The organism is Acidimicrobiia bacterium (assembly GCA_009694375.1).
Taxonomy (GTDB): domain Bacteria; phylum Actinomycetota; class Acidimicrobiia; order Acidimicrobiales; family VFJN01; genus VFJN01.
This window is the reverse complement of sequence record SHVB01000003.1, coordinates 1-199345: the sequence shown is the minus strand read 5'-3', so window position 1 is coordinate 199345 and position 199345 is coordinate 1. Positions and strand designations below refer to the sequence as shown.

202 protein-coding genes and 2 pseudogenes are annotated in these 199345 nt (G+C 66.3%); 127 read left to right on the top strand and 77 right to left on the bottom strand.

The window, feature by feature from the left end:
- The 5 genes from EXQ71_03865 to EXQ71_03845 form a co-directional block, all read right to left on the bottom strand.
- On the bottom strand, positions 1 to 608 hold a 608-nt coding region (locus EXQ71_03865), incomplete at its 3' end, for an effector protein (GenBank protein ID MSO86644.1).
- On the bottom strand, positions 605 to 1372 hold the full coding sequence (locus tag EXQ71_03860; protein ID MSO86643.1) for a hypothetical protein: 768 nt from the start codon (positions 1370 to 1372) through the stop codon (positions 605 to 607). The genes EXQ71_03860 and EXQ71_03865, both read right to left, overlap by 4 nt.
- A gap of 112 nt (positions 1373 to 1484) precedes the next feature.
- Positions 1485 to 2699, bottom strand: coding sequence for an amidohydrolase (locus EXQ71_03855; protein MSO86642.1), 1215 nt, complete (start codon positions 2697 to 2699; stop codon positions 1485 to 1487).
- A 34-nt stretch (positions 2700 to 2733) separates the two neighbouring features.
- Positions 2734 to 3153: a limonene-1,2-epoxide hydrolase gene (locus EXQ71_03850; GenBank protein ID MSO86641.1), complete on the bottom strand. Its 420-nt coding sequence runs from the start codon at positions 3151 to 3153 to the stop codon at positions 2734 to 2736.
- A complete protein-coding gene (locus tag EXQ71_03845; protein MSO86640.1) occupies positions 3150 to 3710 on the bottom strand; it encodes an HAD family hydrolase in 561 nt (186 codons plus the stop codon). Before EXQ71_03845 ends, EXQ71_03850 begins: the two co-directional genes overlap by 4 nt.
- An 88-nt stretch (positions 3711 to 3798) precedes the next feature.
- On the opposite strand from EXQ71_03845, the gene EXQ71_03840 reads away from it, so the two are divergent.
- Positions 3799 to 4242, top strand: a complete 444-nt coding sequence (locus EXQ71_03840) for a nitroreductase family deazaflavin-dependent oxidoreductase (GenBank protein ID MSO86639.1) — start codon at positions 3799 to 3801, stop codon at positions 4240 to 4242.
- A gap of 10 nt (positions 4243 to 4252) precedes the next feature.
- On the opposite strand, the gene EXQ71_03835 is transcribed toward EXQ71_03840, so the two are convergent.
- Positions 4253 to 4804: a hypothetical protein gene (locus tag EXQ71_03835; GenBank protein ID MSO86638.1), complete on the bottom strand. Its 552-nt coding sequence runs from the start codon at positions 4802 to 4804 to the stop codon at positions 4253 to 4255.
- A 91-nt stretch (positions 4805 to 4895) separates the two neighbouring features.
- Here EXQ71_03835 and EXQ71_03830 point away from each other — a divergent pair, with 91 nt between their 5' ends.
- The 3 genes from EXQ71_03830 to EXQ71_03820 all read left to right on the top strand — a co-directional run bounded on the left by EXQ71_03830 (position 4896) and on the right by EXQ71_03820 (position 9231).
- Positions 4896 to 6356, top strand: coding sequence for an aldehyde dehydrogenase family protein (locus tag EXQ71_03830; GenBank protein MSO86637.1), 1461 nt, complete (start codon positions 4896 to 4898; stop codon positions 6354 to 6356).
- Between the two features lie 65 nt (positions 6357 to 6421).
- Positions 6422 to 8155 carry an amidohydrolase gene (locus EXQ71_03825; GenBank protein ID MSO86636.1) on the top strand — a complete coding sequence of 578 codons (1734 nt, stop codon included), beginning with the start codon at positions 6422 to 6424 and terminating at the stop codon, positions 8153 to 8155.
- The gene (locus EXQ71_03820; GenBank protein ID MSO86635.1) at positions 8152 to 9231 is read left to right on the top strand and encodes a Zn-dependent alcohol dehydrogenase; all 1080 of its coding nucleotides are present in this window, start codon (positions 8152 to 8154) and stop codon (positions 9229 to 9231) included. The genes EXQ71_03825 and EXQ71_03820 overlap by 4 nt, the downstream gene beginning before the upstream one ends.
- 30 nt (positions 9232 to 9261) lie before the next feature.
- On the opposite strand, the gene EXQ71_03815 is transcribed toward EXQ71_03820, so the two are convergent.
- On the bottom strand, positions 9262 to 9435 hold the full coding sequence (locus EXQ71_03815; GenBank protein MSO86634.1) for a response regulator transcription factor: 174 nt from the start codon (positions 9433 to 9435) through the stop codon (positions 9262 to 9264).
- 3 nt (positions 9436 to 9438) lie between these two features.
- The gene (locus tag EXQ71_03810; GenBank protein ID MSO86633.1) at positions 9439 to 9639 is read right to left on the bottom strand and encodes a hypothetical protein; all 201 of its coding nucleotides are present in this window, start codon (positions 9637 to 9639) and stop codon (positions 9439 to 9441) included.
- 284 nt (positions 9640 to 9923) lie between these two features.
- On the opposite strand from EXQ71_03810, the gene EXQ71_03805 reads away from it, so the two are divergent.
- Both EXQ71_03805 and EXQ71_03800 read left to right on the top strand, forming a co-directional pair.
- On the top strand, positions 9924 to 10934 hold the full coding sequence (locus EXQ71_03805) for a PAS domain S-box protein (GenBank protein MSO86632.1): 1011 nt from the start codon (positions 9924 to 9926) through the stop codon (positions 10932 to 10934).
- A gap of 96 nt (positions 10935 to 11030) precedes the next feature.
- Complete coding sequence (locus EXQ71_03800) at positions 11031 to 11231, top strand: hypothetical protein (GenBank protein ID MSO86631.1); 201 nt, start codon at positions 11031 to 11033, stop codon at positions 11229 to 11231.
- Positions 11232 to 11332: 101 nt separating this feature from the next.
- On the opposite strand, the gene EXQ71_03795 is transcribed toward EXQ71_03800, so the two are convergent.
- Entirely contained in the window at positions 11333 to 12682 is a 1350-nt protein-coding gene (locus tag EXQ71_03795; protein MSO86630.1) for a carotenoid oxygenase, read from the bottom strand.
- Positions 12683 to 12761: 79 nt separating this feature from the next.
- On the opposite strand from EXQ71_03795, the gene EXQ71_03790 reads away from it, so the two are divergent.
- Positions 12762 to 13700, top strand: a complete 939-nt coding sequence (locus EXQ71_03790) for a cyclase family protein (protein ID MSO86629.1) — start codon at positions 12762 to 12764, stop codon at positions 13698 to 13700.
- Positions 13701 to 13710: 10 nt separating this feature from the next.
- The gene (locus EXQ71_03785; protein MSO86628.1) at positions 13711 to 15339 is read left to right on the top strand and encodes an acyl-CoA synthetase; all 1629 of its coding nucleotides are present in this window, start codon (positions 13711 to 13713) and stop codon (positions 15337 to 15339) included.
- Here EXQ71_03785 and EXQ71_03780 read toward each other — a convergent pair.
- Positions 15326 to 15745 carry a hypothetical protein gene (locus tag EXQ71_03780; GenBank protein ID MSO86627.1) on the bottom strand — a complete coding sequence of 140 codons (420 nt, stop codon included), beginning with the start codon at positions 15743 to 15745 and terminating at the stop codon, positions 15326 to 15328. The two genes, EXQ71_03785 and EXQ71_03780, sit on opposite strands and share 14 nt — an antisense overlap.
- 67 nt (positions 15746 to 15812) lie before the next feature.
- On the opposite strand from EXQ71_03780, the gene EXQ71_03775 reads away from it, so the two are divergent.
- The 5 genes from EXQ71_03775 (at position 15813) to EXQ71_03755 (ending at position 19592) form a co-directional block, all read left to right on the top strand.
- Positions 15813 to 16091: a metal-sensitive transcriptional regulator gene (locus tag EXQ71_03775; protein ID MSO86626.1), complete on the top strand. Its 279-nt coding sequence runs from the start codon at positions 15813 to 15815 to the stop codon at positions 16089 to 16091.
- The gene (locus EXQ71_03770) at positions 16088 to 16297 is read left to right on the top strand and encodes a cation-transporting ATPase (GenBank protein ID MSO86625.1); all 210 of its coding nucleotides are present in this window, start codon (positions 16088 to 16090) and stop codon (positions 16295 to 16297) included. Before EXQ71_03775 ends, EXQ71_03770 begins: the two co-directional genes overlap by 4 nt.
- 33 nt (positions 16298 to 16330) lie before the next feature.
- Positions 16331 to 18598 carry a heavy metal translocating P-type ATPase gene (locus tag EXQ71_03765; protein ID MSO86624.1) on the top strand — a complete coding sequence of 756 codons (2268 nt, stop codon included), beginning with the start codon at positions 16331 to 16333 and terminating at the stop codon, positions 18596 to 18598.
- A 54-nt stretch (positions 18599 to 18652) separates the two neighbouring features.
- Positions 18653 to 18859, top strand: a complete 207-nt coding sequence (locus EXQ71_03760) for an NERD domain-containing protein (protein ID MSO86623.1) — start codon at positions 18653 to 18655, stop codon at positions 18857 to 18859.
- A 91-nt stretch (positions 18860 to 18950) separates the two neighbouring features.
- Positions 18951 to 19592, top strand: coding sequence for an EamA family transporter (locus EXQ71_03755; protein MSO86622.1), 642 nt, complete (start codon positions 18951 to 18953; stop codon positions 19590 to 19592).
- A 721-nt stretch (positions 19593 to 20313) separates the two neighbouring features.
- On the opposite strand, the gene EXQ71_03750 is transcribed toward EXQ71_03755, so the two are convergent.
- The gene (locus EXQ71_03750; GenBank protein ID MSO86621.1) at positions 20314 to 20763 is read right to left on the bottom strand and encodes a hypothetical protein; all 450 of its coding nucleotides are present in this window, start codon (positions 20761 to 20763) and stop codon (positions 20314 to 20316) included.
- A 540-nt stretch (positions 20764 to 21303) separates the two neighbouring features.
- Positions 21304 to 22221, bottom strand: a complete 918-nt coding sequence (locus EXQ71_03745) for a hypothetical protein (GenBank protein MSO86620.1) — start codon at positions 22219 to 22221, stop codon at positions 21304 to 21306.
- A 290-nt stretch (positions 22222 to 22511) separates the two neighbouring features.
- Here EXQ71_03745 and EXQ71_03740 point away from each other — a divergent pair, with 290 nt between their 5' ends.
- The 6 genes from EXQ71_03740 to EXQ71_03715 all read left to right on the top strand — a co-directional run bounded on the left by EXQ71_03740 (position 22512) and on the right by EXQ71_03715 (position 27371).
- On the top strand, positions 22512 to 22892 hold the full coding sequence (locus tag EXQ71_03740; GenBank protein MSO86619.1) for a hypothetical protein: 381 nt from the start codon (positions 22512 to 22514) through the stop codon (positions 22890 to 22892).
- Between the two features lie 331 nt (positions 22893 to 23223).
- Positions 23224 to 23598 carry a hypothetical protein gene (locus EXQ71_03735; protein ID MSO86618.1) on the top strand — a complete coding sequence of 125 codons (375 nt, stop codon included), beginning with the start codon at positions 23224 to 23226 and terminating at the stop codon, positions 23596 to 23598.
- A 23-nt stretch (positions 23599 to 23621) separates the two neighbouring features.
- Positions 23622 to 24083: a hypothetical protein gene (locus EXQ71_03730; GenBank protein ID MSO86617.1), complete on the top strand. Its 462-nt coding sequence runs from the start codon at positions 23622 to 23624 to the stop codon at positions 24081 to 24083.
- Positions 24084 to 24177: 94 nt separating this feature from the next.
- Positions 24178 to 25731, top strand: a complete 1554-nt coding sequence (locus tag EXQ71_03725; protein MSO86616.1) for a cyclohexanecarboxylate-CoA ligase — start codon at positions 24178 to 24180, stop codon at positions 25729 to 25731.
- Between the two features lie 49 nt (positions 25732 to 25780).
- Positions 25781 to 26695, top strand: coding sequence for an SDR family NAD(P)-dependent oxidoreductase (locus EXQ71_03720; GenBank protein ID MSO86615.1), 915 nt, complete (start codon positions 25781 to 25783; stop codon positions 26693 to 26695).
- Complete coding sequence (locus EXQ71_03715; GenBank protein ID MSO86614.1) at positions 26625 to 27371, top strand: hypothetical protein; 747 nt, start codon at positions 26625 to 26627, stop codon at positions 27369 to 27371. Before EXQ71_03720 ends, EXQ71_03715 begins: the two co-directional genes overlap by 71 nt.
- On the opposite strand, the gene EXQ71_03710 is transcribed toward EXQ71_03715, so the two are convergent.
- Both EXQ71_03710 and EXQ71_03705 read right to left on the bottom strand, forming a co-directional pair.
- Positions 27368 to 28006 carry a resuscitation-promoting factor rpfE gene (locus tag EXQ71_03710; protein MSO86613.1) on the bottom strand — a complete coding sequence of 213 codons (639 nt, stop codon included), beginning with the start codon at positions 28004 to 28006 and terminating at the stop codon, positions 27368 to 27370. The genes EXQ71_03715 and EXQ71_03710 overlap by 4 nt on opposite strands.
- 223 nt (positions 28007 to 28229) lie before the next feature.
- Positions 28230 to 30425 carry an acyl-CoA dehydrogenase gene (locus tag EXQ71_03705; GenBank protein MSO86612.1) on the bottom strand — a complete coding sequence of 732 codons (2196 nt, stop codon included), beginning with the start codon at positions 30423 to 30425 and terminating at the stop codon, positions 28230 to 28232.
- A gap of 56 nt (positions 30426 to 30481) precedes the next feature.
- Between EXQ71_03705 and EXQ71_03700 the strand changes: the two genes are divergently transcribed.
- Positions 30482 to 31165 carry a hypothetical protein gene (locus EXQ71_03700; GenBank protein MSO86611.1) on the top strand — a complete coding sequence of 228 codons (684 nt, stop codon included), beginning with the start codon at positions 30482 to 30484 and terminating at the stop codon, positions 31163 to 31165.
- Positions 31162 to 32391 (top strand): CoA transferase, encoded by a 1230-nt coding sequence (locus EXQ71_03695; protein MSO86610.1) that lies wholly within the window; start codon positions 31162 to 31164, stop codon positions 32389 to 32391. The genes EXQ71_03700 and EXQ71_03695 overlap by 4 nt, the downstream gene beginning before the upstream one ends.
- Before the next feature lie 6 nt (positions 32392 to 32397).
- Here the strand turns inward: EXQ71_03695 and EXQ71_03690 are convergent, their stop codons facing one another.
- The 7 genes from EXQ71_03690 to EXQ71_03660 all read right to left on the bottom strand — a co-directional run bounded on the left by EXQ71_03690 (position 32398) and on the right by EXQ71_03660 (position 39045).
- Positions 32398 to 33096 carry a hypothetical protein gene (locus EXQ71_03690; protein ID MSO86609.1) on the bottom strand — a complete coding sequence of 233 codons (699 nt, stop codon included), beginning with the start codon at positions 33094 to 33096 and terminating at the stop codon, positions 32398 to 32400.
- Positions 33097 to 33223: 127 nt separating this feature from the next.
- On the bottom strand, positions 33224 to 34063 hold the full coding sequence (locus tag EXQ71_03685) for a hypothetical protein (GenBank protein ID MSO86608.1): 840 nt from the start codon (positions 34061 to 34063) through the stop codon (positions 33224 to 33226).
- Positions 34064 to 34204: 141 nt separating this feature from the next.
- On the bottom strand, positions 34205 to 34840 hold the full coding sequence (locus EXQ71_03680; GenBank protein ID MSO86607.1) for a hypothetical protein: 636 nt from the start codon (positions 34838 to 34840) through the stop codon (positions 34205 to 34207).
- Positions 34841 to 34929: 89 nt separating this feature from the next.
- Positions 34930 to 35679 (bottom strand): DUF2993 domain-containing protein, encoded by a 750-nt coding sequence (locus EXQ71_03675; protein MSO86606.1) that lies wholly within the window; start codon positions 35677 to 35679, stop codon positions 34930 to 34932.
- Positions 35680 to 35688: 9 nt separating this feature from the next.
- Positions 35689 to 37191: a PhoH family protein gene (locus EXQ71_03670; protein MSO86605.1), complete on the bottom strand. Its 1503-nt coding sequence runs from the start codon at positions 37189 to 37191 to the stop codon at positions 35689 to 35691.
- A 117-nt stretch (positions 37192 to 37308) separates the two neighbouring features.
- A complete protein-coding gene (locus EXQ71_03665) occupies positions 37309 to 38745 on the bottom strand; it encodes a wax ester/triacylglycerol synthase family O-acyltransferase (GenBank protein ID MSO86604.1) in 1437 nt (478 codons plus the stop codon).
- A gap of 57 nt (positions 38746 to 38802) precedes the next feature.
- Positions 38803 to 39045, bottom strand: coding sequence for a hypothetical protein (locus EXQ71_03660; GenBank protein MSO86603.1), 243 nt, complete (start codon positions 39043 to 39045; stop codon positions 38803 to 38805).
- Positions 39046 to 39102: 57 nt separating this feature from the next.
- On the opposite strand from EXQ71_03660, the gene EXQ71_03655 reads away from it, so the two are divergent.
- Positions 39103 to 39615: a hypothetical protein gene (locus EXQ71_03655; GenBank protein ID MSO86602.1), complete on the top strand. Its 513-nt coding sequence runs from the start codon at positions 39103 to 39105 to the stop codon at positions 39613 to 39615.
- Here EXQ71_03655 and EXQ71_03650 read toward each other — a convergent pair.
- Positions 39612 to 40322 (bottom strand): PIG-L family deacetylase, encoded by a 711-nt coding sequence (locus EXQ71_03650; protein ID MSO86601.1) that lies wholly within the window; start codon positions 40320 to 40322, stop codon positions 39612 to 39614. The genes EXQ71_03655 and EXQ71_03650 overlap by 4 nt on opposite strands.
- Positions 40323 to 40345: 23 nt before the next feature.
- The gene (gene cofC / locus EXQ71_03645) at positions 40346 to 40984 is read right to left on the bottom strand and encodes a 2-phospho-L-lactate guanylyltransferase (GenBank protein ID MSO86600.1); all 639 of its coding nucleotides are present in this window, start codon (positions 40982 to 40984) and stop codon (positions 40346 to 40348) included.
- Positions 40985 to 41026: 42 nt separating this feature from the next.
- On the opposite strand from cofC, the gene EXQ71_03640 reads away from it, so the two are divergent.
- Genes EXQ71_03640 through EXQ71_03630 form a run of 3 tightly spaced genes read left to right on the top strand, consistent with a single transcriptional unit; the run spans position 41027 to position 44904 of the window.
- Positions 41027 to 42031, top strand: a complete 1005-nt coding sequence (locus EXQ71_03640; GenBank protein MSO86599.1) for an NAD(P)H-dependent glycerol-3-phosphate dehydrogenase — start codon at positions 41027 to 41029, stop codon at positions 42029 to 42031.
- An 18-nt stretch (positions 42032 to 42049) separates the two neighbouring features.
- A complete protein-coding gene (locus EXQ71_03635) occupies positions 42050 to 43666 on the top strand; it encodes a hypothetical protein (GenBank protein ID MSO86598.1) in 1617 nt (538 codons plus the stop codon).
- Positions 43663 to 44904 carry an adenylate/guanylate cyclase domain-containing protein gene (locus EXQ71_03630; GenBank protein ID MSO86597.1) on the top strand — a complete coding sequence of 414 codons (1242 nt, stop codon included), beginning with the start codon at positions 43663 to 43665 and terminating at the stop codon, positions 44902 to 44904. Before EXQ71_03635 ends, EXQ71_03630 begins: the two co-directional genes overlap by 4 nt.
- An 18-nt stretch (positions 44905 to 44922) precedes the next feature.
- Here the strand turns inward: EXQ71_03630 and EXQ71_03625 are convergent, their stop codons facing one another.
- The 3 genes from EXQ71_03625 to EXQ71_03615 all read right to left on the bottom strand — a co-directional run bounded on the left by EXQ71_03625 (position 44923) and on the right by EXQ71_03615 (position 48930).
- Entirely contained in the window at positions 44923 to 45309 is a 387-nt protein-coding gene (locus EXQ71_03625) for a DUF805 domain-containing protein (protein ID MSO86596.1), read from the bottom strand.
- Between the two features lie 127 nt (positions 45310 to 45436).
- A complete protein-coding gene (locus tag EXQ71_03620) occupies positions 45437 to 48070 on the bottom strand; it encodes a hypothetical protein (GenBank protein ID MSO86595.1) in 2634 nt (877 codons plus the stop codon).
- A gap of 32 nt (positions 48071 to 48102) precedes the next feature.
- A complete protein-coding gene (locus EXQ71_03615; GenBank protein ID MSO86594.1) occupies positions 48103 to 48930 on the bottom strand; it encodes a polyphosphate kinase 2 family protein in 828 nt (275 codons plus the stop codon).
- A gap of 24 nt (positions 48931 to 48954) precedes the next feature.
- Between EXQ71_03615 and EXQ71_03610 the strand changes: the two genes are divergently transcribed.
- The 5 genes from EXQ71_03610 (at position 48955) to EXQ71_03590 (ending at position 54112) form a co-directional block, all read left to right on the top strand.
- Positions 48955 to 49818: a hypothetical protein gene (locus EXQ71_03610; protein MSO86593.1), complete on the top strand. Its 864-nt coding sequence runs from the start codon at positions 48955 to 48957 to the stop codon at positions 49816 to 49818.
- A gap of 69 nt (positions 49819 to 49887) precedes the next feature.
- Positions 49888 to 50610 carry a ribonuclease HII gene (locus tag EXQ71_03605; protein MSO86592.1) on the top strand — a complete coding sequence of 241 codons (723 nt, stop codon included), beginning with the start codon at positions 49888 to 49890 and terminating at the stop codon, positions 50608 to 50610.
- Positions 50610 to 51125 carry a hypothetical protein gene (locus tag EXQ71_03600; protein ID MSO86591.1) on the top strand — a complete coding sequence of 172 codons (516 nt, stop codon included), beginning with the start codon at positions 50610 to 50612 and terminating at the stop codon, positions 51123 to 51125. The genes EXQ71_03605 and EXQ71_03600 overlap by 1 nt, the downstream gene beginning before the upstream one ends.
- Positions 51122 to 52240 (top strand): transcriptional regulator, encoded by a 1119-nt coding sequence (locus tag EXQ71_03595; protein MSO86590.1) that lies wholly within the window; start codon positions 51122 to 51124, stop codon positions 52238 to 52240. Before EXQ71_03600 ends, EXQ71_03595 begins: the two co-directional genes overlap by 4 nt.
- Before the next feature lie 75 nt (positions 52241 to 52315).
- Positions 52316 to 54112, top strand: coding sequence for an NAD(P)/FAD-dependent oxidoreductase (locus EXQ71_03590; protein MSO86589.1), 1797 nt, complete (start codon positions 52316 to 52318; stop codon positions 54110 to 54112).
- A gap of 27 nt (positions 54113 to 54139) precedes the next feature.
- Here EXQ71_03590 and EXQ71_03585 read toward each other — a convergent pair whose 3' ends face one another.
- On the bottom strand, positions 54140 to 55405 hold the full coding sequence (locus tag EXQ71_03585) for an acyl-CoA dehydrogenase (GenBank protein ID MSO86588.1): 1266 nt from the start codon (positions 55403 to 55405) through the stop codon (positions 54140 to 54142).
- 69 nt (positions 55406 to 55474) lie between these two features.
- On the opposite strand from EXQ71_03585, the gene EXQ71_03580 reads away from it, so the two are divergent.
- From EXQ71_03580 to EXQ71_03555, 6 genes are all read left to right on the top strand, one after another.
- On the top strand, positions 55475 to 55849 hold the full coding sequence (locus EXQ71_03580) for a hypothetical protein (protein ID MSO86587.1): 375 nt from the start codon (positions 55475 to 55477) through the stop codon (positions 55847 to 55849).
- A gap of 104 nt (positions 55850 to 55953) precedes the next feature.
- On the top strand, positions 55954 to 56277 hold the full coding sequence (locus tag EXQ71_03575) for a hypothetical protein (protein ID MSO86586.1): 324 nt from the start codon (positions 55954 to 55956) through the stop codon (positions 56275 to 56277).
- Positions 56278 to 56397: 120 nt separating this feature from the next.
- Positions 56398 to 57600, top strand: coding sequence for a hypothetical protein (locus EXQ71_03570; protein MSO86585.1), 1203 nt, complete (start codon positions 56398 to 56400; stop codon positions 57598 to 57600).
- Positions 57601 to 57785: 185 nt separating this feature from the next.
- Positions 57786 to 58871 carry an amidohydrolase gene (locus EXQ71_03565; protein MSO86584.1) on the top strand — a complete coding sequence of 362 codons (1086 nt, stop codon included), beginning with the start codon at positions 57786 to 57788 and terminating at the stop codon, positions 58869 to 58871.
- Positions 58872 to 58909: 38 nt separating this feature from the next.
- Positions 58910 to 59611: a hypothetical protein gene (locus tag EXQ71_03560; GenBank protein MSO86583.1), complete on the top strand. Its 702-nt coding sequence runs from the start codon at positions 58910 to 58912 to the stop codon at positions 59609 to 59611.
- 4 nt (positions 59612 to 59615) lie between these two features.
- Positions 59616 to 61178: a DNA polymerase Y family protein gene (locus EXQ71_03555; GenBank protein ID MSO86582.1), complete on the top strand. Its 1563-nt coding sequence runs from the start codon at positions 59616 to 59618 to the stop codon at positions 61176 to 61178.
- A 34-nt stretch (positions 61179 to 61212) separates the two neighbouring features.
- On the opposite strand, the gene EXQ71_03550 is transcribed toward EXQ71_03555, so the two are convergent.
- A complete protein-coding gene (locus EXQ71_03550; protein ID MSO86581.1) occupies positions 61213 to 62589 on the bottom strand; it encodes an FAD-binding protein in 1377 nt (458 codons plus the stop codon).
- A gap of 146 nt (positions 62590 to 62735) precedes the next feature.
- Between EXQ71_03550 and EXQ71_03545 the strand changes: the two genes are divergently transcribed.
- Positions 62736 to 63260 carry a rhomboid family intramembrane serine protease gene (locus tag EXQ71_03545; GenBank protein ID MSO86580.1) on the top strand — a complete coding sequence of 175 codons (525 nt, stop codon included), beginning with the start codon at positions 62736 to 62738 and terminating at the stop codon, positions 63258 to 63260.
- A gap of 36 nt (positions 63261 to 63296) precedes the next feature.
- On the opposite strand, the gene EXQ71_03540 is transcribed toward EXQ71_03545, so the two are convergent.
- Genes EXQ71_03540 through EXQ71_03530 form a run of 3 tightly spaced genes read right to left on the bottom strand, consistent with a single transcriptional unit; the run spans position 63297 to position 65456 of the window.
- A complete protein-coding gene (locus tag EXQ71_03540; GenBank protein ID MSO86579.1) occupies positions 63297 to 64478 on the bottom strand; it encodes an amidohydrolase in 1182 nt (393 codons plus the stop codon).
- A 34-nt stretch (positions 64479 to 64512) separates the two neighbouring features.
- A complete protein-coding gene (locus EXQ71_03535; protein MSO86578.1) occupies positions 64513 to 65274 on the bottom strand; it encodes an alpha/beta fold hydrolase in 762 nt (253 codons plus the stop codon).
- On the bottom strand, positions 65271 to 65456 hold the full coding sequence (locus tag EXQ71_03530) for a hypothetical protein (GenBank protein ID MSO86577.1): 186 nt from the start codon (positions 65454 to 65456) through the stop codon (positions 65271 to 65273). The genes EXQ71_03535 and EXQ71_03530 overlap by 4 nt, the downstream gene beginning before the upstream one ends.
- 76 nt (positions 65457 to 65532) lie before the next feature.
- On the opposite strand from EXQ71_03530, the gene EXQ71_03525 reads away from it, so the two are divergent.
- Positions 65533 to 68886, top strand: coding sequence for an error-prone DNA polymerase (locus tag EXQ71_03525; protein ID MSO86576.1), 3354 nt, complete (start codon positions 65533 to 65535; stop codon positions 68884 to 68886).
- A gap of 67 nt (positions 68887 to 68953) precedes the next feature.
- Positions 68954 to 69706 carry a hypothetical protein gene (locus tag EXQ71_03520; protein MSO86575.1) on the top strand — a complete coding sequence of 251 codons (753 nt, stop codon included), beginning with the start codon at positions 68954 to 68956 and terminating at the stop codon, positions 69704 to 69706.
- Positions 69707 to 69721: 15 nt separating this feature from the next.
- On the opposite strand, the gene EXQ71_03515 is transcribed toward EXQ71_03520, so the two are convergent.
- Positions 69722 to 70009 (bottom strand): hypothetical protein, encoded by a 288-nt coding sequence (locus tag EXQ71_03515; GenBank protein MSO86574.1) that lies wholly within the window; start codon positions 70007 to 70009, stop codon positions 69722 to 69724.
- 6 nt (positions 70010 to 70015) lie between these two features.
- Complete coding sequence (locus EXQ71_03510) at positions 70016 to 70777, bottom strand: YbhB/YbcL family Raf kinase inhibitor-like protein (protein MSO86573.1); 762 nt, start codon at positions 70775 to 70777, stop codon at positions 70016 to 70018.
- On the opposite strand from EXQ71_03510, the gene EXQ71_03505 reads away from it, so the two are divergent.
- The 5 genes from EXQ71_03505 to EXQ71_03485 are packed head-to-tail and all read left to right on the top strand — an operon-like array spanning position 70578 to position 74148.
- On the top strand, positions 70578 to 71948 hold the full coding sequence (locus EXQ71_03505; protein MSO86572.1) for a potassium channel protein: 1371 nt from the start codon (positions 70578 to 70580) through the stop codon (positions 71946 to 71948). The two genes, EXQ71_03510 and EXQ71_03505, sit on opposite strands and share 200 nt — an antisense overlap.
- 51 nt (positions 71949 to 71999) lie before the next feature.
- Entirely contained in the window at positions 72000 to 72563 is a 564-nt protein-coding gene (locus EXQ71_03500; protein ID MSO86571.1) for a DUF1028 domain-containing protein, read from the top strand.
- Positions 72533 to 72856, top strand: a complete 324-nt coding sequence (locus EXQ71_03495) for a hypothetical protein (protein ID MSO86570.1) — start codon at positions 72533 to 72535, stop codon at positions 72854 to 72856. Before EXQ71_03500 ends, EXQ71_03495 begins: the two co-directional genes overlap by 31 nt.
- Before the next feature lie 20 nt (positions 72857 to 72876).
- On the top strand, positions 72877 to 73752 hold the full coding sequence (gene mca / locus EXQ71_03490) for a mycothiol conjugate amidase Mca (protein MSO86569.1): 876 nt from the start codon (positions 72877 to 72879) through the stop codon (positions 73750 to 73752).
- A 9-nt stretch (positions 73753 to 73761) separates the two neighbouring features.
- A complete protein-coding gene (locus EXQ71_03485; GenBank protein ID MSO86568.1) occupies positions 73762 to 74148 on the top strand; it encodes a hypothetical protein in 387 nt (128 codons plus the stop codon).
- On the opposite strand, the gene EXQ71_03480 is transcribed toward EXQ71_03485, so the two are convergent.
- The 6 genes from EXQ71_03480 to EXQ71_03455 all read right to left on the bottom strand — a co-directional run bounded on the left by EXQ71_03480 (position 74145) and on the right by EXQ71_03455 (position 78948).
- Positions 74145 to 74531, bottom strand: coding sequence for a hypothetical protein (locus tag EXQ71_03480; GenBank protein MSO86567.1), 387 nt, complete (start codon positions 74529 to 74531; stop codon positions 74145 to 74147). The two genes, EXQ71_03485 and EXQ71_03480, sit on opposite strands and share 4 nt — an antisense overlap.
- Complete coding sequence (locus EXQ71_03475) at positions 74528 to 75403, bottom strand: ChbG/HpnK family deacetylase (GenBank protein ID MSO86566.1); 876 nt, start codon at positions 75401 to 75403, stop codon at positions 74528 to 74530. Before EXQ71_03475 ends, EXQ71_03480 begins: the two co-directional genes overlap by 4 nt.
- The gene (locus tag EXQ71_03470) at positions 75372 to 75884 is read right to left on the bottom strand and encodes a thermonuclease (protein MSO86565.1); all 513 of its coding nucleotides are present in this window, start codon (positions 75882 to 75884) and stop codon (positions 75372 to 75374) included. The genes EXQ71_03475 and EXQ71_03470 overlap by 32 nt, the downstream gene beginning before the upstream one ends.
- 54 nt (positions 75885 to 75938) lie before the next feature.
- A complete protein-coding gene (locus EXQ71_03465) occupies positions 75939 to 77117 on the bottom strand; it encodes a steroid 3-ketoacyl-CoA thiolase (GenBank protein ID MSO86564.1) in 1179 nt (392 codons plus the stop codon).
- Positions 77118 to 77180: 63 nt separating this feature from the next.
- Positions 77181 to 77360: a hypothetical protein gene (locus EXQ71_03460; protein MSO86563.1), complete on the bottom strand. Its 180-nt coding sequence runs from the start codon at positions 77358 to 77360 to the stop codon at positions 77181 to 77183.
- A 52-nt stretch (positions 77361 to 77412) separates the two neighbouring features.
- On the bottom strand, positions 77413 to 78948 hold the full coding sequence (locus tag EXQ71_03455) for an amidase (GenBank protein ID MSO86562.1): 1536 nt from the start codon (positions 78946 to 78948) through the stop codon (positions 77413 to 77415).
- On the opposite strand from EXQ71_03455, the gene EXQ71_03450 reads away from it, so the two are divergent.
- The 4 genes and pseudogenes from EXQ71_03450 (at position 78859) to EXQ71_03435 (ending at position 82116) form a co-directional block, all read left to right on the top strand.
- Complete coding sequence (locus EXQ71_03450) at positions 78859 to 79659, top strand: acyl-CoA thioesterase (GenBank protein ID MSO86561.1); 801 nt, start codon at positions 78859 to 78861, stop codon at positions 79657 to 79659. The two genes, EXQ71_03455 and EXQ71_03450, sit on opposite strands and share 90 nt — an antisense overlap.
- A gap of 79 nt (positions 79660 to 79738) precedes the next feature.
- Complete coding sequence (locus EXQ71_03445) at positions 79739 to 80482, top strand: SDR family oxidoreductase (GenBank protein ID MSO86560.1); 744 nt, start codon at positions 79739 to 79741, stop codon at positions 80480 to 80482.
- Positions 80482 to 81345, top strand: coding sequence for a TIGR03619 family F420-dependent LLM class oxidoreductase (locus tag EXQ71_03440; GenBank protein MSO86559.1), 864 nt, complete (start codon positions 80482 to 80484; stop codon positions 81343 to 81345). Before EXQ71_03445 ends, EXQ71_03440 begins: the two co-directional genes overlap by 1 nt.
- A 42-nt stretch (positions 81346 to 81387) precedes the next feature.
- A pseudogene (locus EXQ71_03435) lies at positions 81388 to 82116 on the top strand (class I SAM-dependent methyltransferase).
- Between the two features lie 250 nt (positions 82117 to 82366).
- Here EXQ71_03435 and EXQ71_03430 read toward each other — a convergent pair.
- A complete protein-coding gene (locus tag EXQ71_03430) occupies positions 82367 to 83080 on the bottom strand; it encodes a hypothetical protein (GenBank protein MSO86558.1) in 714 nt (237 codons plus the stop codon).
- Positions 83081 to 83178: 98 nt separating this feature from the next.
- On the opposite strand from EXQ71_03430, the gene EXQ71_03425 reads away from it, so the two are divergent.
- On the top strand, positions 83179 to 84147 hold the full coding sequence (locus EXQ71_03425; protein MSO86557.1) for an LLM class F420-dependent oxidoreductase: 969 nt from the start codon (positions 83179 to 83181) through the stop codon (positions 84145 to 84147).
- A 37-nt stretch (positions 84148 to 84184) separates the two neighbouring features.
- The gene (locus EXQ71_03420) at positions 84185 to 85450 is read left to right on the top strand and encodes an MBL fold metallo-hydrolase (GenBank protein ID MSO86556.1); all 1266 of its coding nucleotides are present in this window, start codon (positions 84185 to 84187) and stop codon (positions 85448 to 85450) included.
- 4 nt (positions 85451 to 85454) lie between these two features.
- Here the strand turns inward: EXQ71_03420 and EXQ71_03415 are convergent, their stop codons facing one another.
- The 11 genes from EXQ71_03415 to EXQ71_03365 form a co-directional block, all read right to left on the bottom strand.
- Positions 85455 to 85736: a DUF427 domain-containing protein gene (locus tag EXQ71_03415; GenBank protein ID MSO86555.1), complete on the bottom strand. Its 282-nt coding sequence runs from the start codon at positions 85734 to 85736 to the stop codon at positions 85455 to 85457.
- Between the two features lie 17 nt (positions 85737 to 85753).
- The gene (locus EXQ71_03410; protein MSO86554.1) at positions 85754 to 86782 is read right to left on the bottom strand and encodes a hypothetical protein; all 1029 of its coding nucleotides are present in this window, start codon (positions 86780 to 86782) and stop codon (positions 85754 to 85756) included.
- Between the two features lie 2 nt (positions 86783 to 86784).
- Entirely contained in the window at positions 86785 to 87855 is a 1071-nt protein-coding gene (locus EXQ71_03405) for a methyltransferase domain-containing protein (GenBank protein MSO86553.1), read from the bottom strand.
- Between the two features lie 59 nt (positions 87856 to 87914).
- Complete coding sequence (locus EXQ71_03400) at positions 87915 to 88208, bottom strand: hypothetical protein (GenBank protein ID MSO86552.1); 294 nt, start codon at positions 88206 to 88208, stop codon at positions 87915 to 87917.
- Positions 88205 to 88996 carry an SDR family oxidoreductase gene (locus EXQ71_03395; GenBank protein MSO86551.1) on the bottom strand — a complete coding sequence of 264 codons (792 nt, stop codon included), beginning with the start codon at positions 88994 to 88996 and terminating at the stop codon, positions 88205 to 88207. The genes EXQ71_03400 and EXQ71_03395 overlap by 4 nt, the downstream gene beginning before the upstream one ends.
- Before the next feature lie 9 nt (positions 88997 to 89005).
- Positions 89006 to 90202, bottom strand: a complete 1197-nt coding sequence (locus EXQ71_03390) for an LLM class F420-dependent oxidoreductase (GenBank protein MSO86550.1) — start codon at positions 90200 to 90202, stop codon at positions 89006 to 89008.
- A gap of 144 nt (positions 90203 to 90346) precedes the next feature.
- Positions 90347 to 91780, bottom strand: coding sequence for a wax ester/triacylglycerol synthase family O-acyltransferase (locus EXQ71_03385; protein ID MSO86549.1), 1434 nt, complete (start codon positions 91778 to 91780; stop codon positions 90347 to 90349).
- 23 nt (positions 91781 to 91803) lie between these two features.
- On the bottom strand, positions 91804 to 92412 hold the full coding sequence (locus tag EXQ71_03380; GenBank protein ID MSO86548.1) for a protein-disulfide isomerase: 609 nt from the start codon (positions 92410 to 92412) through the stop codon (positions 91804 to 91806).
- Positions 92413 to 92455: 43 nt separating this feature from the next.
- Complete coding sequence (locus tag EXQ71_03375; GenBank protein ID MSO86547.1) at positions 92456 to 92998, bottom strand: phosphatase PAP2 family protein; 543 nt, start codon at positions 92996 to 92998, stop codon at positions 92456 to 92458.
- 30 nt (positions 92999 to 93028) lie between these two features.
- Positions 93029 to 93871, bottom strand: a complete 843-nt coding sequence (locus EXQ71_03370) for a PD-(D/E)XK nuclease family protein (GenBank protein ID MSO86546.1) — start codon at positions 93869 to 93871, stop codon at positions 93029 to 93031.
- A 48-nt stretch (positions 93872 to 93919) separates the two neighbouring features.
- The gene (locus EXQ71_03365; protein ID MSO86545.1) at positions 93920 to 94762 is read right to left on the bottom strand and encodes an alpha/beta hydrolase; all 843 of its coding nucleotides are present in this window, start codon (positions 94760 to 94762) and stop codon (positions 93920 to 93922) included.
- A 20-nt stretch (positions 94763 to 94782) separates the two neighbouring features.
- Here EXQ71_03365 and EXQ71_03360 point away from each other — a divergent pair, with 20 nt between their 5' ends.
- The 3 genes from EXQ71_03360 to EXQ71_03350 all read left to right on the top strand — a co-directional run bounded on the left by EXQ71_03360 (position 94783) and on the right by EXQ71_03350 (position 97025).
- The gene (locus EXQ71_03360; protein ID MSO86544.1) at positions 94783 to 95232 is read left to right on the top strand and encodes a DUF4440 domain-containing protein; all 450 of its coding nucleotides are present in this window, start codon (positions 94783 to 94785) and stop codon (positions 95230 to 95232) included.
- A gap of 127 nt (positions 95233 to 95359) precedes the next feature.
- Positions 95360 to 95785, top strand: a complete 426-nt coding sequence (locus EXQ71_03355; GenBank protein MSO86543.1) for a response regulator transcription factor — start codon at positions 95360 to 95362, stop codon at positions 95783 to 95785.
- Positions 95786 to 95996: 211 nt separating this feature from the next.
- A complete protein-coding gene (locus EXQ71_03350; protein MSO86542.1) occupies positions 95997 to 97025 on the top strand; it encodes a hypothetical protein in 1029 nt (342 codons plus the stop codon).
- Here the strand turns inward: EXQ71_03350 and EXQ71_03345 are convergent.
- The 6 genes from EXQ71_03345 to EXQ71_03320 all read right to left on the bottom strand — a co-directional run bounded on the left by EXQ71_03345 (position 97019) and on the right by EXQ71_03320 (position 103095).
- Positions 97019 to 98173, bottom strand: a complete 1155-nt coding sequence (locus EXQ71_03345) for a glycosyltransferase (GenBank protein ID MSO86541.1) — start codon at positions 98171 to 98173, stop codon at positions 97019 to 97021. The genes EXQ71_03350 and EXQ71_03345 overlap by 7 nt on opposite strands.
- Positions 98170 to 98922: a hypothetical protein gene (locus EXQ71_03340; GenBank protein MSO86540.1), complete on the bottom strand. Its 753-nt coding sequence runs from the start codon at positions 98920 to 98922 to the stop codon at positions 98170 to 98172. Before EXQ71_03340 ends, EXQ71_03345 begins: the two co-directional genes overlap by 4 nt.
- 47 nt (positions 98923 to 98969) lie before the next feature.
- Positions 98970 to 99863, bottom strand: a complete 894-nt coding sequence (locus tag EXQ71_03335; protein MSO86539.1) for an SDR family oxidoreductase — start codon at positions 99861 to 99863, stop codon at positions 98970 to 98972.
- Between the two features lie 89 nt (positions 99864 to 99952).
- Complete coding sequence (locus EXQ71_03330) at positions 99953 to 100780, bottom strand: Bax inhibitor-1/YccA family protein (GenBank protein MSO86538.1); 828 nt, start codon at positions 100778 to 100780, stop codon at positions 99953 to 99955.
- A gap of 54 nt (positions 100781 to 100834) precedes the next feature.
- Positions 100835 to 101476, bottom strand: a complete 642-nt coding sequence (locus tag EXQ71_03325) for a hypothetical protein (protein ID MSO86537.1) — start codon at positions 101474 to 101476, stop codon at positions 100835 to 100837.
- Entirely contained in the window at positions 101473 to 103095 is a 1623-nt protein-coding gene (locus EXQ71_03320) for an acyl-CoA synthetase (protein ID MSO86536.1), read from the bottom strand. The genes EXQ71_03325 and EXQ71_03320 overlap by 4 nt, the downstream gene beginning before the upstream one ends.
- A 90-nt stretch (positions 103096 to 103185) precedes the next feature.
- Between EXQ71_03320 and EXQ71_03315 the strand changes: the two genes are divergently transcribed.
- From EXQ71_03315 to EXQ71_03305, 3 genes are all read left to right on the top strand, one after another.
- Positions 103186 to 104340, top strand: coding sequence for an acyl-CoA dehydrogenase (locus EXQ71_03315; GenBank protein ID MSO86535.1), 1155 nt, complete (start codon positions 103186 to 103188; stop codon positions 104338 to 104340).
- Positions 104341 to 104411: 71 nt separating this feature from the next.
- Positions 104412 to 104780, top strand: a complete 369-nt coding sequence (locus EXQ71_03310) for a hypothetical protein (GenBank protein MSO86534.1) — start codon at positions 104412 to 104414, stop codon at positions 104778 to 104780.
- A 29-nt stretch (positions 104781 to 104809) separates the two neighbouring features.
- A complete protein-coding gene (locus tag EXQ71_03305) occupies positions 104810 to 105847 on the top strand; it encodes an LLM class F420-dependent oxidoreductase (protein MSO86533.1) in 1038 nt (345 codons plus the stop codon).
- Positions 105848 to 105868: 21 nt separating this feature from the next.
- On the opposite strand, the gene EXQ71_03300 is transcribed toward EXQ71_03305, so the two are convergent.
- The gene (locus EXQ71_03300; GenBank protein MSO86532.1) at positions 105869 to 107680 is read right to left on the bottom strand and encodes a hypothetical protein; all 1812 of its coding nucleotides are present in this window, start codon (positions 107678 to 107680) and stop codon (positions 105869 to 105871) included.
- A 77-nt stretch (positions 107681 to 107757) separates the two neighbouring features.
- Here EXQ71_03300 and EXQ71_03295 point away from each other — a divergent pair, with 77 nt between their 5' ends.
- Together EXQ71_03295 and EXQ71_03290 are read left to right on the top strand one after the other, a co-directional pair.
- On the top strand, positions 107758 to 108663 hold the full coding sequence (locus tag EXQ71_03295; GenBank protein ID MSO86531.1) for an SDR family NAD(P)-dependent oxidoreductase: 906 nt from the start codon (positions 107758 to 107760) through the stop codon (positions 108661 to 108663).
- A gap of 10 nt (positions 108664 to 108673) precedes the next feature.
- Complete coding sequence (locus tag EXQ71_03290; protein MSO86530.1) at positions 108674 to 109531, top strand: enoyl-CoA hydratase; 858 nt, start codon at positions 108674 to 108676, stop codon at positions 109529 to 109531.
- A 4-nt stretch (positions 109532 to 109535) separates the two neighbouring features.
- Here the strand turns inward: EXQ71_03290 and nucS are convergent, their stop codons facing one another.
- Complete coding sequence (gene nucS, locus EXQ71_03285; protein ID MSO86529.1) at positions 109536 to 110195, bottom strand: endonuclease NucS; 660 nt, start codon at positions 110193 to 110195, stop codon at positions 109536 to 109538.
- 4 nt (positions 110196 to 110199) lie between these two features.
- The gene (locus EXQ71_03280) at positions 110200 to 111792 is read right to left on the bottom strand and encodes an AarF/ABC1/UbiB kinase family protein (GenBank protein MSO86528.1); all 1593 of its coding nucleotides are present in this window, start codon (positions 111790 to 111792) and stop codon (positions 110200 to 110202) included.
- An 87-nt stretch (positions 111793 to 111879) separates the two neighbouring features.
- On the opposite strand from EXQ71_03280, the gene EXQ71_03275 reads away from it, so the two are divergent.
- The gene (locus tag EXQ71_03275; protein ID MSO86527.1) at positions 111880 to 114225 is read left to right on the top strand and encodes an EAL domain-containing protein; all 2346 of its coding nucleotides are present in this window, start codon (positions 111880 to 111882) and stop codon (positions 114223 to 114225) included.
- Position 114226: 1 nt separating this feature from the next.
- Here EXQ71_03275 and EXQ71_03270 read toward each other — a convergent pair whose 3' ends face one another.
- Positions 114227 to 114895, bottom strand: a complete 669-nt coding sequence (locus tag EXQ71_03270) for a 3'(2'),5'-bisphosphate nucleotidase CysQ (protein MSO86526.1) — start codon at positions 114893 to 114895, stop codon at positions 114227 to 114229.
- Positions 114896 to 115035: 140 nt separating this feature from the next.
- Here EXQ71_03270 and cysD point away from each other — a divergent pair, with 140 nt between their 5' ends.
- From cysD to cysC, 3 genes are read left to right on the top strand one after another with little or no spacing between them, the layout of a single operon-like run.
- Positions 115036 to 115947 (top strand): sulfate adenylyltransferase subunit CysD, encoded by a 912-nt coding sequence (gene cysD / locus EXQ71_03265; protein MSO86525.1) that lies wholly within the window; start codon positions 115036 to 115038, stop codon positions 115945 to 115947.
- A complete protein-coding gene (locus EXQ71_03260) occupies positions 115947 to 117215 on the top strand; it encodes a GTP-binding protein (GenBank protein ID MSO86524.1) in 1269 nt (422 codons plus the stop codon). Before cysD ends, EXQ71_03260 begins: the two co-directional genes overlap by 1 nt.
- Positions 117215 to 117793 (top strand): adenylyl-sulfate kinase, encoded by a 579-nt coding sequence (cysC, locus tag EXQ71_03255; GenBank protein MSO86523.1) that lies wholly within the window; start codon positions 117215 to 117217, stop codon positions 117791 to 117793. Before EXQ71_03260 ends, cysC begins: the two co-directional genes overlap by 1 nt.
- Here cysC and ettA read toward each other — a convergent pair whose 3' ends face one another.
- Positions 117794 to 119476, bottom strand: a complete 1683-nt coding sequence (gene ettA / locus EXQ71_03250) for an energy-dependent translational throttle protein EttA (GenBank protein ID MSO86522.1) — start codon at positions 119474 to 119476, stop codon at positions 117794 to 117796. It abuts the gene before it with no gap.
- Positions 119477 to 119533: 57 nt separating this feature from the next.
- Positions 119534 to 119743: a hypothetical protein gene (locus tag EXQ71_03245; GenBank protein ID MSO86521.1), complete on the bottom strand. Its 210-nt coding sequence runs from the start codon at positions 119741 to 119743 to the stop codon at positions 119534 to 119536.
- A 130-nt stretch (positions 119744 to 119873) separates the two neighbouring features.
- Between EXQ71_03245 and EXQ71_03240 the strand changes: the two genes are divergently transcribed.
- The gene (locus tag EXQ71_03240) at positions 119874 to 120677 is read left to right on the top strand and encodes a 3'(2'),5'-bisphosphate nucleotidase CysQ (GenBank protein MSO86520.1); all 804 of its coding nucleotides are present in this window, start codon (positions 119874 to 119876) and stop codon (positions 120675 to 120677) included.
- Positions 120607 to 124281, top strand: a complete 3675-nt coding sequence (locus EXQ71_03235) for a multifunctional oxoglutarate decarboxylase/oxoglutarate dehydrogenase thiamine pyrophosphate-binding subunit/dihydrolipoyllysine-residue succinyltransferase subunit (GenBank protein MSO86519.1) — start codon at positions 120607 to 120609, stop codon at positions 124279 to 124281. The genes EXQ71_03240 and EXQ71_03235 overlap by 71 nt, the downstream gene beginning before the upstream one ends.
- Before the next feature lie 60 nt (positions 124282 to 124341).
- Here EXQ71_03235 and EXQ71_03230 read toward each other — a convergent pair whose 3' ends face one another.
- A complete protein-coding gene (locus EXQ71_03230) occupies positions 124342 to 124977 on the bottom strand; it encodes an HAD family hydrolase (GenBank protein MSO86518.1) in 636 nt (211 codons plus the stop codon).
- Positions 124974 to 126296, bottom strand: a complete 1323-nt coding sequence (locus tag EXQ71_03225; GenBank protein MSO86517.1) for a M20/M25/M40 family metallo-hydrolase — start codon at positions 126294 to 126296, stop codon at positions 124974 to 124976. The genes EXQ71_03230 and EXQ71_03225 overlap by 4 nt, the downstream gene beginning before the upstream one ends.
- Positions 126297 to 126417: 121 nt before the next feature.
- Between EXQ71_03225 and EXQ71_03220 the strand changes: the two genes are divergently transcribed.
- The 3 genes from EXQ71_03220 (at position 126418) to EXQ71_03210 (ending at position 129351) form a co-directional block, all read left to right on the top strand.
- Complete coding sequence (locus EXQ71_03220) at positions 126418 to 127710, top strand: S1 RNA-binding domain-containing protein (GenBank protein ID MSO86516.1); 1293 nt, start codon at positions 126418 to 126420, stop codon at positions 127708 to 127710.
- Positions 127711 to 127822: 112 nt separating this feature from the next.
- On the top strand, positions 127823 to 128602 hold the full coding sequence (xth, locus tag EXQ71_03215) for an exodeoxyribonuclease III (GenBank protein MSO86515.1): 780 nt from the start codon (positions 127823 to 127825) through the stop codon (positions 128600 to 128602).
- Positions 128602 to 129351: a PaaI family thioesterase gene (locus tag EXQ71_03210; protein MSO86514.1), complete on the top strand. Its 750-nt coding sequence runs from the start codon at positions 128602 to 128604 to the stop codon at positions 129349 to 129351. Before xth ends, EXQ71_03210 begins: the two co-directional genes overlap by 1 nt.
- Positions 129352 to 129358: 7 nt before the next feature.
- Here EXQ71_03210 and EXQ71_03205 read toward each other — a convergent pair whose 3' ends face one another.
- Together EXQ71_03205 and EXQ71_03200 are read right to left on the bottom strand one after the other, a co-directional pair.
- Positions 129359 to 129862: a DUF2505 family protein gene (locus EXQ71_03205; protein MSO86513.1), complete on the bottom strand. Its 504-nt coding sequence runs from the start codon at positions 129860 to 129862 to the stop codon at positions 129359 to 129361.
- Positions 129859 to 131931, bottom strand: coding sequence for an ATP-dependent DNA helicase UvrD2 (locus EXQ71_03200; GenBank protein MSO86512.1), 2073 nt, complete (start codon positions 131929 to 131931; stop codon positions 129859 to 129861). The genes EXQ71_03205 and EXQ71_03200 overlap by 4 nt, the downstream gene beginning before the upstream one ends.
- 26 nt (positions 131932 to 131957) lie before the next feature.
- Here EXQ71_03200 and EXQ71_03195 point away from each other — a divergent pair, with 26 nt between their 5' ends.
- A complete protein-coding gene (locus EXQ71_03195) occupies positions 131958 to 132305 on the top strand; it encodes a metallopeptidase family protein (GenBank protein ID MSO86511.1) in 348 nt (115 codons plus the stop codon).
- Between the two features lie 16 nt (positions 132306 to 132321).
- The gene (locus EXQ71_03190; GenBank protein ID MSO86510.1) at positions 132322 to 132945 is read left to right on the top strand and encodes a hypothetical protein; all 624 of its coding nucleotides are present in this window, start codon (positions 132322 to 132324) and stop codon (positions 132943 to 132945) included.
- Between the two features lie 38 nt (positions 132946 to 132983).
- On the opposite strand, the gene EXQ71_03185 is transcribed toward EXQ71_03190, so the two are convergent.
- Genes EXQ71_03185 through EXQ71_03175 form a run of 3 tightly spaced genes read right to left on the bottom strand, consistent with a single transcriptional unit; the run spans position 132984 to position 136156 of the window.
- Positions 132984 to 134222 (bottom strand): alpha/beta hydrolase, encoded by a 1239-nt coding sequence (locus EXQ71_03185; protein ID MSO86509.1) that lies wholly within the window; start codon positions 134220 to 134222, stop codon positions 132984 to 132986.
- 36 nt (positions 134223 to 134258) lie between these two features.
- Entirely contained in the window at positions 134259 to 135470 is a 1212-nt protein-coding gene (locus EXQ71_03180) for a galactokinase (GenBank protein ID MSO86508.1), read from the bottom strand.
- Positions 135260 to 136156: a TIGR03560 family F420-dependent LLM class oxidoreductase gene (locus tag EXQ71_03175; GenBank protein ID MSO86507.1), complete on the bottom strand. Its 897-nt coding sequence runs from the start codon at positions 136154 to 136156 to the stop codon at positions 135260 to 135262. Before EXQ71_03175 ends, EXQ71_03180 begins: the two co-directional genes overlap by 211 nt.
- A 69-nt stretch (positions 136157 to 136225) precedes the next feature.
- Here EXQ71_03175 and EXQ71_03170 point away from each other — a divergent pair, with 69 nt between their 5' ends.
- The 6 genes from EXQ71_03170 to EXQ71_03145 all read left to right on the top strand — a co-directional run bounded on the left by EXQ71_03170 (position 136226) and on the right by EXQ71_03145 (position 141199).
- On the top strand, positions 136226 to 137113 hold the full coding sequence (locus EXQ71_03170) for an alpha/beta fold hydrolase (protein ID MSO86506.1): 888 nt from the start codon (positions 136226 to 136228) through the stop codon (positions 137111 to 137113).
- Between the two features lie 23 nt (positions 137114 to 137136).
- Positions 137137 to 138282 carry a CoA transferase gene (locus EXQ71_03165; protein MSO86505.1) on the top strand — a complete coding sequence of 382 codons (1146 nt, stop codon included), beginning with the start codon at positions 137137 to 137139 and terminating at the stop codon, positions 138280 to 138282.
- Positions 138283 to 138305: 23 nt separating this feature from the next.
- Positions 138306 to 139103 (top strand): GlcNAc-PI de-N-acetylase, encoded by a 798-nt coding sequence (locus tag EXQ71_03160; protein MSO86504.1) that lies wholly within the window; start codon positions 138306 to 138308, stop codon positions 139101 to 139103.
- Positions 139103 to 140212: an iron-containing alcohol dehydrogenase gene (locus tag EXQ71_03155; protein MSO86503.1), complete on the top strand. Its 1110-nt coding sequence runs from the start codon at positions 139103 to 139105 to the stop codon at positions 140210 to 140212. The genes EXQ71_03160 and EXQ71_03155 overlap by 1 nt, the downstream gene beginning before the upstream one ends.
- 251 nt (positions 140213 to 140463) lie before the next feature.
- Entirely contained in the window at positions 140464 to 140802 is a 339-nt protein-coding gene (locus tag EXQ71_03150; GenBank protein ID MSO86502.1) for an antibiotic biosynthesis monooxygenase, read from the top strand.
- Between the two features lie 10 nt (positions 140803 to 140812).
- Complete coding sequence (locus EXQ71_03145; GenBank protein ID MSO86501.1) at positions 140813 to 141199, top strand: hypothetical protein; 387 nt, start codon at positions 140813 to 140815, stop codon at positions 141197 to 141199.
- Positions 141200 to 141205: 6 nt separating this feature from the next.
- Here EXQ71_03145 and EXQ71_03140 read toward each other — a convergent pair whose 3' ends face one another.
- The 4 genes from EXQ71_03140 to rpmB all read right to left on the bottom strand — a co-directional run bounded on the left by EXQ71_03140 (position 141206) and on the right by rpmB (position 143956).
- Positions 141206 to 141442, bottom strand: coding sequence for an Lrp/AsnC family transcriptional regulator (locus tag EXQ71_03140; GenBank protein ID MSO86500.1), 237 nt, complete (start codon positions 141440 to 141442; stop codon positions 141206 to 141208).
- 93 nt (positions 141443 to 141535) lie between these two features.
- The gene (locus EXQ71_03135; GenBank protein MSO86499.1) at positions 141536 to 143338 is read right to left on the bottom strand and encodes a phosphoenolpyruvate carboxykinase (GTP); all 1803 of its coding nucleotides are present in this window, start codon (positions 143336 to 143338) and stop codon (positions 141536 to 141538) included.
- A 30-nt stretch (positions 143339 to 143368) separates the two neighbouring features.
- Positions 143369 to 143623 (bottom strand): hypothetical protein, encoded by a 255-nt coding sequence (locus EXQ71_03130; GenBank protein ID MSO86498.1) that lies wholly within the window; start codon positions 143621 to 143623, stop codon positions 143369 to 143371.
- A gap of 123 nt (positions 143624 to 143746) precedes the next feature.
- Positions 143747 to 143956, bottom strand: a complete 210-nt coding sequence (gene rpmB / locus EXQ71_03125) for a 50S ribosomal protein L28 (protein ID MSO86497.1) — start codon at positions 143954 to 143956, stop codon at positions 143747 to 143749.
- A 127-nt stretch (positions 143957 to 144083) separates the two neighbouring features.
- Between rpmB and EXQ71_03120 the strand changes: the two genes are divergently transcribed.
- Positions 144084 to 145745: a DAK2 domain-containing protein gene (locus EXQ71_03120; GenBank protein ID MSO86496.1), complete on the top strand. Its 1662-nt coding sequence runs from the start codon at positions 144084 to 144086 to the stop codon at positions 145743 to 145745.
- Positions 145745 to 147895 (top strand): ATP-dependent DNA helicase RecG, encoded by a 2151-nt coding sequence (gene recG / locus EXQ71_03115; GenBank protein MSO86495.1) that lies wholly within the window; start codon positions 145745 to 145747, stop codon positions 147893 to 147895. Before EXQ71_03120 ends, recG begins: the two co-directional genes overlap by 1 nt.
- Positions 147896 to 147925: 30 nt before the next feature.
- Here the strand turns inward: recG and EXQ71_03110 are convergent, their stop codons facing one another.
- Positions 147926 to 149080: a hypothetical protein gene (locus EXQ71_03110; GenBank protein ID MSO86494.1), complete on the bottom strand. Its 1155-nt coding sequence runs from the start codon at positions 149078 to 149080 to the stop codon at positions 147926 to 147928.
- Positions 149081 to 149098: 18 nt separating this feature from the next.
- Here EXQ71_03110 and EXQ71_03105 point away from each other — a divergent pair, with 18 nt between their 5' ends.
- Positions 149099 to 149854 (top strand): hypothetical protein, encoded by a 756-nt coding sequence (locus EXQ71_03105; protein ID MSO86493.1) that lies wholly within the window; start codon positions 149099 to 149101, stop codon positions 149852 to 149854.
- On the opposite strand, the gene rarD is transcribed toward EXQ71_03105, so the two are convergent.
- Complete coding sequence (rarD, locus tag EXQ71_03100; GenBank protein MSO86492.1) at positions 149851 to 150765, bottom strand: EamA family transporter RarD; 915 nt, start codon at positions 150763 to 150765, stop codon at positions 149851 to 149853. The two genes, EXQ71_03105 and rarD, sit on opposite strands and share 4 nt — an antisense overlap.
- The gene (locus EXQ71_03095; protein MSO86491.1) at positions 150766 to 150963 is read right to left on the bottom strand and encodes a hypothetical protein; all 198 of its coding nucleotides are present in this window, start codon (positions 150961 to 150963) and stop codon (positions 150766 to 150768) included. It abuts the gene before it with no gap.
- Between EXQ71_03095 and rsmD the strand changes: the two genes are divergently transcribed.
- The 49 genes and pseudogenes from rsmD (at position 150944) to EXQ71_02850 (ending at position 199345) form a co-directional block, all read left to right on the top strand.
- Positions 150944 to 151564 (top strand): 16S rRNA (guanine(966)-N(2))-methyltransferase RsmD, encoded by a 621-nt coding sequence (rsmD, locus tag EXQ71_03090; protein MSO86490.1) that lies wholly within the window; start codon positions 150944 to 150946, stop codon positions 151562 to 151564. The two genes, EXQ71_03095 and rsmD, sit on opposite strands and share 20 nt — an antisense overlap.
- A 25-nt stretch (positions 151565 to 151589) precedes the next feature.
- Entirely contained in the window at positions 151590 to 152072 is a 483-nt protein-coding gene (locus EXQ71_03085; protein ID MSO86489.1) for a pantetheine-phosphate adenylyltransferase, read from the top strand.
- Positions 152069 to 152662 carry a hypothetical protein gene (locus tag EXQ71_03080; protein ID MSO86488.1) on the top strand — a complete coding sequence of 198 codons (594 nt, stop codon included), beginning with the start codon at positions 152069 to 152071 and terminating at the stop codon, positions 152660 to 152662. The genes EXQ71_03085 and EXQ71_03080 overlap by 4 nt, the downstream gene beginning before the upstream one ends.
- Before the next feature lie 5 nt (positions 152663 to 152667).
- Positions 152668 to 153201, top strand: coding sequence for a DUF177 domain-containing protein (locus EXQ71_03075; GenBank protein ID MSO86487.1), 534 nt, complete (start codon positions 152668 to 152670; stop codon positions 153199 to 153201).
- Between the two features lie 110 nt (positions 153202 to 153311).
- A complete protein-coding gene (locus tag EXQ71_03070) occupies positions 153312 to 153491 on the top strand; it encodes a 50S ribosomal protein L32 (protein MSO86486.1) in 180 nt (59 codons plus the stop codon).
- A 7-nt stretch (positions 153492 to 153498) separates the two neighbouring features.
- Positions 153499 to 154491 carry a phosphate acyltransferase PlsX gene (gene plsX, locus EXQ71_03065; protein MSO86485.1) on the top strand — a complete coding sequence of 331 codons (993 nt, stop codon included), beginning with the start codon at positions 153499 to 153501 and terminating at the stop codon, positions 154489 to 154491.
- Between the two features lie 96 nt (positions 154492 to 154587).
- A complete protein-coding gene (locus EXQ71_03060; GenBank protein MSO86484.1) occupies positions 154588 to 154878 on the top strand; it encodes an acyl carrier protein in 291 nt (96 codons plus the stop codon).
- Positions 154879 to 154882: 4 nt separating this feature from the next.
- Complete coding sequence (gene rnc, locus EXQ71_03055; GenBank protein ID MSO86483.1) at positions 154883 to 155608, top strand: ribonuclease III; 726 nt, start codon at positions 154883 to 154885, stop codon at positions 155606 to 155608.
- Positions 155601 to 156437, top strand: coding sequence for a hypothetical protein (locus EXQ71_03050; GenBank protein ID MSO86482.1), 837 nt, complete (start codon positions 155601 to 155603; stop codon positions 156435 to 156437). Before rnc ends, EXQ71_03050 begins: the two co-directional genes overlap by 8 nt.
- 44 nt (positions 156438 to 156481) lie before the next feature.
- A complete protein-coding gene (gene smc, locus EXQ71_03045) occupies positions 156482 to 159967 on the top strand; it encodes a chromosome segregation protein SMC (protein ID MSO86481.1) in 3486 nt (1161 codons plus the stop codon).
- 63 nt (positions 159968 to 160030) lie between these two features.
- On the top strand, positions 160031 to 161113 hold the full coding sequence (ftsY, locus tag EXQ71_03040) for a signal recognition particle-docking protein FtsY (protein ID MSO86480.1): 1083 nt from the start codon (positions 160031 to 160033) through the stop codon (positions 161111 to 161113).
- Positions 161114 to 161141: 28 nt separating this feature from the next.
- Positions 161142 to 161594: a YtxH domain-containing protein gene (locus tag EXQ71_03035; protein ID MSO86479.1), complete on the top strand. Its 453-nt coding sequence runs from the start codon at positions 161142 to 161144 to the stop codon at positions 161592 to 161594.
- A gap of 39 nt (positions 161595 to 161633) precedes the next feature.
- Positions 161634 to 163157 carry a hypothetical protein gene (locus EXQ71_03030; protein MSO86478.1) on the top strand — a complete coding sequence of 508 codons (1524 nt, stop codon included), beginning with the start codon at positions 161634 to 161636 and terminating at the stop codon, positions 163155 to 163157.
- Between the two features lie 26 nt (positions 163158 to 163183).
- Positions 163184 to 164587: a signal recognition particle protein gene (locus tag EXQ71_03025; protein MSO86477.1), complete on the top strand. Its 1404-nt coding sequence runs from the start codon at positions 163184 to 163186 to the stop codon at positions 164585 to 164587.
- A gap of 70 nt (positions 164588 to 164657) precedes the next feature.
- Positions 164658 to 164939 carry a 30S ribosomal protein S16 gene (locus tag EXQ71_03020; protein ID MSO86476.1) on the top strand — a complete coding sequence of 94 codons (282 nt, stop codon included), beginning with the start codon at positions 164658 to 164660 and terminating at the stop codon, positions 164937 to 164939.
- Positions 164936 to 165268, top strand: coding sequence for a KH domain-containing protein (locus tag EXQ71_03015; GenBank protein ID MSO86475.1), 333 nt, complete (start codon positions 164936 to 164938; stop codon positions 165266 to 165268). Before EXQ71_03020 ends, EXQ71_03015 begins: the two co-directional genes overlap by 4 nt.
- Positions 165234 to 165851 carry a 16S rRNA processing protein RimM gene (rimM, locus tag EXQ71_03010; GenBank protein MSO86474.1) on the top strand — a complete coding sequence of 206 codons (618 nt, stop codon included), beginning with the start codon at positions 165234 to 165236 and terminating at the stop codon, positions 165849 to 165851. Before EXQ71_03015 ends, rimM begins: the two co-directional genes overlap by 35 nt.
- Positions 165852 to 165859: 8 nt before the next feature.
- On the top strand, positions 165860 to 166579 hold the full coding sequence (gene trmD, locus EXQ71_03005; GenBank protein MSO86473.1) for a tRNA (guanosine(37)-N1)-methyltransferase TrmD: 720 nt from the start codon (positions 165860 to 165862) through the stop codon (positions 166577 to 166579).
- Positions 166580 to 166650: 71 nt separating this feature from the next.
- Positions 166651 to 166998, top strand: a complete 348-nt coding sequence (locus EXQ71_03000) for a 50S ribosomal protein L19 (protein MSO86472.1) — start codon at positions 166651 to 166653, stop codon at positions 166996 to 166998.
- 52 nt (positions 166999 to 167050) lie between these two features.
- Positions 167051 to 167344, top strand: coding sequence for a DUF2469 family protein (locus EXQ71_02995; GenBank protein ID MSO86471.1), 294 nt, complete (start codon positions 167051 to 167053; stop codon positions 167342 to 167344).
- The gene (locus tag EXQ71_02990) at positions 167238 to 167690 is read left to right on the top strand and encodes a YraN family protein (protein ID MSO86470.1); all 453 of its coding nucleotides are present in this window, start codon (positions 167238 to 167240) and stop codon (positions 167688 to 167690) included. The genes EXQ71_02995 and EXQ71_02990 overlap by 107 nt, the downstream gene beginning before the upstream one ends.
- A 129-nt stretch (positions 167691 to 167819) precedes the next feature.
- A complete protein-coding gene (locus EXQ71_02985; protein MSO86469.1) occupies positions 167820 to 168590 on the top strand; it encodes an enoyl-CoA hydratase in 771 nt (256 codons plus the stop codon).
- Complete coding sequence (locus EXQ71_02980) at positions 168587 to 169507, top strand: hypothetical protein (GenBank protein MSO86468.1); 921 nt, start codon at positions 168587 to 168589, stop codon at positions 169505 to 169507. The genes EXQ71_02985 and EXQ71_02980 overlap by 4 nt, the downstream gene beginning before the upstream one ends.
- A 296-nt stretch (positions 169508 to 169803) precedes the next feature.
- Positions 169804 to 171330, top strand: coding sequence for an ATP-binding protein (locus EXQ71_02975; protein ID MSO86467.1), 1527 nt, complete (start codon positions 169804 to 169806; stop codon positions 171328 to 171330).
- Entirely contained in the window at positions 171327 to 172361 is a 1035-nt protein-coding gene (gene dprA, locus EXQ71_02970; GenBank protein ID MSO86466.1) for a DNA-protecting protein DprA, read from the top strand. The genes EXQ71_02975 and dprA overlap by 4 nt, the downstream gene beginning before the upstream one ends.
- Before the next feature lie 46 nt (positions 172362 to 172407).
- Positions 172408 to 173265: a tyrosine recombinase XerC gene (locus tag EXQ71_02965; GenBank protein ID MSO86465.1), complete on the top strand. Its 858-nt coding sequence runs from the start codon at positions 172408 to 172410 to the stop codon at positions 173263 to 173265.
- Positions 173266 to 173293: 28 nt separating this feature from the next.
- Positions 173294 to 174070, top strand: a complete 777-nt coding sequence (gene whiG / locus EXQ71_02960; GenBank protein ID MSO86464.1) for an RNA polymerase sigma factor WhiG — start codon at positions 173294 to 173296, stop codon at positions 174068 to 174070.
- Between the two features lie 77 nt (positions 174071 to 174147).
- Positions 174148 to 175761, top strand: a complete 1614-nt coding sequence (locus EXQ71_02955) for a hypothetical protein (protein ID MSO86463.1) — start codon at positions 174148 to 174150, stop codon at positions 175759 to 175761.
- A gap of 200 nt (positions 175762 to 175961) precedes the next feature.
- On the top strand, positions 175962 to 177041 hold the full coding sequence (gene rpsB, locus EXQ71_02950; GenBank protein MSO86462.1) for a 30S ribosomal protein S2: 1080 nt from the start codon (positions 175962 to 175964) through the stop codon (positions 177039 to 177041).
- 35 nt (positions 177042 to 177076) lie between these two features.
- Positions 177077 to 177868 carry a translation elongation factor Ts gene (gene tsf / locus EXQ71_02945; protein ID MSO86461.1) on the top strand — a complete coding sequence of 264 codons (792 nt, stop codon included), beginning with the start codon at positions 177077 to 177079 and terminating at the stop codon, positions 177866 to 177868.
- Positions 177865 to 178587: a UMP kinase gene (locus tag EXQ71_02940; GenBank protein ID MSO86460.1), complete on the top strand. Its 723-nt coding sequence runs from the start codon at positions 177865 to 177867 to the stop codon at positions 178585 to 178587. The genes tsf and EXQ71_02940 overlap by 4 nt, the downstream gene beginning before the upstream one ends.
- Entirely contained in the window at positions 178584 to 179144 is a 561-nt protein-coding gene (locus EXQ71_02935) for a ribosome recycling factor (GenBank protein MSO86459.1), read from the top strand. The genes EXQ71_02940 and EXQ71_02935 overlap by 4 nt, the downstream gene beginning before the upstream one ends.
- Before the next feature lie 63 nt (positions 179145 to 179207).
- On the top strand, positions 179208 to 180782 hold the full coding sequence (locus EXQ71_02930; GenBank protein MSO86458.1) for a phosphatidate cytidylyltransferase: 1575 nt from the start codon (positions 179208 to 179210) through the stop codon (positions 180780 to 180782).
- A 68-nt stretch (positions 180783 to 180850) separates the two neighbouring features.
- Complete coding sequence (locus EXQ71_02925) at positions 180851 to 182026, top strand: 1-deoxy-D-xylulose-5-phosphate reductoisomerase (protein MSO86457.1); 1176 nt, start codon at positions 180851 to 180853, stop codon at positions 182024 to 182026.
- Positions 182023 to 183399, top strand: coding sequence for a PDZ domain-containing protein (locus EXQ71_02920; protein ID MSO86456.1), 1377 nt, complete (start codon positions 182023 to 182025; stop codon positions 183397 to 183399). The genes EXQ71_02925 and EXQ71_02920 overlap by 4 nt, the downstream gene beginning before the upstream one ends.
- Positions 183293 to 184639, top strand: coding sequence for a flavodoxin-dependent (E)-4-hydroxy-3-methylbut-2-enyl-diphosphate synthase (locus EXQ71_02915; GenBank protein ID MSO86455.1), 1347 nt, complete (start codon positions 183293 to 183295; stop codon positions 184637 to 184639). The genes EXQ71_02920 and EXQ71_02915 overlap by 107 nt, the downstream gene beginning before the upstream one ends.
- Before the next feature lie 41 nt (positions 184640 to 184680).
- Complete coding sequence (locus EXQ71_02910; protein ID MSO86454.1) at positions 184681 to 186093, top strand: proline--tRNA ligase; 1413 nt, start codon at positions 184681 to 184683, stop codon at positions 186091 to 186093.
- A gap of 162 nt (positions 186094 to 186255) precedes the next feature.
- Positions 186256 to 186738, top strand: a complete 483-nt coding sequence (locus EXQ71_02905) for a ribosome maturation factor RimP (GenBank protein ID MSO86453.1) — start codon at positions 186256 to 186258, stop codon at positions 186736 to 186738.
- Positions 186735 to 187919 (top strand): transcription termination/antitermination protein NusA, encoded by a 1185-nt coding sequence (gene nusA, locus EXQ71_02900; GenBank protein ID MSO86452.1) that lies wholly within the window; start codon positions 186735 to 186737, stop codon positions 187917 to 187919. Before EXQ71_02905 ends, nusA begins: the two co-directional genes overlap by 4 nt.
- Positions 187920 to 187939: 20 nt before the next feature.
- A complete protein-coding gene (locus tag EXQ71_02895) occupies positions 187940 to 188173 on the top strand; it encodes a YlxR family protein (protein MSO86451.1) in 234 nt (77 codons plus the stop codon).
- A 128-nt stretch (positions 188174 to 188301) separates the two neighbouring features.
- Positions 188302 to 191067, top strand: coding sequence for a translation initiation factor IF-2 (locus EXQ71_02890; GenBank protein MSO86450.1), 2766 nt, complete (start codon positions 188302 to 188304; stop codon positions 191065 to 191067).
- 15 nt (positions 191068 to 191082) lie between these two features.
- Positions 191083 to 191469 (top strand): ribosome-binding factor A, encoded by a 387-nt coding sequence (locus EXQ71_02885; GenBank protein MSO86449.1) that lies wholly within the window; start codon positions 191083 to 191085, stop codon positions 191467 to 191469.
- 7 nt (positions 191470 to 191476) lie between these two features.
- The gene (gene truB / locus EXQ71_02880) at positions 191477 to 192379 is read left to right on the top strand and encodes a tRNA pseudouridine(55) synthase TruB (GenBank protein MSO86448.1); all 903 of its coding nucleotides are present in this window, start codon (positions 191477 to 191479) and stop codon (positions 192377 to 192379) included.
- A gap of 9 nt (positions 192380 to 192388) precedes the next feature.
- The gene (locus tag EXQ71_02875; protein ID MSO86447.1) at positions 192389 to 193339 is read left to right on the top strand and encodes a bifunctional riboflavin kinase/FAD synthetase; all 951 of its coding nucleotides are present in this window, start codon (positions 192389 to 192391) and stop codon (positions 193337 to 193339) included.
- 54 nt (positions 193340 to 193393) lie between these two features.
- Positions 193394 to 194569 (top strand): alpha/beta hydrolase, encoded by a 1176-nt coding sequence (locus EXQ71_02870; GenBank protein MSO86446.1) that lies wholly within the window; start codon positions 193394 to 193396, stop codon positions 194567 to 194569.
- Positions 194570 to 194736: 167 nt separating this feature from the next.
- Positions 194737 to 195009 (top strand): 30S ribosomal protein S15, encoded by a 273-nt coding sequence (locus EXQ71_02865; protein MSO86445.1) that lies wholly within the window; start codon positions 194737 to 194739, stop codon positions 195007 to 195009.
- 153 nt (positions 195010 to 195162) lie between these two features.
- Positions 195163 to 197574, top strand: coding sequence for a polyribonucleotide nucleotidyltransferase (locus EXQ71_02860; protein ID MSO86444.1), 2412 nt, complete (start codon positions 195163 to 195165; stop codon positions 197572 to 197574).
- A gap of 9 nt (positions 197575 to 197583) precedes the next feature.
- Positions 197584 to 198843, top strand: coding sequence for an insulinase family protein (locus EXQ71_02855; protein MSO86443.1), 1260 nt, complete (start codon positions 197584 to 197586; stop codon positions 198841 to 198843).
- Between the two features lie 383 nt (positions 198844 to 199226).
- A pseudogene (locus EXQ71_02850) lies at positions 199227 to 199345 on the top strand (DUF2497 domain-containing protein).

Here is a 199345-nt window from a genome sequence, read left to right as displayed (position 1 = left end):
GCATGGAGCAGGTAGCCGTGGCCGGCGTGCAGTTCGATGGCGTCGAAGCCGGCCGCTTTCACGCGCACGGCCGATTCCACGAAGCGGTCCACGACCCAGGCCAGGTCGTCGTCGCGGGCCGGTTGTACGCGGTAGGCGGCGGTGGGGGAGGCGAAGGGCGCCATCATCCCGGCTGATTCCTCGGCGGTCACCATCGCCGACAGCGCGTCGGGAGGTTCGGGGCGCTTCTTCGATGGCACGAGAAGCGGGCGGCCCTCGGCGATGTCGAGGAGGCTGTTGCCTCCGCCGTGTACGAGTTGGGCGGCCACCACGGCGCCGTGGCGATGGACATCGCGGGTGAGGCGCGTTAGCCCCGGGAGTTGGGCATCGTCGGAGGCGGCGATCTGGCGCCGGTCGAATGACGCGGTGGGATACGCCACGGCCACCGAACCCACAATGATCAGGCCGGTTCCACCGCGTGCCCGTGCCTCGAACCACGCCGCTTGAGCATCGCCGACGGTGCCGTCGGGCTCGCCCAGGTTCACCCCCATGGGGCACATGGCGATGCGATTGCGCAGCGCCAAGGACCCGATTGCTCCGGGGGCAAACAGGTGGGGGAAGGGGTTCACCAAAGGTCGCCGGTGTAGGTATCGGTGCCGGGGAGGGTGGGGATGAACGGGGCCGACCAGAGCACTTCGGCCACTCCATCGTCATGGAGGAGGCGCGCCGCCGCTTGCCGTTCGTGGTGAGCGGTAGCCGGATCGGTGGTGGTGAAGGACAGGGTGAGCAGGCAGTCTTCCAGGCCCTCTTGGCCCTGCTGGGCTACTGGCGCGTCGGCCGGTAGTGGAATGGGGGTGAAGCCCACGTCGAGTTCGGGGTGGAACCTTGTGTGTAGGTAGGCGCCCAACGATTCAGCGGTTACGCCCCCACCAGGACGCACCAGCGTGGCGGTCATGGCGCGGAAGGGGTGATCGAGGGCGAGTTCGGCGGGCACGGAGTTTTCCTCGGCGGCGGTGAAGGCGTGGCGGTACATGAGGGTGTGGATGTGATCGCGCTCGGCGAACATCCGACCGTTGGCGTGCAGCCAGTGCACCTGCCGGAGGGCCCAGTCGACGTGGTCGTCGTGGTGCCCATCGAGGATCCAGTAGACGGCCACATACGAGCCGGCGGCGATGCCACCGAACCGGTGGGCGTCGGTGCCGAAGCGGAGGTCTTTGAGGGGTGCCGTGGCTACGAAACGGCGCCCGGCGAACAGCCACGGCCCCACCATGCAACCCGCGTAGAAGTGATCGCGCTCGTACCAGCGGTTGTAGGCCACTTCGTGGCCCCGGTGGGGCTCCACCAGGGTGAAGAGCATCGATCCCAACCGCACCTCACCCCCGATGTCGTTCATGGCGCGGGATCCTACGACCCAAGCACCGGCTCCCGGTCCCAGGTCTCCAGTCCGAGGTTGGCGGCCCGGCCCCGGTGCGCCTCTGGCCACGAACCCACATCAGGTGGGCTGGTTAGGAGGTGATGCCGTAGCGCTCAAGACCAAACGCCCGGATGGCGTTACCGCGTACGAACTTCCAGGTTTCTTCCTCGGAGAGGCCGGCCTGGGCACAGATTCTCTCGGCCACTTTTTTGGAGTGCGGGAAGGTGCTGTCGGCATGGGGGTAGTCGGTCTCGAAGCAGATTTGGTCCATGCCGATGATGTCGCGGTTCTGGAGGCCGATCTCGTCGTCGAAGACGCACCCGTAGATGCGGTGGTGGATGTAGCTCGATGGCTTATTCGGGAGACTGGTCCCGAAGGAATTGTCGCCTCGCTCGGCCCAGAGTTTGTCGGCCCGCTCAATGACGTAGGGCATCCAACCAACCTGACCCTCCGAGTAGGCGATCACAAGGGTGGGGAAGCGCTCCAGCGTGCCCGAGAAGATGTAGTCGAGCATCGAGCCCATGGCGTTGGAGAAGGTAAGGGTGGAACTCACGATGAAGGGCGCATCGGGCGAGGTGGCCGGCATACGCGACGATGAGCCGATGTGCATGCACACCACGGTGCCGGTGTCCTGGCAGGCCTGAAAGAACGGGTCCCAGTAACGGCCCTTGTCGTGCACCGATGGCAGGCCCAGGGGATACGGGTTCTCCGAGAACGTCACCGCGAAGCAGCCGCGTAGCGCATTGCGCCGCACTTCGGCCGCCGCGAGGTGGGGGTCCCACAGCGGCACCATGCCGAGCGGGATGAGGCGCCCCTGGCCATCCCCGGCGCACCACTCATCGATCATCCAGTCGTTGTAGGCCTGCACACAGAGCAGGGCGAGATCTTTGTCCTCGCGCTCGTAAAAGGTCTGGCCGCAGAACCGCGGGAGGGTGTTGGGGAAGCAGATGGAGGCCTCAACGTGGTTCGCCGTCATGTCGATGAGCCGGTCCTTTTGGATCCAGCAGCCGGGACGGATCTGGTCGTAGGTAACCGGGGTGACGTCGATGTCTTCAAAGTCCAAGGCGGCACTGAGTTTCGGGAGCGGATAGATCAGGTCGTCGTAGATCCACCAATCGCACGGCTCGCCGCCCTTGACCCCCTTTTCGTAGGAGAAGACCCCGCCTTCGAAGTTGAAGGTGGCGGTGTCGCGCTCCACGCGGGGGGCACGGTCGCGGTAGCTGAGGGGGAGGCGGTCGGTCCAGAGGGTGGGTGGCTCCACCACGTGATCGTCGACCGAGATGATGAGGGGGAGGTCTGCAGTCATCTGCTAATCATAGGACCGGCGACTTGAACCGGTTCTAGTTGCCGGTGGCGCGGGGAAGCAGAGCCCGGGCGGTCCCCCGCAGGAACGACCACACCACATCGGCTACATCGAAGCGGTCGCGCCACAACACGATGCGCCCGTCGCGCACCTCGAAGGTGCCGCACACCCAAAAGGCGGCCCGTACCGACCCGAAGGTCAAGACATCGGTTCGCTCAGTGAGCACGATCGGCCCGTTGGCGGCCACGTTGTGCCACTGCACCTCGAAGCCCCGTCCGTAGCGGCCGAGCCACCGGAGTTGCTTCTCCACCGCAGCCCGGCCGCGCGCCGGGGGGATCGGCACGTTCTGATACACGATGGCGGGATCGAGGAACTCGACCGCGGCATCGATGTCGAGGCGTTCGAGAGCGGCCAGGAATTGTTGCACGAGTTCAATTTCGGAAGTGGCGGTGGTCATGGGTGGCTCCGTAACAGCTCCAGCAGGTCGGCGGGGTGGTGGAGGATGTGATCACTGGGTAGGGCACCGGCTCGAGCCCGGGGGTTCCATCCTGCCAGTGCGAACCGTACGCCGACGCGGGTTGCGCAGTCACGATCATGAGAAGTATCGCCGATGTAGATCGCCTCAGCCGCCGGCAGCCCCATGGCGGCGAGTACCGGGGCCAACTGTTTCTCGGCCCCACCGAAGTCATCGGAGAACCAGGCGGCCCTCGGCGCCCATCCGAGACGCGCCAGTTCGCTCCGGCCAGAGGTTCGGTCTTTGTTGGACGCCAGCCCCCAGGAGGCGAGTTGGCCCAGGACGTCGGTGATGCCGGTAAAGGGAGCGGCGGCGGCTGGGTCGTAGTGATCGAGGTATGCCTCCACGGTGATGCCGGCTTGTGCGCAAGCCTGAGCCAAGGGCAGGCCGAGGGGGGGCACGGCGTGGGCATCGAGGCCCAGGGCCAGGAACGGCGCGATGAGCGCAGCATCGGAGTTCACCAACGTCCCGTCGAAATCGAAGAGGGGCGTGAGGGGCACCGCTGCATTGTGCCCGACCCGCTCGGCCGCGGCGAGGCGGCGTCACCGGTTCGGTGGGTGAAGCGAATCCGACCCCTACGATGGAGCCATGCCTGCTTCGCAAACCTTCATCGATGTCGTGACCAAGGGAATGAATGTGGTGCACAAGTCGGTGCTGAAGGTCAGTGGCGGTCGCCTCGGATGGGACATGGGGGGCATGGCGGCGGTGGAGTTACACACCACGGGTCAGCGTTCTGGTCAACGCCGTTCCGTGATGCTCACCGCACCGATCCTCGACAACGACCACGTCGTGTTGATTGCCTCGAAAGGTGGCGACGATCGCCACCCCGACTGGTACCACAACCTCGTGGCCGAGCCGAAGGTGGAGATCACTCGTCACGGGGAGACCACCAAGATGGTGGCCCGAACCGCTTCGGTGGAGGAGAAGGCCGAACTCTGGCCGACCATCGTGGCCGCCTACAAGGGCTACGCCGGGTATCAAAAGCGCACGGAGCGCGACATTCCTGTGGTGATTTGCACCCCACGGTCCTGACGGCGGGGCGTCACTCCGCCAGCGCGTTGGCCACCGCGACGAGAAGCGTGTCCACCTCGGCAGGGCTGGCCGCAGCCGGCACGATCACCAGTTCCAGATAACCGGCGTTGGCGACGATGGCGAGGTGAGTAGCCAAGTTTGTAAACCGGACGGCCCGGTCGCCGGCGGCCACTTTCATCTCGGTGCCGTCAGGATCGTTGCCAGCATCGCGGATGTCGGCGGCGACGAAGTCGAAGGCGTTCTCCCCGCCGAGTGCCGCCGCGTCCAGCGAGGCGATAGACACGCTCGACTCGCTGCCGCTAGCGGATTGAAACGCGTAGGTGCACTCGGGGGTGCGGTCGCTATCGGATGCGGTGGCACCGGTGATATCCAGCCCAAGGCTCGTGGCCACCAGCGCCGGGGGTATCCGGTCGCAGAGCGCCGGGCCATCGAGCACCGGGAACGTGGAGGGGGGTACCGGCCGGTCGACGGTGATGGTGGCCGGTCGGGAGCCACAGCCCGCCACGGCCGGGCCTAGCGCCAGCGCAACAAGGAGGAGAGCCCAGGAGCGGTATGCCAGCATCGGAAACATTCTAGGGATCTCCGGTCTACGGGCGAGGGCAGGAGGAGCGGCCGCACCTGACACCTCCGTGGGGCGCGTTCTAGGGTGGACTATGTCGACCGCAAAGTTCAGGCTGCTCATCAACGGTGAACGGGTGGCCGGCGACGGTGGGTCCTACGACATCATCAACCCCGCCACCGAGACGGTGGTGGGGCAGGCTCCCGAGGCTTCCCTGGCCCAGGTCACGGCCGCCGCCGAGGCTGCGGCGGCGGCTTTTCCGGCCTGGAGTCGAACGAAGCCCGAGGAGCGGTCGGCCCTACTGAACAATGCGGCCGACCTGTTGCGCGAGCGGATGGATGAGCTGATTCCCCTGGTCCAGGCCGAAACGGGGGCTACCCAACGGGTGGCTTCCACCATGCAGGTGCCCACCTGTGTCGAGCGTTTTCGCCGTTACGCCCGGGGTGCGATGGAGCCCACCACCATGGCGCTGCCGCCCGGTGAGATGCCGGCCACCGCGCTGGCGGCCGGTGGGCTTATGAGCGCGATTGCGGTGCGCCAACCGGTGGGGGTGGTGGCGTGCATCACCCCGTACAACTTCCCGATCGTGAACATGGCCGGCAAGATCGGCCCGGCCTTGGCGATGGGGAATACGGTGATTGTGAAACCGGCACCGCAGGATCCGCTGGCGGTGACGGTGTTTGGCGAGATCCTCGATGCAGCAGGCTTCCCGCCCGGGGTGGTCAACGTTGTTACCGGTTCGGGCCCGGAAGCCGGGCAGGCGCTAGTGGCCTCGGACCACGTCGACATGGTGAGTTTTACCGGCTCCACCCCCGTGGGTCAGGCGATTGGGGAAGTGGCGGGCCGGGGCATGAAGCGCCTCTTGCTTGAACTGGGGGGCAAGGGGGCAGGCATCGTGTTCGACGACGCCGACCTCAAGACCACCATCGGCACGATTGCTAGCGTGTGGGCCTTCCACAGTGGTCAGATCTGCACGGCCCCGACGCGTGTCATTGCGCAGCGCGGGGTGTATGACCAGGTGGTGGCGGGCTTGGCCGCCGCCGCCGGTCGCCTCAAGGTGGGCGATCCGCTGGCCCGCGACACCGTGGTGGGCCCGTTGATCTCGGCGGTGCAGCGAGACCGGGTGGAGGCGCTCATTCAGACCGGTGTGGAGCAGGGTGGCGAACTCATCGCCGGTGGCCAACGCCCCGATTTCGAAACCGGTTTCTATGTGGCGCCCACCCTCATCGCAGGGTGTCGACCGAACAATGCCGCCGTCTTGCAGGAGTTCTTCGGCCCGGTGGTAGTGGTGGTCCCCTTCGATGACGAGGACGAAGCGGTGGCGATTGCCAACGGCACCGAGTTTGGCTTGTACGACTACGTGTTCTCCTCCGACACCACCCGTGCCCTGCGGGTGGCCCGGCAACTCCGCACCGGCTGCGTGGGCCTGAACACGGCTCAGCGGAATCACGAGGCGCCCTTTGGCGGCTTCAAGATGAGCGGGGTCGGTCGCGATGGCGGCAGTTTTGGCCTGCAGGCCTACAGCGAACTGCAGTCCATCGTCTGGCCCGGCTAGCGCCGAAGCCCCCGGTGGTCGCGTCGGGACTGACGCGCTACTAGAACGTGTTCTAGTCTGCTGCTATGGCCTCATTCGATCTGGTGATTACCAACGGGACCGTGGTGGACGGAACGGGGTTGCCGCGTCGCCGCGCCGATGTGGGTATCAAAGACGGGCGCATCGCCGCGGTCGGGTTCATCGCTGCCGTCGAGGGTGATCGCGTGATCGATGCCACCGGACGGGTGGTGGCCCCTGGAATCATCGATCCCCATACGCACTACGACCCGCAACTCACCTTCGAGCCCTACGGCACGTCGAGTTGCTACCACGGTGTCACCACGGTGGTAGCGGGCAACTGCGGTTTTTCGGTGGCCCCCCTCAAGCCTGGTGATGGGCCCTGGCTGATCCAGTTGTTTGCCCGGGTTGAGGGTATGGATGCCAGTGCGCTCGAGGGCATCCCGGTAGACACCTTCGAGAGTTTCCCCGAGTTTCTCGAGGCGATGCGCGGGAAGATCGGGATCAATGCGGCGTTCTACATCGGCCATTGTGCCCTGCGTCGTTATGTGATGGGGGAGGCCGCTCAGGAGCGGGCCGCCACCCCCGAGGAGATCGAGCAAATGGCTCAGATCGTGCGGGAGGCGATGGCGGCGGGGGCGGCGGGATTCAGTTCCACGCACTCACCCACTCACTTCGATTCGGCCGACCGCCCCGTTCCTTCTCGGCTCTCCAGTTTTGATGAGTTGCGCACATTGGCGGCGGCGACGGGGCGCTCGGGGAGTGGCTCGATTGCCTATCTTCCGGGCTCGGCGGTGGGGGGTATTACCGCCGACGATGAGGAACTTCTCATCGAACTGTCGCTGCTATCGCGGATGCCGGTGATCATTCAGGGGCTCGGGGCGCGCTCCAAGGTGGATGCGCCCACGGCCGGATGGGACAACGCCAAGCGCTTCGTCGACGAAGCCACCAGTCGGGGGGCGGCGGTGTATTCGATGGCGATGTCGAAGCCGTTCAACCGAACCTTCGACCTGGCCACCGGCACGAAGCTCTATGAAGGCGCCCTGGCGCTCAATCGCCTCTTTACCGAGGCCACCACCGTGACCGAGCGCTTGGCTCTCATGGCTAACCCCGACTTCCGGGCGGCGGCACGGGATTCGGTAGATGATCCAAATCGTGATGCCGACTTGGGCCCCACATTGCCCCCGCCCGGGTGGGCCATGCTGCAGGTGAACAAGGTGACGACATCAGAAAACGAACACCTCCTCGGCCGCTCCCTGGTGGACATCGCCGCCGAGCGGGGGGTGCATCCCACCGATGCGTTCCTCGACATCGCCGCCTCGGAAAACCTGGCGGTGGAGTTCGTTTGGAAGACCGAAACGCCTGAGTGGATCGAGGGCACCAAGATGGCTCAAGACGACCCGCACATGATCGTGGGTACCTCTGATGGGGGGGCCCACCTGGATCGTGACGACGGCGCTGAGGCCCACAGTTGGTTCCTCCAGTACTGGGTGCGCGAATGGGGTGGGTTCACCCTCGAGGAGGGAGTCCGCCAGATCACCGCGGTCCCCGCTACGCTCTGCGGCCTGAATGACCGCGGCCTCCTCCTTACCGGCTATGCCGCCGACATCATGATTTTCGACCCCGATACGGTGGGTCCTGATCAGAAAGTACTCGCCCATGACTTCCCGAATGGTGCCGCTCGCTGGACATCGAAACCTCGTGGTGTGCACGCCACGATCGTCAACGGTGTGCCCATCGTGATCGACGGTGAGTTGCAAAGTGATGCCGGTCTGCCGGGTCATGTTTTGAGCCCGACATGAGAGGGCTCGTGTGGACCGGCGAATTGGAGGTGCGCGACGACGTCGAGGTGCGCGGCCCGCGTCCTCACGAGGTCGTGGTGCGGATCATCAACGCCGGTTTGTGTCACTCCGATGTGTCGGTCTTGAACGGCACCATCCCCTTCCCTACTCCGGTGGTGTTAGGGCATGAGGGCGCCGGGGTGGTGGAGGAGATCGGGTCGGCGGTGCGCAAGGTTCAGCTAGGTGACCATGTGGTTCTCACCACGCTCGGCAGTTGTGGTCTTTGCGACGCCTGCGATCGCGGGCAACCCACGCGTTGTCGCGACACGATGGGCAAGTTGACTCGTCCCTTCACCGTGGGCGGAGAAAAGGCGTTTCAGTTTGCCAACGCCGGTGTGTTCACCGAGCGCACCGTGGTGGCTGAGAGCCAAGCCGTGGTGATCCCCAAGGAGATGCCTCTTACCGCCGCCTGTCTCATCGGTTGTGCGGTTGTCACCGGGGCAGGGGCGGTCCTCAACCGAGCCAAGGTGCAACCAGGTCAGACGGTGGTAGTCATCGGGGCCGGTGGTATCGGACAGTCCGTGATTCAGGCCGCTCGCATCAGCGCGGCGGGGCGCATCGTGGTGATCGATGCCAATCCTGGCAAGGAAGCCGTGGCTCGTCAGTTTGGAGCGACGGACTTCCTCGATGGTTCCACCCTTACCGGCGACGGCGAGTTGGTGCAGGCCGTGAAGGACCTCGGGTTGCCAAACGGGGTCGACCACGCCTTCGAGTGCGTGGGGAGTCGGGCGCTGATCGGCCAGGCGATCGATCTGCTTGATTGGGGCGGTCAGTGCATTCTGTTGGGCGTTCCTGCATTTGGCACCGAGGCCAGTTTTGTGGTGAACACCCTCTATAACGATAAGTCGATCATGGGATGCCGCTACGGGAGCACTCGCCCCCATCACGACATTCCCATGTTCGTGAACTTTTATCTCGATGGCCGGCTCCAACTCGATGAGATGGTGAGCAAGGTGTATGACCTCGCCGACATCCAACAGGCGCTGAACGACATGCATGCGGGGATACTGAATCGCGGGGTTCTTTCCCTCTCCTAGGCCGGGATCAAGCGGCGCTGGTGGGGGTGGTCACGATGCCCACGGGGCGGGGGTAGCCCGCAGGCGAGCGAGGAGTTCCTCTTGGGAGTGAACACCGACCTTGGCAAAGATCGCCGTGGGGCGGTTGCGCACCGTGCTGGCGCTGATGAAGAGATCTCGGGCGATTCCGGGCACCCGCTCGCCGCGCAGCATGCGTCGCAGCACTTCTCACTGTCGGGGTGAGAGTTCCTCGGCTCCCGGCACCAGGGTCACGTCGAGTCCGGCATCGGTGCGGACATCAAGGCCAGCGGCTTCTCGTTCTTGGGCGATGTGGCGGAGGTGCTGTTCGAGGCGAGCAGTCCGAGGATCGGTGTGAGTGGAGTCAGAGTGGGTGATCACGAAGCCCAACTCCTGCGCACCATGCGCCATCGGCAGATGTGTCGGCGATGTTTAGCGAGGTCATCGCCTCCGCTAAGGGCAATAGGGGTGCCGGTCTTGAGGCTCGATCCCGTTTTCATGTTTACGGTTTACATCTGGGTGGGTGCGATGCCCTCTGTCGCGGCATAATGTCACCGAAGGCGGCGGGATGCTCACCGAGGTGGTTTGGTGCTACCGAATGCTGTGCTTAGATTAGTCCTCCAAGAACTCCCGGCCGCCGTCATGGTGATCGACTCGGGGGACTGGTCGTCTTCGTCAGCGACGGCGCGGCGGAGATGTCTGGTTGGGCCGAGGCGGACTTGGCGGGTCGTAAAATCTACAATTTTTTGTCGCCGGAGGCGATAAATCAGCACGCCGGTTTTGTCACCCGCCAATTGCGCGAAGGGCGTGCGGCGAGCATTCGTCTGACCACCCAGCGGTTCGACGGGAGTTCGTTCCTGGTTGACGTGACCATCACTGTCTTGGAAACCAGAGAAGGGGATCGCTACTTCATCGGTCTGCTGTCGAAAGTTGGGGATTCGAGCACGAACCCAACGAGCGACTTTCGAGTGGCGTCTCGCGGCACTCGGCATGACGACCGATTGGTAAGGCTCGGTCAAGCCGCCACAGAAATTTCCGGTGACTTCATCAACGTGATGTCGGTCATCCTGGACCGGGCGGCAGGCCTCGAAGCGTCCATCACCGACTCAGCGGGGTTAGCCAATCTGAGGGAGCTCCAGCAGTCCGTCGCCGCTGCGGCTGGTCTTTCCCAGCAGATCGTCAACTACGCGCGGGTGGCTTCGAGTAGGGCGGAGCCGACCGACGTGAACGAGGTGGTGTGGACTTCGGCGGAGACGTTGGCTCAAGCCGTGGGCGACGACATCGTGGTGCGGCTTGACCTGGCCCTCGCTCCCCTATGGGTGATGGTCGATCGACGGGAACTGGACCAGGCCCTCCTGTGCATGGCGGTGAACGCGCGCGAGGCCATGCCCGAAGGGGGGGACTTAACCATCGCCACCGGGTCAGAACCGCATGCTGGGGGAGCGGACTATCCGCCGGCGGTGAGACTCTCCATGACCGACGGGAGGCGAGACATATCTGCTCAAGCCGTGGCGCAAGCCTTTCTGCCGTCGTCCACCGCCAACGCGGGCACAGGAGGGCGACCCATTGGGTTGGCGGCGGTGCGGGAATTCGCCGAGCACAACCTGGGGACGGTGGAACTACATTCCGTGGTGGGCGGCGGTACCAGTGTTCGTTTGGTCCTTCCCGCCCTCGACGCCTTGGCGCGCTTCGATCGGCCGGGCTAGGCCCTCGCGTTGCTGACGATCTTGATCGTCGCTGAGCCCACGGCCGAGTGACTGAGCGTCGTTTCTATGCTTCGCGACCATGGCTACGAGGCAATCATGGCGTCCACTGACACCGACGCCCTGGCGGCTATCGATCAGGAGGGTCACCGAGTGGGTCTGGTGGTGAGCGACGTCACCGTGCCTGATTCCGGTAGCCGGGAGGGGGGCACAGCGCCGGAGTGGAGTTTGATCTCCCGCTCGTCTTGCTGTCGGACCCCGGCGATGTTGCGTCGACCCGGTTCGATCCGTTCTGGGTGAGACCGTTTCCGATGAGGTACTGATCCGCTCGATTGGGACGGCGCTCCAGCGGCAGGGGGACAACGCCGAGCGATTCTCGGCGGGTCGGGGGGTGGCGCGGATTAGGCGGTGTCGGGTACCCAGTTGCCATGGAAGCCAAGCGGCACGCGGTTGGGTAGTTGCACGCGCGCAACCGGGTCGCCGGTCGGGTCCAAGGCGGAGAGCACCAGCAGTTCGCTGCGCTGCGTAGCGGTGTCGTGCACGAAACTCATGAGCCAACCGTCGTCCTCGGCGGCGGTGACATGGCGCGGGACCATGACCCATTCGCCCGCCGCTCGGCCTGGTCCTAACTCGACGCGTAGGAGGTCACCCGATGGGCCATCGATGCGGATCAGGTTTCCGCCGAAACTGTTGTCCTGATCTCGGCGACGGACTTCAGAGCCATAACCCCAACGATGTTGGCGACCGACCACTCGCTCGTCCACCCGCGGGAACTCCAGCGGCTGATCGCTCAGCTGCTGCTCGTGCACCCTGCCGGTGACGGTATCGATTCGCCAGCGCCACAGCAGCGGCGCATCGTCATCCGGGCCGAGCGCTTGGGCATCGAACATCCGGTCGTAGCGGACGATGTCGATCACCACCGTGTCGCCTTGGTCATGGGCGTTGAGGGCATGGAACACGTAGCACGGGGCCACCTCAAACCAGCGCACCTCGGAACCCGAACCACCGAGGGGGATGAGCCCGATGCGGGCGGTTCGATCCTCACTCCAGGAGTAGGGGAACCCACCGCCTTGCACGGCGGCGTCGAGATTGAAGGTCACCGGCAGGTCGTAGACCACGACCCATCGAGCCGTGATCGAGCAGTCGTGCACCATTGGTCCATCGGACACCTCGACGGGCGATAGGTGCTTCACCACGCCATCGCCGCTGATGACGGAGTACTCGAGGTGCGGGATGCTCCAGTGGTAGGAGATGGCGTGGCGGTCGCCGGTCACGGGGTCCACCTTGGGGTGGGCGCTGTAACCGTGGGGGAGACCACCGGCGAAGTCGGAGTGCTGAACGGTCTCGAGGGCGTAGGTCAATTCGACGGGGCGGGCACCGGCTTCCACGAGGGCAAAGGTCTGGCCGCCCAAGCCGATCACGTTGGTGTTGGCGGTATCCATGTTGGCGTGGCGCTCGCCGGGGGCCGGAATCTCCCCGAGAAGTTCGCTAACCCTGGTGGAGCGCACCATGCGGGCGCGGTACCAGTCCGCTCGTCCGCCGCCGAGTCGAAGCCCATGCACCATGCCGTCCCCGGCAAACCAGTGGTGGGTGGCGGGGTTCACCGCAGTAATCGGGTTCGGGCCATTGCGCAGATAGCGGCCCTCGAGTTCTTCCGGGAGCGTTCCCTCCACCACGAGTTCGGTGGCGGTGACGTCACCGTCGATGGGGGCGTAGGCCCCGGATAGCCACTTGTTCTGGGTGCTGACCATGTCGGGCTCCTCGGGTGGTTCCATCGCGCCCGCTGGTTCGGTCCCCGGGGCGGGGCCAGGTGGGCTAGACACCCATGTTATGGCGCAGACCAATGCACTCCACGATCTGGCGGCTGAGGTATCCAACTGGGGTCGCTGGGGTGAGGGCGACGAGATCGGCACCCTCAATCTGATCGACGAAGCGGCCGTCGTGCGGGGCATCGCCGCCGCCCGCACGGGTGTCCGTATCCCCTTGGCTATTCGGCTCGACGCCAACGGTCCGCAACTTGGCACGATCCCGGGCCGTATCAATCCGTTGCACACGATGGTGGCCATCAACGCCAACTACACCGGCGGTGATGCCGACGCAACGGCCTGCTGGAGCGACGACACGATCACCATGGGTCTGCAGTCCTGTACCCACTGGGACGGTCTGGCGCACGTGAGCTACGGAGGCTTTATCTACAACGGCTTTCCGTCCGAGAGTGTTACCGCCGAGAACGGGGCCACCCGATGCGGGATCCACAAGGTGAGGAATATTGTGAGCCGGGCCATTCTGTTGGACGTCCCCCGCGCTCTGGGTCATGAGATCCTGCCCCCTGGCTATCCGATCACCGAGGAAGATCTCGATCTGGCTCTGGAACAGGCGGGGGTTCAGCCCCACCCGGGCGACGTCATCCTCGTGCGCACCGGGCAGATGACCTACTTCAAGCGCCAGGATCGTGAGGGGTATCTTCTCGGCGACCAACCCGGTCTGAGCATGCGCAGCATCCGATGGTTCCATCGCCATGACATCGCGGCGGTAGCGATCGATACGTTGACGATGGAGGTGTATCCCTGCGAGGACCCCGACTTGATGTTCCCGGTTCACATGATCCAACTGCGTGATATGGGCCTCACCCAGGGGCAGAATTTCGATTTGGAGGCGCTCGCCACCCACTGCGCCGCCGACGGCGTCTACGAGATGTTGCTGGTGGCTAACCCTGAGCCCATCACCGGGGGCACTGGCGCACCGGTCAACCCGGTAGCCATCAAATGAGATACCACCCATGAGCGGCCCGGCCTCCTTCAATTTCGCCGATCTCTGGGAGATGGCCGTTGATGCCGTAGGGGATCGCGAGGCTCTTGTGGTGGGAGAGCAACGTCGTACCTACAACCAACTCGACGAGCGGGCTAACCGATTGGCCCATCACCTGACGGGCCGAGGGGTGGGGCCGGGCCATCACGTGGGCCTCTACCTAGAGAACTGTGCCGAGTACATCGAGGCGATGCTGGCCTGCTTCAAGATTCGGGCTGTCCCGATCAACGTGAGTTATCGCTATGTGGCGGGCGAACTGCGCCATCTACTGAACGACAGCGACACGGTTGGGGTGCTCCACGGTCCGCAGCACCAACCCGTCCTCGCCCAGATCCTGCCGGAACTTGATCAGCGGGTGTGGACGTTGGAGACGGGCGAAATGTACGAGGCGGCTCTGATGGCGTCGGCGTCGTCCCGGCCCTCCGTACCGGAACGGGGCGATGACGACCACTACATCATCTACACCGGCGGCACCACGGGTCTGCCGAAAGGGGTGGTGTGGCGTCACGGTGACGCATTCTTCTCCTGTATCGGGGGCGGTGACCCCATGCGGATGGAGGGGGAGGTGACCACTCCGGGAGAACTGCCGGCTCGCATCGGCGATGGCGTGACGTACCTACCGTTGGCGCCGTTGATGCACGCGGCCGCTCAGTGGACGTCGTTTATGTGGTTCTTTGCCGGGGGCACCATCGTGCTGATGGAGGGATCTCTCGATCCGGCGAAGGTCTGGCGCACCGTGGCGGCGGAGAAGGTGAACCTGCTCACCGTCGTGGGCGATGCGGTAGCCAAGCCTTTGCTCGACGCCTGGGACGCCATGCCTGGTCCGGAGCGCCCCGACATCTCCAGCGTCTTTGCTATCTCCAACGGAGGGGCGCCGATGTCTACCGGTTGTAAGGTGCGCATCCTGGACCGATTCCCCAACGTGATGGTGGCCGATGGTTTTGGTTCGTCGGAGGCGGGCATCCAGGGCTCGTCGAGGGTGGGGGCCAACGATGTGCCGGCGTCGGGACCCATTCGGTTTTCCACCGCTGGTTCCAAGCCGTTTTTGGTGCTCGACGACGAGGATCGGCCGGTCGTGCCCGGTGACGGGGTGGTGGGCCGCATCGTTACCGGCGGCCGGCTACCCCTCGAGTACTACCGCGATCCGGTGAAGACGGAAGCGACGTTTCTCATGGTGGACGGCGAGCGTTGGCTGATCACCGGTGACCTCGCCAAGGTGGCCAAGGACGGCTCGGTGGAACTGCTCGGCCGGGGGTCCACTTCTATCAACACGGGGGGCGAAAAGGTGCACCCCGAGGAGGTCGAAGGGATCATCCACGGGCATCCCGAGGTGGCCGATGTGCTGGTGGTGGGCGTGCCTGACGAGCGTTGGGGGAGCGTGGTGACCGCGGTCGTGCAGTTTGCCCCCGGTACCTCGGCATCACTGGAGGAGATCGTGACGCACTGCCGGGGCCAGTTGGCGGGTTACAAGCTGCCCAAGCATCTGGTGGTCGTGGACCGAGTGATGCGCTCTCCGGCGGGTAAGGCTGATTACCGCTGGGCGGTCGCTACCGCCACCCACGGAACGCAGCGGGCGGGGAGGGGCGTTAGCGAGTCCTGACCACGGCCTGCCAGGGGAAGACCACATCGAAGGGACACACGAGGTTGGTGGCCCGCACCAGCCAGGTGATGGTGTCGGCGGCGGGGGTGGCGTAGGTCTTGAGCACGAGGCCGCGTCGTGGGTTATCTGCGGCCACATACCATTCGGTGAGAGCGGCACAGCCATGGTCGGAGAGCCACGGGGCCGCCCGGCCGCCGAGGCCGTGTTGCAACCCGATCTCCCCGGGAGTCCAGGTAGCCAGCGGAACCGAGGGGCCGCGGTTGCTAAAAATCGACATCAGCCCACTGCGAACGGGCACGTGTTCAGCGTTCACGCCCGGGCCCAGGTTGATGAAGGCGGCGTGCTCGAGGTGCTCCAACAAGGGGGTGATGTCGCCGCCGGGCAACTCGAGGAGGACGTCGGGCACCTGGAGAACGGTACCGCCAGGCGATGCGGGAGTAGGAACCCCTACCCCCTAGGGGTATACTGGGACGATGCATGGCTACGTAGAACATCGAGAACAGCACCTGGCCGCGTTGCGGCGCGTGGAAGGGCAGGTTCGGGGCATTGCCCGCATGGTGGAAGACGATAAGTACTGCGTCGACATCCTCACCCAGGTGTCGGCGGCCACCCGGGCCTTACAGTCTGTGGCGCTCCACCTCCTCGAGGAGCACCTGAGTCATTGCGTGGCCGGAGCGGTCGAGGACCCCACGGTCTTGGCGGAGAAACTGGCCGAGGCCCACACGGCCATTGCTCGGTTGGTGCGTTCATGACCACCACCACTACCTACACCGTCACCGGGATGACCTGTGGGCACTGCGTGGCGGCTGTCACCAAGGAGATCGAGGCGCTCGCCGGGGTGGAGCAGGTGGAGGTGCACCTGGAGGCGGCTACCGCGGTGGTGACCGGCACGGCCTCCACCGAGGCCGTCCTCGCCGCCGTGGTGGAAGCGGGCTACGACGCCCGGCCTCAGCGGTGAGCGCGGGGTCGGGGCCGCCGATGGAGGGTGGCTATGGCCAGTACGGCTGAGGCGAAGAGGACCACGATCGATCTCCGTATCGGCGGCATGACGTGCGCGGCCTGTGCGGCGCGTATCGAACGGACGCTCAACAAGGTCGATGGCGTCTCGGCCACCGTGAACTATGCGTTGGAATCGGCGCGCGTTGAGGGACCGGTGTCGCTTGATCCGGCCACCCTCATCGCCGTGGTGGAGGGGGCGGGATACGAGGCTCGCCTACCCCCGCTCGATGGCGCCCCGATTTCGCCGGAGAACAGCCGCGTGGATGCGCTCGGACGTCGGGTTGGCGTCGTGGCGGTGCTCGGCGTCCCTGTCATTCTGTTGGGGATGGTGCCGGCCTGGCAGTTCACCCACTGGCAGTGGGTCGCGTTGGTGCTCACCTTCCCGATCGCTACTTGGGGAGCGTGGCCCTTCCATCGGGCGGCGGCGGTGAACCTCCGCCACGCCACCGCGACGATGGACACCCTGGTGTCGGTTGGCGTGACGGTGGCCTTTACCTGGTCGTCGTGGGTGGTGTGCTTCAACTGGGACGCGGCGGCGAGCATGCACAACGAGTTCTCCTTCACCGCCGACCGAGCCCACGCCGCCAGCGCCGTCTACTTCGAAGTGGTGGCCGCCATCACGCTATTTTTGTTAGCCGGCCGTTGGTTCGAAGAGCGCGCTCGACGGCGGGGCGGGGATGCGCTGCGCGCCCTCGCCGAGTTGGGAGCCCATGACGTAGCCCGCATCGGCGCGCGGGGAGAAGAGCGGGTGCCGGTGGAAGCGCTGGTGGTGGGTGATCGTTTCGTGGTGCGGCCGGGCGAGAAGATCGCCACGGATGGGCGGGTGGTGGAAGGCGCCGCCGCCATCGATGCCGCGTTGGTGACTGGGGAGTCCATCCCCGTGGAGGTCACGGTGGGCGATGCTGTCACCGGCGCGACGCTGAACGCCGGCGGACGCCTGGTGGTGGAGGTCACTCGGGTGGGCGCCGACACCACGTTGGCTCGTATGGCGAAGTTGGTGGCCGATGCCCAGTCGGGGAAAGCCCCGGTGCAGCGGCTGGCCGATCGCGTCGCCGCCGTTTTTGTGCCGATCGTCATTCTCATCGCGATAGCCACTTTCGGGTACTGGTGCGCCCGCGGCGATTCCGTGGCGGCGGCCATGGTGCCGGCGGTGGCCGTGCTCATCGTGGCCTGCCCCTGTGCGCTGGGTTTGGCTACCCCCATGGCCCTCTTGGTGGGGACCGGCCGGGGTGCCCAGATCGGTGTGCTGATCGCCGGGCCGGAGATTCTCGAAGCCACTCGTCGAGTCGACACGGTGGTACTCGACAAGACCGGTACCGTCACGACGGGCCGGATGACCCTGGTGGAGGTGGTGGTGGCCGATGGGGTGGACGCCGATTGGGCGCTCGCCCTCGCCGCCAGCCTCGAGGCGGCCAGCGAGCACCCCATCGCCCGGGTGATCGCGGCGGCCGTGCCGGGAGATCGGCACCTTCCCGTGTCGGGCTTCGAGTCGGCCGCCGGGCTCGGGGTGAGCGGGGTGGTGGCGGGACGCTCGGTGGCGGCGGGTCGACTGAGCCACCTCACGGGAGCGGGCTACCGTCTACCGGCGCGATTGTTCGAGGTCCATGAGCGGGCCGAGCAGCAGGGCCGTACGGCGGTGGCGGTGGCGTGGGATGGCGAAGTAGGTCTCATTGCGGTGGTAGCCGACACGGTGCGGCCCAGTTCACGGCGGGCCATCGCAACGCTCGGAGCGCTCGGGCTCGAGCCGGTCCTGGTGACTGGCGACCATGCGCTGGCGGCCCAGGCCGTGGCGGGGGACGTGGGAATCGAGCGTGTGGTGGCGGGAGTGCTCCCTCAGGGAAAGGTTGCCGAGGTTCGACGCCTCCAGGCGGAAGGTCGGGTGGTGGCGGTGGTGGGAGACGGGGTGAATGATGCCGCCGCTCTGGCTCAGGCTGATCTGGGGCTCGCCATGGGCAGCGGGACCGACGCTGCCATGGCCGCCGCTGACCTCACCTTGGTGCGGGCCGATCTCGATGCGGCGGTGGATGCAATCCGGCTTTCTCGGCGTACCCTGCGCACGATCAAGGTCAACCTGGGGTGGGCCTTCGGTTACAACTTCGCCCTCATTCCCTTAGCCGCCGCCGGGCTGTTGAATCCGATGCTGGCGGGCTTTGCCATGGCGGCGTCGTCGGTCCTGGTGGTGGCCAATAGCCTGCGTCTCTTCCGGTTTCAGCCCACCCCGGCCGAGCGGGCTCTGCGCCCGTGCTCGGATAGCTCCTAGAGCCGAACCTCCGCCGAAGGGAGCGGCGGCAAACGCCTTACCGCGGGCACTCCCATCCACCTCCCCGGCACCTTCACCGTGGTCCACGACCTGCCGTTTCCCGGATCCCGGGCGACCATCGACCACATCGTGATGGGCCCGACCGGGATCTTCTTGGTCGAGACGAAGAACTCCTCCCACGACGTCGTCATTCGGAGCGGTGCCGCCAGGTTCGGTAATTACGGCCTTGGGAAAGTGGCTACCGGACGCCGATGTCAGTGAATCTCGCCGGGGTCTGCATCCTCGGGGCGGCCCTCGGCGAGGGGAGGATATATGGCCGTGACCGCGCCCGCGTCTCCTCTAGGGTGCCGCAGTGCCTACCCCCTCCCGAACTGACGTGTCGGGGCGGCGGCCCGTGATGGGGCTGTTGGGGGCCTCCACTGCCGTGGTTGTGTGGGGGGTGTCGTCGGTGCTCATCAAGGGCGTGGAGGGCCTGAGCGGTCTGGGGCTGGCGTGCTACCGGATTTGGTTGGGGGCGGCGATCATCACCGTGGTGTTCTTGGCGTCCGGCGGACGGTTGTCGATCTGGCTCCTGCGGCGGTCCCTGCTCGGCGGCCTCGCCTTTGCCGCCGATCTCGTGTTGTTCTTCGTGGCGCTCCAAAAAACCAGTGTGGCCAACGCCACGGTGATCGGGGCGCTCCAGCCGGTGTTGTTGCTACTGGTGGCGGGCCCGATGTTCGGTGAGCGACCCCGTCTGGTGGAGGTGGGGTGGGGGGCGGCGGCGTTGGCGGGCACCGCGTTGGTGGTGCTCGGCGGCGATGGCGGGGGCGCCAACAGTCTGGCGGGTGATCTGCTGGCGGCGGGTGCCCTGGTGGCCTGGACGGCTTACTTCATCTGTTCCAAGGGGACATCCGCGGATTACCTATCTACCTGGGTTTATCAACAAGGTGCGCACCCCAAACAGAGTGTTTTTGGAACGCGAAACCACGGTTCTTGGAACGCGAAACCGCATTAAGAGCGGGGTTGGTGGCCTATCTGCCCGGCTGGGATGTCGTGTGCTGCTGTGGGAAAGGCAGTCGGAGTTGCCTTGTTCGCTAGGCGCTGCGAGTACTCGGTTGGCAGGGTTGAACTCAGCCGGCGCGCCCCATGTGACCATAGGCGTGCGAACTCGATGAGATCGCCGCTGCGCCATTCCGGCTCCACTAGTCCCGCAGCGAACCGCACACCCTCAAGCCAGCTGAGACAACCGAGATGCCCGGAAATCTCGATCTGAGACTGTGCCAGATCAGCAAAGAGTGTGTGACCGTCGCCCAGCCACTGAACGGCTCGCCACCAGTCCATGGTAATCGTTAGGTGTGGCGCGTCGACGGTGACGGGGCCGTCCTCGACCTGCTCCAGCACAGCAGTGACGTGGCCGCTCAACGACCCGATCCGCAGGGCGAGCTGGCCTTGCCCATAGGGGTGCCCGAGCAAGATCACCTCGACTCTGACGTCAGCGAGGTCAGGCAGCAGCCGGGTGCCTGATGGGCGGCATCCGATCGGGATGAGCGGGCCGTTCCCGCGATCGACCGTCGAGACTGGACTGTCAGGTAGTTGAAGCGCCGGAGAGAAGGAGCGAAGGTGTAGCGGCCAGCATGACACTGCGACGCTGAGTTGCGGTTCCCGTTCGTCGCCGACCCAGGTGCCTGTGACAAGGTCGCCTACAGCGGCCCACTGCGGTGTCCTCAACTCGATAATCATGTCGCACATACCTCGTCGCAGGAGAGCACCAGGTCGGCGACTTCGGACATCTCGAATGCGGGCCAACCCGGATCGAACCCGGCAACCGAACCGAAGCACGAGACCACAGTCCCAGAAGCGGGGCGTACCACCACGAACCCCAGGCCGACGCCCATCTTCGCTACGTAGGAGGACTCGCTGGCGGTGGAGAACCGCTGATCGCTTCCGGCGTCAGTCCGAAAGAATCCGCTGAAGAACCCGACCTCGCGCCGGTGCACCTCATCGTGCACCACAGGTCGTGAGATGCCCGTCGATCCCGGGCTCGCGTCGACGTGTCGTTCCAACTCGCCGAGGAAGCCCGAGCTAGCAACGAAGAAGGCGTGCACCGCGCTCGGACGCGCTAGAGCGGAGAAGGCAATGCACTGCCGACCCCGGTACTCCGGTGCCAACAGGTGGAGCATCGACATCGATGCCAAGTCCCTTCGATCTAGCTAGCACCGACAACGCGACGATCGGTTTCGCTAGGCAGAACAACTCCAAGTAGCGGTCCTCGAGATCGGTCTTTGACCCGTCAGCGCTGATCCCTCGAGAGATACTCCCGGCGTGCCCTGTCACCTGCACGCTCAGCGTCGCCCCGCCGTGAAGCGACGCCCGTTGCGCTAGGGCGGGCCCGCTGAGATCGTGCAGTCGGGGCCGGTCGGCAATCAAGAGGCCCGGCCGGACGCCCTTGACCGCTTCACGTATCCGCCGACCACGAATACAGCCGTAAACAGAGTCATCGCCGCCCATGCGATCGAGACGAATATCCTCACGCCGGTCGCGAACGACACCACCGTCAAGCCGACAAGTAAGACAAGAGCGACTACTTGGAACTGGTTGCGGTGTGCTTCCCTCCACGGCTGAGGGACAACACAGCCAGCATGCCAACTGCCCCCATCGCTAAAAGAAGAATATTGAAAATCATCGGATCCTTCCTGGTTCGTGCGTTGAACTGCGGAGTTGTTCGCCTACTTGCAGTTGTACTCGCCGTACTTCACCTGGGTGGGCCACCCCACGAAGGTAACAAGAGGCGGGACGGGGTACTTGTTGAACCTAATGCCAAGGCAGTTCCCATCCCCGTAGTAGCGGCCGGCAAAAGTAGCGAGAACTATAGAGGCCGGGAGGATCGCTGCACCGCAGACGATGGCCAGGGTACCGCCCGAAAGCACCCCACAGATAGTCGCAGCTGCACCGACAAGCTGAGAGGCATCGCGAGCGTTCTTCGTCTGGGCGCGGTCCAGGCGCACTGTACAGGTGACGGTGCCGCAGTCACCTTGGAACGATGGGTCGGCCACGACAGGGAAGGTTGCGCCGTCGGTGTTGATTGTTTGCACAATCGACGTGCCGACGACCTCGAACCGGGTGTCCATCGCGGTGCCGTTCGCGTCGTCGGCCCACGGAAGCGCTACCCGCCCCACCTCGCCACCGTTGTTGTTGCTCACGATGACCTCGCCCGAAGTCGCTGCGGCGACGGTCCACCCCGAAGGAAGACCCAGGTCGAAGCGGTACTCGGACGGTGCCTCCGCGTTCTTCATAACAATAACGGCCCGGAACGAGTTCAGCCCGAGTTCCTCGATGACAACCGCGTGTGTCCCATCGACTGCAGTAAGGGTCGACGTCGCCGAATCCACAACGAACGGCGTCGGTGCCAGCGTCGCTGGAAGTCCGAAGGTGAACACGTTGCCAGCCGCAGAGGCAATGTCGACCTCCGGCAGGCCGAGCCCGTCGACCGACACGAGGCCGTTCGAATCGATTGTTCTCGCCGGAACGCCAAAGAGATCAACCACCTCGGTGGCATCTCTGCCATCAAGGCTATTTGGCGATGCGAGCGCATCTGCGCCTGCGGCACCTGGAACCGCGATTCCAGCCACCAGACCCAACACCATGACAGCACCACCGACCGTTGTCGGGTTGAGTCGGCGATCTCCACACCCCGGCGGTTCGTTACCTAAAGCGGTTCCACGCATAAAAACGCTCCCCCTATTTACAAAGCACCCCTCCGATGCTCGTACAAACCATCGCCAATCGCACCAGGCCGAAAAGTAAAGGGTTTCAATCCTGAAATAAACGGGACGACGCAGAGTGGAGATCTGCAGTGTTGTGTGCTGCTGGGGTTTCTAGTTGTTCCGTCTTCCGGCCGAGTAACGATTCGCTTGCCGAGTTAGCCGGACCAGATGTGAACAACAACGCGATCCGCGATGACGTCGAAACCAGAATCCGTGAGTTGACCTCAGATCCACTCATGATCGAGTACCTAGAAGCAGAAGCGCGCAACATGCCACAGGTTGTCCTATTTGACGACAAAGCCCCCAATGCTAAGGAAACAGCCTTCCAGATGGGAAGCGACCAAGATATCGTGAGGTCCTCTATGCGTGAGGGCTTCGACGAGGAAACTGCCCGTGACCTGTCACAAAAAGTCGAAGACGCAATAAGAAACACCCGCGGACGCAAAGCAAAGTTCGATCGCGTTGGTGAACTGATCGATGGCCGGGCGTTCCCTGAACCTGACTGCGAAACCGCACGGCTCACTACCAGCCCCATCACCCCAACCAAATAACCCGACCCCCACCGCACCCGATCCGCCACCAGTCCCGCAACTCCCACCCAACTCGTTTCGTCTTGCGCCAGACCCCCTATAGGGGGTCCCTCGCATAACAGAGCGGAGCGCCGGGCGAAGGGCAGGCACCAGGAACCGGGCGCTAGGAACCGGGCTAACCGGGGCGAATCTGACCGCTCAAAACCAGTGAAAAACCGCTAGGAACACGGGGGTAGCAAACCTCGTTTACAATACGCGGAGCATTACGCGGAGCATTACGCGGAACCTTCCGCGGAAGTCCCGTTCCAAGTCCGCTCGTCAGGAGCTGAGCGCCCTCGAGTACCTCACCGGTATGGCGATCGTGGCGGCGGTGGCGGTGGTGCCCCTGCCGCTGCTGTTCGACGGCACCCTGGGCGTGACCGATGCCAACGGTTGGCTCACCATTTTGTTCATCACGGTGATCAACGGGCTGCTGGGCCATTACCTCATGGTGCTGGCCCACGGGCACGTGTCGTTGCTCATGTTGTCGCTGCTCACGCTGGGCATCCCTGTGCTGGCGGCGGCCGCCGCCGCTCTTTGGATCGATGAGCCGCTCAGCGTGACCCAACTGGTGGGGATGGCGGTGGTTCTTTCGGCCCTGGGGGCGGTGAGCGTCAGCACGACTCGCCTGCGTCCCGACATTGCCGAAGCCGACCTGGAGGCGATGCAGGCGGCCCCGTATCCCTGAGACTGGCCCTAGGGTGTCGCCCCATGGACCTCCCCGTGATGCTGCGCGAGTCGCTGGAACTGCAGATCCTCGACCAGGACCCCGAGCGCGCGGCCGCGACCATTGGCGAGGGGGTGGCCGCCCACGGCGCCGTGGTGGTGGCCAGTGTGCTGCTGGAGGCCACCGCCGTGGCTCTGCGTCGCATGGTGAGCATCACCGACGAACCACTGGATCTGGCTGAGCTCGTATCCACGCTGGCGATCGACGGAGCCATCCCCGATCACCGCATCGAGTTGCTGTCCGAGATCCTCACCGCGGCCGCCGCCACCGCCGGTGGGATCCGCCCGTCGGTCGGTGCGCTGCTTACTCGCCTGGGGGACCAGGATCTCTTGTTCGGGTCGTGGCTGGGTTTGCTCACCGGGCTGCGGGTGGCCTCCTTGGCCATCGAGGTCACTGAGTCGGAGATCCTCGAGGATGTGCTCCTCGCCTTCGAACTCGACGTTTGACCGACCGGGCCCATTCTTCGACGAACCCGGTTGGTTGCGCCTAGATTCTGACGGTTCGTCAGGCCAGAGAGCGAGCGAGCGGGGAGATCACCGTATGTCCAATGAGCACGAAACGAACCTGTGGACGCTTCTGGAGGAGCGGGTGCGAGCCAACCCCGATGGGATCGCCGCGTTAGACGAGGATGGGCGCACCCTGACCTGGGCGGAGTCGAAACGGGAGGCGGAACGGGCGGCGGCGGGATTCCAAGCGTTAGGAATCGGGGCCGGCGACGTGGTGTCGTGGCAGTTGCCCACCTGGCTGGAGGCCAAGGTGCTGGTGCTTGCCCTGGCTCGGTTGGGAGCCATCCAGAACCCGATGCTGCCGATCTACCGGGAGCGCGAGGTTGGGTTCGTGGTGCGGCAAGCCCAGTCCAAGGTGCTGGTGGTGCCGCAGGAGTGGGCCGGCTTCAACTTCGAAGCAATGGCCACCGACATCGCCGGCGCCGTGAAGGCAGAGGGCGGTTCGCTCCGCGTGGTGGTGGCCGACAAGGTGCTCCCACAGGGCGATCCCTCCACGTTGCCGCCACCGCCGGACCCCTCGACCGACCCCGTGCGCTGGTACTTCTACACCTCGGGCACCACGGCGGATCCAAAGGGCGCCCAACACACCGACCGCACGATCCTCGCCAGCGCGCTCGGCATGAACGAGCGGATGGAGGTGACCGCCGCTGATCGCAACGCCGTGGTGTTTCCCTTTACCCACATCGGCGGCATCGGGTGGCTTTTCAGTGCCCTCGCCGTAGGGTTCCCAACCGTCTATATCGAGCGGTTCGATCCCGCCAAGACCATTGCGCTGATCCAGCAGCACGAGGTGACCATGGCGGGGGCTGGCACGCCGTTCCACATGGCCTATCTGGCCGCTCAGCGGGCACTGCCAGCGGGAGAGCACCTCTTCCCCAGCGTGCGCGTCTACTGCGGTGGCGGGGCGCCGAAGCCGCCGCAACTTCACCACGACGTGAAGGCAGAGATGGGGGGGGTTGGGATTGTGTCGGGGTACGGGCTTACGGAAGCGCCGATCATCACGATGGGCAGTATTCGCGATAGCGACGACCAACTCGCGCACACCGAAGGCCGGGCCGCGGGCACCACCCGGTTGCGACTCGTCCGACTCGACGGGCCCGATGCTGGTGTGGGGGAAGAGGGCGAGATTCGCGCCAAGGCGCCCCAGATGATGCGGGGATACCTCGATGCCACGCTCGACGCCGAGGCCTTTGACGAGGATGGCTGGTTCAAGACCGGCGATCTCGGCAAACTCGACGCCGACGGGATGCTCACCATCACGGGCCGGGTCAAAGACGTGATCATCCGGAACATGGAGAACGTCTCCGCCAAGGAGGTGGAGGACATCCTCTTTGGGCATCCTGAGGTGGCCGACGTGGCGGTGATCGGCATCCCCGACCCGAAGACGGGTGAGCGGGTCTGCGCGGTGGTGGTGCCGAGCGACCCGGCGGCGCCGCTGAGTCTCGCCGACATGGTGGCCTTCGCTCGGCAAGCGGGCCTGATGACCCAGAAACTGCCTGAGCGGCTTGAGATCGTGGATGCATTGCCGCGCAACCCCACCGGCAAGGTCCTCAAGTTCGAGCTGCGGACCCGCTTCGGCTCCTCCTGAACTGATCCCTGAACTCATCCCTCTCCCCCCCCAGAAAGTAGGAATTCTCATGGCTCTGCTGTCCGGCAAGGTTGCCGTCGTTACTGGTGCCGGACACGGCATCGGCCGAGCCCACGCGCTGGAACTGGCGAAGCACGGCGCCAGCGTGGTGGTCAATGACCTGGGCACCTCGGTGGCTGGCGATGGCGCCGACGAGAAAGCGGCCGACCTCACCGTGGCGCTCATCACCGAGCGCGGCGGTGCGGCGGTATCCAACTACGACGATGTATCCAACTACGACGGCGCTGGACGCATGGTGGCCCAGGCGGTGGAGACCTACGGGAAACTCGACGTGCTGGTGAACAACGCCGGCATCGTGCGCGACACCGCCATCTGGAACATGACCGAAGCCGATTTCGACTCGGTGATCAAGGTGCACGTGAAAGGCACCTGGGCGCCGTCGCATCACGCCGCCCGTCACTGGCGGGCGCGGGCCAAGGCGGGCGAGGCTTTCACCGGGCGGGTGATCAACACCACCTCGGGGGCCGGCCTGGTGGGGAACTTTGGTCAGACGAACTACGCCACGGCCAAGGCCGGCATCGCGGGATTCACTCAGACGCTGTCGCTTGAGTTGTACAAGCTCGGCGTAACGGTAAACGCCGTAGGCCCGGCCGCCGCCACTCGCATCACCGGCACCATGCCTGGTGCCCCGGCGGTCATCGAGGCCGATGACGTGCCCGAGGGGGAATGGAATCGCATGGATCCGGCCGTGTCGTCGCCGCTGGTGGCGTGGTTGGCCTCCGATGAGAGCCAGCATGTCACCGGTCAGGTGATCCGGGCCGTGGCGGAGGACATCGTGTGGATGGAGGGCTGGAGCGAAGGCGCCAAGTTGTCCAACGGAGGCCGGCGGTGGGATGCCGAGAAACTGGGAATGCAACTCGCCACGGACCTGTTCAAGACCCGCGCTCCTGGGCTGCGGTACTGACCATCGCCAGACCATGAGCGTCCTGGGGATTCTGGTGGGCCCGGGGGTCGTGCGGGCCAACTGCGTCGCGGGGCTGGCGGCCTTCGCCCGACGGGCCGGATGTGGGGTGGTGAACACGTGGGGGGCCAAGGGGGTGTTCCGCTGGGATGACCCCTTGCACTTCGGCACCGCCGGACTACAGGCGTGGGATTTCGACCTCGCCGGTCTCGGTGAGGTGGATGTGCTGGTCACCAGCGGGCTCGACCCCGATGAGGTGACGTCCCAGCCGTGGGAGGGTCGCGCCGAGGTGGTCGATGTGGCCCCTGAAGCGCTGGGGGCCTTTCGGGGCACGCTGCCAGCGGGTTGCACCGAGCGTCCCATGCTCTACACGGCCCTGGCCGCGGTGGTGGGGCCGATGTACGACCAGCCTGATTCACCACCGGCTCGGGCCGCGGGCCTGGCCGCCGCCCTTCCCGCTTCAGGGGTGGTGGTCGCCCGTCCCGGCCTGGTGGGATTCTGGATTGCCCGCACCTTTCCCACCGAGCGTCCCGGCAGTGTGCGGATCACCCCGACGGGCGAGGCCACCGTGGCCGATGAGGACTGGGCCGACCTCGACCTCAATCCCGAGGCGCTCGTAGCGGTGGCGGGTCCGATTGTGGCCTGGGGCGGGATCTCGCCCGACTCGGCCGACCGCTAGCGGTAGCCGAGCTTGCGGGTGCAGGCCGGCCAGCTTCCCCAGCCGGCGGAGCGCTGGAGGTTCTGGCCGATGGCGATCTGGGTTTCCCGACTGGCCTGGTCGGGGCGGCCGGTGCCACCCGCGCCGCGCCACGAGCTCAGGCTGAACTGGAGGCCACCGTAGTAGCCGTTGCCGGTGTTGATGGCCCAGTTGCCGCCGGACTCGCACTGGGCGAGTCGGTCCCAGGCCGCGGGATTGTTGGGATCGTTGAAGCCGCTACCGGTGGTGACCGGTTGCACCACCGGCGGGGGCGGGGGCGGGGGCGGGGGCGGCGGCGGAGGAGCGATGGTGGTGGGGGGAGCGATGGTGGTGGGGGGAGCGATGGTGGTGGGGGGAGCGATGGTGGTGGGGGGAGCGATGGTGATCGTGGCTAGTTCCGCCTGGGTGGCGAACTGGGCCCGGATCACGTCAGGGCGATCGGTGGTGCGATATGCGATGGGCCTGCTGGCGATGGGAGCGTCGGCTCCACCGGCGGTTGCGGTCACCAGGCCCACGGGGGCGGCGATGGCCAGGACGACCGCGACGCAGGTGCTGATGGCTCGGCGCGCGATAATCGGCGAGGGTTTGGTACTCGGGGGGTGGTACGTCCCATACATGTTGGGGGTGCCTCCTGCTTCAAGAGGGGCGCGCGCCGAACGAACAAGTTGATCGTCGGAATCACGGCGCCCCAGCGGCGGGCCGCGCTATGGCGGCTGGTGAGTGACACCAGGTTGGCATGTTCGCAACGAAATCGCAACAATATCCGGGTGTGATGTGAGTCACATGCCCAGTTTTAGGGGGAAGAGACCACGCTATGTGTCAAATCGTGGTCGAAATATGTCAGCGTTTGCGGGGCAAGCCGAGGCCGCGCCCGCTGATGATCTCGCGCTGGACTTCGCTGGAACCGCCATAGATCGTGGTGACGACCGCGTGGCGGAAGGCGTGTTCCACCAGGCCGCCGAGGACCGCGTTCGGCTCGGCTTCGGGGAGCAGACCGTCGGCACCGAGCAAGGCGAGGAAGGCGGCGGAGGCGCGCACGAACGCCTCGGTGATGAGGAGTTTGGCCATCGAACCCTCCACCTGGGGCATCTCACCGAGGGAGGAAAGCCAGGCTGCCCGGAACAGCAGCAGGCGACCCGCTTCGAGTTCGGTGCTGGCCCGGGCGAGCACGTCGCGTACAGCCGGGTCGTCGAAGGGGCGTGTGCCATCTCGGCCGGGTTCCCGGGCCCAGGTGGCCATGGCCTCTACGAGGCGGTCTGGTTCCCCCCAGTTGGCGGAGGTCCGTTCGTACACGAGCGCGGCGTGCATCACCGACCAGCCGGCGTCGATGTCGCCGATCCGAGCGGAATCGGGCACCTCGACGCCGCTGTAGAACGTGATGTTGGTGCGCTCACCTCCCATGGTCTCCACCGGCATGATCTCGATACCGGGGGTGTCCATCGGGATCAAAAACATGGTGAGACCCTGGTGCTTGGGCACATCGGGGTTCGACCGAGCGAGAAGGAACACGTACTGCGCCTCGTGGGCCATGGTCGTGAACATCTTCTGGCCCTCGATCACCCAGCCGTCGTCCACGCGGGTGGCTTTGGTGGCCACGGCAGCCACGTCGGACCCCGCGTCGGGCTCGCTGTAACCCAGGCAGCACATGGTCTCGCCGGCCAGGATGCCCGGCAGGACGGCGGCCTTTTGCTCCTCGGTGCCACACACGAGGAGGGTGGCACCCACCATGGCGGCGATGTTGAGGCCGTCGATGGGGGCCCCCGAGGCGTAGAGCTCCTGCATGAGGAGGCACTGGTCGATGGCGCTGCGGCCCAGGCCCCCGAACTCGGTGGGCCAGCCCGCCGCCAGGTAACCGCGCCCGCACAGGGCCTGGTGGAAATCCCAGTCGTGCATCGTGCCGGTGCGATGCGAGCGACGGATGATCTCGTCGATTGGTTGGGTGGCGATGAAGGCCTGTACCTCGCGACGGAAGATTTCGGTGGCCGGATCGAAACGGAAGTCCATGCCCGCCCGGGTGGGGCGGGGAGCGGCGGTGGTGTTCACTGCAGGGGCCGACGTTCCCCAGCGCCGTTGTGCGATGGCCTGTAACTCGTGGCGGGGGTCGCCCAGCAAGAGGCGGGTGGCCTTGGCGCGACGGAGGTGGAGTTGTACGTCGTACTCAAGCATGAAGCCATAGCCACCGTGCACATGGAGGCTGAACCCGGTGGCCTCCTCGGCCACTTCGCCACACCACCAGGAGGCCTGCGCCGCCAGTTGGGGGGCGGTGGGTTCGTTTTCGTCGAGGGCCCAGGCGGCCTCGTAGGCGAGCAGGCGACTGCTGTCGACGGAGGCATGGAGGTCGGCGAAACGGTGCTGAATCGTCTGGAACGAGGCGATGGGGGCATCGAACTGGTAACGATCCTTGGCGTAGTGCACCCCGAGATCCAGGCTGGCCCGGGCCAATCCGGCCTGAGCCACCGCAGTGAGGGCACGCCATTCGTCGAGGGCCCGGGCGTAGGCCGCGGTGGCGGCGCGGCCGCCAGCCACCGCGCTGCCGCCGGTGGGGTCCACGTCGGCGAGGGCCAGGCCAGCCAGCCCGCCTCGCGGGTCGCCGGCGCGGGCCAGCACGATGTCGTCGCCCGATTGGGCGATCACGATCGCGGCCACTGCCGCGTAGGCGGTGGGCACGGCACCGGGACCGGCGGCCAGACGCAGCGTGGCGGTGGCACCGCCGAGGATCTGCTCGAGCAGGTCCGTAGCGCCGAGTTGGGCCAGGAGCCGGGCCACCACTGCGGTTTCGATGAGCGGGACCGATCCCAGGTGGGCACCGTGGACTTCCACGGCGACGGCGAGATCGGTGAGGGAGGCACCGGCGCCACCATGGGCCTCGGGCACCGCCATGGTGGGAAGGCCCATCTGCACAATGGCCTGCCACAACGCGGGATCAAGGCCAGCCGCCTCGACTTCGCGAACGCGCTCTCCGGAAGACTTCTTGGCGTAGAGACGCCCGGTGGCTTCGCGTAGTGCATCCTGATCGGGGGTGAGGGAAAGATCCATGGCGTCTGCCTTGTGTTGCTGACGGGGTTACGCAGTGTGCCATCATCCTCAGCGTTATGGCAGATCGCGCCCCGCTGTTCTTGCACGAGGTAATCGACGTTACGGGGCGGGGTTCGAGGGCGTACATGGAGCACACGGTGGGCTTCGATGCTCAAGGCACCACGGACCGAGGTTTGGCACTGCTGGGCACCTGGGAGGTGGTGGGGACCACCGGTCGCTGGCCGCAGGTTCTCAACGTGTGGGAGATCGCCGGCTGGGATGGGTGGGTGCGCCTCGGTGAGGCCACCAATGTTCACAAAGAGGACAACGCGGCGCTGGCGCAGTGGTGGGATGAGGCGTACAAACGCCGTTCCGGGGGGTTCGACCGACTGCTGCGCGGGGCCCCGGGTTGTCCCACCAAGGCCGATCTTCTGGCGGCGGACACGCGGGGCAGTTGGTTCGTGCACGAACTGTCGGAGGTGGTTCCCGGCGCGGGTCCGGAGTACCTCGCCGCCACCGTGGCCGAGCGCGTGCCGGCTATGGCCGAGCGAGGCATCACCCTCGTGGGCCTTTACGACAGCGTGTTGATGGACACGGAGGTGTGCACGATCTGGGCCACCGATGTGCACTCCCATACCGATCTCCTTCGAGACGGCGACCCCTGGCCTGCTCGGGCCCGCACCTGGTGCACCCGATGGCGCGAAGAACTCATGACCCCCGGCCCCCGTTCCCCCCTCGGCACACAAGGACCTCCCGCATGACTACCCCAGCCCCCCTCGGCAGTATCCGGATCATCGAGTGCTCGATGCTCGGTCCCGGTGCCATCACCACCACCCTGGCCGACCTCGGTGCTGATGTGGTGAAGGTGGAGCCGCCCTCGGGCGACTACATCCGCCAGATGACCTGGCCCATCGTGGAGGGCACCTCGCTGATGCACCTGCATATCAGCCGCGGTAAACGCTCCATCACGCTCGACCTGCGGAGCGAGGAAGGTCGGGCCGTGTTCCTTGAGTTGGTGGCCAACGCGGATGCGGTGATCGAGGCCATGCGCCCCGGTGGCCTGGCGAAGCGAGGGGTGGGCTACGAGGCCTGTGTGGCGGTGAATCCGCGCATCGTGTTTTGCACCATCTCCGGGTACGGGATGACCGGCCCCTACAAAGACATGCCCAGCCACGGGATCGCCTATGACGTGTGGGCTGGTTTGGTGGCCCCGGAGATCACCGAGGAGGGGTTCTGCGCCATTCCTGAGCACCCGTCGGTGGGCATCCATGCCGGTCCGCTGTTCGGTGCCCTCGGCGTGCTGGCCGGGATCACCCGGGCGCGGGCCACGGGGGAGCCATGTCGTCTTGAGATCGCCCAGTCCGATGCGGCGGCGGCCATGGACTGGCTCCGCAGTGAGACCTACAAGGCCTACGAGCGACCCGAGTCCGAGGTAACCGGTAACAAGGCCGATAACTACGAGCGCCGGGCGCCGGGGACGGCGGGCATGCGAGACGGGGTGCGGTACCAGTTCTACGAGTCTGCTGATGGGCATGTGCTGTTCATGGCCTCGGAGCGGGAATTCTGGGAAAACTTCTGCAACGCCATCGACCGTCCGGATCTCTTCGAGCAACACCCGGGCTCGCAATACGCCGATCACGCCCGGGGCAACACGGCTTTGCGCGTCGAACTAACGGAGATCTTCCGTTCGCGTACGACGGCAGCCTGGTTGGAACTATCTACTCAGGCCAATACGCCGATCGCTCCGGTGAACACGCCCAAGACCTTGGCCGAGGATCCTCAGTTCCAGAATCGCCTGCCGTGGATTCCGAAGGAGGTGGTGGGTACCGATCAGGTGCCATCGCCGATCAAGGTCATCGATGAGGTATTGGCCCTTCCCACCAAGGCCCCCGACGCGGGCGAGCACACCGAGGCGGTCTTGCGTGATGTGCTCGGCTACGACGACGCCCGCATCGCACAGTGCCGCGCCGAGGGTGCGTTCGGGTGAGTGGGCTCAGGAACTGAGCGGGCTCAGCCGGAAGGGTTGGTCGAGCCAGCGTTCGAGGCGCTCGGCCTCGTGCTCCGATGGAGACCAGAACAGCGCGGCCACGCCCATGTCGGCGTCGGCCAGGCCCTGCAGGCATCGATTGAGGTCGTAGAGATGTCGGTTGGCGGCCCGGCCCTCTGAGGTGCCGGAACCGAGCAGCAGCGACCAGTCGTCGAGGAAGGGACCGAGGTCACCACCGAGTTCGGCCATCGCCACCAGTAGGCGCCAGGCTGGATGCCGCACCTGGGGGGGATGGCTGGCGAGGGTGGCGAGCCAAATGGCGGTGACGGCATCGTCGGTGGCCGCCTGTTCGTCGAGTGGCCACGACCCGGCCCCGGCCTGGCGAAACTTGCCGAACACCACCTCGGGTGGGGTGGTCAACTCGCCCCTGGCGAAGAGTTCGAGCACTCGCGGGAGAAGGGCCTGCACGTCCTCGGCGCAGCCCCAGGTACTAGTGGCGTGGGGAAGCCAGCGATCAATCGACGCGGCGCTCACCGCGCGAACCGGCCCGCCGAGCGCCGCCACTTCCTCCGGGGTCACGTCTGGCCGGCGAATCAGCATCGATGCGCCAAGGTGGTGCGACGCAAAGGCTCGATAGGTGCGCTCAACCGCCAGCACCACGAGTTGGTCGAGTTGAGTGGATTCGGTACTAGTGGCGTCGACCATGCGGCCCATGATGGCCCATGGCGGTGCTCCATTTCGACTTTGCTGTGAGGGTGGTGCGGATGGGGCCAATCCCGCCCCTTTTCTTCACCCTGGCGACGGATTCGGCAAGGGTGGCAAAAGGAATGGCTCAGGTCGTCCCGGTGGGAGAGGGTTCGAGGATCAGCATCACCGCCGCCAGAAGTTGCGGGCCCAAGGGGGTACCCAGGAGGCCGCAGAGATCGTGGGCGAGGGTGTCGAGAGATGGATAGGCACCGAGGCTCCAGCGGGCAAAGAAACCGTCGTCCATCCAGGTGCTGATGGCGGGGGGCAGGGGGCCATTGGGGAGGGAGAGCGGTGGCCGGGCATCGCGCAGTGCACTCCAACTCCAGCGACGGGCGTACTCGTGGGCCAAGGTGGCAAACGCCGACAGGTCCTCAATGGCCTTGCCGCCGGTGGCGGGGTGCAGGGCGGTGAGGGCGCCGAGGCAGGCTGAGGTGGCACGGCGTCGTTCCGGATCCGCCCACTCGGCCAGCACGGCATCGAGCCATCGGGTGGCCCAAAAGTGGTTCGTGGTGGCGGGGGCGGGCGGCGTGGGGACACCGAGTACGCGTCGGCAGAGGTCGGCGATCGTGCCCTGGACCGGGCCGGTGAGCACGGTGGCCACCTCCGCCACCCGCAGGACCGATGCCTCCTGGCCGTGCCGGTCGACCAGAAAGGTGGCGGTGATCTCCTCAGTCACCCGACCGGGTTCGTCGAGGTGGTGGGCCCGGCCCCGGGCGCGGATGCCGAAGGCCCACGAATCGGCTGGAGCGCTGAAGCCGGCCAGCACCTCGAACGGGTGCACCCCCACGGGCGAGGACCGCGCCCACAGGTTGATCTCGGTGCGGGGTTCACGCAGATACACCAGCACGTGGCCGGGCTCATCGGCGTAGGTGGTGTCGATCAGTTGACTGATGGTACTGAGGTGGTCCGACCTCGCGCGGTGCACACAGGGACGACGGGGAAATGGGGTGGGGGATCGCAGTGGACACCTCGCAGCGACGGTGGGTCGGGGAGGCGATCGGAAGATCGCGAGACCCTCAGCATGGGCCGCGTCGGGGGGTTCCCGATAGGGGGCAAATCGGCGGGGTTATGCCGGGATGGGATGGGCCTGCGTTTGGGGCTCGCTGACGCGGTCGATGCAACGAGAGGCGGTGCCCCAGCGACGTTCGGTGAGGACCCGGGCGAGGCGGGCATCGCTGGCGGCGTAGGCGTGCAGTGCCTCGTTGGAAAGGTCGTGGATCCGGGAGCGGTCCACCTCGATGGGCGACAACCCCACGAAGCGGGCGATGGACTTCAGAGAACACGAGATCCGCAAGGCCGGACCTACGTCGCTGCGGTAGAGGCGATACGCGTCGATGTGGCGGTGGCCGAACCAACTGGCTCGGTAGGCCCCTTCGTGGCCCGGGAGGGGGGTTTGGTGCATCGCCAGAGTGGGATCATGGTAGGTCCGGAGACCGAGATGGAGGCCATAGATGGCGGCGCGGTCCGCGATGAAAGGAAGGTCGAAGGCGGCGCCGTTCCACGTCGCAATCACGCCCGGTTCGAGGTCTTGGAGGCGCTGGTCAACGTCGAAGAGCAGCTGCTCCTCGGGTCCGGTAAAGATCTCTTCATACCCTGATGCCGCCAAGGCCACCGTCACCACGGCCGCCACGCTCGGATCGAGCCCGTTCTCGGTGGTATCTGTCTCGATGTCGAGTCCGTAAATCATCGGTCGCTGACGCATCTGCACCCCCGTACCTGCTGATTGCTATCACCCCTCACGCTAGAGAGTGCGCGCGCCAGCACGGTGGATGGGCGAGCGGCGGGGTTCCTTCAGCCGAGGCCGGGGATGGGTAGTCGGGCCAGCAAGGGCAGCCGCCGCGCCAACTCTGGTGTGAGTGCTTCATCGATCGACTCGATCTGAAACGTGACCGCCAGTTGTCCATCGCCGGGTTGCACATCGATGATCCGGGCCCCCTTGGGCAACGGGGGAAGGGGAAGGTAACCCCGGAAGAAGCGGATCATTGGCGTCGGGAGTCCCACGATGGTCATCCGCTGCGGGGCGAGACGAAGGAAGCGACCCACCACCTCTAGTTGAGCCAGTGTCTCGGTCATCTTGATCCCGCGGAGGCCAGTGGTGAGCAATACGCCCTCGGTGGTGAGCCGAACCCGGATCGGGAGATGGGTGGCCTGTGTCCACTGATCCACATATCGCTGACTCACGAAGGCCTGCAGCCGCACCGGGCCGGCTCGGAACCGGGGGGGAAAGCCCGGAACCACTCGTACATGCTCGGCTCGCACGACGATGCGGTCGAGCACCAGGCCCGACGCGAGCACCGCGGGGATCTCGACTTTCACCACATCAAGCTCGCCCCGCAACATCCCCCGGGGGGTGGCCTTTACCCGGGGACGGATCGGGTGGTCGAATACGCGTGACGATGCCGAATCGATGAGCCCCAGGAACGACGCGATGAGGGCCGGGCCGTCACCTTCCGACTCGGGAGGGGGGGTGAGATCGGACTGCACGGCGGAATCGTTGCGTTCCCTGAAGGTGCCGCGGGCATCGATAGGGGGATCCTCCATGGCAAAGGTCTACAGGCGCAGGGCCGCCAACGAGGCCACTTCGGAGCGTTCGCAGTGCGCCAGTCGGATGTGGCCGAAGAGTCTCTCGCCCTGGAAGGCATCGATGAGCACCGACACGGCGTTGTTGTGCTCGGACAGGTAGGGCGCATCGATCTGGCTGGTATCGCCGGTAAAGACCACCTTGGTGCCCTCGCCCACCCGGGTGAGGATGGTTTTGAGGGTGGTGGGCTCGATGTTCTGCGCCTCGTCGACCAACACATAGGTGCCATGCAGGGTGCGGCCCCGGAGGTAGGTCACCGCTTCCAGCGAAAGTTTCTCCCGCTCGGTGAGTTCCTCCAGCACGGCCCGGGCATCGGCATGGCTCCGGCGCTCGGTAAGAGCAACGAGGGCATCGTGTACCGCAGTCATCCAGGGATCGAGCTTTTCGTCGAGGGTGCCGGGCAGGAATCCGAGTTCCGCCTTTCCCACCGGCACGACGGGCCGGTACACGGCAACCTTGTCGTACAGCCGGGTCTCCACCACCTGCTCCAGACCGGCGGCGAGGGCGAGCAGGGTCTTACCCGTGCCGGCCATGCCATCGAGCGCAACGATGCGCACCTCCGGGTCCAACAACAAGTCGAGGGCGAACTGCTGCTCCTTTGACCGCGGCCGCAGCCCCCATGGCTCCGGTACCCGCTGCATCGGTTCGACTGCCCCATCGACATGGCGCACGAGCGCAGATTGACTGCCGGCCCGCAGTACGGCATAGCGATCATCGAGTTGTTCGTGCAGCGTGTCCACATCGCGTGGATCGAGCTCGCCGATCCCGACGGGGCCGTGGTGAGCGAAGAGGCAATCGATGCTCGCCGGCGTGACCTCAATCGTGTTCCAGCCCACCGGACGCTCAAAGGAACCTCGGCCGCGAATGCGCTGGTGCTCCATGGCCTCCAGGCCAAGTTGGGCGGCTTTGATACGCAAGGCGGCGTCGTTGGACACCACCACGGTGCGGCCATGCACCGCTTGGCCGAGCGCGGCGGCGAGGATGCGGTTGTCGTTCTTGGCGGGATCGAGGCCGTGCTCGCGAATCTCGTTCAGATGGAGGCCGTTCGTCTCGACCCGCAGCGTGCCGCCCCCTGGGAGAGACACCGGTGTGCGAATGTCGCCGCCGTTGGCGACGCGTAGTTCCTCAATGGAGCGGATCACCGCCCGGGCCGCCCGTCCCACGTCATCGATCCGAGACTTGTGCTGGTCGAGTTCTTCCACCACTACCAGCGGAATCACCGTGTCGGCCCCCGGGAAGGCGGTGAGCGAATCGGGATCGGAGATGAGTACCGACGTGTCGAGCACCATCCGCAGCACGGTGGTGGAATCGGACGCGTCGGAGCGCGTCGGGTCGGCGAGCAGATCGGTCAAGGAGCCCCCAAAAGGTTGGAATACAACGGCGGATGGAAGGTGCCCGGGGGCGGTTCTCCGGTGCGCCGGTGAGAACCGGTGCATGCGTGCCTCGGAGGGTTGGTCTGCCCGTTGGGTCACCGTTGCTCAGTGAACTCCAACCAAGGGGGGGAACGGTGGATGCCCCCGTAGTGGTGGCACGCGTTGCCGGTACGGGCTGGCGTTGGCGCCGCTTGCGGCCCTACGTCCGGGCTGATCTCAGTAGGCGCGAGCGAACTTGTCGATCTCGGTAGCGGAAACGCCCGTGGCCTCGATCAGTTCGTCCAAGGCGGCGCGGAGCCCATTGGCGATCGACGAGATGTCCTCGACCACATCCGGGCAGGCCAGCAAACCGAAGTCGAGGCGGTCCAGATAACTCATCACGGTGAGGTTGATGCCCCCGCCATCCATGATCGGCCCCACGGGGTAGTTGGCCACCATGGTGGCCCCGATGGAATAGAGCGGAAACGATGGTCCGGGCACGTTCGAGATCGTGACGTTGAACACGGGCCGATGATGATCGGCCATCTTCGTGCGGGAGTAGAGGCGGGCGGCGGTGCCCACGAGGGCCGGGGCGGCGAACTCAGCCCAGTCGCCGAGGGTGTCGGCCCCGATGGCCTGGTGCTGCACCTTCACCTCGGCCATACATTCATGGATCACCTTGAGTCGATCGATGGGGTCGTCGATGTCGGTGGCGAGCGACGTAAACATCGAGGTGATTCGGTTACCCAGCACGTCTTTTTCATCGTCGCTGCGTACCGACACCGGAACCATCGCCACCAACGGGCCATCGAGGTGTTCATCGTGCTGATCGAGATAGTGGCGCAGCGCGCCCGAACACAGGGCCAGCACGACGTCGTTCACCGTGGAGGCGGTGGCGTTCTTGACGGCCTTCACCGCCGGGAGCGAGAGCGTGGTGTAGGCAAAACTCCGTCGCGGGGTGAGGGCGGTGTTGAACGACGTGTGCGGTGCCGAGAACGGGGAGGGTGGCGGCACGAGATGCGGTTCCTCGCGGTTGCGACGACGCAACGCCAAGGCCGCGCCGGCCGTCTTGTTCAGCGCCCGGGCCACCCGAACGGGCTGGCGAACCAGCGAGTTGGCGGCATAGCCGAGGAGTTCGAGATCGGTGGGAATGCGGTCGGGTACCCAGGGCGTTTCCGGCTCGTGGAGCGCCACCTCGGGGGTGAGGTCCAACAGGGCCACCGTGAGTTCGTTGCCTGCCGCTCCATCGATGGCGGCATGGTGCACCTTGGAAAGTACGGCCACGTTGCCATCTTCGAGTCCTTCGATCACCCACACCTCCCACAGCGGGCGGGTGCGGTCGAGGGCGAGGGCCGACAGCCGCCCTACGAGGGTCGCCAGCTGTTCGGGGGAGCCGGGGGCGGGCAGGGCCGTGCTGCGAATGTGGTAGTCGATGTCGAAGTCGGGGTCTTCGATCCACAGCGGGTGGTGGAGACCGAAGGGCACATCCACGAGGCGACGGCGAAACGGCGGCGCCATGTGGAGCCGTTGGCCGTAGACCTCTTTCACCCGCTCCAGGGTGATGCCGCCATCGACCGAGGACGGATCGAGGATCATCAACCCCGCCACATGCATGTGGGACGACGGCGTCTCTAAGTAAAGGAAGGAGGCATCAAGCCCTGTGAGTCGCTGCATCGAAGTCTCCAGTCGGGTACCCGGCCATGTCTACTACTGCGGTGAAGCCGGGGTAATTCAGGTTTCCAGCGTCACGGTGGGCTGACCTTGTTGGACCACCAGCGTGCCCGGGAGGCCGAGGACGTCAACCTCGTCCCGGCCGAGCCCCTCCACCCGCATGGCCACCATTTCCCCTTTGTGGGCGCCGGCCAGCACGGTGAGTTCGAGGCCGAGGGCATCACCCGGGCCGACCCGCTCGCTATCCACCACGAAAACGTCGTAGGTGCCGTCCTCCAGCATTCCCCCACCGTAGGGACTCATCGGCGCGAGACTCAAAGGGTGACCGAGGGCACGGGGCGCTTATTGGTAGCCAAACCCATGTTGGGAGATCCCAACTTCGAGCGCTCGGTGATTCTCATGCTCCAGCACAACGCGGACGGGGCCCTGGGTCTCGTTCTGAACCGACCCACCGATGTGTTGGTGGCCGATGCCCTACCGGGGTGGGAAGTCATCGCCACCGATCCCCCGGTTCTGCACATCGGCGGCCCGGTGGAGGAGGAGAGCGGGTGGTGCCTGGCCCGGATCGAAGATCCGGGGTTGTTCCCCGGGTTCGTCCCGGTGATCGACAACCTCGGCCTGCTCAATTTCGACCTTGAACCGGCCGATGTCGCCGGATCGATCCGCACCGCCCGGTTCTACGCCGGTTATTCCGGTTGGGGGCCGGGCCAGCTCGACCACGAGTTGGCCCTCGACGACTGGTTCGTGCTCGAGGCCGAGCCCGACGACCCGTTCTGCCCCGATGGCGCCACGCTCTGGACCCGCATCCTGAGCCGCCAAGGCAACGACATCGCTCGGCTAGCGCACTTCCCCATCGACCCCAGCCTCAACTAGAGGTTGACCATCAGTTTGAAGGATTCGCCCTGGGCGATGTCCTCGGCGTCGTCTCGTTCCTCGAGGCGATGCACCACGCCTTGGGCGAAGATGGAGCGCTGGTCGGCTATCGCGGCGGCGGTGGCTCGCTCGTCGATACCCATGGTGGAGCGGAGTTGGCTGGCATGGGCATAGAGACCCGCCAGTTTCGCATCCGTAAAACCGGCCACGTCCTCCACATGATCGGCCTCGTCGGCCTCGAACAGCAGCAGGGCATCGGGCCGGTGGGGGGGAAGTTGTTGCTCCGGAAAGAAATGGGGATCGCGGGCCGCCACGATGCCTTCCACGGCGAGGAGTCCGGCGTGGCGATGGTCGGGGTGGAGGCGATAGCGCTTCCAGGGGTCATGGCCCAGCACCACGATCGGACGAAGACGACGGATCCAGTACGCCACCTCCCCGCGCTGACGCAGGCCCGAGTCGAGTTCGCCATCAGGCCACGGGAGGAAGACGCACTCGCCGGTGGCGCCCAGGGCCAAGGCGGCGGCTCGCTGCTCGCTCTGGCGGGTCACGATGAGCGCGGCCCGGTCGGTGGTGGGGTCCCAACTGCCTTTCGAACCGTCGGTACACACGAGGTGGTGCACCACGGTGCCCGCCGCCGACCACTTGGCGAGGGTGCCGCCCGCGCCGAACTCGATGTCGTCGGGGTGGGCCCCGATGGCCAGAGCGATGGCCGGAGTGGGCAGGTTGTGGCTCACGGAGTCTCGGCGAAGGAAGCCGTGGGTAAATAGGCGGGCGGGTGGAGGACCGGCGGCACTTTGAGGTCGACGGGTACGTCCACATCCCAGCCCAGGGCCGGGTCGGGTACGAGGCGCACGATGAGTCCTCGTCGGCGCGCCTCGGCGCGGTGGGCGGTGAAACTCCCGGCACCGTAGGCAAAGGCGAACCTGGCCTCGGCGGGCACGCACGCCACGTTGGTGCCGTCACCGTGGCGATCGGGCACGAGGGTGACGCCGTCGCCGTCGGCTAGCCACGCGAGATCGGTGGCGAGGGGCAAGTCGGCGTGGGCCACCACCACTCGCGCCACGCCCCGACGCGCCAGATGGGCCACCCCGGCCGCCACCGCGCCATTGAGGCCCAGGTTGGGAGTCCAAATCGTTTCCGCGCCAGACTCCTGCGCCCACACCCGCACGGCATCGTCATCGCAGACCACCGCCACCCGCAGGCCCCCGGCGGCACGAAGAACCGTGGCGGCCATGGCGCGGGCCAACGCTTCGCGCTCGGCGGGTTTTAGAGCCGGGTCGAGCCGCCGCTTGGCCTGGGAGAAGGATTTCACGGGCACCAACAGCGCCGCGGTAGGGCTTATCGACACGAGAGGTGGCCTGTCGCTCATCTTCCCAACCTAACGGGCGGCGAGAGTTCTATCCTCCCGGCCATGCCTATGCAGATTGCGGTTATCGGAGCCGGCTCGTGGGGGACCACCGTGGCGCACCTGTGTGCCAAGAACGTTCCCACCACGCTGTGGGCTCGGCGGGACGACATCGCCGCCGAAGTGCGCGACGCCCACGTGAATACGACCTACCTGTCCGGTTACACCCTCACGCCATCGCTTCACGCCACGGCGTCCTTGTCCGAAGCCGTGTCGGGCGCCGATGTGCTGGTGATGGGGGTGCCCTCACATGGGATGCGCCAAGCCGCCCGGGATCTGGCGGGGTTCCTGCGGCCTTGGGTGCCGGTGGTGAGCCTGGCGAAAGGATTGGAAGAGGGCAGCCGCTTGCGCATGACGCAGGTCTTGGCGGAAGAACTCCCCGGCCATCCCTGTGGGGTGCTTACGGGCCCTAACCTCGCCAAGGAAATCTTGGGAGGCGATGCGGCCGCGTCGGTGATTGCCATGGAGGACCCGGTGATCGCCCAGTCGTTGCAGGGAGTGTTCGCCTCTGATCTGTTCCGGGTGTACACGAACCCCGACGTGGTGGGTTGCGAACTCGCCGGTGCCCTCAAGAACGTGATGGCTATCGCTTCGGGTATGGCCGATGGGCTTGGCACTGGCGACAACACCCGCTCGGCGGTGATCACGCGTGGTCTTAGTGAACTCACCCGACTGGGCTGTGCGATGGGCGGTCAGCAATCGACCTTCGCTGGCCTGGCGGGTATGGGCGACCTCATCGCCACCTGCATTTCGCCGCACAGCCGCAACCGATACGTGGGGGAGCAACTCGGCCGGGGCCGCGCCATCGAGCAGATCATCGCGGAAATGAACATGGTGGCCGAGGGCGTGAAGACGTCACGGGTGGTGATGGAACTGGCGGCGGAACACAATGTGGACCTGCCCATCGCTGAGTCGGTCTTCATGGTGGTCCATGACGGCGCCCTGGCGGCCGAGGCCTATCGGGGCCTGCTAGGGCGGAATGTGAGTTCGGAGATGCACGGGATGCCCTAGGTCTGATTCGATGGGAGGGTGCGCCCGCGATCTCGTCCCGTTCCCGGTGAGGGGTGGGTGCAATCCCGGGGGGATGGGCGTTGGACCACCGTGGGGAACCTGGATGGGGCCACGCGCTGGCGGGTGGACCCGGCTGGTCTGGTCCAGACTGAGGGGGCGGCATGGTCGCTGGACTGGTGGATCGGGGCGGAGGATCGCTGGCATGTGCCCGCCCGGGAAGCCGCCGTGCGCCAAGAACTGCTCGGGAACGCTCCCGTGGTGGTCACCCGCGTGAAAGTGCCGAGCGGCGACGCCGTGCAGCGGGTGTATGCCGCCCGGGATGCCGCCGGCCAGGAAGCCCTGGTGGTGGAGATCACCAACGAGTCGACGGTGCCGTTTGCGGTGGCGTTGGCGGTGCGGCCCTACCCGGTGGACGGGCCGGGTCGGGTGGAGCGGATTGAGCTAGCCAACTCCATTGTTCGCGTCGACGGGAAGGCGGTGCTTTCGCTGTCGCGATCGCCGGGCCGTATGGCAATGTCCACCCGAGCGGGCGGCGACTCCGCGGCCATGGTCTTCGCCGGAGATGCCACCGTGGTGGCCCCGAGCGACACGCGTTGTGGGCACGGTCTGGCCCAGGGGGCCCTGCTCTTTCCCTTGGCCCACACCGCCACCCTGCGGGCGGTGCTGTTGGTGGCGGAGGCCCCGGTGGATTTCGACGCCTTGCCCGACGCCGAGAACGTGGCCAAGGGATGGGGTGCACACACTCGCGCCGGGGCTCGCTTTGAGGTACCCGAGCGGCGGGTACGAGAAGCGGTGCTGTCGAGTACCCGGTTCCTTCTGCTGGGTCCGGCCGGGCCGATCGAAGCGGCCGCTCTCGACCTGGCGGGCTTCGCGGAGGACGCCGCGCGCGCCTTGCTCCAGGACCCGATCCAACTCGTGGAGCGCGGTGGTAACGCCCTGGCCGCGCTCGCGGCGCTGGGGCAGCACTGGGCTCTCACCCGGGATGCCACCTTCGCCAAAGAGGCTACGGAACTGGTGGCGGCGCTGGTGCCCCGCCTGCCGAAGGGGGCGGGGGCGGTACCCGCTACGGTTTTGTTGCACGCGGCCGGTCTACTGACCGATGCCGGGGAGGACCGGGCGGCCAAAGACATGCAAGCCCTGGCCCAGCAGGTTGGTGGGCCCGATGGGTCGCAAGTGGATGACCTCACCGAGCGACTGGCGGAGGCGAGCAGTACCTGGACGTGGCCGGGGGTTCACGGTGGCCACGACCTTGCCGCCCATGCCGCCTTGGTCACCCTGGTCCGGGCCCGTCTTATCCAAGAGGTGCCCGGTGGACTCGCTCTCAGCCCGGGCATTCCCGAGGCCTGGCTGGGCCAGGGATGGGAGGTGCACGATGCGCCGACCGGCGCCGGGCGGTTGTCCTACGCCATCCGCTGGCACGGTGAGCGCCCGGCCCTGCTCTGGGAACTGGATCCCCATGATGGGCTTGGCCCGGTGCGCCTCACCACCCCCACGATCGATGCCGCGTGGTTCAGTACCGAACGCTCCGGCGAAGCGCTCCTGGCCCCCGTGCCGGTTCCTGAACGCCCGGCCAGGTCGCGCGGCCTCAGCATTCCGGTGGTCATTGAGCCAATGTCTCGACGGGAGCCGGAGTGAGCACGAGTTCGAACCCATCGAGGACTGAACTCGGGAAAGTCCTCGCGGCCATGGGGGTACCGTGGCCGGACATCGATGAGGCGCAGACGGACGGGACGCTGCTGCTGTTGGCCATCGACCATCTCGCCCTTGGTCAACCCCTTCAGTACGACCTCGCCGCCGCCTGCGCCGCCACCGGGTTACCGGCCGAGGAACTCCGTCATATTTGGCGGTCGCTGGGTTTCCCGGAGCCACAAGCCGGTGAATCGATCTTCTCCGATATTGACCTTGCGAACCTCACCGCCATGGCAGACCTGATGCACAGTGGGGCTGTTAGTGAGGAGGTCACCTACGGAATGACCCGCGTGATCGGCTCGTCCATGGCTCGAGTTGCCTTGGCCCTGATCGATGCTATGAGCGCCGGGAGTGGAGCGAGCGCCGCCGCTGAAGTCGACGACCTCGGCGACCAAGTCTTTGGACCGGTGACCAGCGAAGTAGGGGACTTGCTGCCGATGTTCCCGATCGTCCTCGAACAGGTGTGGCGCCGACATTTGCAGGCCGCCGCACGCCACCGTCGGCTTCGCGGTGATCAGGAGGACAGCGCCGGTCTTATCGTCGGTTTTGCCGATCTCGTTGGGTTTACCGCCCTGGCCCAGCAGGTGACTGACGAGGAACTGGCGGCGGTCGTGGACCGGTTCGAACGGTTGGCCTACGACGTAGTCATCGCCGGCGGTGGCCGGGTGGTGAAGATGATTGGTGACGAGGTGATGTTCCTCGTGGAGGATCCGGTGGCCGCCGGCGAGATCGCCCTCCGGCTGGCTGATGCCTCGCGCGACGCCGCCGAGTTGTCTGACGTTCGGGTGGGGCTCGCTCTCGGGCCGGTACTCGAACGAGAAGGTGATGCCTACGGGGCCACCGTGAACCTCGCCAGTCGCGTTACGGGTATCGCCTATCCGGGCACGGTGGTGGTCTCGCCCGAACTGCGCTTAGCGCTCGAAGATCATCCGAACTTTGCTTTCAAGAACATGCGGCCGCGCTCGCTCAAGAGCCTCGGACGGGTACAACTCTCGGTGCTGCTCCACGCCCACGATGCTCCGAACACCATCCGGGAAATAATCGACGAACGTCGAGGCCAGATGCGGGAGGCGATGCGAGAACGTCTCGCGGAATGGTCTTCCAGCCCTGCCGCTGAGGCCGACTCAGCCCCTGAGGGCCAGGTCGGCCTCAGCGGGCCGGAGAGCGGAGCGAAGGCCTACTGACCGACGGCCGCGGGGCGCTTAGCCGTTGGGGTATTTCGGAGACGGGCCATAGGTATTGGTGGCCTTCTCGCTGTCTAAGACGTAAAAGACGATGAGAACGATGGCTCCGATGCCGGTGAGAAGGAGGAGGAGCCACCAGCCTGACTTGCCGCTGTCGTGGAGGCGGCGGATTTGGACACAGATGTTCGGGATAAGTACGGCCAATGCATAGATGCTCACGAACAGCTGTTGATTCCAGATAAGAGGAAGACCTAAGAGAGATGAAAGTGCGCCCAGAATGATGGCGATGACCAGGTTGGCCAGAACGAAGTACCAGAACTCAGCGCGGCGAGCCCGCCCGGTGGGGTTGGCGTAGTTGTCAACGACAACGGACTTCCAATTTCCCCACAAAGAGTTTTTTTGCATGGTTGGCGCCTTCCGGGAATCGCGACTGTTGCGAAGATGGGATTCTGCGTGAGAAGCCAAAGGTTACGGAAGGGTCTCCCTCGCCGGGCGGATGCTACCGAGATCGACGAGCCCGACTTCCCTGCGGTCAGTCCTCGCTGATCGCCGCCGTGGCGATCTGCCAGGGGCCGAGGGTGAAGTGGTTGGCGAAGGCCTCCACTCGCCGACCCCGCAGATCGACGAGGGATCCGTGCCGCCCGTCGAGGCCGACGGTGGTGGTCTGCGCGCTCGGGTTGAAGACCCGCACATGCAAGGCGCCGGCCTCGCGGGTGACGGCGCTCACCTCCACCCCGGTGATCAGCAGCGCTTGCCCCTGAGTGGCGGCGGAGTCGACGTGACCCCCGCCGCGGGTAACCAGAAGGGGGAGGAAGGCATCGTCGACCACCGCGTACGGGTTGCGACCACCAACGTGAAGCGCGAATCGGGCTTCGACGCGATGCTGCGATTGGGGGGCTTCCAGCGGGGTCAGCGGACCCGCTGGGAGGGCCCGAGTGGTCATCGGACCCTGGGAGAGCATCCCGGTGCAGCGCAGGAGGGTGAGGGCGAGGGCCCCGGCGGTGGTGGCGGTGGCATCCAGGTCGATGAGTTCGTATTCCAGGAGGCCTTCGTGCGCCACGGTGAGGCCACCGGCCGACACGAATCGGCGGCTTGGGTAGGTGGGGATGCCCTGCTCGGTGACCCCCCCCTCGGCGCAAAGGCCGCGCTCGACGGTGGCGAAGGCACATTCGGCTAGCGAGCCCTCGGCGCGCTGGGGAAGCGGGAGATGGACCCGCAGGCGATGGTCACGTACACCGTGGTTGTCGAATTCGATGTGCACGCGCACAACATCGTCGCCGGCGTGCAGTTCGAGGGTGGTGCGCACCTCAACGGGGTGGGCGCCCACTCGCGCTTCGTCTTCGATGTGCGTGGGGAGCACGTAGGTGCGCAGAATCTCTACCCGGGCGCGTACTGGGCCGGCTTCCAGCACGTTGGTGGTTACCGAGCGCGCCGTGTCCACCACGGTCTCCATCCTCGGTGGGGACCAGTTGTAGGTATCGCCGTCGTCGCCGCCGTCTACGAGTTGACCGAAGCCCTTCACGCCATCGATGGCGAAGGTGCCCTCTGTTGGGTCGATCTCAATCGTGATCGCACCGTTGGTCAGGTGTAACTCGTCGGCGCTGACCGGGTTGGTGGTGACCGAAGCGCCGGTCCAGGCCTGCCAACCGAAGCCAGCGACGTTGGCAACCTGACCCAGCACGGTCACGGCCGCCCGATTCGACACTCGCACCCGCACTCCTTCGCCCGCGTGGTTCTGGCGCAGATCGGTCAGTGCCCTCCGCACCGGCGGGGTAACCAGCGTGCCGGCGGGTTCGCGCTCCACCCGGATCAGTTCGGTTCCGTCGGATGCATCAATGCTGAAGGCGGTGATGTTGCGGGCGTACTCCAACTCGCTCACCATGATCGTGGCGACCTCCGTCGTGATGCCCTCCATCAGCACCCGCTCCGCCGGTCGGGCCGACACCAGTTGGCATCCCTCGGGTACCTCGGTACCCGGGAAGCGCATCTCCACCACCCCGTGGCGGGTGCGGGATGAACTGTTCACGATCACCGGCACGGTGCCATCCACCCCGATGGTGGCCCCGAGCGAGTGGAGGGCTCGGTCAGTAAGACCGTCGGCGATCTGACTGGCCTCGGCAAAGCGATGGAGGACCGCCGCCCCCACGGCATCGGCGGAACAGGCGCAGATGGAGTCGTGGGCGCTGTTGCGGATCACCTCGAGCCAGGCTTCATCGAGCAACGCACCGGGCCAGTCGGCCGCCGGGAGGAACAGCGCGGAGAGGGGCTCGGCTTGGCGTTCAAGGGCTCGTTCGGCCCGGGCCGCAGCCTGTTTCACATCCACCCGATTGGAGCCCACGCCCATCAGGAGGTTGGCCCGCGCCCCTGAACGCAGTTCGCCGGTCCAGGTGGGCAGTCCTTCGGTCGGGGCGGTGGTGACGTGGTCAACCAGCGAGCCGATGCGCAGTTCGTAGCCGGCGTCGAGCGCGTTGGCTTCGGCCACCACCCGGCCCAGCCACGACTGCGGCATGAGGTGGTCGGTGCCGTTCATCCACAAGATGGGCCCGGTAAGCAGATCGCCCTGCTCCTCCTCGAACTCACCGATTCGCCGCAGTAGGGCGGACGCATCGTTGGGGACCAAGGCACCGTTGCCGTAGCCCAACGGGAGATACTCGGCCCGCACGGTGGAACCGTCGGGGGCCGACCACCAGAACCCAGTGCGGTTGATGGCCGAGGGCACCCCGCGCCACACCACCGTGTGCTCGAAGCCAAACAGGCGGAGGATCTGTGGCATCTGGGCCGCATGGCCGAACATGTCGGGTAGGTAACCGACCTCCATGGCCCCGCCGAACTCGGCCGCTACGGCCAATCCACGCGCCAGGTTGCGCACGAGGGTTTCGCCGGAGACAAGGAACTCATCGGGCAGCGTGTACCACGGGCCCATCGCCAGGCGGCCGGTGGCGGCCAGGGCCCGCAGCCGATCCTCGGCCTCGGGCCGCACGGCCAAATAGTCCTCCACCACGGCCATCTGGCCGTCGAGGAGGAAGTGGGCGTAGGCCGGGTCGGTTTCGAGTTGGGGTAGGAGCCCGTCGAGTAGGTCCACCAGTTTGAGGCGGAACGACTGGTACGGCAGGTACCACTCTCGATCCCAGTGGGTGTGCGGAATGATGTTGACGCGTCGAGCCATGAGGAGCAGGTGTGGGTGGTTACGTTGTGTCGTTACGGCGAGGGGTTTTTGTCGATCACGATGCCGAGGGTGTCGGCGCGAGCGGCGGGCCAGTGGAGGTTCAGTCGCTCCAGCGCCTGAAGCATGATCGTGGCGGCGGCCCAGTCTCGGTACCACTTGCGGTCCGCCGGGATCACATGCCACGGGGCTGGCTTGGTGTTGGTGCGGGTGAGCATTTCGGCGAAGGCGGCGTGCCAGTCGTTCCAGTGGGCCCGGGCCTGGAGGTCACTCGGCTCGAACTTCCAATGTTTGGAAGGCGTATCGAGCCGGGCCTGGAGGCGTTTCTTCTGTTCGTCCTTCGACAGATGAAGAAAGAGTTTCACGATGGTTGTGCCCTCGTCGGCCAGCATGGATTCGAAGGCATTGATGTGGGCGTAGCGCTTCCGCCAGTGGGTTTCGGGGACGAGTTGTAGGACACGGACGGCCAGCACGTCTTCGTAATGGCTGCGGTCGAACACGCCGATCTCTCCCCGGGAGGGGACGTTGGCGTGCACCCGCCAGAGGAAATCTCGAGCCAGTTCGGCTTCGCTGGGGGCCTTAAACGACGTGACCCTCAGGCCGGCGGGGTTCACGGAGCTAAAGACCCGGTTGATGGTGCCGCCCTTGCCCGACGTGTCGATGCCCTGGAGCACGACCAGCACCCTTTCCTGTTGGCGAGCCCACAGGATCTTTTGCAACTCGGCGATCCGGGCAGTGAGCAGCGCCGTGGCCTGCTGGGTGCCGACCTTGTTCCCGGGGGCCGCCGAGGCGTCGTCGGTGGCGAAGGTTTGAAGATCAACCTTCGTACCCAACGGGAGGCGGTGCGGGAGGCGGTTGCCCATCAAGGGTGAGTCTAGGAGACACTGTTGGGTGTGTGCGATCTGTTGTGTGCGTTACCCGGGGTCACCGGCGCCTCCACCCTGTTCGCCAAGAACAGCGACCGCCCTCCCGGTGAGATCCAGGTGTTCGAGCGGTTCCCGCCGCGTCGCGACCGTCCCGGTACCGCCACCACCTGGGTGGAGGTGCCGCCGCACCCGGCTGTCACGCTGGCGGTGGTTGGTTCCCGGCCGAGTTGGGGTTGGGGGTTGGAGCACGGCGTGAACGAAGCGGGGGTGGCGGCCGGTAACGCCTCGATTTACACCACGGCCGACCCACGGCGAGCCCCCGACGGGCTCACCGGGATGGACCTAGTGCGACTGGCCCTCGAACGCGCCGTCACCGCCACCGCCGCCGTGGAGATCATCGGCGACCTCATCGCCACGGTGGGTCAGGGGGGATCGGGTCATGAAGGGGGGCGGCGCCCCTACTGGTCGTCGTTTCTTCTGGCCGATCCGCAGCGGGCGTATGTGCTGGAGACCTCTGGAGCCGAGATGGCCGTGGAGTCGGTGGTGGATGTGCGGGCCATCTCCAACCGCACGACGATCGCCGCCTTCGACGCCGTTCATCGTCACCCCCGACAGCCGGTGGAGGTGCGGGTGGATCCGCGCCTGGCCGCTTCGGTGCACGCCCTGGCAGCCCGGCCGGTCGACGTGGCGGGCCTGCAGGCCCATCTCTCATCCCACCAGGGCGGCCCCGATGGTTGGACGATCTGTATGCATGTAGACGACCCCGATCATGGCGAAGTGACGGCGGCGTCGATGGTGGCCGAACTGCACGGCGACGCGCCTTCGGTGGTGCACTACCTCGTTGGTCATCCGTGCACGGGGCGATACGAGACCATGGAGATCTGAGGTCATCGGCCCGCCATCGGCGGGGTCGGTAGAGTCTGGGAGGTGCCTCCGACTCGCTCCACTACGAGGGTGAGACCGGGGAGTGTGCCCACCCTACGCAAGGCGCTCACGGCGTCGGCGCCCTCCTTGGCGGTGGAACGTAGGCTCTGGGCTGAGGGCCATGATGTGGTGGTGGGGATCGATGAGGTTGGTCGGGGGGCGTGGGCCGGGCCTCTCACCCTGGGCGCGGCAGTGGTGCCGAAGGACCGACGCGTCAACAAAATCCGGGATTCGAAGATGCTCACCGAAACTGAGCGCGAGGCGATGTTCGACCGGATCGCCACCTGGTGTGTGGCCTGGTCGGTGGGGCATGCCAGCGAGGAAGAGTGCGACGAACTGGGTATGTCCGAGGCCCAACGATTGGCGGCCCGACGCGCTCTTGATGCCCTCGGACTCCCCGCCGATCGGGTGCTGCTGGATGGGAACTGGGATTTCGTGGGAGAAGGCACCAGCGAGTTGTTAGTAAAGGGAGACGCCCACTGTCTGTCGATTGCCGCCGCCTCGATTCTGGCCAAGGTCACCCGCGACCGCATCATGCGGGCCGAAGCGGAGCATCGCCCGTACTGGAATTTCGAACGCAACAAGGGGTACCCCTGCCCCCGGCACAAGGTGGCCCTCCAGGGCATGGGGCCATCGGCCATTCACCGCCGCAGTTGGGTGTTTATGGATGATCTTCCGTGGGCCGGTGTGCCGCGTCTGGTTCCGCCCGCGCCCCTTCGCCCGGCCCGGCGCGGTCAAACGGCGCTGTTGTGATGTCCGACGATGACGCAAGGGACCTCGAGGCAGACTTGCGCCGCACCCTCGCCGATCTGCAGGCGCTGTCCCTCGAGGCCACGGCGTGGGTTGCGGTGCTCGCCGATCTCAATCGAATCGCCGATGCCTTGGAGGCCGAGGCGGATGCCATGACCCGCGCGATGCTGCTTTCGCTGTCCCAGGCTGCCTTCGAAGGCAAGGTGCGCCAACGCCTAGCGGGGGCGGACGGACGCGCTGCGCTCGTGATTGCCACCAAGCCCACCAGTGCTCTGCCGGTAGTGGGTGCCCTCAGCGCGGTGGCCCTGATCGGGGTTGGATATCTACTCGGCGGGCCCTCGGTTGCGCTGCTCGCGGGGGGGTTTGCTCTGTTCATCTTTGGCGTGGCGCTGGCCGGCACTCACACCACCAAGGACCGTGTCGACCGAAGCCGAACACCGGTGGCAGGACCCGAGGCCATCGAGGTTGCGCCTCGGGTGGTTATCGATGCCATCAGGCGAATCGAAGGGCTCCTATGACCGGAGCGTTGTCAACTCCCCACGGCTTGGTGGTCGGAAAGTTTTATCCGCCCCACGAAGGTCATCACCTTCTGATCAACACGGCGGCTGCTTGCAGTGACCGAGTTACCGTGCTCGTGCTATCCCACGAGGTGGAGTCGATCCCTCACCGGGATCGGTTGGCGTGGCTACGCGAAATTCATGCCCATCAAGGGAACGTGACCTTCGTAGGAGTGATCGACGACCATCCCGTGGACTTCAGCGACCGCGCCCTGTGGGACATCCACGAGGCGGTGTTCCGAGCGGGGGTGGCGGCGGTTACCGTCGAGGCGGTCACCGCCGTGTTCAGTTCCGAGGAGTACGGGCCGGAGTTGGCCCGGCGTTTCGGTGCCATCGCGGTGCCCGTCGATGATGATCGCGGCTTGGCCCCGGTGAGCGGTACCGCCGTGCGGGCTGACCCGATAGCCCATTGGCATCGGATGATGCCTCCGGTACGGGCCTGGTTCGCTCGCCGGGTCGTGGTGCTGGGAGCGGAGTCCACGGGGACCACCACCATGTCGCACGCGCTGGTGGATGCCCTGCGGGCGCGCGGGGGTGCCCACGGGCGCACCCAATGGGTTCCGGAGCACTGCCGGACTATGGCCGTGGCCAAGTTGGCCAAAGACCGCGCCAATGCCGTGCTCGCCGGGGTCGCACCCCCGGAGATGGCCGAACTGATCTGGCATTCCGAGGAGTTCGTGGTGATGGCCGAGACACAGAACGCCCTCGAAGACGCGGCGGCCCGTTCGGGTGGTCCCGTGCTCGTGTGCGATACCGATGCCTTCTCGGTGTCGATCTGGCACGAGCGCTACATGGGTGTTAGCAGCGCCGCGGTGGATGTACTGACCCGCCATCATCCCCTCTACCTGCTTACCCACGATCACGATGTCCCCTTCGAACAGGACGGATTTCGTGATGGTGAGCTGATCCGCCCCTGGATGACGAGTCGATTTGAGGAGGCATTGAGCCAGAGCGGCCGACGGGTACTGGTGCTCGAAGGGTCTTTCGAGACGCGGTTGGACCTGGCCCTGGGCGCCATCGACGAGATGCTCGATCAGGGATGGAGCCTGGCCGACCCCCTCACCCCCGCATCTTGATTCCAACCGGGTCGATGTGGTGCTCTGCGCGCCCATAATGGTTGTGATGTTGGGACCGACTGGTAGGCCATCACGATGACCAGCCCCCCAGAGGAACCCACGCGGCGGGAAGCCACCCAGGCGCGCTACGCGGCGGAACGCCAAAAGCGGCTACGAGCCGACGGCAACGACCAGTACCTAGAGATGACCGGGCCCTATGCCCACTACCTCCACGACCCGTACACCACCGTCACTCCTCGGGCTCCCTTGAGCGACGATGTGACGGTCGCTCTCATCGGCGGTGGCTTCGCCGGGCTCATCACCGGCGCCCGTCTCGTGCAGGCGGGTATCACCGACGTGCGCATCATCGAAAAGGGTGGCGACGTGGGGGGCACCTGGTACTGGAATCGCTACCCCGGTGCCCAGTGCGATGTGGAGTCGTACATCTATCTGCCGCTCCTGGAGGAAACCGGCTACATCCCGGGCGAGAAGTACGCCTACCGGCCGGAGATCCAGGAGCACTGCCAGCGCATCGCCACGCACTTCGGTCTCTACGACAACGCGCTCTTCAGTACCGAGGTGACCTCGGTCGAATGGGACGACGCCGCTTCCCGCTGGGTCATTCACACCAACCGAGGCGACGCGGTGCGGGCGCAGTTCATTGTGATGGGAAATGGCCCGCTCCACCGGCCGAAACTTCCGGGTATCCCCGGCATCGAGTCCTTCGCCGGCCACTCCTTCCATACGAGTCGTTGGGACTACGCCTACACCGGCGGCCATTCGGGCGGGGGCTTGGACCAACTCGCCGACAAACGGGTGGGCATCATCGGCACCGGCGCCACCGCCGTACAGTGCGTTCCCCACCTGGCGAAAGCCTGCCAGGCGTTGTACGTCTTTCAGCGCACGCCGTCGTCGGTGGACCGGCGAGGGAACCAGCCCACTGATCCCGCCTGGGTGGCGTCACTGGAGCCGGGCTGGCAACGGGACCGGATCGCCAACTTCACCGCCTTGACTTCGGGTTCGGGGTCCTCGGAAGACCTGGTGATGGACGGGTGGACCGACATCTATCGCCGCACCATGGACCGCATCGCCGAGACCGGCGATCTCAGCCCGGATGGGGTTACCGCGGCCCTAGAGGATTCGGACTTCTCGAAGATGGACGAGATCCGGGCGCGGGTAGAAGAGATCGTGGAGGACCCAACCACTGCGGATTCGCTCAAGGCCTGGTACCGGCAGTTTTGTAAACGGCCCTGTTTCCACGACGGCTATCTGGAGAGTTTCAACGAGCCCGGCGTGCATCTCGTAGACACCGAGGGCCGGGGTGTCGAACAGATCACCCCCACCGGAGCGGTGGTGGCGGGACAGGAATACGAAATCGATTGCCTCATCTACGCCACCGGCTTCGAGGTGGGGACGTCGCAGGCCCGCCGGTCGGGCTACGACCTCATCGGGCGCCACGGCAAGACCCTCTCGGGGTATTGGGCCGAGGGCACTCGGTCTTTGCACGGGATGCACGTACACGGCTTTCCCAACGCCTTCGTGGTGGGCTTCAGCCAGGGCGGCGTGTCGGCCAACTTTCCGCACCTGCTCGAAGAGTGTTCGAAACAGATCGTCTACATCGTGGGCGCCGTGCTCGATGCCGGAGCGGTGGCGGTGGAGGTAACCGCCGCCGCTGAGGATGAATGGGTGCGCGAGATCATCGCGAACCCCCCGCAGTTGGGCGGCTTCGGGAATACGAAAGACTGCACCCCCGGGTACTTCAACGGCGAAGGAAAGCCCGTGCCCGGAGGGGCGCAGAACGGTTTCTACGGTGCCGGGACGATGGCCTTTTTTGAACTCCTCGCCCAATGGCGCGCCGAGGGTGGGTTGGTAGGGCTCGACCTGCGCTCCTGATCTTGGGGCGCCGCCACGGCCCGGGTCTTAGTTCTTCGGGATGTCCTTGAACGGGCTGTTGGAGTCGATGCCCGAGTCCTTCGGGAGACCGAGCACGCGTTCGCCCACGATGTTGCGCAGGACCTCGTCGGAACCACCGGCGATGCGCATGCCCGGGGTGCCACACACGAACTGTGACCAGGCGTACGTGCCCCATTCGCCGGTGTCGGCCACCATGCGGGCGCCAAGCACGCTGGCGGCAAACGCGGCCGTGCGGGTGAGGTTGTCGGTGAGGGCCATCTTGGCGATGGACATCTCTGGGCCGGGCAGTTGGCCGGCCTTGATCTTGTCGAGAGCGCGTTGGTTGGTGAACTTGGCCACCTGGAAGCGGGTGTAAATGTCCATCAGGCGATCGCGGTGCACGGCGCTGTCGCCGTAACCGAAGTGCTGCATCATCTGGGCCAGACGCGTGACGTTCGCCAGGCCCATGCCGCCGCCCCCGCCGCCCGCCCCGATCGACGCTCGCTCGTTCATCAAGGTGGTGAGGGCCACGGACCACCCCTGGTTCACATCGCCAAGGCGATGATCGTCGGGCACTTTCACTTCGTTGAAGAACACCTCGTTGAAGGACGCGCCGCCGGTCATCTGACGCAAGGGGCGCACCTCCACCCCGGGGGCGTGCATGTCCACGATGAAGCCGGTGAGGCCTTTGTGCTTGGGAAGATCGGGGTCGGTACGACAGATGATCTCACCGATGTCGGAGTACTGGGCGCCGGAGGTCCACACCTTCTGGCCGGTGATGACCCACTCGTCGCCGTCGCGTTCCGCCTTGGTCTGTAACCCGGCGAGGTCAGAGCCGGCACCGGGTTCGCTGAAGAGTTGGCAGCCCACGAGGTCGGCCCGGTACATCGCTGGCAGGTAGCGGGCCTTCACATGCTCCTGGGCATGATCTTTGATGGTGGGGGCCACCATGCCGAGGCCGATGCCGAAGAATCCTTGGTCGGGCACGTCATAGAGGCCCTCGAGGTTGCCGTAGAGGCGGTCGTAGGCGGCCGGGAGGTCGCGGCCACCCAAGTGCGCGGCTCCGGAGATGTACCCCAGGCCGGCGTCGAAGCGCCGGGCGCGCCAGTCCTTCGCAGTGGCGAGATCCCGTTGCTCCTTGGCGCGGTCTACCTCTTCGAACATGGAGACATCGTCTTCACCCTCGCCCCACACGAATTTTTGGTGACTGTTGTCGCGTTTGGGCTTGGCATTGGCGTCGAGGAAGGCTCGTACCTCGGCTTCGAACTCGTCGATGGTGGGCTGGTCGGCCATGCGGTGGGTCCCCTTGCGAGTGGTACTTGACTGAATGGTCAAGATAGCCCGGCGGATTAGACTTCACCCATGTTGTGGCGTCGGTGGACGGTTTTGCTGTGCGCTTGGACGTTGATCATCTGGACTACCCGCATCAGCAACATCTGGAACGACGATGCGCTCTCGAACGGGGAAAAGTGGGGTCGGACCGGCCTGGCGGTGAGTTTTACGGTGCTGGCGCTCGCCACCCTGGCGACCCTGTGGAGGAAGGCTCGCGGGCACGCGGTAGTGCTGAAGGCCCTGGCGGGATGGACGATCGGGGTGTGGCTGGCCCGCTCGGTGGGCATCGCCACCGGTGACCACGCCGTTGCCTTTGTGGCGGTCCACCTGGGGTTGGCTGGAGTGTCCATTGCGCTCTCGGTCCTGGCCCTGCGCGAACAGGGCCGCGCCGCCCCGGTGGCCTAACCCGCGCCCGTGGCCAGAAGAACACGGCCCTGATCAGCGGGCCCGCCGTCGCATCCGGGCCGGATTCCGCCGGCGGGAGCCGCATGGGTAGCATCAGAGTTCGTATGGGCCAGTTGATCACCGTCGTCGAAACACCCTCCGCCACCAACCCGTCCATTCTGCGGTTGGACACGAACCGGGCGCTGTCGGGGATGGGCCACGATCGCTACGAGGGCCCACCGGGGCCGCTGCGGCAGCGACCCGTGGACGAGTTGGCCCGCCGCCTGTTTGCTACGGGCGAGGTAGACAAGGTGCACATCAACGGCTCGGTGGTGACGGTCACCTTGATCAGCGGCCGCACCGGCGAGGGCCTGGGCGATGTTGTCCGCGGTCTGTTCCGTTACTACGGCGACGCCCCGGCGGTGCCGACCGCGCCCGACGAGGGCTAGCCGCCGCCGACATCCCCGGCCGCCGGGGGCGGTGGGGTAATGTCTGGAAATTCGTAGGGCTATGAGGGCCAGACGGAAACGATCCGGGGGGTCTTCATGGTCAGGTTCGTCACGCGTCCCATGCGTCTGATCGGTTTGGTGGGGGTGCTCGTAGCCTCTGCGGTGGCCACTACGGCGGGGGCTCCCACGGCCGCCGCCGATGGCCCGGGGGTGGGAAGCCCGTGGGTGGTCAGCCTGGGCGACTCGGCCATCTCGGGGGAAGCCGGCCGGTGGGCCGGCAACACGAATGTCTCGTCTAACAACGTCGATGCCGGTGGCAGCGATGCCTATTTCGACAACGCCGCCAACACCGGCGAGCAGATCCCCGGTTGTCATCGTTCTGAGTCTGCTGCCATCCACATCAGCACGGTGAACTCGCTCAATCTGGCGTGTTCGGGTGCCCGTGCCGCCACCCATGGCGGCGGAAGTTCCGACTTCAAACCAGGGCTCGACTTCTCCAACACCAGCAGCGGAAAGGGGCAGGCGCTCGCGTTGCAAGAGTTCGCCTCGACCCACAACGTGAAGATGGTGTCGGTGCTCATCGGGGCCAATGACTACGGGTTCGCCGATGTGTTGCAGGCCTGCTTCCTCGACTGGTACCTGTCGCCGTCGTGGTGGCCGAACTACTGCTACGACGACAGCGACATCGCGGCTCGTTTCACCGCCAGCAACATCTCCGCCAAGACCACCGCCATCAAGACCGGGCTCCTCAACGTGCGTCAGGCGATGGCCAACGCTGGCTACGCCAACTCGTCGTACACCATCATGGTCGACACCTACTGGTCGCCGATCCCCAATGGAGCGGCGAACCGTTACCCGCAGGGTGGCGGTTTCACCCGCCAAACCGTGGGCGGGTGCGGCATGTGGAACAAGGATGCCGACTGGGCCAACAACACTGTGGTGCCGACCTTCAACAACTCAATACGCAACGCCGTCACCCAGAGCGGGCTGACCAATATCAAGATCCTCGACTTCCAAACGGCGCTCAACGGCCGTCGACTCTGTGAAAACACCGTTGGGCTGCTCGAAGAGAAAGGGCTGGCGTCCTGGACGTCGGTCGGCGCAGTGGACAAGACCGAGTGGGTAAACCAGTTGCGGACCACCAGCACCGTGTTTGGCCCGTACCAGGTGCAAGAGAGTGTGCACGCCAACTACTGGGGCCAGCTCGCCATGCGCGCCTGCATGCGCCTCGCTTACAACGGTGGTGTGCCCGTGGCCGGTAGGTGCGTCCGCACCGGTACTGGCCTCAACGCCTACGGCGAACCAAAGATGGGTCTGAGCTAAGCGGGTGGCTCGGCCCCGGCGGGGCCGAGCCGCCGTTGCGGCCGTCAGCCCCCGTTAGGCTAGAACGTGTTCTAGTTCTGTCGTCCTCAGGGGGACCATTGACCGCACTCGGTTTTCGTCTCTTCGACGCCGACAACCACTACTACGAGGCCACCGATGCCTTCACCCGGCACCTGGATCCGGCTATGGCGCGCCGAGGCGTTCAGTGGATCAATCTCGATGGCAAAGCGCGGCTCATGGTGGCCGGGAAGATCAACCGCTTCATCCCGAACCCCACCTTCGATCCGGTGGCCAAACCAGGGGCACTCGACGATTACTTCCGGGGCAAGACCCCGGGTGACGACATCCGGGCCGCCTTCGGGGAGTTGGAACCGATCCGACCCGAATATCGCAATCGCGATGCCCGCCTCGAGGCGATGGATGCCCAGGGCATCGAGGGGTGCTTCCTGTTCCCCACCATGGGCGTGGGCATGGAAGAAGCGCTCTGCCACGACCCGACTGCCGCGGCCGCGTCGTTCACCGCTTTCAATCGGTGGATGGAAGACGACTGGGGCTACGCCTACCAGAACCGTATTTTTGCCGCGCCCTACATCTCCCTTTTGGACCCCGGGGCGGCCGAGGCGGAGGTGTCGCGGGTACTCGACCACGGTGCTCGCGCCGTGGTGTTGCGCTCCGGGCCGGTAAAGGATCCGCTCGGCCACCGCAGTTACGGTGATCCGGCCCACGATGGGGTGTGGGCCCGCCTGAACGAAGCGAGGGTGCTCGTCGCGTTTCACTCTGGCGAGTCGGGCTACGGGTTCTTAGCCCAAGCATGGGGCCGGAACCCCGAGTTCGAAGCCTTTCGTCACGACCCGTTCAAGCAACTGATCACCGGTCATCGACCGATTTTCGACACGGTCGGTTCCTTCGTTTGCGATGGTGTCTTCCGTCGGTTCCCGAACCTACGGGTGGCCACCATCGAGTCGGGCAGCGACTGGGTGCCGTCGCTCGCCGCCGGACTCACCAAGGCCTTTCATCAACGTCCCACCGCCTTCGATGGCGTTGACCCTGCCCAACAACTTCGAGACCATCTGTGGGTATCGCCCTATTACGAGGACGACATCCGCGGTGTGGCCGATGTGCTGGGCGTGGAACGGGTGTTGTTCGGCTCCGATTATCCCCACGCCGAGGGATTGGCCGACCCGTCGAGTTTTGCCGACGATCTGGCTGGTTTCACCGCCGAGGAGATTCGCCTGATCATGCGCGACAACGGTCTGGCCCTCACCACATAGGTTTGACAGCATCGAACAAGTGTTCGATGCTGTTGGGTATGGGCAGTGAGGCAGTTCCGAGCACGCTGGCGGAACTAACCGAACGGATACGGCCGGTCACCTTGACCGCCGAGCGGCGACTGCCCGTGCTGCCGGCCTTTGCCACCCTGCTCCCCGGGGCCGGACTGCGACGGGGAGCCACGGTGTCGGTTGGCTCGGCGGTGGGAGTGGGGGGTGGCACTTCCCTGGCTCTGGCCCTGGTGGCCGAGGCCTCCCAGACGGGGTGCTGGGTGGCGGCTGTGGGCCTAGCGTCACTCGGTTTTGTCGCGGCCGACGAGATGGGCGTAGCCCTCGAGCGACTCGTCGTGGTAACAGCCCCCACCCGGGATGCCTGGGGGGGAGTAGTGGCGGCGTTGATCGACGGCTTCGACCTCATCATCCTCCCCGCCGACCGGGTGGGGGCGCGCCCGGCCGAGGCGCGGCGACTGGCTGCCCGCGCCCGTGAACGCGGGGTCGTACTGTTGCTCGTGGGGGTGGGCTGGCCCGAGGGAGCTGACCTCCAACTCGAGGTGTCCCGGGCCCGCTGGGAGGGCCTCGACAACGGACATGGCCATTTGCGGGCCCGTAAGGTGCGGATCATCCGGGGCGGTCGAGGCGAGGCTGCGTCGCCTCGCCGGGCGGACTTTTGGCTCCCGGGTCCGGATGGGAAAGTGCAAGAGGTCGCCCTCGCTCCCGTCCGCTCGTTGCGCTCGCTGCGCTGAGTCCGTGGTTGGCTTGCGCACACTGGTGGTGGAATGCACCGACTGGTCCATCACCGCGGCGGGAGTGTCCCCCCAGGTACCCGCCGCGGTGTTTCACGCCAATCGGGTGACGGCTACCTCGCCGGCTGCCCGGGAGCATGGGGTGGCGTTGTATCAGCGGCGACGGGAGGCACAATCGCGCTGTCCTTCACTGCTGGTCATCGCCGGCGACCCCGCCCGTGACGCCCGGGCCTTCGAACCCATCGTGGCCAGTCTCGATGCCCTCACTCCCCGGGTGGAGATCACCCGCCCGGGAGAAGTGGCCTTTCCCACCCGGGGGCCGTCTCGCTTTTTCGGGGGCGACGAGGGGTTGGTGTCCCGCACCCACGCCATTGTGAGCGAGGTACTGGGGGAGCGGGGCCGCGCCCGGGTGGGGGTCGCCGATGGCATCTTCGCGGCCACCCTGGCCGCCGAGATCGCCCGTTGGACGGCGGTTGTTCCGGTGGGGGGTACCCCCGCTTTTCTGGCTCCGCTTCCGGCGGCCACGCTGGATCGGCCTGAGTTGGTGGACGTACTCGGTCGCCTCGGGGTGGGCACGCTCGGCGCGTTAGCGGCGTTGCCTGAACGCGACATGCTGGCCCGCTTTGGGAAGCCGGGTCAGGCGGCCTGGCGGCTAGCCGCGGGTCTCGACGAGCGCCCACCGGCACTGGGTCCGCCCCCCGCTGATCTCACCGTGAGCACCGTCTTGGATCCCCCGGCCGACACGGTGGCCCCGGCGGCCTTCCTGGCTCGCGGTCTGGCCGAGGAACTACACGACCGACTGTGGCGGAGGGGATCGGCCTGTACGCGGGTGGTGATCGGGGCGGAGACCGAGCACGGTGAACACCTCGAACGGGTGTGGCGGGCTGAGGGCATCCTCACCGCGGCGGCGATAGCCGATCGGCTCCGCTGGCAACTCGATGGCTGGCTTCAGGGGTCGGCGCGGCACCGGCCCACCTCTGGTATCAGTCGCCTGTGGCTCACCCCGGAAGAGATCGTGCCCGCCGGTGGCCCGCAACTCGGATTCTGGGGAAGCGACATCGCCACCGTCGATCGGGCCAGCCGTGCCGTGGCGCGGGTGCAGGGCCTCCTCGGTATGGAATCGGTGGCGGTGCCCGAGTGGCGCGGGAGCCGCGACCCTGCCACCCAGGTCGTGTTGGTGTCTGCCGCCGCGGTAGACCTCGCCGCCGCTCGTCCCGAGGCGCACCGCGATCGGGTGGTGGGTCCGTGGCCGGGCCGGTTGCCAACCCCGTCACCGGCGTGGGTTCACGGCGATCCGCCGGGAGCCGAGGTGGTTGATGCCGCCGGGGATGTTGTGCTGGTGAGCGGCCGGGGTGCGCTATCGGCCCCCCCCTGGCGGGTATCGGTAGCGGGGGGCCCGTGGGCGGAGGTTCTCCACTGGGCCGGGCCCTGGCCGCTTGAAGAGTGGGGGTGGGACACGGCCCGTCGCCGCCGTCGCGCCCGTCTCCAGGTCGTGACCAACGACGGGCAGGCCCGCCTTTTCGTCCTCGAGTTGGGCCGGTGGCGGGTGGAGGCCACCTACGACTGAAGCCGCCGGTGGGCGGGCGCAGGAATCGGGGAGGTCACACCCACTTGCCGGGATTGAGAATCCCGGCTGGGTCAAGGGCGGCTTTCACCGCCCGGGTGATCTCCATCACATCGGGGCCGAGTTGCTGGGCGAGGTGGCGGGCCTTGAGGGTGCCGATGCCGTGTTCGCCGGTGATGCTGCCACCGAGCGCCAGCGCGGCCTCCATCACCGCGTCGAAGGCGTCCTCGGCTCGGGCGGTGGCCTCCGGATCGCGAGCATCGAAGGTCACCAGTGGGTGGAAGTTGCCGTCACCAGCGTGTCCGATGACGGGAATGGCCGTGCCGTGACGCTCCGCAATGGTCACCACCGCCGCCACCAGGTCGGGGATACGCGGAATCGGCACACTGACGTCTTCGATGAGCACCGTGCCCAATCGCTCGACGCACGGGATCACCATCCGCCGCGCCGCCATGAGCATTTCGCCCTCCTCGGGATCGTCGGACACGGCGACGTAGGTGGCCCCGGCCTGGGTGAAACAAGCGGCCACCGCTGTTGCCTCGGAGGCAGAACCGTCCACCTGGGCCAGGAGCAACGCGCCGATCGAGGGGTCGAGGCCCATGGGTCGCACGGCTTCCACCGCGGCCACCGCCGCCGCGTCCATCAGTTCGAGGGCCGCCGGGCGAACACTGGCCATCACCGCAGTAACAGCGTGGCCCGCGGCCACCACATCGGGGAAGGTGGCGATGATGGTGGTGGTAGGCGGGGGGAGAGGGCGCAGGCGCAGGGTGGCTTCGGTGATGATCCCGAGGGTGCCCTCCGAGCCCACGAAGAGCCGCTTGAGGTCGTACCCGGCTACGTCTTTGATCGTGGAGCCACCGAGACGAAGGGCACGGCCATCGGCGAGCACCACCTCCAGGCCCAACACGTAGTCGGTGGTCACGCCGTATTTCACGCAGCACAATCCGCCGGCGTTGGTGGCTAGGTTCCCGCCGATCGAACAGATCTCGAACGACGACGGATCGGGTGGATACCAGAGGTCGTGCACCCGGGCGGCGGCTTTTACCTCGACATTGAGGAGGCCGGGTTGAACCACCGCCACCATGGCGGCAGGGTCGACGGTGATGGCCCGCATGCCTTCGGTGCTCAGGGTGATGGCCCCATCGATCGCACAGGAACCACCGGAGAGTCCGCTGCCGGCTCCGCGCGGCACCACCGGTATTGCGTACTGGCTGGCCACCCGCAGCGTGGCCTGCACATCGCTGGTGCTGGTGGCGCGCACCAGGGCCAGGGGGGTACCAGGGACCACCGTGGTGGCGCGGTCGTAGCGGTAACGATCCATGACGTCGACGTCGGTCTCTACCGCCGCGTCGGGTAGGGCATCGCGAAGCGCCTGGAGGGCGACGGCGGGCGCGGGGTGCGCGAGGGGGGTCATCCCCTGGGACACTAGGGCGCGGTGGGCACGCCGTCCGGTGCGCGGCACCGGGCCCTTCGGCCTGGCACGATGGTGCGGTGGACACCGAGGGAGTGCAGCAGGCTCTGCCCCGGCGCAGGTTCGCCGCGTGGATCCCGCTGGGGCTGATGGTGGCGATGATGTGGGGGGTGGAGTTGGTGGACATTCCCCTCGGTGGCGGCCTCGACCGTTTCGGCATTCGGCCCCGGCGCGTGGATGGGCTCGACGGCATCGTCGCTTCCCCATTCCTCCACGACGGGTTCGGTCACCTGGTGGCCAACACCCTTCCCTTTCTGGTGATGGGCAGCGTGGTCGCTCTGGGGGGCGCCCGCCGCTTCGTGAAGGTGACGGTCATCATTGGGTTGGTGGCCGGGGCGGGCACCTGGCTGACGGGCTCATCCCAGTCGATCCACATCGGGGCGAGCGGCTTGGTGTTTGGCTACTTCACCTACCTCTTGCTGCGGGGCCTGTTCGACCGTCAGGTCGGCTACCTCATCGTGGGGGTCATCACCTTCGTGGTCTACGGGGGAGCGCTGTGGGGGCTGTTCCCCCGGCCGGGAGTCTCCTGGCAGAGCCACGTCTTCGGTGCCCTCGGCGGGGTGGTGGCGGCCTTTGTGGTTCATGGCGGGCGCTCGGAAGACGACGAAGCCTGAGCGAGGAGCGGGTGGGCCCGGCGCCCGCCCTCGGGGTTAGTGGGCCGGCACCGGCAGTCGGCTGAGCGCTGTGCCCATGAGGTCGATGAAGTTGTCGGCGTAGAACGCCTGACGCACGGCCTCGGAGGCGTCTCCGAGACTCGTCTCGAATCGCTCCATCGGCCGCCGCCCCCCTTCAACGTGGGGGTAGTCGGTGGAGAACAAGGGCACCTCACTCCCAGCCTGCTCCACGATCCAGCGCACGTCCTCGGTGGGATAGGGCGTGGCCCGGATTTGGCGGCGCACAAACTCACTGGGGCGCAGCGAGAGATTCCGCAGCCGCGCCTCGTGCTTCGCGAAGGCGTCGAAGGCGCTCTCCATCTGGCGCATCCAGCCTGGCATCCAGATCGCCCCCTGCTCGATGACGCCGATCTTCAGGGCCGGATGCCGCTCGAGGACCCCATCGAAGATCATGGTGGCCAGTGTTTGGGTGGGGGGCCCGGGGATAGCCATGTAGTCCACCGAGCGGAAGTTCTCATCGCCGCCGTGGAAGTCCGGCACATAGGCCCCGCCGTTTACGAAGTAGCTCGGGTGGAGTAGTTGGCCCCCGCCACCCACGTGCAGCACGATCGGAATCCCGGCTTCCTCCGCCTGGCGCCACACCGGATCGAGGCCGAGGTGGCTGGGCGAGTGCTCGTTGGGGCACCCACTCGGGATGAGGAGGGCGGCGGCCCCCATGGCGAGGGCCTCGCCGGCGATGGCGGCCGAACGCTCGAAGTTGGCGAGGGGGACATAGCAGGTGGGCAGGAGACGGGGATCGACCGAACAGAACTCGACCATGCCGCGGTTGTGGGCGGTGGCGGCGCCGTAGGCGAGATCCACGTCGCCGCTGCGTTCCAACCGCAGCAGGTGACCGTTGTTGAAGGTGTTGAAGAGCAACTGACTAGCCACGCCGAGCAGATCGAGGGCAAGGGGACGATCAGCGGCAATGGTGCTGCCGGTGGCTTTGAAGTTCTTACGATCCATGATCTCCTCGGCATCACGCGCCCGGAAGACGGGGTCGGCGTGGCGGGCCTTCATCTGATCGATCGCCTCGGCCTCACCCGGAGACAGGGCGAGGTCCGCGTTGGGTTGCAACTTTGCCCGCACCGATGGGTCGGCGTGGTCCAGGAGCCAGGTGGGCTCTTCCATAATGTGGGCGTCGGCATCGTGGACGACGCGGCCTTCGATATAGGGCATCGGATTCCCCTGATCTTTGGTGCGCATGCTCAGGTTAGGGCGCATCGAGGAAGGCGGCGACTTGCGCCGGCCAGGAGAGCACCTCGCTGAGGTCGGTGGCTATGCGGAGGCGGGCATCGGGAAGGAGTACCGCCAGTTGTTCGGCGGTGGATACGGGATGACCGGCATCGCCTCTCCAGGCCAACACCAGGGTGGGTTGGGTGATGGTGGCGATGGCATCGGGGGGCGGCAGATCCGAGGCGGCCGCCCCCCGCAGCACAAAGGGGAGGAGTTTCTCGGGGATATCGGCGGTGGCGGGGAAGGGGGGAAGACCAGCGAACACCTCCGGGCGGGGGGCCGACGCCGCCGCCAGCAGCCAGGCCGGTTTGCCGGCCTTCTCCACGTAGCGGGCCGACCCCTCATACTGCTCGGCTTGCCCGGCGCGGGTCTCCCAGGCGGTGGGTGGGATCACGAGCACGAGACGATCGAAGCGCTCGGGGGCGTCAATGGCGGCGTAGAGCAGGGTGGCGCAACCCATCGACGCCCCGCCCGCCGCGGTGCGCTGGATGCCGAGTGTGTCGAGCAATCCGAGGAGGTCGATGGCCAACTGGGGCCAGCGGTACGCCGCCGAATCCAGCGGCCCTCCGGTCTGTCCGTGGCCCCGGGCGTCATAGCGCACTACCTGGTGACCCTGCTGGGCTAGTGGGGTCCAGTTGAAGAGGCCGTCAGTTTCCTCCTGCGCCCGGCTATTGGTGAGCCCGTGGGCCCAGAGGAACGGGGAGCCTTCGCCGTGGACAGAGTAAGCGAGGTCGGTCATCGGCGAGGACCGGGGGAGGCGAGGAGGGTGGCGTCGGTGGGGTGCGTGTCGACGAACTCGGCGGCACACCCCCCCGCCGCCACGGTGTTCCCCCGGGCGCGCTCATCATGGAGCGCGGCCTGAACCAACCCGGTACCGAGACCCTCTGCCCGGTGCTGGGCTTTTCGCATCGTGAGGGTCATGCCGTGAGTGTTTCACGACGGCGGGCCGGGCCCGCCGCCGCTTGACGACTACGAACAGGTGTTCGATGATGACGATGTGGGGTTCACCAATCCGGATGTGTCGTGGAAGGAGTTGGAACGGACGTTGTCGGATCGCGCCCACCCCGGCCGCCCGGCCCGGGCGCCGGTGGAGGCCACCGGCGGCGACAGCCCGGCATGGTCACCGGTACGGTCGGCCTACGAGCCGCCCCCGGGACTGACCCGCCGAACCAACGTCACCCCCTACGCCGAGTTGCACTGCCACTCCACGTTCAGTTTTCTCGATGGCGCCAGTCATCCCGAGGAGTTGGCCGAGGAGGCCGCTCGGCTGGGCCTAGAGGCCCTGGCCATCACCGACCACGACGGTTTTTACGGGGTGGTGCGCTTCGCGGAGGCGGCCCGAGCGGTGGGGGTACCCACGGTGTTCGGGGCCGAGTTGTCACTCGGGCTCACCAAAGCGCAGAACGGGGTTCCCGACCCCGAGGGCACCCATCTGCTCGTACTGGCCCGGGATCCCGAGGGCTATGCCCGCTTGGCATCGGTGATGAGCACCGCGCATCTGGCCGGGGCGGAGAAGGGCAAGCCGGATTATCGAGACATCGCCTGGGACACAGTGCATGGCGAGCATTGGCTGGTGCTCACGGGCTGCCGCAAGGGTTCGGTGCCCGCTGCTCTGGAGCGGCATGGCCCGGCCGCCGCCGCCCGAGAGTTGGAGGCACTGATTGCTACTTTTGGTCGCGCCAATGTGGTGGTCGAACTCTGCGATCACGGTGATCCCCTCGACTCACACCGCAACGACGCCCTGGCTCGCTTGGCGATCCAAGCGGGAGTGGATGTGGTGGCCACTACCAACGCCCACTACGCCACGCCGGCCGGTCGGCCGCTCGCCACGGCCATGGCGGCGGTACGGGCGCGGCGCAGCATGGATGAACTCGACGGCTGGCTGCCCGCCTGTGCCGGAGCGCATTTACGTTCGGGTGATGAGCAGGCCCGCCGTTTTGCCCGGTGGCCCGGGGCGGTGGAGCGGGCGGCCGAGTTGGGCCGGGCTTGTGCGTTTGATCTGCACCTGGTGGCGCCGCGGCTGCCGCCGTTTGCGTGTCCCGATGGAGGGAGTGAGATGGCCTACCTCCGCCACCTCACCGCCACCGGCGCCCAGTCGCGTTACGGCTCGGGGGGCGAGGAACGAGTGGCGGGGGCGTACCGTCAGATCGAGCACGAACTGGCCATGATCGAGCAACTCGGTTTCCCCGGTTATTTCCTGGTGGTGTGGGACATCGTGGACTTTTGCCGCCGCTCAAACATCTACTGCCAGGGGCGGGGCAGTGCCGCCAACAGCGCGGTCTGTTACGCCCTGGGCATCACCAATGTTGATGCCGTGCAACTCGGCCTGCTGTTCGAGCGCTTCCTATCCCCCGAGCGCGATGGGCCACCCGACATCGACATCGACATCGAATCGGGGCGCCGGGAAGAGGTGATCCAGTACGTCTACGCCAAGTACGGCCGCCGCCATGCCGCCCAGGTGGCCAACGTCATCACCTACCGCGCCAAGTCGTCGATCCGCGATGTGGCCAAGGCGCTCGGGTATGCCCCCGGTCAGCAGGATGCCTGGGCAACACAGGTCGATGCCGGGGGTGGAGTGGCGGTCACGGCCCAGCAGCAGAAGGTGGAACAGGAGATCCCCGCCGACGTCCTGGCCCTAGCCGCCGCCCTTGAGCACGCCCCCCGTCATCTGGGGATCCACTCGGGCGGCATGGTGATCTGCGACCGCCCGATTGTGGAGGTGTGCCCGGTGGAATGGGCCCGGATGGAGAATCGCACGGTCCTTCAGTGGGACAAGGACGACTGCGCCGCGGTGGGTCTGGTGAAGTTCGATCTGCTGGGCCTCGGGATGCTCGAGGTGCTGCACGGCTGCATCGACATGGTGCGAGAGGTCCACGGCGACCTGCACGTCGATCTCGCCACTCTTCCCCAAGACGATGAGGTGTACGACATGCTCAGCCGGGCCGACTCGATCGGGGTATTCCAGGTGGAGAGCCGGGCCCAAATGGCCACGTTGCCCCGTCTGCGGCCACGGGTCTTCTACGACCTGGTGGTGGAGGTGGCTTTGATTCGTCCCGGTCCCATCCAGGGGGGATCGGTGCACCCGTACATTCGTCGCCGCAACGGCCAGGAGGAAGTGACGTATCTACACCCACTCTTGGAACGGTCACTCAACAAGACCCTGGGAGTGCCGCTGTTCCAGGAGCAGTTGATGCAGATGGCCATCGATGTCGCTGGCTTCAGCCCTGGCGAGGCCGACATGCTCCGACAGGCCATGGGCTCCAAGCGCAGTCGCGAACGGATGGAGCGACTGCACCAGCGTTTCGCCAAGGGGGCGGGGGAGCGCGGCGTGTCGCCCGATGTCATCGAGGTGATTTGGGAGCAGTTGGCGGCCTTCGCTAGTTATGGCTTCCCCGAGAGCCACTCGGTGAGTTTTGCCTATCTGGTCTACGCGTCGTCATGGTTGAAACGTTGGTACCCGGCGGCGTTCTGCGCCGCGCTGCTCGATGCGCAGCCGATGGGCTTCTACGCCCCGCACACCCTGGTGGGGGATGCCCGTCGTCATGGCGTGGAGGTACGCACCCCCGACCTCAACGCATCGGCCGCCATCACCACCCTGGAGGGGGAGGCGCCAGGGAAGGCGGGCCGGTCCGCCGCCCCGGTGGAGTGGGGCCGGGGCGGGCCGGCGGTGCGGTTGGGGATCTCCTCGGTGCGGGGAATCGGTAGGGAACTGGCCCGGCAGATCGCCGCGGGGCGGCCCTATGCCAGCCCGGAGGACCTGGCCCGTCGGGTGTCGCTCACCCTCCGCCAGATCGAGGCGCTGGCTACCAGTGGGGCTTTTGGCGGTTTCGACATGTCGCGGCGGGAGGGAATCTGGGCGGCGGGGGCGGTGGCCCAGGGCGGACCAGATCGGTTGCCGGGGATCGTCACCGGCGTGGCCGCCCCCGAGTTGCCCGCCATGACCGCTGCTGAATCGGCCCAGGCTGATTTGTGGTCTACCGGTGTGAGTCCCGACGGCCACCCCACCCGATTCGTGCGGGAGTACCTCGCCGCCGCCGGGGTAGTAACAGCAGCGGGTCTGGCGGCAGTGGAGGCAGGCCGCCGGGTTCGAGTGGGGGGCGTGGTCACCCATCGCCAACGGCCCGCTACCGCGGGGGGCACGCTCTTCATCAACCTGGAGGACGAGACTGGCCTGATCAATGTGGTGGTGTCGAAGGGATGCTGGGCTGCGCATCGTCAGGTGGCCCGGGCTGCTCCAGCGATGTTGGTCCGAGGGCGGCTCGAGCGATTTGAGGGTGTGACCAACGTGATTGCCGATCGCCTGGAAGCCCTACCGATCGCGGCGTCCACCCGGAGCCGTGATTTTCGGTGAGACAGGGGGTGGCGGGTGCGGCACCTTCACCTTCTCGGTGGCAGCCGCCACGATCTAGTCTGCGGTCATGTCGAGTAAGCAGCAACCATCCAAGCAGCGGCGCCAAAGCCAGAATCGGCAACAGCGAGCCGACGTAGCCGCCCGCAGCGCGGCCGCCGGAGCGGCGGCGGCGCCGACCGTCACGGGTGGGTCCACTGCCCCGGCGGCGAAAAGCGGCTCGGTGCTGTCGCGTCTCACCAGTTCCCGACCATCGAGTGGCGCTACCAAAGCTCCTCGGGGGGCGCGGGGCAACGCTGGGATGCCCCCCGGCCATCGCGCCGCTCTGACCTCGCTGGTACTGGCGGCGGTGACGATCCTGTTCGTGTTGTTTGGCTTCCGGGTGCCCATCAGTGCGGCCACGGGTGCGGCCATCTCGACCTCGCCCGAACGGGTGGCCGAGTGGGCCCAGTCGGCGCTTGAGAACGCCATCGCCGCTGGCCCCGATGCCACCGCCGCGGCGGTGACGAACTGGTCGCCGGGTGGGCGTGCGCTTTACATCAAGGCGTTCTGGCCCACGTCGCTATCGATCTTCTTGCCCTTGGTCGCCGCCGCGCTGGGGTTCCGGGCGGTGTCCCGACGAGCGTCGGCCAAGGTGGTGAATCGGGCGATGTACGCCACGTTGTTCGGGGCGTTACTCACGACCCAGTTACTGATTTTCTTCCTGCCCTCGGTTGTGGCCATGGCGGTGGCGTCGTTTCAAGTGCGTAAGGCGGAGGTGGCCGCGAACGCGTCGGCGGCACCGGGGGTCATCGAGGTGGGTGAGGTGGACGCGCCGAGCTAGGTCAGGGTGCCGCTATCAGCGGAGCGACTGGGCCAGTTCGCCCAGGATGCGGGCCATCTCGGTGAAGGCGGGATCGGGGTCGGCGGGGCTGCGGTCGGCGATTTGTTCGGCTAGTCGCCGCAAGGTGAGGGCCACCACATCGGCCTCGGCCCGGGTTACGTCGATGCGATCGCTGCGGAGAAATCGAGTGATCTGTTCCTGCTGGAGGGTCAGGGCTTGGGCCCCCAGGGCCGGGGTCAGTCGGTGTTCGAGGACGGCGCGGGCCGTCTCGGTGACGATGCGCACACGTTCGCTGGGGTGCACGGGGCCCTATGGGATCGTGACGGTCGCGTCGGGTGAGTAGGTAGCGGTGAGGCTGGCCTGGGCGATGCGGGCCCCCTCGATGAGTGCCACCGTGGGCGTCCCGGGGGCACCCGCCTCCACGGGGGGGATCGACTTCAGGGCGTAGAGGGTGGCCTCATAGGTGTGCACCCCCGTTCCGGCGGGCGGACATGGCGGTGACCATCCGGAGATACCGCTGCTGTTCACAGCCGTCAGGGCACCCTCGGGCATGCCGCCGCCACCGAATCCAGTACTGGTGGGATCGATGCCGGTGACGACCCAATGCAGATAGCCACCCTCGGTCTGATCGCGCACCACCAGGGCCAGTTCGACCGCATCGGCGGGCGGGGCGGTCCAGGTGAAGTCGGGCGATGTTCCCAGGCCCTGACAGGTGAGGTTGGCCGCCAGGACCTGTCCGTTGGGAAAAGAGGTGCTGCGGAGGGTGAACGCACTGGCCGGGGTGGTCTGTAGGGCCGGTGTGCTCGGCGCGGTGGTGCTGGCGCGGTCGGGGGGTGGGAGCGAGCGGCCGTCGGCTCGGGAGCAGGCCACTATGGGGCCCGCCACCACGAGGGAGAGGATCAGTGAGAGGAGTCGTTGTGAACGCACGAGCACCAGTGTGGTCCAGGGGGAAGTGAAGTCCGTGTCACAGACTGGCGGTTTGCGTTCTATCCTGGTCGGGAACCCGATGGATGCCAGACCCCGCAACCTCAGAGCCATGCTCGCCGAAGCGAAGGATCTTTCGGAACTCATGGTGGACTTGGCCTACGCCGCCCTGTTTTTTGGCGACCCCGACATGGCCGAGGAGGTGGACCAACTCGAAGACCAGATGTCGGATCTGGTGCACGAGATGCGCGCCGTGTCGGTCCTGGCGGCGCGTCATCCCAAGGAGGCCGAGGCGATGGCATCGGTGCTTCAGGTGGTCTCCTCGATCGAACGCATCGGCAACGCCGCGGTGGACATCGCCCGAATCGTCACCCATCGTCTCGGTATCCCGCGGGAACTGGTAGCCGACCTTTCCAACGCCGAAGAGGTATCGCACCGTGTGCGCATTCGGGAGGGTTCACATCTGGCCCGGCGTCCGTTGGCGGCTCTTGAACTGCCGGTACAGATCGGGATGCGCGTGATGGCGATTCGTCGCGAACGTCACTGGATCACGCACGTGGATGGCGACGCCATTTGCCTGCCGGGTGACGTGATCTTTCTGCGCGGTTCACCGGCGGGGATTTCCCGACTCCGAGAGTTGGCGGCGGCCCCCTACTGGGAGCCGCCGGTTCCACCCGAAGAAGATGTTCTCTCCGACCTCGACCGCGCCGTGGATGTGTTGGTCGAAATGAAGAACATTTCTGAGGTGGCGGTGGGCTTGGCCTATTCGGCACTGGTGTTGCGCGATCAGGGTTTGGCGGCCGAGGTGCGTCATCTGGAGGACCGTCTCGACGAGATGAAAGACCGCCTGGAGCTCTGGGTCTTGCGGGCCAGTAACGATCGCATTGATCCGGCCCCCCTGCGGGGCCTGCTCCATCTGTCGCAGGCTGCCGAGGATCTTGGCGACGCCGCCCAGCAGATGGTGTGGCTCATTGAGGAGAAAGAGGAACTCCACCCGATCCTGTCGATCGCGCTGGGCGACTCCGATGACGTGGTCGTGCGGGTGCCGGTGGCGGCAGGGTCGGAGGCGGAGGGGGCTTCTCTGGCCGAGTTGGAGTTCGATATCGAGCCGGGGTTCCACATCCTGGCGGTCCTGCGGGGCGGCCGGTACCTGTATCGCCCTCGGGGCCCGGTGCGGCTGGCCGCCGAAGACGGGCTGATTGCCTCCGGGCCCGACGAAGGCCACCGCTTGTTGGCCCAGCGATGCGGCTGGCACCTCACCGAGGACGACGACACCGGCGAGGACACCCTCGCTCCTCTGCGTCGCTCGCCGGCCTGAGAGGAATCGGTAACGTACTCCGTCGTCGCCCGGTGTCCGGCCACCGGCCAGTTGGGTGTGGCCGTGCAGTCACGCTTCTTCGCGGTGGGGGCAGTCGTTCCGTGGCTCGAGGCGGGGGTCGGCGCGGTGGCCACGCAGGCGATCGCAGAGATCGCCCATGGCCCCGACACGCTCAGCCAGCTCCGCGGCGGTAGCGCGCCCGCGGACGCGCTCGCGGCGGTGTTGGGTGCCGACGCGCACGCGGACACCCGGCAGGTGGCCGTGGTGGATGCGGCGGGTCGCTCGGCGGCGCACACCGGGTCGTCGTGCATCGAGGCGGCGGGTCATATCATCGGCGATGGCTTCAGCGCCCAGGCCAACATGATGTGGCACCCCGGCGTACCTGAGGCGATGGCGGCGGCCTTCCTCGCCTCCGACGGTCCGCTGGCCGTCCGGCTGCTCGGTGCCCTCGACGCGGCACAGCTCGCGGGTGGTGATCTGCGCGGACAGCAATCGGCGTCGCTCGCGGTGGTCGCGGGCGCGGCGACTGCCCGCCCTGGCCACGACCAGGTGGTCGATGTCCGGGTGGAGGATCATCCCAAGCCGTGGTCGAGCTCCGGCGCCTCGTGGGTCTGAGCCTCGCCTATCGCCGAATAGAGGACGCCGAGGAGGCCATGACGGACGGCGGCCTCGCCACAGCGCTGGCGATCTATGCCGACTCCATGGCCCGTCAGCCCGACCAGCAGGAGTTCCCGTTCTGGCCTGCGGTCCTGCTCGCCGGCGTCGGCCGGCACGATGAGGCTCGGGTCCTCGTCGGCCCCGTGCTGGCTGGTCCCCAGGGAGATGGTTGGCGCGAGCTCCTGCGCCGACTGCCAGCGGCTGGTCTGCTCGACGAGGTTGGCGTCGCCGGGCTGCTCGATCGGCGCTAGGCGTCGGTATCCTCCTCCGGATGCCCGCCGATCCTCTGTGCCTCCTGTCTGTCCACGCCCACCCCGACGACGAATCGTCGAAGGGGGCGGGGACCGTGGCGAAGTATCACGACGACGGGGTCCGCACGGTCCTCGTCTGCTGCACCGGTGGCGAGGAGGGCGACATCCTCAACCCGGCCATGGACACCGAGGAGGTCAAGGCCGACATCGCTGCGGTTCGGCGGGCTGAGCTCGCGGCCGCGGCGGTCATCATCGGCTACGACGAGGTCGTGATGCTCGACTACCGCGACTCCGGCATGGCTGACAGCGAGGCCAACGCCAACCCGGATTGCTTCGCCCGCGCTCCTTTGGCCGAGGCGGCGGAGCGGTTGGCCACGATCCTCCGGCGCACTCGGCCGCAGGTGGTGCTCACCTACGGCGACGAGCAGGGGGGCTATCCGCACCCTGACCATCTGCGGGTGCACGAGATCACCCAGCCCGCCATCGACCAAGCAGCCGATGCGACGTGGGTTAGCGACGCCGGGGAGCCCTGGCAGGTGGCCAAGGTCTATTACTCGGTGTGGTCGAAAAAGCGGATCGAACTCACTCACACCAAATATCTGGAACTGGGGCTGGAGTCGCCGTATAGCCAGGAGTGGCTTGATCGGCCCTGGCAGGACGACCGCATCAACGCCTCCATCCCCATCGATGGCTATGGCGAGGTGCGCTTCGAGGCGCTGTTGGCTCACGCCACCCAGATCGACCCCGAATCACCGTTCTGGTTTGGGCTGCCCCGGGAGGTGGCGGCGTCGATCCACCCCTACGACGACTACATCCGGGCCAGTAGCCGGGTGCCGGTCTCGAGCCTCGAAGACGACCTGTTCGCCGGGCTCCACGCCGACGCCCCGATCTCCTAGCCTCGGGGCATGGTCTCCTACTTGAGCCAGGCCTGGTGTGACCGGCACCGGGAACTCACCACTGACCTCCCGGAATGTCCCGGGGCCACGGCCCGGGTCCAGGTGGTGGTCACCGGTGGGCCCGAGGGGGAGGTGCGCTATCACCAGGCGGCCCGCAATGGCCGCTGGGTCGAACTGGCGCTTGGCGACGACCCCGCCGCCGAGGTAACCCTCACCCAGACCTACAGCGATTTCATGGCCGTCAGCAGGGGCGAGGTAGACGCCAGTGTGTCGTTTATGCGGGGCCGGGTGAAGGTGGTGGGCCCGATGGGGCTGGTGATGGGGCTGATCCCCCTGACCGGGAGTGAGCCATACCGGTCTGTGCTGCGGCGGCTCGACGCCGAGACCACGTACTAACTTGGGATGTCTGTTGCGGTGGTGACGGTGACAGTGCCCTTGTGGTCTCGATTCGCTTTGTCGAAAAAGCGGATCTTGCCCGGTTTGGTGAGCAGCACCGTGGAGGTCGTCCCGGGATCCAGGAGACCCGTGTCGAAGCGCTCGGTGGAACTGAAGGAGTGGGGCTCGTCGCCGGTGTTGACGATAACGAGCACCTGCCCTGAGACGATTTCTACCGCCGAGGCGTCGAAGCCGGCGTCGTCCACAGTGATGACTTTTTTGGGGTAAACGTTGCGGGGGACGAGGGTAGGGACGGTCCCGGTGGGGACGGATTCGTCCGCGCAGGACGCCAGCAGCAAGGTTGCTCCAAGGACGAGGACCAGGGCGGCGCGATGCAGGGTCATTGGGCCCGTTGGAGGTCGCGGAGGGGGAGGTAGCCGATCCGTTGGATGCCGGCTCGGTCGAGCTCGCCGCGCAGGCTCGTGGTGCCGGTGACCAGGGCGTAGTCGTCTACCTGGGATTCCCACGCACTGGTGAGGGCTCGGAGTTCGGGGGTGTCTTGCGCCGGGTGGACGTACACCTCGGTCACTCCGGGGCGCAGCGTGGCGATGATCCCCTCGACGGTGCCTCGGGACCCGCGCCCGCGCACGGTCATGAAGTGGTCGGGGAACACCACGCCGGCCTCTCGGGCCAGGCGGCGGAACGGGAAGCCAATGGCCCGCTCGCTCGATGCCCCCGACAGGCGCAGGGGCAGGGCGAAGTCCACCGCCAGTTGGAGGTAGACGTCGAAGAATTCGGGGCGTAGTTGCAGGGTGCCCAGGTGGCTGTCGAGGTGGCTGATGTCGATGCCCCACAGCATGGCCCGCTCCACCTGGGCTTGCAGTTCTCGCCGCACTTCGTCGATATCGGCGTGATCCCATACGTCGGCCACGGTGAGAGGGAAGCCGCCGTTGCCATCGAGCAAGGAGGGGGCATAGGTGATCGGCCCCCAGCGGTAGTGGCTGTGCTCGGCGTTGAGGGTAAGGCGCACCCCGATGTCTTCGCCCTGGTAGTCGGCCGATGCGGGGCGGGCCCACGGGCAGGGCACCATGAGCGTGGCGCTGGTGGCGATACCCTCCCGCAGCGCTTCATAGATCCCCAGGTTGGCCGCATGACAGGAGCCGAGGCCGTTGCAGTTGATGATCAAAAGGCGATCATCGGGCCCGTAGCCCAGGCGCTCGGCGAGTGATGTCACAACGGCGAGACTACTGGCCCGCTGGTGTGTCGGTGCCGCCACAGGCGGGCCACAGGCCCATCTGGCCGGCCTTGGCGGTGGCCTCGGCCTGGGCGAAGTGAGCCTGGTGGGCCGTGTTGGGGGGGTACGGGAAGGAGTCGGCGTACCCCTCTTGCACCAGGAGAAGGTTCACGAAGGTGTTGTCTTCGGCCCGGTAGAGGTAGACGAGGAGGCGGTCGTATTTGTCGCGGGCCTCCACATCGCGCTCGAGGCGAACCACCGTGCCGGGCGGGAGGAGGGCCGCGGTGCGCTCTTTGGCCTCGGGGCCATAACACTCGATGGGTCGCTGCTGGGAGACCGACTCGGGCGTGTCGATGCCGATGAAGCGAACCGACTCCTGTGCGCCGTCGATGGCCACCACGACGGTGTCGCCGTCGATGGGTCGCACGATGATGCCGGTGCCCTCGGCTCGCGCTGTAGGGGTGGCGCGGCCGGGGAAGGCGCAAGAGCCGAGCAGGAATGCCAGTAAGAAAAAACGACGCACGAAGGGCCTTCGGGAGGTGGTGCTGTCGGCCGACGGATGTCGGCAAGAGGAGGGCTAGAGTCGCTCGATGATGGTGCCCGTGCCGATGCCGCCACCGCAGCACATCGATACCAGGCCGTAGCGGCCCCCGGTGCGCTCGAGTTCGTGGAGGGCCTTGGTGAGCAGCACTGCGCCGGTGCCACCGAGGGGATGCCCGAGTGCGATGGCGCCGCCGTTCGGGTTCGTTTGGGCATCGGTGAAGCCCAGTTCCTTTTGCCACGCCAGCACCACCGAGGCGAAGGCCTCGTTGATCTCGGCGACGTCGATGTCGCTGGCTGACATTCCGTTGCGTTCCAGCAGTCGTTCGGTGGCATCGATCGGACCGGTGAGCATCAGGATTGGGTCTACGCCCACCAAGCAGGTATCTACGATGCGGGCTCGGGGACGCAGGCCGAGCGCGGCGGCGCGTTCCGCCGACATGAGCAGCACCGCGGCGGCACCGTCGGAAATCTGCGACGACGAACCGGCGGTGTGCACACCGTGCTCGCGCGCCACTGGTTTGAGGGTGGCGAGTTTCTCCAGGGTGGTTTCGCGGAGGCCCTCATCGCGGCTGACGGTATGGGTGGTGCCGGTGGGCTTGCCCTCGTCATCGAGGTCGGGGGCCTCGATGGGCACGATCTGGGTGCCGAAGCGATCCTCGCTCCAGGCGGCGGCGGCGCGCTGCTGGGAGCGGAAGCCGAAGGCATCGGTGTCGGCTCGGGTGATGCCCCACTTGTCGGCGATTCGCTCAGCCCCTTCGAATTGGGAGGTCATCTCGTACTGGGGGAAGTAGGAGCGGGGGATCGGGATGCCCAGGCCTAGTTCCTTGCGGCCGCTGGCGCCGATCGGCACCCGGCTCATCACCTCCACCCCTCCGGCCACCGCGGCATCCACCACCCCTGCGGCCACCAGGGCGGTGCCGAGGTTGGTGGCCTGCTGTGACGATCCACACTGCGTATCCACCGTGGTGTTGGCCACGGTGAGGGGCAGGCCGGCGGTGAGCCAGGCGGTGCGGCCGATGTTGAACGCCTGCTCACCCACCTGACTGACGCAGCCGGTGATCACCTGCCCGATCTCGGTGGGGTCCACGCTGGAACGCTCCACCACCGCTCGCTGTACGGCAGCCAAAAGGTCGGCGGGGTGCACGGTGGAAAGGCCACCGTTGCGTTTTCCCACGGGAGTTCGGACGGCTTCAACAATGACGACATCAGACATGGTGGGAACCTACTTGACGCAGTGACGGGCCAGCCACGGGGTGATGGGTCGTCGGGGGCGGACTCAGGCGGCGGAACGGCCCTGCGAGGGGGGCTCTGGCGGGGTATCGCTGTCGGGGCGGGCGGCGATGCCCGCCTGGAGCGATGCCCGGGCTTCGGCGACCCCTCGGCGGCCTAGTTCGCGAGTGGCGTCGTCGAGACGCCAGGCTGATGTGGTGGTGAGGAGGGTGAGTTGACGAGCCATGGACCTAGTCAACTCCGTGGGTGTGACAGTTTGCCCGGGCCAGGGCCGCTGGCTAGAGCGGCGCGCCGGGAGCCACCAGGGGCCAGGGACAGGTGCGCTCCATCAGCAGGGCCAGATCGAGCAGCAGGGCGTCCTCGTGGTGGCGCCCGATCACCTGCATCCCCACCGGGAGGCCATGCACCGGCTCGATTGGGATGGAGATGGCCGGGTTGCCGCAGATGTTGGCCGGGATCGTGAGGGCACCGTTGTTGCCCGGCTCGGTCTGCTGGTCGCCCACCCGGGTGTTCATCTGGACCTCGGCGGGATAAGCCACATCAGGGTTGGTGGCGCAGATGATGAAGTCCACCTCGTCGAAGAGGTTGGCCATCGTCTCGTTGGCGTGCATCCGGGCAATCTCGGCCCGGGCCGAGATTGCCAGGCTCATCTGCCCGTCGGCCAGGTCGAGTCCGAAAGCGATCGCTTTGGTGAGGTCGTCTCGGCACGCGGGCCACAAGTCGATCAAGTCGGCCCGCAGGCTGGCCAGGCCGGTCACGGCCCATTCAAAGCCGAGTCCGGGCAGCACGACGGGGGTGTCCACCAGTACCAGGCCGGCATCGCGGGCGAGGGCCTCACCGGCGGCCACCACGTTGGCCGCCACCTCTGGGCGCACAATCGCTACCCCCAGGGAGGGCGCGATCACCGCCCGTCGGCCCGCCAGGCGGTGGGTGCCCAGGTCGCGTTCCCATCCCTCGATGCGCGGGAGGCTGTAGGGGTCTCGTCCGTCGTAACCGGCACAGACGTCATAGAAGCGCGCAATGTCGCGCACGGATCGGCTGAGGCAGCCCGCCACCACGGTGTGGTTGCCGCACAGCATCCGGGGCCCGCGCGGGATCCGGCCAACGGTGCCCTTCATCCCCACGAGGCCATTGAAGGCGGCCGGGATGCGGATCGATCCGCCGCCATCACCGCCGGTGGCGAGGGGAAGGATGCCGCCCGCCACCGCCGCCGCCGAACCCCCCGAGGAGCCACCGGCGGTGCGACCGTACTGCCAGGGGTTATGGGTGGTGCCGGTGAGGCGATTGGTACTCACGTTGAGTCCGCCGAACTCGCTGGCGGTGGTCTGCCCCACGAGCACCCCGCCGCCTACCTCTACCAACCGCGTGACTTCGGTGGCGGTGTGCGTGCCGATGCGGTCCTGGAATACTAGGGACGCCTCGGTGCTGGGCCAACCGGCCACCTCCTGGAGCATCTTGACGCCCACCGGCACCCCGCCAAAGGGAAGGGACGGGTCCGCCGACCTCGCCGCGCCGCGGGCGGCGTCGGGGTCGGTGAAACTGATGGTGTTGAGTTGGCTGGCGTCGATGGCGGCGAGGACGGCTTCGATTTCTTCGGCGGGAGATCTTTCCGCCGCCCGGAAGGCGTCGACGAGTGAGCAGGCATCACCAAGCCAGGGGGTATCGGTCATGGCCCAGCATGCCTCATCGCCGAAGGCGTTTCCCGCCCGATAGGTTCCCCCCAGATGGATGCCCCTGCCTGGCTTGGCCTTGAGCCCACCCATAACCCGATGCGTTGGGTGCTGCCGGTTACGCCGGGCATTTCCACGGGGCATCAGTTCTTGTTCGGAGGATGCGGATTGGGGGCCGCCATCGCCGCCCTGGAGGGCAGTTCGGGCCGGCCGGTGGTGTGGGCCACCGCCCAGTACCTGTCCTACGCCAATCCGCCGTCGATCATGGACATCGACGTGACCATCGCCGTGGCCGGCAAACAGGTCACCCAGGCGCGGGCGGTGGGTCAGGTAGGGGATCGGGAGATCCTCACGGTGAACGCGGCTCTGGGTCACCGTGACCTAGACGTTGGGGGTCAGTGGGCGGAAATGCCCACCGTGCCTGCCCCCGATCTCTGCTCGAGCCGGATGCCGCGTATGCCCGGTGCCGAGTCGATCATGGATCGCATCGACGTGCGGCTCGCCGACGCGCGGGGCGTTGAGGAGTTGCCGGGGCCCCCGCAGCCGGGCGGTCGTTCGGCACTCTGGGCGCGTATCCCCGACGTACTCGAAATGTCGGCGGCCACGCTGGCCATTCTGGGCGACTACGTCCCCTTCGGCATCGGCCAGGCCTTGGGAGCCCGGGCCGGCGGCAACAGCCTCGACAACACCCTGCGGGTGGGCAACCTCGTCGCGAGCGAGTGGGTGCTGCTCGACATCCGTATCGACGCCATTGCCAACGGGTTCGGGCACGGCGTGGTCCATCTTTGGGCGCAGGATGGCACGCTGCTGGCCTCGGCCAGCCAGAGCACCATGGTCCGGTACTGGCCCGATTGAGCGAGCTCGGTCCTTTCCTCGTCGGGCCGAGGGGCCCCGGGTGGACCACACCCCCTCGGGGTGGCTCTAGTCTCGCCGGATGCAACGGTACGAGGGTCGCGTCGTGGTGGTCACAGGGGCAGGGTCCGGGATCGGGCGGGCCACGGTCCACCGCCTCGTGGAGGAGGGAGCCACGGTGCTGGCGGCGGATCTCTCCTCGGAGGGGTTGACCACCACGGCCCAGGATGCCTGCCGCCCGGAGGCGGTGACGCCCTTCGTGGGGGACGTAAGTGATCCGGGCTTCTCTCCCGCCGCGGTGGCGGCCGCTCGCGCTCTCGGGCCGATCCACACGGTCGTGAACTCGGCGGGCATCCTTCGTTTCGAACACACCCATGAGGTGACCCTGGCGAGTTGGCAGAAGATCCTCGACGTCAACCTCACCGGCACCTTCCTCGTGTGTCAGGCCGCCATTCCCGCCTTGTTGGAGACCAAAGGCGCCATCGTGAACGTGGCGTCCACAGCGGCGTTGGCGGCCCACCCGTGGGCGGCGGCGTACTCGGCCTCCAAGGGGGGCGTGGTGGCGCTCACCCGCACGCTGGCCATCGAGTATGCCAAGCAGGGACTGCGGGCCAATGTGGTGTGCCCGGGGTCGATCGACACGCCGATCACCGAGGCCTTCGATCTGCCCGAAGGGGCCGATGGCAAGTTGCTCTATCGGATCATGTCGCCCACCGGTATGGGTGACCCGGCGGTGGTGGCCGCCGCCATTGCCTACCTTGGATCCGACGACGCCATCCATGTCAACGGCGCCGATCTGCGCATCGATGGCGGGACCCACAGCTGATGGAATTCTGCTTCTCTGCCACTTTTTCGCAGCCCGAAGAACTCGTACCGCTCGCCCGGGCGGGTGATGAGAGTGGGTGGAGCACGATGTCGGTGAGCGACCATCTCATCAACCCGGTGGCCACCGCTTCGCCGTATCCGTACACGAAAGATGGTCAGCGGCGCTGGGAGATGGGCACCCCCTGGCCCGATCCGTGGGTGACTATCGGACATCTCGCCGCCGTGACCGAGCGGCTTCGCTTTTTGACCACCGTCTACATCCTTCCGGCGCGTACGCCGGTGCACGTGGCCAAGCAGGTGGGAACCGCCGCCGTGCTCTCGGGAAACCGGGTGGGGCTGGGCATCGGGATGGGATGGATGGCCGAGGAGTTCGAGGCGATGGGTACGTCGTTCGCGCAGCGCGGCAAACGAGCCGACGAGATGCTTGAGGTGATGCGGAAACTCTGGACCGGCGAGATCGTGGAGCACCACGGCGAGTTCTTTGACGTGCCCGCCTTGGAGATGCTGCCGGCGCCGAGCGAAACGGTGCCGGTCTACGTCGGCGGTCTGTCGACGGCGGCGTTGCGGCGGGCCGCCCGCCACGACGGCTGGGTGAGCGATCTGCACACCATCGAGGAGTTGGCGGCGATCCGTCAGCAGATTGAGCAGTACCGGCAGGAGTACGACCGCACCGAGGTGCCCTTCAGCGTGTTTGGCTCGGCCAAGGATGCCTGGGACCTCGATGGGTATCGCCGGGTGGCGGAGGCCGGTGTTACCCACCTCGTCACCATGCCCTGGTATTTCTACGCCGGTGCCGACGCCGATCTGGCCGGCAAGGTGGGGGGTATTCACCAGTTTGCGGAGGACATCATCGCTAATTGGTGATCCGCACCTGCGGTTGGTGGGTGTCGCCTGGCATGGTGGGGTATGGACGTGCAGGAGCCACCGAAGTTCTGCGCCGGCCTGGTGGCCGAGTTGTATGCCCCGCTCCGCTCGGCGGGTGTGCCTGATCCTGAGCCCTATGCCGCGTTCATCGCCGCCTCCGGCGAGCCGGCGCTGGAGTTGGGGTGTGGGCAGGGCGATCCGCTGCTCGCCCTGCGGGCCCGGGGGCTCGACGTGGAAGGGCTCGACGCGTCGGCCGACATGCTGGCTCGACTGCGCCTACGGGCCGAAGCCGACGGCGTCGAGGTGGTGGTCCACCGTTCCACCATCGAAGCCATGGAACTCCGCCGCCGCTACCAGTCCATCTTCCTGGCGGAGCCCACCTTCAATCTGCTCCCCGATGACGACACGGCCTGGCATGCCCTTGAGCGCATACGCGCCCACCTCGAACCGGAGGGCACCGTGCGCATCGCGTTATTCGTACCGGAACGTACCGAGCGCAGCGCGTTGGGTGCGGCCCGCACGCATACCACCGACGACGGTGCGCAGATGTCGGTGACCCCGGTGTCGGAGACGCGCGACGTGGCCAACCGGGTGCAGATCACCGCCTGGCGCTACGAACTGCGGACGGCGGACGGCGAGGTAACGGTGGAGGAGCGCCCCTGGCTGATCCATTGGTACACCCAGGACGGCTTCCGTGGATTGGCCGAGGAAGCCGGTCTGCGGGTGAGCAAGGTGCGGGCGCCGGATGGGTCACCGGCGGCGGCCGATGCCACCGACGTGGTGGTTTGGCTCGAGCCCGATCCGGCCTGGGACCAACCCCGGGTGGCCCGAACCGGCGGTGGCACGGTGATGGGGGCGGCCATGTTGGGCTTGGAACAGGCGATCTTCGGCGAGCGACCCAAGGTGCAGGTAGTGGCCGAGGCGGAGGCCGACGGCCTCGATCACGGAGACATCGATCTCGATCTAGACGACCCGGCCCAGTCTCGGATCACCCTGGTGGCGGAGGACTAACGGGGCCTGGTCAGGTTGAGAACGTTTTGAAGATCCACTCCCGCATGGCGACACACTGCAGGTCGCGGCGGTTCCCGAAGGTATCCATGTGGTTGTTCACGATGGCGATCTGGTCCATGAGTTTCTCTGGCTCCGACGCGCAGCCAAAGAAGCGGGTGAAGTCCAACATGTCCTCATCATGGGGGACAGCCTCGTACACGATGCCTCGCACCCGGGGGGCTCCGGGGGTAACGGCTCGGAGCGTCTGGTTGCGGACGTAGAGCCAGAACGGATGGATAACGAAACTCAGCGGGGTGTGCTCGCCGTGCCAGATTCGGTAGAAGGTGTCGTCGTCGACGCCGTCTTTCTTGTCGAAGAATGTGGTGATGGATAGCCCGGGGGAGCGTTCACCGTCGGGCCAAGAGCGCTGTTCGCCGTAGCCCCGGGCGACCGATTCGGCCACGATCCAGCCGTAGCTCTGGGCGTTGGCGGCGCCGATCGCCTCCTCGTGGGGCGCCCGGTCGTCGTAGTTGTCGATCCACAGGGAGACGGAGGCGGCCAGCACCGCTCCGTCGGGTTGGGCCCCCACCCGGTAGGCGCGCCCGATGGGCTCCTCCACACAAATCCGCAGGCCCGCCACCCCTAACTCGAGCAATCGAGGGGCCACCACGTTGAGCAGCACCGAGCGCATGGCGCCAAGGTCCTGATCGGGTTGGCGCCACAGGCCGTAGACAAGTTTTTCCACGGCGGGAACCTACCCGGGGATGCCCCGGGTAGGCGCGCCGGCCACTCGTGGGGGCCCGTCGGTCTGCCTCGTCGGGTGGGTTGGGTAATGATCCTCTTATGGACCAGCGCTTTGGCATGACGATTCCCTTCGACAACGTTCCCTTGCATGCGCAGCGAGAGTGGATCGTGGAACTCGAGGGATTGGGCTACACCGACGTGTGGTCGGCCGAGGCCAACGGCGCCGATGCGTTTACCCCGCTGACCCTGGCGTCGGTATGGGCGCCGTCGCTGCGGTTGGGCACGGCCATTGTCCCGGCCTTCACCCGCGGCCCGGCCTGCCTGGCGCAGTCGGTGGCCTCCCTGGCCGACGCCGCGCCCGGGCGCGTGGCCTTCGGCATCGGTACGTCGTCCAACGTGATCGTGGAGGGCTGGAACGGCATTCCCTTCGAGGACCCCTACCAGCGCACGAAGGACATGGTGCGGTTTCTCCGGGCGGCGCTAACCGGCGAGAAGGTAACGATGGAGACGCCGTCGTTCAGCGTGCGGAGTTTCACCTTGGGTGTGCGGCCCGAGCATCCCGTGCCGATCCTCATTGCCGCCTTGCGAGAGGGAATGTTGACTTTGGCGGGTCGAGATGGCGACGGCGCCATCATCAACTGGCTCAGCGCCGAGGATGTAGCGACCGTGGTGCCGATCGTGCAGGCGGCGGCCGGCGGTGCCGACCGGGAGATTGTGGCCCGCATCTTCGTCGCCCCCACCGATGATGCCGACAAGGTGCGAGCGATGGGCCGCTTCGCCATTGCCGCCTACCTGAACGTGCCGGTGTACGCCGCCTTCCACGAGTGGCTGGGTCGTGGTGAGGTGCTCAGTGAGATGTGGCGTCTCTGGAAAGAGGGAGACCGCAAGGCGGCGCTAGCGGCGATTCCCGATCAGGTCGTTGATGATCTCATCGTGTGGGGTCCGCCCGAGAAGTGTCGTGAACACATCGCCCGCTATGTGCACCATGGTGTGACCACTCCGGCGCTGGCCTTGCTCCCCTTCGGCATCGACGCCCGCCAAGCGATACGCGATCTCGCTCCTCGGTAACTCCCGGTGAGGCGGGCGACTGTGCGAAAGTGTGTTTGTGGCCGACCTTTTGGAGATCGCGGAGCAGATGTGGACCGGCGAGGGGTCTACCGATGGGGGTGGTCACCACCCTGTCACCCAAGACCTCGGTCTGGCCGAAGTGGCTCCCCGCACGGCGTTCAACGGCGCCTTCGGGAACATCTCGGCCTTCGCCACCGATGATGGCCTGCTGCTGGTGGACACCGGCAACCAGTTCATGGCGGCCACCAACCACGAACGGATCCGGGAGTGGAACCGCGACCGTCTGGGCACGGTGGTCTACACCCATGGGCACATCGATCACGTCTTTGGCATGGCACCCTTCGATGAGGAGGCCCTCGCCAATGGATGGACCCCCCCGCACGTGGTGGCCCACGAACTCGTGCCCCCGCGCTTCGAGCGCTACGTCCTCACCGCCGGGTACAACGGCATCATCAACCAGCGGCAGTTCCAGTTCCCGAAGCTCTATTGGCCCATCCATTACCGCCAGCCCGACGAGGTGTATCGGGATCACCACACGCTGGAGGTGGGGGGTGAGCAGTGGGAACTCCATCACGACAAGGGCGAGACCGACGACTCCACCTGGATGTTCAACCCCGGACGCAAGGTGCTCTGTACTGGTGACCTGTTCATCTGGGCCAGCCCCAACTGTGGCAACCCCCAGAAGGTGCAGCGATACCCGCGCGAGTGGGCGATCGGTCTGCGCAAGATGGCCGCCTTGGGCGCCGAGGTGCTGCTGCCGGGGCACGGCTTCCCGATTCTCGGGAGCGATCGGATCAACCAGGCACTGAGCGATAGTGCCGAACTACTTGAGTCCCTGGTCGACCAAACCTTGGCTCTTATGAACGAGGGCGCCCGGCTCGACGACATTGTTCAGGCCGTGCAGGCTCCCGCTCATTTGCTCGACAAGCCCTACCTTCGGCCGGTGTACGACGAGCCGGAATTCGTGGTCCGGAACCTGTGGCGGCTCTACGGCGGGTGGTACGACGGTAACCCGGCTCGGCTAAAGCCTCCGGCGGATGTCGCGATCGCCACGGAGATGGCCGCGCTGGCCGGCGGCGCCTCTCGGCTCGCCGAGCGGGCCTCGGAGTTGGCGGCCGCCGGTGATCTTCGGTTGGCCGGACATCTCGCCGAGTTGGCGGCTCAGGCCGCCCCCGGCGACGCCGGTGTGCACAGGGTGAGGGCGGAGGTCTTCGGTCGTCGAGCAGCCGAGGAGCGCAGCACCATGTCCAAGGGTGTGTTCAGTTGGACCGAACGGGAAAGCCGATCCAAGGCGGAGGGGTAGAGCCTCAGGCCTCTACCGTGACGCCCTTCCAGAAGGCGTAGCGGCCTTTGATCTCGGCGGCGGCGTCGGAGGGCGAGGGGTAGTACCAGGCGGCGTTTTCGTTGCGTTGCCCGTCGACCACCACCGTCTGGTAGCTCGCGGTGCCTTTCCAGGGGCACACCGAGCGGTGATCGCTCGCCTCGAAGAGGTCAGCCCGCACGCTGGAGGCGGGGAAGTAATGGTTGCCTTCCACCACCACGGTGTCGTCAGATTCAGCCAGGACTGTTCCGTTCCAGAGAGCGCGCATGACCTCAGGCTAGGGGGTTATTCGGCCAGACCCACGGGGTAGTCGTCGATGATTTGGTCGAGGTACTCGCTCATGCCGTAGCCCTGGCGGCCGTCGGCGAGCGTCCACTCGGTCATGCCCTCGGAAATGCGGGTGACCAGCATGTCGCCGGTGGCGGGATCGGGGCGACGATTTCGCAGCGGAATGAGGTTGAGCACCTTGCCGGTGACCTTCCACTCTTTCTCGGCGGAGCGCAGCGTGGCGGTGATGGTCTGGTGGTAGCTGTCCTCGCCTTCCCAGTCGGTGGCGATTTCGAAGTCGTGGCAGAGATGGAGTTGTCCGTCTTCCCAGACGAATCCGCCGCGGGTGCCCTCGTCGTCGCGCCGAGCGATCCGCGATCCCATGAATCCGAAGTCGGGGCCAAAGTTGGCGGTCAGCCAGCGGTAGTACCAGGGGGCTTGCCAGAATCGGGGGCCCCACGAGTGGTCGCGCAGACCGAATCCGTCGACCTCCCACTCCTCGTCGCCCACTCGGATGGAGCCCTTCCCCGCCATCAACTGCTCATAGTGGCCTTTGGCAAATTCCTCGCCGGGTTTCTCGTGCGGCGTGTCGGGCTCGCCGCCGAACATGGCTGATACCCCGGAATAGTTGATGCTCACCTCGCACTGGGCGTAGGGGTTGTCGGTGAAGGCCTTCTTGGGGTTGGCCATCTGGAGCGGATCGTCGAGCACCACCACTTTGCCGGAGTACGACACGTCAAGCCGTGCAAACGGCTCGACCACATCAAAGCGGATGCCGCCAGCGTCAAAGGCATCGTTGTTCGAGATCTCGGCTCGCTTGTACATGAAGGCCACGCGACCGCCCGGCAGGTAAAGACACACGGTCATCTCGGCGTAGCCCTCGTTGGCTCGGTTGCCACACCGAAACCATCCGCCCACACCCTGGGCGGGGTCGTACAGGTTGAAGTACATGCTCTCGTTGAAGTTCGGCTCGGGACCGAGTTCGTGCATGTATTCGTCGTGGGGTTCCAGTCGCAGGGCCATGAGTGGCACGGTAGTTGACCGCATCGTTACGCGATGGCGAACGAGCGTAGGTGCTCGGTGAGATCCGCCAGGGAGGTACGGGCGTTCAGCCCGCTGGTGGACGGCATGACGTATACCGGTCGGCTTCCGAGGGAGTGCGATTGCCACCCGGTACGAGCCTGACGGTCCACGGCGGCCCTCCATCCGGCCAACCCCACGATGCACACGGCCTCGGGCTGCAGCCAGGCGCACAAGCGATCGAGGCGGGCCACCCCGGCCACATATTCGGCTGGGTCGAGGGCATCGGCGCGTGGCGTGGCCCGTTTCACGAGATCGGTCATGCCGATGCCGTGGTGGGCGAGGGCGTGGCGGGGATCCCGGTCTCGACTCACCATCCCGGCGGCGAGGGCGGCTGGCCAAAAGCGGTTGGTGGCGCTGATGTATCCGACGCCATGGTCGGCGGCGTGCAGGCTGGGGTTGAGGCCGCTCACCAACAGGCGCATGCCGGCGCCCACGAAGTCGGGGAGACCATGGGCGCGGGTGGTCCTTAGGCTGTACTCGGCCCCTCCGGTGGGGTCGGGGTGGGTGGCGAGATCGTCGAGTTCGAACCCGGCGCCGTGCACCACATCCTGCAATCGCTCCGTCGTCCAGGTGGAAAACCAGCGACCGGGCAGGTCGTCGTGGGGGAACACGCCCCGGCCTTGTTCGGTCCCACCGAAGAACGTCAGCTCGGCCGGGGCCTCCACGGCGAGGGCGTGGTGGAGGTCGTTGAGGGCCATAGGTACCTCGGTGGCGCGCAGGTGCACGTAGGAGTTGCGCGCCCAGGCAGCGCGCAGGCTGCCGCGCCGGAAGGGAAGGGCCGTTAGGTCGCCCCGCACCGGGAGGCACCCGGGGGCTACCTCCCTCGTGCGGCGCAGCATGGCGGCGGCGGCGTCGAAGGCCACCACCGGACGACCCAGGGCGGCGGTGTACCAGCCGGGGCCGGAACCGAGGTCCGCCACCGGGCCGGCGGGTCGCCGTTGCCCGAGCGCGATGGCGGCCTCGAGGTGGCGGGGCGTCCGGTGGGCCTCGTAGAAGGAACTTTGCTCCTCGTAGATGTCCACGGTGGGGCGGTCCACGCCCCGCAGGTTTGCACACTGGAGGGATCTCGCGTCGACCCACCGGCTCGGCTGGCCGATTACCAGATGCCGAGTTGCTCCTCGCGCTGCACTCGTTCCGCCACCTGTTCCCAGGTGGCGCCTCCGCGCGGGCCGCGTGTGCGTACCTCGAGCCGTTCCCAGGGGATGGCCCGGGCGGCCCCACGAGTGTCTCGCACCCCCACCGAGCCGTCGCCCTCGCGGCGTTCGACCTTCGCCTCCAGCCAGGAGCCGCCTCCCGCTCGACGGAAGCGCACCTGGTCTCCGGGGCGCAGGCCCACCGCCAGCAGGGCGCTGTCGGTGAGGGCGGCCGGGGTGGCCCCCTCGTCTTTCACGCCAGGGCCTCGCGAACCCGGCGTTGGAGTTTGCGCATCCCGCCGAGCCAGCGGTCGTAGTCGCCCGCTTTGCGCTGGAAGTAGGTGAGTACCTCCGGGTGCGGGAGGATCAGGAAGGTCTCGGCGGCCAGGCCCTGCACCACGGCTTCGGCTACCTCGTGGGCCTCAATCGCACCCTGGGCGAGCACCACGGAGCCGGCGGTGTCATCGGCCCCGGCGAGCAGCATGTTCGTGCGCACGCCTTGGGGGCACAGGCACGAGACCTTGATGCCTTCGTCGCCGTGGGTGATGGCGAGCCACTCGGCGAGGGCCACGGCGGCGTGTTTGGTGACGCTGTAGGGCGCGGTACCCAGGTTGGTGAGCAACCCCGCCGCCGAGGCGGTGTTCAGCAAGTAGCCCTCACCCCGGGCGATCATGGCCGGCAGCACGGCGCGCGCCGCATAGACGTGGGCCATCACGTTGATCTCCCAGATTTCTTGCCAGGCTTCGTTGGGGGTCTCGACCCCACCGCCGATGCCGATCCCGGCATTGGATACGAGGAGGTCGATCGGACCGAAGTGGGCGACGGTGGTTTCCACCGCCGCCACGATGTCGGGCTCGTGCGCTACGTCAGCGGTGAGGCCGATGGTGGTGGGGCCGAGTTCTTCGGCGAGAGCCACCGACTGCGGCGCATCTCGATCCACAATGGCCACGCCTCGGGCCCCTTCGGCCACGAAGCGGCGCACGAGGGCTTCCCCTATGCCGTTGGCCCCGCCGGTGACGAGTATCACCTTGTCCGTGATGTCCATTGGTCGTTCCTAGGCTTTTCCGAGGCCGGCGCGGATGCTGAGGTCGGCCGAGGCATGTCGGTCGCTGCCCCAGGGCAGTGGCATGAGGATGGGCACGTCCACCCCGGCGGCCACGTAGGCCTGCATGGTGGCGTGCACGGCATCGGGGTCGCCCATCACATCGATGGCATCCACCATCCGATCCGACACCGCCGCCAAGGCCCCCTCTCGGTTGCCGGCATCATGGTGGGCACGGATCGCTTCCACCTCGGACGCAAAGCCAGCCCGGGCAAAGTTGCGGGCGTAGGAATCAACCACGGCGTAGGAGAAGAGATCGCGGCGGGCGTGGTCGATGCCCTCGTGACGCTCACACACACCGGCGTGCACGTAGGCGTAGATCTCGGCGTTGCCGCCCTTGCGCACCTGCTCAACGGACCATCCAACGTGGGAGGCGGGGAGATAGTTGAGCGCCACCCCGTCGGCCACTTCGCCAGCCAAGGCCAACATCTTGGGGTTGAGGGCCCCGATGACGATCTTTGGTTTCTTTTCGCCGAGCCGCACTCCGAGCCGGAACCCTTTGACTTGGTAGAAGTCGCCGTCAAAATCCACCTTCTCGCCGGTGAGGCATTGGCGCAACAACGCCACGTATTCGCGGGTGTGGCCGAGAGGATGGTCGCGGTAGGCAACGCCATGCCATCGCTGGGTGACTACGGGCGAGGAGATACCCACCCCCAAGACGATGTCGCGTTCGGGGTGCAGGGCTTGCAGGGTGGCTCCGGCCATGGCCACCACCATCGGGGTGCGCAGTTGGAGGGCCAGCACGCCGGTGCCGAGGCCGAGTGACGGGGCGGCGGCCCCCACCGCCGCCAGGAGCGAGAACGCCTCCGGGCCGGTGGTCTCGGCGGTCCAATACGAGTCGTAGCCAAGGTCGGCTGCCAGCACCGAGGTGCGGATGGCGGTATCGGGACCGAGGTTCATGAGGCTGGCAAAGGTCACTCCGGCTCGTTCCATTCCCATGACCGCGAACGCTAACCGCTGGACCGGGGTGGCCTGGGCGGGCCCCGATGACGTGACGTTCGTCATTTGGGGGCGTAATCCCGCCCCGTCGTCACAAGGCTTGGGTAGGGTGTCGGGGATGACTAAGACAGAGGTTGCCACAGCAGGTACGGGCGAAGCGGGTGCGAAGGGTACCGATGAGGCGGTGATCAATGAGGCCCTGCGTCTCATTGACGGCGGCTTGTTGGACCTGATGCACCGGGAGCTCGTATCAACCGATGAGGTATCCGATCTTCTCCTCGATGTGCGGATGCTTCTCACGGCGGCCGAGTTGGCCTCCGGGAGAAACCCCGCCGCCGGGGCTTCGGTCGGCGCCTAGTTCCGAGACGTTTGTCGTCGGGGCCTCGTCCGCGTGCCGGCGGCGATCAGCGCGGCGAACTCATCCGTGATCGCGTCCCGTAGACCCCCCGGGTCGGCCACCGCGCCCAGGTCGGCGTTCAGGCCCATGTCGAGGCTGCCGTTGTACGACATCAGGGTGAGGTTCCAGGCGGTGCCGCCGGTGGGGCCCACCGGGTAGTTGGCTTCGATGCGCGCCCCGGCGATGAAAAGCGGGAAGGGGGCGCCGCGCACGTTGGAGGTGGCGAAGTCCACCGTCTCGGCTTGCTGGCGGGCGAGGCGCGTCATCACCGAGGTGGGAAGCAGGTTGGCCACCCCGGCCAGGCCGCCGACCAAAGTCATGGCCCGCTCTTGCTTGGTGGTGTCGAGTCGGGACCGGATGGCCGTGAAGCGTTCCTGCGGGTCGTGGAGGCCGACGGGCAGGAGCACGCGGGTAGGAGTGAAGGAGTTGCCGCCGGAGGAGTGGTCGCGGCGGGTGCTCACCGGCATGGTGATGCGAAGTTCGTCGATCGGCGATCCGGCGGAGCGGTGGTAGGCCCCCGCCCCGCCGACGGCGGCCGCCACGAACATGTCGTTGAGGCTTCCGCCGAGGGTGTTGGCGGCGGCCTTGGCCTCGGCCAGGGGCACCTGGAGTACCTCAATGCCACGGCGGAGCGATCGTTGCTTCCACAGTGGTGATCGGGCGGGGTCGGCCACCCCGATTTGCCGCCGCGCCGATCGACCGAGTTCGAGGGCATCGCCCGCCAGGCCGGTGAGGTGTCGGGGGTCCCGCATCACCGCGACGCCCCCTTCGGCGCTGCGGCGCACGAGCCCGAGCCCCCGGCGCAGTTGGTGGGTGAAGGTATCGATCGTTGCCTCCAGCAAGGTGGAATCGATCGATTCGGGAGGGGGTCGGGGGGGAGCGATGGGTTCGGTGGCGTCTCGGTCGATGTCGATGAACTGCTCCGACATGCGGATGCTGCCCTCCCCGTCGGCGATGGAATGGTGCAACTTCTGGACCATGGCGGCGCCGCCCCCTTCGATGCCCTCGATCACGAGGAACTCCCACAGTGGTCGCGTCCGGTCGAAGGGCCGCTGGACATGGGCGCTGGCCAGTTCAAGTAGTTGGGCCATGGTGCCCGGGGCGGGGAGAGCGGTCCAGCGGAGGTGGTAGTTGAGGTCGAAGTCGGGCTCGGCGCGCCACTCGGGAGGAGCCAGACGTCCGAGGGCCGGCACCACCCGTTGGTGGAGGCGGGGGACCATGGTCACGGCCCGCTCCAGGCGGGCCCGCAATCGATCAGGGTCGGGGGGGCGATCGAACAGCGTGATGTTGGCGATCGACGCGCTGAGGCGGGGGTCTTTTTCGAGGTTCCACATGAGGGCTTCGACGTCGGTCATGCGCCGTTCGTTCCGAAGTTCCCGATCTCCAGCCATAGTCCCGAAACGCTAGTGGCCGCTCAGCGGGGGAGCGACGTGTGCTTGAACTCGTTGAGTTCAGGGAAGTTGTCGATGAGATCGACGATGCGTTCGATGTAGGCGATGGCCTCGTCCGGATGGCCTTGCGGCCGGTTCATCACGCGGGCAAACACGGCACTGGAACCTCGTATGAGGGTGGGAACACCCCACCCCTCGTGGTACTTCACGGTGGCCTCGTGAGCCTGTTGCACCGTCACCAATGGTTCCCCGGTGGCGATCTGGGCCAACACGGCGTCGGCATCGACGTGTTGTTCTTCCAACACGCTTCGAATCGTCTCCTCGCGGTGGATCTGGCCGCCGTGATCGTGACGCCGCGCAAACAGGGCCTCGTGGGTGTCGAGGAACCGGTCGGGAAACGTGTCCCGTACGACCACCCCGGCTTGGAGGGCCAGCATCCCCGTATCGTCCTGCCAGTGATCCCAAATGTCGGGCTCCCCCTCCTCGTGGTGCATCTGGCCGAGGGAGAACGGTTCGAAGGTGACATCCCAGGCGGCGCCGGCGCGCAGGCCCGTGATCACGTAGTAGTGGAGGTTGCGGGCGAAGGGGCATCGGTAGTCCCAGTTCACCGAGAATGTGAGACGATCGCTCATGGGTGGTCTAACGCTGCGGGCCGGCTAGCCATTCCCGAGCGAGTTAGGGCTTGGGCCACGCACGGCGAGCGAGGGCGGCGATACTAATTCCCAAGGCGGCGCCGGCCACCACATCGGAGGCGTGGTGCATCTTCACGTACACCCGGCTACTGGCCACAATGGCGGCGATCCCGTAGTACAAGGGCCACAGCGGGTCGCCCTGGCTCAGGACCCCGGCGGCGGTGAACGCCGCACTGGCGTGACCGGAGGGGAAACTGCTCGTCTGGGGGATCCGGATGGGGTGGGGCCGGGGTCGGTCCGTCTCCCAATCGGGTCGCTGGCGTTGAAAGGCGTTCTTGATGCCGCCGTTCACGAGTAACGACTCGGCCGCCAGGATGGCCGACATCCGCACGGCGGTCATCGGGTCTCGGCCGGGGAGGAGTCCCTGGCCCACGCTGATGAGTTGCCAGATCAGCGACCAGTCGCCCAGGTCGGAGGCTCCGTACATCACCTTGTCGAGAGCACGATGGCCTCGAAGGCGTTCGACCTTGCGGTCGACGGCCTCGTCGAAACGCTCGACGAGTTGCTTGGCGCGAGTGAGGGGCACGGCGAGAGAGGGTACCGGCCGGGGGGTACTTCAGGACACTGCGGGTGTTTCTCCGGAGTGTCGTTCGCTCTCCCGGTTGATCCGATAGGCGTCGGCGAGGGCGATATCGCCCCCGAAGGAAGGGCAGTACGCCTTGTAGTCACACCAGTCGCACAGGCGGGTTGGGTTGGGCCGGAAGTCTTCCTCCTCGCAGGCCTGCTCCACGGCCGACCAGACGGCGGCCAACTTGCGTTCGACGCCCTTGGTGGAGCGATCAGTGGGGGTGGAGACAATGGCCACTGGGTTGGCGAGGTAGAGCAGTTGCACCTTCGCCGGTCGCTGGCCGAAGACCCGCTCGCAGAGCAACGAGTAGAACGCCACGCCGGCGAGGCGTTCTTGTTCTTGGCGCGGACCCGGAGCGCGGCCGGTTTTGTAGTCGGTAACCACGAGTTCGCCGTTGGCATCCAGCTCGAGGCGGTCGATGATGCCGCGAAGGATCACCCCGTCGATCTCGGCCTCCAACTTCAATTCGATGCCGATGGGCGTAATGGTGGTGGGGTCTTCGAGGCGGAAGTATTTCTGAAGGAGCACGCGTGACTCGCTGAGGAAGGTGGCTTCCGCGGCGTTGTCCAGGGCTAGGTCGGTGAAATCAGGATTGGAGCGAAACTCGGCGGTGGCTTCTTCGAGGCACACCAGCGAGCGCTCGAAGGTGCGCTCAGGGGCCTCGAGGCAGAACAGCCGCTCGAGGGCCGCGTGCACGAGGCTCCCGCGGGTGGCCGCTATCGACGGCATTTGAGGGAGATGGTCGATGGCCGAGAACCGAAACGACAGGGCGCAATTGGTGAACGATGACACCTTCGAGGGCGAGAGGCTGGCGGGCAGGGGTAACGGCATGGCGTCAGGCTAGGCCGGGGGTGTGACAGCAACCGGCGGGCGGTTGGCTCAGCGGAGGGTGGCGGCGAAGGCGGCGGCCGAGGCGGCGAGTGTTCGGGGCGCTTCGAGCGGCCCGAAATGACCCATGAAGCGGTGGCGTTCAAGGCTCCCCTGAGGCAGGACGAGGGCGATGGCCTCGGCCAGGGCGCCGGGGGGAAGAAGGTGGTCTCCGCACACCACTAGCACCGGGCAGTGCACGTCCCCGAGCCGACTGAAGGCCTGGTGGCCGTCGCCACCGCGAAAGATCTGGGCTTCGTCGGCCGGTCGGCAGGCCAGGTGCACTGTTCCATCCTCGTCGGCTACAAATCCATGCCGGACGTAGGCCGCTAAGGCCGCCGCTTGCCAGGTATTCAGAGGCGGTTTCGCGCTGTAGTGCGCCAAGGCCTCGGCGGCGGTCGGGAAGTTTTCGCGCCGGCGGGCGGCGCCCTCGGACAGATGCTTACCGCCCTCCATCGCCCCGGCGGGGCTCGGTGGTGGCGCGATGGGTTCGAAGAGCCAGAGCCCGGCGAAGGTGCCCGGGCGGGCCTGCTCGGCGAGGAGCAATGCGGCGGCCCCCATCGAGTGGCCGATACCGAGGAACTGCCCGGGTTGGCCCGGGAGGTGGTGCACCGCCGCCTCCACGTCGTCTCCCATTTCCGTCCACGGGAGCGGTTGGTTCGGTGGCACCACCGATTGGCCATGGGCGCGAAAGTCCAGGGCCCACCGCTGAAAGCCGTCGCCGAGGGCCGCCGCGAAGGGCTCCCAGACCGCGCCGTGGAGTCCGGTGGCATGGGCAAAGAGCGTGGGCCGGCCGCTTCCGCCGAAGTCATGGACCGCCAGGCTGACGCCGCAGGAGGAGGGCAGCGAACGCATAGGGACATCTTGATCCGGCGATGGGCGCCGAGGCGAATAGCGTGGCGGCCATGACGGAGTTTGCCCCCGACGATGAGTACCCGAGCGACTCCCTTGATGAGGCCGCCGTCCGGGCGGCGAACCGTTGTTTCTACGATGCCTTCGAGGCGCGCGACCTCGACGCGATGTCCGACGCCTGGGTGCACGACGACCGCGTTTCCTGCACCCACCCGGGTTGGCGCACACTCCGCGGCTGGGGCGCCGTGTCGGGCTCATGGTTCGCTCTGTTCGGAGGCCCAAACCCCCTGCAGTTCATCCTCACCGACGAGGTCGTCTCGGTGGCGGGGGATACCGCCTGGGTGACGGTGGATGAGAACCTCATCAGCGTTGACGGTGGCGGAACCATCGCCGCCATCAACGTCTTTGTGCGCACGGGGGAGCGGTGGCGTTGTGTGGCCCACCACGGCTCTGCGGTGGCGCCGCCACCGTGACGAACAATGGCGGAGGTCCTCCAGGAGCCTATGTTGCGGAGGCAGGGCGGTAAGTGAGGAGATTTTTCCCCCGGGAAGGACCGTTCGGTGGAACAATGGGTACACAGGCTCAACTGAAGGAGCGCCCATGGATCTTCGAGTGCTCGTCCTCACCGACGACCTAGATCTTGCGTCACTCGTGCAGGGTCAGGCGGAGAATCTCGGGTGCAGTTGCAACGTGCAGTCGTCGTACGACGGTGCCAGTGGGGAGCCCGATTGGGCCGATGCCGTCATCGTCGATTTGGCGGGCGAGGGCTTCAATGACCTACATCGGATGCGCGTTGAGACGCCCCGAGTGCGCATCTTGGCCGTCGCCGACGATGTGGCGGCGGGTGACCAAGCCCGCCAGGCCGGGGCCGAGTTCGTGTTGCTGGAGCCGCTTGTCCTCGCCGAGTTGGTGGTGGCCCTGCGGGCGCTCCAACCCGTCACCGACCCACCGGTGATCGATCTGGGCACCGGCGAAGCATCCGACCCGGTGGAGGAGTCTGATACGCGGTGGTGGGCCACTCGCTGAATCAGCGGATTATGAGGGGTGATCCTGGATCGCCCCGTGGGGCAGGATCGCGGCCACCTCTCAGCCGAGTGCCGGTGCCCGATGACCAGCCCCGGTGGTGGTCGCATGGGAGAAACCAACCGGAAGACCTCGCCGAGCGGCCCCGCCACGGCTAGACACACCACCGTCGCCGCGGTAAGTTTTCAGCCTGGCAGAAAAGCGGGGGAACGACATGACGAGCCAGGCGGGCACGCTGGCGATCCATCAGGCCGAGGCACTGGCGGCAGCGGGCGAGACGCGCGGCGCCATCGATCTGCTGGCCGCCCAGAATCGTCAGGCCCGTGACACCGCCGTTGAGCTCGCCCTGGTGGGTCTCCGTCGCGATGGTCCAGCCACCCTGGTGTCGCCGCCCTCGGTGGCTCCCGCGCCCATTCGGGCCACCCCCCCGACGGGCGAGGTGTTTGAGGTGGACGCGGTTGACCTAGACGCGGCGGCGGTTCGGGAGGGGTTCGCGCAGAGTGGATGTGTGTTGGTGCGCGGATTGGTGCCACCGGAGCGGGTGGCACTGTTGGTGGCCGGCATGGATGCCTCCCTGGCCGCCCTCGATGCGGCCGCGGAGAATCCCGCCTTGGTTGATGCCAGTTGGTACAGCCCGGGCTCGATGCCCGACCGCCTCGCCGGGGGACTCTCGGAGGCCGACCATCGTCTTTTCCTGCGCCAGCGCGGGGGGATGTGGACTGTCGACTCACCCCGGATGCTGTTCGAACTCCTCGACCTGATGGACGACGTGGGTGTCGGTGCGGTGATGACGGAGTTCCTCGGCGAACGCCCCTTGCTTTCCGCCCTGAAGTGCACCATGCGAAGGGTGCCGCCCGATCAGGTCCCACACGGCGGATGGCATCAGGACGGAGCCTTCCTGGGTGATCAGGTGGGCGCGTTCAATGTCTGGCTGGCTCTCACTGACTGTGGCGTGGACGCTCCCGGGCTCGACGTGGTGCCCAAGCGGGTGGGCCGGGTGCTGGCGAGCGATGACGATTCGCCGTTTGACTGGTCGCTGTCGAATCGGGCGGTATCCGAGGAAGCCGGCGCTGTGCCGATCCTGCGTCCGGTTTTCGAATCGGGCGACGCCTTGCTGTTCGACCATCTGCTCGTCCATCGAACGGCTTTGTCGCCCACCATGACCCGTCCTCGTTACGCCATCGAGTCCTGGTTTTTTGCGCCCTCGGCCTATCCGGTGGGGCAACTTCCGATTCTCTACTGAAGCACCGGTGGATAGTCTCGGTCGGGGTCGATCGGCGCGGTGCGCCGATACCGCAGTGGGTCGGCCAGCCCGGCGGCGGCCACGGAGCGGAGGCGCTGAGCGCTGTCCGACCACCGGAATCGGTCGACAAAGTGAGCTCCGTTGGTGGCGATCCGTCTACGCAGATTGTCGTCGCCGCTGAGTTGGCTGAGCACGTCGGCCATGTCGTCGGGCTCTCCACCGCAGATCATGGCCGTCTCGCCGTCGATGGCGTAATCGGCTGATCCACCGTTGTCGGTGGTAACCAGCGCACAGCCGCACGCCATTGCCTCCACCGCACACATCCCGAACCCTTCGCGCCAACTGGGCTGGAGGAACATCGAGGCACCGGGGTAGATCTTCTCGGCGAGGATCGCCTGGCCGGGCGCTAAAACAAACTCGAGTCCAGGGTCCAGGGTCCGGGCCAAGGGAATCGTCCCGAACACGGTGCTCGGCACACCGAGGGAGCGATGGAGCCGCTCGAGGGCCATGAGGCCAGCCTCGCCTCGCTTCGCCGGGAACGGATCAAAGTTCATCGTGGCCCGAGGTGACCGCCCGGCGATGGGCCGGAGGATCCGAAACCGCTCGTGATCGAGGCCGTTGGGGATGTTCACCACATGGTTCGCCGGCACGCCGTGGTTCACCGCCAGGTCCACCATCCAGGATCCCACGCACACTTTCGGACCCGGAAGGTCGAGGGCGAGATTCTCTATGGCGGCCGGAAACACACCGTGTCCTTGAAGAAGAGTGATCGGTAGCCAGCGGTGGGCACCCGGTTGTTGCAGGGCCTCTAACAGGCGGCGGCCGGGGGCTCCGCCGGAGGGGGCAAGGGCCGTGGCGATGAGTTTTGTTGAGTACACCACTACGTCGCTGTCGGGGATTTCCTCGGGGGCGAGGTGGGCGCCGAAGCGGTGCTCGACGGCCTCATCGAAGGCGAACCAGGGAAGGTCCGCCTGGCTGCGGATCGTCATCTCGTCGTGGGGAAGGTGGACGACGCGAACGTGGTCGGTGCCAAGGCGGGCGAGGGCGTTCACCAGTTCGAACCTTGCGATATCGCCACCGGTCGGGCGGGGGCAGCTCGGGGCCAGGAAGGTCCACCGGATGGGGGCGGGAGCGAAGGTGGTACTCACGGTGCCTGTTCTTTCAGCCGTCGGCGGGTGGCCGCGAGTTGTTCGGGGGTGAGGCGGAACTGGCTTCCCGTCTGATTCACGAAATACCGGTCAATGTCGGGGAGGTTGGCTCGGTCGATACCGATCTGCTCGGCAAAGGCCGGGATGACAGAACCGTCCGCGGCCATGGTGGCGTCGTAGTCGATCACGTCCACGTGTTCGTGGCCGAACCACCGCCGATACCCGGCCAGGAGCGCGTCGTAGTCGAGGAGCCAGGAGTCGTCCTCTACATAGGCGAAGGAGGACGGATCGGTGCTCACCGGAAACCCGGTGGCTTCGAGTTGCTGGCGGTAGGACCGCAGGAAGGCGGTCTTGTCCCGGAGGAACACGATGACCCGCACGGGGCCAGTACCGAGCAGGTCTCGCAGCCGTTCCAGTTCATCATCGAACCGGAGGTAGCTGAGGTCTTCGTGGGAAAAGACGACGACTTCGGGGCCGGGGCGGCTGACGTAATCGCGCACGTGGGCCTCGGCATGGGAGAGCCATGCCGGCTCTTGGGTCTCCGGTAGGCGCAAGCGCGCCGGCCAAAATCGCTCAGGACGGATGGCCAGCAACGGAAGTTCGGCGTGGGAATTGGGAATGACCAGGCCCGGCGGATACATGATCCCGGCGTCGGCCAGCAGGCCGGCGTTTTGGTCGGCCAGGAACTGTTGCAGCGAGGTGGTGCCAGTCTTGTGCGTGCCCACATGGAGCACGATCCCCCCCGTCATGACCGCAGTGTACCGATCAGCCCGGAGAGTGGCCGGGCCAGGGTTTATTAGCTCATCGCCTTGAAGGCGAGCATCATCTCTTCGTTGAGATTGCCGGGTACCTCGTAGCCCTCTTCTTGGTGGATCTTGTCAAAATTGTCCCGCACACCCTCGGGGGTGAGATGCTCATCGAAGTGGCCGGGGGTGACCCCTACGAACACGCGGGCCACGCGCCCGCCCCCCACGGAATAGACCTCGCCGCTCACCGGGCAGTCCTCGTGGGCCAGGTAGGTGACAATGGGAGTGACGAGTTCGGGGGCCAATCGGTCGGCGGCGGCGCCGAGCAACTCCTCGGTCATGCGGGTCTTGGCAACCGGGGCGATGGCGTTGGCCTTGATGTTGTTCTTGGCCCCTTCCACCGCTAACACCCGGGTGAAGCCGACGAGACCCATCTTGGCGGCCCCGTAGTTCGTCTGGCCGAAGTTGCCGAAGATGCCCGCCCCCGATGAGGTGTTGATGATGCGGCCATAGCCCTGGTCTCGCATGATCTGCCAGGCCGGTTGGGTGACGTAGAAGGCCCCCCGAAGGTGCACATCGAGTACGGGGTTGAGCTGGTCCGGCGTCATGTTCTTGAATGACGTGTCGCGCAGAATCCCTGCGTTATTGATGATGATGTCGATACGACCGAACGTGTCGATGGCGGTCTGCACGATGCCGGCCCCTCCCTCGGGGGTAGCCACACTGTCGTAGTTGGCGATGGCCTCGCCCCCGAGGGCGGTGATCTCGTCGACCACCGCTTGGGCGGCGGTGGTCGAATGACCGGTGCCATCACTGGCACCACCGAGGTCATTGACCACCACGAGGGCGCCCCGCCGGGCGAGGTCGAGGGCATGCGAGCGGCCGAGGCCACCCCCGGCTCCGGTGATAATCGCCACCTTGCCATCGAAACCGAGATCAGCCATGCCTACTCCTGCGCGCTCGTGGGGGTTTGTGAAGAACCGGGAGCGTACGCAACGACCCGGCTGGCCACCGAATCAGCGCCGGTCCACCGTTAGTTGCGGCCCTGCAACTTGGAGAGCAGGCGCAAGACCTCGAGGTAGAGCCATACGATCGTGATGAGCAGTCCAAAAGCCGCGTACCACTCGGTTTGCTTGGGTGCGCCGGCCGCTACGCCGCGCTCCACGAAGTCGAAGTCCAGGAGGAGATTGAAGGCCGCAACGGCCACGATCACCAGACTGATGGCGATGCCCAAGAAGCTCGAGTCGTGTAGGAAAGGCACCGACGCGCCGAACAGGCTGAGGATGATGTTGACCAGGTACATCAACACCACGGCCCCGGTGGCCGCCACAATGCCCATTCGGAGTTTGTCGGTGATGGTGATGATCCGGGTGGCGAAGAGGAACAGCATCACCGCAAATACCCCGATGGTGAGGCCGATGGCCTGCAGGACGATTCCGTCGTAGGCGCTGTTGTACACCGCCGAGATCGCCCCCAGAATCGCTCCCTCGAGCAAGGCGTAGGCCGGAGCGGTGAACCGGGCCAGATTCGGCTTGAAAATCGTAAGCAGGGCCACGCCGAACGCGGCGAGCATGACCAACAGTACCCACGCGGGGAACTGAACCTGGGTTCCGCTGGTGTCCACGCTGTTCCACCCGTACACCCCGGCGGCCACGAGCAGTACCAGCAGGGCGGCAGTGGCCCAGACCGTCCCGTTGACCGTCATGGCGGCGTGACCGGTGGCCGGGGGCTGGTAGGAAGGCGACTGGTAGGCGGTCTCCAGTTGGTCGGTGCCCGCGGCCCAGCCCGCGCTGCTCTCGGAGACTCGTTTGAAGGCCTTGTCGTTCAGGGCCGGATTAGATGAGGTGCGTTGCTCTGCCATGGCCACAGTATGCCTCAGGCCCGGCCGGTTGAGGTGGTCGGCCAGGGTGAAAAGTCAGGACACCGCACTCGCCACGCGAACGGCGATATGTACAGCGTGGTCTCCGAGTCGCTCGTAGAACCTGGCCACCAGGGTGGCATCGGCGGCGGCAGACCCCGCCACGCCTCCGGCGAGCAACTCTGCGGTGAGGCGAGTGTGAAGCTCGTCCACCTCGTCGTCGGCGGCTTCCAGGCGCTCCCCCGCGGTGGGATCCCGCTGGATAAAGCCCTCGGCGGCCATGCGCCAGAGTTCAATGGCGACGGTCCCCATGCGTTCGAGCATGCCGCGTGCCGCAGGGGAGAGTTGGGCCACTAGGCCGGTGCCCGCCCGCTTAGCGATGTGCTCGGCGAGGTCGCCCGACCGCTCCAGTTCCGGGACGATGCGGATGATGGCCAGGGCATACCGCAGGTCGCCCGCCATCGGGGACTGCAAGAGGAGCAGTCGCTCGATGTCGCCTTCGATTTCCAACATCAGGCCGTCGATCATTTTCTCGCCGGCCCGAACCGTGGCCAGGGCATCGGTGTTATCGCCCAGCAGGGCCTCGTTGGCCGCCGCTAGTGCTTCGGTCACCAGGGCGAACAGGCGCACCACTTTTTGGTCGATCACATCGAGGTCGCGGTGAAACCCCACCCGCAGTTCCTGTGGTTGGTCGGTCATGTGGTGTCCACTCCCATTTGTTCAGCGGCCCAACTTTTGAGTCGCCGATAGTCCACTTTGCCGTTGGGGGCCCTCCCGATTGTATCGATGAACAGGACTCGCTTGGGGGCTTTATAGGCAGCCAACTTCCCCTTCACATGGCTGATGATGGCCCCTTCCTCGAAGGCCGCTCCGGGGAGGATCTCGACTACGGCGGTGATCGCCTCACCGAACTTCTCATCGGGTAGTCCCACCACCACCGCGTCGGCCACTGTCTCGTGCGTCTTGAGGGCTTCCTCCACCTCCTCGGGGTACACCTTCTCGCCGCCGGTATTGATACACACCGAACCCCGACCGAGCAGGGTCAGGGAACCGTCGGCATCGACGGTGGCGTAGTCGCCCGGTACGGAGTAGCGCTCGCCCTCGAACATGATGAACGTGGCCGCTGATTTCGCCGGGTCCTTGTAATAGCCGATGGGCTGGAACCCCCCCACCGCCACCCGGCCGGTCTCGCCGGAGCCGGGCTCCACCAAGCGGCCGTCGTCGGTGATGACCTTTGTGAAGGGTCCCACCGTGAACTTGGCGGTGAGGCTCGTCCCGGCCGCCGTACTGACCGACTGTCCCATGCCGAGGGCTTCCGACGACGAAAACGCGTCGATGATCATCAATCCGCTCTGATGGCCCAGGAGCGCCTGCTTGGCCCCTTCGCTGAACATCACCCCGGAGCTGGAGATGATCACGAGGCTCGAGATGTCCCAGCGGTTGGGGTTCGCATCCAGGGCGCGCACCATTGGCTTGGCGAAGGCATCACCCACGATGGCGATGGTGTTCACGCCCTCGCGCTCCACGGTGTCGAAGAGTTCCTCGATATCAAGAGTGCGGGACACCAACGTGACCGTGCAGCCACCGCCCGAGAGCACGATGAGTTGTGTAAAACAGCCGGTGCCGTGCATGAGGGGACAGGCCGGCATGCCTACGAGGCCGGGGCCTTGCACTTGGTCACGGATGAGTTGGAGGTCGGGATCGCCCGTGCGGGCATCGGGGATGACCGTGCCGACGAGCGTGCGGAAGAGATCGTCTTGACGCCACATCACGCCCTTGGGCATCCCGGTGGTACCACCGGTGTAGAGCAGGAGAAGGTGGTCGCCGTCGCGTCCCCACGGCCCCTCCACCGCTTCGGAGGTTCCGGCTTCGGCGGCGGTTTCATAGGGCGTGGCCCAGGCCGGACAACCGCCGGCCCCGTCGTCTACCCACAGCCACAGTCGCACCATCGGCACTCGCGCGCGGATGCCCTCGATGCGATCGGAGAAACTGCCGTGGAACACCACCGCCACCACGTCGCCGTTTTCCCACAGGTAGACGAGTTCGTCGTCGAGATAGCGATAGTTCGTGTTGATGGGGGCCAAGCCTGCCTTGAAGGTGCCGAACATGGACTCGAGGTACTCGACTCCGTTGTAGAGGTATTGAGCGACCTTGTCCTGTTCCTTCACGCCCGCATCGAGCAGGGCGCGGGCAATGCCGTTCGCTCGTCGGTCGAACTCGGCCCAGGTAATCCGGCGGTCGCCATGCACCTGGGCCGGCGCGTCGGGCACCTGTTGGGCCACGGTTTCCCAGACATCGGCAAAGTTCCAACCCGGCATAGATCCCCCTCAAGCGGTGTTAGTGACTGCGGACTCTACAGTGACGGTCGTTCTTGACGACTCAGTCGCGAGCAGGGATAGGTTGCGATCGTGGATTTCGAACTCCCCGCCGCCAACGACTCCCGCCGAATCGAGGTGCGGGCCTGGCTCGACGCGCACCCGCAACCCAGTGCCCGGCAGTTGGCCGAGGCGGGCTATGTGGCGCCCCACTGGCCGAAGCCGTGGGGCCTCGATGCCGATCCGATCCAGCAGATCGTGATCGACGAGGAACTGGCGGCCGCGGGCATCCAACGACCGTCCAACGTCATTGGGATCGGCTGGGCTGGACCCACCCTGTTGCACGGCGGCACCCAGGCCCAACAGGACCGCTACTTGTTTCCGTTGTTGGCCGGCGAGGAGATCTGGTGCCAACTCTTCAGCGAACCGGGGTCGGGGTCTGACCTTGCTTCGTTGTCTACCCGGGCTGTGCGCGATGGCGACGAGTGGGTGGTGACCGGCCAGAAGATCTGGACGTCGCTGGCCCAGTTTTCTGCCTTTGGCATCCTCATTGCCCGCACGAATACCGACGCTCCCAAACATGAGGGAATTTCCTATTTCATCTGTCCAATGGACGCCCCCGGTGTGGAGATCCGCCCGATCATCGAGATGACCGGGGCCCACATGTTCAATGAAGTGTTCCTCAACGAGGTGCGCCTTCCCGCCGAGAATCTGGTGGGCGAGATGAACCGTGGCTGGGGCCTGGCCAAGGTAACGCTCGGGAACGAGCGCGTGTCTCTGTCCTCGGGTGGGGCGCTGTGGGGGATGGGGCCTAACGCACAGGACCTCATCGATGTGGTGCGGGCTGCGGGCGGCACCACCGATGTGGTGCTACGCCAACGCCTCGCGGCGCTGTACATCGAACACGAATTGCTCCGGCTCATCCGACTGCGAACGGTCACGGCCCGTATCAACGGGCAGCCGCCGGGGGCCGAGGCCTCGGTGCGCAAGATCATGGCCGACGAGCACGGCCAGGCGATCATGGGCCTTGCCAAAGACCTAGCGGGGCCGGGGGGGATGCTCTCCGATCGCGGCCCGCAAGGCGCCGAAGCCGAACTGTGGCACTACGGATTTCTCTTTTCGCCTGCCCTCACCGTGGGCGGCGGAACCGGCGAGGTGCAGCGCAATATCGTGGCCGAACGGGTCCTGGGCTTGCCCCACGATGCCGATGTGGAGCAGGGCCAGACCTGGTCCGAGTCGCGACACTGACATGGGTGGCCCGCCGCCACTGTTGCCCGTGGTTTGGGGCGCGGTTCCCGGTGCGTGTCAGGCTGTGGGTTATGAACTCGGTGCTCGTTCCGGTGGACCTGAAACGCCACGAAAAGGTGCGGGCTTGGGCTGACCTTCCCGGGGTGCCCGTGGGCGAGCCCGGCAAGGTGCTGGTCGTCTCGGGGGTTACCTGGGTCCGGTACCGAGTGCTGTTCGATAACGGGGTGGAGATGGGCCTACTCGACGGCCGCCACATCGTGGCCACCCCGGGGTTCATCCCGATAGAAGACCGTGTTGAAGAAGAGGCCGTTCAGGCGACGGACACGGGTGCCACCGCCGGAGAGGCCCAGGACAGCGCCGGCGATACCAACCCGTTTGGAGTGCCGAGCCATCTGCTCGAGCGGTCCGCCAAGGCCCGCCTCCGCCACGGCGGCGGCTGAATCAATCGACCACCACAAAGGGGAATGTCATGAAGCTCTCTACGTCGCTGAATTACGCCGGTGGATTCAAACAAGGCACGGATCAGGTAGTGGAAATGGAAAAGGCCGGCCTCGACATGGTGTGGGTGGCCGAGGCCTACAGCTTCGATGCTGTCAGCAGCATGGGGTACTTGGCGGCCAAGACCTCCACGGTGGAGATCGCCGCCGGTATTTTGCCCATCTACACCCGCACCCCCACCCTGATCGCGATGACCGCCGCCGGTATCGACGCTCTCTCCGACGGCCGGTGCATCCTTGGCCTCGGGGCGTCGGGTCCGCAGGTCATCGAAGGATTCCACGGCGTTGTCTACGACCGGCCCCTTGGGCGCACTCGGGAGATCATCGACGTGTGTCGCCAGGTGTGGCGCCGAGAGAAGGTAGAGCACTCCGGGGTGAGCTACCAGATTCCTGTTTCGGCAGGGAAGGGAAGTGGCCTCGGCAAGCCCCTCAAGCTCATCAACCATCCTGTGCGCTCCGAGATCCCGATTTACGTGGCGTCACTCGGACCCAAGAATGTTGAGATGACCGCCGAGAAGGCCGACGGCTGGCTTCCGTTGTTTTACCTACCCGAAAGAGCTCAGGATGTGTGGGGGGCGGATCTGGCCGCCGGAGCCGCCAAACGCGACACCGACCGTGCCCCGATGGACGTCGTGGCGGGGGGCCTGCTGGCGGTGGGTGAGGGTGCCGAGGCCGTGCGCGAATACTCCCGTCCGGTGGTGGCGCTCTACGTGGGCGGTATGGGAGCGAAGGGGAAGAACTTCTACAACGACCTCATCTGTCGTTACGGATTTGAGGCCGAGGCAGAAGCCATCCAGGACCTGTATCTGCAGGGGAAGAAGGACGAAGCCGCCCAGATGGTGCCCGATGCGTTGCTGGAGGCCACCTCGCTGTGCGGCAGTGAGGGGTACGTGAAAGAGCGACTTGCCGCCTACCAGGAGAGTGGCGTCACGGTCCTCAACATCACGCCGATCGGCAAAGACCCTGTGAAGCTGATCGAGCAGGTAAAGGGCTGGATCCAAGACCTGTAGCCCCCCGGAGGGGTGGAGTCATCAGCAGGTGGTGCTCCCCGAAGGGCGATAGCGGGCGCGGAACTTGTCGTTGGCGGTGTTCCCATCGGGGTAGGTGATGGTCCTGGTGGTCGTGACGGCGGTGCAGCGGCCGGCGGGTGCTTCCACGATGTCGGTTTGGGCCCCATTGGCGTAGGGCGTGGAGTAGAGCGTAACGGTGAGGCTGGTCCCGGTATAAGAGGTCCAGATCATGATCCCGTAGGGCGTGTCGTTGGTAAACGCGAGATCCGGATTAGGGAACCCCATGGTGGCTTCCCGACCGCGTGGGTAGCGGTCGAAGTACTCCGAGTGGGCTTGGGATGTGGTGATGGGAAGGCCAGCGAAATAGGCGGCGTTGAAGGTGGTGGTGGCGAACTGTGAGATGCCGCCGCCGATCTCGTTCACATGGGCACCGTTACTAATGGCGCCGGCTTCCACGAACCCATCGGCGGCGGTGCGCTTCCCCACGTGGTCGTTGATGGAGAAGGTCGCGCCGGGCGCGATCACCGCCCCCCGCACGAGATCGGCGATGCGGTGGATGTTGGTAATCCGTGCGCCGGTGGGGGCGTGGTAGGTCGTGAAGCCCGGCCCGGCGGTGGTCGGGGCGCCGTCTCGCCAGGCGTTGTTGCCGCCCACTGCCCGCACAATGCCGTAGGCCTTCGCAGCGGCCACCGTGAACAGGGCCGGTCCGGGCACGAGTTCGAGGTCGACGGATCGGGTGTTGTTGTTGAGAGCGGCAAGGATGGTGGTACTCGCACCCTCCCCGCAGCAGATGGTGCCTGGCTGGTCAGCCACGATCACTGGCTGGCCATTGCCGCCGAGGGTGAAAGAGGCATCGACCGGGTGGCCATCGACGTCCTTGAAGGCCCGCTGCAGATCGACAGAAACCTTGGTGGGGTCAAACGCCATCGCCACTGTGCCATCGGCTGCGCTGGTAAGGGTGACCCACGAACGCATCGTGTCCCCCTTGATCGTACGGCTGGTGTTGCCCGCGCGGATCTCGATCGGTTCGGCGGTGAGCGCCTCGGCGGTCGACGCGGCGGAGGCGGCGGCTTCTTCGGAACCCAACGGCGGAAGGGGGCTTTGCTTCACGGTGAGGCGAATGGTGGCCTCACCGTTGTCGGCGGCTACCTGAGCCGCCGTCATTAGCGCAGTGGCCGCGGTAGCGCTATCGATCCCTTCCCCGTCTTTCCCGGGGATGCCCTTGAGCCCTCCGTCGACGAGTTCGACGGAGGGCTCGGTGGGTTCGACGCGGTCCTCGCCCTGAAGCTCCACCAGGTTGACGGCAACCTGTTCGGTGTTGACCTGGAATTGCAACGGGGCCTGGTGTTCGGTCCAGAACGATTTGGCCCAGACGAATGGGCGAAGCAAGAACGGCGTGCCGTAGTTGGGGTTCAGGGCACCATCAGTGGTCTTACCCTCGTCGATGGTCAGGCCGAGCGCCTCTGCGGTGGTGGAGTAGGTCGAGTCCCCTGCGACTATCTCCACTGGCGTGGATGCAAAGCCGACGGAGGTCTCGGCGATGCGTCCCGCCAACTCATCCTCACCGAGCCCGCCGATGGCAACACCGGCCAGGCTTGTGTTTCGAGGTACTTGATGAGCACCCGTGTCCACCGCCCACCCGGTGATCAGCACCACGAGGAGAACGATGGGAACCGAAATGATGGCCAGGATCCACCGGCGCTTGGTGCCGGTGGACTTGCTGGGGCCGGGTGCGATGAGGTGGCTAGGGGTGGCGAGACCCCGGGGTGCAACGGGGGCGACGGGGGGGATATCGTTCATCACCCCTAATCTTTCACGCCGACACCCCCTCATGGGATTCGCCCCCCGCCCGAGGGTGGGCTAAACGAAGGAAGCCGGTCACGGCCACTGACTTCAGGGGGATAGTAGGGATGACGAAACTATGCGAAGGCCGGGTCGCCATCATCACCGGCGCTGGACGGGGGATCGGCCGCGAACATGCTCTGCTGCTGGCCCATCACGGCGCCCGGGTGGTGGTCAATGACCTCGGTGGGTCAATGGACGGCGAGGGCAACGATCAGGGCCCGGCCCACGACGTGGTGGCGGAGATCCAAGCGATGGGTGGCGAGGCGATCGCCAACGGCGACGACATCAGCGACTGGGACGGAGCCGAGCGGCTGGTGAACTCGGCCATCGAAACCTTCGGAGGGCTCGACGTGCTGATCAACAACGCCGGCATTCTGCGCGATCGCATGCTTACCAACATGAGCGAGGCGGAGTGGGATGCGGTGATCAAGGTGCACCTCAAGGGCACGTTTGCCCCCGCGCGACATGCTGCGGCCTATTGGCGCGATCGAGCGAAGGCGGGTGAGACCAACGACGCCCGCATCATCAATACGTCATCTCCGTCGGGCATTTACGGCAACGTGGGTCAAACCAACTACGGGGCGGCCAAAGCCGGTATTGCCAGTTTCACGATCATCGCCGCCAAGGAACTAGGGCGTTACGGGGTTACGGTGAATGCCATCGCCCCCGCCGCCCTCACGCGTATGACCGAGGGATTGGGCATGGGCAACGCCTCCGAGGAGGTAAAGGAGCAGATGTCGCCGGCTCACATCGCCCCGATCGTGTGTTGGCTGGCTAGCCCCGCCGCGGCGCATGTCACCGGCCGAGTGTTCGATGTGACCGGTCAGATGATTTCCGTCAGTGAAGGCTGGCACCGGGGTCCGTCGCTGGAGCATCCCTCCGATGACATCGCCGAGTTGGGACCGAAGGTGTCGGAGCTGGTTGCTCAGGCTCGTCCCAATGCCAACATGTACGGCTACGACGAGAAGTAGGAGAAGGCCAATGCCGATCAATCCTGAAGCAGTGGGTACGAAGTCCGAGCCGACCCGACGCACCTGGAGCAGCAAGGACGTGCTGATCTACGCCCTCGGGGTGGGAGCGGGGGCCGCCGACCCCCTCGACGAACTGCAATTCACCACCGAGAACACCAACGACACGCCATTGCGGGCGCTACCTACCATGGCGGTGGTGCTCGGCCCGATGGGGGGGAGTTTCGGGGCCATCGGGTCCTTTAACCCGGCGATGTTGGTGCACGGCGAGCAGGGGATCACGATGCACCAGGAGATCCCGGTGGAGGGCGAACTCGAGGCGGTGAGCGAGATCACTGCGATTTACGACAAGGGCAAGGGTGCGGTCATCGTGTCGGAGAGCACGGCCACTCTGGTGAGTACCGGTGCACCGCTTTTTTCGACTCGCATGTCGGCCTACATTCGCGGTGAAGGTGGATTTGGCGGCGATCGCGGCCCCTCAGGTACGCCCAATCGGGCCCCCGAGCGCGATCCCGATCACAGCATCACCGTGCAGACACGCACCGACCAGGCCCTCATCTACCGTTTATCGGGGGACCGCAACCCGCTGCATTCGGATCCGTCCTTCGCCGCTATGGGCGGGTTTGACCGGCCGATCCTGCATGGGCTTTGCACCTACGGTTTCACCGGACGGGTGTTGTTGCACGTGCTCTGCAGCGGGGATCCGAGCCGATTCAAGGGACTCGACGCTCGCTTCTCATCTCCGGTTATGCCCGGTGAGGCGTTGAAGGTCAACGCGTGGTTGGACGGCGACGGCAGTGCCGTGTTCCAGACGTGCGGACAGGACGGCCGCGTCGTTATTGACGCCGGGCGGGTTACGTACTCCACCTGAGGGCCTAGAACAACGAGGTCTGGGCGCGCTCGATGCCCCGTAGCGTGTCGTAGTCCACCTCGACACACATGATGCCCCGCTCGACGGCGAGGGCCTTTGCCTGAGGTTTGATCACCTGGGCTACCAACATGCCCCGCACCGGTCGCAGCATTGGGTCTCGGTTCATGAACTCTAGGTAGCGGGCGAGTTGCTCCACCCCGTCGATTTCGCCCCGTCGTTTGATTTCCACCGCTACTGATTGGCCGCTGGCATCGGTGCAGAGAAGGTCGACGGGGCCAACCTCGGTCCGGTGCTCCCGACGGACCAAGACCAGGCCCGCTTCTAGTAGGTGGCAGGCATCGGCCAGTAAGGCTTGGAGGTGAGCCTCTACGCCGTCTTTCTGCAGGCCAGGATCGAGGCCAAGGTAATGGGTGTGATCGGAGAGCAGCGCGTCGATGGTGATGCGCAGGATCTCGCCCTTGGGGTTGGTGACGGTCCAGCCGGTGGGTTCTTCAACGAGGAGATTCGGCGCGTTCATCCAGTTCAGCGGCTTGTAGGCTCCTCCGTCGGCGTGGATAGCTACGCAGCCGTCAGCCTTCACCATGATCAACCGAGTGGCCATCGGCAGGTGGGCGGAAAGTCGCCCTTCGTAGTCCACCGAGCAACGAGCGATGACAAGCCGCACGGCGCTACTGGCCGCGTCGTTGGAGGCGATCGCGAATGATCTCTCTCCGTTGCTGTAGATCGCGGTAGGTCATCGTGTCGACCGAGGCTTCGATGCCGAGGCTGGCCTTCACCCCGGTGAGGTCAACCTGGTAGTCCTCGCCCATGTCCATTCCTAAATCGGCGGCGATGCGTTCGCCGTGAACCTGGGCGAAGTGCATCGATACCTCACCGATTTGACCGATGATGTCGAGGTCGGGGGCGAGGGTAGCTACGGCGCCGTCAAGGAACACCATGTTCTTGATGAAGAGCATGAGTTCTTTCGGTAGTTGGGCGCCGATACCGAGCAAGGCCTTCATGACGGTCTGGATCTCGTGCACCAGTTCCTCGGCCGAGAGGGTGGTGGGATCGATGACTGGTCGATCGAGGCCGAGGTCGTTGATGACCGCGCCGATGTCGGTGTCGGGTGGCAAGGCACCGAGGTCTCGGAGGGCTTCGATCTGGCCGGTGACGTCGTTGGCGGTGGCGGTCATGAGGAGCCGGAGGAAAGCCAAACGACGCGGTTCCGATAGGCGTCCCACGATGCCGAAATCGAGTAGTGCGGTGCGTCCATCGGGCAGCACGAAGAGGTTTCCGCCGTGCAGGTCTCCGTGAAAGATGCCGTGGATCATAGCGCCCTCCATGAACCCCACGAGGCCGGTGCGCACCACCGCCTCGGTATCGACACCCGCGTCTTTCATGCCAACAACGTCGTCGAACTTGAACCCGCTGAGGCGTTCCATCACCAGGACGCGCGGCGTTACCAGTTCCGGATGTGGACGGGGTACGACGTAGCCCCGTTGCCCCAGCAGGGCGAAGGACCGAGCAACGGCGAGCATGTTGTCGGCTTCGATGCGGAAGTCCAGTTCCTCGGTGATGGTCTCGGCGAACAACGCCACCAGCGCCGGCGGGTTCGCCAGGGCTGCGATGGGGATGCGGCCGAGCGCGAACGGCGCGATCCAGGCCATCACCCGTAGGTCGAGGTACACCAAGGCGCCCACAGCGGGTCGCTGAACCTTGACGACGACGTGTTCTCCGGTTCGCAGAGTGGCCGCATGTACCTGGGCGATAGATGCCGCCGCCAACGGCTCCGGATCGAAGTGGCTGAAGACGGCCTCCAGCGGTCGGCCGAGGTCCTCTTCCAGGACGCGGCGCACGGTCGTGAAGGGCTCGGCTGGCACTTGGTCCCGACATTTCTTGAATTCGGCGACAAGTTCCTCTGGGAAAATCCCCTCCCCGGAGGACAGGAGCTGCCCGAGTTTGATGTACGTGGGTCCGAGTTGTTCGGCGGCCACGCGCAGCCGTCGGGAGATGTCCGCCCGTGAGGAGGCACCGCCGGCCCGGCGAGCACCCAAATACCACAGGGCCAGGGCAGTACCCAACAAGCGGACGGTGTGTACCACTCGAACCCCGGGTGGAATGCGACCGGGGCGGGTAAGGCGGGGGAGGTCATCAGCGATCTGCTGGCGCAGGCCGGGGACTGACCGTCGCCACCGAAGGGCGGGTGGGTCAACAATCCAGGGGGCATCGTCGCTGAAACTTCCGAGTTCCAAGTCTGTGGCGTCCACGGGACTGATCATCGCGCGTCCCGGATGGACGTACGAGTCCGGGACGCGCGCCGGGTGGTTGCCTGACCGCTAAGGTGATGGGATGGGCTCGTTAGAAAGATGGCTATGACACGAAGGACCGCCGTCTCGTGTATTGGTCTTGTCGCCGGGATCACAATGCTGGCGAAGGCAATGGAGGTGTTGGGGCTCGCCGACACCTCTGCGATTTACGACCTAGCTCTCGCGGTCCTGGTTCTGGGTGTGGCGGCTCCGTTGGCGGCCCGAAAGGCTCATCGAGCCGACGATCGATTGGCGAAGGCCTGGTGGTGTATCGCCGCCGCCTGCGGATGTTGGGGCCTCGGGCAGGCGATGTGGGTGGTCCAGGGTGTTCTTGACCCCATGGGGATAAGCATTAGCGATTTGGCCGATGTTAGTTTCAATCTGGCGATCCCGTGTTTCCTGGCGGGGATACTGCTCTATCCCACGAGATGGGATCATCACGTAACGGGTCTGAGCGCATCGGTCGATGCTGCGATTCTGTGCGTCCTGTTGACCTGTTACCTGTATTTGTTAGAGTTTAGGTCACTATTCGCCGGCGCCGATAGTGATGTTCTTAGAGCATTGAGTGTGAGCGCCTGCCCGTTAGGTGACCTGGTCATGTTGTGTGCGGGCGTCACGATTTACTGCCGACGGGGGGTTGGTCTTCGGTCTCAATTTTCCCGGATCTTATGGGCTCTTCTGGCGCTCGCTATCGCTGACCTTGGATTTATGTATCTCGAGTTAGGCACTACGGGTGCCAATCCTGCGGACGGTGTCGTTTCCCTCATCACAGGCTTGGGATGGATTGTTTGCTTTTCGCTGGTGGCCCATGCGGCCGTCATCCCCGAGCCGATTGAGGATCAATCCTCGGGCAGGCGGATGAAACCAGCGCGCTGGAACGTCCTGTTGGCCACAATGGTCCTTCCAATAGTGGCGGGGCTGGCGACCTCGCAACGCGACGAGTTCAGCGGCAATGGTTTCGAGGAAATTCTGCTGGCGGCGGTGCTGCTGTTGCTCATGGCTCGGTCGTTCTTGTCCGAGCGAGAAAATGGCGTAGTGGTTCAGAGCCTTGACAACGCGGTGTTCAGCCTCAAGCGCGAAGAGTCCATACTCCGTTTCCGAGCGACCCACGATGCCCTGACCGGTTTGGCCAACCGCACCGAGTTGCGAAGGGTGATTCAGGCGACGATCAACGAGCATCCCGCTCGCGCCTTGTCGGTGGCCTTCATCGATCTCGACAATTTTAAGGTAGTCAATGACCAACTGGGGCACGAGGTGGGCGATGGCCTGCTCGTGGCGATCGGCGCGCGTCTGCGATCCTGCCTAGGTCGGGATGACTTGGTGGCGCGACTGGGCGGAGACGAATTCGGAATTTTTGTCGGGGGACCCGACGCCACCGAGAGGGGAGCGATAGTGGCGGCACGGGTGATTGAGGTCTTCTCCTCTCCCTTTAGTGTGAGAATGCACGACCTGCGGGTGAGCGCGAGCGTTGGCCTGACGTCGGCCATTTATGGTGACGTTACAGATGTGTTGAAGGATGCCGACCTGGCCATGTATGAGGCCAAGTCTCAGGGGAAGGCTCAAGTGGCATTGTTCGATCAGGAAATGCGACGACGACGACACGTGGAGTCGGATTTACTGAAGGGCATCATGGGTTCGTCATTGACCGATGAACTTCTTCTGCACTATCAGCCGCTGATCGACCTCACCACCGGGCACGTCATTGGCCAAGAGGCTCTGGTGCGGTGGCAACACCCGGACCGGGGCTTGCTCCAACCGGCGGACTTTATTGGTCTCGCTGAGCGATCAGGGTCCATCGGCGCCGTTGGTTGGTGGGTGATGCGGGCAGCTTGTGCGGAGGCCACCACCTGGATCGATCCTTCAATCGTGGTATCGGTCAACGTGGCCGCCCAGCAACTGCTTGATCCCGCTGCGTCCATGATCATCGAGGAGATGTTGGCCTCATGCGGTCTCGACCCCAAGCGATTGATGGTGGAGGTTACGGAGTCGGTCATGGTCGACTTTGGGGTGATAGGACCATGTCTCGACGACCTACGAAGCCAGGGGGTGCAAGTGGCGATCGACGATTTCGGCACGGGTTACTCCTCACTGAGCTATCTCACCACGCTGCCGGTTGACGTTGTAAAGATCGACCGATCCTTCATTTCCCCGCTTGGAGGCGACTCAAAAGGTGATGTGCTCGTTAGATCGTTAGTGGAAATGACCAAAGATCTCGGGATGCGCACAGTGGCCGAGGGGGTAGAAACCACGTTGCAACTAGAGCACCTCCGAACTATCGGTTGCGATGCTGCTCAGGGCTTTCTGTTCGCTCGCCCTCTAAGCACGCCGGTGTTCCATCTGCCGGAGGTCTTACCTTGTGGGGATTCAGTGGGCGCAAACGTCGGGATCGTGCGAGGACGGGTGTGACCTAATGGTTGAGCGCATCGAGGGCATGCTCGGCTAGGTCGAGGCGGCAGATCAGTAGGTCCGGTAGCCACGGGTCTCGGCAGTTGTAGGTCAAGGGACTGCCGTCGAGGCGACTGGCGTGCAGGCCCGCGGCAAGAGCCACCGCCGCGGGCGCGGCGTTGTCCCATTCGTATTGCCCACCGGAATGGGCGTACACATCAGCCTCGCCCAGCACGACCGCCATCGCCTTCGCCCCGGCCGAACCCAGCGGCAGGAGGGTGCCTCCCAGCGCATCGCGGATGAGGCGAGCGGGGACGGAGGGACGGGAGCGGGACACGAGAATCCGCGGCGGGCCGGTCCACGGAACCGGCGCAGGCGGGGAAGGGCTGGTGCCGAGGGTGATGCCTCGAGCCGGGAGAGCCACTGCACCCGCCGCCAAGGTGCCGTGAATCGTCAGGGCCACGTGGACCGCCCAATCCGCTCGGCCCCGCTCGCTGAACTGATGCGTACCGTCCACTGGATCGATGATCCAGACCCGCTCCGCGCCCAGACGGGCGAGGTCGTCGCGTCCCTCCTCGGACAGGATCGCATCACCCTCCGGCGCTTCCTGGGTCAGCAACCCAACCAATAGATCGTGGGCTTGGCGGTCGCCCTCGTCCCCCACGATCGACGGGCGTAACCCGGCCTCCATGAGATCGGCCCGCAGCCGCAGGAGGAGGCGACCAGCTTGATCGGCGGCCCGCACCGCCAGCGCGTGGTCAGCGGCGGTGGGGCGGGGTGTCACGGGCAGTTCTTACCAGCCTCGGTTGCCGTTGCCCGTATGCTCTGCGGATGCCTGCGCCCTACGAACTCTCCCACCTTCGGGCACTCGAGGCGGAGGCGATCCACATCATCCGTGAGGTAGCGGCCGAGTTCGCGCGTCCGGCCCTGCTGTTTTCTGGTGGGAAGGACTCGATCGTGATGCTCCATCTCGCCGCTAAGGCCTTTGCCCCAGCGCGCGTGCCCTTCCCGGCGATGCACGTGGACACGGGTCACAACTTCCCCGAGGTACTCGCCTTTCGGGACCGCATCGTGGCGGAGGTGGGCGTTCGTCTCGTGGTGGCCAGCGTGGAGGACGACCTCGCCGCCGGGCGGGTGGTGGAGGAGACCGGTCCTCGGGCGAGTCGCAACCGGCTCCAAACCGTCACCCTACTGCGCGGCATTGAGGAGGAGCGTTACGACGCCGTATTCGGTGGGGCGCGTCGTGACGAGGAGAAGGCTCGGGCCAAAGAGCGAGTGTTCTCGTTCAGGGATGAGTTCGGTCAGTGGGACCCAAAGAACCAGCGTCCCGAACTGTGGAGCCTGTACAACGGTCGCCATCGCCAGGGGGAGCACATCAGAGTGTTCCCGTTGTCGAACTGGACTGAATTGGATATCTGGCAGTACATCGCCGACGAACAGATCGCGCTTCCCTCGATCTATTTTGCCCATCCTCGCCCGGTGTTTTCGCGCGACGGCATGTGGATGGACGACTCCGCGCTCATCCCCCGGCTGCCCGGAGAGCAGGTGGAAGAGCGTGTGGTGCGCTTCCGCACGGTGGGCGACGTCACGTGCACCGGAGCGGTGGAATCCACCGCCTCGAACCTCGACGAGGTCATCGCCGAGGTGGCCGCCACCCGTCTTACGGAGCGCGGGGCCACTCGTGCCGATGATCGAATTAGTGAGGCTGGTATGGAAGATCGGAAGAAGGAGGGCTACTTCTGATGGAGATGCTGCGCCTCGCCACTGCCGGATCGGTTGACGACGGCAAGAGCACCCTTATTGGGCGTCTCTTGTACGACTCCAAGGCAATCTTCGAGGATCAATTGGAGGCCGTAGAGCGCACCTCTCGTGAACGGGGCGACGAGTACACGAATCTGGCGCTGCTCACCGACGGACTCCGTGCCGAGCGAGAGCAAGGCATCACCATCGACGTTGCCTACCGTTACTTCGCCACGCCGAAGCGGAAATTCATCGTTGCCGACACTCCGGGCCACACGCAGTACACCCGAAACATGGTCACCGGTGCTTCCACTGCGGATGTGGCGCTCGTCCTCATCGATGCCCGTAAGGGCGTCTTGGAACAGTCTCGACGCCATGCCTTCCTCGCTTCCCTACTGGGGATTCCGCATCTCGTCTTGTGTATCAACAAGATGGATCTAGTGGATTGGAGTGAGGAGCGTTTTGAAGAGATCAAGCAGGAGTTCCGTTCCTTTGCCATGAAACTGGACGTGAGTGATCTCAGTTTCATCCCGGTCTCTGCCCTTCATGGCGACAACATCGTGGATCGCTCGGTTCATATGCCTTGGTATGAGGGCAGCGCGTTGCTGCATCACCTCGAGGAGGTGCACATCGCCTCTGATCGCAATTTGATCGACCCTCGGTTCCCGGTGCAGTACGTGATCCGGCCGCAGAATCAGGCTGATATCACCACCCACGACTACCGCGGCTATGCCGGTCAGGTGGCGGGCGGAGTTCTTCGGCCGGGCGATGAGGTAGTGGTCCTGCCCTCGGGTTTCACGTCCACGATCGCTGGGATCGATACCGCCGATGGCCCCATCGACGAGGCCTTCGCGCCGCTGTCGGTCATCCTGCGGCTCAGCGACGACCTCGACATCAGCCGAGGCGACATGATCGCTCGACGCAAGAACCAACCTCACGTAGGCCAGGACATCGAGGCCATGGTGTGTTGGATGTCGGAGGTGAGTTGGTTGCGGGAAGGGGCCAAGCTGGCCATCAAACACACCACGCGTTGGGCCCGGGCCCTCGTGAAGGACCTGCAGTATCAACTCGATATCAACACGCTGAGCCGCAACGAGGACGCGGTTGGCTTGGCCCTCAATGAAATCGGCCGGGTAACCCTGCGCACGACCTTGCCGCTGTTCTACGACGAGTACCGCCGTAACCGAGTCACCGGGAGTTTCATCCTGGTGGACGAGTCCACCAACACCACCGTGGGCGCCGGGATGATTCTGCCCCCCATCAGCGACTAGTGGCCACCGGCGACAACCTCACTTGGCACCCCGGAGCGGTGGCACGAGGTGACCGGCCGTCGCGCGGCGCGACCGTGTGGCTCACGGGCCTGTCCGGATCGGGTAAATCCACGGTAGCGGTGGCCTGCGAGACGCGTCTGGTGGCCGTTGAACGGTCGGCTTACATACTTGACGGCGACAACATCCGCCAAGGTCTCAATGGTGATCTTGGTTTCTCGGCCGCCGATCGCGCCGAGAACGTGCGGCGGGTGGGTCATCTAGCCCGGTTGATGGCCGATGCCGGGATCGTGGTGTTTGTGCCCCTGATCAGCCCGTACCGGGCCGACCGAGATGCTGTTCGAGTCATCCACCGCGCGGCTGATCTTCCCTTCTTCGAGGTCTTCGTCGATACCCCGATCGACGTCTGCGAACAGCGCGATCCCAAGGGCCTCTACGCCAAGGCGAGAGCGGGGGAGATCACTGGATTCACGGGCATCGACGACCCCTACGAGGCCCCGGTCCAGCCCGAGTTGGTGCTCCGCCCCTCCGATGGCACTGCCGAGGCCATGGCCTCGGCAGTACTGGCGTTACTCGCCTAACTATCGGGCCAATGGCTTGTACTTGATGCGGTGGGGTTGGTCGGCGTCGCCCCCGAGTTCCTTCTTCTTCCAGGCCTCGTATTCACTGAAGTTCCCTTCGAACCACCGCACTTGGCTGTCGCCTTCGAAGGCGAGGATGTGGGTGGCGATGCGGTCGAGGAACCAGCGGTCGTGGCTGATCACCACCGCACACCCCGCAAAGGCCTCTAGGGCATCCTCCAGCGCCCGCAGTGTGTCTACGTCGAGGTCATTGGTGGGTTCGTCGAGGAGCAGCACGTTGGCGCTTTCCTTGAGCATCTTGGCGAGGAGCACCCGATTGCGCTCTCCGCCGGAGAGGAGGCCCACCTTCTTTTGCTGGTCGGAACCTTTGAAGTTGAAGTTGCTCACGTAGGCCCGGCCGTTCACTTCGCGGTTGCCGATCTTCATGAACTCGATGTTGCCGGTGATCTCCTCATACACCGAGGCATCGGCGCTGAGGCTGTCTCGGCTTTGGTCCACGTAGGCTAAGTCCACGGTCTCGCCCACCTTGAAGGTTCCCGCGTCGGGTTGTTCGACGCCGGTAATCATCCGAAACAGTGTCGTTTTGCCGGCGCCGTTGGGTCCGATAACCCCCACGATGCCCGCGGGTGGAAGCTGGAACGTGAGGTTCTCGATGAGGAGTCGGTCGCCGTAACCCTTATCCACGTTGTTGGCTTCAATCACCACCCCGCCGAGGCGGCGGCCCGCCGGTAGCTGGATCTGGAGTTTGTCGGCCCGCCCCTCGGCTTCCTCGGCTTCGGCTCGGAGCTTGTCGTAGGCCTGGAGGCGGGCCTTGCCCTTGGCTTGGCGGGCTTTGGGGGCCATGCGCACCCATTCGAGCTCACGCTCGAGCGTGCGGCGCCTGCTGGAATCGCTCTTTTCCTCGGCGAGTAGGCGGGCCTGCTTTTGCTCGAGCCAACTGGAGTAGTTGCCCTCAAAGGGGTGGCCCTTCCCGAACTCAAGTTCAAGAATCCACTGGGCCACGTTGTCGAGGAAGTAACGATCGTGGGTGATCGCCACCACGGTGCCTGGATAGACCTGCAGCGTGCGCTCCAGCCACGCCACCGACTCGGCATCGAGATGGTTGGTGGGTTCATCAAGGAGGAGAAGGTCGGGTTTGGCCAGCAATAGCCGACACAGGGCTACCCGACGCTTCTCACCGCCCGACAGGTTGGCCACTTTTGCGTCGCCAGGGGGAAGGCGCAAGGCATCCATGGCGATCTCGATCTGGCGGTCGAGGTCGTCGGCTCCCATGGCCTGGATCTTGGCCTCGAGGTCTGCCTGCTCGGCGCCGATCTTGTCGTAGTCGGCGTCGGGGTCGGCGTATTTCGCCAGCACGGCGTCGTAGCGCTCCAGAATCCCCGCCACCTCCGCCACGCCATCCATGACGTTGCCTTTCACGTCCTTGCTTTCATCGAGGGTTGGCTCCTGCTCGAGGAGGCCCACGGTGAAGCCGGGCGACAGGCGCGCCTCGCCGGTGAAACCATCGTCGATACCCGCCATGATCCGCAGCAGGGAAGACTTGCCGGAGCCATTGGCACCGATCACCCCGATCTTGGCCCCCGGATAGAACGAGACGCTCACGTCCTTGAGGACCTCGCGGTCGGGCGGGTGAAAGCGGCTCACTTTCCGCATGGTGAAGATGAACTGGGCGGCGTTGCTCATAAGCCAGCAGAGTATCGGTCTCCCCGAGCCGCCTTCGAACCCAGGCTGGTGGTTGCGCTATTGATGACGAATGCTGCGCAGGTGGGCCAGGGCCACTACGTGGTCTACATCACCCACCACGATCCATGCCGAGCGTGTCGTGCACGAAAGCAGCGTGCCGTGGATGTCGCCGGTGGTGGTGCGGGCCACCACCGGTGCTCCGAGGAAGCTACGGAGGTGGTGCGGCAAGATCGGGCTGTTGCCCTCGAGTGGCTGTGCCGCTTCCATGCCTGGCCTCCCGGCGTCGTTGTTCCGGTGCCTTCGGTTTAGAGCCCCAGGGCGGCGCCAGGGTGGATACCGGCCGTGATCGGGCGCGTGGAGATGCAGACACCGTCGGGATTGCGCCACCATGTTGGTAATGACTGAACCGCTCACCGCCTTGCCAGTCGAGGCCGACGACCATCAACTGGCGGCGTGGCTCGCCACCGAGGCGGGTCGGGTACTCACCGAGCTGCGCACGGGCCCCGCCGCTCGCTCCACTGACCCCCGCGCGCTGAAGGCGGAAGGGGACGCCACTAGTCAGCGGTTTCTCGCCGACGCCCTCGCACGAGCGCGCCCGCATGATGCGGTACTATCGGAGGAAGCCGCTGATGTGTCGCATCGGCTTACCGCCCGGCGAATCTGGATCATTGACCCGCTCGACGGCACCCGCGAGTTCGGCGAACCACCCCGTGAGGATTGGGCCGTCCACGTTGCTCTGGTGGTTGAGGGTCGGTTGACGGTAGGGGCAGTGGCGCTGCCGGCTTCGTCCCTTATTTTCGGTACCGAACCGCCACCTCCGCTACCGCCACCCCATGCCGGACCTATCCGCATGCTGGTCAGCCGCACTCGCGCCCACCCGGCCACCGTGATGGCCGCCGAGGCCCTCGGCGCCGTCTTGGTGCCCATGGGTTCGGCCGGTGCTAAGGCCATGGCTGTCGTGCGGGGCGACGCCGACGTCTACGCCCACGCGGGCGGTCAGTACGAATGGGATTCGGCGGCGCCGGCCGCCGTGGCCGCCGCCGCCGGGCTGCACGTCTCGGGCATCGATGGGCGACCGCTGGTCTGGAACAAGTCCGACCCGTGGTCGCCCGACCTGCTGATCTGCCGGGATGACCTCGCCGGCCGGGTTGTCAGTGCCATGCGGGTGGCCTTGGCTCAAAGTCCAAAGAGCAGTTCGTAGCGCCGCTACGCTCCCTGGAGTGGCTCCTGAACTTCCTTCCTCGGGTAACCCTTCAGCAAGTGCGCTGGGTCCTAATGCTTGGCTCGTCGATGAGATGCACGAGCAGTACCTCATCGATCCGACCTCGGTAAGTGAAAGTTGGCAAGACTTCTTCCTCGACTACCGCCGCGACGCCGATCCACAGGCGACCGCCGCTTCCCCCTTGCCTGTTGTGGCCGTTCCGGCAACACCCGCGGCGACCCCGGTGTCTGTCGGTGAGCCCCTCCGAGGGGCCGCGGCGCGGATTGTGGCGAACATGGAGGCCAGCCTCGGGGTGCCCACCGCTACCAGTTTTCGGGCTGTCCCGGCCAAGCTTCTCGAAGTAAATCGCCGAATCATCAACGGATACCTCGGCCGGACCCGGGGCGGGAAGGTGTCCTTTACGCACCTGATCGGCTATGCCGTGGTGAAGGCCATCAATGACACCGCTCCGGTGATGAACGCCTCCTACCGGGAAGATGCCGATGGCAATCCTCGCGTCGTGCGCCACGAGAATGTGAGCCTGGGGATCGCCGTAGACCTTCAAAAGAGTGATGGAAGCCGCACGCTGCTGGTGCCGGTGGTCCGCAACGCCAGCGGTCTTGACTTCCGAGGATTTTGGGGTGCGTACGAAGAGATGATTCGGAAGGTGCGCGCCAATAAGTTGAGCCCCGACGATTTCGCGGGCACCACCGTCACCCTGACGAACCCGGGCACGATTGGGACGCAGCAGTCGGTGCCGCGCCTCATGCCGGGCCAAGGTCTGATCGTGGGCGTCGGAAGCCTCGATTATCCCCCGGAGTGGAAAGCCGCCGACCCGGTCACCCTGGCCGAGTTGGGCATCTCTAAGGTCATCACCATTAGTTCCACCTATGACCATCGGATCATCCAGGGAGCGGAGTCGGGCCTGTTCCTGAAGCGGATAGAGGACCTCCTGCTCGGCGTCGACGGATTTTACGACGAGGTCTTTCGGGCCCTGGGTGTGCCCTACGAGGCGGTGCAATGGCGGCGAGATGTCAATCCGATTGACCGCGATCGGTCGATGCTTGAAAAGCAGATGGCGGTGGCCAACCTCATTCGCGTGCATCGTGTGCGTGGGCACCTCATTGCCGATCTGGATCCGCTTCGGTGGAAAGAGCCCGAGATGCCCTCGGAGCTCGACCCCGCCACCTACGGACTCACGATCTGGGATCTCGACCGTGAGTTTCTCACCGGGGGGCTCGCCGGGGGAGAGCGCTTGGCGTTGGGCGACATCCTGCACGTCCTGCGGGACGCCTACTGCCGCACCATCGGCATCGAGTACATGCACATCCAGGACCCGTTGGAGCAGGAATGGATCCAGCAGCAGGTCGAAGGTGTATCGCCCGAACTGGATCTCGACGACCAGCGCTACATCCTCGAGCGACTCAACGCCGCCGAGGCATTCGAAAAGTTTCTCGCCACCAAGTACGTGGGGCAAAAGCGGTTCGGACTGGAGGGAGCCGAGTCGGTTATTCCGGTACTCGATGCGGTCCTCGAAGCGGCCGCAGAGGCCGGCCTGGCCGGGTCGGTGGTGGGCATGCCTCATCGGGGTCGCCTCAACGTGCTCACCAATATCGTGGGTAAGAGCTACGACCAGATCTTCAAGGAGTTCGAGGGTCAGGTGGATCCGGATTCGATGCAGGGCTCCGGCGACGTCAAGTACCACCTCGGCCAGTCGGGGAAGTTCGTGGCCCGCTCCGGTGAGGACATCACCGTCGAGCTCGCCGCCAACCCCAGTCATCTCGAAGCGGTCGACCCAGTGGTAGTGGGGATGGTGCGCGCCATGCAGGACGCCATCAACGAACCCGAGGGGTTCTCCGTGCTGCCCATCCTCATGCATGGCGACGCCGCCTTCGCCGGCCAAGGCGTGGTGGCCGAAACGCTGAACATGAGCGACATCAAGGGGTACCGCGTGGGCGGCACCGTGCACGTGGTGGTGAATAACCAGATCGGCTTCACGACCACCCCGGAATCGGCTCGATCGGGCTTCTACTCCACCGATGTGGCCAAGATTATCCAGGCCCCGATTTTTCACGTAAATGGCGACGACCCTGAGGCCTGTGTGCGAGTGGCTCGGTTGGCGTTTGCCTATCGGCAACGGTTCCGCAAGGACGTGGTGGTTGACATCGTTTGCTACCGGCGGCACGGACACAACGAGGGCGATGATCCGAGCTACACCCAGCCGCTCATGTACGCCAAGATCCAGGAGCGGCGGTCGGTGCGGAAACTGTTCACGGAGGCACTGGTGAAGCGGGGCCAACTTTCCCTGGAAGAGGCTGAGGTTGCCCTTGATGACTTCCAGGGGCGGCTGCAATCGGCCCTGGAAGAGACCCGCCAATCGGCGCCGGAGGTTGAGGCGATGGCGCAGGTCCCCGGGCCGGCGGCGGGTGTGCTGCCCCCGATCGCCACTGGGGTGGCCCGGGAGATGGTCGAGAATATTTATGGTGCTTTGTCCACCCACCCGGAATCATTTCAGGTTCATCCGAAACTGCTCAAGCAGTTCGAGGCGCGCGACGCCATGTTCCAGGAAGGGATGGTGGACTGGGCCCTGGCCGAAGCCATGGCCTACGGCTCCCTCCTCGTCGAGGGCACCGATCTGCGCATCGCAGGCCAGGACACTCGACGGGGCACCTTTAGCCACCGTCACTCCGTGCTGATCGACTGCACCAACGGCAACGAATACACGCCGTTGGCTCATCTCGGTGCCGGGCACGGGAAGTTTTGGATCTACGACTCGCTGTTATCGGAGTACGCCGCCCTCGGGTTTGAATACGGCTATTCGGTGGTGGCCAAGCAGTCGCTGGTGATCTGGGAAGCACAGTTCGGTGATTTCTGGAACGGCGCCTCCACCATCGTCGACCAGTTCCTGGTGGCTGCCGAGGACAAGTGGAACCAGACCTCTGGTCTCGTGATGTACCTCCCTCACGGGTACGAAGGCCAGGGTCCGGAGCACTCCTCCGCTCGCATTGAGCGCTTCCTCACGCTCTGCGCCGAGGACAACATCCAAGTGGCCAACGTCACCCAGGCTTCGCAGTTGTTCCACCTCTTGCGACGCCAGGTGCGCCGCTCGGTGCGTAAACCGCTCGTGCTGTTCACGCCTAAGTCTCTGTTGCGGGCCAAAGTGATGCGGTCGCCCGTGGAAGAGCTCCTCACGGGCTCGTTCCACGAGACACTCGACGACCCCGGCGTGCCCGACGTGGCGGCGGTGCGTCGGGTGGTGCTGGCCTGCGGGAAGGTGGCCCACGACGCGATGGCGGCCCGTGATGCGACTGGCGCACCGGTGGCGGTGGTTCGGGTTGAGCAGCTCTATCCCTGGCCGTTCGAACAACTCGACGACATCGTGGCCCGATACCCCGGAGCTGCGGACCTGGTGTGGCTCCAGGAGGAGCCGGAGAACATGGGCGCCTGGAACTTTGTGAAGGGCCGGCTCGAGGACCGGTTCGGCGACACCCATTCGATCCATCGGGTGTCACGGTTTGAATCGGGGAGCCCGGCCGCTGGTTCCCACGCCGTGCACGCCCAGGAGCAGGCCCAGCTCCTGGCCCAGGTCCTCGATTTCCCCTGATCGCCACCGGGTGGTTGGGGGGTTCCTGAGACACCGGCCCCGAACGTCGGCCCCCGGGCCTCAGGCCAGGGGGAAGCCCACCAGATCCTCGAGTTGGCGCAGCGCCTCACTTGGGTCGATCACTTTGATGGTGGTCATGCCCAGGGCGGCGGCCGGTTTCAGGTTCACCCCGAGGTCGTCAAGGAACACCACCTCGCTGGGCTCCACGGCACACGTCTCGCAGGCCAACTCGTAAAAGCGGGGGTCCGGTTTGCGCACGCCCACCTTGCTGGACTCGACGACATGGTGAAACAAGGCCAATGCCTTCGCGGAGCCACTGGATGTCTGATCGGCGGGGCCGTCATCGAACCTGGCCCAGTTGTTCGTAAGGCAGGCGGTGATGAGTCGCGGGCGGCAGCAACGAATGGCCTGCATCATGGCGGGCCGGATTTCGCCAGCGAGAAGGGGCAGGACCTCACGCGCCACCACCGGGTGCCCCGCCGCGCGGCATTCCGCTTCGAACTCATCACAAAACTGGTCAAAAGGAACTTCGTTTCGTTCGAAGCGAGCCCACGCGTTGGTGTTCGGGTTGGTGGCGTTCACGGTGCGGATGAAGTCGATCGGGAGGCCGCGGGAGGTTTCGTAGCGGTTGAACGCCTCGAAGGGGCTGGACAGCACGACACCGCCGAAGTCGAAGAACACCGCCTTGAACCTCATGTCAGCATGTCCTGCGCCAGGGCTTCCCACATTGCGGTACTGAGCCGGAGCGACTCAACGTCGATTCGTTCGTTGTCGCCGTGGAACATCGCGCCGTAGTCCTCAAACGAGAGGTGTTCTGAAAACAACCCGAAGCCGTACGACGTTGTGCCGAGGCGACGAAAGAATCGGGCGTCAGTGGCCCCGACGGTCATAAACGGGACAATCTTTGAACCGGTGTAGAACTGCTCGGTTACACGGCTGAGCGCGTCCCATAGTGGTGTCTCGATGGGCGAGGCGGTGGAGGGATCATCGGCGAAGGTGATGAGTTCAACCTTGGGCGCTAGATCGCCGAGGGCCTCGTCGAGCATGGCGCGCACTTCGGAGTTGCCCTGGCCCGGAAGGGTACGAATGTCGATCTGTAATTCGACGCGGTCGGGGATGACGTTGATCTTGGTTCCGCCTTGGGCGATGGTGGGGGCGAAGGTAGTGTGCGTGCAGGCGTGGAACTGGCGGGCCATGCCCACCGGGAGGCTGTCGCAGGCCTCGACGAAACGTGTGGGGTCTAGCAGCGGACCCACGATTTCCTCCGGGTAATCCATTCCCTCCAGGAACCGGCGCCAAATATCGTGAATCTCCGTACGGGGTTGGTACTCGGCTATCCGCTGCACCACCGACGCCGTGGTCACCAGCGCGTTGTCTGTCTTGTAGGGCTGGGATCCGTGGCCGGGCGTGCCCGTGATTCGCAGGGTCACCCAGAAACTGCCCTTCTCGCCAACGATGACGGGAAATTTTAGCCCCGTGGGGCTCGGGATGGGGATGCCGCCGGACTCGGTGATGACGTAGTCAGCCCGCACCGCATCAGCTTCATGGGCCACGAGGTGCTCGGCCCCGAGCGTGCCAAGGGCCTCCTCGTCGGCCACGGCGAGGTAGATCAGGGTGCCCCTGGGTCGAAAACGACCCCGCGCCAAGTGCTTGGTGGCTACGGCCATCGACGCGGTGAGGTTGAGCATGTCGACGGCCCCGCGTCCCCATACCTCGCCGTCGATAAGTTCCCCGCCAAAGGGGTCGTGCCGCCACCCCTGGGCGTTCGCCGGGACGACGTCGGTGTGTCCCATGAGAAGAAGAGTGGGGGCGTTCGGATCGCTGCCTTCGATCCGACCGACGAGGCTCGTGCGTCCCGGTGCGGGCTCGTAACGCTCAAGCTCGACGCCGCTTCCTTCGAGGTATGACTCGAGTACATCGGCGCTGCGAAATTCATGACCGGATGTTTCGTGGCCGTCGTTCACGCACGCGTTTCGGATGAGATGTTGGAGGAGATCGGTGACTTCATTGGTCATTGCCGTGACACTAACGGCGCGCGTGATCGCGCACCGCGCAAAAGTTAATCCTGTTCTTTTCGCGCGATTTGGTGCACCATCCTCCGGTGAAACACGCGCAACTGCTTGACTTGATAATGAAATGACAGTGAAGCACGTCGCAATCGACGGTTCCAACCTCGCAACAGAGGGGCGCACCCTGCCGAGCTTGCAACAGCTCGACGAGGCCGTGCGTTCCTTCGTCGACGAGTTCGCGCCTACGACGGTGACCGTAATCGTCGACGCAAGTTTTCCGAACCGCATCGACGCGTCGGAACGCGACGCATTCGAAGCAGCGCTCAGTGCCGGTGAATTGATTTCCCCACCCGCTGGGGTGATCGGTCGAGGCGATGCATTCCTGCTGCAGATCGCCGACCGCGCCGGTGCGGTGGTGCTGTCCAACGACTCATTCCAAGAGTTCCACGGGCAGTACGGCTGGCTCTTCGATCAGGGTCGTCTCGTGGGAGGTAAGCCCGTACCGCATGTGGGCTGGGTATTCATGGACCGCTCGCCGGTGCGGGGCCCCCTCAGCCGCCGTTCGGTGAGCGACGCCAAGAAGGCAGCCAAACCGGTGCCCGCGAAGGCCGCTCCCCCCAAGAAGGCTCCGGCCAAGGTGCTCTCGGGGCGGACGCCGAAGCGGGGGGCCAACGACACGGCCCGTCGTGCCGCCGGGGCGAAGGCTGCTGCCGGGGCGAAGGCTGCTGCCGGGGCGAAGGCTGCCACGGTTGCGGCGAGGCCCACCTCTCGTTCGCAAGGTGGGCGGAGCGTCGGCACGAGCGCCAGTGCGGCGGCGATCCAGCCGTACAACGAAGCGCTGCCTTTTATCGAGTTCGTGGCCGCCCATCCCGTAGGCACGCTGGTGTCGGGCGAGGTTGAGCGGTTCGCCTCTCATGGCGCCTACGTGATGGCCGGCGGAGCGCGGTGCTACTTGCCGCTGGCTCACCTGGCCGACCCGCCACCCCGCAGCGCCCGTGACGCGCTCAGCATGGGGCAGCCCTATGAGTTCTTGGTCTGTGCGTTCGACACCCCGCGCCGCGGTGTCGACCTGGCCATACCTGGTGTCGTCGTTGTTGCGGTGGGAGACACCGCTGTAACGGCTTCGGCAAGCGGTTCCGTAACCCATATGAATAAGGAGGCACAGGTGGCAGCTGCAAAAAAAGCAGTGAAGCGAAAGGCTCCGGCCAAGAAGAAGGCCGTAGCGCGTAAGGCTCCGGCCCGGAAGAAGGCTGTGGCGCGCAAGGCTCCGGCCCGGAAGAAGGCTGTGGCGCGTAAGGCTCCGGCCAAGAAGAAGGCTGTGGCGCGCAAGGCTCCGGCCAAGAAGAAGGCTGTGGCGCGTAAGGCTCCGGCCAAGAAGAAGGCTGTGGCGCGTAAGGCTCCGGCCCGCAGGCGCCGCTGACCCACATCCCTGCGTCAGCAGGGGTTGGCGTTTGTGCACGGGGGTGGTTCGATTCGATCGGACCACCCCCCTGCACGTTGGGGAGCCTCGCCGGGTTGGATAGGTTCACCTTGTGCGACTGGTGACGTGGAATGTGAATTCGCTCAAGGCTCGCTGGGAGCGGGTGGAAGAGTGGCTGGTGACCTGTGAGCCAGATGTGGTCTGCCTGCAGGAGACGAAGCTCGCCGACACGGCCTTTCCTGCGATGGACTTCTCGGCCCTCGGCTACGAAAGTGCTCACCACGGCGAGGGGCGCTGGAACGGGGTGGCCATCCTCAGCCGGGTGGGCCTTGATGATGTGGTGTCCGGCTTTGCTGACAGCGAACCCGCTGACCCGGAGGCTCGTCTCATCACCGCCACCTGCGGGGGCGTGCGGGTGATGAGCGCCTACGTGCCGAACGGTCGCGCCCTCGACAACGATCACTATCGTTATAAACTGGCCTGGCTGGAGCGCTTGCTCGCCCACCTCAATGTTGCCGCTGATCGCTCGATGCCCATCGCGGTGTGCGGTGATTTCAACATCGCCCCGACTGATCAAGACGTTGCCGATCCGACGAGCCTTATCGGTGCCACGCACGGCAGTGGGCCCGAGCGCGATGCCCTCACCAAGTTGTTGGACTGGGGTCTCACCGATGTGTTTCGCGACGCCTATCCGAACGACGAGGGGTTGTTCTCGTGGTGGGACTACCGCTCCGGCAACTTCCACAAGGGGATCGGCATGCGCATCGATTTGATCCTTGGTTCACCCGGCCTCGCCGATCGAGTCCGGTGGGCCCTGATCGATCGCAACGCTCGTAAGGGCACACGGCCGTCGGATCATGCGCCGGTCGTGGTGGAGTTGGTGGATCCTTGATGGAGGCCAGCAAGGATGGGCAAACGCCACCGCCGAACCGGACGGTCACCCGTGGCTCCCCTGGGTGGCCTGCTGCCATGCAGTCGCTGCGGGATCTGCCACCGTCGCCGCGTCGCCTGGCCCTGTTCCGGGTGGCCGATGGTATTCGCGGCGTCTTGCATCGCATGGTGCAGACGAGCGCGCCGATCGATGTCATCGAGGCGGTCGCCCAGGATCTTGAGCAGGCCGAGAAGCGGTTCATCGCCTACTCCCATAAGTCGATGTACGAGGGCTTTGCTGAGTCGGCTAACGCGGGTGAGTCCTTCGCCTTCTTCGACCACAGCCCGATGCTGGGCCGGGCCAATCCGCTCGCCCCACCTCTCGAACTGTGGCTGGAGGAAGACCACATCGCCGGTCGGGCCATCTTCGGCCCTGCCTATGAGGGCCCACCCGGGTGTGTCCATGGCGGCTACATCGCGGCAGCATTCGACGAAGTGCTGGGCTCAACCCAGTCGCTGTCGGGAGCACCGGGAATGACCGGTCGTCTCACCGTCAACTATCGCCATCCCACTCCGCTCGAAGCGGAACTTCGTTTTGTGGGTTACTTGGAGAGTGTGAACGGTAGGAAGATCCTGACCCGCGCTGAGTTGTGGGCCGGTGAGGTGCTCTGCGCCGAGGCAGAGGGCCTGTTTATCTCGATGAAGGACGGTCGGCTCGCCTCCATGGTGGTGGAGCGGAACGAAAAACAGACGGGCCCCACCGAGCCCTAGGGCAGTCTCAGGGTTGGGCCGCCACGAAAGCATTTACGATGGGCACTTCGCGGAGGAGGTGCTCCTCAAGTCCCGACACGATGGCTCCTTCAACCGCCCCCGCCACCAAGAGCGCGGTGACGCGAATGTTGCCCTCGCCGCGTCGGGTGGTGCCGCCGTCGGCCCTTGGTTCGAAGCGGTAGGAACCCGACGCGCGGAAGCGACTGGCGTAGTGGTCGGGAAGCATGGTGAACGTGGTGGAGGCGGTGCTGAGATCGTGGACCGATCGCTCCACCCACGTGAGTTTGGTCGGATCGATAACCGCCTGGGCCGCCGACGACAGTTCGCCGGAAAATTGGTAGCGAATCTCCAACGTCACAACGTCGCCGTTGGGGGTGTGGCTCACCACGTCGGGTTTCGAAAGGGTAGGGAGGTGCTGCCGGGCGAGGTAGCGGTACAGGTCGGGGTTGGCGTAGGCCTGCGCCAGCGCGTCCACCGAGCCTTGTAGCTGCTGTGCGATGGTGAATATCATGGGGCCTCACCCGCCTCGGCGCTGGTGAGAGCGGCCAGGATGGAGGAGCCAAAGTGTTGGGCCAGGATCGCACCAACGCCCGGTACGGCTGCCACTTGGTCGAGGTTGTGCGGTTGGGCCGCGGCGATGCGGGCAAGTATTTGGTCTGACAACACGGCCTCGGGGGCGATGCGCGCTGCCCGCGCGGTGGTAGTCCGCCACGCTCGCAGCGCCATAACTTCCGGGGCGATGGTCACCCGATTGCGGCGGAGCCGGTCACGTTGTTCGCTGAGTTGTTCGGGCCAGTTCGTGATCAGTGGGGTGACGGCGACTCCCGGAGAACCCGCAGGGGTCGCGCCAGCCGCCTCCACCAGGGGAGTGAGAAACGACGAGCAACGCCGATCGAGCACGCGAGCGGCGAAACTGCGCTGATCACACCAGGTGATGCGGAGGTCTCGCTGAGCCCGCGTCATGGCGACATACAGCAGGCGCGCCTCCTCGGCCCGGGCGGTGGCCGTGCGAGCGTGAGCGATTGGCACATACCCATCCTCTACCCCGGCCAGATGCACCACGGCCCACTCGAGCCCCTTGGCCGCGTGGAAGGTGGCTACATCGATGGCATCGCGCGTCGGGCCGGCACTGTCGCCTTCGGACTGCACGGTGGCTCGGAGCCACCGGGTGAAACTGTCGGCACTGCCGATGGGGTCGAGCCGGAGGTAGTCGCGGCCCATCCGCAGCAGCGCACCCAAGGCGGCGCGTTCGTCGGCGTGGCGCTCGAGTACGACAGCCTGGGCATCGTCGTCGAGTAGGCCAGCGTCGATGTCGTCGGCGCCGAGCCCGTGTTCGCTCTGGAGTAGTTCGAGGTCAGCCAGTGCGGTGCCGAGAGGCACGGTGGCAAAACGGAGGTCGCGCAAGGCCGCTCGGATGTCGGAGCGATCGAGAAAGGCGGCCCCTCCGCGCACCCGGTGGGGGATGCCGCTCTCACGAAGTGCCTCAACGATGAGGTGGGTCTGGGCATGGGTGCGCACGAGGATGGCCTGCTCGGCCCAGGGCCGTCCGGGGGCATGGGCCAACCGGGCGGCGCGGGCAATAGCAACGGCCTCGGCTCGGTCGTCTCGGTGGCCGCTGAGTTGTGGAGGAGGACCCGACGCCCGCGCCGCGGTGACGGCGCGAGCGGGTTGCTTGGCCCCGCGCAGGACCGCCGCCGCGGCGTCGAGGATTTCGGGAGTGGAGCGATAGCTGCGCTCGAGTTCGATCAACTCGGCTGGCGGCCAATGGCGGTGGATGTCGAGGAGGAAGCTGGCATCAGCGCCGTTCCATCCGTAGATGGCCTGCTGTGGATCTCCCACGGCGGTGATGTCGTAACGATCGCCCCGCCACGCCTCCAGCAGGCGAAACTGCAGCGGGTTGACGTCTTGCAACTCGTCTACGAAGAAGTGACGGAACCTCCAGCGTTGGGCGGTGGCAAAGGCGCTGTCCTGCTCGAGGGCGCGAGCACAGAGATCGAGCAGATCGTCGAAGTCCACCAGGCCGCCCCGGTTCTTGCGTTGTTCATAGGCCGCGTACACCTCCGCGACGGCGGCGGGCTTCAGACCCGGGCGTCGCCCGGCGCCCACCACGGCCGTGGCGTAGTCCTCTGGTGCCACCATCCGGGCTTTCGCCCACTCGATTTCGGTAGCCAGACCGGCGGCCACGGAGCGCTTGTCCTTGCCGGGCACCTTCGGGGCGAGTTCGCGCAGAACCTCGGCCTTGCGATCGAGCAGGGTGGGGGCGGTGCGGCGCTGGTCGGCCCACCGGGTGCGCAGTGCGCCCCAGGCCACGGCATGGAAGGTGCCGGTGGTGGGGTCGTTGCGGAGACCGAGACGGGCGAGGCGGTCGCCGAGTTCGCCGGCGGCCTTGCGGGTAAAGGTGATGGCCAACACGTGGCGGGGGTCGGCGTCCCCCGTGGCCACCCGGTAGGCAATCCGGCGCGTCAGCACCCGAGTCTTGCCCGATCCGGCCGGGGCCAACACCACCAGCGGCATGGCGGCGGACGATACGGCCGCTCGTTGGGCGTCATCGAGCCCGTGGAGCAGCTCCTGCGGATCCATCGTCGTGCAGCCTACGCTGGTCGGTGATGGTGGAGGTCTCTGAGGCTCGCTTTGAAGCACTGGTGGCCGACGCCCTCGATGCCATTCCCGAAGAATTGGGGCATCTGATGGACAACGTGGCGATCGTGGTGCGCGATGGCCGGGCCCACTCCGGACTCCTTGGTTACTACGAGGGCGTGCCGCTCACCGAGCGGGGGGGTGGCTACGACGGCATGGTGTTACCGGACCGCATCACGATCTACCGCCTCCCCATCGTCTCACGGTGTGCCAATGAGGCCGAGGTGGTGGAACAGGTGCAGATCACCGTGGTGCATGAGGTGGCCCACCATTTCGGGATCGACGATGAGCGCCTTACCGAACTGGGCTGGGCATAAGGGGTAGCCTTCCCCGGTGCCTTCTTCGATGACATTGCTCAACGACGGCGAGGAAATTGTCCTTGACCTTCGCCCCCACTGGGTGTTCTTCCTGAACGGAATGTTGGCGCTGTTTGTGGTCATCGTCCTAGGCGTGATGGTGCTCGCTTGGATCGATCAACCGCCCGACATTGTTGATTGGACCTTGGGCCTGGCGGTGCTGGCTTGCCTCGGGTGGTTCGGCTGGACCTACGCCCGCTGGGCCACCACCCACTTCGTGGTGACCAGCGACCGCTTGATTTATCGGCACGGAGTGCTGGCCAAGCGCGGCATCGAGATCCCGCTTGAGCGCATCAACACCATTTTCTTCAGCCAGTCGATCTTCGAACGGGTGGTGGGCTCGGGCAGCTTGGTGATCGAGTCGGCCAGCGAAACGGGGCGTCAACAGTTTTCCCACGTGATGCGGCCCTCGCAGATCCAGCATGAGATCTACCGGCAGATGGAAGGCAACGAGAACCGAAAGTTCGACCGCATCGGCGGGGGCACACCGGGCGCGTCGATCCCGGAGCAGATCGCGCAACTCGACGGGCTCCGCCAGCAGGGCATCCTCAGCCAGGAAGAGTTCGCCCAGAAGAAGCAGGAACTCCTCGACAAGATGTAGGCCCCCTAAAACCCTCCCCCGAACCAGGCGGCGGGGGGTTAGCTGGCGATGATGCTGCGGAGCAGGCCGGGGAAGGTGGTCTTGAGATAGGCCGGCTGGAGAGATGCTTCAGCCACGGCGGGGTTGATGTTGAACACCTCGTTGAGCTGGGCCACGGTGAGGTGATCAATCAGACCCCCCACGCGGACTGGGTCCGGGTCGGCCGGCAGGCATCCGTTCTCGCCCAACTCCACCAAGGGAACCGTCGCCGGGTCGAGGCCGAGGCCCCGTACGAATCCGCTCAACCCGCCTTCTTGGCGGATCGGTACGCACGGATCCACGAACACGGCATGGCCACTGTCGGCGATCACGGCGAGTCGCTTGGGGGCGTTGAGCCACTCGTAGATCTTCTCCACCCGAGCCAGCTCGATCACGGTGTCGCCCTCGGCAGCAATGATCATTGATGGCACCGGCGGGGGATTGGTGGCGGCGAGGAGGCCCTCGGTGTCGAAATTGGTGCCGGTGCCGGAAAGGGCGGCTAGATCTGTGTCGGGTTCCAGGGGAGCCACCGGAGCTTGGCCGATCCAGAGATCCACCCGGCTGTCGTAGGCGGCTGTCCCCGAGGAACTGCCGCCGGCGCTGTGGCCCTCGGCGGCCACCCGTTCGGTATCGATCGCGCCGCCCAGGGGCGACTCGGTGGCCTCGTTGGTCTCGGTGAGAAGATCGAGGGCAGCGAGGAGTTGGTTGCTGTCGAGGTACTCGTCGGGTCGCTCTGCGGGGGCACCGCCGGCGATGAAACCGTCGAGCACCGCCGCCAGTCCCCGTTCGGGATGGTCCACCGCCGCCACCACATAGCCCCAGGACGCCACGGCGGCGTTGTGTTGATTGCCGAAGCGAAGGTTGCCCGAGAAACCATGGCTGTGCAGGACCGTGGGGAAGGGGCCCTTTTCGCTCGCCGGTAGGCCCACCCATGTGTTCGCCGGGGCCACCTCACCCGAGAGCGCCCCGGGAAGGATGGCTGTGATAGCTGGATCGAGGACGTCTTTTCCTGAGTAGGCGTAGGCCTCGGCGGTGGGGGTCACCGCGGAGGGGTCGACCGGATAAAACACGGCCACGGTGTGGTCGGCATCAAGGGCGAGATCCACCTGACCCACGGCGTAGGGACCGTGGCCGGAGAAGTTGGTCGGTTCCGCCTTCACAGTGGTGGTGGCGGCATCGTCTCCGTCGCCCCCACCCGAGCAGGCGGTGGTAACGAGGGCGATGCTGACGGCGAAGGAGCGCAGAAGGAGTCGGGACATGGAAGGTTCCTAGCATCCTGGCGGGGAGGTTGTGGATTACCCCACGATCCCGGCGCCGGTCCATGGCCGCACTCGCCACGCCGTCATCCCTGCCGGGAGTGGGGTAGCTCGTTCCACGATTGCCACCACGCAGCCACCAAAGCCGGCGCCGGTGAGCCGGGCTCCGATGACCCCGTCGAGGTGGATGAGGCGGCGGACGAGATCATCGAGGCCCGGGGTGCTGACGGCGAAGTCGTGGCGAAGGCTGGCATGGCTGGCGGCCATGGCGTCGCTCATCTCGGAGCGATCACCGGCGGTGAGGGCGGCGGCGAGTTGATCGACCCGAACATTTTCGGTGACCACATGCCGGGCCCGTTGCCGCATCACCGCATCATCCAATCCCGCCACGTCGGCCAGGGTGGCCGACCGCAGTGGTCCCAGTGCGGCCTGCGCCGCCTGGCAGGCCGCCGCCCGCTCGGCGTAGGCGCTGGTGGCCAACCGGCGGCGCTCACCGGAGTCGACCACCACCACTTCGAGATCCTCCGGCAGCGGAACCGGGGTGATCTGCAGCGAGGTGCAGTCGATTCGGAGCGCATGACCCGCCACCCCGGCGGCGCTGGTGAGTTGGTCCATGATCCCGCACGGCACGCCCGAGGCGCGCTGTTCAGCTCGGCGCGTGAGGTGGGCCAGCTCCTCGGGGGGGCCCGTAAACCCCAGGGCCAGGGCCAGGGCCACTTCCAGGGAGGCCGAGGATGACAGCCCAGCCCCGACCGGCAGGGTGGTGATCACCGACCCCCGAAACCCGATGGTGGGTCGCTGTTCGGCCACCACCCCCGCCACGTAGCGCGCCCAGAGGGGGGTGAGGGTGGCGGGATCGTCCACATCGAGGGGAATAACCGCCGGTTCCGGTTCGATCGAGGAGTGCAGCGACACCACGCGACCCTCCCGTTCGCCGGAGATGGTGGTGCCCAGGTGGATGGCCATGGGCAGGACGAGCCCGCCGGTGTGATCGGTGTGGTCCCCGATCAGGTTCACCCGCCCTGGCGCGAAGGCGGTGATCACCGAAGTTGGTGGGTCGCGTCGGTGGCCAGATCGAGCAGGGACAGGTCCCAGGGAGCCCGCATGGCGATATTGATCTGATCGGCGCCCGCCTCGATGTATTCGCCCATGCGCTGTGCAAGTTGGTCGGGGGAGCCGATGAGGACGCCGGGGCGTACTCGCTCGGCGACCTTGCCGAACTGCAAGGCCAGGGCGGCTTCGTCCCTGCATAGGCCCACGTTGACGGCCGTGCGGATCTCGGCGGGATCCCGGCCCACCGCCGCACAATGGTCGTGCAGGGTGGCGCGCTTTCGGGCCAACTCGGCCGGGGCCACAAACGGCACGTTCCAGCCGTCGGCCCAGGCCGCCGCGATGCGCAGCGTGCGTTTCTCACCGCCGCCCCCCACCCAAATCGGGAGTTCCCGTTGCAGCGGCTTGGGCTCACAGCGGGCTTCGGTGAGCTGAACGTGCTCGCCCGAGAAGTTGGTGACCTCCTCGCGCAGCAGGTGGCGGATGGCCTGGATGGCTTCCTCCAGTAGGTCGAGACGTTCTTTTGGTCCGGGGAAGGGGATCCCGTAGGCCGCAAATTCGGGCTCGGCCCAGCCGGCACCGAGGCCGAGTTCGGCCCGCCCGCCGGAGAGATGATCAATGGTGGTGATGGCGTTGGCCAACACCGCAGGATGGCGATACGCCGCGCAATAGACGAGCGATCCAACGCGCACGCGGGTGGTGTGGCACGCCAACGCGGCGTGGCAGGCCACCGCCTCATGGCTCGCGTAGCCGGTGAAGTCGGCCGAGTAGAAGTGGTCCCAGATGGAGATCCAGTCGAAGCCGGCCTCCTCGATGCGGGTCCAGAGATGGCGGAGCGAATCGATATCGGTGTTTTGCAAGCCAGTGTGGACGCCGAACACGGTCATCGGCGGAATCTAGCGCCGCCCCACCCGTCGTCCCTTGACCGTCTGGTCAGCGGCGTACAGGATGAGTCGATGCTTAGCGCCCTCGCCCCTGTCAACGGGATTGAAATCGCCTACGAAACCTATGGAGATCCCGCCGACCCGCCGTTGCTACTGGTCATGGGCCTGGGCGCACAACTCATCGCCTGGCCGGTCGATATGGTCCACGCCTTTGTGGATCGAGGCTTTTTCGTGGTGCGCTACGACAACCGTGACGTGGGTATGTCCACCAAGTTCGCTGATGTGGGCGCCGATTTCCTCACTACCTTCATGCAGGCGGCGCAGGGCGAACCCGTGGAGGTGGCCTATCGACTCACGGACATGGCGGCCGACGGAATGGCCCTGCTCGATTACCTGGGGATCGCCTCAGCCCACGTCGTAGGGGCATCGATGGGCGGCATGATCGCCCAGACGATGGCCATCGAGCACCCTACGCGTGTGCGCACCCTCACCTCGATTATGTCCACCACCGGCGAGCCAGAGGTGGGTGTGCCCACCGCCGAGGCCATGGCGGTGCTCCTGCGGCCGGTGGGTACCACCCGCCAAGAAGCCATCGACGCCAGTGTCGACGGGTCCCGGGTGATCGGCAGCCCAGCATTGTTCGATGAGGCGTTGGTGCGCACGCGGGCGGCGGCGGCCTACGACCGGTGCTACAACCCCGCCGGGGTGGCTCGTCAGATTCTCGCCATCGCCGCCTCCGGCAGTCGAGCCGAGGGCCTGGGCCAACTCAACATCCCCACCGTGGTGATCCACGGTGATCTCGACCCCCTCGTCGCCCCCAGCGGTGGTCAGCGGACGGCCGAGCTCATCCCAGGGGCGCGCTTGATCATGGTCGAGGGGATGGGCCACGATCTCCCGCCCGCCATGATGGCCCAGGTGGTCGAAGCGGTCACCGCGTTAGCCAGCCGCGTCCGCGTCTGATCCCTGGGAAGGAACCCCCCCGTATGCCCGGTCCGCTTGACGGTCTCAAAATTCTTGAAATCGCTGGGATCGGACCCGGTCCCTTCGGCGCCATGATGCTCGCCGACATGGGGGCAGAGGTCGTACGGATCGATCGTGCTCAGAACGTCTTGGGCGGCGATCCGGCCACGCCGCCGGCAGATGTTCTGAACCGAGGTCGGCGTTCCATCGGTGTCGACCTCAAGCACCCCGAGGGGGTGGAGACGGTGCTGAGGCTCATCGAACAGGCCGATGGGGTGATCGAAGGCTTCCGTCCTGGGGTGATGGAACGGCTCGGTCTCGGCCCCGATGTGGCCCTGGCCCGTAACCCGAAACTCACCTACGGCCGCATGACCGGCTGGGGCCAAGACGGGCCCTACGCCCTCGCCGCCGGTCACGACATCAACTACATCGCCTTGGCCGGGGCGCTCGAGCCGATTGGCCGTCGGGGAGGGCCGCCAATACCACCTCTGAACCTGGTGGGCGACTTCGGCGGGGGAGGGATGCTGCTGGCCTTCGGGATGGTGTGCGCCATCCTCAATGCGCAGAGCACCGGTGAGGGTCAGGTGGTGGATGCCGCCATGGTGGACGGGTCGGCCGTGCTCACCACGATGTTTCATTCCTTTCGGGCCATGGGTATCTGGGAGGACGAGCGGGGCACCAACATGCTCGACACCGGCGCGCACTACTACGACGTGTACGAGACAGCCGACGGCCACTACGTGTCCATCGGGTCGATCGAGCCGCAGTTTTACCAGGAACTTCTCCGCCTCACCGGCCTGGACGGGGAAGATCTCCCGCGGCAACAAGACCGGGCGGCGTGGCCAGCCTTGACCGACCGCCTGGCCGAAGTATTCAAGGCCAAGACCCGTGACCAGTGGTGTGCCCTCATGGAGGGAACCGATGTGTGTTTTGCGCCGGTCCTGTCCCTCGCCGAGGCCCCACAACATCCGCACAACATCCATCGCGGCACCTTCATCGAGCGCGATGGGGTGGTCCAGCCCGCCCCCGCCCCCCGGTTCTCGGGCACCCCGGTGGAGGTGCAGCGGCCGCCGTCCCACGCTGGGCAACACACCAACGATGTCCTCACCGACTGGGGTATCAGCAGTGATGAAGTGGAGAAGCTCCGGCGCGCCGGTGCCATCGCCTAACGGCAATCGGTAGCCTGAGCCCCATGGCGACCATGGTGTCCTTCCACGCCCATCCCGATGACGAGTCCATTGCGTCGGGCGGCACGTTGGCCAAAGCCGCCGCTCAGGGCCATCGCACGGTGCTGGTCTTTGGCACCCGCGGGGAGCAGGGCGAAGTGGCCGAGGGGTTTCTCGATCCCGGCGAGGCTCTCTGGGAGCGGCGGGTGGCCGAAGTGCACCGCTCGGCGGGGATTCTTGGGGTCCAACGGGTGGAGTTCCTCGGGTACGAAGACTCCGGGATGATGGGGACCCCTGAAAACGATCGGCCGGAATCCTTCTGGCAGGCCGATGTGGAGGAGGCGGCGGGCCGGTTGGCGGCCATCTTGCGTCAGGAAGATGCCCAGGTGCTCACGATCTACGACAGCGATGGCGGCTACGGGCACCCCGACCACCTGCAGGTTCACCGCGTGGGGCAACGGGCAGCCGAACTCGCCGGTACCCAGCGGGTGTTCGAGGGCACCATGAACCGGGACCACCTTCGCCGTGTGATCGAGGCCGCCGTGAAGGCAGGGGCCATTCCCGCGGAGTCCATGCCCGACGTGAGGGAGGACAGCACCTTCGGGCGGCCGGAGTCGGTGATCACGACCACGGTGGAGGTAACCCACTACCTCGAGGCCAAACGGGCTTCGATGCGGGCCCACGCCAGCCAGATCCGCGAGGACTCGTTCTTCTTGCAAATGTCCGACGATGCCTTCGCCGCCGCCTTCGGGCTGGAATGGTTCATCCGCCAGGGTGTGCCCTCTGATCACCGCGACGACGATCTCTTCGCCGGCCTCGACTGATGCCCCCACTCTGGACCCACACGGCGCTCGCACAGCAGATGGTGTTTGGGCCCGGGGCTCTGGAGCACCTTCCGGCGCTGGTCAAGGCCACCGGAGCCCGCCAGGTGCTCCTGGTGACCACCGAGGGGCGCCTGGCCTCGGCAGAGGGCGCCCAAGTGGAGGCCATGCTCGGCCGCGGCCTGGTCTCCACCTTTACCGACGTCGCCCCGCACGTTCCGGTGCCCCTGGTGCGCCAAGCCGTGTTGCAGGCCCGTCGCGACGGCATCGAACTGGTCATCTCGTACGGGGGCGGCTCGTGCGCCGACCTGGCCAAGGCCGTGTGTTTCTTTCTGGAGCAGGAAGCCGGCATGGGCGGCGCCAGTCACCTTGATCGCCCCTTGGTGCCCCACATCAGTATTCCCACCACCTACTCGGGTGCCGAACTCACCCCGTTCTTTGGGATGACCGATCCGGCCACCGGTCAGAAACAGGGAGCGGGTGGTCCCACCAGTGCCCCGATCAGCGTGATCTACGACCCGCGGCTCACCCTATCGATGCCCCCCCGGGTGGCCGCCGAGACGGGGATGAACGCGCTGGCGCATTGTGTGGAGGCGGTGTGGTCGCCGCACCGGACCCCCGAGGCCGAAGCCATTGCCCTGGCCGGGGCCAGGCTAATTAGTGGGGCATTGCCCACCGTGGTGGGAGCGCCCGAGGACATCGAGGCGCGCATCGCGATGCTGGAGGGGGCCTGCCTGGCCGGTCGGAGTTTGCTCAACGCCAGCATGGGTGTGCACCACGGTCTGGCTCAGATCGTGGGGGGACGCAGCGGCATTTCCCACGGCCTGGCCAACGCCGTGCTGCTCACCCACACCATCGGGTACAACGCTGATGCCGTACCCGCCGAAGTGGCGCAGGTGGGGGCGGCGCTCGGCGTCCAAGCCGATACGGCCGGGGCGGTGGACCGCCTGCGGATCGCGCTGGGCCTGCCCGCCACCCTGTCGGAGGCAGGGGTGGCGGAAACCGATCTCCCGGTGATGGCCCGCCTGACCCAGTCGAACGCCAGCGTGGCTCGTAATCCCCGGCCCGTTTCGGAAGTTGAGGCCCTGGGGATCCTCCAGGCCGCCTGGTAGTCGGGGCGGGTGATCTCCCTCGGCCACCTCTGCGGCCTGCGTTGCAAAGCCCCGACTTCTCCCGCCTCAAGCACTCGATGATTGTGCAGCACTCCAGCGCAGTGATCGTGCGCCAGGCTCCCGGGAGGATCGGTGCGGCGGGGATCTCCACGGTACGGTGCAGGCCGACTGGGTGAAGATCCCGTGTGGGCCCGACGACATCACCGGGCCGTTCTCCGTAGCGACCTACCAACCACGAGAAGGGCTGAACGCTGACCATCATCAAGATCAACGCCATCACCGTTGCTACCGACAGCGGGGACGAACTCGCCGAGCGTTTCGCCCAGCGCGCCGGTGCCGTCGATGGGCAAGACGGCTTCGAGGGCTTCGAACTACTGAAGCCAACCGATGAACGCACCACCTGGCTGGTCCTCACCCGTTGGCGCGACGACGACGCCTTCAACGCGTGGGTGAGTTCTCCGGCCTTCGGTGCCGGCCATCAACGCGAGGCGAAGCCCGACGAGCAAGGGGCCGGCCCCCGCCCGGTCGGGATGGTCTCGGAGATCTGGAGTTACACCGTGGCCGGCGGCTCCGCCGGATCGCAGAGCTGAGCCCACCGCGGTGACGCTGGTTCAGTTCCACGCCGGGTTCGCGTGGGTCGTGGTGGCCACCAACGCTGCGGTGGGGGCGTGGGCCCTCGTGGGCTATCGCCGCCCCCGCTGGCGCACTGCGGCCCTGTGGTGGGCTACGGGGGTGGCTCAGGCCACCATGGTGGTGGAGGTCTGCGTGGGCGTGAGCCTCGTGGCGATTCGGGATTACGAGGTAGCGCCGTTCCACACGCTCTACGGCTTCGCCGGCCTGGCGGCCATTGGGATTATCTACAGTTATCGCGACCAGGTGCGACGAGATCATCTCTGGCTGCTCTACGGGTGCGGTGGCCTGTTCATGATGGGCCTGGCGCTGCGGGGGCTTTCCGTGTCGGCGATTCCGCTGGCGCCGGGGTCCTGAGTCCGATTAGAGGTGCACCACCGGGCAGGTGAGGGTTCGGGTGATCCCATCGATCATCTGGACTCGACTCACCACCATCCGCCCGAGTTCGTCCATCGTGGCGGCTTCGGCGCGGGCAATGACGTCGTAGGGGCCGGTGACGTCCTCGGCCGACACCACGCCGTCGATGTCGTTGACCTCCTGGGCCACGTGAGCGGCCTTACCGACCTCGGTTTGGATTAGGACGTAGGCGCTGACAGCCACGGGGCCTCCACGGGTGCTCGGATCAGCCCACTGTAGTGATCGGCGGCGCCCCGTGATCAGGCGGCGGCGGTTGGATGGCCCGCTCCAGAGGGATTATTGGGCGAGGCGCTTTTCGAGTTCCTGGAGTTTGTCGCGGAGGCCCTGGGGGAGGGTGGCACCGATGGTGGCGTAGTGCTCCTCGAGTTGGGGTACTTCCGCCCGCCACGAGTTCACGTCGACCTGGAGCAGTTCGGCGAGGGTGTCCTGGTTGATCGTGAGGCCGTCGGTATCCAATGACCCCGGAGCGGGTACTCGCCCAATGGGGGTGTCGACGGCGTTCGGGGCGCCGGCCACCCGCTCGACGATCCACTTGAGTACCCGGCTGTTCTCGCCGAAGCCCGGCCACAGGAAGGAGCCATCCTCGCCCTTGCGGAACCAGTTCACCCAGAACAACTTCGGGAGGTCAGCGCCAGCATGCCGGCCGATGTCCAGCCAGTGTTGGAAGTACTGGCCCATGTCGTAGCCACAAAACGGGAGCATGGCAAAGGGGTCGAACCGGAGGTTCCCCACCGCCCCCTGCTGGGCGGCGGTGGTTTCCGAACTCATGATGGAACCGAGGAATACCCCATGGTCCCAGTCGAAGCTCTCGGTGACCAGGGGAACGTTGGTGGCCCGGCGGCCGCCGAAGAGGATGGCCGAGATGGGCACCCCATTGGGGTCCTCCCACTCGGGGGCGATGGCGGGACACTGTGAGGCGGGCGCGGTGAAGCGAGCGTTCGGATGGGCGGCGGGGGCGCCGGAGGCAGGGGTCCAATGGTTGCCCTTCCAGTCGATGGCGTGCTCTGGCGGCGTCGACATGCCCTCCCACCACACGTCACCGTCGTCGGTGAGGGCCACGTTGGTGAAAATGGAGTTGCGCTGGAGCGACGCGATGGCGTTGGGGTTGGTGTCGTTGCCGGTGCCCGGGGCGACACCAAAGAACCCGGCTTCCGGGTTGATGGCGTAGAGGCGGCCGTCGTCGCCGAATTTCATCCAGGCGATGTCGTCGCCGATGGTCTCCACTTTCCAACCCGGCAGGGTGGGGATCAGCATCGCCATGTTGGTCTTGCCGCAGGCCGACGGGAAGGCGGCGGCCACGTAGGTTTTATCGCCGGTCGGTGAGGTGATTCCCAGCACGAGCATGTGCTCGGCCATCCAGCCGTCGTCGCGGGCCATCGTGGACGCGATCCGGAGGGCAAAGCACTTCTTCCCGAGCAAGGCATTGCCGCCGTAGCCGGAGCCGTAACTCCAAATCTCGCGAGTCTCGGGGAAGTGACTGATGTACCGATTCTCGGCGTCGCAGGGCCAGGGCACATCGGGGCGGGTGGTGCCGTCGGCCAGTACGAGGGGGTAGCCCACCGAGTGGACGCAGGGCACGAACTCGCCGTCGTGGCCGAGCACATCGAGCACGGGCTGGCCCATGCGGGTCATGATCCGCATGTTCACCGCCACATAGGCCGAGTCGGAGAGTTGCACGCCGATGTGGGCGATGGGGGAGCCCAGAGGACCCATCGAGAACGGCACCACATAGAGGGTGCGGCCGCGCATGGCCCCGGTGTAGAGAGAGGTGAGTTCGTCCTTCATTTCCGACGGTGGGCGCCAGTTGTTGGTGGGGCCAGCGTCGAGTTCGCGCTCTGCGTTGATGAACGTGCGGTCCTCCACCCGGGCCACGTCGCCGGGGTCGGACAGGGCGAGAAAACTATTCGGACGCTTGGTGTCGTTGAGGCGGGTGAAGGTGCCACCGTCGACGAGGAGTTGCGTGAGCCGCTCCCACTCCTCTTCGGAGCCATCGCACCATTCGACACGGTCGGGTGTCAGGACGGCGGTCCAGTGCTCAACCCAGTCCTTCAGCTTCTGGTGGGCGGTGGTTCCAGGCATGAGTAACTCCGGGGCTCGAGGGAGGGGGGGTCAGTCAGTTTGTACGGGGATGTCCGGGATCCCGCCGAAGCCAGGGGTTCCCATGTCGATCTCTGAGCCCAGCCGCAGCCGGGTGGCCAAGGTTCGCTCGTCGAGGTCGAAGATCACGCGCTGGCCTTGGCGAAGCATCCGGAACACCGAACCCACCAGTGCGTCGGCGGCGAGTTCATACTCCTGGAAGTCGGTGTCGCAGAGCACCACCCCGTCGCCTGATCCTGGGTCGTACGACTTCACCACTCCCTGCATCAACCGGCTCCTTCGAAGGGTGTTGCGTGAGGGTGACAGTAGTGCGCCAGTTTCTCGACCGGCCAGCGGAGGGGCACGGACCACGCCGGTCGGCGACCGGCGGGGCGAGCCGGAGGGGAAGGGCTAAGAGGGGCGGGCGCTGCGGACGTGCTTGGTGATCTTGCCCGCCTTGATGCAGCCGGTGCAGACATGGACGCGCTTGGGCGTCCCGTTGACCACCGCACGGATCTTCTGGATGTTCGGGTTCCAGCGGCGCTTCGTGCGCCGATGCGAGTGACTCACGTTCATTCCGAACGACGGGTGCTTCCCGCAGACCTCGCACACAGCAGCCATGACTACGAACCTCGATGCATCGGGACCGGCCGTCTGACCGGTCTTCAGGACCGTCGGAGGCTAGCGGGGCGGGGAGGAGCGTTGCCAACCCGGAGCGGGCACGCCACTGCTCCTAGTATCGGCAGCGATGACTTCTCTGTCCCAGCTCGGTGCCCGCGACCTCGTGGCGGTGGTGGTGGGATATCGCGATGCGTTGGTCGCCCACAAAGCAGGCATCAACCGGCTGAATGTCTACCCGGTGCCCGATGGCGACACCGGAACGAACATGGCCCTGACCCTCACGGCGGTGGCTGAGGAACTTTCAGGGGCCGGGGAGGACCTTGACGCCGTCTGCAAGGCCATCAGCCATGGCTCGCTCATGGGGGCCCGGGGGAACTCGGGCGTCATTTTGAGCCAACTTCTCCGGGGCATGGCCACGGTGGTGGCGGAGGCCGGCGGGTTCGATGCCAAGAGTGGCTCGCTCGCCCTCGCCGAGGCGGCCAGCGCCGCCTACGAGGCGGTGATGCGGCCGGTGGAGGGCACCATCTTGACGGTGGCCCGGGAAGCCTCCGAGGCCGCCGTGGTGGCCGCCGCGGGGGGCGCGAACCTGGTGGGGATGCTGGAGGCGGCGCTGGCTCAAGGAACCGATGCCCTCGCCCGCACCCCCGACATGCTGCCCGTTCTCAAAGACGCCGGGGTGGTGGATGCCGGGGGGGCTGGCTTTCTGCTGCTCCTCGACGTGCTGCTCAACGTCGTGGACGGGCGGCCGGTGCCCCAACCGGTGGAGTTCGACGAGCCGGTGTTGGCGGAGGTGGGAGCCGTCCAGGGCGCGCCCGACGGCCATGGGGGCCTCGCCGATCTCCGGTACGAGGTCATGTATTTCCTCGACGCCCCCGATGCCTCGATTCCCGCCTTCAAGGATGTGTGGGCCGGGATCGGGGATTCCATCGTCGTGGTGGGGGGTGACGGCCTCTGGAACTGCCACATCCACACCGACGACATCGGCGCTTCCATTGAGGCCGCCATCGATATTGGCACTCCCCATCAGATCCGGGTGACCGACCTCATCGAGCAGGTGGAGGAGGAGCGCTGGGTGCGCGAGGCCACCGATTCCGGGGCCCTCGACGAGGTGCCGGAGCACCTCCAGACCCCCGTGACCTGCGCCGTGGTGGCGGTGGCTAGCGGCGAGGGCATCCGACGCATCTTCTACTCCTTGGGGGTCCAGGGGATCGTTACGGGTGGTCAGTCCATGAATCCCTCGACGGCCGAACTGATCGCCGCCGTGGAGGCCGTGCCGGCGGATCAGGTGGTGATTCTGCCGAACAACAAGAACATCATCCCGGTGGCCCAGCAGGTAGATGATCACACCACCAAAACGGTGGTTGTGTTGGCCACCAAGGGCATCACCGAGGGTTTCGCCGCCCTGTTGGCCTACGACCCGGAGACCAGTGGCTCGGACAACGCCGTTGCCATGAGCGAGGCGGCGGCGAGCGTGGTGGCCGGCGAGATCACCCAAGCCGTGAGACAGTCGAGTTGCGACGCCGGTCCCATCGCCACGGGCGACTGGTTGGGCATCGCTAGCGAAGGCATCGTGGCGGTGGAGGTTGACCTCGCCACCGCGGCGGTGGCGCTGCTCGATCTCCTCGTGGGGCAGGACCACGAGATCGTGACGATCATTGAAGGCGAGGGCGCCAGTGCCGGCACCACGCGACACCTCACGGAGTGGCTGGGTGCACACCGTGAGGGGGTAACCGCCGAGGTGCACCACGGCGGCCAGCCCCTCTACCCCTATCTCTTCGGAATCGAGTAGTGGCCAAGCGCCTGCGCGAGCTCGAGGACCTCAGCGTCAACGTGCTCGCCGGGGTAGGCCCGGAGCGGGCCAAGGCCCTGGCGAAGATCGAGGTTTCCTCCATCTTCGACCTGCTCACCCACTATCCCCGGCGTTACATCGACAAGACGAAGCAGTCCTTCATCGGGGATCTGCGCGTGGACGAATCGGCCTGGGTGTTCGGCAAGGTCGTGTCGTCGGCCACGGTTCCCGGCCGGGGCCGCGGCAAGGGCCGCACCGAGCTACGCATCAGCGACGGCTCAGGGTCGCTGCGCATCACCTTCTTCAACCAGCCGTGGCGGGTTCGGCAGTTTCCCGATGGCTCCGAGGCGCTGTTCTTCGGCAAGGTCACCGAGTACCAGGGCCAAAAGCAGTTGGCGAACCCCGAGGTGGACCTCCTCGACGAGGCAGATCGTCGGCAGATCACCGCCATCTATCCTCAATCCGACAAACTGCGGCTCTACTCGCGGGATTTTCGGGGGTGGCAACTCGAAGCGCTGCGGCGCACCCAGACCTTGGTGGAACCCTTGCCGGCGTGGGTACTCGACCGGCACGGGTTCGTGGATCGAACCGCCGCCTTTTGCGGGGTACATCTCCCCGAGACGATGGGGCAGGCGCAGGAGGCCCGCCGGCGCCTGGTGTTCGACGAACTGTTGCGAATCCAACTGGTTCTCGTGCTGCGCAAGCACCGGATCGAGGCCACCAGCCAAGGCCTAGAGCACGATACGTCCGGAGTCATCCTCGCCCGGTTTCTGGACGCCCTCCCCTTCGCTCTCACCGCCCACCAGGCCACCGTCATTGCGGAGATCATGGCCGATCTGGGGGGCCCGGTCCCGATGCACCGATTGCTGCAGGGCGATGTGGGGGCCGGGAAAACGGTGGTGGCGATCGCGGCGCTGCTCACAGCGGTGCAGGGCGGACATCAGGGGGCCTTCATGGCACCGACGGAAGTCCTGGCCGAACAGCACTTTGCCGGGATGAGGCCACTACTGGAGGGCATCACGGTGCCGGATAAGCGACCGTCGCTCTTTGATGAGCGTCCGCTGCGCGTGGATCTGCTCACCAACCGGGTGACGGGCCAGGACCGCCAGCGTCTGCTGGCGGCGCTGGCCGCCGGAGAGATCGATGTGGTCGTGGGCACCCACGCTCTGATCCAGGAGGCGGTGGCCTTTCACAGCCTTGGCGTAGTGGTGATCGACGAACAACACCGCTTTGGGGTGGAGCAACGGGCGGCCCTCAAGGCGAAAGCGAACGGTGACGCTGTACCTGACGTGCTCGTGATGACCGCCACGCCGATCCCCCGTACCGCCGCCATGACGGTCTACGGCGATCTCGACGTATCGATCCTGGGCGAGAAACCGGGGGGGCGGCAGCCCATTGTCACCGAATGGGCGCAGGGAGCCGATGCGCAAGAGGCGGTCTGGATCAAGGTGCGCGAGGAGGTGGAAGCGGGGCGTCAGGTCTATGTGGTGTGTCCGTTGATCGGGGAGAGCGAGAACCTCGAGGTGGCCTCGGCGGAGGAGACCTTCGAGCGGCTCGAAACCCACGATCTTTCCGGCCTGCGCCTCGGAATCCTGCACGGACGGCTTCCCTCGAGCGAGAAAGAAGCCACGATGACTGCCTTTCGGGAGGGCCGGGTGCAGGTGCTCGTGGCCACCACGGTGATCGAGGTTGGGGTGGATGTGGCCAACGCCACCGTGATGGTCGTGCTCGATGCCGACCGGTTCGGCATCGCTCAACTCCACCAACTGCGGGGTCGGGTGGGGCGGGGGGCCAACGCGTCGTTCTGTTTCCTGGTGACCAGTGACACCGGGGTGGGGGGCGACGACGAGGAACGGGCCCAAACTAACGCCCGTCTCGAGGCGTTGGTGCGCAGCGACGATGGCTTCGAACTAGCCGAGGTGGATCTGGACATTCGGGGGGAGGGGGCCGTGTTCGGGGAGCGTCAGAAGGGTCGGAGCGATCTCAAACTGGCCTCGCTCCGCCGGGATCGTGAGGTGGTGCACCTGGCCCGCGAGGTGGCTGAGGGTCTGGTGGCCGATGACGCCACCCTCGCTAGCAGCCCCGAACTTCTTGACGAGTTACGCCTCTTCCTCGACCCCGACGACGAGGCCTTTCTCTTCAAGAGTTAGCCGGTGCCTTGGTGCTGGTACGGGACCTCGTCAGACAACTACGGGCGGGAGGACCAGGCTCTGCCCGGGGTAAATGAGGTCGGCATTGTTGGGATGCACGAGCCGATCCCGGTTGGCGTCGATGAATACCAGCCAGTAGTCGGCGATGGCACGGTTCGTGGGTTCAGCCCCCAACTTCTCACCCACCGCCTCCGCCGCCAGTGTCCAGAACGAATCACCGCCCTCGACGATCACTTCGGTCTTGGCCAACGCCACTGCCGTGGGGGTTACCTCGTTGCTGGTCTGTGAAAAGGGGCCGGTGCCAATGGTGTTGATGGCCTGGACACGGAAGCGGTAGGTACTTCCGACGGCGAGATCGGTGATCGTTTGGGTGGTGGCGGTAGCAGCGAAGGAGCGGCTGGTTTGGGCTGATAGCCCGAGGTAGGGGGTCACGACGTAGCCGATGACGCTCGATCCACCGTCGGATTCCGGTGCCGTCCAGGAGGTGGTGGCGCTGGCCTCGCCGGCGGTGGCGGTGCCGATAGTGGGCGCCCCGGGCACGGCGAGGTCATCGTCAGTGGTGGTGTCGGAAGTTGATGGACCATCGCCCAAAATGGTAATCACGGGGGTGGCGGTGGAGTACCTGCCGTTACCCACGTTGTTGATGGCCTTCACCCGGAATCGGTAGCGGATGCCACCGGAGAGTCCGACCACCGTCTGGGTGGTGGGCGCCGAACTGAACCGGGTGCTGGGTTGTTCGTCGAACCCGATGTAGGGGGTGACCAGGTAGCCGGTGATGTCGGTGCCCCCATCGGAGGTCGGGGCGGTCCAGCTCACGGTGGCCTGATTGACGCCCGCAATGGCGGTAGGCATGGCGGGTGCGCCCGGCACGGTGGACGTCGGCGTCACGACCGGGTCGAGGAACCCATGGGGTGTCGTGACCAGCCCAACGGTCAAGAGCCCGAGAGCCATACTCGCGAAGATCCGGTGGTGATTCCCTGAGGTCATTGGTTGTCCTTGTCGATGCGCCGATGGTGGCGCTGAAGAAAACGCTTCTCGCAACGCGGGCCAGTTGGACCTTATGCGCGCGAAGCCCACGCTGCTGATTCCTGGCGGGCGCCTGCCGCCGACAGGGTTTTTCTTTGCCGAGGCTGGTGCGGTTGGCGTCATCCACCGGCGTTCGCGACGCCCGGTGGGCTTCGACACTTACGATAGGCTCAAGTGGTGTCTGGCCTACTCATCGTGCTCGCGTCCGTGGTTGCGGTGGCGGCCGCCATCCGCTCCACCTGGTCCCCTTGTGGCCTGTCGATGCTTTCCACTATCACCCCGTTGGGGGAGTCGGGGCGCCGCAACCGTTGGGCGGTTACCGCGACCTGGTTCATCGCCGGGGCCGTGTTGGGAGGGGCGACGCTCGGAATAGGGGCGGCGGTGTTAGCGGCCGGGGTTGCCCTCGTGGATCTGCCCGCTGGGGACGCGCTGGGCCTGGCGGCTCCGTTGGCGGCCGTCGCTATCGCCTCTGACCTGGGACTTGGGGGGTTCCGGTTGCCGGCTCACACCCGTCAGGTCAATGAGGCCTGGCTCGATCAGTACCGGAGTTGGGTCTACGGAGGGGCCTTCGGCTGGCAGATCGGGGTGGGTCTCGCCACCTATGTGACGACCGCGGCGGTGTATTTGATGCTGGCGCTGGCGGCGCTGACAGCCTCGCCACTGGCTGCCTTCCTCATCGTGGCGGGCTTTGGCCTGCTCCGGGGCCTCGCCGTGCTCCTCGGCGCCCGCCTCACGAGCCCTCAGCACCTCGTGGATCTTCACCGCCGCCTGGCGGAGCTCCTCCCCACCGCGCAGAGTGCCGTGGTGTTGGTGGAGGTCGCCGTGCTCGCCGTGGTCGTAGCGGTCACCTGGGGCCTGGTCTCTGGCGCCGCAACCGGGGCCGTCGTCGCCGGCGTGGTGCGTCGAGCGCGCCTTGTGGGGCAGCCGGGCTAGAGGCGCACGGTGGGGACGGTGGCGGGAGTGCGACTGACTCGGATGGCATCGGCCCCCAGCAGGAAGAGCGCGAGCCAGATCAGAATGAAACCGGCGAAGCGCTCCGGGGGCAGGTCCTCGTGGAAGATGGCGATGCCACAGACCAACTGCATGGTGGGCGTGATGTACTGCAAAAGGCCGAGTTCGCTGAGTGGGATGCGACGGGCCGCGGTGCCAAAGAGCAGAAGGGGCACCGCGGTCACGACCCCAAGGGCGAGCAGCAAGGCGTCCTGGCTGAGGGTTCCCTGCCCGACGGCGGCATCGCCGCGCAGGATGAGGACGGTGCCCGCGACCAGGGCGAAGGGAAGGAGCACCCCGGTCTGCACGGCCAGGGCGCTGGTGGCATCAACCGACACGGCCTTGTTCAGGAAGCCGTAGGCGGCAAACGACGTGGCCAGCGTCAGGGCAATCCACGGGATCTCCCCGTAGACCAGGGTGAGCACCGCCACGGCCGCCAAGCCGAGGGCCAGCGCCACGTACTGAGGCCGCCGGAGTTGCTCCCGCAGCACGATGACCCCGAGGGCCACGGTGATCAGGGGGTTGATGTAGTACCCGAGGGCGGCTTCGAGCACACGGTCGTGATTGACCGCCCAGATGTACACCCACCAGTTGATGGCGATGAGGACTCCGGCGAGGGCGAGTTGGCTCAGGCCTCGTGGGTGGTGGCGCACGGCGTCGTACCAGTGCCGGTCGCCCCGGAAGGCCAGGATGATCAGTACCACCACACAGGACCAAACGATCCGGTGCACGAGGATCTCCGTGGCTCCCACGGAGCGCAATGCATGGAACATGATGGGGAACAGCCCCCAGATTCCGTAGGCCGCTACCCCCGCCAGGGTGCCGACGCGCCGTTCGGCGGCGAGGTCGGTCACCTAGAACCAGTCGGGAACGTTGTCTCGCTCGGGCGCTAGGTCGTCCTCGGTGACCTCGAGATACCACATGTCGTGGCAGTCCTTGCATCGGAAGGTGATCACATCACCCTCCTCCCAGCCCATCTCCGGTGCTTCCAGGGGGGTTCGGTGGCAGGTGCCGTTGCAGTCGACGCAGGTGATGGAATCCGGAACGGGCACGCTTCAGGGTGCCACGGGCGGCACGGCCGCGGCCATCTTTGTCCTCGCAACGGGGGCGGGTACCGTCGGCGGTGTGCGTGTGATCTCGGGTTCGGCCCGCAATCGGAGATTGGTAGCCCCGCCCGGATCGACCACCCGTCCCACCCCGGAGCGGGTGCGCGAGGCGATGTTCAACGCTCTGGGGAGCCTGGGGGCGGTGCTCGAAGCCACCGTGGTGGATTTGTTTGCCGGGAGCGGGGCAATGGGGATCGAGGCCCTGTCGCGCGGGGCCTCCCGGGTGACCTTTGTCGACCATGACCGAGCGGCCCGGGAGGCCATCGAGACCAACCTGGCGGTCACTGGTTTGGCCGACCGGGCCGTGGTGGTGGCCTCCACCGTGGAGCGGTTCCTGGCCACGACCGGCGACCAGCGCTGGGATTTGGCGCTCGTCGATCCGCCATATCGGTTCAACGGTTGGCCCGAGTTGTTGCTCGACCTGCCGGCCGAGCTCGCGGTGTTGGAGTCTGATCAGGTCGTTGATCCACCGTTCGGGTGGGAGGTGCTGCGAACCAAGCGTTATGGCTCCACTCACGCGGTGATTGCACAACGAATCGTCCTGTGAACACTGTGGCGGTAGCGTTACCACGATGACCAAGGTCCTCTACCCGGGATCATTCGACCCGATCCACAACGGACACGTCGAGTTGATCGAGACGGCGTCCCACTTATTCGACCAGGTCGTGGTGGCCACGATGCGCAATCCGCAGAAGGGCGAGCCGCTTTTCTCGTTGGACGAGCGCGAGCGCATGATCCAAGAGGCGCTCAGCCACCTCGACAACATCGAGGTGGTGAGCTTCGCCAAACTGGTGGTCGACCTCGCATCTGACGTGGGGGCCGACTTCATCATCAAGGGACTGCGCTCCACGATCGATTTCGAAAGCGAGATCTCGCAGGCGCAGATCAACCTGAACGTATCGGGGGTGCACACCCTGTTTTTGCCTTCAGCGTCCGCCAACTCAGCGGTGGCTTCGAAGTACATTCGTGACATCGCCCGCTTTGGCGGTGACGTATCGAGCATGGTTCCGCCCAGCGTGGCGAAGCGTCTTGAGGAGAGGTACGGCCCCCGATGAGCGATAAGTACGACGATGATGGCTTCGGCGACGAGGCGGAGGCGGACATGACGCCCCGGGGGCCGGGAACCAAGGTGGAAGCTCTGCTCCGGCGGCTGCATGAGATAGTCAATACGGCCCGCCCGATGCCGCTTTCCACCTCGGTGATGGTGAACCGTGACGACCTGCTCGACGTGATCGATGATGCGATTGAGCAACTGCCCGACGAGCTTCGCGCCGCCCGCTGGCTCCTGAAGGAGCGCGACGAGTACCTGGCCAAGGTGCGTCGGGAGGGCGACGAGATCCTCGAAATCGCCCGCGCCCGAGCGGAGCGTATGGTGCAGCGCACCGAGGTGGTGAAGGTGAGCGAGGCTCGGGCCCGGGCGATCATGGGGGATGCCGCCGAAGAAGCCAGTCGCCTCAAGAACGAGTGCGAGGACTACTGCGATCAGAAGCTCGGCAGTTTTGAGATCGTGCTTCAGCGCACCATGAAGATGGTGGCCGCCGGTCGCACCAAACTCCAGGGCTCCCTCGCCACCGGAGAAGCTCCCGCCATTGGTCCCCGCCACGACGATGTCGACGACGCCGTATTCGACCAGGATTCGGGCTGATCGTGATGCCGACCCGGGGGTCGGTGTTGCGAGTGGGGATCACCGAGTTACGCCGGCGTCCCGGCACCCAGCGCCTGGTGGTGTTGCGGACGGCGATCCCAGGGCTGGCGGTCACTTCGGCCCGGGTGCCTGACGACGCTGACCTGGCCATCGATCTCACGCTGGAGTCGGTGGAAGGCACCGCCATCACGGCTCGCGGAACCGTAGGGGTCCCCTGGGTAGCTGACTGTCGCCGCTGCCTCGATGTGGTGTCTGGCACGCTGGTGGTGGAGGTCCGCGAGGTCTACGAGGCGCATCCCCGCGACGGTGAGACGTACCCGATTGAAGTGGATGAGATTGATCTCGAGCCGGTGGTGCGTGATGCCGTGCTGCTGAACCTGCCGATCTCGCCGTTGTGCCGGTCCGATTGTGAGGGCCCGGTGCCCCACGATCTCCCCGTCACCGGCCCCGGCGAACTGCCGGAGGATGAACGCGACGATGCTCCTCCCAAGGATCCTCGCTGGGCGGCGCTGGACGATCTCAACTTCGACCCCTCCTGAGCCATCGGTTCTTCGGTTCGACGGTCTGGAGGCGGTCCCGCTACGCTTCCCCGGCTGCACCGCCGGGCGTTGCCCCGGTGCCACTCTGCCCTCCGATCCGAGGACCTGTTATGGCCGTCCCGAAGAAGAAGACCTCCAAAGCCAAGACCCGCAAGCGTCGGGCCAGCGCGTGGACCCTCAGCGCTCCGCCGCGTTCTCTGTGCCCCCACTGTGGGGCCACCAAGTTGCCTCATGTGGTCTGCGGCAAGTGCGGCTGGTACGCCGGCCGCCAGGCCGTTGAGGTTGATTGACCCCATGATGCTTCCCGTCGCCCTGGATGCGATGGGCGGGGACAACGCCCCGGGTGAGATCGTGGCCGGAGCTCATCGAGCGGTGGCCGAACTGGGCGTGCCGGTGGTGCTGGTGGGGCAGCCCGAGGTGCTCGAGCCCCTTGCCAACGGCCTGGAAATCATCGCGGCGTCCGAAGTGATCCCGATGAGCGCCGATCCCGGTTCGAGTGTGCGCCGGATGAAGGACTCGTCGCTGGTGCGGGCGGCGGAGGCCGTCCGTGATGGGCGTGCCTCAGCGATGATTTCTGCCGGTAATACGGGGGCCACGATGGCCTCGGCTCTCCTGCGGATGGGGCGCATCAAGGGGGTGGCCCGCCCGGCGATCGCCACCCCGATTCCCGTGCCGGGCGGCGATCCCACCATTCTGCTCGACGCCGGCGCCAACGCCGAGTGCCAGGCGGACTGGCTCCTGCAGTTCGCCCAGATGGGTGTGGTGTTTGCCCGTAGTCGCTATGGCATCGAGCAGCCGCGCGTCGGCCTGCTGTCGATCGGGGAGGAGGCGTCCAAGGGGACGCCGTTGGTGAAGGAGACCAACGCCCTTCTCGCCGCCCCTGATGCGCTCCAGGCGGCCGGGGGCATCTTCATTGGCAACGTCGAGGGACGAGATGTAATGACCAACGACGTCGATGTCGTGGTTACCGACGGTTTCACCGGAAACGTGGTGCTCAAGACTCTCGAAGGCGGGATGCGGGCCCTGGTAAACGCCATTTTTGCGGCATTTGGTACTACCCCGGCCACCGAGGCGGCCAGCGAGGTGTTGATCCCCGCCCTCTTGCCCCTCTACGGCACCCTCGACCCCGATAACACCGGGGGGGCGATGCTCTTGGGGGTGGACGGGCTGTGTCTGATCTCCCACGGCTCATCCTCGGCGACGGCGGTGGTCAATGCGATACGGGTGGCCGCCGAACTGCACGAGGCGGGGATCGTCGAACGCCTCCGCACCGCTGTGGCGTCGGGCTGATGCCCTCTGACCAGGCCGTTCCTCTCTTCACAAGCGCACTAAGTCTGGAATGGGTTAGAGTGCGCTCTTCCATCGCCCCGCGCGCAGGAGCTGTCGTTGCCCGCCGAAACCCACGTTGAACGAGGAACCCCCATGGATCGACAGCAGGTGTTTGCGCTGATACGAGATCGGTTGGCCGACATTCTCGAAATCGAGCCCGCCATTATCTCGGAGGGGCAGAGTTTCGCGGATGACCTCGACGCCGATTCGCTAGCGCTGATCGAGCTGGTGGAGGCGTTGGAGGAGGAGTTGAGCGAGCGCTCGGTGGGCTTCCGGATCGACGACGAAGATTTGGCGGACCTGAAGACGGTTCGCGACGCGGTCGACTACGTCTTCGGTCGGCTGTAACAACCTGAACGCGCTCCCAGTAGCCCGTCTGGACGAGTTAGTCGCGCGCCTCGGCCTCGACCTGGCTCCCGACCTGTTGGCGCCGGCGCTCGTGCACAGTTCGTGGTGTGCCGAGCACGCGGGTTACCCCTCGAACGAACGTCTCGAGTTCCTCGGCGATGCCGTGCTGAGCGTGGTGGTTGCCGATCACGTGTACCGGGTCTACGACACGCTCCCGGAGGGCGACCTCACCGACATCCGCAAGACCGTCGTGAATGCGGTGGCCCTCGCGGAGGTGGCGGCCGAGTTGCGGGTAGGGGAGCACCTGCTCCTGGGACGCGGGGAGGAACACTCGGGCGGGCGAGAAAAGCCGTCGATTCTCGCCGATGCGTTGGAAGCCATCTTTGGGGCCGTCTACCTCGCCGGCGGGATCGAGGGAGCCCGCACCCTCATCCTCAGTGTCCTCGGCAGCCGTCTGGCGACGGCCCAGTTCGATCGAACCGATCACAAGAGTCGCCTGCAGGAACTGGCGGCCCAGTTGTTTGCCAGCCAGCCCCACTACGACGTGCAGGCCAGCGGCCCCGACCATGACCGCACCTTCGGCAGTGTGGTCAGCATCGAAGGCACCGCCTACGGAAACGGCGAAGGACGCTCCAAGAAACAGGCCGAACAGGCCGCCGCTCGCGTGGCCCACGACGCGTTGACCGATCCCAATCGACTGGAAACCCCGAGGGAGACCCACCATGGCTGAGCTACCCGAGCTCGAAACGCTTCGGCGTGAACTGGAGAAGGAATCGGTGGGCAAGCGCCTCAAGGTGCCCGAGGTCACCGGAGCCAAGGTCACCAAGCGCAATGGCAACAAGAAGAACTTCCAGGCCCGCTTGGAGGGCGCCAAGGTCAAGTCGGTAGACCGGCGAGGTCGCTTCTTGGTGGCCAACCTCGACAACAGCGAAATGCTGGTGCTGGATCTGGGGGAGACCGGCCGACTCCAGAAGGCCGCCCCGCGCGCCACCTCGCCCAAGGGCACTCTGGTGGTGCTGGGCTTCACCCAGGGTGGACAGGTCTGGCTCGTCGATCCCGGCGGCACCGCCCAGGCGTTCGTGGTCGCCACCAACGCCGTGGCGGAAGATCTCCCCGAACTGGCGGCCTGCGGGCTGGACCCCGTGGCCGATGCGGTCTCCTGGACCTTGTTCGCTCGCTCGATACTGGCTCGAAACCTCAAGCTCAAAGCCCTGCTGATGGCCCCCGACATGGTCGTGGGCATCGGACCCATCTACAGCGACGAGATCCTGTGGGAAGCCGGCCTTCGCCACGACCGTATTTCCAGTGAACTGTCCTCCCAGGAGATCCGGCGCCTGTTCCGAGCCGTTGTGGAGACGCTGCACGAGGCCGTGAAGTACCGCGGGACCACCGTGGGGGAGAACGGATTCGTCGACCTCTACGGGAAATCTGGCGACTACCAGAACCACCTGAAGGTCTTTGGACGCGACGGTCAGCCGTGCCGCCGATGCCGGGCTGCGGTGGTCAAGACGCGCTTCGCCAACAAGCCCCTGTACTTCTGTGACGCCTGTCAGGTCTGAGGTGCGCCGCGGGTCTCGCTGGGACTACTAACGTCGGCCATCGAATGTTCCTCAAGACGCTCACGCTGAAGGGTTTCAAGTCCTTCGCCGACACGACCGCACTCGATCTTGAACCCGGCGTCACCGTGGTGGTGGGGCCCAACGGGTCGGGGAAGTCCAACGTGGTGGACGCCATTGGGTGGGTGCTCGGTGCCCAAGCGCCCTCTGCGGTGCGGTCGCAGAAGATGGACGACGTGATCTTTGCCGGCACCGCGCGGCGCTCGGCGCTCGGTCGGGCCGAGGTCAGCCTCACCATCGACAACTCGGCCGGGATGCTGCCCATCGATTTTACCGAGGTGACCATCACCCGCACGCTGTTCCGCACCGGCGACAGCGAGTACGCCATCAACGACGTCCCCTGTCGCCTGCTCGACATCCAGGACCTGCTCTCCGATACGGGAGTCGGTCGTCAGCAGCACGTGATCGTGAGCCAGGGGCAGATCGACGCCGTCCTCAACGCCCGTCCGGAGGAGCGCCGCCTCATCATCGAGGAGGCCGCCGGCATCCTGAAGTACCGGAAACGAAAAGAAAAAGCCGAGCGCCGCCTCATCTCCACCGAGGGCAACCTCACCCGCTTGGGCGATCTCCTGCGCGAGGTTCGGCGGCAGTTGCGCCCTCTGGAGCGTCAGGCCGACGCCGCCCGGCGGCACGGCGATCTCGTAGCCGAACTGCGGGCGCTGCAGGTGTTCCTGGCTGGTCGCGACCTCACGACGCTCCATCGGCGGCTCGCCGATGGAGGCGCCGCCCGGGCCGAACTGACCAATGAGGACGGGCTCTTGCGGCGGACGCTGGGCGAACTCGATGCTGCCGTACTCAACGCCGAAGCGGAGTTGGGTTATACCGGGGCCGACGATCTCGGCGACGATCTCGTTCGCTTTGAGGCCCTGCGGGAGAAGGCCCGTGGGCTCGTAGCCCTGCTCTCCGAGCGCCGTCGGGGCATCGAGCGGGAGCGGGGGGCGTTCGTAGACCAAGCGGTGATCGCCACGCTGGAAGCCGAGGCGAACCGCCTGACCTCCGAGTTGGCCGCCTCGGATGCCGAGGCCGAGGATTTGGTGCCTCAGCAAGAGGAACTGAGCCAGGCCCAGGGCGCGCTGGCCGATGCCCGGACTGCCTTCGAGCAGGATTGGGCCCAAGGCGTCGTGGCGGCCCCGGCGGGGCAGGCGGCGGAGGCGCGGGGCGAACTGGCCGCCATGCGCGCCGGGGTGGAGCGCGGCGATGGGGAACGTCACCGGGTGGAGGCCTCCCTCGTTGTGCTCGGGGAGAAACTTTCTCGCCTCGCCGCCGAGACAGATCGTCTGCGGGCGGAGGCTGAGACGGCCTCCTCGGCTGAAGGTCCACTGGTGGAACGCTTGGCGGGGGCCGAGCAACAGCGGGCCGACGCCGAGAAGCAGGTGGCCGAGGCCGAAGCCACCCTGCGGGCGGCCGACGGCGATCGCCACGCCTGGACCGCCCGGGCCGAGGCCCTGGGACTTGCCCTGGATCAGGCCCGGGCCCGAGCCGGTGCGGAACGACTGGCGGAGGTAGATGGTGTGGTGGGCACCCTCCTCGAGCTCATCGAGGTTGATGACGGATGGGACGCGGCGGTGGAAGCCGCCGCCGGGGAAGCGCTGGCGGCCGTGGTGGTGGATGGGGTGGAGGCGGCGAGAGCGGCCATCGTGGCCTTGCAGTCCGGCACGGATGCCGGCGAGGCGGTGGGAGGAGCGGTACTCGCCCTGGGGGCCACCCGAACGAGCCGTGTCGCTCCGACGGTGGGGGAGCCCGTGCGGCGCCATGTGCGGGCCGCTCGCCCCGACGTAGGCGCCCTGCTCGATGCGCTCCTCGGGTCGGCGGTGGCTGTGGAGGGCGGCTGGTCGGCGGCGGTGGATGCGGCCTTGGCTCATCCCGACGTCGTGATCGTGACGTTGGAGGGCGGACGCTTCGGACCAAGCGGATGGCGGGTAGGCACCGCCTCCACGGGGGCTACCGGCGCCGCGCTGGCGGAGGCCCGCGAGCGCGCCGAGCAGTCCACCCTGGAAGCGGGCCATGCCGAAGCCGGCCTGGCCGAAGCCCGCGCCCGGCTCGAGGAGGCCCGCCATGGTGAAGCAGGCCTCGCCCGCCAACTCGACGAGCACGACGGTCGCCTGAGCGCCGCCACCGATGGGCTGCAGCGGGTGGAGGCCGACCGCCGCGACGCCGCCACCGAGACCGAAGCGTTACGGTCGCACGCCGACGAACTGGCTGAGCGGGTTGGGCGGGAGCAGGCCCGGGTGGCCGAGCTCGACCTGCTCCTGCCGCGGTTGGAGGCCCAGGAAGCCGAGGGCGCCGAGCAGGCGCGAGCCATGGCCGCCGCCAAGGGAGATCTGGACGAGCGGGCGGCCATGGTGGGCTCGCAGCGGGCCGATATCGAGGTGCGAGCCGCGGGGTTGGATGATCGACGCCAGTTCCTCCGTGCCCGCCTGGTTGACGTGGAGGCCCGGTTGGAGGGCACCACCGAGGCCCGGCGCGAGGCCGAGGTCCGCCGCGTCGAACTTGATGTGAAGCAGACGGCGGTCGAACGTCTGGGGGCGCTGGTGCCCGAGCGCCTCGGCACGATCGAAGCCACCCTGGGAGATCTGCGGGAGCGGCGGCGTCGGCAGAGCGAGGCCCAGCGGGTTGCCTCGGGGCGGCTCGATGAACTTCGCCACCAGCGTTCCGACGCCGAACGGCGCCTCGATCAGACCCGGGAGCGGTCCCGCCGAGCCGAACTCGACGAAGCCGAAGTGAAGTTGCGTCTCGAAACCGCGGTAGACACCCTGCGCCGCGATCTCGAGGTGGAGCCGGCGGTGGCCATGGCCAGTGAGGCGCCTGAAGGTCCCGATGGGTCTACCCCCACGGCCCGGGCCCGGGCCCTCGAGCGCGAGTTGCGGCTGATGGGCCCGATCAATCCCTTGGCGCTCGAGGAGTACGACGCCTTGCAGGCGCGCCACACGTTCTTGCACGAGCAACTCGAAGATGTGAAGGCATCCCGCCGGGATCTCGGCAGGGTAATCCGGGCCATCGATGCCGAGATCGTCGAGGTGTTTGCGGGGGCCTACGCCGACGTGTCGCAGAACTTCGAGCAGTTGTTCCAGACACTGTTTCCCGGCGGGGCCGGGTCGCTGCGGCTCACCGCCCCCGACGACCTGCTGGAAACGGGCATCGAGGTGGAGGCGAAGCCGTCGGGCAAGAACGTACGCAAGCTTTCACTGCTCTCGGGAGGCGAGCGCTCTCTCACGGCGCTGGCCTTCTTGTTTGCCGTGTTCCGGAGCCGCCCGTCACCGTTCTACGTGATGGACGAAGTGGAGGCCGCCCTCGACGATGTGAACCTTCATCGCTTTCTCGACCTGGTGCGGGAGTTCCGGCAGGAGGCGCAGTTGCTGATCGTGAGCCACCAGAAGCGCACGATGGAGGCGGCCGACGTCCTCTACGGCGTGACCATGGAACCGGGTGGGAGCAGCAAGGTCGTGAGCGAACGGGTGTCTACCGTCGCCTAGGCGACGCACCCACGGTCCCGGCGGCGGGTTCAACGCCGCGCGGGCTCTACGCTGCAAAGCCTCATGGAATCTCTACTGCTCGTCCTGATCATCATTGCCATCGTCTTGTCGGTGGGGGGCGTGGCCTTGGTGGTGCATCGCCGGGCCGACCGCGCCACCCTTGAGCCGCCCCCCGCCCCCTCGGCTCCCGCGCCTTCGGTTCCCGCTCCCTCGCCCGCCGCCCCTTCGGTTTCCGCCCCACCGGCGGCCTCGTTGCGCGATCGCTTAGGAAAGGCCCGCGGCACTCTGTCGGGGTTCTTGGGCTCGGTCATGGCCCGTGAAGCGCTGGACCAGGAAACCTGGGACGAACTCGAAGAGGCCCTCATCCGGGCGGATGTGGGCATTGGCGCCACCACCGCCATCCTCGATCGTTTGCGCCAGAGCGTGGTCTCGGAGGGCATCACGGCATCGTCGGAGTTGCTCGAGGTGCTCAAGGCCCAGCTCAAGGCCGATCTCGCCGTGGGGGACCGAGACCTACACCACCAGCCCGGTGGCCCGAACGTGTGGCTCTTCGTGGGAGTGAACGGTGTGGGCAAGACCACCACGATTGGCAAGGTGGGCAAGCAGCAGGCCGATCTCGGTCACCGGATCGTCATGGCGGCGGGGGATACCTTCCGTGCCGCGGCGGCCGAACAGCTGGAGGCCTGGGCTGAGCGTTCGGGCGCCGACCTCGTTCGGGGCGCCGAAGGGGGCGATCCCAGCTCGATCATCTTCGATGCCGTGCAACGGGCTGCCGCTCGGGGGAGCGACCTCGTGTTGGCGGATACTGCGGGCCGTCTCCACACCAAGGTGAACCTGATGGAGGAACTTCGCAAGGTACGCCGCGTGGCCGACCGCGATCCGGGCCAGGTCAGCGAGGTGTTGCTCGTCCTGGATGCCACCACGGGACAAAACGGATTGGTGCAGGCCCAGCAGTTCACCGAGGCGGTGGAACTCACGGGCGTGGTGTTGACCAAACTGGACGGCTCGGCCAAGGGCGGCATCGCGCTGGCGATCCAGTCCACCCTCGGTATTCCCATCAAACTGGTGGGTCTCGGCGAGACCGTGGACGACCTGGTGGCCTTCGATCCCGACGAGTTTATCGACGCCCTCTTCGCCGCCGACTGAGCCGGGGTTGTGGGTCTACGCTGCGAAGATGTTCACCCTTGTGCGTCTCCTGTTTCTGCCCGTCAAGGTGGGCGTCGGCGTCTCGCGCGTTGGTGCGAAGGCGGGCTACCGCACCGGGCGGCTGTTGGGATACCGGCGGGTGGCCGTGTTCGCCGCCGGGGTGGGCCTGGGTCTGATGATCGCCCCGATGGCGGGCCGGGAGACGCGCGGTCGGATCCAGGACCGCTGGATCAACCGAAACAACGGTGGCGCCGATCTCGCCGAGCGGGTGCGAGAGGAACTAGCACGAGCACCAAGGACCTGGCACCTGCCCCAGCCGGAGGTCGAGGCCGTCGGCGCCTGTGCCATCCTGCGCGGCGAGGTTCCCCACCAGAGCGCCCGTGCGGACATGGAACGGGCCGCCGCCGCGGTAGCGGGTGTGGCCAGTGTGGAGAACCACCTCACGGTGGGGAGGGTCTCGGGAACCAATGGCCTCGGTTGACTCGTCTCACCTCTGACCACCGAGACCGGGAGGCAGTCCATGAGGGACCAGCACGAAGTGCCCGAGTCGGTTTCTGCGTCCGGGCCCAATCCTGGTGCATCTCGACGGATCGGCAAGCGGTGGTGGTCTGCGGCGGCGGTCGGGGTGTTGGTCGCCGGTGTGCTGGCGTTCGTGCTCGTTGACCACGACTCAGAGCCACCGCGGCTGCCGATCGCCTTCGGCGTTGGCGGCACCCCGCTGTCGGTATCGCTCGCTCCGCAGGGTGAGATGGCCCACTTGGGCACGTACGTGGCCGGTCCGGACCTGCCCCGCATGGGGGGTGAAGCCCCCGCCTACCGGGTGAGGACCGCGGCGGTCGACCAGGCCCAGGTGCGTGCGGTGGCCGCCGCTCTCGGCCTATCGGGCGAGCCGGTCGAGCAGGGCGATCGCTCGACCGTGACCGGCGAGCAAGGGGTTCTGTCGGTATTCACCTTGGGCCACTGGAGTTTCAGCGCCGCCGGGTCGGTTCCCGGAACGATGACCGTTGACAGCCCTTCGCCCCAATCCTTGGGCGGGGAGGTGCTGGAGGGCATGGCGGTGTACGAGCCGGTGCCGATGCCCGCCGAGGTCTGCCGGCCCGATGCCACCTGCGATGGGGGTGCAACGGTGAGCATCACGCCGTCGGCTACGCCGGTTGATCTTCCCTCAACCGCGCAGGCTCGATCGATCGCCCTCGAGGTTCTCGCCAGCGCGGGCATGGAGACGACCGACGCGATCGTGTCGGTCGGTAGCGATGGGGGCCCAGACCGGAATGTGACCGTCGAGTCGCTTCTGAACGGTGTGCCCTCGGGCCTGATGGCGAGCGTGTCGGTGGGATCGGGAGGGACGATCGTCGCCGCCTTCGGATGGTTTGGGGCGGTGGAGGTTCTCGGCAAGTATCCGACCATCAGTACCGGGGCGGCCATCGACCGTCTCAACGAGTCAGGTGACGGTGCGATCGGTCGGCTCGATGGCCTCGCCGAGACCGGTGTCGTGACCCCCGAGACGGCCATCGACCCCGGCGAGGCCGGTGGCGACCCAACCTTCCCGCAGGACAAGTGTGTCATCGAACCGGATGGTTCCGGAGTCTGCGCGAGTCCTGCGCAGGGGGTTCCGTGTGCGCCGGAGGGCGCCAATCTCTGCCCCTCCACCGAGACACCGCCTGAGGTTCTGCCGCCGCTGGAGATCGTGCTCACCGGTGCCACCGAACAAATGATCGTCCTGCCGGCCAACGATGGGAGCCGCGATAGCTACCTGGTACCGGGCTATCGCCTCACCGGCGAGGCCGGGGTGCAGATCGACGTACCCGCCATCGCCGAGGGGGCTTTGGCGATCGCTACCCGTCCGTCGCAGATTCCCATGTCATCCCCCGTGCCGGTTGATCCCCCGGTGACCATTGGGTGCGTTTCGCCGGTGGCCCCCCCGGACAATTCCCCCGACTCCGATCTACCCGTCGGGTCGTGCGTTGCGATCGTCCCCGGCGCCGTCGGAGGGGGAGATAACTCCGATCCTGCTGGCACCACGGGGGCGGTTCGGGACCAGTAGCCACCGCCGGATAAGGTCCGCCCAGCATGTTCGACGCACTCTCAGACCGGTTCGAAGGGATCTTCAAGCGCCTGCGGGGCCAGGGACGCTTGCGCGAGCAAGATGTGGAGGAGGTGCTGCGGGAGATACGCGTGGCGCTCCTCGAAGCCGACGTCAATTTCAAGGTCGTGCGCGGGATGCTCGAGCGCATCCGGGCCAAGACCGTCGGGATTGAGGTGACTGAGGCGCTCAACCCGGCGCAGCAGATCATCAAGATCGTCCACGAGGAACTCATCAGCGCTCTAGGCGGCGAGGTCATTCGGATCTCCTACGCCAGCAAACCCCCCACCGTGGTGCTGCTAGCCGGTCTCCAGGGGGCCGGGAAGACCACCAACGCCGCGAAACTCGCCCGCTGGTTCAAGCAGCAGGGCCGCAACCCGATCCTGGTGGGCGCCGACCTCCAGCGGCCCGCTGCTGTGGAGCAGTTGCGCACGCTGGGCCGCCAGATTGACGTACCGGTATTCTCCCGCCCCGGCGACCCGGTGGAAACGGCGGCCGCCGGATTGGCGGAGGCGAAGCGACTGGGCCGTGACGTGCTCATCGTGGATACCGCCGGCCGCCTGGCGATCGATGCTGCGCTCATGGACGAGGTACGACGGATCTCCGACGTGACGAGCCCGGACTACACGTTCCTGGTGATTGACGCCATGACGGGTCAAGACGCCGTGACGGTGGCCGAGAGCTTCAACGACACGCTGGCCCTCGACGGCGTGATCCTCACCAAACTCGACGGCGACGCACGCGGTGGGGCGGCCCTGAGCGTGAAGGAGGTGGTGGGCAAGCCCATCGCCTTCGCCTCCACCGGCGAGAAGTTGGCCGACTTCGAACTCTTCCACCCGGATCGGCTGGCGGGCCGAATCCTGGGCATGGGCGACATGCTCACCCTGATCGAGAAGGCCGAGGAGGTCTACGAGAAGCAGGGGGCCGAGGAGGCCGCCCAGCGGCTCATGGACGGCAGCTTCACGCTGGACGATTTTCTCGACCAGATGCAACAGATCAAGAAGATGGGCCCCCTCTCGGGTGTCGTGGGGATGATCCCCGGGATGCCTAAGGAACTGAAAAACGCCAAGATCGAAGATGGGCAACTGGACCACCTGGAGGCGATGATCCGATCGATGACGGTGGCGGAACGAGCCAACGTCGACTTGATCGACGGCTCGCGCCGGGCTCGCATCGCGCGGGGGTCGGGATCGGATCCCGGCGAGGTGGCGGTGTTGGTGAAACAGTTCAAGGAGATGCAGAAGATGATGAAGCGCATCCCGGGCCTTTCTGGCACCAAGAAGGGGCGTAGCGCGAAGAAAAAAGGGAAGAGCCGGGGGCGAACAACCACGGCGCTCAGCGACCCCCCGGCCCTGCTAAAGCCGCCCTTCAGCCTGCCGGGTTTGAACTGAGCCCCCTCTAGCGACCACGATGGAACCCCGCCCCCGGGCGAGTGACCGATCGAGACAAGGACGAACCCCAGTGGCCGTGAAGCTCCGCCTGATGCGTATGGGCAAGAAAAAGCAGCCCACTTACCGCGTAGTGGCGGCCGATTCGCGTTCGCCCCGCAACGGCCGGTTCATAGAGATCCTGGGTACCTATGATCCGCGCCACGAGCCGTCGGTCGTAAAGATCGACACGGCGAAAGCTCACGATTGGATCAGTAAGGGTGCCCAGCCCACGGAGACCGTGGCCCGCCTGTTGAAGGTGGCCGAGGCACAGGCCGCCGAGGTCGCGGAGACACCGGAAGCCGCCGACGCATGAGCGAACTCGACCAGGACCTGACCGAAGACGATGTAAACCGCGTACCCACCGCGGCCGCCGCCCCGAGCCACGACGAAGCCTACGATCCGGCACCCACCGCCACCTCGGTGCTCGATATCCTCGTCACCTCGCTGGTAGATGATCCCGATGCGGTGCGCATTGACCCCATTGAGCAGCGCGGCAGGGTGCGCCTTGAGGTGCGGGTGGGTCCTGAGGACATGGGTCGTGTGATTGGTAAGCGCGGTCGAGTGGCCAACGCCATCCGAACGGTGGTGCGGGCCGCCGCGGTGCGCGATGAGGTCGAAGTCGACATCGAGTTCGAGGACTGAGTCTTCATCCCGACGCAACGGTGTCGGGTGGGGGTGGTGTGCTGGATTGGCGGTGAGCGGCGCCATGACGGCTGGCGAAACAACCCGCCGTCGCCGTTGTGGCTCCTCGGAGGTACTGGTGTTACTTGAGGTCGGGCGTATCACCAAGGCGTTTGGCGTGCGCGGCGAAGTCCTGGTGGCGCTGTCCTCGGATCGCCTCGAACGCCTCGACCCCGGGGCGGTGCTGCAGACCGATCGCGGGCCGCTCACCGTGGTCTCCTCGGCCCGGCACCAAGACCGCTGGATCGTGCAGTTCGACGGGTTTCACGACCGCGACGGGGCTGAGGCCTGGCGGGGCCTGCTGCTGCGGGCCGAACCGGTGGAGGGCGACGACGATGGCGTGCTGTGGGTGCACGAACTCATCGGCCGCCTCGTCGTGCTGGCCGACGGTTCGCCGGTGGGCACCGTCACCGAGGTGCACGGCAACCCGGCATCGGATCTCCTCGTACTCGATAGCGGGGCGCTGGTGCCGGTTGTGTTCATCACCGAGCAGGAGGCCGGGCGCATCGTGATCGATCCACCCGAGGGCCTCTTCGACCTGTAGGTCCCGCCGTGCGGATCGACGTATTCACGATCTTCCCCGGACTGGTGGATGGCTATGCCTCCGAGAGCCTGCTCGGGCGGGCTCGCCAGCAGGGAATGCTCGATATTCGGGTGCACGATGTGCGACAGGAGACCACCGACGTGCACCACCGCGTCGACGACAGTCCCTTCGGCGGGGGAGCGGGCATGGTGATGATCCCCGAGCCCATTTTTGCCGCGGTGGAGCGAGTGGACCCGCCCCGTCCTTTGTTGTACCTGAGTCCGGCGGGCCGTCGGCTCGATCAGGCCTACGCCCACCAGTTGGCCGCCCTTGATGGCTTCAGCCTTTTGTGTGGCCGCTACGAAGGCGTTGATGAGCGCGTGCGAGAGCACCTGGTGGATGCCGAAGTGTCCATCGGCGACTACGTCGTGAGTGGGGGTGAGGTAGCGGCCATGGTGGTGCTCGAAGCGGTGGGCCGCCTGGTGCCGGGCGTGATGGGCAACGACACCTCAGCCGACGACGAGAGCTTCAGCGATGGTCTGCTCGAGTACCCGCAGTACACCCGACCGGCTGATTTCCGCGGCTGGTCGGTGCCGGAGGTACTGCGCTCGGGCGACCACGCCAAGGTGGAGCGGTGGCGGCGGGTGCAGGCCCTGCGCCGCACCCTGGCGGAGCGCCCCGATCTCATCGAAGCGCGTGGCGGGATCACGGCTCGGGAGCAGGAGATGCTCGCCGAGTTCGACCGCTGAGCAACCCGCCGCCTATTCTCAGCATTCCCACCGAACCGCCGCTGCGACCAGCGCCTACGGAGCGATCTGCCATGCAACCCACCGATTTCGTTGACCACTCCAGCCTCCGGACGGACCTCCCCGACTTCGCCCCCGGCGACACCTTGAAGGTGCACGTTCGGGTGGTGGAGGGCGCCAAGGAGCGCATCCAGGTATTCCAGGGGGCCGTCACCGGCCGCCAAGGAGATGGCGTGCGCGAGACCTTCACGGTGCGCAAGGTGTCCTACGGGGTTGGGGTGGAGCGCACCTTCCCTCTCCATGCCCCCACGGTGTCCAAGATCGAGGTGGTGAGCCGCGGTGACGTGCGCCGAGCCAAGCTCTACTACTTGCGCGATCGGGTCGGGAAGTCCGCCAAGATCAAGGAAAAGCGCGAGCGCTGAGCGCCGCGCTGGTCCCCCGAGCCTGTCTCACCGGCCCCGGTAGCCTGCGATCATGTCCACTGAAGACCTCGAGCGCTACGAAGCCGAGATCGAGTTGTTGCTCTACCGGGAGTACAAAGACATCGCGTCGATGTTCCGGTATGTGGTGGAGACCGAGCGGCGCTTCTACCTCGCCAATGAGGTGGAACGCATCGTGCGCAACGAGGACGGGCGCACCTACGTTGAACTGAAGATGCGAGATGCCTGGGTGTGGGACATGTACCGCACCACGCGTTTCGTGGCCTCGGTGTCGATCGTCACCTTCAAAGACGTCAACATCGAGGAACTCCCCAGTACGGACATCTGAAGTGACGGCACAGCGCCGGGCCTACGGGGCGGCGGGCGAGGCCCGGGCGGCGGCTTGGTACGTCGAGCGGGGCTACGAAGTGGTGGAGAGGAACTGGCGTTGCTCCGAGGGCGAGCTCGACCTCGTGGTGCGGCGGGGCGCCGATCTCGTGTTCGTGGAGGTGAAGGCTCGCCGCACGGATCGCTTCGGTACCCCCGCCGAGGCCGTGACCCCTGCCAAGCAGCGGCGGTTGCGGCGGCTCGCTAGTCGCTATCTCGAGATCACTGGAGTGCACCCGTCGTCGTTACGGTTCGATGTGGTGGCCATTCTGGGCGACGACCTGGAGGTCATCGAAGCGGCGCTCTAACCGAACAACGCCCAGAGCACGAGGGCCACACAGGCCGCCACGGCCCCTGCCATCATCACGTAGTCGGCGGGGGTTCGACGGAGTTTCCGATACGGGTTGAGGCCCATTGCCGTCAGTATGGTGCCCAGGATGGACACTGTGGGTATTGAGCGAGCCGATGGCATCGTGACGGTCACGTTTTGTCGTCCTCATAAGAAGAACGCCATCAACGGTGTGATGTGGGAGGAGTTGGCGGCGGCGGCGGCGTCGATCGTGGGCAATCCCGAGGACCGATGTGTGGTGCTCACGGGCGCCGACGGCGACTTCTGCTCCGGGGCGGATCTGTCCGACACGTCGGTGGTCGCCCCGCACCAGCTCGCCGCCATGCGCCGCATCAACGCCGTGGTGCAGGCCTTCCATGAGTTGCCGCAGCCCACCATTGCTCGGGTTGACGGCGTGGCGGCGGGGGTGGGGATGAACTTCGCCCTCGGGTGTGATTTGGTGCTGGCCAGCGACCGGTCGCGATTCTCGGAAATCTTTGCCCGCCGAGGCCTGTCCTTGGATGGTGGTGGTTCGTGGATCCTTCCTCGTCTCGTGGGCCTCCATAAGGCCAAGGAACTCGCCTTGTTCGGCGAGGTGATCCCGGCCGCTGAGGCCTTGCGGCTAGGGATCGTGAACCGGGTGGTGCCCGTGGAGGCATTGGACCCATTGGTGGCCGACTGGGCCGGGCGTCTCGCGGCGGGCCCGCCCATAGCTTTGGCCATGACCAAGCGGATGCTCAACCGTTCCTTCGAGCAGAGTTTCGAGCAGGCGCTCGACGACGAAGCCCGGAGCCAGACCATCAACTTCAGTACCCGAGACACCGCGGAAGCGATCGGGGCGTTCCTCACCAAGCGCGAACCAAGGTTCGAGGGACGATGACCTCCTCAATGAGACGCCTCGTCATGCTGGTGGCCCCGGTCGTCCTCCTCGCCGGTTGCGGCGCCGATCGCAACACGGCCGCTCCGGCCACCACCGCTTCGACCACCACGGTAGTGAAGGAGACCGGTTCGACCGAACTGGGCCCCCCGGCTCGCCCGGCGCAACTCGTGGCCCCTGACGAGGTGACCGCCCCGGCGCCCCTCGTCGTACTCCTGGCCGGGTACGGCGCCACCGGGGCGGGGGAAGATGCCTATCTTGGGGTCACCGAACAGGCAGCCTCACGGGGGATGTACGTGCTGGTGCCCGATGGCACCGTCGATGCCTCCGGCAAACGCTTCTGGGACGCCACCCAAGCGTGTTGCAACTTCACCGGACCGTCGGTGGATGACGTGGCCTATATCGGTGGGTTGATCGACGAGGCCATCGCGCAGCGTCCCATCGATCCCGACCGGGTCTACGTCTTTGGTCATTCCAACGGTGGTTTCATGGCGTATCGGCTCGCCTGTGAACGGTCCGACCAGGTGACGGCCATTGCCGTGTTGGCCGGGTCCGATGTGGCGGATCCGCGGGGTTGTGTCCCGACCCAGGGGGTATCGGTCCTGCATCTCCACGGCGATGCCGATTCGACGATCGCCTATGCGGGCGGATCAACAACCCGCCCGTACCCAGGTGCGGAGGAGGTGGTGGCCCGCTGGGCCAGCCGAGCTGGTTGCGACCCGGAACCGACGCGCGGTAGCCGGGTCGACCTCGAGGGGGGGATCGCCGGCGAGGAAACCGCCCTGAGCGTCTATGAAGGCTGCGACAAGGGCCTCGCCGTGCAACTCGACACCATCGAGGGCGGCAGCCACATTCCGTTTCTCGAGCGCAGGGCTCTCGGTACCAATGTGCTCGATTGGCTCCTCGATCGCAGTCGCTGACGGCCAGCGAGGGATGTCCGGCGGGGCCCCCGGAACATTCTGGATGGGGGTGGTGGGCCCTCTCCTGGGCATCGAACCGTCGCAGGGGCTGCGGGCCCGCCGCGTCCATCGCGGGCCCCTGGGCGCGGTGCCCGCGTCGGCACCCGGTGGGGCCGCCCGCAACCAGGGGTGTTGACCTCTACCGGAGCGTCACATCGGCGGCCTAGAGTTCGACGTGCGCCTTGAGGGCCGGCGCCCGCTCTCGGCCTCCTCTCCAGCCAGCACCCGGTCCTGGGTGCCACTACGAGGAGCAGTTCGTGCTCGGTCTTGTCCCTTCTGCAACCCTCCTCGGCGTTGATGGCCACGCGGTGACCGTGGAGGTACACATCAGCCGCGGTCTGCCCTCTTTCAGCGTGGTGGGGTCACCGGACGCGGCCTGCCGGGAGGCCAGTGGCCGGGTGCGGGCCGCCTTGCTGTCGAGCGGGGCCACCTGGCCGCCTCATCGCATCACGGTGAACCTCGCTCCACCCACGGTCCGCAAAGTGGGAGCGGGTCTCGATCTGGCCATCGCGGTGGCGATCCTGGTGGCCTCGGATCAGGTGCCACCCGAGGCGGTGGCGGGGCGGGCCTTCCTCGGTGAGCTCGGCCTGGATGGTTCGCTTCGGCCGGTGCCGGGCACCCTCTGCTTGATCGAGGCTCTGCGCGAGGGTGCCGTGGTTCTTCCGGCGATGAGCGCTACTGAAGCGGGGCTGGTGGCGGGCCGGGTGGTCCACGGGATCGACACCCTCGCTCGCCTTCTGGCCTGCCTGCGCAATGAGGAACCGTGGCCGGCGGCGCCGCCGAGCGAGCCGCCGCCCGCTCTGCCGGCGGGGGCCGACTTGGCCGATGTGCGCGGTCAGCCGGTGGGGCGTTACGCCCTCGAGGTGGCCGCCGCCGGCGCCCACCATCTGTTACTGCTCGGTCCACCCGGGGCCGGTAAGACCATGCTGGCGTCGCGGCTGCCTGGCCTGCTTCCCCCCCTGAGTGATCGGGCCGCGCTCGAGGCCACCCGAATCCACTCGGCGGCCGGGCTCGGGCTACCGCCGGGGGGGCTCATTCGCCATCCGCCCTTCCGGGCCCCCCATCACGGTGCCTCCGCCGTGGCACTGGTGGGCGGCGGCAGCACCACCATGCGCCCCGGCGAGATCAGCGCCGCCTGCCATGGCGTGCTGTTTCTGGATGAACTGGCCGAGTTTGCCGTACATGTGCTTGATGCCCTGCGGCAGCCCCTGGAGGAGGGGGTGGTGCGGGTGGCCCGGGCGGCGGCCACGGTGACCTTCCCGGCGCGGTTTTTACTGGTGGCGGCCATGAATCCCTGCCCCTGCGGCTACGGCGGTCGTCCCGGCGGGTGTCGGTGCAGCGAGGGGGCTCGCGCCCGCTATCAGCGGCGGTTGTCGGGGCCCCTACTGGACCGCTTCGATCTGCGAGTGGAGGTGTCGCGTCCGTCGGTGTCGGATCTCATGGGCCACGCCCTCGGCGAACCCAGCGCCGCGGTACGGGCGCGGGTGTTGGCGGCGCGTGACATGGCGCGCTCGCGCGGTGTGGAGACCAACGCCGCTATTCCCGTGGATCGTCTGGATGAGATTGCCCCGCTCGGGGAGGAAGCGGTCGAGGTGTTGGTTCAGGCGCTGCAGAGCGGCCGCCTGTCGGCCCGGGGCCTCCATCGGATCAGACGGGTGGCCCGCACCGTGGCCGACCTCCAGCAGCAGGAGGCCCCCATCACCGCCGCCCAGGCGGCGATCGCCTTGAGTCTCCGGGCGGATACCTCCCTCCCGTCGGTCCTGGCCTCGGTGTCGTCCCCATGACCACCGATCGCCACCTGGGTTTCGCCATTCTGCTGGCGAGCCAGCCCGGCATGGGCCCGCGGCGCCTGAGCGACCTGCTGGCCGGCCCCGGGCCGGAGCGGGGGTGGCGAGAGGTGGGCGGAGACCCGCACATTGATGCTGAGCAAGTAATGGCCGCCCATCGCGCCGCCGGGGTGCAAGTGATGTTGATCGACGATCCGGCCTACCCCGAGCGCCTGCGGGCCGACCTCGAACCGCCGGCGGTGTTGTTCGCCGTCGGCGACCTTGGAGCCATCAGGGCCCCCCTCGTGGCCATCGTGGGTACCCGCCGGGGCACCGGCAGTGGGGCAGGGGTGGCGCGTGAACTGGGTCGGGATCTCACCGAGGCCGGGGTGGGCATCGTTTCGGGTCTGGCGCTGGGCATTGATGGCGCCGCTCATCGGGGGGTACTCGACGCCCGAGGAGCCCCGGTGGGGGTGGTGGGGAGTGGGCTGGATGTGGTCTACCCCGCCCGCCATCGCGACCTGTGGGCCCAGGTGGGGGCGCAGGGCGTGCTGCTAGGAGAGACGGGCCTCGGTGTGCGCCCGGCACCGTGGCGTTTTCCGGCCCGCAACCGGATCATCGCCGGCTTGGCCGATGTTCTGGTGGTGGTCGAGTCGCATGCCGCCGGTGGGTCGATGCACACGGTGCACGAGGCCATCGAGCGCGATCGTCTCGTGATGGCGGTGCCCGGCTCCGTGCGGAACTCCTCCTCGGCGGGTACCAATCAGTTGATCGCCGAGGGCTGTCCGCCGGTGCGCGACGCTACCGACGTACTGGTGGCGCTGGGCCTCAGTGCGGCCGAGCGGGCGGGTACCGCGGATCCTCGCCCGGTGCCCACCCCCATCGCACGGGCAGTGCTGGCGGGCTTCGATGGTGAGCCGTCCACCCTCGAGCATCTTTCGGTGCGCACCGGCGTTCCCTTGCCCGATCTCGCGCTGGCGTTGGAGGCTCTCCTGGCCACCGGATGGGTTGAGCGCACCGGTGGTTGGTACGAAATGGTGGCGAGATGACCACCGGTTCCGTGCTCCTGGATCGAGGCGACAGTACGGTAACCAAATGGCATGGCATGAGCAGGAGTTCCTCGCCTCGCTTACCTCAGTCGCACCGCGCACGCGGGATGCCTACCGCAGCGATCTTGCTGGCTTCATCACCTGGGCCGAGCGCGGCGATCTCCACGAGCCCGGCGGCGTGGACCGCGTCCTGCTGCGTCGATACGTGGCGCATCTGTCGGCCCGTCGCTATGCCAAACGTTCCATCGCCCGCAAGGTGGCCGCGCTGCGCCGTTACTTCCGCTGGGCGGCCCGCACCGGGCGCATCCCCACCGACCCGAGCATCAATCTCTTGGCCCCGCGAGGCGAGGGGCGCCTCCCGCGGGTGCTGCGCCAAGACGAACTCAGCGTGCTCCTCGATGCCCCCCGCCCGGCCGCCCTTAGCGGTGATCCGGTGGTCCGGGTGCGAGACGACGCGGTGTTGGAGCTGCTCTACGGGAGCGGGTTACGGGTGGGCGAACTTTGTTCCCTCGACCCCACCGACCTCGACTTGGAACGCGCTCGCGCCACCGTGTGGGGCAAGGGTGGCAAGCAGCGCGTGTTGCCCCTCAGCGAACCGTCGGTGGCAGCACTGCGGGCCTGGCTGGTCCACCGCCCGGACCAGGCGGCGTTGTTCGTCAACCGCCGTGGTCATCGCCTTACCCCTCGGGATGTCCGCCGCCTGCTCGACCGGCGGGCCGTTTCGCCGACCCATCCCCATGCCCTTCGTCACACTTTCGCCACCCACCTGCTCGATGGTGGGGCTGACCTGCGGGTGGTGCAGGAACTCCTGGGTCACGCCGACCTCTCCACCACACAGAGGTACACTCATGTCAGTAGAGAGCGTCTCCGTGTTGTGTACGAGGCCACCCACCCCCGGGCGTAGGGCTGAATGGTGCAGAAATGATGATCCGATGAGCAATATTGATCCCGATCTTGAGCGGCTGTGGGCCGAATACAAAGCCGATGACACGCGGGAGTTGCGCGATCAGTTGATCGTGCATTACTCGCCGCTGGTCAAGTACGTGGCGGGGCGGGTAGCGAGCGGTCTGCCCCAGAACGTGGATCAGGCCGATCTCGTCTCCTACGGCATCTTTGGCCTCATCGATGCCATTGAGAAGTTCAGCCTTGATCGGGGCTTCAAGTTCGAGACCTACGCGATCTCCCGCATCAAGGGCAGCATTCTCGACGAACTTCGCTCGATCGACTGGGTGCCCCGGTCGGTGCGGGCCAAGGCCCGGGCGATGGAAAACGCCTATTCCAAGCTCCAGGGCGAACTCCACCGCACGCCCTCGGATTCTGAACTCGCCGAGGAACTCGATCTCACCGACGATCAACTCCAAGCCACGCTCGGACAGATCTCCTTCACCGGTCTCGTGGCGCTGGACGAGATGCTCGCCGGCAGCGACCGAGGCGATTCCATGACCATGGGCGACACGCTGGCCGACGACGGGCTCGGCCCGGTGGCGGCCTACGAGGTGGAGGAGATGCGCCACATTCTCGCCAGTGCCATCGCCCGGCTGCCGGAGCGGGAAAAAACAGTGCTCACCCTCTACTACTACGAGGGTCTGACCCTCGCAGAGATCGGTTCGATCCTCGGTGTCACCGAGAGTCGGGTATGTCAGATCCATACCAAAGCCGTCATCCAGCTCCGATCCCGCATGGCGGCATCCGAGCGCGAACCCGCCTGACGCCCTCGTCCTAGCGCCTTCGGGCGCCGCGTTGCTTCCCCCTCCCGTGTTCCTGCGCGCCCACTCCGGGAGGCCCGATGCCCCGCATCGCGTCCGTGTTCGGTGGCGCTGTGCTGGTGGTGGGCCTGCTGGCCGTACCCGCACAGGCCGCCCCTGTCCTTTCCGTCTATGTCCCGCCTGTCGATGCCGCAGTAGCGGACCCGTTTCGTCCGCCGACCACGCCCTACGGCGCCGGCAATCGCGGTCTCGAGTACGCGACGGCCCCGGGGGCGGTGGTGACGGCGGCGGCCGATGGGGTGGTGACCTTTGCCGGGTCGGTGGCCGGTGGATTGCATGTGACGCTCCGGCACCCCGACGGGGTGCGCACCACCTATTCGTTCCTGGCCCGGATCGATGTGGTGGTGGGGCAGCGGGTGCGGCAGGGCGGCCGGGTAGGACTTACGCGGGATCACCTTCATTTCGGGGCCCGGCGGGGCGATGCCTACTTCGACCCGGCGTCACTGTTTGGACCCAGCCTGCCGGAGGTGCGATTGGTGCCCTTCGACGAGCCCCCCGGGGAGGGCCCGGCGGGGGAGCGGCGCTCCATCGAGCAACTGGTGGGGGGCGCCGTGGGCCTGGCGGGGCGCGGGGTGCACTGGTTGCGGTCGGGGAGTCAGTCGCTCGCCACGTTGGGGCACTACGCCGGTCGGTTGGGGTTGCCCGAGGGCATCGTGATCGGCGCGCGGGTGCTGTTGGCGGTCTGGGGGCAGGCCCGGGCGCAGGCCGAGCGGCCCTGTTCGGCCCCCGCAGTGGAGGCACCCCCGCCGGTGGAGCGACGATTGGCCCTGCTGGTAGCCGGTCTCGGCTCGAACAGCCAGCACGCCGCCGTGACCCACATCAACACCGCCGGCCTCGGCTACGGCGCATCTGATGTGCTGCGCTTCAGCTATGCCGGGGGCCGCACTCCTGATCCCAGCGACGGGCTAGCTGCGATCCCCGCTAGTGCGTACGGCCCCGCCGACACCCAGATCAACCTGCGGACCAGTGGTGCCCGCCTGGCCGATCTCATTGAGGCGATGGCGACAGAACAACCAGGGGTGCTGATCGATCTCTACGCCCATTCACAGGGCGGCGTGGTGGTGCGGCTGGCCCTCATCGAGCTCGAAACCCGCCACGGGGTGGAATGGCTGGCGCACCTCGGTCTGGTGACCACTCTGGGATCGCCTCACGGGGGCGCCAATCTGGCCACCGCCATGGTGGCGGTTGGCTCCACCCGACTGGGGGGGATGATCCTCGACGGGTACGCCGTGGCCACCGACGCCACCTTGGATCGGAGCGCACTATCCGCCGCCCAACTCAGTGAGGTATCCGAGGTGGTGCGGGAACTGCAGGGCCACCCGATTCCCCCCACTGTCCGGGCGGTATCCTTGGCGGCTCGCGGCGACCTGATCGTGCCGGTGCCCTCCACCCGGGCACCGGGGGCTGCGCAGATCGTGGTTCCGATCGTCGGCCCGGGAGCCCACACCCGCCTACCGGGCAGTGCCGAGGCCCATCGCGAGCTCGGCCTGGCCCTGGCCGGCCTCCCGCCAGGATGCCGATCCTTCGCCGATACCCTTGGCGACCAAATGATGGGGGAGGCCCTTCGCTACGGCGAGGATGTCGCGGGTGCGTTGGCCTGGGCTGCTGCTGCCGCCTTGAGCTCCAGGGGGTAGGAGCCGCGCCCGTCCACTGGCCGCAGAGCGCCCTCCGCCACTAGGGTTCCTCTTCGGCCCGGGGACCTCCCGTGTCGAGAACCACTCACATCAAGCACCCGGGCCATCCCGCGGTCGTCCCTCGTTGTTTCACTACGGAGGGCGCCAGGTCCGGCGTCGGCCTTCCGCCGACACAGCCAACCACGGGAAGGGAGCCCAGCGTGGCCGTCGTCACCATGAAGCAGTTGCTCGAGGCCGGAGTTCACTTCGGACACCAGACCCGTCGGTGGAACCCGAAGATGAAGCGCTTTATCTTCGGTGAGCGCGGCGGTATCTACATCATTGATCTGCAGCAGACCTTGGGTCGGATCGAGACCGCCTACAGCTTTGTTCGCGATCTTGTTGCCGATGGGGGAACCGTGTTGTTCATCGGTACCAAGAAGCAGGCGCAGGACCCGATCCAGAGTTACGCCGAGAAGGTCGGTATGCCGTATATCAACCAGCGCTGGCTCGGCGGCATGCTCACCAACTTCTCCACCATCGGCAAGCGCGTGGCCAAGATGCAGGAGTACCGCCGTATGCGGGCCTCCGGTGAGTTCGACGCCATGCCCAAGAAGGAGGCGCTCCTGCTCAGCCGTGAGCTCGAGAAACTGGAACGCAACCTCGGGGGTATCGCCCAGATGGAGCGCATCCCCGACGCCGTGTTCATTCTGGACACGAAGAAGGAATACATCGGCGTCACCGAGGCCAACAAACTCGGTATTCCGATCATCGCGGTGGTGGACACCAACTGTGATCCCGACATTGTTCAATTCGTGATTCCGGGCAACGACGATGCCATCCGATCGGGCAGCCTGATGTGCCGGATCATCGCCGATGCCGTGGAAGAGGGGCGCTACATCGCCGCTCGCCGGAGCGAAGCCTCCGCTGCCGCTAGTGCCGCTCTCGCCGCCAGTGTGGTCACCGCAGTGGGCGCCGAAGATGAGGAGGCGCGTGTCGCTACCGAGCAGGCCGAGGCGCGTCGCCTGGCCCTGCTGGCCCAACAGGCGCGTGAGGCTCGCATCGCGTCGGGTCAGGGGCCCGCCATCCCGCCCCCGCCCGCCCTCGTTACCGAGGCCCCTGTTACCGAGGCCCCTGTTACCGAGGCCCCTGTTACCGAGGCCCTCGTTACCGAGGCCCTCGTTACCGAGGCCCCTGTTACCGAGGCCCCTGTTACCGAGGCCCCTGTTACCGAGGCCCCTGTTACCGAGGCCCCTGTTACCGAGGCCCCTGTTACCGAGGCCCCCCCGGTCCAGGGCTAACGCCGCCGCATCCCGCCAATCAGGAGTAACCCCACATGTCGTTTACCGCCAAGGACGTCCAGGCTCTTCGCCAGGCCACCGGCGCCGGGATGATGGATTCCAAGCGCGCCCTCACCGAGACCGGCGGCGACTTCGATGCCGCCGCCAAGTCGCTGCGGGAAAAGGGCCTCGCCAAGTCCGTCGACCGCTCGGACCGCGAGAACACGCAGGGGGCCGTGGCGGTTGGGTCGATGTCCGGCGCCGCCGCCATCGTGGAACTCAAGTGCGAAACCGATTTCGTGGCTAAATCCGAGCAGTTCCTGGAGGTGCTCGACGTCTTGCTGGCCGCCGTGCTGGCGGAGGGCGAGTCCGGCGTGGATACGCAAAAGGAGCGAGTCGACGACCTCAAGGTGACCCTCAAGGAGAACATCGATGTGGGTCGGGTTCGATGGCTTCCGGTGGCCGAGGACCAGGTGATTGATACCTACTTGCACAGGCAAGAGGGTCGAGGCGTGAACGCGGTGGTGGTCGTGTTGAACAACGGCGACGCCGCGCTGGCCCATGAGGTTGCGGTGTCGGCGGCTTTTAGCAAGCCCCGATTCCTCACCCGAGACGAGGTGCCTCAAGCCGAGGCGGACGACGAGCGCCTCACCCTGGAAGGCATCACCAGGGCTGAGGGCAAGCCCGAGCAGGCCATGGAAAAGATCGTGAGCGGGCGCTTGAACGCCTGGTACAAGGATCAGGTCCTCCTGGAACAGCCCTACGCCAAGGACGACAAAATGTCGATCACCGAACTGCTCGGCGCCGCCACCATCGCCGGCTTCGCTCAGGTGTACATCGGCTCTTGAGTTCGTCGCCCCAATACTCCCGGGTCATGCTCAAGCTCTCTGGTGAGGCATTTGCCGGGCAGGAGGGGAATCCGATCGATGGCAAGGTGGCCGAGTTCGTGGCCAATGAGATCGTGGCGGCGCGTCAGCTAGGGGTGGAGATCGCGGTCGTGGTGGGCGGCGGCAACATCTGGCGTGGGCTCACCGGGGCCGGCGCGGGGATGGATCGGGCCCAGGCGGACTACATGGGGATGCTCGCCACGGTGATGAATGCCCTGGCCCTGCAGGACACGCTTGAGCGCCTCGGCCAACCCACCCGTGTGCAGAGCGCCATCCACATGTCGCAGGTGGCCGAGCCCTACATTCGCCGCCGGGCCACTCGGCACCTCGAAAAAGGCCGGGTCGTTATCTTCGCCGGGGGTACCGGCAACCCCTTCTTCACCACCGACACCGCGGCAGCGTTGCGGGCGGTTGAGATCGAGGCCGACGTGATGCTGCGGGGCACCCATTCCGGCGTCGAGGGCCTCTACACCGATGATCCTCGCAAGAACCCCGAGGCCACCCTCATCCGTGAGGTCACCTATCTAGACGTGCTGAACCGCGGCCTGAAAGCGATGGATTCCACCGCCATTACCCTCTGCATGGACAACGCCCTACCGATCGTGATGTTCGACCTGCTGCGTCAGGGCAACGTCCGGTCCATCCTCGAGGGAAATCCAATCGGTACTGTGGTGCGATGACCAGCGAGTTGATTGCCCTCGTGCTGGATGACGCCGGCGAGAAGATGCATCGGGCGGTCGACCATGCCCGTAAGGAGTTCTCCGGTATTCGCACCGGCCGTGCCGCCCCCGCCCTGGTGGAAAAGATCATGGTGGAGTACTACGGCAGTCAGGTTCCGCTCCAACAGATTGCCGGATTTCAGGTACCGGAGGCCCGCACGCTGGTGATCAGCCCCTACGACAAAACCTCTCTTGCGGCTATCGAGAAAGCCATTCAGCAGTCCGACTTGGGTCTCAACCCGAGCAACGACGGACAGAACATCCGGCTCACGTTCCCGCAACTCACCGCTGATCGGCGCAAGGAGTTGGTGCGAGTGGTGAAAGCAATGGCGGAGGATGGTCGGGTGGCCATTCGCAATCTTCGTCGAGCGGCTCGCCATGATCTGGAGAAGGCCGACGACATCCCCGAAGACGACCTCTCGCGAGCTGAGAAGGAGTTGGATAAAATAACCCATGCCCATGAGGCGGAGATCGATACGGCGCTCGAGCATAAAGAACAGGAGTTGCTCGAGGTTTGACCCTGAGGGTTCGGCATCCGCCGGGCTGGACGGGTGGGCGCCCAGAGGACTGATGGAGGTCCGATGACCGAGAAACGTGAAGAACGAAGCGACGGGCCCATGACCCCCCCAAACGAGGGGGTGCGCATTATTGGTGCCGATGAGGCCGCCGAGGCGATGGACCGCGATGATGTGGCCCAGCGACGCGGCGGCACTCAGCCGCGCTACGGCGACCGTCCTGCCATCCACGAGCGGGATGGCTCGCGTCCGGTGTTGAGATTCCCCCTGGGTTCGTCGTCGGACCCGCGCGACATCGCGCGTTCGGCGGTAGCCCCCACCGACCCGCCATCGGGTCCGGTGTCGCTGCCCCACTGGACTGAGCCCCCCACCGGGCAGGTCCCCCAGATCCTTCCCGACCAGCCCGGTGAGTCCGCCGGCGACGATGAGGACTGGACCAGTTTTGCCACCGCTAGTCCGCGTTGGCGGGATGACAGTCGGTCCTTCGACGGGGCGGAGGGCTTCGAGGATATTGCCGCCTGGGCGGAGGCTGACGAGGTTGCGCTGGGGGCCCTCGACGACCGTGAGCGTCCCACCCACGACGACTACTTCACCTTCGCCGACCTTGCCGACGACGACCCCGAGGGTGGTTCCCGTTCGGTGTTCGCTGAGGATGGGGGTTTATCCGACAACTGGGCCGACAGCGCCGACGACGCCACCGCTCAGAGCGAGCAGCAGGCGCCGCGGCGCCGGCGTCGAGCCAGCGCGCCCGTAGCGGCGGCTTCTGGCGATGACGATGGCAGCGGCTACCGGCCCCGGCGAGCCGTCCGTTCCGCCGGCGGGGGCGGCGACCGAGATATGGGCCAAGCGGCCATCGTGGGCGTGGTACTCCTCGGCCTCGCTCTCGTGCTCTTCAAAATCGGACCCAGCGCCGCCATGGTGTTGGTGGCCGCCGTGGTGGGTCTCGCCGCCATGGAGTTCTTGGTGGTACTGCGCCAAGCGGGGTACACGCCCCTGCCCATCGTGGGCATCGTGGCCTCGGTGGGCTTGGTGATCGGCGCCTACAACAACGGCGTAGCGGTTCTGCCCGGCATTCTCTTTCTCACCCTGGCGGTCTGCCTCCTGCACTATTTGGTGGGCGCCGCCGCTGAAGCCCCCGTGATGAACATTGGGGTCACGTTGTTGGCCGTGTTGTGGGTTGGGCTCTCCGGGTCGTTCGCCGGCCTCATGCTCGGGATCGGCCAGCCGGGCATCGGGATACTCCTGGCGGCGATCATCGGTACGGTCGGTTACGACCTGGGAGGCCTGGTCATTGGCCGCAACGCCGGGTCTAAGCCGCTTTCGAACGCCAGTCCCAACAAGACGGTGGAGGGCCTGGTGGGGGGCATGGTGGTGGCCGTGGTGGTCGTCACCGCGGGTGCCTTGGTGGTTGGCTTCGGACCGATCAACGGGTTCGTCGATGGTCTTCTCGCCGGCCTCGTGATCGCCCTGGCCGCCCCGCTTGGCGACCTGTGTGAGTCGCTCATCAAGCGTGATCTCGGGATCAAGGACATGGGCTCGATTCTCCCCGGTCATGGTGGGGTGCTGGATCGCTTCGATGCGATGTTGTTTGTCCTTCCCGCCCTCTACCTGCTCGCTTCGGTGCGCCACTTCTTCCTCTAGCGAACCCGCCGCGCGGTCGTTCGGGCTTTTTGGCGATTCATCGGCCCATCTGTCGGTAGCCTTGGGGGGTGACCACCTCCGTGTCCATCCTCGGCTCGACTGGGTCGATCGGCACGCAGGCACTGTCGGTCATCGAGGCCGAGCCCGAGCGGTTCGAGGTAGTGGCACTCGGAGCCGGATCTTCCGTGGCGCAGTTGGTGGAGCAGGCGCAGCGGTGGCGCCCCAGGGTGGTGGCGATCGCCGATGATTCCCGGGCCGCCGAACTGGCGGCCCGGGTGCCGTCGGGTACCGACGTGGTGGGGGGTCCGGATGCGCTTGCCAGTATCGCCAACACGGGTGATGTGTGTGTGAATGGCGTCGTGGGCTTCGCCGGGCTGGGCGTGACCTTGGCTGCCCTCGGCGGGGGTACGCGGCTGGCCCTGGCCAACAAGGAGTCGCTTATTGCGGCCGGGCCGGTCGTGCGGCGGGTTCGCGATGCGCCCGGTGCCGGCGAGCTGGTGCCGGTGGATAGCGAGCACTGCGCTATCCACCAGAGCTTGCGGGCCCAGCACCCGCAGGGGGTCGCGGGCGACTGGGTAGGTCGCATCGTGCTCACCGCATCCGGGGGTCCGTTCCGTGGTCGCACGAAAGCCGATCTGGCCGAGGTCACCGTCGCCGATGCGTTGGCGCACCCCACGTGGTCCATGGGGCCAAAGATCACCATCGATTCCTCCACCCTCATGAACAAGGGCTTGGAGGTGATTGAGGCCCATGAACTTTTTGGGGTGGGCTATGACCGCATCGAGGTAGTGGTGCATCCGCAGTCGATCGTGCACTCGATGGCCGAGTTCACCGACGGCAGCACCATGGCGCAGTTGTCCCTGCCCGACATGCGACTGCCGATTGCCTACGCATTGGCCTACCCCGATCGAATCGACACGGCGTTCGGGCGCGTCGACTGGTCCTCATTGCGACGGCTCGATTTTGAGCCGCCCGACGCGGATGCCTTCCCCTGTCTGGGTCTGGCTTATGAGGCAGGACGGATGGGGGAAACCGCCCCGGCGTGGCTCAATGCGGCCAACGAAGTGGCGGTGGCGGCCTTCCTGGAGGGCCAGATTCCCTGGATAACTATCCCTGACGTCCTTACCGAGGTACTTTCCCGGCATGATGGGGGAGAGGCCGAGAGCGTCGACGCTGTCATCGAGGCCGATAGGGCGGCTCGTGCCGCCGCCACGGGCGTCATCGCAGAGAGGTTCGCTAAGTGACCGACACCAACATTCTCCCCACTGAACCCGTTCGCCCCGTCGAACCCGTTCGCCCCGCCGGGAAACCGGCCGGGGAGGTAGCCGGTGAGCCGTGGCGCGTGAGCGTGCTGGCGGCACTGGTGTTGGCCATTGCCTATTACGGGGGCGTGGGATGGTTCCTCACCATCGCGGGCCTGTTGATCATGATCTTCCTCCACGAACTCGGCCACTACATGGCGGCGCGGCGTTCGGGCATGAAGGTCACCGAGTTCTTCCTGTTCTTTGGCCCGAAGATCTGGTCGTTCCGACGGGGTGAGACCGAATACGGCATCAAGTTGCTGCCCCTAGGCGCTTATGTGCGCATCATTGGCATGTCCAACCTCGATACCGATGTGACCCCCGAGGACGAACCGCGTACCTACCGGCAACAGTCCTACCCGAAGCGATTGTTGGTGGCATCGGCGGGCTCGCTCATGCATTTCCTGCAGGCGATCGTGTTGTTCTTCATCGCCTTTTCCATCCTGGGGATAGACGGCGGCGGCGGGTTGGGTGAGCGCCTGGGTGCCCCACCGCCTCCGGTGATTGTGGGCAGCGTGAGTGAGGGATCGGGCGCGGCCGCTGCCGGCGTTCTCGAGGGCGATCTCGTGGTGTCCATCGACGGCACTGACGTGGAGTCCTTTTCTGACGTAGGCCCACTGGTGGTGGCCCGCGCCGGCGAGACGGTGGCGGTCGAGGTGGAGCGCAACGGCGAACTGCTCACCCTGAACGCCACGTTGGGGCGGCGTGAAGAAGACAGCAGTATGGGGTTCTTGGGTATCGGCAACGCCGACGTGCCGGCGGCCAAGGTGCGGGTGAACCCGATGGAAGGGGCTGTTCAGGCGGTGGAACTCACCGCCATCGGGATAAAGGAGACCGCCACGAGCCTCGTCGGATTCTTTGCCCATGATCTCGGCGACTTCAGCCGCAGCGTGGCGCAAGGCAGTTCTGTCCAAGGCTCCGAGGCGAACTCGGCGGATTCGGGGGATTCGGGGGATTCGGGGGATTCGAGCGCATCCCGGGCGCCCCGGTCCGGCGACGAGAAGCGGCTGATGTCCTTGCCGGGGATCGCTCGTATTGGGGCTTCCCTGGTGGGCGAGGGCCTGGGTGACTTCCTCGTGTTCTTCGCCCTCATCAACATCTCCCTCGGCGTGCTCAACATGCTCCCGATGCTGCCGCTCGATGGTGGCCACGTGGTGATCGCTACCTACGAGCGGATTCGCTCCACTAAGGGCCGTCATTACATGGCCGATGTCTCCCGTCTCATCCCCCTTACCTACGCCGTCATCATGTTCTTCCTCATTATCGGAATGTCGGCGATCTATCTCGACGTCCGAGATCCCATCGGACTGGGCTAGGAGACCGGTGGAAATCGGCGAGTCGTCGTTCCCGCGCCGCCAGACCCGCCAGGTCATGGTGGGCAATGTTCCCGTGGGGGGTGGCGCACCCATCACGGTGCAGTCGATGACCATCACCAAGACGGCCGATGTCGAGGGCACGCTGCAACAGATCTACGCCCTAGCCGCCGCCGGCGCCGACATCGTGCGGTGCACCTGCAACGAGATCGCGGCGGCCGAGGGTCTCGCCCAGATCATCCCGCGTTCGCCGGTGCCCATCGTGGCCGATATCCACCACCAGTACCGGATGGCCCTGGCCGCCCTCGATGCCGGGGTGCAGTGCCTGCGCCTGAATCCCGGCAACATCCGCAAGCCTGAGCACATCAAACTGGTGGCCCAGGAGTGTAAGGACCGGGGCATTCCGATCCGGATCGGGGTGAACGGCGGCAGTCTCGACCCGAAGTTGTACGAGAAGTACGGCGGCCGGGTTACCCCCGAAGCCATGGTGGAATCGGCGCAACAAGAACTGGCCTACTTCGAGGAAGTGGGCTTCGACAACGTGAAGATTTCCGTGAAGGCATCGAGCGTGCCGCTGATGATCGAGGCCTATCGACAGTTGGCCGACGTCACCGATCACCCCCTGCATCTGGGGGTTACCGAGGCCGGTCCGCCGCCGGTCGGGCTCCTCAAGGGCACTGCCGGTCTCGCCACGCTGCTGGCCGAGGGCATCGGCGACACCATTCGCTACAGCCTCACCGCCGACCCGGTGGAGGAGGCCCGCGCCGGGCGCCAACTGCTCGAGGTGCTGGGGCTGCGGGAGCGCAAGAACGTGGATCTCATCGCCTGTCCCAGTTGCGGCCGGGCCGAAATCGATGTGATCCAGGTCGCCCAGGACGCCATGGCCGCCTTCGGGGATCGGGAAATCCCCCTGCAGGTGGCGGTCATGGGATGCGTCGTGAATGGTCCCGGGGAGGCGCGCGACGCCGACATCGGCATCGCGGCGGGCAACAAGCGCGGTCATCTGTTCGTGAAGGGCCGCAACGTGGCGGTCGTGCCCGAGGACGAGATGGTTTCGGCGCTGGTCGAGTGGGCGGAGTTCATCCATGCTCATGGGGCCGAGGCCGCCATTGCCCGGGTGGATACCGCCAAGGCCGAGCGGGAGGCCGAACGGGACCGTGCTGTGCTGCTCGCCGAACAGGGTGATGATGCGAATCAGTCCGAGCAGCGGGTGGACCTGATCCGCAAGCGGGCCAGCCTCTAATCAAGCGGTCTGCCGCGCCGCCGGCGCCTAGCATCCTCACTATGGCCAAGCAGCCCATCCTCACGCCCCAATCCGACGACTTTCCCCGTTGGTACCAAGATGTAGTGGCCAAAGCAGAGTTGGCCGAGAACGGGCCCGCCCGCGGCACGATGGTCATTCGCCCTTACGGCTACTCCATCTGGGAGCGAATGCAGGCGGAGGAAGACATCCGGATCAAAGAGGCGGGAGCGGAGAACTGCGCCTTCCCCTTGTTCATCCCGCAGAGTTACCTCACTCGTGAGGCGGAGCACGTAGAGGGCTTCAGTCCGGAGTTGGCCATGGTCACCCACGCGGGCGGGAAAGAACTTGATGAGCCTCTCGTGGTGCGGCCCACCAGTGAAACCGTTATTGGTGAGTACATGGGGAAGTGGATTCAGAGCTACCGCGATTTGCCGCTGTTGCTGAACCTGTGGAACAACGTCGTGCGCTGGGAGTTGCGACCGCGTCTGTTCCTACGGACTACTGAGTTCCTTTGGCAGGAAGGCCACACCGCCCACGCCAGCGCCGAGGATTCCAACGCGTATGCCGAGCGCATCCTGCGCGACGTCTACACGGATTTCATGGTGAACGTGCTGGCGATCCCGGTTCTCGCCGGGCGCAAGACGGCTGCCGAACGCTTCCCCGGGGCGATCAACACCCTGGCCTGCGAAGCGATGATGGGGGATGGCAAGGCACTGCAGATGGGCACGAGCCACGATCTCGGCCAGAACTTCTCCAAGGTATTCGACATCACCTATCTGTCCGACCAGGGCTCGACCGAGTTGTGCTGGACAACCTCGTGGGGCACTTCCACCCGCATGGTGGGTGGGCTGATCATGGCCCATGGCGACGATCAGGGTCTGGTGGTCCCGCCCGCGCTCGCGCCTATCCAGGCGGTGGTGTTACTGGTGCGCGACGAAGGCGGCGCGGGCGATGCCGCCGCCACCCTTGCGGCGGCCCTCAAAGGGGCCGGGGTGAAGGTGCGACTCGACGCGCAGGTGGCCACCAGTTTCGGTCGGCGCGCCACCGATTGGGAACTGAAGGGGGTGCCCGTGCGCGTCGAGGTGGGCCCGCGTGATTTGGCCGAGGGTCTTGTAACGCTGGTCCGACGCGATACGGGGGAGAAGTGGCCGGTGGGCGTGGCCGAGGTGGCGGACCGGGTGCCGGACCTATTGGTTCAAATTCAGGCCAACATGCTGGCTCGGGCGACGGCGCATCGAGACGAGCGCACCGTGAACGCCACCACGGTGGAAGAAGCCATCGAGGGGGCCAAGGTTGGGTTCGCTCGGGTGGCCTGGGATCTGGTTAAAGATGGCGGTGAGGCGCGTCTGGCCCAAGATGCCGTGACGGTGCGTTGCCTACAAACCGCGGAGGGGGGTCTCCCTACCAGCGAGGACGACGCCGACCTCATCGCCTACCTCGCCCGGTCGTATTAGCACCGCAACGGTCCTGGTGGCGGATGGCCAAGGCTCCCCCAATGGGTGTGGTTGCTCCAGACACTGGTAGCCTCCGGGTGTTCTGTAGATCGTCCGTGGAGTTGAGCGGCGTGGGCTTCGGCCCGCGCCGTTGCTATGTCAGGGAGGAGGTGACGGAGTGCCATGACTGTGATCGACCGGGTTGGAGTGATCGTGGTGCCCCTTGTCGAGGCCGCTGGCCTCCATCTTTACGACCTCGAACTTGCCAACGGTGTGCTTCAGGTGCTGGTGGACTGTCCCGGCGGTGCGGATATAGGTGCAGTGGCCCGGGTGGCTCGGGTGATCTCTCGAGCGCTCGACGAGCACGACCCCATCGACGGGAACTACGCCCTGGAGGTGAGCACGCCCGGTCTTGAACGCCCCTTGCGCACCCCGGACCATTTCGGTCGTGCCATCGGTTCCAACGTGAAGATCAAGACGAAGCCCGGCACCGAGGGTGAGCGCCGACTGGAGGGCACCATCGCCGCGACCGACGACACTTCAGTCACCGTGCAAGATGCCCACGATGAGCGCCACACCGTGCGCTTTGACGACATCGAACGGGCCCGCACCACCTTCGAGTGGGGCGGCCAGCCCAAGAAGACAGGAAAGAAGGCGAGTTCATGAGCAACATCGACATGGGAGAAGCTCTCGCGGCGCTGGCGATCGATAAGGGAATTTCGGTGGACGTGCTGCTCGTCGCCCTCGCCGATGCTCTCGAGTCGGCCTACAAGCGGATGCCGAACGCCAATGAGTACGCATGGGTCACCATCGACCCGGGCAGCTTCGACATTCGCGTGTTTGCCCAGGAGATCGACGAGGATGGCGAGCCCTATGGGCCCGAACTGGATGTGACCCCCGACGATTTCGGTCGGATCGCCGCCACCACTGCCCGGCAGGTCATGACGCAGAGGATTCGTGAGGCTGAGCGCGAACTGAAGTACTCGGAGTACGCCGGGCGCGAAGGCGACATCGTCACCGGAATCATCCAGCAGACCGACAGCCGCTACACGCTGCTGGATCTTGGTCGGGTGGAGGCGCTGCTGCCCCAAGCCGAGCAGGTCCCCTACGAGCGTCCCGCCCCCAACACTCGGCTCAAGGCCTACATCGTGGAGGTGCGTCGCACGTCTAAGGGCCCGCAGATCGTGGTGTCCCGCACGCACCCGGGCCTGATCTTGGAACTGTTCAAGCTAGAGGTTCCCGAGATTGCTGAAGGGGTGGTGGAACTCAAGGCGTGCGCTCGCGAGCCAGGGCACCGCACCAAGATCGCCGTTTGGTCGAACGACGCCAACGTGGATCCGGTGGGGGCGTGCGTGGGCGCCCGCGGGGCTCGGGTTCGGCAGGTCGTCAACGAACTCAACGGCGAGAAGATCGACATCGTTCCCTTCTCGGAGGATCCGTACGATTTTGTGATGAAGGCGCTGTCGCCGGCCAAGGTGAAGGAGGTCCGTATCGACATCCAGACGGGTACCGCCACGGTGATCGTGCCGGACTTCCAACTGTCGCTGGCCATTGGTAAGGAGGGCCAGAATGCTCGCCTCGCCGCTCGCCTCACCGGATGGCGGGTGGACATCAAGAGCGAGACGATGATCGCCGACGAAGAGGCCTACCAGGGTGAGGAGTGGGCCCAAGGTGAGTGGGTCGTGGATGCTGTCTCCGGAGAGCAGGTTTGGGTACCCGCGGAGGGCGGACCGGCCCTGTCAGCGGAGGAATGGGCGCACCCCACGGTGGAGGCGGACAGTGAGGAGTTGGTGGAGGAAGTAGTGGAGGCGGACGTGGTACCCGTCGCGGCTGAGGAGACGGAGTAGCGACCGCCGAGAAACGCCGTATGTGCGTGGGGTGCCGTCGTCGGGCGGTCCCTTCGCGCCTCGTGCGAGTGGTCAGCGGACCGGGGGGTAGCCTGCTGGCCGGTCGAGGCCTTCCGGGCCGTGGGGCCTGGATCTGCGCCGATGCTCCCGGGTGCGTGCAGAAGGCGGCGAAGCGGAATGCCTTTGCCAAGGCCCTGCGGGTGCCCGTGGCCCCAGCGGCGGTCCTTGCCCTCTGGCCGAGCCCCGACCCCTGAGGCGATCTACCCGTTTACCTCTCGGAATCGTGCCAACCCGGCGGTTCGTGCGAGGATGGAACGCCGTGGTGCCGCCCGGTGGCAGCCCGCGCCCTCATAGATCAACCACAAAGGACTGAACCAGGACCTTGGCCGCCAAGAAGCGCGTACACGAGCTCGCCAAGGAGCTCGGGATGACGAACAAGGAAACGCTCGACCTCTGCGGATCGCTGGGGATCGGTGTAAAAACGCATTCTTCGAGCATCGAAGATGCGCAGGTTGACCGCGTCCGTCGTAAGGCGGAGCGGGAGGGAATGGTTCGGGAGGTGCAGCCGGAGGAGCCTCCGAAGGCCGCCAAGGCCGCCAAGGCCCCGGCTGCGGCCAAGGCCCCGGCCCCCGTCGTGGCCCCGGCCCCCGTCGTGGCCCCGGCCCCCGTCGTGACCCCGGCCCCCGTCGTGACCCCGGCCCCCGTCGTGACCCCGGCCCCCGTCGTGACCCCGGCGGCGGCCCCGGTGGCACCAGCCCCGGTCGCCCCGGCCCCGCCGCGTCCTCCCGCCCGACTGGTCACCTCGAGTGGCAGTGAGCGGCCGCTGCCGCCCCGCCGAGTGGACGATGAGCCGGTCCGGCCCGTGGCAGCCGCGACTCCGGTGGCGCCGGCTCCGGTCGCGGCTACTCCGGCGCCCGCTCCGGCGGCCGCGATTTCGGATCCGGCGGCTCCGTCCCCCAGCGCCGAGAACGCGGCACCGGCCCCAACTTCCCCCACCGACGGTCCCCGTTTACGATCCGATTCCGGTAAACCCATTCCGCCCCCTCCCGGCATGGGTGGGCGCGGGGCGGTTCCCCCGCGCGGGCCCGCGGGTCGAGCGATTCCACCGCCGCCGGGTCGCCGCGTTGGCGGCCCACCCGCCGACACCCCCGTTGGCGCGCGCACCCCCGGGGGTCCCGGCGGATTCGGTCCCAATCGTCCCCCCGGCGGCGGTGCCCCCGGCGGCGGCCCGGGCCGTGGTCCTGGCGGTGGTCGCGGTCAGCAGCGCCCGCCGCGGCGGCGTGGCGGGCGAAAGCGGCGGAATCGCGAAGAACTCCAGCCGATGGATGCCCAAACCTTCACGCCTACCGACGCTCCCGTCCCGGAGGGCGAGGTGGTGTTGGAGCGCTCGTGCACCCCGCACGAGTTGGGTCCCCAACTCAACCGAACGGCGGCCGATGTGGTCCGTTTCCTCATGCAAATGGGTGAAATGGTGACGGCTAGCCAGTCGCTCAGCGACGAGCAGATCGAACTGTTCGCAGCCGAGATCAACGCCACCATCCGTTTGGTCGATCCCGGCGAAGAGCAAGAGGTGGGGCTGCATGCTCTGCTGGGAATGGATGCCCTGTTCGACGACGACGACGACGAGGCCGCCCAACGTCCACCGATCATCACCGTGATGGGCCATGTGGACCACGGCAAGACGAAGTTGTTGGACCGTATCCGCGACACCAATGTGGTGGCCGGCGAAGCCGGCGGCATCACCCAGGCCGTGGGGGCCTACCAAGCCATCCAAAACGATCGCCTGATCACCTTCATCGATACCCCGGGTCACGAGGCCTTCACGGCCATGCGCGCCCGGGGCGCCGAGGCCACCGACATCGTGGTGCTAGTGGTGGCCGCCGACGACGGCGTGATGCCCCAAACCATTGAGGCTCTCAACCACGCCAAGGCCTCGGGGGCTCCGATCGTGGTGGCCATCAACAAGATGGACCGCGAGCAGGCCCAACCCGACCGGGTGAAGCAGCAACTCTCCGAACTCGGTCTCATTCCCCAGGACTGGGGTGGCGACGTCGAGATGATTCCGGTATCCGCCCTCAACGGTGATGGTGTCGACACGCTGCTGGAGACGCTGCTCCTCGTGGCCGACGTAGAGGACCTCCGGGCCAACCCTGAGGGCCGTGCGGCGGGCGTGGTGCTGGAGTCTCACCTTGATACCGGCCGCGGCCCGGTGGCCAACATCTTGGTGCAGCGCGGCACGCTGCGGGTGGGCGAGCCGTTGGTGGCTGGCCCAGCCTGGGGTCGGGTCCGGGCCTTGATCAACCATCTGGGCGAGCAGGTCACCGAAGCCGGTCCGTCCATGCCGGTGCAGGTACTCGGTCTCAACGATGTGGCTGATGCCGGCGACGGTTTCGTAGTGGCCCCGGATGAAAAGACCGCCAAGTCGGTGGCGGAGAAACGGGAGCATTGGCATCGCGTGGCGAACCTCGGTCGCGAGGCCGCCGCCCCTTCGGGGGCGCGCTTGGAGGACATCTTCGAACAGATCCAGCGCGGCGATGTGGCCACGCTCAACATCCTGCTCAAAACCGATACCACCGGTTCACTGGAAGCCCTCACCCAATCGCTGCGCAAGCTTGAGCGGGACGAAGTGAAGTTGGGCTTCGTGCACCGCGCCGTGGGTGGGATCAGTCAGCAGGATGTGCAGTTGGCCGCCACCTCGGGGGCCACCATCATTGGCTTCAACGTGCGTCCCGACCGCAAGGCTCGCGAGCTGGCCCAGGCCGAAGAGGTGGAGATCCGCAACTACGAGATCATCTACCAGGTCATCGAGGACGTGGAGAGCGCAGTGGTCGGTCTCCTCGCCCCCGAGTTCGAGGAGGTGGTCACCGGCGACGCCGAGGTGCGCGAGATCTTCTCCGTGCCCCGTGTCGGCAAGATCGCTGGTTGTTACGTGCTCAACGGTGTGATCACCCGCAACTCCAAGGTCCGCTTCCTGCGGGAGGGCACAATCATTTGGAAAGGCGCCGTCAACTCGTTGCGGCGCTTCAAAGATGACGTGCGCGAGGTAGCGACCGGGTTTGAGTGTGGCATCGGCCTCACCGATTTCCAGGACCTCAAACCAGGCGACATCATCGAGACCTTCGAGGAGCGCGAGATCCCTCGCACGTGAGTGAACTGGACTGACATGCCCAAGCGTGCCCGCACCCGCAGCCACAGCACGGCCCGGGATTACCCGCGTACCGCGCGTCTGAACAAGTTGTTCCAGGAGATCCTGGCCGAGGAACTCGAGCTACTCGACGACGATCGCCTGGAGTTGGTGACGATCATGTCGGTGGACTGCGAGGCCGATCTGCGTCGTGCCACGGTGTATTTCGACACCCTCGCCGGGGAGGACGACGACGAGGTGGTGTTGGAGGCCCTCGGGAATCAACGCCATCGCCTGCAGGCGGCGATCGGTCGGCAGACGAGTGTGAAGCGGACGCCGGAACTGGTGTTCAAACCCGACGATGTAGCGCGGGGGGCGGTTCGGCTCGAAGAGGTGCTGCGCCAGATCCGCGACGGCGAGGTCTGACCGACTGATGGCCGCCGGTGGCCGACCGGCCGGTCCGGATGGCCTGGCGCTGGTCGACAAGGCCGCCGGCTGGACGAGCCACGACGTGGTCGCCAAGGCGCGTGGGGTGCTCGGCACCCGAAAGGTGGGGCACTCCGGCACCTTAGATCCCGACGCCACCGGTCTGTTGCTGCTTGGGGTGGGCAAGGTTACCCGGCTCCTGCAGTACCTCGGTCTTCCGTCGAAGACCTATGTGGGGGTCGTGGTCCTCGGCACCTCTACCGCCACCCTCGATGCTTCCGGTGCGGTCACTGGCACCTGGGACATGGCCGGGGTGGGTCGGGCCGAGGTGGCGGCGGCGGCCGCCGCTCTGACCGGCCCCATCCTCCAGGTGCCCCCGATGGTGTCGGCGGTTCAGGTGGGTGGCCGGCGCCTGCACGAGTTGGCCCGCCAAGGGATCGAGATCGAGCGAGCCGCCCGCCCGGTGACCGTGCACGCCTTCGCAGTGGGCTCACCCATCGAACCGGGCTGCTTCCCCATCGAGGTCATCTGCTCGTCGGGTACCTACATCCGTTCCCTGGCGGCGGAGGTTGGTACGGCCCTCGGGGGCGGTGCCCACTTGCGCGATCTGCGTCGCACCGCCATCGGGTCCTTTTCCGTGGATCGAGCAGTAGCGGTGGAGGCCATCACCCCCGAGGGTCTTCTGAGCCCGGCGGCAGCCCTGGGCGACATGGCGATGGTCATCGTGGACGACGAGGTGGCGACCGCAGTGGGCTTTGGAAAGGTCTTGCCGCGGCAGGTTCTGGGGCTGGTGGGGGAGGGGCCGTGGCCGATCGTAGGACCGGCGGGCAACCTGCTGGCGGTGTACGAGGGGTACCACGAGGGCTTGGCCAAGCCCTCCGTCGTGCTCGCGCCGGCCGGGCAGCCCTAACCTCGTCCCATGGAGGTACTGCACGACGTGGGGTCCTGTCCGCGCCCCGCCAAGGGCAGCGTGGTGACTATCGGCGCGTACGACGGCGTGCACCTTGGGCACCAGGCGGTGATTGCCGAGGTTCGACGGCAGGCGGCGGCGGGCGGCTACGACAGTGCCGTGGTCACCTTCGACCGCCATCCGGCTTCGGTCGTTCGTCCGGAGTCGGCCCCTCGACTACTCACGGACCTCGATCAGAAGCTTGAGCTTCTCGCCGCCACGGGTATCGACCGTTGCCTCGTGGTCACCTTCGACGAGGCGCGCTCCAAGGAGCCCGCCGGAGTTTTCGCCACCGAGGTGTTGGTGGAATGCCTGGCGGCCGTGGCGGTGATCGTGGGGGAGGACTTCCATTTCGGGTACCAGCGACAAGGCAACGTGGAACTCTTGCGGGCCCTGGGGGCGCGCCAGCACTTCAAGGTGGAGGGCATGGCGTTGGTCGATGCTTCCGGCTCCCCGGCTGCCGATGGCGATAAGGCGTCCTCTACCGCCATCCGACACGCGCTGGTAGAAGGTGATTTAGAGCGGGCGCAGGTGATGTTGGGCCGCCCCTATGAGGTGCGTGGGATCGTGGCCCATGGCGATGAACGCGGTCGGGAACTCGGGTTTCCCACCGCCAACGTCTCGGTATCAGGCGACATCCTCTTGCCTGCCGATGGCATCTACGCCGGGTGGTACGAGCGCCCCGACGGCTCGGTGCACCCCACCGCCATCTCTCTGGGTCGCCGTCCGACCTTCTATGCCGAGGCCCATGCCAGTCTGTTGGAGGCCCACCTCCTGGATTTCACCGGCGATCTGTACGACGAGCCAGCCAAGGTGCGTTTCGTGGCGCGGCTGCGCGGCGAAGAGCGCTACGGCACCGTCGAGGCCCTTGTGGAGCAGATCCAACAAGACTGCCACGACGCGCGTGCTCGGCTGAGGTGAGCCCTGCCGGTGGGGGTGGTCGGGGCAAGCCGGGCGGTAGGCCAGACTGAGACGATGGATGAGGGCTGGGATCCGATCGTGGTGCGGGTAGAGGACCACCAACCCGCCCCGGGGGGCCGCCCGGTGATACGCCACCTGGCGCCGGCCACTGATCCGATTATCGGACCCGGGTTGAAGGTGGACGAAGAAGTTGATGTCACCCTGCCGCGCCTGGCGCGCCATCAGATCACCTTGCCCGATGGCCACACCGTGGGGGTGGCGGTGTGCGGACGAGGCGTCCCGCTCGTGGTGGTGCACGGCTTCTCCGCCGAAGGGATCCTCTACGCCCAGACGCTGTCTCGGCTGGTCGACCTCGGGTTCAAGGTGATCGCCGTGGATGCCGCCGGTCATGGTGGCACCCTCGGCCTCCCCACCGGCGCGGCGACCATGACGAGCTACGCCGAGTTGCTCGGTCGGGTGCTCGACCACCTGGGCGTGGCTGAAGCGGTCCTGGTGGGACACTCCATGGGCGGTCGTCTGGTGACCGAGTTGGCCGCCATGGAGCCGTCCCGGGCGATCGCGGTGGTCCTGCTCGATGCGATTGTGGGTGATACCTGGGATCGGATGGTCAACCTGTTCCGGGTGTTCCCGCCACTTCTCGGGGTGGTGGGCGCCACGTTGGTGGTGGATACGGTCTCCACGCTGCCGTGGTTCGGCGACCCTCGCCAGGCCCTCAAGCTCGGCCATCTCGTGATCCCGACCATCCGGGGGCACCTCCGGCGGCCGTGGCGTTTGTTGGGGCCGTCGGCCTCCATCCTGCGTAGCCGCGGGAGTAGGTGGATGCTCGAAACCCTGGGGGAGGAGAAGATCCCGGTATTCGTTATCCATGGCACTCGCGATTTTGCCGTCCCGCTCGCCACGGCCAAAGACGCAGCGCGGCGAACTCGAGGAGACCTTGTGGTGGTGAAGGGCGGTTCGCACTCCTGGCTCCTCAAAGACCCCGAAACCCTGCCCGCCATCGTGCATGAACTGATGCGGGGACGCCTTGGCACCGCCGTGCTCAACGCCCAACTCCGGCACGGGATCGATCCGGTCGATGCCAGCGACGACGAGGTGGAAGCGGCCCTCTACGAGCCCAACGCGCTCGTTCTCGATCTCACGCCCCGTCAGCGGGTCCACGATACCCAGGACCTCCATCGGGCCCCTCGGTTCGCCTGGACGTGCCTCCCCGCCCGGTCGGCCGACGGCTGAGCGGAGGCGGCGATTGCGGGCTTCGGGGGGGCGACTGCTATCCTGGCCAGGTTCTCAGTAGGTCCTATTCGGGCTGCTGAGGAGCTTTGCTCCCCGATGCGCCAGCCCTGTGCAGCGCTCACCGGAGCCGGGCCCCAGTCCCCCCTCCCCACGGAGAATCTCTAGGTATGTCTGAGCAGATCGACAAGCAGAAGTCCGGGATCATTGCGGAGCATCGCCTCCACGACACCGACACCGGCTCGCCCGAGGTGCAGATTGCGATCCTCACGAAGCGGATCAACCACCTCAACGAGCATCTGCAAAAGCACAAGAAGGACCACCACAGCCGGCGCGGCCTGCTGATGCTGGTGGGACAACGTCGTCGCCTGCTCGACTATGTGCGCAAGAATGATGTGGAGCGATACCGCTCGATCATCACGAAGATGGGGTTGCGGCGCTAAGGCGCAACCCACCCACACGCTTGGCGGCAAGGCGGGTCAGCTGCCAGTTGCCGACTCCCGGAGGGGCTCCTCCGGTGGTCGCCACCTGGGAACTGGCCGCTGTCGCCTCAGATCCGGCCGGGGGAGTCCCCGAGCTGGCAAGGAGGAACAAACATGGCTGACGCCATCATCGTTACGGCGCCTATCAGTGGCACCGACAAGACCCTTTCGTTCGAGACGGGCAAGCTGGCCTTCCAGAGCCAGGGGGCTGTGGTGGCCAAGATCGCGGGCACCGAAGCACTCGTCACGGCCAACGCGGCCAAGAACGTGCGCGAGGGAATGGACTTTTTCCCGCTCACCGTCGACGTGGAAGAGCGGATGTACGCCGCCGGGCGTATCCCCGGCAGCTTTTTCCGCCGGGAGGGCCGTCCTACCGACGCCGCCATTCTGGCCTGCCGCTTGATCGACCGGCCGCTGCGGCCGTCCTTCGCTGACGGGTTCCGCAACGAGACCCAGGTCGTGGTCACGGTCATGGGCTCGGACAAGGAGAACCCCTACGACGTGCTCGCCATCAATGGCGCTTCGGCCGCCCTGTCGATCTCGGGCATCCCGTTCCACGGTCCCATCGGTGCCGTGCGGATCGCCTTCAGCACCGACGGGACCTGGATCCCGCACCCCACCTTCCAAGAGGTGGAGGAGAGCACCTTCGAATTGATCGTCGCCGGACGCGGCGTGGGTGACGACGTGGCCATCATGATGGTGGAGGCTGGCGGCACCGAGAAGGCGTGGGACCACTACGAAGCCGGCGCCCCCAAGGTCACCGAAGAGGTCATCGCCGATGGTCTCACGGCTTGCAAGGTTTGGATCAAAGAGTCCATAGACCTGCAGGCCCAGTTGGTAGAACTCGTGAAGGCCGGTCGGGGTATCACCCCGCTCGAATTCACCCCCGTCCTCGACTACCAAGACGACGTAAAAACCAAGGTTGAAGCCCTGGTGGGCGATGCCTTGGCCCAGGCAGGGACCATCGCCGCCAAGGCGGAGCGCAACGCCGCCACTGACGCCGCCATTGCCACCGCTATCGCCGAGATGAGCGGGGACTTCGCCGGTCGCACCAAGGAGATCAAGGAGGCCGCCCGCAGTATTCAGAAGGCGGCCATCCGATCCCGCACGGTGAACGAAGGCATTCGGATCGACGGTCGTGGGCCGTCTGATCTCCGTCTGGTCACCTCTGAGGTGGGCGTCCTCGGACAGGCCCACGGTTCGGGCCTGTTCCAGCGGGGCGAGACCCAGGTGCTCAGCGTCTTGTCCCTCGGTATGCCGAAGATGGACCAGTTGCTCGACAACCTCGGTGACAAGCCCCGCAAGCGCTACATGCACCACTACAACATGCCGCCCCACGCCAACGGCGAGACGGGTCGGGTGGGGAGTCCGAAGCGCCGTGAGATCGGCCATGGCCTTCTCGCCGAGCGAGCCCTGCTGCCGGTGGTTCCCTCCATCGACGAGTGGGCCTATGCGCTGCGGGTCGTGTCGGAGGTGCTGAGTTCCAATGGTTCCACCTCCATGGGTTCAGTTTGCGGCTCCACTTTGGCGCTCATGGACGGCGGCGTGCCGATCAAGGCAGCCGTGGCCGGCATCGCGATGGGCCTCATCTACGAAGACGGCAAGTACACCACCCTCACCGACATCCTCGGCACCGAGGACGCCTTCGGCGACATGGACTTCAAGGTGGCCGGTACCAGCGAGTTCGTCACCGCGCTGCAACTTGATACCAAGATCGACGGCCTCCCCGCCGACGTCTTGGCCCAGGCGCTCCAGCAGGCCAAAGAGGCTCGTCTGGCCATCCTTGAGGTCATGCAGAAGGCCATTGCCGAGCCCCGCTCTGAGGTGGGAGAGACCGCCCCCAAGGTCGTCAGCTTCGAGATCCCGATCGACAAGATCGGCGAGGTCATCGGTCCGAAGGGCAAGGTCATCAACGCCATTCAGGCCGAAACCGGTGCCGACATCTCCGTGGACGACGACGGCATGGTGGGCACTGTCACCATCGGATCTCCCGAGAAGTTCCGGCTGGAAGAGGCCGAGCGGCAGATCAAGCTCATCCTCAACCCGCCCACTGCGGATGTGGGGGCGGTCTACCCGGGCCGGGTGGTGAACATCACCAAGTTCGGTGCGTTCGTGAACATCCTTCCGGGGCGCGATGGCCTGCTGCACATCTCCAAGATTGGTGGCGGCAAGCGCATCGATCGGGTGGAGGATGTCTTCAGTCTCGGTGACGAGGTGGAGGTGAAGGTCGACGATGTCGACCCGAATGGCAAGGTCTCCTTGAGCCTCGCCGGTGCCGTTGAGATCCCCGACAGCGCAGTATCCAGCGGGGGTGGTGATCGTGGTCGTGACCGGGCCCCCCGTGAGGACCGGGCCCCTCGCGCCGAGTCCTCCCCGGCGCCGGCCAGCGACACGGTGTCTTTTGAGGATTCCTTCGAGTCCGAAGCCCGTGAGCAGTTCGGCGATCTCGGCCCGGCGGCGGCGCCTGACGGTGGCGGTCGGGGCGGCGAGCGTCGTGGTCGCAGCGGTGGCGGCGGTCGTCGCTAGCCCCAGTTCATGACGGGCCCGCTCGATCCAGGGGTAGAGCACACCGAGTTACCGAACGGTCTCCGCATCGTCACTGAGTCGATGCCGGAGGCTCGTTCGGTCACCCTCGGGGCCTGGATTCGCGTCGGCGGACGCGACGAGCCCGATGCGCTGGCTGGTGCCTCCCATTTTTTGGAGCACCTGTTGTTCAAGGGCACCGAACAGCGGTCGGCGCGCGCGATTGCCGAGGCCATCGACAGTGTCGGGGGGGAGATGAACGCGTTCACGGCTCGCGAATACACCGCGTATTACACCCGACTGCCGCACCGCCAGGTCAGGTTGGGGATTGGCATTCTCGGTGATGTGCTGCGGGCACCGGCCTTGCGTGAGCTCGACGTGGATGCCGAACGGCAGGTGATCGTCGAGGAGATTCTGATGAACCTCGACGCTCCCGAGGATCGGGCCCATGGCCTGTTGTCGCGGGCCTTGTTCGGCAGTCACCCCCTCGGCCGTGAGGTGCTGGGGGAGCGGAGCACCGTCGAAGCTCTCACCCGCGATGACATCGCCGCCTTTTTCGAGCGCTGGTATCGGCCCGCCAGCATGGTGGTGGCCGCGGCCGGTCGTCTCGATCACGCCGAAGTGGTGGCGGCGGTGGCGGAGCGCCTGGGCGAGGGCGTGGGGGGAGAACAGCCCGATCGCACGCCACCCCCGGCCTTCCCTGGCGCGGTGGAGCTGATTCACGACGACACCGAGCAAGCGCATCTGTGTTTGGGCTGGCGGAGCTTGGCGAGCAACGATCCGGATCGGTGGGCGATGGCGGTGGCCAACCACATCCTTGGTGGGGGAATGGCCAGCCGACTCTTCCAGGAGATCCGAGAGGAGCGAGGCCTGGCGTATTCTGTGTACTCACACGCCAGTGCTTTCGCGGACGCGGGTTATCTCACGATCTATCTGGGCACGGCCCCGCCGCGGGCCCGCGAGGCCCTTGGGGTAGTGGACGATGTGGTGGCCGCGATCGTGGCCGAGGGTGTTACCGAGGCAGAGCGGGCGATCGCCATCGGGTATCTCGAAGGCTCGATGCTGCTGGGCCTAGAGGACAGCGGTGGACGCATGGGTCGTATCGGTCAGAGCCTGATGCAGGAACATCACATCACCACCATCGACGAGCATGTGGAGCGTTTCCGGGCCGTCACCACCTCTGATGTATCGAGGGTGCTGCAGCAGGTATTCAGCGGTCCGCGAGCGCTGGCGGCAGTGGGACCGTTCGAAGTCGGACAGTTGGTGGACTGATCCTGCCTACACTCCGAGGGTCACCAGCGCCAAAGGAGATGTAGATGGGGATTCTCGATCAGGCCGCCGCCAAGGTGGGCGAGGCCACCAAAGCCGCCCAAGACCGTGTCGCCGCCCAGCAGGCCCGCACCGCCGCCGACGCCCTCCTGCGTGAACTGGGAGCCTGGACCTACGCCGAGCACAAAGGCGGGTTCCCGGAGGCTGCGGCCAACGTGACGCGGGTGATGCAGGCGCTCGCCGCCCACGAGGCGACCTACGGCGACTTCGGTGCCCAAGCTGTGCCTCCGCCGCCGCCTGCGGCTGTGCCTGTGCCTCCGCCGCCGCCTGCGGCCGTGCCTGTGCCTCCGCCGCCTGCGGCTGTGCCTGTGCCTCCGCCGCCTGCGGCTGTGCCTGTGCCTCCGCCGCCTGCGGCTGTGCCTCCGCCTCCGCCGCCGCCTGCGGCTGTGCCTGTGCCTCCGCCGCCGCCTGCGGCTGTGCCTGTGCCTCCGCCGCCGCCTGCGGC

Bases quoted from the DNA above. Each gene is read 5' to 3' on its own strand.
- EXQ71_02980 (MSO86468.1), top strand. From the start codon at position 168,587: ATGACCTCCTCAATGAGACGCCTCGTCATGCTGGTGGCCCCGGTCGTC.
- EXQ71_02905 (MSO86453.1), top strand. From the start codon at position 186,256: ATGACTGTGATCGACCGGGTTGGAGTGATCGTGGTGCCCCTTGTCGAG.
- EXQ71_03805 (MSO86632.1), top strand. From the start codon at position 9,924: ATGTCTGGTTGGGCCGAGGCGGACTTGGCGGGTCGTAAAATCTACAAT.
- EXQ71_03840 (MSO86639.1), top strand. From the start codon at position 3,799: ATGCCTGCTTCGCAAACCTTCATCGATGTCGTGACCAAGGGAATGAAT.
- EXQ71_03700 (MSO86611.1), top strand. From the start codon at position 30,482: ATGGCAGATCGCGCCCCGCTGTTCTTGCACGAGGTAATCGACGTTACG.
- EXQ71_03615 (MSO86594.1), bottom strand. From the start codon at position 48,930: ATGGGCAACCGCCTCCCGCACCGCCTCCCGTTGGGTACGAAGGTTGAT.
- EXQ71_03300 (MSO86532.1), bottom strand. From the start codon at position 107,680: ATGAGGGGGTGTCGGCGTGAAAGATTAGGGGTGATGAACGATATCCCC.
- EXQ71_03210 (MSO86514.1), top strand. From the start codon at position 128,602: ATGGAGGCCAGCAAGGATGGGCAAACGCCACCGCCGAACCGGACGGTC.
- EXQ71_03655 (MSO86602.1), top strand. From the start codon at position 39,103: ATGTTGGGAGATCCCAACTTCGAGCGCTCGGTGATTCTCATGCTCCAG.
- EXQ71_03200 (MSO86512.1), bottom strand. From the start codon at position 131,931: ATGGATCCGCAGGAGCTGCTCCACGGGCTCGATGACGCCCAACGAGCG.
- EXQ71_03785 (MSO86628.1), top strand. From the start codon at position 13,711: ATGAGCGGCCCGGCCTCCTTCAATTTCGCCGATCTCTGGGAGATGGCC.
- EXQ71_03325 (MSO86537.1), bottom strand. From the start codon at position 101,476: ATGACCGACCAACCACAGGAACTGCGGGTGGGGTTTCACCGCGACCTC.
- EXQ71_02895 (MSO86451.1), top strand. From the start codon at position 187,940: ATGTGCGTGGGGTGCCGTCGTCGGGCGGTCCCTTCGCGCCTCGTGCGA.
- EXQ71_03520 (MSO86575.1), top strand. From the start codon at position 68,954: ATGTCGAGTAAGCAGCAACCATCCAAGCAGCGGCGCCAAAGCCAGAAT.
- EXQ71_03485 (MSO86568.1), top strand. From the start codon at position 73,762: ATGGTCTCCTACTTGAGCCAGGCCTGGTGTGACCGGCACCGGGAACTC.
- EXQ71_03770 (MSO86625.1), top strand. From the start codon at position 16,088: ATGACCACCACCACTACCTACACCGTCACCGGGATGACCTGTGGGCAC.
- EXQ71_03330 (MSO86538.1), bottom strand. From the start codon at position 100,780: ATGGCAGAGCAACGCACCTCATCTAATCCGGCCCTGAACGACAAGGCC.
- EXQ71_03310 (MSO86534.1), top strand. From the start codon at position 104,412: ATGAACTCGGTGCTCGTTCCGGTGGACCTGAAACGCCACGAAAAGGTG.
- EXQ71_03320 (MSO86536.1), bottom strand. From the start codon at position 103,095: ATGCCGGGTTGGAACTTTGCCGATGTCTGGGAAACCGTGGCCCAACAG.
- EXQ71_03205 (MSO86513.1), bottom strand. From the start codon at position 129,862: ATGATATTCACCATCGCACAGCAGCTACAAGGCTCGGTGGACGCGCTG.
- rsmD (MSO86490.1), top strand. From the start codon at position 150,944: ATGGAATCCGGAACGGGCACGCTTCAGGGTGCCACGGGCGGCACGGCC.
- EXQ71_03445 (MSO86560.1), top strand. From the start codon at position 79,739: ATGCAACGGTACGAGGGTCGCGTCGTGGTGGTCACAGGGGCAGGGTCC.
- EXQ71_03290 (MSO86530.1), top strand. From the start codon at position 108,674: ATGCCGATCAATCCTGAAGCAGTGGGTACGAAGTCCGAGCCGACCCGA.
- EXQ71_03455 (MSO86562.1), bottom strand. From the start codon at position 78,948: ATGCCCCGTGGAAATGCCCGGCGTAACCGGCAGCACCCAACGCATCGG.
- EXQ71_03600 (MSO86591.1), top strand. From the start codon at position 50,610: ATGTCCGACGATGACGCAAGGGACCTCGAGGCAGACTTGCGCCGCACC.
- EXQ71_03720 (MSO86615.1), top strand. From the start codon at position 25,781: ATGGCTCTGCTGTCCGGCAAGGTTGCCGTCGTTACTGGTGCCGGACAC.
- EXQ71_03075 (MSO86487.1), top strand. From the start codon at position 152,668: ATGCCGACCCGGGGGTCGGTGTTGCGAGTGGGGATCACCGAGTTACGC.
- EXQ71_03465 (MSO86564.1), bottom strand. From the start codon at position 77,117: ATGTCTGATGTCGTCATTGTTGAAGCCGTCCGAACTCCCGTGGGAAAA.
- EXQ71_03035 (MSO86479.1), top strand. From the start codon at position 161,142: ATGTTCACCCTTGTGCGTCTCCTGTTTCTGCCCGTCAAGGTGGGCGTC.
- EXQ71_03380 (MSO86548.1), bottom strand. From the start codon at position 92,412: ATGAGCGATCGTCTCACATTCTCGGTGAACTGGGACTACCGATGCCCC.
- EXQ71_03510 (MSO86573.1), bottom strand. From the start codon at position 70,777: ATGAGTTCCGAAAGATCCTTCGCTTCGGCGAGCATGGCTCTGAGGTTG.
- EXQ71_03835 (MSO86638.1), bottom strand. From the start codon at position 4,804: ATGCTGGCATACCGCTCCTGGGCTCTCCTCCTTGTTGCGCTGGCGCTA.
- EXQ71_03820 (MSO86635.1), top strand. From the start codon at position 8,152: ATGAGAGGGCTCGTGTGGACCGGCGAATTGGAGGTGCGCGACGACGTC.
- EXQ71_03050 (MSO86482.1), top strand. From the start codon at position 155,601: ATGGCTGAGCTACCCGAGCTCGAAACGCTTCGGCGTGAACTGGAGAAG.
- EXQ71_03120 (MSO86496.1), top strand. From the start codon at position 144,084: ATGACTTCTCTGTCCCAGCTCGGTGCCCGCGACCTCGTGGCGGTGGTG.
- EXQ71_03460 (MSO86563.1), bottom strand. From the start codon at position 77,360: ATGGCTCGTCAACTCACCCTCCTCACCACCACATCAGCCTGGCGTCTC.
- EXQ71_03085 (MSO86489.1), top strand. From the start codon at position 151,590: ATGACCAAGGTCCTCTACCCGGGATCATTCGACCCGATCCACAACGGA.
- EXQ71_03680 (MSO86607.1), bottom strand. From the start codon at position 34,840: ATGCGTCAGCGACCGATGATTTACGGACTCGACATCGAGACAGATACC.
- EXQ71_03395 (MSO86551.1), bottom strand. From the start codon at position 88,996: ATGGACATCACGGACAAGGTGATACTCGTCACCGGCGGGGCCAACGGC.
- EXQ71_03260 (MSO86524.1), top strand. From the start codon at position 115,947: ATGGAGATGCTGCGCCTCGCCACTGCCGGATCGGTTGACGACGGCAAG.
- EXQ71_03545 (MSO86580.1), top strand. From the start codon at position 62,736: ATGGTGGCGATGATGTGGGGGGTGGAGTTGGTGGACATTCCCCTCGGT.
- EXQ71_03370 (MSO86546.1), bottom strand. From the start codon at position 93,871: ATGCCGTTACCCCTGCCCGCCAGCCTCTCGCCCTCGAAGGTGTCATCG.
- EXQ71_03220 (MSO86516.1), top strand. From the start codon at position 126,418: ATGACAGTGAAGCACGTCGCAATCGACGGTTCCAACCTCGCAACAGAG.
- EXQ71_03425 (MSO86557.1), top strand. From the start codon at position 83,179: ATGGACCAGCGCTTTGGCATGACGATTCCCTTCGACAACGTTCCCTTG.
- EXQ71_03410 (MSO86554.1), bottom strand. From the start codon at position 86,782: ATGCGGTCAACTACCGTGCCACTCATGGCCCTGCGACTGGAACCCCAC.
- EXQ71_03620 (MSO86595.1), bottom strand. From the start codon at position 48,070: ATGGCTCGACGCGTCAACATCATTCCGCACACCCACTGGGATCGAGAG.
- nusA (MSO86452.1), top strand. From the start codon at position 186,735: ATGAGCAACATCGACATGGGAGAAGCTCTCGCGGCGCTGGCGATCGAT.
- EXQ71_03025 (MSO86477.1), top strand. From the start codon at position 163,184: ATGTTCGACGCACTCTCAGACCGGTTCGAAGGGATCTTCAAGCGCCTG.
- EXQ71_03480 (MSO86567.1), bottom strand. From the start codon at position 74,531: ATGACCCTGCATCGCGCCGCCCTGGTCCTCGTCCTTGGAGCAACCTTG.
- EXQ71_03160 (MSO86504.1), top strand. From the start codon at position 138,306: ATGGCGACCATGGTGTCCTTCCACGCCCATCCCGATGACGAGTCCATT.
- EXQ71_03675 (MSO86606.1), bottom strand. From the start codon at position 35,679: ATGGAGGATCCCCCTATCGATGCCCGCGGCACCTTCAGGGAACGCAAC.
- EXQ71_03715 (MSO86614.1), top strand. From the start codon at position 26,625: ATGCCGAGAAACTGGGAATGCAACTCGCCACGGACCTGTTCAAGACCC.
- EXQ71_03595 (MSO86590.1), top strand. From the start codon at position 51,122: ATGACCGGAGCGTTGTCAACTCCCCACGGCTTGGTGGTCGGAAAGTTT.
- EXQ71_03640 (MSO86599.1), top strand. From the start codon at position 41,027: ATGCCTATGCAGATTGCGGTTATCGGAGCCGGCTCGTGGGGGACCACC.
- EXQ71_03830 (MSO86637.1), top strand. From the start codon at position 4,896: ATGTCGACCGCAAAGTTCAGGCTGCTCATCAACGGTGAACGGGTGGCC.
- EXQ71_02935 (MSO86459.1), top strand. From the start codon at position 178,584: ATGACCAGCGAGTTGATTGCCCTCGTGCTGGATGACGCCGGCGAGAAG.
- EXQ71_03305 (MSO86533.1), top strand. From the start codon at position 104,810: ATGAAGCTCTCTACGTCGCTGAATTACGCCGGTGGATTCAAACAAGGC.
- EXQ71_03575 (MSO86586.1), top strand. From the start codon at position 55,954: ATGGGCCAGTTGATCACCGTCGTCGAAACACCCTCCGCCACCAACCCG.
- EXQ71_03390 (MSO86550.1), bottom strand. From the start codon at position 90,202: ATGAGACGCAGGGCCTCATTGATCACCGCCTCATCGGTACCCTTCGCA.
- EXQ71_03135 (MSO86499.1), bottom strand. From the start codon at position 143,338: ATGCCTGGAACCACCGCCCACCAGAAGCTGAAGGACTGGGTTGAGCAC.
- EXQ71_03245 (MSO86521.1), bottom strand. From the start codon at position 119,743: ATGGAAGCGGCACAGCCACTCGAGGGCAACAGCCCGATCTTGCCGCAC.
- EXQ71_03775 (MSO86626.1), top strand. From the start codon at position 15,813: ATGCATGGCTACGTAGAACATCGAGAACAGCACCTGGCCGCGTTGCGG.
- EXQ71_03015 (MSO86475.1), top strand. From the start codon at position 164,936: ATGAGCGAACTCGACCAGGACCTGACCGAAGACGATGTAAACCGCGTA.
- EXQ71_03295 (MSO86531.1), top strand. From the start codon at position 107,758: ATGACGAAACTATGCGAAGGCCGGGTCGCCATCATCACCGGCGCTGGA.
- EXQ71_02985 (MSO86469.1), top strand. From the start codon at position 167,820: ATGGACACTGTGGGTATTGAGCGAGCCGATGGCATCGTGACGGTCACG.
- EXQ71_03130 (MSO86498.1), bottom strand. From the start codon at position 143,623: ATGCAGGGAGTGGTGAAGTCGTACGACCCAGGATCAGGCGACGGGGTG.
- EXQ71_03165 (MSO86505.1), top strand. From the start codon at position 137,137: ATGCCCGGTCCGCTTGACGGTCTCAAAATTCTTGAAATCGCTGGGATC.
- EXQ71_03795 (MSO86630.1), bottom strand. From the start codon at position 12,682: ATGGTCAGCACCCAGAACAAGTGGCTATCCGGGGCCTACGCCCCCATC.
- EXQ71_03280 (MSO86528.1), bottom strand. From the start codon at position 111,792: ATGATCAGTCCCGTGGACGCCACAGACTTGGAACTCGGAAGTTTCAGC.
- EXQ71_03850 (MSO86641.1), bottom strand. From the start codon at position 3,153: ATGACCACCGCCACTTCCGAAATTGAACTCGTGCAACAATTCCTGGCC.
- mca (MSO86569.1), top strand. From the start codon at position 72,877: ATGCCCGCCGATCCTCTGTGCCTCCTGTCTGTCCACGCCCACCCCGAC.
- EXQ71_03540 (MSO86579.1), bottom strand. From the start codon at position 64,478: ATGCCCTATATCGAAGGCCGCGTCGTCCACGATGCCGACGCCCACATT.
- EXQ71_02915 (MSO86455.1), top strand. From the start codon at position 183,293: ATGTCTCCCGTCTCATCCCCCTTACCTACGCCGTCATCATGTTCTTCC.
- EXQ71_03565 (MSO86584.1), top strand. From the start codon at position 57,786: ATGGCGCGCCGAGGCGTTCAGTGGATCAATCTCGATGGCAAAGCGCGG.
- EXQ71_03705 (MSO86612.1), bottom strand. From the start codon at position 30,425: ATGGATCTTTCCCTCACCCCCGATCAGGATGCACTACGCGAAGCCACC.
- EXQ71_03415 (MSO86555.1), bottom strand. From the start codon at position 85,736: ATGCGCGCTCTCTGGAACGGAACAGTCCTGGCTGAATCTGACGACACC.
- EXQ71_03335 (MSO86539.1), bottom strand. From the start codon at position 99,863: ATGGCTGATCTCGGTTTCGATGGCAAGGTGGCGATTATCACCGGAGCC.
- ftsY (MSO86480.1), top strand. From the start codon at position 160,031: ATGGAATCTCTACTGCTCGTCCTGATCATCATTGCCATCGTCTTGTCG.
- EXQ71_02965 (MSO86465.1), top strand. From the start codon at position 172,408: ATGGCATGGCATGAGCAGGAGTTCCTCGCCTCGCTTACCTCAGTCGCA.
- EXQ71_03695 (MSO86610.1), top strand. From the start codon at position 31,162: ATGACTACCCCAGCCCCCCTCGGCAGTATCCGGATCATCGAGTGCTCG.
- EXQ71_03825 (MSO86636.1), top strand. From the start codon at position 6,422: ATGGCCTCATTCGATCTGGTGATTACCAACGGGACCGTGGTGGACGGA.
- EXQ71_02870 (MSO86446.1), top strand. From the start codon at position 193,394: ATGGATGAGGGCTGGGATCCGATCGTGGTGCGGGTAGAGGACCACCAA.
- EXQ71_03860 (MSO86643.1), bottom strand. From the start codon at position 1,372: ATGAACGACATCGGGGGTGAGGTGCGGTTGGGATCGATGCTCTTCACC.
- truB (MSO86448.1), top strand. From the start codon at position 191,477: ATGGCCGCCGGTGGCCGACCGGCCGGTCCGGATGGCCTGGCGCTGGTC.
- EXQ71_03155 (MSO86503.1), top strand. From the start codon at position 139,103: ATGCCCCCACTCTGGACCCACACGGCGCTCGCACAGCAGATGGTGTTT.
- EXQ71_03690 (MSO86609.1), bottom strand. From the start codon at position 33,096: ATGGTCGACGCCACTAGTACCGAATCCACTCAACTCGACCAACTCGTG.
- EXQ71_03585 (MSO86588.1), bottom strand. From the start codon at position 55,405: ATGGCCGACCAGCCCACCATCGACGAGTTCGAAGCCGAGGTACGAGCC.
- EXQ71_03080 (MSO86488.1), top strand. From the start codon at position 152,069: ATGAGCGATAAGTACGACGATGATGGCTTCGGCGACGAGGCGGAGGCG.
- whiG (MSO86464.1), top strand. From the start codon at position 173,294: ATGAGCAATATTGATCCCGATCTTGAGCGGCTGTGGGCCGAATACAAA.
- EXQ71_03765 (MSO86624.1), top strand. From the start codon at position 16,331: ATGGCCAGTACGGCTGAGGCGAAGAGGACCACGATCGATCTCCGTATC.
- EXQ71_02995 (MSO86471.1), top strand. From the start codon at position 167,051: ATGTCCACTGAAGACCTCGAGCGCTACGAAGCCGAGATCGAGTTGTTG.
- EXQ71_03505 (MSO86572.1), top strand. From the start codon at position 70,578: ATGGGGCCCGCCACCACGAGGGAGAGGATCAGTGAGAGGAGTCGTTGT.
- ettA (MSO86522.1), bottom strand. From the start codon at position 119,476: ATGAGCAACGCCGCCCAGTTCATCTTCACCATGCGGAAAGTGAGCCGC.
- EXQ71_03070 (MSO86486.1), top strand. From the start codon at position 153,312: ATGGCCGTCCCGAAGAAGAAGACCTCCAAAGCCAAGACCCGCAAGCGT.
- EXQ71_02875 (MSO86447.1), top strand. From the start codon at position 192,389: ATGGAGGTACTGCACGACGTGGGGTCCTGTCCGCGCCCCGCCAAGGGC.
- EXQ71_03855 (MSO86642.1), bottom strand. From the start codon at position 2,699: ATGACTGCAGACCTCCCCCTCATCATCTCGGTCGACGATCACGTGGTG.
- EXQ71_03180 (MSO86508.1), bottom strand. From the start codon at position 135,470: ATGCAGGGACGAAGCCGCCCTGGCCTTGCAGTTCGGCAAGGTCGCCGA.
- EXQ71_03625 (MSO86596.1), bottom strand. From the start codon at position 45,309: ATGCAAAAAAACTCTTTGTGGGGAAATTGGAAGTCCGTTGTCGTTGAC.
- cofC (MSO86600.1), bottom strand. From the start codon at position 40,984: ATGAGCGACAGGCCACCTCTCGTGTCGATAAGCCCTACCGCGGCGCTG.
- cysD (MSO86525.1), top strand. From the start codon at position 115,036: ATGCCTGCGCCCTACGAACTCTCCCACCTTCGGGCACTCGAGGCGGAG.
- EXQ71_03710 (MSO86613.1), bottom strand. From the start codon at position 28,006: ATGTATGGGACGTACCACCCCCCGAGTACCAAACCCTCGCCGATTATC.
- EXQ71_03800 (MSO86631.1), top strand. From the start codon at position 11,031: ATGGCGTCCACTGACACCGACGCCCTGGCGGCTATCGATCAGGAGGGT.
- EXQ71_03730 (MSO86617.1), top strand. From the start codon at position 23,622: ATGGACCTCCCCGTGATGCTGCGCGAGTCGCTGGAACTGCAGATCCTC.
- tsf (MSO86461.1), top strand. From the start codon at position 177,077: ATGTCGTTTACCGCCAAGGACGTCCAGGCTCTTCGCCAGGCCACCGGC.
- EXQ71_03270 (MSO86526.1), bottom strand. From the start codon at position 114,895: ATGGAGGCCGGGTTACGCCCGTCGATCGTGGGGGACGAGGGCGACCGC.
- EXQ71_03790 (MSO86629.1), top strand. From the start codon at position 12,762: ATGGCGCAGACCAATGCACTCCACGATCTGGCGGCTGAGGTATCCAAC.
- EXQ71_03385 (MSO86549.1), bottom strand. From the start codon at position 91,780: ATGGCTGGAGATCGGGAACTTCGGAACGAACGGCGCATGACCGACGTC.
- EXQ71_03725 (MSO86616.1), top strand. From the start codon at position 24,178: ATGTCCAATGAGCACGAAACGAACCTGTGGACGCTTCTGGAGGAGCGG.
- dprA (MSO86466.1), top strand. From the start codon at position 171,327: ATGACCACCGATCGCCACCTGGGTTTCGCCATTCTGCTGGCGAGCCAG.
- EXQ71_03440 (MSO86559.1), top strand. From the start codon at position 80,482: ATGGAATTCTGCTTCTCTGCCACTTTTTCGCAGCCCGAAGAACTCGTA.
- EXQ71_03000 (MSO86472.1), top strand. From the start codon at position 166,651: ATGCAACCCACCGATTTCGTTGACCACTCCAGCCTCCGGACGGACCTC.
- EXQ71_02865 (MSO86445.1), top strand. From the start codon at position 194,737: ATGTCTGAGCAGATCGACAAGCAGAAGTCCGGGATCATTGCGGAGCAT.
- EXQ71_02885 (MSO86449.1), top strand. From the start codon at position 191,083: ATGCCCAAGCGTGCCCGCACCCGCAGCCACAGCACGGCCCGGGATTAC.
- EXQ71_03175 (MSO86507.1), bottom strand. From the start codon at position 136,156: ATGACCGTGTTCGGCGTCCACACTGGCTTGCAAAACACCGATATCGAT.
- EXQ71_03030 (MSO86478.1), top strand. From the start codon at position 161,634: ATGAGGGACCAGCACGAAGTGCCCGAGTCGGTTTCTGCGTCCGGGCCC.
- EXQ71_03230 (MSO86518.1), bottom strand. From the start codon at position 124,977: ATGAGGTTCAAGGCGGTGTTCTTCGACTTCGGCGGTGTCGTGCTGTCC.
- EXQ71_03550 (MSO86581.1), bottom strand. From the start codon at position 62,589: ATGACCCCCCTCGCGCACCCCGCGCCCGCCGTCGCCCTCCAGGCGCTT.
- EXQ71_03735 (MSO86618.1), top strand. From the start codon at position 23,224: ATGGCGATCGTGGCGGCGGTGGCGGTGGTGCCCCTGCCGCTGCTGTTC.
- rimM (MSO86474.1), top strand. From the start codon at position 165,234: ATGAGGTCGAAGTCGACATCGAGTTCGAGGACTGAGTCTTCATCCCGA.
- EXQ71_03170 (MSO86506.1), top strand. From the start codon at position 136,226: ATGCTTAGCGCCCTCGCCCCTGTCAACGGGATTGAAATCGCCTACGAA.
- EXQ71_03665 (MSO86604.1), bottom strand. From the start codon at position 38,745: ATGCAGCGACTCACAGGGCTTGATGCCTCCTTCCTTTACTTAGAGACG.
- EXQ71_03350 (MSO86542.1), top strand. From the start codon at position 95,997: ATGACGAGCCAGGCGGGCACGCTGGCGATCCATCAGGCCGAGGCACTG.
- plsX (MSO86485.1), top strand. From the start codon at position 153,499: ATGCTTCCCGTCGCCCTGGATGCGATGGGCGGGGACAACGCCCCGGGT.
- EXQ71_03560 (MSO86583.1), top strand. From the start codon at position 58,910: ATGGGCAGTGAGGCAGTTCCGAGCACGCTGGCGGAACTAACCGAACGG.
- EXQ71_03590 (MSO86589.1), top strand. From the start codon at position 52,316: ATGACCAGCCCCCCAGAGGAACCCACGCGGCGGGAAGCCACCCAGGCG.
- EXQ71_03535 (MSO86578.1), bottom strand. From the start codon at position 65,274: ATGACCGACCTCGCTTACTCTGTCCACGGCGAAGGCTCCCCGTTCCTC.
- EXQ71_03185 (MSO86509.1), bottom strand. From the start codon at position 134,222: ATGTCCCGACTCCTTCTGCGCTCCTTCGCCGTCAGCATCGCCCTCGTT.
- EXQ71_02910 (MSO86454.1), top strand. From the start codon at position 184,681: ATGGCCAAGCAGCCCATCCTCACGCCCCAATCCGACGACTTTCCCCGT.
- EXQ71_03450 (MSO86561.1), top strand. From the start codon at position 78,859: ATGGATGCCCCTGCCTGGCTTGGCCTTGAGCCCACCCATAACCCGATG.
- EXQ71_03360 (MSO86544.1), top strand. From the start codon at position 94,783: ATGGGCGCCGAGGCGAATAGCGTGGCGGCCATGACGGAGTTTGCCCCC.
- EXQ71_03660 (MSO86603.1), bottom strand. From the start codon at position 39,045: ATGAGTCCCTACGGTGGGGGAATGCTGGAGGACGGCACCTACGACGTT.
- EXQ71_03580 (MSO86587.1), top strand. From the start codon at position 55,475: ATGTTGTGGCGTCGGTGGACGGTTTTGCTGTGCGCTTGGACGTTGATC.
- EXQ71_02930 (MSO86458.1), top strand. From the start codon at position 179,208: ATGACCGAGAAACGTGAAGAACGAAGCGACGGGCCCATGACCCCCCCA.
- EXQ71_03530 (MSO86577.1), bottom strand. From the start codon at position 65,456: ATGACCCTCACGATGCGAAAAGCCCAGCACCGGGCAGAGGGTCTCGGT.
- EXQ71_03810 (MSO86633.1), bottom strand. From the start codon at position 9,639: ATGGCGCATGGTGCGCAGGAGTTGGGCTTCGTGATCACCCACTCTGAC.
- EXQ71_03195 (MSO86511.1), top strand. From the start codon at position 131,958: ATGGTGGAGGTCTCTGAGGCTCGCTTTGAAGCACTGGTGGCCGACGCC.
- EXQ71_02860 (MSO86444.1), top strand. From the start codon at position 195,163: ATGGCTGACGCCATCATCGTTACGGCGCCTATCAGTGGCACCGACAAG.
- EXQ71_03750 (MSO86621.1), bottom strand. From the start codon at position 20,763: ATGTCGATGCTCCACCTGTTGGCACCGGAGTACCGGGGTCGGCAGTGC.
- smc (MSO86481.1), top strand. From the start codon at position 156,482: ATGTTCCTCAAGACGCTCACGCTGAAGGGTTTCAAGTCCTTCGCCGAC.
- EXQ71_03745 (MSO86620.1), bottom strand. From the start codon at position 22,221: ATGGTGTTGGGTCTGGTGGCTGGAATCGCGGTTCCAGGTGCCGCAGGC.
- rpmB (MSO86497.1), bottom strand. From the start codon at position 143,956: ATGGCTGCTGTGTGCGAGGTCTGCGGGAAGCACCCGTCGTTCGGAATG.
- EXQ71_02955 (MSO86463.1), top strand. From the start codon at position 174,148: ATGCCCCGCATCGCGTCCGTGTTCGGTGGCGCTGTGCTGGTGGTGGGC.
- EXQ71_03365 (MSO86545.1), bottom strand. From the start codon at position 94,762: ATGCGTTCGCTGCCCTCCTCCTGCGGCGTCAGCCTGGCGGTCCATGAC.
- EXQ71_03240 (MSO86520.1), top strand. From the start codon at position 119,874: ATGACTGAACCGCTCACCGCCTTGCCAGTCGAGGCCGACGACCATCAA.
- EXQ71_03340 (MSO86540.1), bottom strand. From the start codon at position 98,922: ATGACGGGGGGGATCGTGCTCCATGTGGGCACGCACAAGACTGGCACC.
- EXQ71_03570 (MSO86585.1), top strand. From the start codon at position 56,398: ATGCGTCTGATCGGTTTGGTGGGGGTGCTCGTAGCCTCTGCGGTGGCC.
- EXQ71_02855 (MSO86443.1), top strand. From the start codon at position 197,584: ATGACGGGCCCGCTCGATCCAGGGGTAGAGCACACCGAGTTACCGAAC.
- EXQ71_02990 (MSO86470.1), top strand. From the start codon at position 167,238: ATGCCTGGGTGTGGGACATGTACCGCACCACGCGTTTCGTGGCCTCGG.
- EXQ71_03355 (MSO86543.1), top strand. From the start codon at position 95,360: ATGGATCTTCGAGTGCTCGTCCTCACCGACGACCTAGATCTTGCGTCA.
- EXQ71_03225 (MSO86517.1), bottom strand. From the start codon at position 126,296: ATGACCAATGAAGTCACCGATCTCCTCCAACATCTCATCCGAAACGCG.
- EXQ71_03235 (MSO86519.1), top strand. From the start codon at position 120,607: ATGACCTCGCCGGCCGGGTTGTCAGTGCCATGCGGGTGGCCTTGGCTC.
- EXQ71_03275 (MSO86527.1), top strand. From the start codon at position 111,880: ATGGCTATGACACGAAGGACCGCCGTCTCGTGTATTGGTCTTGTCGCC.